At 54.7% G+C, this 196004-nt stretch carries 167 protein-coding genes and 1 pseudogene (1 of these 168 cut by a window edge); 100 read left to right on the forward strand and 68 right to left on the reverse strand.

Annotated features, from left to right (window positions below; all coding sequences use genetic code 11):
* The 4 genes in view from rfaL to rfaD are tightly spaced (at most 9 nt apart) and all read right to left on the reverse strand, a layout consistent with a single transcriptional unit that may run on beyond the window.
* Window positions 1-446: the 5' end (the start) of an O-antigen ligase RfaL gene (gene rfaL / locus ABOC97_RS07090; RefSeq protein ID WP_349595654.1), read on the reverse strand. The gene continues 775 nt to the left of window position 1, outside the view; the window shows 446 of its 1221 coding nt (coding positions 1-446); the start codon lies at window positions 444-446; its stop codon lies off the left edge, out of view.
* Window positions 447-455: 9 nt separating this feature from the next.
* A complete protein-coding gene (rfaC, locus tag ABOC97_RS07095) occupies window positions 456-1433 on the reverse strand; it encodes a lipopolysaccharide heptosyltransferase RfaC (protein WP_349595657.1) in 978 nt (325 codons plus the stop codon).
* 3 nt (window positions 1434-1436) lie between these two features.
* The gene (gene rfaF / locus ABOC97_RS07100; RefSeq protein WP_349595660.1) at window positions 1437-2483 is read right to left on the reverse strand and encodes an ADP-heptose--LPS heptosyltransferase RfaF; all 1047 of its coding nucleotides are present in this window, start codon (window positions 2481-2483) and stop codon (window positions 1437-1439) included.
* Between the two features lie 9 nt (window positions 2484-2492).
* Window positions 2493-3425 (reverse strand): ADP-glyceromanno-heptose 6-epimerase, encoded by a 933-nt coding sequence (rfaD, locus tag ABOC97_RS07105; protein ID WP_349595663.1) that lies wholly within the window; start codon window positions 3423-3425, stop codon window positions 2493-2495.
* A gap of 216 nt (window positions 3426-3641) precedes the next feature.
* Between rfaD and kbl the strand changes: the two genes are divergently transcribed.
* The 3 genes from kbl to ABOC97_RS07120 all read left to right on the forward strand — a co-directional run bounded on the left by kbl (window position 3642) and on the right by ABOC97_RS07120 (window position 7079).
* On the forward strand, window positions 3642-4838 hold the full coding sequence (gene kbl / locus ABOC97_RS07110; protein WP_349595666.1) for a glycine C-acetyltransferase: 1197 nt from the start codon (window positions 3642-3644) through the stop codon (window positions 4836-4838).
* Between the two features lie 9 nt (window positions 4839-4847).
* Window positions 4848-5873 (forward strand): L-threonine 3-dehydrogenase, encoded by a 1026-nt coding sequence (gene tdh, locus ABOC97_RS07115; RefSeq protein ID WP_349595669.1) that lies wholly within the window; start codon window positions 4848-4850, stop codon window positions 5871-5873.
* A gap of 168 nt (window positions 5874-6041) precedes the next feature.
* Window positions 6042-7079 (forward strand): glycosyltransferase, encoded by a 1038-nt coding sequence (locus ABOC97_RS07120; RefSeq protein ID WP_349595672.1) that lies wholly within the window; start codon window positions 6042-6044, stop codon window positions 7077-7079.
* Here ABOC97_RS07120 and ABOC97_RS07125 read toward each other — a convergent pair.
* Genes ABOC97_RS07125 through gpmM form a run of 3 tightly spaced genes read right to left on the reverse strand, consistent with a single transcriptional unit; the run spans window position 7076 to window position 10837 of the window.
* Window positions 7076-8005: a divergent polysaccharide deacetylase family protein gene (locus ABOC97_RS07125; RefSeq protein ID WP_349595675.1), complete on the reverse strand. Its 930-nt coding sequence runs from the start codon at window positions 8003-8005 to the stop codon at window positions 7076-7078. The two genes, ABOC97_RS07120 and ABOC97_RS07125, sit on opposite strands and share 4 nt — an antisense overlap.
* A gap of 3 nt (window positions 8006-8008) precedes the next feature.
* On the reverse strand, window positions 8009-9280 hold the full coding sequence (gene envC / locus ABOC97_RS07130) for a murein hydrolase activator EnvC (protein WP_349595678.1): 1272 nt from the start codon (window positions 9278-9280) through the stop codon (window positions 8009-8011).
* A gap of 9 nt (window positions 9281-9289) precedes the next feature.
* Window positions 9290-10837, reverse strand: a complete 1548-nt coding sequence (gene gpmM / locus ABOC97_RS07135) for a 2,3-bisphosphoglycerate-independent phosphoglycerate mutase (RefSeq protein ID WP_349595681.1) — start codon at window positions 10835-10837, stop codon at window positions 9290-9292.
* 249 nt (window positions 10838-11086) lie between these two features.
* On the opposite strand from gpmM, the gene ABOC97_RS07140 reads away from it, so the two are divergent.
* From ABOC97_RS07140 to cysE, 5 genes are all read left to right on the forward strand, one after another.
* Window positions 11087-11518, forward strand: a complete 432-nt coding sequence (locus ABOC97_RS07140) for a rhodanese-like domain-containing protein (protein ID WP_234501721.1) — start codon at window positions 11087-11089, stop codon at window positions 11516-11518.
* A gap of 38 nt (window positions 11519-11556) precedes the next feature.
* The gene (grxC, locus tag ABOC97_RS07145; protein WP_234501720.1) at window positions 11557-11808 is read left to right on the forward strand and encodes a glutaredoxin 3; all 252 of its coding nucleotides are present in this window, start codon (window positions 11557-11559) and stop codon (window positions 11806-11808) included.
* 83 nt (window positions 11809-11891) lie between these two features.
* On the forward strand, window positions 11892-12359 hold the full coding sequence (gene secB, locus ABOC97_RS07150; RefSeq protein WP_052282753.1) for a protein-export chaperone SecB: 468 nt from the start codon (window positions 11892-11894) through the stop codon (window positions 12357-12359).
* Window positions 12359-13378 (forward strand): NAD(P)H-dependent glycerol-3-phosphate dehydrogenase, encoded by a 1020-nt coding sequence (gpsA, locus tag ABOC97_RS07155; protein ID WP_349595685.1) that lies wholly within the window; start codon window positions 12359-12361, stop codon window positions 13376-13378. Before secB ends, gpsA begins: the two co-directional genes overlap by 1 nt.
* Before the next feature lie 78 nt (window positions 13379-13456).
* Window positions 13457-14278 carry a serine O-acetyltransferase gene (cysE, locus tag ABOC97_RS07160; protein WP_234501719.1) on the forward strand — a complete coding sequence of 274 codons (822 nt, stop codon included), beginning with the start codon at window positions 13457-13459 and terminating at the stop codon, window positions 14276-14278.
* Window positions 14279-14337: 59 nt separating this feature from the next.
* On the opposite strand, the gene trmL is transcribed toward cysE, so the two are convergent.
* The 5 genes from trmL to ABOC97_RS07185 all read right to left on the reverse strand — a co-directional run bounded on the left by trmL (window position 14338) and on the right by ABOC97_RS07185 (window position 19239).
* Entirely contained in the window at window positions 14338-14808 is a 471-nt protein-coding gene (trmL, locus tag ABOC97_RS07165; protein WP_349595690.1) for a tRNA (uridine(34)/cytosine(34)/5-carboxymethylaminomethyluridine(34)-2'-O)-methyltransferase TrmL, read from the reverse strand.
* Between the two features lie 173 nt (window positions 14809-14981).
* Window positions 14982-16166 (reverse strand): FMN-dependent L-lactate dehydrogenase LldD, encoded by a 1185-nt coding sequence (gene lldD / locus ABOC97_RS07170; RefSeq protein ID WP_349595692.1) that lies wholly within the window; start codon window positions 16164-16166, stop codon window positions 14982-14984.
* Entirely contained in the window at window positions 16163-16939 is a 777-nt protein-coding gene (gene lldR / locus ABOC97_RS07175) for a transcriptional regulator LldR (RefSeq protein ID WP_349595695.1), read from the reverse strand. The genes lldD and lldR overlap by 4 nt, the downstream gene beginning before the upstream one ends.
* Window positions 16936-18591: an L-lactate permease gene (gene lldP, locus ABOC97_RS07180; RefSeq protein ID WP_349595698.1), complete on the reverse strand. Its 1656-nt coding sequence runs from the start codon at window positions 18589-18591 to the stop codon at window positions 16936-16938. The genes lldR and lldP overlap by 4 nt, the downstream gene beginning before the upstream one ends.
* 285 nt (window positions 18592-18876) lie before the next feature.
* Window positions 18877-19239 carry a YibL family ribosome-associated protein gene (locus tag ABOC97_RS07185; protein ID WP_349595701.1) on the reverse strand — a complete coding sequence of 121 codons (363 nt, stop codon included), beginning with the start codon at window positions 19237-19239 and terminating at the stop codon, window positions 18877-18879.
* Window positions 19240-19514: 275 nt separating this feature from the next.
* Here ABOC97_RS07185 and ABOC97_RS07190 point away from each other — a divergent pair, with 275 nt between their 5' ends.
* From ABOC97_RS07190 to yiaY, 7 genes are all read left to right on the forward strand, one after another.
* Window positions 19515-19724 carry a hypothetical protein gene (locus ABOC97_RS07190; RefSeq protein WP_349595704.1) on the forward strand — a complete coding sequence of 70 codons (210 nt, stop codon included), beginning with the start codon at window positions 19515-19517 and terminating at the stop codon, window positions 19722-19724.
* A 198-nt stretch (window positions 19725-19922) separates the two neighbouring features.
* On the forward strand, window positions 19923-20291 hold the full coding sequence (locus ABOC97_RS07195) for a DUF3302 domain-containing protein (protein WP_349595707.1): 369 nt from the start codon (window positions 19923-19925) through the stop codon (window positions 20289-20291).
* Between the two features lie 2 nt (window positions 20292-20293).
* Complete coding sequence (locus tag ABOC97_RS07200) at window positions 20294-21430, forward strand: HlyD family secretion protein (protein WP_349595710.1); 1137 nt, start codon at window positions 20294-20296, stop codon at window positions 21428-21430.
* A 74-nt stretch (window positions 21431-21504) separates the two neighbouring features.
* On the forward strand, window positions 21505-22113 hold the full coding sequence (locus ABOC97_RS07205) for a glutathione S-transferase (RefSeq protein ID WP_349596055.1): 609 nt from the start codon (window positions 21505-21507) through the stop codon (window positions 22111-22113).
* Window positions 22114-22209: 96 nt separating this feature from the next.
* Window positions 22210-23601, forward strand: a complete 1392-nt coding sequence (gene selA / locus ABOC97_RS07210; protein ID WP_349595713.1) for an L-seryl-tRNA(Sec) selenium transferase — start codon at window positions 22210-22212, stop codon at window positions 23599-23601.
* Window positions 23598-25448, forward strand: coding sequence for a selenocysteine-specific translation elongation factor (gene selB, locus ABOC97_RS07215; protein ID WP_349595715.1), 1851 nt, complete (start codon window positions 23598-23600; stop codon window positions 25446-25448). Before selA ends, selB begins: the two co-directional genes overlap by 4 nt.
* A 183-nt stretch (window positions 25449-25631) precedes the next feature.
* The gene (gene yiaY / locus ABOC97_RS07220) at window positions 25632-26783 is read left to right on the forward strand and encodes an L-threonine dehydrogenase (RefSeq protein ID WP_349595718.1); all 1152 of its coding nucleotides are present in this window, start codon (window positions 25632-25634) and stop codon (window positions 26781-26783) included.
* 67 nt (window positions 26784-26850) lie between these two features.
* Here the strand turns inward: yiaY and ABOC97_RS07225 are convergent, their stop codons facing one another.
* A complete protein-coding gene (locus ABOC97_RS07225; RefSeq protein WP_349595721.1) occupies window positions 26851-27306 on the reverse strand; it encodes a VOC family protein in 456 nt (151 codons plus the stop codon).
* Between the two features lie 119 nt (window positions 27307-27425).
* Here ABOC97_RS07225 and exaC point away from each other — a divergent pair, with 119 nt between their 5' ends.
* Window positions 27426-28964, forward strand: coding sequence for an acetaldehyde dehydrogenase ExaC (exaC, locus tag ABOC97_RS07230; RefSeq protein ID WP_349595724.1), 1539 nt, complete (start codon window positions 27426-27428; stop codon window positions 28962-28964).
* 44 nt (window positions 28965-29008) lie between these two features.
* Here exaC and ABOC97_RS07235 read toward each other — a convergent pair whose 3' ends face one another.
* From ABOC97_RS07235 to ABOC97_RS07245, 3 genes are all read right to left on the reverse strand, one after another.
* Window positions 29009-29320: a hypothetical protein gene (locus ABOC97_RS07235; RefSeq protein WP_349595727.1), complete on the reverse strand. Its 312-nt coding sequence runs from the start codon at window positions 29318-29320 to the stop codon at window positions 29009-29011.
* A gap of 93 nt (window positions 29321-29413) precedes the next feature.
* Window positions 29414-31372, reverse strand: a complete 1959-nt coding sequence (locus tag ABOC97_RS07240) for a glycoside hydrolase family 127 protein (protein ID WP_349595729.1) — start codon at window positions 31370-31372, stop codon at window positions 29414-29416.
* 10 nt (window positions 31373-31382) lie between these two features.
* Complete coding sequence (locus ABOC97_RS07245) at window positions 31383-32783, reverse strand: MFS transporter (RefSeq protein WP_349595732.1); 1401 nt, start codon at window positions 32781-32783, stop codon at window positions 31383-31385.
* Between the two features lie 238 nt (window positions 32784-33021).
* On the opposite strand from ABOC97_RS07245, the gene ABOC97_RS07250 reads away from it, so the two are divergent.
* Both ABOC97_RS07250 and ABOC97_RS07255 read left to right on the forward strand, forming a co-directional pair.
* On the forward strand, window positions 33022-33840 hold the full coding sequence (locus tag ABOC97_RS07250) for an AraC family transcriptional regulator (RefSeq protein WP_349595735.1): 819 nt from the start codon (window positions 33022-33024) through the stop codon (window positions 33838-33840).
* A 121-nt stretch (window positions 33841-33961) separates the two neighbouring features.
* Window positions 33962-34423 carry a 4Fe-4S dicluster domain-containing protein gene (locus ABOC97_RS07255; RefSeq protein WP_349595738.1) on the forward strand — a complete coding sequence of 154 codons (462 nt, stop codon included), beginning with the start codon at window positions 33962-33964 and terminating at the stop codon, window positions 34421-34423.
* Here ABOC97_RS07255 and ABOC97_RS07260 read toward each other — a convergent pair.
* The 4 genes from ABOC97_RS07260 to ABOC97_RS07275 form a co-directional block, all read right to left on the reverse strand.
* Entirely contained in the window at window positions 34415-36130 is a 1716-nt protein-coding gene (locus ABOC97_RS07260; RefSeq protein WP_349595740.1) for a ShlB/FhaC/HecB family hemolysin secretion/activation protein, read from the reverse strand. The genes ABOC97_RS07255 and ABOC97_RS07260 overlap by 9 nt on opposite strands.
* A 104-nt stretch (window positions 36131-36234) precedes the next feature.
* Window positions 36235-37341: a collagen-like triple helix repeat-containing protein gene (locus tag ABOC97_RS07265; protein ID WP_349595742.1), complete on the reverse strand. Its 1107-nt coding sequence runs from the start codon at window positions 37339-37341 to the stop codon at window positions 36235-36237.
* Window positions 37342-37701: 360 nt separating this feature from the next.
* Complete coding sequence (gene avtA, locus ABOC97_RS07270) at window positions 37702-38955, reverse strand: valine--pyruvate transaminase (protein ID WP_349595744.1); 1254 nt, start codon at window positions 38953-38955, stop codon at window positions 37702-37704.
* Between the two features lie 173 nt (window positions 38956-39128).
* Window positions 39129-41165, reverse strand: a complete 2037-nt coding sequence (locus ABOC97_RS07275; protein WP_349595746.1) for an alpha-amylase — start codon at window positions 41163-41165, stop codon at window positions 39129-39131.
* A gap of 308 nt (window positions 41166-41473) precedes the next feature.
* On the opposite strand from ABOC97_RS07275, the gene ABOC97_RS07280 reads away from it, so the two are divergent.
* On the forward strand, window positions 41474-42295 hold the full coding sequence (locus ABOC97_RS07280) for a protein bax (protein WP_349595748.1): 822 nt from the start codon (window positions 41474-41476) through the stop codon (window positions 42293-42295).
* Between the two features lie 98 nt (window positions 42296-42393).
* Here ABOC97_RS07280 and xylR read toward each other — a convergent pair whose 3' ends face one another.
* The 4 genes from xylR to xylF form a co-directional block, all read right to left on the reverse strand.
* Window positions 42394-43578 (reverse strand): D-xylose utilization transcriptional activator XylR, encoded by a 1185-nt coding sequence (gene xylR / locus ABOC97_RS07285; protein ID WP_349595750.1) that lies wholly within the window; start codon window positions 43576-43578, stop codon window positions 42394-42396.
* A gap of 69 nt (window positions 43579-43647) precedes the next feature.
* Window positions 43648-44829: a xylose ABC transporter permease XylH gene (xylH, locus tag ABOC97_RS07290; RefSeq protein ID WP_349595753.1), complete on the reverse strand. Its 1182-nt coding sequence runs from the start codon at window positions 44827-44829 to the stop codon at window positions 43648-43650.
* Window positions 44807-46348, reverse strand: coding sequence for a xylose ABC transporter ATP-binding protein (locus ABOC97_RS07295; RefSeq protein ID WP_349595755.1), 1542 nt, complete (start codon window positions 46346-46348; stop codon window positions 44807-44809). The genes xylH and ABOC97_RS07295 overlap by 23 nt, the downstream gene beginning before the upstream one ends.
* Before the next feature lie 82 nt (window positions 46349-46430).
* Window positions 46431-47423 (reverse strand): D-xylose ABC transporter substrate-binding protein, encoded by a 993-nt coding sequence (xylF, locus tag ABOC97_RS07300; protein ID WP_349595758.1) that lies wholly within the window; start codon window positions 47421-47423, stop codon window positions 46431-46433.
* Window positions 47424-47779: 356 nt separating this feature from the next.
* On the opposite strand from xylF, the gene xylA reads away from it, so the two are divergent.
* From xylA to ABOC97_RS07315, 3 genes are all read left to right on the forward strand, one after another.
* Window positions 47780-49102: a xylose isomerase gene (gene xylA, locus ABOC97_RS07305; protein ID WP_349595761.1), complete on the forward strand. Its 1323-nt coding sequence runs from the start codon at window positions 47780-47782 to the stop codon at window positions 49100-49102.
* A gap of 78 nt (window positions 49103-49180) precedes the next feature.
* A complete protein-coding gene (gene xylB, locus ABOC97_RS07310; protein ID WP_349595764.1) occupies window positions 49181-50635 on the forward strand; it encodes a xylulokinase in 1455 nt (484 codons plus the stop codon).
* Between the two features lie 169 nt (window positions 50636-50804).
* Complete coding sequence (locus ABOC97_RS07315; RefSeq protein WP_349595766.1) at window positions 50805-51146, forward strand: YiaA/YiaB family inner membrane protein; 342 nt, start codon at window positions 50805-50807, stop codon at window positions 51144-51146.
* On the opposite strand, the gene ABOC97_RS07320 is transcribed toward ABOC97_RS07315, so the two are convergent.
* The gene (locus tag ABOC97_RS07320; RefSeq protein ID WP_349595769.1) at window positions 51139-52134 is read right to left on the reverse strand and encodes an acyltransferase; all 996 of its coding nucleotides are present in this window, start codon (window positions 52132-52134) and stop codon (window positions 51139-51141) included. The two genes, ABOC97_RS07315 and ABOC97_RS07320, sit on opposite strands and share 8 nt — an antisense overlap.
* Before the next feature lie 171 nt (window positions 52135-52305).
* On the opposite strand from ABOC97_RS07320, the gene ABOC97_RS07325 reads away from it, so the two are divergent.
* The 4 genes from ABOC97_RS07325 (at window position 52306) to ABOC97_RS07340 (ending at window position 57654) form a co-directional block, all read left to right on the forward strand.
* Entirely contained in the window at window positions 52306-52611 is a 306-nt protein-coding gene (locus tag ABOC97_RS07325) for a YsaB family lipoprotein (RefSeq protein WP_234501896.1), read from the forward strand.
* 138 nt (window positions 52612-52749) lie between these two features.
* Window positions 52750-53661, forward strand: a complete 912-nt coding sequence (gene glyQ, locus ABOC97_RS07330) for a glycine--tRNA ligase subunit alpha (RefSeq protein ID WP_061284525.1) — start codon at window positions 52750-52752, stop codon at window positions 53659-53661.
* A 9-nt stretch (window positions 53662-53670) separates the two neighbouring features.
* Complete coding sequence (gene glyS, locus ABOC97_RS07335; protein ID WP_349595773.1) at window positions 53671-55740, forward strand: glycine--tRNA ligase subunit beta; 2070 nt, start codon at window positions 53671-53673, stop codon at window positions 55738-55740.
* Between the two features lie 294 nt (window positions 55741-56034).
* Complete coding sequence (locus ABOC97_RS07340; protein WP_349595776.1) at window positions 56035-57654, forward strand: ABC-F family ATP-binding cassette domain-containing protein; 1620 nt, start codon at window positions 56035-56037, stop codon at window positions 57652-57654.
* 54 nt (window positions 57655-57708) lie between these two features.
* On the opposite strand, the gene cspE is transcribed toward ABOC97_RS07340, so the two are convergent.
* Window positions 57709-57921 carry a transcription antiterminator/RNA stability regulator CspE gene (gene cspE / locus ABOC97_RS07345; protein ID WP_061284519.1) on the reverse strand — a complete coding sequence of 71 codons (213 nt, stop codon included), beginning with the start codon at window positions 57919-57921 and terminating at the stop codon, window positions 57709-57711.
* Window positions 57922-58261: 340 nt separating this feature from the next.
* The gene (locus ABOC97_RS07350; protein ID WP_349595778.1) at window positions 58262-59635 is read right to left on the reverse strand and encodes an MFS transporter; all 1374 of its coding nucleotides are present in this window, start codon (window positions 59633-59635) and stop codon (window positions 58262-58264) included.
* Between the two features lie 419 nt (window positions 59636-60054).
* Between ABOC97_RS07350 and ABOC97_RS07355 the strand changes: the two genes are divergently transcribed.
* Window positions 60055-60765, forward strand: a complete 711-nt coding sequence (locus ABOC97_RS07355) for a DUF3053 domain-containing protein (protein ID WP_234501892.1) — start codon at window positions 60055-60057, stop codon at window positions 60763-60765.
* 38 nt (window positions 60766-60803) lie between these two features.
* On the opposite strand, the gene ghrB is transcribed toward ABOC97_RS07355, so the two are convergent.
* The 6 genes from ghrB to ABOC97_RS07385 form a co-directional block, all read right to left on the reverse strand.
* On the reverse strand, window positions 60804-61778 hold the full coding sequence (ghrB, locus tag ABOC97_RS07360) for a glyoxylate/hydroxypyruvate reductase GhrB (RefSeq protein WP_349595782.1): 975 nt from the start codon (window positions 61776-61778) through the stop codon (window positions 60804-60806).
* 22 nt (window positions 61779-61800) lie between these two features.
* Complete coding sequence (locus ABOC97_RS07365; protein WP_349595786.1) at window positions 61801-63081, reverse strand: MFS transporter; 1281 nt, start codon at window positions 63079-63081, stop codon at window positions 61801-61803.
* Between the two features lie 71 nt (window positions 63082-63152).
* Entirely contained in the window at window positions 63153-64091 is a 939-nt protein-coding gene (locus tag ABOC97_RS07370; protein ID WP_349595789.1) for a sugar kinase, read from the reverse strand.
* A 2-nt stretch (window positions 64092-64093) separates the two neighbouring features.
* A complete protein-coding gene (locus tag ABOC97_RS07375; protein WP_349595792.1) occupies window positions 64094-64843 on the reverse strand; it encodes a sugar phosphate isomerase/epimerase family protein in 750 nt (249 codons plus the stop codon).
* A gap of 100 nt (window positions 64844-64943) precedes the next feature.
* Window positions 64944-65960, reverse strand: coding sequence for a LacI family DNA-binding transcriptional regulator (locus tag ABOC97_RS07380; protein WP_349595796.1), 1017 nt, complete (start codon window positions 65958-65960; stop codon window positions 64944-64946).
* Between the two features lie 98 nt (window positions 65961-66058).
* Window positions 66059-66718 carry an OmpA family lipoprotein gene (locus ABOC97_RS07385; protein WP_349595799.1) on the reverse strand — a complete coding sequence of 220 codons (660 nt, stop codon included), beginning with the start codon at window positions 66716-66718 and terminating at the stop codon, window positions 66059-66061.
* Window positions 66719-66938: 220 nt separating this feature from the next.
* Between ABOC97_RS07385 and ABOC97_RS07390 the strand changes: the two genes are divergently transcribed.
* Window positions 66939-69218 (forward strand): molybdopterin guanine dinucleotide-containing S/N-oxide reductase, encoded by a 2280-nt coding sequence (locus ABOC97_RS07390; RefSeq protein WP_459253818.1) that lies wholly within the window; start codon window positions 66939-66941, stop codon window positions 69216-69218.
* On the opposite strand, the gene ABOC97_RS07395 is transcribed toward ABOC97_RS07390, so the two are convergent.
* Together ABOC97_RS07395 and tag are read right to left on the reverse strand one after the other, a co-directional pair.
* Window positions 69196-69627, reverse strand: a complete 432-nt coding sequence (locus ABOC97_RS07395; RefSeq protein WP_349595802.1) for an N-acetyltransferase — start codon at window positions 69625-69627, stop codon at window positions 69196-69198. The genes ABOC97_RS07390 and ABOC97_RS07395 overlap by 23 nt on opposite strands.
* Window positions 69605-70186 carry a DNA-3-methyladenine glycosylase I gene (gene tag, locus ABOC97_RS07400; RefSeq protein ID WP_349595804.1) on the reverse strand — a complete coding sequence of 194 codons (582 nt, stop codon included), beginning with the start codon at window positions 70184-70186 and terminating at the stop codon, window positions 69605-69607. The genes ABOC97_RS07395 and tag overlap by 23 nt, the downstream gene beginning before the upstream one ends.
* Window positions 70187-70339: 153 nt before the next feature.
* Here tag and ABOC97_RS07405 point away from each other — a divergent pair, with 153 nt between their 5' ends.
* The 8 genes from ABOC97_RS07405 (at window position 70340) to dppF (ending at window position 80824) form a co-directional block, all read left to right on the forward strand.
* On the forward strand, window positions 70340-71047 hold the full coding sequence (locus ABOC97_RS07405; protein ID WP_349595807.1) for an autotransporter domain-containing protein: 708 nt from the start codon (window positions 70340-70342) through the stop codon (window positions 71045-71047).
* A gap of 172 nt (window positions 71048-71219) precedes the next feature.
* The gene (locus ABOC97_RS07410; RefSeq protein WP_349595810.1) at window positions 71220-72422 is read left to right on the forward strand and encodes an L-lactate MFS transporter; all 1203 of its coding nucleotides are present in this window, start codon (window positions 71220-71222) and stop codon (window positions 72420-72422) included.
* A 216-nt stretch (window positions 72423-72638) separates the two neighbouring features.
* Entirely contained in the window at window positions 72639-74330 is a 1692-nt protein-coding gene (gene eptB / locus ABOC97_RS07415; RefSeq protein WP_349595813.1) for a kdo(2)-lipid A phosphoethanolamine 7''-transferase, read from the forward strand.
* 794 nt (window positions 74331-75124) lie between these two features.
* On the forward strand, window positions 75125-76732 hold the full coding sequence (dppA, locus tag ABOC97_RS07420; protein WP_349595815.1) for a dipeptide ABC transporter periplasmic-binding protein DppA: 1608 nt from the start codon (window positions 75125-75127) through the stop codon (window positions 76730-76732).
* Window positions 76733-76891: 159 nt separating this feature from the next.
* Window positions 76892-77911, forward strand: coding sequence for a dipeptide ABC transporter permease DppB (dppB, locus tag ABOC97_RS07425; RefSeq protein ID WP_234501880.1), 1020 nt, complete (start codon window positions 76892-76894; stop codon window positions 77909-77911).
* 9 nt (window positions 77912-77920) lie between these two features.
* Complete coding sequence (dppC, locus tag ABOC97_RS07430; RefSeq protein ID WP_349595818.1) at window positions 77921-78823, forward strand: dipeptide ABC transporter permease DppC; 903 nt, start codon at window positions 77921-77923, stop codon at window positions 78821-78823.
* A 10-nt stretch (window positions 78824-78833) separates the two neighbouring features.
* Entirely contained in the window at window positions 78834-79817 is a 984-nt protein-coding gene (gene dppD, locus ABOC97_RS07435; RefSeq protein WP_234501878.1) for a dipeptide ABC transporter ATP-binding protein, read from the forward strand.
* Window positions 79814-80824: a dipeptide ABC transporter ATP-binding subunit DppF gene (gene dppF, locus ABOC97_RS07440; RefSeq protein ID WP_234501877.1), complete on the forward strand. Its 1011-nt coding sequence runs from the start codon at window positions 79814-79816 to the stop codon at window positions 80822-80824. The genes dppD and dppF overlap by 4 nt, the downstream gene beginning before the upstream one ends.
* Before the next feature lie 70 nt (window positions 80825-80894).
* Here dppF and bcsG read toward each other — a convergent pair whose 3' ends face one another.
* Genes bcsG through bcsE form a run of 3 tightly spaced genes read right to left on the reverse strand, consistent with a single transcriptional unit; the run spans window position 80895 to window position 84311 of the window.
* Entirely contained in the window at window positions 80895-82565 is a 1671-nt protein-coding gene (gene bcsG / locus ABOC97_RS07445) for a cellulose biosynthesis protein BcsG (RefSeq protein WP_349595823.1), read from the reverse strand.
* Complete coding sequence (gene bcsF, locus ABOC97_RS07450) at window positions 82558-82755, reverse strand: cellulose biosynthesis protein BcsF (RefSeq protein WP_313158168.1); 198 nt, start codon at window positions 82753-82755, stop codon at window positions 82558-82560. Before bcsF ends, bcsG begins: the two co-directional genes overlap by 8 nt.
* A complete protein-coding gene (bcsE, locus tag ABOC97_RS07455; protein WP_349595827.1) occupies window positions 82752-84311 on the reverse strand; it encodes a cellulose biosynthesis protein BcsE in 1560 nt (519 codons plus the stop codon). Before bcsE ends, bcsF begins: the two co-directional genes overlap by 4 nt.
* Window positions 84312-84620: 309 nt before the next feature.
* Between bcsE and bcsR the strand changes: the two genes are divergently transcribed.
* The 9 genes from bcsR (at window position 84621) to ABOC97_RS07500 (ending at window position 100404) form a co-directional block, all read left to right on the forward strand.
* Complete coding sequence (gene bcsR, locus ABOC97_RS07460; RefSeq protein WP_234501873.1) at window positions 84621-84821, forward strand: cellulose biosynthesis protein BcsR; 201 nt, start codon at window positions 84621-84623, stop codon at window positions 84819-84821.
* A 10-nt stretch (window positions 84822-84831) separates the two neighbouring features.
* Window positions 84832-85581, forward strand: coding sequence for a cellulose biosynthesis protein BcsQ (gene bcsQ / locus ABOC97_RS07465; RefSeq protein ID WP_349595832.1), 750 nt, complete (start codon window positions 84832-84834; stop codon window positions 85579-85581).
* A complete protein-coding gene (bcsA, locus tag ABOC97_RS07470; protein ID WP_349595835.1) occupies window positions 85578-88199 on the forward strand; it encodes a UDP-forming cellulose synthase catalytic subunit in 2622 nt (873 codons plus the stop codon). Before bcsQ ends, bcsA begins: the two co-directional genes overlap by 4 nt.
* Window positions 88200-88212: 13 nt before the next feature.
* Window positions 88213-90528, forward strand: coding sequence for a cellulose biosynthesis cyclic di-GMP-binding regulatory protein BcsB (gene bcsB / locus ABOC97_RS07475; RefSeq protein ID WP_349595838.1), 2316 nt, complete (start codon window positions 88213-88215; stop codon window positions 90526-90528).
* Window positions 90529-90534: 6 nt separating this feature from the next.
* Window positions 90535-91632, forward strand: coding sequence for a cellulose synthase complex periplasmic endoglucanase BcsZ (gene bcsZ, locus ABOC97_RS07480; RefSeq protein WP_349595841.1), 1098 nt, complete (start codon window positions 90535-90537; stop codon window positions 91630-91632).
* Complete coding sequence (bcsC, locus tag ABOC97_RS07485; RefSeq protein WP_349595844.1) at window positions 91614-94910, forward strand: cellulose synthase complex outer membrane protein BcsC; 3297 nt, start codon at window positions 91614-91616, stop codon at window positions 94908-94910. Before bcsZ ends, bcsC begins: the two co-directional genes overlap by 19 nt.
* A gap of 271 nt (window positions 94911-95181) precedes the next feature.
* A complete protein-coding gene (hmsP, locus tag ABOC97_RS07490) occupies window positions 95182-97188 on the forward strand; it encodes a biofilm formation regulator HmsP (protein WP_349595847.1) in 2007 nt (668 codons plus the stop codon).
* A 154-nt stretch (window positions 97189-97342) separates the two neighbouring features.
* Complete coding sequence (locus ABOC97_RS07495) at window positions 97343-98629, forward strand: dicarboxylate/amino acid:cation symporter (RefSeq protein ID WP_234501868.1); 1287 nt, start codon at window positions 97343-97345, stop codon at window positions 98627-98629.
* 284 nt (window positions 98630-98913) lie between these two features.
* On the forward strand, window positions 98914-100404 hold the full coding sequence (locus tag ABOC97_RS07500) for a M16 family metallopeptidase (protein WP_349595850.1): 1491 nt from the start codon (window positions 98914-98916) through the stop codon (window positions 100402-100404).
* Between the two features lie 248 nt (window positions 100405-100652).
* On the opposite strand, the gene kdgK is transcribed toward ABOC97_RS07500, so the two are convergent.
* Window positions 100653-101582 carry a 2-dehydro-3-deoxygluconokinase gene (gene kdgK / locus ABOC97_RS07505; RefSeq protein ID WP_349595853.1) on the reverse strand — a complete coding sequence of 310 codons (930 nt, stop codon included), beginning with the start codon at window positions 101580-101582 and terminating at the stop codon, window positions 100653-100655.
* Between the two features lie 228 nt (window positions 101583-101810).
* Here kdgK and pdeH point away from each other — a divergent pair, with 228 nt between their 5' ends.
* Complete coding sequence (gene pdeH / locus ABOC97_RS07510) at window positions 101811-102584, forward strand: cyclic-guanylate-specific phosphodiesterase (protein ID WP_349595856.1); 774 nt, start codon at window positions 101811-101813, stop codon at window positions 102582-102584.
* 36 nt (window positions 102585-102620) lie between these two features.
* Here pdeH and ABOC97_RS07515 read toward each other — a convergent pair whose 3' ends face one another.
* The 3 genes from ABOC97_RS07515 to ABOC97_RS07525 form a co-directional block, all read right to left on the reverse strand.
* Complete coding sequence (locus ABOC97_RS07515) at window positions 102621-103937, reverse strand: MFS transporter (RefSeq protein ID WP_349595859.1); 1317 nt, start codon at window positions 103935-103937, stop codon at window positions 102621-102623.
* A 274-nt stretch (window positions 103938-104211) separates the two neighbouring features.
* Entirely contained in the window at window positions 104212-105210 is a 999-nt protein-coding gene (gene yhjD / locus ABOC97_RS07520; protein ID WP_349595862.1) for an inner membrane protein YhjD, read from the reverse strand.
* Between the two features lie 118 nt (window positions 105211-105328).
* Entirely contained in the window at window positions 105329-106228 is a 900-nt protein-coding gene (locus tag ABOC97_RS07525) for a LysR family transcriptional regulator (protein ID WP_349595865.1), read from the reverse strand.
* A gap of 118 nt (window positions 106229-106346) precedes the next feature.
* On the opposite strand from ABOC97_RS07525, the gene ABOC97_RS07530 reads away from it, so the two are divergent.
* Both ABOC97_RS07530 and ABOC97_RS07535 read left to right on the forward strand, forming a co-directional pair.
* Window positions 106347-107105, forward strand: coding sequence for an SDR family NAD(P)-dependent oxidoreductase (locus tag ABOC97_RS07530; protein ID WP_234501862.1), 759 nt, complete (start codon window positions 106347-106349; stop codon window positions 107103-107105).
* Window positions 107106-107456: 351 nt separating this feature from the next.
* Window positions 107457-108083: a helix-turn-helix transcriptional regulator gene (locus tag ABOC97_RS07535; RefSeq protein ID WP_349595868.1), complete on the forward strand. Its 627-nt coding sequence runs from the start codon at window positions 107457-107459 to the stop codon at window positions 108081-108083.
* Here the strand turns inward: ABOC97_RS07535 and ABOC97_RS07540 are convergent.
* Together ABOC97_RS07540 and ABOC97_RS07545 are read right to left on the reverse strand one after the other, a co-directional pair.
* Complete coding sequence (locus ABOC97_RS07540) at window positions 108060-108503, reverse strand: lysozyme (RefSeq protein WP_349595871.1); 444 nt, start codon at window positions 108501-108503, stop codon at window positions 108060-108062. The genes ABOC97_RS07535 and ABOC97_RS07540 overlap by 24 nt on opposite strands.
* Window positions 108504-108556: 53 nt before the next feature.
* A complete protein-coding gene (locus ABOC97_RS07545; protein WP_349595874.1) occupies window positions 108557-109102 on the reverse strand; it encodes a GNAT family N-acetyltransferase in 546 nt (181 codons plus the stop codon).
* Between the two features lie 136 nt (window positions 109103-109238).
* Here ABOC97_RS07545 and ABOC97_RS07550 point away from each other — a divergent pair, with 136 nt between their 5' ends.
* Window positions 109239-110831: an STY4199 family HEPN domain-containing protein gene (locus ABOC97_RS07550; protein ID WP_349595877.1), complete on the forward strand. Its 1593-nt coding sequence runs from the start codon at window positions 109239-109241 to the stop codon at window positions 110829-110831.
* A gap of 72 nt (window positions 110832-110903) precedes the next feature.
* On the opposite strand, the gene ABOC97_RS07555 is transcribed toward ABOC97_RS07550, so the two are convergent.
* The 4 genes from ABOC97_RS07555 to ABOC97_RS07570 all read right to left on the reverse strand — a co-directional run bounded on the left by ABOC97_RS07555 (window position 110904) and on the right by ABOC97_RS07570 (window position 114799).
* On the reverse strand, window positions 110904-111791 hold the full coding sequence (locus ABOC97_RS07555; RefSeq protein WP_349595880.1) for a bestrophin family protein: 888 nt from the start codon (window positions 111789-111791) through the stop codon (window positions 110904-110906).
* Window positions 111792-111793: 2 nt separating this feature from the next.
* Window positions 111794-112213, reverse strand: coding sequence for a hypothetical protein (locus tag ABOC97_RS07560; protein WP_349595883.1), 420 nt, complete (start codon window positions 112211-112213; stop codon window positions 111794-111796).
* A 426-nt stretch (window positions 112214-112639) separates the two neighbouring features.
* The gene (locus tag ABOC97_RS07565) at window positions 112640-113731 is read right to left on the reverse strand and encodes a YncE family protein (protein ID WP_349595886.1); all 1092 of its coding nucleotides are present in this window, start codon (window positions 113729-113731) and stop codon (window positions 112640-112642) included.
* Window positions 113732-113860: 129 nt separating this feature from the next.
* Window positions 113861-114799, reverse strand: coding sequence for a LysR family transcriptional regulator (locus ABOC97_RS07570; RefSeq protein ID WP_349595889.1), 939 nt, complete (start codon window positions 114797-114799; stop codon window positions 113861-113863).
* 116 nt (window positions 114800-114915) lie between these two features.
* Here ABOC97_RS07570 and ABOC97_RS07575 point away from each other — a divergent pair, with 116 nt between their 5' ends.
* Window positions 114916-115656, forward strand: a complete 741-nt coding sequence (locus ABOC97_RS07575) for a MipA/OmpV family protein (RefSeq protein ID WP_349595892.1) — start codon at window positions 114916-114918, stop codon at window positions 115654-115656.
* A 78-nt stretch (window positions 115657-115734) separates the two neighbouring features.
* Here the strand turns inward: ABOC97_RS07575 and gorA are convergent, their stop codons facing one another.
* Together gorA and ABOC97_RS07585 are read right to left on the reverse strand one after the other, a co-directional pair.
* The gene (gene gorA, locus ABOC97_RS07580; RefSeq protein WP_349595895.1) at window positions 115735-117087 is read right to left on the reverse strand and encodes a glutathione-disulfide reductase; all 1353 of its coding nucleotides are present in this window, start codon (window positions 117085-117087) and stop codon (window positions 115735-115737) included.
* A 105-nt stretch (window positions 117088-117192) separates the two neighbouring features.
* The gene (locus tag ABOC97_RS07585) at window positions 117193-118035 is read right to left on the reverse strand and encodes a 23S rRNA (adenine(2030)-N(6))-methyltransferase RlmJ (protein ID WP_061282626.1); all 843 of its coding nucleotides are present in this window, start codon (window positions 118033-118035) and stop codon (window positions 117193-117195) included.
* A gap of 193 nt (window positions 118036-118228) precedes the next feature.
* On the opposite strand from ABOC97_RS07585, the gene ABOC97_RS07590 reads away from it, so the two are divergent.
* Window positions 118229-119500 carry an acid phosphatase gene (locus ABOC97_RS07590; RefSeq protein ID WP_349595898.1) on the forward strand — a complete coding sequence of 424 codons (1272 nt, stop codon included), beginning with the start codon at window positions 118229-118231 and terminating at the stop codon, window positions 119498-119500.
* A 1-nt stretch (window position 119501) separates the two neighbouring features.
* Here ABOC97_RS07590 and ABOC97_RS07595 read toward each other — a convergent pair whose 3' ends face one another.
* The gene (locus ABOC97_RS07595; protein ID WP_349595901.1) at window positions 119502-120395 is read right to left on the reverse strand and encodes a LysR family transcriptional regulator; all 894 of its coding nucleotides are present in this window, start codon (window positions 120393-120395) and stop codon (window positions 119502-119504) included.
* A 116-nt stretch (window positions 120396-120511) separates the two neighbouring features.
* Here ABOC97_RS07595 and ABOC97_RS07600 point away from each other — a divergent pair, with 116 nt between their 5' ends.
* The 3 genes from ABOC97_RS07600 (at window position 120512) to rsmJ (ending at window position 124015) form a co-directional block, all read left to right on the forward strand.
* Window positions 120512-121126, forward strand: coding sequence for a LysE family translocator (locus ABOC97_RS07600; RefSeq protein WP_349595904.1), 615 nt, complete (start codon window positions 120512-120514; stop codon window positions 121124-121126).
* 85 nt (window positions 121127-121211) lie between these two features.
* Window positions 121212-123254 carry an oligopeptidase A gene (gene prlC / locus ABOC97_RS07605; protein ID WP_349595907.1) on the forward strand — a complete coding sequence of 681 codons (2043 nt, stop codon included), beginning with the start codon at window positions 121212-121214 and terminating at the stop codon, window positions 123252-123254.
* 8 nt (window positions 123255-123262) lie between these two features.
* Window positions 123263-124015 carry a 16S rRNA (guanine(1516)-N(2))-methyltransferase RsmJ gene (gene rsmJ, locus ABOC97_RS07610; protein ID WP_349595910.1) on the forward strand — a complete coding sequence of 251 codons (753 nt, stop codon included), beginning with the start codon at window positions 123263-123265 and terminating at the stop codon, window positions 124013-124015.
* A gap of 196 nt (window positions 124016-124211) precedes the next feature.
* On the opposite strand, the gene ABOC97_RS07615 is transcribed toward rsmJ, so the two are convergent.
* Window positions 124212-125411 carry an NAD(P)/FAD-dependent oxidoreductase gene (locus ABOC97_RS07615; RefSeq protein ID WP_349595913.1) on the reverse strand — a complete coding sequence of 400 codons (1200 nt, stop codon included), beginning with the start codon at window positions 125409-125411 and terminating at the stop codon, window positions 124212-124214.
* Window positions 125412-125643: 232 nt separating this feature from the next.
* On the opposite strand from ABOC97_RS07615, the gene ABOC97_RS07620 reads away from it, so the two are divergent.
* The gene (locus tag ABOC97_RS07620; RefSeq protein WP_234504441.1) at window positions 125644-126150 is read left to right on the forward strand and encodes an RrF2 family transcriptional regulator; all 507 of its coding nucleotides are present in this window, start codon (window positions 125644-125646) and stop codon (window positions 126148-126150) included.
* A 50-nt stretch (window positions 126151-126200) separates the two neighbouring features.
* Here ABOC97_RS07620 and uspA read toward each other — a convergent pair whose 3' ends face one another.
* Window positions 126201-126638: a universal stress protein UspA gene (gene uspA / locus ABOC97_RS07625; RefSeq protein ID WP_035894835.1), complete on the reverse strand. Its 438-nt coding sequence runs from the start codon at window positions 126636-126638 to the stop codon at window positions 126201-126203.
* A gap of 381 nt (window positions 126639-127019) precedes the next feature.
* On the opposite strand from uspA, the gene uspB reads away from it, so the two are divergent.
* Complete coding sequence (gene uspB / locus ABOC97_RS07630) at window positions 127020-127355, forward strand: universal stress protein UspB (protein ID WP_234504439.1); 336 nt, start codon at window positions 127020-127022, stop codon at window positions 127353-127355.
* A 51-nt stretch (window positions 127356-127406) separates the two neighbouring features.
* Here the strand turns inward: uspB and pitA are convergent, their stop codons facing one another.
* Window positions 127407-128894, reverse strand: a complete 1488-nt coding sequence (gene pitA, locus ABOC97_RS07635; RefSeq protein WP_349595918.1) for an inorganic phosphate transporter PitA — start codon at window positions 128892-128894, stop codon at window positions 127407-127409.
* A gap of 230 nt (window positions 128895-129124) precedes the next feature.
* Between pitA and ABOC97_RS07640 the strand changes: the two genes are divergently transcribed.
* On the forward strand, window positions 129125-130315 hold the full coding sequence (locus ABOC97_RS07640; RefSeq protein ID WP_349595921.1) for a BaiN/RdsA family NAD(P)/FAD-dependent oxidoreductase: 1191 nt from the start codon (window positions 129125-129127) through the stop codon (window positions 130313-130315).
* Window positions 130316-130320: 5 nt separating this feature from the next.
* Here the strand turns inward: ABOC97_RS07640 and ABOC97_RS07645 are convergent, their stop codons facing one another.
* Window positions 130321-131187 carry a LysR family transcriptional regulator gene (locus ABOC97_RS07645; protein WP_349595924.1) on the reverse strand — a complete coding sequence of 289 codons (867 nt, stop codon included), beginning with the start codon at window positions 131185-131187 and terminating at the stop codon, window positions 130321-130323.
* Window positions 131188-131283: 96 nt separating this feature from the next.
* Here ABOC97_RS07645 and ABOC97_RS07650 point away from each other — a divergent pair, with 96 nt between their 5' ends.
* The 9 genes from ABOC97_RS07650 (at window position 131284) to ABOC97_RS07690 (ending at window position 140814) form a co-directional block, all read left to right on the forward strand.
* A complete protein-coding gene (locus ABOC97_RS07650) occupies window positions 131284-131793 on the forward strand; it encodes a phenolic acid decarboxylase (protein WP_349596058.1) in 510 nt (169 codons plus the stop codon).
* A 384-nt stretch (window positions 131794-132177) separates the two neighbouring features.
* On the forward strand, window positions 132178-133317 hold the full coding sequence (gene arnB, locus ABOC97_RS07655; RefSeq protein WP_349595927.1) for a UDP-4-amino-4-deoxy-L-arabinose aminotransferase: 1140 nt from the start codon (window positions 132178-132180) through the stop codon (window positions 133315-133317).
* Window position 133318: 1 nt separating this feature from the next.
* Window positions 133319-134299, forward strand: a complete 981-nt coding sequence (arnC, locus tag ABOC97_RS07660; RefSeq protein ID WP_349595930.1) for an undecaprenyl-phosphate 4-deoxy-4-formamido-L-arabinose transferase — start codon at window positions 133319-133321, stop codon at window positions 134297-134299.
* Window positions 134299-136284: a bifunctional UDP-4-amino-4-deoxy-L-arabinose formyltransferase/UDP-glucuronic acid oxidase ArnA gene (arnA, locus tag ABOC97_RS07665; protein ID WP_349595933.1), complete on the forward strand. Its 1986-nt coding sequence runs from the start codon at window positions 134299-134301 to the stop codon at window positions 136282-136284. Before arnC ends, arnA begins: the two co-directional genes overlap by 1 nt.
* Window positions 136281-137183: a 4-deoxy-4-formamido-L-arabinose-phosphoundecaprenol deformylase gene (gene arnD, locus ABOC97_RS07670; RefSeq protein ID WP_349595936.1), complete on the forward strand. Its 903-nt coding sequence runs from the start codon at window positions 136281-136283 to the stop codon at window positions 137181-137183. Before arnA ends, arnD begins: the two co-directional genes overlap by 4 nt.
* Complete coding sequence (gene arnT / locus ABOC97_RS07675) at window positions 137180-138835, forward strand: lipid IV(A) 4-amino-4-deoxy-L-arabinosyltransferase (protein ID WP_349595939.1); 1656 nt, start codon at window positions 137180-137182, stop codon at window positions 138833-138835. Before arnD ends, arnT begins: the two co-directional genes overlap by 4 nt.
* Window positions 138832-139170: a 4-amino-4-deoxy-L-arabinose-phosphoundecaprenol flippase subunit ArnE gene (gene arnE, locus ABOC97_RS07680; RefSeq protein WP_349595942.1), complete on the forward strand. Its 339-nt coding sequence runs from the start codon at window positions 138832-138834 to the stop codon at window positions 139168-139170. The genes arnT and arnE overlap by 4 nt, the downstream gene beginning before the upstream one ends.
* Entirely contained in the window at window positions 139170-139559 is a 390-nt protein-coding gene (gene arnF, locus ABOC97_RS07685; protein ID WP_349595945.1) for a 4-amino-4-deoxy-L-arabinose-phosphoundecaprenol flippase subunit ArnF, read from the forward strand. Before arnE ends, arnF begins: the two co-directional genes overlap by 1 nt.
* A 64-nt stretch (window positions 139560-139623) precedes the next feature.
* Window positions 139624-140814, forward strand: a complete 1191-nt coding sequence (locus ABOC97_RS07690; protein ID WP_349595948.1) for an MFS transporter — start codon at window positions 139624-139626, stop codon at window positions 140812-140814.
* Window positions 140815-140847: 33 nt separating this feature from the next.
* Here ABOC97_RS07690 and ABOC97_RS07695 read toward each other — a convergent pair whose 3' ends face one another.
* Both ABOC97_RS07695 and ABOC97_RS07700 read right to left on the reverse strand, forming a co-directional pair.
* Window positions 140848-141405 carry a DcrB family lipoprotein gene (locus ABOC97_RS07695; RefSeq protein ID WP_349595951.1) on the reverse strand — a complete coding sequence of 186 codons (558 nt, stop codon included), beginning with the start codon at window positions 141403-141405 and terminating at the stop codon, window positions 140848-140850.
* Between the two features lie 73 nt (window positions 141406-141478).
* A complete protein-coding gene (locus tag ABOC97_RS07700) occupies window positions 141479-142144 on the reverse strand; it encodes a 7-cyano-7-deazaguanine/7-aminomethyl-7-deazaguanine transporter (RefSeq protein ID WP_349595954.1) in 666 nt (221 codons plus the stop codon).
* A 181-nt stretch (window positions 142145-142325) separates the two neighbouring features.
* Between ABOC97_RS07700 and tusA the strand changes: the two genes are divergently transcribed.
* Together tusA and ABOC97_RS07710 are read left to right on the forward strand one after the other, a co-directional pair.
* Window positions 142326-142571 (forward strand): sulfurtransferase TusA, encoded by a 246-nt coding sequence (gene tusA / locus ABOC97_RS07705; protein ID WP_061282604.1) that lies wholly within the window; start codon window positions 142326-142328, stop codon window positions 142569-142571.
* Between the two features lie 227 nt (window positions 142572-142798).
* Window positions 142799-144700: a bifunctional metallophosphatase/5'-nucleotidase gene (locus ABOC97_RS07710; RefSeq protein ID WP_349595958.1), complete on the forward strand. Its 1902-nt coding sequence runs from the start codon at window positions 142799-142801 to the stop codon at window positions 144698-144700.
* A gap of 109 nt (window positions 144701-144809) precedes the next feature.
* Here the strand turns inward: ABOC97_RS07710 and zntA are convergent, their stop codons facing one another.
* Both zntA and ABOC97_RS07720 read right to left on the reverse strand, forming a co-directional pair.
* A complete protein-coding gene (zntA, locus tag ABOC97_RS07715) occupies window positions 144810-147020 on the reverse strand; it encodes a Zn(II)/Cd(II)/Pb(II) translocating P-type ATPase ZntA (RefSeq protein WP_349595961.1) in 2211 nt (736 codons plus the stop codon).
* Window positions 147021-147098: 78 nt separating this feature from the next.
* The gene (locus ABOC97_RS07720; protein ID WP_349595963.1) at window positions 147099-147725 is read right to left on the reverse strand and encodes a lysoplasmalogenase; all 627 of its coding nucleotides are present in this window, start codon (window positions 147723-147725) and stop codon (window positions 147099-147101) included.
* A gap of 140 nt (window positions 147726-147865) precedes the next feature.
* On the opposite strand from ABOC97_RS07720, the gene ABOC97_RS07725 reads away from it, so the two are divergent.
* Window positions 147866-148222, forward strand: coding sequence for a DUF2500 domain-containing protein (locus ABOC97_RS07725; RefSeq protein ID WP_349595966.1), 357 nt, complete (start codon window positions 147866-147868; stop codon window positions 148220-148222).
* Between the two features lie 36 nt (window positions 148223-148258).
* Here ABOC97_RS07725 and ABOC97_RS07730 read toward each other — a convergent pair whose 3' ends face one another.
* Window positions 148259-148540 (reverse strand): DUF1145 family protein, encoded by a 282-nt coding sequence (locus ABOC97_RS07730; RefSeq protein ID WP_061282599.1) that lies wholly within the window; start codon window positions 148538-148540, stop codon window positions 148259-148261.
* Window positions 148530-149126 (reverse strand): 16S rRNA (guanine(966)-N(2))-methyltransferase, encoded by a 597-nt coding sequence (gene rsmD / locus ABOC97_RS07735; protein WP_349595970.1) that lies wholly within the window; start codon window positions 149124-149126, stop codon window positions 148530-148532. Before rsmD ends, ABOC97_RS07730 begins: the two co-directional genes overlap by 11 nt.
* A 179-nt stretch (window positions 149127-149305) precedes the next feature.
* Here rsmD and ftsY point away from each other — a divergent pair, with 179 nt between their 5' ends.
* The 6 genes from ftsY (at window position 149306) to livJ (ending at window position 156682) form a co-directional block, all read left to right on the forward strand.
* Window positions 149306-151036 carry a signal recognition particle-docking protein FtsY gene (gene ftsY, locus ABOC97_RS07740; RefSeq protein ID WP_349595972.1) on the forward strand — a complete coding sequence of 577 codons (1731 nt, stop codon included), beginning with the start codon at window positions 149306-149308 and terminating at the stop codon, window positions 151034-151036.
* Between the two features lie 2 nt (window positions 151037-151038).
* Complete coding sequence (gene ftsE, locus ABOC97_RS07745; protein WP_234504385.1) at window positions 151039-151707, forward strand: cell division ATP-binding protein FtsE; 669 nt, start codon at window positions 151039-151041, stop codon at window positions 151705-151707.
* On the forward strand, window positions 151700-152758 hold the full coding sequence (gene ftsX, locus ABOC97_RS07750; protein ID WP_349595976.1) for a permease-like cell division protein FtsX: 1059 nt from the start codon (window positions 151700-151702) through the stop codon (window positions 152756-152758). The genes ftsE and ftsX overlap by 8 nt, the downstream gene beginning before the upstream one ends.
* A gap of 256 nt (window positions 152759-153014) precedes the next feature.
* Window positions 153015-153869: an RNA polymerase sigma factor RpoH gene (gene rpoH, locus ABOC97_RS07755; RefSeq protein ID WP_234504383.1), complete on the forward strand. Its 855-nt coding sequence runs from the start codon at window positions 153015-153017 to the stop codon at window positions 153867-153869.
* Window positions 153870-154054: 185 nt separating this feature from the next.
* Window positions 154055-155320, forward strand: coding sequence for a 4-aminobutyrate--2-oxoglutarate transaminase (locus ABOC97_RS07760; protein ID WP_349595979.1), 1266 nt, complete (start codon window positions 154055-154057; stop codon window positions 155318-155320).
* Between the two features lie 258 nt (window positions 155321-155578).
* Window positions 155579-156682, forward strand: a complete 1104-nt coding sequence (gene livJ, locus ABOC97_RS07765; RefSeq protein ID WP_349595981.1) for a branched chain amino acid ABC transporter substrate-binding protein LivJ — start codon at window positions 155579-155581, stop codon at window positions 156680-156682.
* Between the two features lie 83 nt (window positions 156683-156765).
* Here livJ and panM read toward each other — a convergent pair whose 3' ends face one another.
* Entirely contained in the window at window positions 156766-157149 is a 384-nt protein-coding gene (gene panM / locus ABOC97_RS07770; RefSeq protein ID WP_349595984.1) for an aspartate 1-decarboxylase autocleavage activator PanM, read from the reverse strand.
* Between the two features lie 442 nt (window positions 157150-157591).
* On the opposite strand from panM, the gene livK reads away from it, so the two are divergent.
* The 10 genes from livK to ugpQ all read left to right on the forward strand — a co-directional run bounded on the left by livK (window position 157592) and on the right by ugpQ (window position 167821).
* Window positions 157592-158701: a high-affinity branched-chain amino acid ABC transporter substrate-binding protein LivK gene (gene livK / locus ABOC97_RS07775; RefSeq protein ID WP_349595987.1), complete on the forward strand. Its 1110-nt coding sequence runs from the start codon at window positions 157592-157594 to the stop codon at window positions 158699-158701.
* Between the two features lie 54 nt (window positions 158702-158755).
* Window positions 158756-159682, forward strand: a complete 927-nt coding sequence (gene livH, locus ABOC97_RS07780; RefSeq protein ID WP_349595988.1) for a high-affinity branched-chain amino acid ABC transporter permease LivH — start codon at window positions 158756-158758, stop codon at window positions 159680-159682.
* Window positions 159679-160959 carry a branched chain amino acid ABC transporter permease LivM gene (gene livM / locus ABOC97_RS07785; RefSeq protein ID WP_234504378.1) on the forward strand — a complete coding sequence of 427 codons (1281 nt, stop codon included), beginning with the start codon at window positions 159679-159681 and terminating at the stop codon, window positions 160957-160959. Before livH ends, livM begins: the two co-directional genes overlap by 4 nt.
* A complete protein-coding gene (livG, locus tag ABOC97_RS07790; protein ID WP_349595992.1) occupies window positions 160956-161723 on the forward strand; it encodes a high-affinity branched-chain amino acid ABC transporter ATP-binding protein LivG in 768 nt (255 codons plus the stop codon). The genes livM and livG overlap by 4 nt, the downstream gene beginning before the upstream one ends.
* 1 nt (window position 161724) lies before the next feature.
* Window positions 161725-162438: a high-affinity branched-chain amino acid ABC transporter ATP-binding protein LivF gene (gene livF, locus ABOC97_RS07795; RefSeq protein ID WP_234504373.1), complete on the forward strand. Its 714-nt coding sequence runs from the start codon at window positions 161725-161727 to the stop codon at window positions 162436-162438.
* A 307-nt stretch (window positions 162439-162745) separates the two neighbouring features.
* Entirely contained in the window at window positions 162746-164062 is a 1317-nt protein-coding gene (gene ugpB, locus ABOC97_RS07800) for a sn-glycerol-3-phosphate ABC transporter substrate-binding protein UgpB (RefSeq protein ID WP_349595996.1), read from the forward strand.
* A gap of 219 nt (window positions 164063-164281) precedes the next feature.
* Window positions 164282-165169 carry a sn-glycerol-3-phosphate ABC transporter permease UgpA gene (gene ugpA / locus ABOC97_RS07805; protein WP_234504367.1) on the forward strand — a complete coding sequence of 296 codons (888 nt, stop codon included), beginning with the start codon at window positions 164282-164284 and terminating at the stop codon, window positions 165167-165169.
* Window positions 165166-166011, forward strand: a complete 846-nt coding sequence (gene ugpE, locus ABOC97_RS07810) for a sn-glycerol-3-phosphate ABC transporter permease UgpE (protein WP_349595999.1) — start codon at window positions 165166-165168, stop codon at window positions 166009-166011. Before ugpA ends, ugpE begins: the two co-directional genes overlap by 4 nt.
* A gap of 2 nt (window positions 166012-166013) precedes the next feature.
* Complete coding sequence (locus ABOC97_RS07815) at window positions 166014-167084, forward strand: sn-glycerol-3-phosphate import ATP-binding protein UgpC (protein ID WP_061282586.1); 1071 nt, start codon at window positions 166014-166016, stop codon at window positions 167082-167084.
* Complete coding sequence (ugpQ, locus tag ABOC97_RS07820) at window positions 167081-167821, forward strand: glycerophosphodiester phosphodiesterase (protein WP_349596002.1); 741 nt, start codon at window positions 167081-167083, stop codon at window positions 167819-167821. Before ABOC97_RS07815 ends, ugpQ begins: the two co-directional genes overlap by 4 nt.
* Before the next feature lie 8 nt (window positions 167822-167829).
* Here the strand turns inward: ugpQ and ABOC97_RS07825 are convergent.
* Window positions 167830-168141, reverse strand: a pseudogene (locus ABOC97_RS07825) (DUF2756 family protein); the annotation flags it as partial.
* Between the two features lie 122 nt (window positions 168142-168263).
* On the opposite strand from ABOC97_RS07825, the gene ggt reads away from it, so the two are divergent.
* Window positions 168264-170003, forward strand: a complete 1740-nt coding sequence (gene ggt / locus ABOC97_RS07830; RefSeq protein WP_349596061.1) for a gamma-glutamyltransferase — start codon at window positions 168264-168266, stop codon at window positions 170001-170003.
* A 118-nt stretch (window positions 170004-170121) separates the two neighbouring features.
* On the opposite strand, the gene yhhY is transcribed toward ggt, so the two are convergent.
* Window positions 170122-170613, reverse strand: a complete 492-nt coding sequence (gene yhhY, locus ABOC97_RS07835; protein WP_349596005.1) for an N-acetyltransferase — start codon at window positions 170611-170613, stop codon at window positions 170122-170124.
* Between the two features lie 266 nt (window positions 170614-170879).
* On the opposite strand from yhhY, the gene ABOC97_RS07840 reads away from it, so the two are divergent.
* From ABOC97_RS07840 to gntU, 5 genes are all read left to right on the forward strand, one after another.
* On the forward strand, window positions 170880-171917 hold the full coding sequence (locus ABOC97_RS07840) for an oxidoreductase (RefSeq protein ID WP_349596008.1): 1038 nt from the start codon (window positions 170880-170882) through the stop codon (window positions 171915-171917).
* 121 nt (window positions 171918-172038) lie between these two features.
* On the forward strand, window positions 172039-172734 hold the full coding sequence (locus ABOC97_RS07845; protein ID WP_234504349.1) for a pirin family protein: 696 nt from the start codon (window positions 172039-172041) through the stop codon (window positions 172732-172734).
* A gap of 101 nt (window positions 172735-172835) precedes the next feature.
* Window positions 172836-173831: a gluconate operon transcriptional repressor GntR gene (gene gntR / locus ABOC97_RS07850; RefSeq protein WP_349596011.1), complete on the forward strand. Its 996-nt coding sequence runs from the start codon at window positions 172836-172838 to the stop codon at window positions 173829-173831.
* A gap of 147 nt (window positions 173832-173978) precedes the next feature.
* The gene (gene gntK, locus ABOC97_RS07855; RefSeq protein WP_052282858.1) at window positions 173979-174512 is read left to right on the forward strand and encodes a gluconokinase; all 534 of its coding nucleotides are present in this window, start codon (window positions 173979-173981) and stop codon (window positions 174510-174512) included.
* Window positions 174509-175849, forward strand: a complete 1341-nt coding sequence (gntU, locus tag ABOC97_RS07860) for a gluconate transporter (protein ID WP_052282857.1) — start codon at window positions 174509-174511, stop codon at window positions 175847-175849. Before gntK ends, gntU begins: the two co-directional genes overlap by 4 nt.
* Before the next feature lie 91 nt (window positions 175850-175940).
* On the opposite strand, the gene ABOC97_RS07865 is transcribed toward gntU, so the two are convergent.
* On the reverse strand, window positions 175941-176534 hold the full coding sequence (locus ABOC97_RS07865) for a YhgN family NAAT transporter (protein ID WP_349596016.1): 594 nt from the start codon (window positions 176532-176534) through the stop codon (window positions 175941-175943).
* Window positions 176535-176768: 234 nt separating this feature from the next.
* Between ABOC97_RS07865 and asd the strand changes: the two genes are divergently transcribed.
* The 6 genes from asd (at window position 176769) to glgP (ending at window position 187564) form a co-directional block, all read left to right on the forward strand.
* The gene (gene asd, locus ABOC97_RS07870) at window positions 176769-177875 is read left to right on the forward strand and encodes an aspartate-semialdehyde dehydrogenase (RefSeq protein ID WP_349596019.1); all 1107 of its coding nucleotides are present in this window, start codon (window positions 176769-176771) and stop codon (window positions 177873-177875) included.
* A 250-nt stretch (window positions 177876-178125) separates the two neighbouring features.
* Complete coding sequence (glgB, locus tag ABOC97_RS07875) at window positions 178126-180312, forward strand: 1,4-alpha-glucan branching enzyme (RefSeq protein ID WP_349596022.1); 2187 nt, start codon at window positions 178126-178128, stop codon at window positions 180310-180312.
* Between the two features lie 2 nt (window positions 180313-180314).
* Window positions 180315-182291, forward strand: a complete 1977-nt coding sequence (glgX, locus tag ABOC97_RS07880; protein ID WP_349596025.1) for a glycogen debranching protein GlgX — start codon at window positions 180315-180317, stop codon at window positions 182289-182291.
* A gap of 79 nt (window positions 182292-182370) precedes the next feature.
* Window positions 182371-183666 (forward strand): glucose-1-phosphate adenylyltransferase, encoded by a 1296-nt coding sequence (gene glgC / locus ABOC97_RS07885; protein ID WP_349596028.1) that lies wholly within the window; start codon window positions 182371-182373, stop codon window positions 183664-183666.
* Window positions 183666-185099, forward strand: a complete 1434-nt coding sequence (gene glgA, locus ABOC97_RS07890; protein WP_349596063.1) for a glycogen synthase GlgA — start codon at window positions 183666-183668, stop codon at window positions 185097-185099. Before glgC ends, glgA begins: the two co-directional genes overlap by 1 nt.
* Before the next feature lie 17 nt (window positions 185100-185116).
* A complete protein-coding gene (gene glgP, locus ABOC97_RS07895; protein WP_349596031.1) occupies window positions 185117-187564 on the forward strand; it encodes a glycogen phosphorylase in 2448 nt (815 codons plus the stop codon).
* 49 nt (window positions 187565-187613) lie between these two features.
* Here glgP and glpD read toward each other — a convergent pair whose 3' ends face one another.
* Window positions 187614-189122 (reverse strand): glycerol-3-phosphate dehydrogenase, encoded by a 1509-nt coding sequence (gene glpD / locus ABOC97_RS07900; RefSeq protein ID WP_349596034.1) that lies wholly within the window; start codon window positions 189120-189122, stop codon window positions 187614-187616.
* Between the two features lie 201 nt (window positions 189123-189323).
* Between glpD and glpE the strand changes: the two genes are divergently transcribed.
* The 3 genes from glpE to ABOC97_RS07915 all read left to right on the forward strand — a co-directional run bounded on the left by glpE (window position 189324) and on the right by ABOC97_RS07915 (window position 191387).
* Window positions 189324-189653, forward strand: a complete 330-nt coding sequence (gene glpE, locus ABOC97_RS07905; protein ID WP_349596037.1) for a thiosulfate sulfurtransferase GlpE — start codon at window positions 189324-189326, stop codon at window positions 189651-189653.
* Between the two features lie 127 nt (window positions 189654-189780).
* Window positions 189781-190611, forward strand: a complete 831-nt coding sequence (gene glpG / locus ABOC97_RS07910; protein WP_349596040.1) for a rhomboid family intramembrane serine protease GlpG — start codon at window positions 189781-189783, stop codon at window positions 190609-190611.
* Window positions 190612-190628: 17 nt separating this feature from the next.
* A complete protein-coding gene (locus tag ABOC97_RS07915) occupies window positions 190629-191387 on the forward strand; it encodes a DeoR/GlpR family transcriptional regulator (RefSeq protein ID WP_234504321.1) in 759 nt (252 codons plus the stop codon).
* Between the two features lie 59 nt (window positions 191388-191446).
* Here the strand turns inward: ABOC97_RS07915 and ABOC97_RS07920 are convergent, their stop codons facing one another.
* Together ABOC97_RS07920 and malT are read right to left on the reverse strand one after the other, a co-directional pair.
* The gene (locus ABOC97_RS07920) at window positions 191447-192814 is read right to left on the reverse strand and encodes a glycoside-pentoside-hexuronide (GPH):cation symporter (RefSeq protein ID WP_349596044.1); all 1368 of its coding nucleotides are present in this window, start codon (window positions 192812-192814) and stop codon (window positions 191447-191449) included.
* 225 nt (window positions 192815-193039) lie between these two features.
* Entirely contained in the window at window positions 193040-195745 is a 2706-nt protein-coding gene (gene malT / locus ABOC97_RS07925) for an HTH-type transcriptional regulator MalT (RefSeq protein ID WP_349596046.1), read from the reverse strand.
* Window positions 195746-196004: the final 259 nt, after the last annotated feature.

The raw sequence follows: 196004 nt of genomic DNA on the forward strand, positions 1-196004 counted from the left end.
CGGAAATACTGCCAGCCATCGACAAGCGCCAGGGGCAGGATGCCGATAATCAGAGAGTAAATTAGTGTTTTTGAAATGTTATCTTTACTTTCTGCATGTAACAATATTGGGATGATCAACGTCATCAGCAGTAGTTTTTCAAGAATAGTATTTGCGAATTTGCTGAGGCTGTAAGCATGATCAAAAGAGATTGCGACAGCATAAGCACTCACAAGAACAAAGCATAGCAGCGAGTACGTTAAGTTATTCTTGAAGAAACCCAGCAAGGCGGATTTTTTCTTCACTACATAATAAAGTGCAGTTATCACCATTAAAGCAGAAACAATATGTTTATAACGAGTGATGTGCTCAAAGAAGTACATCATTATAAACAGTGAAACCAATCCGCGGTTCCAAATAGATTGCCAGCAACACTCCCGTTGCTTCAATGAATTGGATAAAGTCATCAACGTACCTTAATAAAAATTACCAGATAAAATCTTCTGCAACTCGCGAAGTACTGCGGGCGCATTGAGTGTTGCTAAATCTTTTGATTCTGAACAGCACGCGACCTGATTCTTCCCATACCCGCCAATCAATCCCGGGTCGGTTGGTCCATACAGCGTGATATTCGGGCGATCCAACGCCGCAGTTAAATGACTTAACCCGGTATCCACCGAAACAACAAATTTCGCTTCTGCCAACACGTGCGCGATTTTCTCGAGGCTCAGTCGCGGCAGCACGTCAACATAATCAAACCCTTGCGCTAAACGTTGTGCTCTGGCTTCTTCATGAGGAGCACCCCACGGCAGCTTGATGCGCAGACCACTTTCCTGCAATAGGCCAATCAATTCGCGCCAGTGGCTTTCCGGCCAATGTTTATCATCACGGGTGGTGGCATGCAGGAAAACACAGTAAGGCGTGCCATCGGGTGTGCTCTCGCTGAGGAAATGCTGTGCGATTGCGTAATCACCCTGTGATTCAGGTTTGACGTAACCCAGGCTTTTAGCAAACAGCTCACGGGTACGTTCAACGGCGTGCTGCTGCTTAGCAATATGGTGGCGACGGTTGTAGAACAGACTGGCCAGCGGTTCGCGGGCGGTCTGCCAATCCATGCCATGCTTGATGCCATGCGCTAATCGGGTGACTAGCGCAGCGCTTTTGACCAGCCCCTGGGCATCGATGATGGCGTCGTATTTCACCGACTGTACTGCATCGCGAAAGTCTTTACGTTCGGCTTTAATCGGTGCAGAAAACCACGCCTTGCGCCAGCGACGAATCGCCACCGGGATGACGCGGTCTACGGCTTCATGCCAGGAGGGAATTTGCGCGAAGCCTTCTTCCACCACCCAATCAAAACGAATGCCGGGAATGGCGCGCATCGCGTCGGTTAACGCCGGCAGCGTATGCAGGACATCGCCCATAGAAGAGGTTTTAACAATCAGAACCCGCATGCGTCAGACTTCCTCGCTCGACATAAGAGCATTAAGCTCTTCCAGCACGCGGGCTGGGGTGATGTCGATAAGGCTCTGGTGATAGCCCTGAGCGGAATCGCCTTTACGTACTTTATGATAGCCGGTGATAAGGCGTATGACGCGCGCCTTATTCGACAGCGGCGGGGTAAAGTCCGGGCTACTTGGGCCATACAGCGCCACCAGAGGGCGGTTCAGCGCGGCGGCGACGTGCATCAGGCCGGAGTCGTTAGTGACCACGGCTTTACAGGCGGCCAGCAGAATCACCGCCTGCTCCAGCTGAGTTTCCCCGGCCAGATTGCGGCACCAGGCTTTCTGTTCTTCGCTCAGTGCGGCGATGATCTCATTGCCCGCATCGTTATCTTTCGCGGAGCCGAAAAGAACAATCTGGTTGCCTTCATCAATCAGCTGTTTCGCCAGCGCGGCGTAGTGATAATGCGGCCAGCGTTTGGCCGGACCAAATTCAGCGCCTGGGCAGAAGCCAATCATTGGGCGATCGTTCGACAGTGAGAACGCATTGCAGGTGAGGGATTTCTCGCCTTCATTGACCTGTAGCTGTGGCCACAGCAGCGGCTGCGGCAGATCTTTGGCGCAGCGCATCACGCCTTTATCGTAGGCCAGCGCCACGTAGCGCTCGACCATCAACGGCCAGGCGTCTTTGTCCAGCACTCGAGCGTCGTTCAACAGACCGTAGCGCATTTCACCGCGCCAGCCGGTACGCAGTGGAATGCCGGCGAAGAATGGCACCAGCGCTGATTTAAAGGAATTAGGCAGGACGTAGGCTCGGTCATAACGCCGCTCGCGCAGGCTATGGCCGAGTTTGCGCCGTTCGCCAATTTCCAGCGCGCCGTGCCCAAGAGGCATGGCGATCGCTTCGTTGACTTCCGGCATACGTGATAACAACGGACGGCACCACGCGGGTGCCATCACATCGATTATCGCCTGGGGAAAGCGCGCCTTGAGCGTGCGATAGAGACTTTGCGACATCATCATGTCGCCCACCCATGACGGGCCGACCACCAGTATTTTCATGCTGACTTCTTACGCGTCGCGGTTCAACCAGGCCATATATTCCGTAACGCCTTCGGCGACGGTCTTAAATGGCTTATCGTAGCCTGCGGCACGCAGGTTAGTCAGATCGGCCTGAGTAAACGCCTGGTAGCGGCCTTTCAGTTTATCTGGGAACGGAATGTACTCAATGCTGCCTTTTTTGTGGTACGCCAGAGTTGCATCAGCCACAGCCTGGAAGGATTCAGCGCGGCCGGTACCGAGGTTGAAGATACCGGATACGCCGTTTTCCCAGAACCACAGGTTTACCGCTGCTACATCGCCAACGTAAACGAAGTCACGCTTGAAGCTATCGCTACCTTCGAACAGTTTTGGACTTTCGCCATTATTCAACTGGGTATTGAGGTGGAAAGCCACGCTCGCCATGCTGCCTTTATGGCCTTCACGTGGGCCATAAACGTTGAAGTAACGGAAGCCAACGATTGGGGAGTCCACTTCCGGCATGATGCGGCGAACGTATTCGTCGAACAGGAATTTAGAGTAGCCATAGACGTTCAGCGGTTTTTCAAACTCGCGGGACTCGATAAAGTCGCTGGTACGGCCGCCGTAGGTCGCTGCAGAAGAGGCATACAGGAACGGAATTTCACGCTCCAGGCAGTAATGCAGCAGCTCTTTGGAGTATTGATAGTTGTTATCCATCACGTACTTACCATCCCACTCGGTGGTGGAGGAGCAAGCGCCTTCGTGGAACACGGCTTCGATGTCGCCGAACTCTTCACCGGCCATAATCTGGATTAGAAAATCTTCTTTATCCATATAATCGGTGATGTCCAGATCGACCAGGTTAACGAACTTGGTACCGTCTTTCAGGTTATCCACCACCAGAATGTCGGTGATGCCTTTGTCATTGAGCGCTTTCACGATGTTGCTGCCGATGAAGCCAGCGCCGCCGGTAACGATGATCATAACTGTAACCTTTGAAATGTGAGGACCCTGGACTATCCAGGGCGCTAATACCTCTTATCATATCATCACATTGCTAAGCCTTCAGCCTTTCACCATAAGGAGAGCTTAAGCCACGTGATTTATGCTGCAAATAATTCATTCAGACATGCATCATCTCGTATCAGCGTATAGCTTTGGGTAATATGTGCCAAATTTTACCGAATCTGGAGAGTTGCAATGCGTGGTGATTTCTACAAACAGTTAACGAACGACCTGGAGACCGCGCGTGCCGAGGGTCTGTTCAAAGAAGAACGTATCATTACTTCCGCCCAGCAAGCGGATATCACGGTCGGTGACGGCAGCCGCGTCATCAACTTCTGCGCCAACAACTACCTTGGCCTGGCCAACCATCCTGAACTGATTAACGCGGCGAAAGCGGGTATGGACAGCCACGGGTTTGGTATGGCTTCCGTCCGCTTCATCTGCGGAACGCAGGACAGCCACAAAGCGCTGGAGCAGAAGCTGGCCGGTTTCCTCGGCATGGAAGATGCCATCCTGTACTCCTCTTGCTTCGATGCCAACGGCGGTCTGTTTGAAACGCTGCTCGGCGCTGAAGATGCCATTATCTCCGACGCTCTGAACCACGCCTCAATTATCGACGGCGTGCGTCTGTGTAAAGCGAAGCGTTTCCGCTACGCCAACAACGACATGCAGGAACTGGAAGCTCGCCTGAAAGAAGCGCGTGAAGCCGGTGCGCGGCATGTGCTGATCGCCACCGACGGCGTCTTCTCCATGGATGGCGTCATTGCCAACCTGAAAGGCGTGTGTGACCTGGCGGACAAATACGATGCGCTGGTGATGGTCGATGACTCTCATGCCGTCGGTTTTGTCGGTGAAAACGGTCGCGGTTCACATGAATATTGTGAAGTGATGGGCCGCGTTGACATCATTACCGGCACTCTGGGCAAAGCGCTGGGCGGCGCGTCTGGCGGCTATACCGCCGCACGTAAAGAGGTGGTTGAGTGGCTGCGTCAGCGCTCCCGTCCGTACCTGTTCTCCAACTCACTGGCTCCGGCGATTGTTGCCGCCTCCATTAAAGTGCTGGAGATGGTGGAAGAGGGCAGCGAGCTGCGCGATAAGCTGTGGGCCAATGCGCGTCTGTTCCGCGAAAAAATGAGCGCGGCGGGCTTCACCCTCGCGGGTGCCGACCACGCAATCATCCCGGTGATGCTTGGTGACGCGGTTATCGCACAGAACTTTGCGCGTGAATTGCAAAAAGAAGGGATCTACGTGACCGGGTTCTTCTTCCCGGTAGTACCAAAAGGTCAGGCGCGTATTCGCACCCAGATGTCGGCGGCGCATACGACGGAACAAATTGAACGTGCGGTGGCAGCCTTTACCCGCATCGGCAAACAACTGGGCGTCATTGCCTAAGGGTGTGAGATGAAAGCGTTATCTAAACTGAAAGCAGAAGAAGGCATCTGGATGACCGACGTTCCGGAACCGGAACTCGGTCATAACGACCTGCTGATTAAGATCCGCAAAACCGCAATTTGCGGCACCGACGTGCATATCTACAACTGGGATGAATGGTCGCAGAAAACCATTCCGGTCCCGATGGTAGTGGGTCACGAATACGTGGGCGAAGTCGTCGGTATTGGCCAGGAAGTACGTGGCTTTAAGCTGGGCGATCGCGTCTCTGGCGAAGGCCACATCACCTGCGGGCACTGTCGTAACTGCCGTGGCGGCCGTACGCATCTGTGCCGTAATACCATTGGTGTTGGCGTAAACCGCGAGGGTTGTTTTGCTGAGTATCTGGTGATCCCAGCCTTCAACGCCTTCAAAATTCCGGACAATATCTCCGACGAACTGGCTTCAATCTTCGACCCGTTTGGCAACGCCGTGCATACCGCGCTCTCTTTCGACCTCGTCGGTGAAGATGTGCTGGTGTCAGGGGCTGGCCCAATTGGCGTGATGGCGGCGGCAGTAGCCAAACACGTTGGCGCACGTAACGTGGTGATCACCGACGTCAATGAATACCGCCTGGAGCTGGCGCGCAAAATGGGCGTGACCCGTGCGGTCAACGTGTCGAAAGAAAATCTTAACGACGTGATGGCTGAACTGGGCATGACCGAAGGCTTCGACGTGGGTCTGGAAATGTCCGGTGCGCCGCCGGCGTTCCGCACTATGCTCGACACCATGAACCACGGCGGACGCATTGCGATGCTGGGTATTCCACCGTCGGATATGTCGATCGACTGGACTAAAGTTATCTTTAAGGGGCTGTTTATTAAAGGTATATATGGTCGTGAAATGTTCGAAACCTGGTACAAGATGGCGGCACTGATTCAGTCTGGTTTGGATCTTTCGCCAATCATCACCCACCGTTTCAGCATTGACGATTTCCAGAAAGGCTTCGACGCCATGCGTTCCGGCCAGTCCGGCAAAGTGGTACTGAGCTGGGATTAATCGCCCAAACCTACTGGTAAGTGTATGTTGTCCCCGGATGTTTAATAGCGTTAAATATCCGGGGATTTTTTTGCCCTATCGCGTAAAAGACAGCAATAACTTTCGCTGACCTTTACCCTCCAATATGTTAAATATTGCCGTTAATTATACTGTTTGGCAGGATTTTATATGACCTATACTCCCGGTCTCCTGAGCGTCATTATGCCGCTTTACAATACGGGCGAACCGTTTATTGCCTGTATGGATTCGCTGATTGCGCAAACCTGGAAGAATATCGAGATAATCATCGTTAACGATGGCTCGACGGATAATTCGGCGGAGCTCGCCCAGGCGTATGTGGATCGCTATCCGCATGTCCATCTGCTGCACCAGCGTAATGCGGGCGTTTCCGCGGCGCGAAATACCGGGATGGAGATCGCGAAGGGGGAGTACATTGCTTACGTTGATGGCGATGATCTTGCCTATCCGGAAATGTACGAAACGCTGATGAACATGGCGCTGACGGACAATCTGGACGTCGCGCAGTGCAACGCCGATTGGTGCATTGCTGAAACGGGAAAAACCTGGGCCTCAATTCCCCCTGAACGCATTCGCTCGACCGAGGTGATGACCGGACCAGACTGGCTGCGCAAGGGGCTGGCTAGCCGTCGCTGGCGCCACGTGGTGTGGATGGGCGTTTATCGTCATCAAACCATCGTCGACGCAGGGATGAGCTTTATTCCTGGCCTGCATCACCAGGATATCATCTGGTCAACCGAGTTTATGTTTAACGCCAAACGCGCGCGTTATACCGAAGTGCCGCTGTACAAATACTTCCTGCACGGCGCATCGGTTAGCCGCCTGCCGCGTACCGGGCTTAAAAACCTCGCCTATCAGCGTCACTACATCAAAATTACCCGTCTTCTCGACAAGATGAATCGCGACTACGCCGGGCGTATTCCGATTTATCCTGAGTTTAAACAGCAGGTGATTTACGAAGCGATGCGCGTGTGCCACTGCATTCGCAAAGAACCGGATCGGAAGATCCGCGAGCGCATGGTCGCTGAGGCTGAAGTTTCCGGCATGTTTAAGCGGATGGTGAGCAACATTTGCAGCGTGAAGCTGGCGTATCAGGTGATGCTGTGGGCCATTCGCTTTAGCAAGATGCGTGATAAATCACTCACCCCGCGTCGTCTGGCCCACCTCACGTTGGGGCTGAAAGACTAACTCTGCCACCCCTGCCACTGCAGTTGCATATATTGCACCAGCGTGCTGTGGGTGATGCTCTCGCTTAATACGTTGAAGAAGCGGCTGGCGTAGACCGGCTCCAGCGGTTTCTTCGGCTTGCAGAGCTTAACGCCGCGGAATGGATTACGCGGTGCGGTTGGCTGGACTTGTGTTGGTTGACTGCTGTTAGGCCTTGAAGTATCAACCTGCGGTTCGTTGAGCAGACTGCTCGGACGCACCAGCGTGATATCTGACGGCAGGTTATAGACCATCTGCTGCAGTACCCGCACGGTCGTTGGATGTGGATGACCAATCGCAATTGCTGAGCCGTTGCGCCGGGCCAGATCGATTGCCCGGTTGAACTGAACGCGGATATCCGCTTCGTTCTGCGTATCGTCCAGGAATACCCGACGCTTAATGACCTTCACGCTGGTACCATTTGCCGCGCGCATGGCCTGGCTATTGCCAATCGTCATGCTGTCGAGGAAATAGAGATTGTAGCGGCCCAGCGCCTGCATCACCTTCTGCATGCCAAACAGGCTGGAGGTCATTGCGCTGCCCATGTGGTTATTCAGACCCACGGCATACGGCACTTTATCCACCGCTTCGCGAATAATGCGCTCGATTTCATCGCTGCTCATGTCCGGGCGCAGCGTGTCTTTTTCCAGCGGTTGCTTGCTGAGTGGCGCCATCGGCAGGTGAATAAGCACTTCGTGCCCGCTGTTGTGGGCCTTTGTGGCCATTTCACGAGCGTGCGGAGCATTGGGTAAAACGGCGACGGAAATAGCGGACGGCATTGCCAACACCTGATTTTCCTGGTGTGGGCGATAGCCAAAATCATCGATAACGATAGCGAGTTTACCGGCATAGCCTGGTGCAGCTAATGCCAGCGTACTAAGAAGAACGAACTGGCGAAATTGAAGCAAAACTTATCTTCCCAACCACGGCAGTGGATTGACCGCCTGACCCTGGCGGCGAATTTCGAAATAGAGTGAAGGCCGGCCCTGGCCGCCACTGTTGCCCACCAGAGCAATCGGCTGTCCGGCACGCACCTGCGTACCGACGCTGACCAGTGCGCTCTGGTTGTAACCATACAGGCTCATATCGCCTTTACCGTGCTCAACCACTACCACCAGGCCGTAGCCCTGTAGCCAGTCGGCAAGGATGACGCGACCGTCGGCGATGGCTTTCACTTCGGTACCTTCCGAAGCGCTAATCACCATCCCTTTCCAACGTAGCTCACCTTGTAGCTGTTCGCCATAACGATGCAGCGTGGTACCGCGAACCGGCCAGTATGCCTGACCACGCGGTGCGCCAAGACCGCCGGTACGCGACATCAACGAACGTTCGCTTTCGGACGGTTTGTAGGTGGTGCCTTTACGGGTGGCTTCTTGCTGGCGGCCACGTACTGCTTCAGCCTCTTTGGCTTCACGTTCGGCGCGGGCTTTCGCCGCGGCTTCCGCACGCGCAATGCTGTTACGCAAGCGGGATTCGTTGGCACGCAGTTCGCCTAGCTGCTGCTGGCCCTGCTGAATAGAGGATTCGAGTCCGGAAAGGGTCTTTTGACGTTCATTACGCGCCTGCTCCAGCTTGGTTTGCTGGGCGCGTTGTTCATACAGCAGCGTTTGCTGTTGGCTCTGCTTCTCTTCAAGCTCGGTTTTTTGCGCGGCAACCTGTTCGCGCGTCTCTTTAAGCTCGGCGATGGTCTCCTGACGCGCCTGGTTCAGATAGCCGAAATAGGCTTGTAAACGCTGCCCGCGCTGACTCTCTTCACCGCTGAGGATCAGCTGAATACCGGTATGTTCGCCCTGGCGAAACGCGGCGTCCAACTGGGCTGCCAGATTACGCTCCTGTGTCTGCCGCTGCTTTTCCAGCTTGGCGATAGAAGCGTTCATTTCCGCAATCTGTGCATTGAGCTGCGCCAGCGAGTTTTGCGTTTCACGCAGTTGGCGCGCGGCGACGGAGATAGCCTGTTCTTGAGCTTTTAGCTGGGCGAGGAGGGTAGAACGCTGCTGCTGCTGCTGGCGTACCGCGCGCTCTTTGGCGGCGATATCGGCCTGGATGGATTGCAGCTGTGAGCGGTCGTCCGCATGGGCGGGCGCGGCGCACAGCAATACGCCAGCGCTGAGCGCGCTGGCGTAGAACGAGGACCGAAGCGTTGCTCCGGCCCATTTAATAGAATAAATCGCCTTTCCCCTCATGGGGAGGGATTATTCCACGATGAACAGCGGCTTACCAGTCATCTGTTGCGGGATTTCCATCCCCATCAGCGTCAGCATGGTCGGCGCGAGATCGGAAAGCTTGCCGCCTTCTACCGCTTTCAGGTTTTTGTCGCCAACGTAGATCAGCGGAACCGGCAGGCTGGTGTGCGCCGTATGCGCCTGACCGGTGGCCGGGTCACGCATCTGCTCAGCGTTGCCGTGGTCAGCAGTTACCAGCATCTGGCCGCCGACTTTTTCGATTGCCTGGGTCACTTCACTCAGGCAGTGATCCAGCGCTTCAACCGCTTTAACTGCCGCTTCCATCACGCCGGTATGACCAACCATATCGCCGTTCGGGTAGTTACAGATAATGGTGTCGTACTTGCCGCTTTCGATGGCTGCAACCAGCTTCTCGGTCAGCTCGGCGGAGCTCATTTCCGGCTGTAGGTCATAGGTCGCCACTTTCGGAGAGTTGATCAGGATGCGATCTTCACCTTTGAAGGGTTCTTCTACGCCACCGTTGAAGAAGAAGGTGACGTGCGCGTATTTCTCGGTTTCAGAGATGCGCAGCTGGGTTTTGTCATGCTTCGCCATCCACTCACCGAAGGTGTTTTCCAGCGAGGCTGGTGGGTAAGCGCAAGGTGCTTTGATATCAGCGGCATATTCGGTCAGCATGATGAAATCGCCCAGCTTCACTTCTTTGCGACGGGCAAAACCATCGAAGTCGGCGTTCACGAAGGCACGGGTGATTTCACGCGCACGGTCGGCACGGAAGTTCATGAAGATCAGCGCGTCGCCGTCTTCCATGGCTGCATCGGCCTGGCCAGCTGCGCGGATTACGGTCGCTTTCACGAATTCGTCGTTCTCGTCGCGCGCATAAGCGGCTTCAAGTGCTGCAACGGCGGTATCTGTCTGGAATTCGCCTTTTGCTTCAACCAGCAGGTTGTAGGCTTGTTCAACGCGATCCCAACGGTTGTCGCGGTCCATCGCGTAGTAACGACCAATGATGGACGTCACGCGACCTTTGCCCAGTGCGGCAAATTTCTCTTCGAATTTCTGCAGGGAACCTTTAGCGCTGCGCGGCGGAGTGTCGCGACCATCGAGGAAGGCGTGCAGGTAGATTTTTTCTGCACCACGTTCGGCGGCCAGCTCAACCATCGCCATGATGTGATCTTCGTGGCTGTGAACGCCACCGGCAGACAGCAGGCCCATGATGTGCACGGCTTTGCCTGCGGCAACGGCTTTATCGACTGCACCGGACAGTACCGGGTTAGCGAAGAAGGTACGCTCTTTGATTTCAACATCAAGGCGGGTCAGATCCTGGTAGACGATACGACCCGCGCCCAGGTTAACGTGACCGACTTCGGAGTTACCCATCTGACCATCCGGCAGACCCACTTCCAGGCCAGAGGCGTGGATCAGGGTATGCGGACGTTTTGCCCACAGCGCGTCCATTACGGGAGTTTTTGCGCTGAAAATAGCGTTATCCTGCTGCTCTTCGCGGTAGCCGTAGCCATCCAGGATCACCAGTACCATAGGTTTTTTAGAAACCGACATTGCGACAACCTCATGCTCTAAAGACAGAAAATTTGCGTAATTTTACTACAGCTGAATCGATAAAATAACAACGAGAGATCAAAGAAAGCGGGGAGATGGTGGGCGAAAAGCGCACATTTGCCCGCTTTTTTTCTGTAGCGCTCCGCAGAAAACGCATTACATCACCTGCGCTGGCTGTATTTGCGCCACGCCGCAGGTATACTCCTTCCCTGGTTTTTAAACATTACACGTCGGGAGCTGTTACCCCCCATGCAAGAGATTATGCAATTTGTTGGTCGTCACCCTGTCCTGAGCATCGCGTGGATCGCGCTGCTGGCGGCCGTGCTGTTCACTACCTTTAAAGGGCTGATGTCCAAAGTTAAAGTCATCAATCGAGGCGAAGCGACGCGTTTGATTAACAAAGAAGACGCGGTAGTCGTTGACCTGCGCCAGCGTGATGATTTCCGTAAAGGGCATATCGCCGGTTCCCTGAACCTGCTGCCAACTGAAATCAAAGCCAACAACGTCGGTGAGCTGGAAAAGCATAAAGATAAACCGGTTATTGTGACCGATGGTTCCGGTATGCAGGCAACAGAGTCCGCCACCTTGCTGTTGAAAGCGGGCTTTGAGAAAGTCTTCGTACTGAAAGAAGGTATCGCAGGCTGGAGCGGTGAAAACCTGCCTTTGGTTCGCGGTAAGTAAGACCTGCTCACTTATTGGGTAACGTCAGGAGAGCTGTAATGGCGAAGATTGAAATCTATACCAAAGCGACATGCCCTTATTGCCACCGTGCAAAAGCGCTGCTGTCTGAGAAAGGCGTTTCTTTTGAAGAGCTGCCAATCGACGGTAATGCAGAAAAGCGCGAAGAGATGATTCAGCGCAGTGGCCGTACCACGGTTCCGCAGATTTTTATTGATGCACAGCACATTGGCGGCTGTGACGACTTGTATGCGCTTGATGCTCGTGGTGGACTCGATCCGCTGCTGAGCTAATGCTTTAGAAGCGCTCGCGCCTGCCCTTTGCGGGCGTGAGGCATACCGCCTATTTTAAGGACAACACGAAAGGGTTTTTACACATGTCAGAACAAAACAACGCAGAAATGGCTTTCCAGATCCAACGCATCTACACCAAAGACGTTTCTTTCGAAGCGCCAAATGCACCTCAGGTTTTCCAGAAAGATTGGCAACCAGAGGTTAAACTTGATCTTGATACCGCATCCAACCAGCTGGCTGAAGGCGTGTATGAAGTGGTGCTGCGTGTCACCGTAACGGCGACTCTGGGCGAAGAAACTGCGTTCCTGTGCGAAACTCAGCAGGCGGGTATCTTCTCCATTGAAGGTATCGAAGGGACTCAGATGGCCCATTGCCTGGGTGCATACTGCCCGAACATCCTGTTCCCGTATGCGCGTGAATGCATCACCAGCCTGGTTTCCCGTGGGACCTTCCCACAGCTGAACCTTGCGCCGGTAAACTTTGATGCGCTGTTTATGAACTATCTGCAGCAGCAGGCTGGCGAAGGTGCAGAACAACATCAGGATGCCTGATGAACGCACTTAATGCTTCAATGACTGTGATCGGTGCCGGCTCTTACGGCACCGCTCTTGCCATCACCGTGGCAAGAAATGGCCACCAGGTTGTACTCTGGGGCCACGATCCTAAACATGTCGCGACGCTCCAGCACGATCGCTGCAACGCGGCATTCCTTCCTGACGTTCCGTTCCCTGACACGCTGCATCTGGAAAGTGACCTCGCGACCGCATTGGCCGCCAGCCGCGATATTCTGGTTGTGGTGCCAAGCCACGTATTTGGTGATGTACTTCGCCAGATGAAGCCGCTGCTGCGCCCTGATGCGCGCGTGGTGTGGGCGACAAAAGGGCTGGAGGCTGAAACCGGCCGACTGCTGCAGGAAGTCGCGCGCGAAGCGCTGGGCGATGATATCCCGCTGGCGGTGATTTCAGGCCCAACGTTTGCCAAAGAGCTGGCGGCGGGTTTACCGACGGCTATCTCTCTGGCGGCGACCGATCCGGTCTTTGCTGATGACCTGCAACAACTGCTGCACTGCGGCAAGAGCTTCCGCGTATACAGCAATCCGGACTTCATCGGCGTCCAACTGGGCGGTGCGGTGAAAAACGTGATTGCGATTGGCGCCGGTATCTCTGATGGCATCGGCTTTGGCGCGAATGCCCGTACGGCCTTGATCACCCGCGGTTTGACCGAAATGTCGCGTCTTGGCGTGGCGCTGGGCGCCGATCCGGTGACCTTTATGGGCATGGCGGGGTTGGGTGACTTAGTGCTGACCTGTACCGACAATCAGTCGCGTAACCGTCGTTTCGGCATGGCGCTGGGGCAGGGTGCACAGGTGCAGGAAGCGCAGGGCAAAATTGGCCAGGTGGTCGAAGGTTATCGTAATACCAAAGAAGTTCGCGAGTTGGCGCACCGCGTAGGTGTCGAAATGCCAATAACCGAGGAAATTTATCAGGTATTATATTGCGGAAAAAGTGCGCGCGAGGCAGCATTGACCTTATTAGGTCGTGCACGCAAGGATGAGCATAGCGGCAACTAAAACGCAGGAAACCTTTGTCATCGCAACGATCCGGCTAGCGTAGACTGGCCGATCGTTCCAATACGTCTGGAGTATGCAATGTCGTGTGAAGAACTGGAAATTGTCTGGAACAATATTAAAGCCGAAGCCCGAGCCTTGGCTGACTGCGAGCCGATGCTCGCCAGCTTCTATCACGCAACGCTACTCAAGCATGAAAATCTGGGCAGTGCGTTAAGCTATATGCTCGCTAACAAGCTGGCATCCTCCATTATGCCCGCCATCGCCATTCGTGAAGTCGTCGAAGAAGCCTACGCCGCTGACCCTGAAATGATTGCCGCTGCAGCCTGTGATATTCAGGCCGTCCGCACCCGTGACCCGGCGGTCGATAAGTATTCCACCCCGCTGCTGTACCTCAAAGGTTTCCACGCGCTGCAGGCTTATCGTATTGGCCATTGGCTGTGGGGACAGGGGCGTCGCGCGCTGGCGATTTTCCTGCAAAACCAGGTGTCGGTCTCTTTCCAGGTGGATATCCACCCGGCGGCGAAAATCGGCCGCGGCATCATGCTCGACCACGCGACCGGCATCGTGGTGGGTGAAACCGCGGTGATTGAAGACGACGTGTCGATTCTGCAGTCCGTGACCCTCGGCGGTACTGGCAAAACCAGCGGCGACCGTCACCCGAAAATTCGTGAAGGCGTGATGATTGGCGCCGGGGCGAAAATCCTCGGCAATATTGAAGTCGGACGCGGTGCGAAAATCGGCGCTGGTTCCGTGGTTCTGCAGCCCGTCCCTCCGCATACCACGGCGGCAGGCGTACCGGCGCGCATCGTCGGCAAACCGGAGTCGGATAAACCGGCGATGGATATGGACCAGCACTTCAACGGTATTAACCACGGATTTGAATACGGCGACGGTATCTAAGTCGTTCATGTGTCGGCCGGGTAAGACGCTTTCTGCGCTATCCGGCCGACGATTTCTCATTATCGCAAAATCGCGCCCGGATATCCCAGCTGGCGCCATGCCTCATACACAACTACCGATACCGCGTTCGACAGGTTCATACTGCGGCTGTCCGGCATCATAGGAATTCGAATTTTTTGCTCCGGCGGCAGCGCGTCCAGAATGGTGGCGGGCAGACCGCGGGTTTCCGGGCCAAACATCAAAAAGTCACCGTCCTGATAGCTCACCGCGCTGTGTGCGGGCGTGCCTTTAGTCGTCAGGGCAAATAAACGCTGTGGTTTTGCGCTTTCCACAAATGCGGCGTAATCAGCGTGGCGCTGTACGGCGGTGAATTCATGGTAATCCAGGCCCGCGCGGCGTAAGCGTTTATCGTCCCAGGCAAAGCCCATGGGTTCGATAATATGCAGATTAAAGCCGGTATTAGCGCACAGACGGATGATGTTCCCGGTATTCGGCGGGATTTCAGGTTCGAATAAAACGATGTTAAGCATACTGCCCCCTTGGATTGCGCGGGCAGGATAGCAGAATTTGGGCAAACCCTCACCCCGGCCCTCTCCCTAAAAGGGGAAGGGCGCAGAGCAGGTCTGTGAACATTCAAACGATGCAAAACGATCCCCTCGCCCCGCGGGGGAGAGGGTTAGGGTGAGGGAAAACGCGAGTAAACTTACGCTGCGCTACCCTGCTTAATGGCCTGGAACACCTGCGCCACCTCGGCGCTCTGCACCAGTGAATCGCGGCTAATCTCTTTAATCGACTTCGCTCCGGTCAGCGTCATGGCGACCTTCATCTCTTTTTCAACCAGGTTCAGCAGGTTAGCCACCCCTGCCTGGCCATGTGTCGCCAGCGCATACAGATAAGCGCGGCCCAGCAGAACGCTGTCGGCGCCGAGCGCAATCATACGCACCACATCCAGCCCGTTGCGAATACCGCTGTCGGCGAGAATTGTGATATCCCCTTTCACCGCGTCAGCAATCGCAGGCAGGGCGCGGGCCGAAGAGAGCACGCCGTCAAGCTGGCGGCCGCCGTGGTTGGAAACGACGATGCCGTCTGCGCCGAAGCGCACAGCATCGCGGGCGTCTTGTGGATCGAGGATCCCTTTGATCACCATTGGACCGTCCCAGAATTCGCGGATCCATTCGAGGTCTTTCCAGGAGATAGACGGATCGAAGTTATTCGCCAGCCAGCCGATGTAATCTTCCAGTCCGGTCGGTTTGCCAAGATAAGCGGAGATATTACCTAAATCGTGCGGACGACCGTTCAGACCGACATCCCATGCCCACTGCGGGTGAGTCGCGGCCTGCCAATAGCGACGCATCGCCGCGTTTGGACCGCTCATTCCGGAATGCGCGTCGCGATAGCGCGCGCCCGGCGTTGGCATATCAACGGTGAACACCAGCGTTGAGCAACCGGCCGCTTTGGCGCGTTCCAGCGCGTTACGCATAAAACCACGATCGCGTAGGACGTACAGCTGGAACCACATTGGACGCTTGATGGTTGGTGCCACTTCTTCAATCGGACACACCGATACGGTAGAGAGCGTAAATGGAATGCCTTTGGCATCCGCTGCCGCCGCTGCCTGTACTTCGCCACGACGGGCGTACATGCCGCACAGGCCGACAGGGGCCAGCGCCACCGGCATGGAGAGCTGCTCTTTAAACAGCGTGGTTTCCAGGCTCAGGTCGGACATATTTTTCAGTACCCGCTGGCGCAGCGCTACGTCCGACAGATCTTCCACGTTGCGACGCAGAGTGTGTTCTGCATACGCACCACCGTCGATGTAGTGGAACAAGAACGGCGGCAGGATGCGCTGGGCGGCGGCGCGGTAGTCACTCGCGGCGGAAATAATCATGCTTTTTTCTCCCTGGAAATATCGGTGTGGTCGTCGGGCAAGCGGGTGATCCGCGCCTGGCGGGCCAGGTCTTCATCAAAACGTTTAATCGTGGTGTGGACAAACCCAAGGTGCGCCATCATCGCCTGGCGCGCTCCTTCAGCGTCACCGACGGTAATTGCATTCAGCACCGCCAGATGTTGTTCGGTGAGTTTGGCAAACACCGGCGGCACCAGATACATGCGCTCGCGGCTCTGAATCACCGAAGATTGCAGCAGGTCGAAAAAGCCGCGCATGGTTTGCAGCAGCACCACGTTGTGGGACGCCTCGGCAATCGCCAGATGAAAGCGCACGTCGGCCTGTGAGGCGAGGTCCGGATCATCGCTCTGGGTGGCTTCAAAACAGAGACGGATTTTTTCTTTGTCGGCGTCGGTTGCGCGCATTGCGGCGTACCACGCGGTGCTGGCTTCGATAGCATGACGGGCTTCAAGAATGTCGAAGCTGTAGTCAGGATCGTCAGCCAGTAAGGTTTTTAGCGGTTGCACAATATTCTGTTCGGACCAGCCTTCATGCTGCCAGCGTACGAAGGTGCCACCGCCACGACGGCTCAGCAGCAATCCCTCACTCACCAGCTTCGCCAGCGCTTCGCGCAGTGAGTTGCGCGAGACGCCGAGCTGGCTTGCCAGTTTTCTTTCCGCGGGCAAACGCATGCCCGCTTCCAGCTGTTGTTCTTCAATCAGCGCCCGCACGCGGCAGGCGACATCGTCTGACAGACGTTTGGGCAGTGTTATCACGGGATCATCCACGTTAATACGTAAGCCTGTAGCGTGGTGATCACGCCCACCATGCAGGTGAAAATCAGGCTGTGCTTCACGGTGAAGCGGAACAGGTCGGACTCTTTACCCACCAGACCCACCGCCGCACAGGCGATAGCGATGGACTGCGGCGAAATCATTTTGCCGGTCACGCCGCCGGTGGTGTTGGCCGCAACCAGCAGCACGTCCGAGACGCCAATTTGCTGTGCGGCGGTGGCCTGCAGCGCGGCGAACAAGGCGTTGGAAGAGGTGTCTGAACCGGTCAGGAACACGCCAAGCCAGCCAAGGAACGGCGAGAAGAAGGTGAACGCGTGGCCGGTATGCGCCAGCGCCAGGGCTAGCGTAGAGGACAGCCCTGAGTAGTTAGAGATAAAGGCAAATGCCAGAACCATCCCGATGGAGTAAATCGGCAGCGCCAGCTCTTTGAGCGTGGAACCGAAGGTGGTGATGGCGTCTTTGGGCTTCATGCGCAGCCATACGATGGACAGCAGGGCGGCAAACAGGATTGCGGTGCCGGTGGCGGAAAGCCAATCGAACTTATAGACCGCGGCATAAGCGGTGGCCTGATTGACCACCGGCGGCATACGAGCGACCAGCTTGTCGAGGTACGGAACCGGAATATTCACAACCAGCTCATACAACGCGCCACCCGGGGCGAACAGCGCTTTAAACGGCGGCACGCTCCACAGGGTCACGGTGGCGGTCAGGAACAGGAACGGTGACCAGGCGCGAACAATCTGCCCGGCGTTGTAGCGGGTGCGCGAGAGGTCCATATCGACCTGCGATGCGCCCATATCGCCAAAGCGGAAAATACGTACCGGCTGCCAGCGTTTAAGGAACAGCGTCAGACAGACCAGTGAAACCAGCGATGAGATAATGTCCGGCAGTTCAGGGCCGAGGAAGTTGGAGCTGAGATACTGCGCGATAGCAAATGAACCGCCGGCCACCATCACCGCAGGCCAGGTCTCTTTGATGCCGCGCCAGCCGTCCATAATCGCCATGATCCAGAACAGCACGATAATGGTCAGGAACGGCAGTTGACGGCCTACCATCTGGCCGATTTCAAAGCTATCCAGCCCGGTCACCTGGCCGGCAACCAGAATTGGAATACCCATCGCGCCAAAGGCTACCGGAGCGGTATTGACGATCAGACACAGCCCCGCCGCATACAGCGGGTTAAAGCCGAGGCCTACCAGCAGTGCCGCGGTAATCGCCACCGGCGCGCCGAACCCGGCCGCCCCTTCGAGGAAGGCACCGAAGGAGAAACCGACGATCAGCATCTGCAGGCGTTGGTCAGGGGTAATGGAGAGAATCGACGAGCGAATAATGTCGAACTGCCCGGTCTTCACCGAAATTTTGTAGACGAAGACGGCGGCGATAATAATCCAGGCGATGGGCCACAGGCCGTAGAAGAAACCGTACACCACCGAGGCTAGCGCGCGGTCGACCGGCATTTTGTAGAACAGCAGGGCGACGGCGAGGGCAATGCCTACCGTCCAGCTGGCGGCGACGTAGCCTTTCAGCTTGAGTTTAATCAATGCGAAGAAGAAGAACAAAATCGGGAGCGATGCGATCAGGCTGGACAGCCAGATATTCCCAGCCGGATCGTAGTTTTGTTGCCAGAGGCTCATGCAGGTCTCCAGGGGGCCTTACTCGCCGATTCGCGGTGAGTCTAAGCTCATCTCTGCGTCACAGTTTATGTAAAATTGGCCCTGCCAATTGGGTTGTGTAGGGGTAATGACAACAAATGGTTAACTAAATGTTATTTATTGGCAATGTCAATGTGATGCATGATGATGGAATTGTGAACCAATAGATATTTGGTTGTTAAATTGGTTGGGCCAATTTTGCGAGCAAGGGGGGAGGGTAAAACAAACCTTCTCCCGGGGTGGGAGAAGGTCAGAGGTGCGGGAGAATCAGAATTCGCTTTTGGCGAACCCAGTCATGACCTGCAGACCCATTTCACGACCCAGAGCGGTCATGGGGTGAACAACGACTAAACCACGAACGCTCTTTTTCAGCGCGCCCATGTTCGCTTGTTCTTTTTTGGTGATGGCGCGGCTGAACGGCAATTTCGCCAGCTTTTGCGCTTCTTTGCTCAGCTTTTGTGTATGTACTGCACGCAGTCGAGCGATTTCGGTTTCGAGCTTTTCTTTTTCGCTTTCCAGCTCGGCGTATTTCTCCGCGCTGTCGACCAGAGACAGCGCTGCCTGCTGGTGGCGGATGGCGTCAAGCAGGTCGCTCAGGCGTTTGATTTCGTTCTTTTCAATTTCTTTCATGTTGCTGATATCTGATAATAAAATAGACGTAATAAGCCCTAGTATGCGCGTTGTCGCTCATTTCTGGTAGTTAATTATACAAAATGAGGTGGTTTCTTTGCGGTATAGTAAGTAATCTAAGTATATAACGTATTGAATAACATTGCGATTTCATAAAATAGTTAACTTGATCGCTTTTTTGAAAATTACTGATGTAAATTCGCACATTTTCCTCAACCCCTTCCGGCGGGATTATCCATTCTTATAGAAAGGTCTTATGAACGGGAGGGCACGTAATGAGCAAAATGGGTGAGAACGTACCGCAAATCATCGATAAAGCGGTAGATTTCATGGCCTCCAGCCAGGCGTTTATGGAGTATCTAAAAAAACGGTCACATTCTGATCGGGTCCCTTCAGAGATTCCCGAGGACAAGGCGGAGATGTTTCTGTCCCGGCTGGAATACTACCGTAACCTGTATCGTCCAGTGGAAAGTCAGCACAAGTAATGCGCTGAAAAGCATCACCTGCTGGTAATGCCTCCCCGGCGTTGCCAGCAATTATTTCGGCCAGTCTCCAGAAGTAAAAATTCCCCTTCGGTATGATGGCGAAAATCACCAACGCACATTATCTTCACTAATATCAGCCTGGATTGCGTGCGGCTGCCTCCGGTCTATAACTCTTATTAGCGTAATTCTGAGGCAAGTATGTTTCTAAACTATTTTGCGTTGGGTGTGCTGATCTTCGTCTTTCTGGTTCTGTTTTACGGAATCATCATGATTCACGATATTCCTTATACGATTGCGAAAAAGCGTAATCATCCTCATGCGGATGCTATTCATACCGCAGGTTGGGTGAGTCTATTTACGCTGCACGTAATTTGGCCGTTTTTATGGATTTGGGCCACGCTCTATCAGCCTGAACGCGGTTGGGGAATGCAGTCGCATGTTCAGCCTCCAGAGCCAGTGCCCACGGGTGAAGACGCGCTAACTCAGCTCTCTCGGCGGGTCGCAGAGCTGGAGCAAAAGATTGCGGAAATTCGTCCCTCAACTGATACGAACACGCCGGAGCAATAATCATGGATCTGCTGATTGTTTTGACCTATGTCGCGCTGGCGTGGGCGGTATTTAAAATATTCCGTATTCCGGTAAACCAATGGACGCTGGCCACGGCGGCGTTAGGCGGTATATTTTTGGTTAGCGGGCTTATTTTATTAATGAACTATAACCACCCTTATACCTTTACTGCGCAAAAAGCGGTTATTTCGATTCCGATTACGCCGCAGGTCACCGGTGTGGTTAGCGAGGTTACGGATAAAAATAACCAGCTGATCAAAAAGGGTGAGGTGTTATTTAAAATTGATCCCACGCGCTATCAGGCCCGGGTCGATCGCCTACAGGCGGACTTGATTACGGCGACGCACAATGTGCAGACGCTGAAAGGCCAATTATCTGAGGCGCAGGCCAATACTACCCGCGTGTCGGCGGAGCGAGACCGCCTGTACAAAGATTACCAGCGATACTTAAAAGGCAGCCAGGCGCGGGTCAATCCGTTCTCAGAAAGCGATATTGATAACGCGCGGCAAAACTATCTGGCGCAGGATGCGATGGTCAAAGGCTCTGTGGCTGAACAGGCGCAGATACAAAGCCAGTTAGACAGCATGGTTAACGGCGAGCAGTCGCAGATTGTCAGTCTGCGAGCACAGCTTACGGAGGCGAAGTATAACCTCGACCAAACCGTTATCCGTGCGCCGAGTGATGGCTACGTTACCCAGGTTCTTATCCGTCCGGGCACTTACGCCGCCGCGCTGCCACTGCGTCCGGTGATGGTCTTCATTCCCGATCAGAAACGGCAGATTGTCGCCCAGTTCCGCCAGAATTCGCTGTTGCGTCTTGAGGCTGGTGATGATGCGGAAGTGGTGTTTAACGCCCTACCGGGGCAGGTTTTCCATGGCAAGTTGTCGAGCATTCTGCCGGTCGTGCCTGGAGGTTCCTATCAGGCGCAGGGAGCATTGCAGTCGTTAACCGTGGTGCCGGGGACCGACGGCGTTCTGGCGCTGATTGATTTGGATCCAAATGCCGATGTCGATGCGCTCCCGGACGGTATCTACGCTCAGGTGGCGGTTTACTCTGACCATTTCGCCCACGTTTCGGTGATGCGTAAGGTGCTGCTGCGCATGACCAGCTGGATGCATTATCTCTATCTGGATCACTAGGCCGGTAAAAACCAGGGGGCGAATGCGGCGGCCTGAGCCATACTGATCTCTTTGTTGGCGCGAAGGAGAGAATGATGAAACTGGTCGGCAGCTACACCAGCCCGTTTGTGCGTAAGATCTCAATCCTCTTACTGGAGAAGGGGATAGCATTTGAGTTTGTCAATGAACAGCCCTACAACGCGGAAAACGGCGTCGCGCAGTTTAACCCGCTGGGAAAAGTCCCCGCGCTAGTGACCGACGATGGCGAGAGCTGGTTTGATTCCCCCATCATTGCGCAGTACATCGAGCAGCTTGGCGTCGCGCCTGAAATGGTGCCGCACGATCCTCTGGCGGCGCTGAAAGTCCGTCAGCTTGAAGCGTTGGCCGACGGTATTATGGACGCCGGGCTGACCTCCGTGCGCGAGCTGGCGCGTCCAGCCGCGCAGCAATCAGAAGCCGAAGTGCTGCGTCAGCGGCAAAAAATTAGCCGCAGCCTTGATGCGCTGGAAAGCTACCTCGGCGACGGCACACTAAAAACCGACACCCTTAACCTCGCGACGATAGCCATTGCCTGCGCCATTGGCTATCTCAACTTCCGCCGTATCGCCCCGGGCTGGTGTGTCGATCGCCCAAACCTGGTGAAGCTGGTGGAAACGCTCTTCCTGCGCGAAAGTTTTGCGCGCACCGAACCGCCAAAGGCTTGATTGAACGCTATAACGCTAAGCCGCTGTACATTGTACAATCCTTTCTATGACTCCCTCTCGGCCGGGAGGGGTAACATTTAACCGTCAGGCCTATCCATGACTACCGAAAACCGTTCGCTCTACAGCCAGCTTCCCGCAACCGACCGCTTACTTCGCGATCCTGCATTCGCCCATCTACTTGATGTCCACGGCCATTCGCAGGTAGTGGAACGGCTTCGTCAGATGCAGGATGAAGCTCGCCTGAGCATCCGCGAACAGCAAACGCTGCCCGCATGGTGCGGGGACTGGGCGCAGGAAACAGCGAGCCGTTTACAGCAAGATGCCCAGAGCGCACTGCGCCCGGTGATTAACCTGACGGGAACCGTGTTGCACACCAATCTGGGGCGTGCACAGCAGTCGCAGTCGGCAATTGAAGCCGTCACGCAGGCGATGCGCGACCCGGTGACGCTGGAATATGATTTGGACGGCGCGGGGCGCGGTCATCGCGATCGCGCGCTGGCGGATTTGCTGTGCCGTTTAACCGGAGCGGAAGATGCTTGCATCGTCAATAACAATGCCGCCGCGGTGTTGCTGATGCTGGCAGCGACGGCAGCGGGCAAAGAGGTTGTGGTTTCCCGTGGCGAGCTGGTGGAGATTGGCGGCGCGTTTCGCATTCCCGACGTCATGCGTCAGGCTGGCTGCGTGCTACATGAAGTGGGCACGACCAACCGCACTCACGCAAAAGATTATCGCCAGGCGGTGAACGACAACACCGGGCTGCTGATGAAGGTACACACCAGCAACTACAGCATTGAAGGCTTTACCAAATCGGTGGATGAAGCTGAGCTGGCGGCAATGGGCCGCGAGCTGGATGTGCCTGTCGTTGCCGATCTGGGCAGTGGTTCGCTGGTCGATCTCAGCCGCTACGGCCTGCCGAAAGAACCGATGCCACAGGAGATGATTGCTGCGGGCGTGAGCCTGGTGAGCTTCTCCGGTGACAAACTGCTAGGTGGCCCGCAGGCGGGCATTATCGTCGGGAAAAAAGCGTTAATTGCCCAGCTACAGCAGCACCCGCTCAAGCGTGCGCTGCGGGTGGATAAAATGACTCTGGCCGCACTGGACGCTACGTTGCGCTTGTATCTTAATCCTGAAAAACTGGCGGCAGAACTGCCAACACTGCGGCTGTTGAGCCGCAGTGCGCAAGACATTCAGCAGCAGGCCGAACGCTTACGCGAACCGCTGGCTGCACGCTATGGCGATGAATTTTCCGTGCAGGTGATGCCGTGCGCGTCGCAAATTGGCAGTGGTTCACTGCCGTCAGAAAGCCTGCCTAGTGCGGCAATCGCGCTGACGCCGCTCGACGGTCGAGGGAGTCAGCTGGAAGCGCTGTCGACCCGCTGGCGCAGCCTGCCTATCCCGGTTATCGGGCGAATTTATGATGGTCGTCTGTGGCTCGATTTACGCTGCCTTGAAGATGAACCTCGTTTTCTGGAGATGTTGTTGAAATGATTATTGCCACCGCCGGGCACGTTGACCACGGCAAAACCACCCTGCTGCAGGCGATTACCGGTATTAACGCCGATCGCCTGCCGGAAGAGAAATCCCGCGGCATGACCATCGATTTAGGGTACGCCTACTGGCCGCAGGTGGACGGACGCGTACTGGGTTTTATCGATGTGCCAGGCCATGAAAAGTTTCTCTCAAATATGCTGGCGGGCGTGGGGGGGATCGATCATGCCCTGCTGGTGGTGGCGTGTGATGACGGCGTGATGGCGCAAACGCGTGAACATCTGGCGATCCTGCAGCTGACCGGTAATCCAACGCTCACCGTGGCGCTCACCAAAACCGACCGCGTGGATGCTGAACGCATCAATGAGGTTCGCCGTGAAATTACTGACGTCCTGCGTGAGTATGGCTTCGAAGACGCGACCTTGTTTGAAACGGCGGCGACGGAAAATATCGGTATTGACGCGCTGCGCGACCATCTGCGTCAGCTTTCTGCCCGTGAACACTTGACGCACCAGCGTTTCCGTCTGGCGATTGACCGCGCGTTTACCGTCAAAGGTGCGGGTTTAGTGGTGACCGGGACGGCGCTGTCGGGTGATGTACGCGTCGGCGATACGCTATGGTTGACCGGTAAGAACACGCCAATGCGCGTGCGTGGTCTGCATGCGCAGAACCAGCCGGTAGAACAGGCGCACGGCGGACAGCGTATTGCGCTCAATATTGTCGGCGCGGCGGAAAAAGACGACCTGAGCCGAGGTGATTGGTTGCTTTCGGAAGAACCGCCTGCGCCGTCCGAACGGATTATTGTCGAGCTGCAAAGCCATACTCCGCTTAGCCAATGGCAGCCGCTGCATATCCACCATGCGGCGAGTCATATCACCGGACGCGTTTCGCTGCTGGAAAATAATCTGGCGGAGCTGGTCCTCGATGCGCCGCTGTGGCTGGCCGATAACGACCGGCTTGTGCTGCGCGATATCTCGGCCAAAGTAACGCTGGCGGGCGCTCGGGTGGTGACGCTGAATTCACCGCGGCGCGGTAAACGCAAGGCGGAATATCTGGCGTGGATTGCCGCGCTGGCGCTGGCAAAGGATGATGCACAGGCGCTGGCGGTACATCTTTCCCGTGATGCGGTGAAACTCGGCGAGTTTAGCTGGGCGCGCCAGTTGAGTCCTTTGGGGCTGCAACAGTTGATTGCGCAGCCAGGCTTTATTCTTGCCGGCGATAGCCTTCTGGATGCGCCGCTGGCGGCACGCTGGCAGCGCAAGCTATTAGACGCGCTGGCGGTTTACCACGAGCAGCATAAAGATGAACCAGGCCCTGGACGCGAGCGCTTACGCCGCATCGCTCTGCCGATGGAAGAAGAGGCGCTGGTACTGACGCTGATTGAGCGGATGCGCGAAAGCGGTACGATTGCCAGCCATCACGGCTGGCTGCATCTGCCGGATCACAAAGCGGGTTTGACCGATGAGCAACAGGCTATCTGGCTGAAAGCCGAGCCGCTGTTTGGCGATGAACCGTGGTGGGTACGAGACCTGGCGACCCAAACCGGTACGGATGAGAACACCATGCGCGTTGTACTACGTCTGGCGGCGCAGCAGGGGATGATTACTGCAATAGTGAAAGATCGCTATTATCGTAATGACCGTATTGTCGCGTTTGCCAGTATGATTCGTGAACTCGATCTGGAAAAAGGCTCGACCTGCGCGGCTGATTTCCGCGATAAACTGAATGTGGGCCGTAAATTAGCTATTCAGATCCTGGAATATTTCAACCGTATTGGTTTCACGCGTCGCCGTGGAAATGATCATTTATTGCGCGATGCATTACTGTTTCCGGATAATAAAAATTAACAATTAATGTAAAAAATATATCATTCTGAATACAAAAACATATTAATTAATAATCAGCACGTTAGGAATCTTAACCTAGCGTGCTTTTTATTTTTTCGAACGGTGAAAATGCAATGATGATCATATTTTCACATTCTCTATTCCTCTACTCTCGTGGCCTGCTTACTAAATAAAGGAACTATCATGGCTGCATCCACTTTCTTCATTCCATCAGTGAATGTTATCGGTAATGGCGCATTAAATGATGCAATGAATACAATGAAAGAATATGGCTATCGCCATGCCTTAATTGTGACCGACGCAGTTCTGAATAAGCTGGGCGTTGTGGGTGATATTCAAAAACGCCTTCAGGGATATGATATTCAGAGCGTCGTTTTTGATGGAACACACCCGAACCCAACCACGGTCAACGTCGAGGAGGGTCTGAAGCTGCTTCGTGCCCATAATTGTGACTGTGTGATTTCACTGGGCGGTGGTTCTCCACACGACTGTGCAAAAGGTATCGCGCTGGTTGCCGCGAACGGTGGTCATATCCGCGATTATGAAGGCGTTGACCGCTCTGCCAAGCCACAGTTGCCGATGGTTGCCATCAACACCACGGCGGGTACGGCGTCTGAAATGACTCGTTTTTGCATCATCACCGACGTGACGCGTCATATCAAAATGGCGATTGTGGATAAGCACGTGACGCCTGTTCTGTCCGTCAACGACTCTTCCCTGATGGAAGGAATGCCGAAAGGGCTGACCGCAGCGACCGGTATGGATGCGCTGACCCACGCCATTGAAGCTTATGTGTCTATTGCCGCGACCCCGATTACCGATGCCTGCGCGCTGAAAGCGATCACCATGATTGTCGAAAATCTGCCAACGGCGGTGGAAAACGGCAGCAACAGCGAAGCACGCGAAGCGATGGCCTACGCGCAGTTCCTGGCAGGGATGGCGTTCAACAACGCATCGCTGGGTTATGTCCATGCGATGGCGCACCAACTGGGTGGCTTCTACGATCTGCCGCATGGCGTGTGTAATGCCGTGCTGCTGCCGCACGTACAGGTGTTCAACAGCAAAGTGGCGGCCGCGCGTCTGCGTGATTGTGGCCATGCGATGGGCATTGATGTGAGTGCAATGAGCAATGATCAGGGCGCACAGGCCTGTATCGACGCCATTCGCAAACTGGCGCGTAAGGTGAACATTCCGGCGGGTCTGCGCGATCTGAATGTAAAAGAAGAGGACATTCCTGTTCTGGCCACTAACGCGCTGAAAGATGCCTGCGGCTTTACCAACCCGATTCAGGCCACGCACGACGAAATTATGGCGATTTTCCGCGCGGCGATGTAATTAACCGCGAAGAGTGAAACGGCCTACGAATCGTATGATTTGTAGGCCGTATTAGATGATGTTTCCGTCACGCCCTGTTCTCAAATCCTTCACGTAGCCACGGGGTAATCGTCACCCCAGTCAGTAAACCTTCAGGACTCAGCAAGCGCGTCACCGATTGCCCCCACGGTTCCATACGGTTAGCGATTAATAATGTGTAGCCCTGAGTGAGCAGCGCCTGGGTGGCGGCTTCAATATCACGGACTTCAAACTCAATCCACGCTTGAGGGATAGGCAGGTCAGCGGGCCATTGTTCCTGACCAAAACACGAAGTTGCTGCCTGTGACAGCGGCCAGAGTGCAAAATGTTTCACGCCCTTCAGTTGGTCAACGTCTGTCAGCAGGTACTCCTCGTTCCCCTCCATTGCTTTGAGCGGTAGACCTAACGCGGTCTGATAAAATGCGGCGCTGGTATTCGTGCTGCGCGTGATAGGGCCAAAACCGGCCACAAATAACACCTCAACGCCGGGGATCTGTTGTTCCATTATATCTCCTTAAAAGGCGCTGCGGATAACGTGACCGCAGTCGTAAAGCTGTAACCTGCTGGCGAATATTTCGCCAGGCCAGTCTACCTTTGTAGTATTCCCACAGCAAGGAGATGGTCATGACCAATAACCCCCCTTCATCACGTATCCAGCCCGGCGAATATGGTTTTCCTTTTAAATTGAAAGCACGCTACGACAACTTTATCGGCGGCGATTGGGTCGCTCCGGTTGATGGTGAATACTACAAAAACCTCACGCCAGTCACCGGCCAGCTATTGTGTGAAGTCGCCTCGTCAGGGACGCGCGATATCGACCTGGCGCTGGATGCCGCGCATCGCGCGAAGGATAAATGGGCGCAGACGTCCGTACAGGATCGCGCTGCGGTTCTGTTGAAAATTGCCGATCGCATGGAGCAAAACCTGGAGCTATTGGCCACGGCTGAAACCTGGGATAACGGTAAACCGATTCGCGAAACCAACGGCGCTGACGTGCCGCTGGCCATCGACCATTTCCGCTACTTTGCTTCCTGTATCCGCGCGCAGGAAGGCGGTATCAGTGAGGTTGATAAAGACACCGTGGCTTATCACTTCCACGAACCGCTGGGCGTGGTGGCGCAGATTATCCCGTGGAACTTCCCGCTGCTGATGGCGAGCTGGAAAATGGCACCTGCGCTGGCCGCGGGTAACTGCATTGTGCTCAAACCCGCGCGGTTAACGCCGCTGTCCGTACTGCTGCTGATGGAGATTATTGGTGACCTGCTGCCGCCGGGCGTGATTAACGTGGTGAACGGTGCGGGTGGCGAAATTGGTGAATATCTGGCGACCTCCAAACGGATCGCCAAAGTCGCCTTTACCGGCTCAACGGAAGTCGGCCAGCAAATCATGCAGTACGCCACGCAAAACATCATTCCGGTAACCCTGGAGTTGGGCGGTAAATCGCCAAACATTTTCTTCGCCGACGTCATGGACGAGGAAGATACTTTCTTTGATAAAGCGCTGGAGGGCTTTGCCCTGTTTGCATTTAACCAGGGTGAAGTTTGTACCTGCCCAAGCCGTGCGCTGGTGCATGAGTCGATCTACGAGCGTTTTATGGAACGTGCAATTCGCCGGGTAGAGCGTATTCGCAGCGGGAACCCGTTGGATGCGGTAACGCAAATGGGCGCGCAGGTCTCACAGGGGCAGATGGAAACCATCCTCAATTACATTGATATCGGCAAAAAAGAAGGTGCCGATGTGTTAACCGGCGGGCGGCGTAAGCTTCTGGACGGCGAGTTGAAGGATGGCTATTACCTTGAGCCGACTATCCTGTTTGGTCAAAACAACATGCGCGTCTTCCAGGAAGAAATCTTTGGCCCTGTGCTGGCGGTAACGACCTTCAAAACCGTGGAGGAAGCGCTGGCGCTGGCTAACGATACGCAATATGGCCTGGGGGCGGGTGTCTGGAGTCGTAACGGTAATCTGGCGTATAAAATGGGGCGTGGTATTCAGGCCGGGCGCGTGTGGACCAATTGCTATCACGCGTATCCTGCTCACGCGGCGTTTGGCGGCTATAAGCAGTCTGGTATTGGGCGCGAAACCCACAAAATGATGCTGGAGCATTATCAACAGACAAAATGTCTGCTGGTGAGCTATTCGGATAAACCGTTGGGGTTGTTCTGAGTTAATAATGGGCCCGGTAGCGTTGTGCTTGCCGGGCCTGCTGCTTAATCAAATGTTTTGACCTGCAGCGGTCGGAAACGGCTGTAAATCCACAGGCCGAGGCAGATGATGGAGCCCAGGAATGCCGTAAAGAATACCGTGACCATCAGGCCGCTAAACAGCGCCACCGGCAGGGCAAGAATGCCGTGGATGGATTCGTCGTTCCACTTCACCATGTCGTAACCGAAAATCCCCATCACACCGCAAAATAAGCTAAAAATCAGCATTGGCACCGCAAGGCCGATAAGCATCAGGCGGTAGATGATGGAGGCTTTGACGCGTTTGATACTGACGACAGGAGGGACATCCTTGCTCATACTGATTCCTCATGGTGATGGTTAACTCTCTGTCTGCATCATGGCTGAATCTTTCAGACCCGGCAAGAGGATCCTGCCGGGCTGAAGGGGGCTTTATTTCCCTTCATTAACCCATATACGCATCTCACCTTCACCCCGATTCGCCCAGCTAAACCAAGGGATAAAAGTCAGGGTATGTCCCTGTGACGTTGTGGGAGCGGTATCGTAATGCCACAGCGATTGCTGTTCCGGGTTTTGCGCCGTGCGCTTAACCCCTTGCGCCTGTAGCAGCACTTTGTGGGCAAAAATCCCTTTGCCTTCCAGCACGGTAAACGGTGCGGTTTCCGGTAGCCACAGGTTATGCAGCTCTTCTCCGTTGTCGGCCTGCTCCAGACAGTAAACCAACGGCCCGCGCTGAATCGCCACTTTCCCGGCGACGTGGCGAACCAGTGGATTCCCGTAGACCCGCCGTACCGGCATCGGTAGCGTCAGGGTTAAGGTATCGCCTTTGCGCCAGGTGTGATTGATGTGCAGATAACCTTTCTTCACCGTCCCCGCCACATCGCGGCCATTTAGCGCGACATGCGGATTCGTACACCAGTCCGGCAGACGCAGCGCCAGCGTGTGGGTAATCGGATCCGGGGAATCAATCACGATCTTGACCTGATCCTGCCACGGATAGTTGCCGCTGAGACGTAGTCGCAGCGTCTGTTCGCCTACCGGCACTTCTGTACTATTGCCGATATAGAGGTTAACAAACAGTGCGTCATCACGCTGGGTGTAGATATAGTGGCCGATAGAGGTCAGCACGCGCGCGATGTTCGGCGGGCAGCAGGCGCAGCCGAACCAGCGCTGACGAACCGGCTTCACGTGATCGTAGATGTGGTTAAACTTCAGGGTGTTGGGATGGACTTCCAACGGGTTCACGTAGAAGAAGTGCTTACCATCCAGCGCCATGCCGCCGAGCACGGTGTTATACAGTGCGCGTTCCATCACGTCGGCATACTGGCTATCACCTTCCATTTCCAGCATTCGGCGAGCAAACATCATCAGGCCAATCGATGCGCAGCTTTCGGCATAGACCGTGTCGTTCGGCAGGTCGTAGTCGCTGCTAAAAGCTTCACCGCTACTCTGGGAACCAATACCGCCGGTAATGTAGAGCTGACGCTGGGCCATGTTATTCCATAGCCGTAGGCAGTCCTGGCGTTTGCTTTCATCGTTGCTCAAGCGGGCGAGGTGCGCGACGCCGGTCATCAGGTAGACGAAACGCACCGCATGGCCGATAGCCGTTTGCTGTTCGGCAATAGGCTGGTGTGCCTGGCTGTAGGGCTTATCTTTCACCATCCACGCGGTGCCGTAGGTGTTCCAGTAGGAAGTTTTACCGCGCTTTTCATACTCATGGTCGTAGAAGTGCGGCTGCTTACCGCGTTCTTCAACGAAGTAGTTCACCAGAGCCAGGTAGCGAGGTTCCTGCGTGACTTCATATAGGCGCATCAACGCTAGCTCTATTTCCGGATGACCCGGATAGCCGTGGATCTGGTTATCCCCGGTGCCGAAGACCTGATAGATGTGGTCGGATAGACGGCAGACGACCTCCAGCAGACGCCGTTTGCCGGTCGCCTGGAAGAAAGCGACACCTGCTTCAATCATATGGCCTGCGCAGTAGAGTTCGTGACATTCGGCCAGGTTTGTCCAGCGTTCCTGTGGGGCTTTGACCGTAAAGTAAGTATTGAGATAGCCATCGTCGCATTGGGCGGCAGCCACCAGTTCAATCACCTCGTCGGCGGTTTTTTCTAACTCGGCATCCGGTTTCTGACATAGGGACCAGGCAACGGCTTCCAGCCATTTCGCCACATCGCTGTCCTGAAATACCATCCCGTAAAACTCACCGTCTTGCAGGCCGGCGGCGATGCGAAAGTTTTCAATCGCGTGGCTCGGTTCTGTGTCGTCGATACGGTCGTTCAGTGCATCCCACTGATAGGGGATCACCACATCGCGAACCAGCTGCTGATACTGGGCGAAAAACGGGTCGTTCACTTTTAATGTATGCAGACTGACTTCCATAACGGACATAACAAACTCCTCAAGACTGAACGTGACGGGCGCGAAGATCGGTTGCAATACGCGCCATCATAGGATTATTGAGTCGGCAGGCGCGAATGGAGAACGCCAGCAGCAGGTGGAAGAGGGCGGGTAGCAGGGTTTCCATGGTGGTGATCCCTGTCAGAGATTCGGCGGTCTGATTTCCCGCACCCGGCTGATAAGCCACATAGATAAAGACCAGGCTGATAATACCGGCACTTGATGCCCAGGCGAGCTTGATGAAGAGCAGGTTAAAGGCGAAGTTCATACCGGATGAGCGAACGCCGGTTTTCCATTCACCGTAGTCATCGGCGAAAGCCATCAGTGAGAAGTGCAGCGGCAGGGTGAAGCCGAGAATGATGCCGTTGCCGAGGATGATGACCAGCCAGAGCGTTTGATAAGCAGGCCCGGTAGGTAAGAACCACATGCCAACGGCGAGTGCGGCCAGTATCAGGTTGGTGTAGTAGTAAAGTTTGACGGTATCAAAGCGGCGAGAGAGCAGGTTTATAATCACCGAGCCAAAAATGGAGGCAAAGGTCACCATCGTGAAGAATAGCGATGTGTAGCCGGTAGAGCCGCCCAGTACGTAGGTGATGAAGTACATGTAGCCGCCGCCGCGATTATTAAAGACGTTGATCAGCAGGAATGACATCACCAGCATGAGCAGCAGCTGATCATTTTTACGCAGCCCGGCAATGTGTTCACGAAGGGTAAATTTCCCCATCATATCCAGCGATACGCGCTCGCGAACCCAGAAGAAGCAGCACAGGAACATGACGGCAGCAATCGTACAGAGTACGCCGACGCCGTATTGATAACCTTGCGCGGTGTTACCCTGGCCGAGCGCTCTCACCAGCCAGGGCAGACCGACGGAGACCAGAAAACCGGCCACGCCGCACAGCACGAAGCGCCACGCCTGGCAGGAGATCACTTCGCTGTGGCGCGTGGTCATAGTGTTGATGAGCGCACAGTAGGGAACATTGATAGCGGTATAGCTCACCGACAGCAGTAAATACGTGCCGAAAGCCCAAGCGATTTTGACCCCCATGCTGGCGTCCGGAACGGTAAAAGTCAGCACGCCAATAATGGCAATGGGTACCGCAATCCACAGCTGCCAAGGGCGGAAGCGTCCCCAGCGGCTCTGGGTACGGTCGGCAAGTACGCCCATGATGGGATCGGAAATGGCATCAAAAACGCGTAGCACCAGAAAAAGGGTACCGACCAGTGCCGGCGTGAGACCGAAGACATCGGTATAGAAAAAAGTCAGGAAATTCATGATGAGGCAGGTAATAACGGTACCACCTGCATCGCCGAGACCGTAGCCGATTTTTTCCCGAATCGATAGTTTATCGTCCAGTGAACCCGGCACAATCTCGCTGGTGGTTATGGGTGTAGCGGTCATGGGGTACTCCTCGCAATGTGGAGATGGCTCTTTTCAGTAGGGTTATTTTTTAATGTTATGACCTGTTTAATTTTGCCTGGAAAAGGATGACCAACAAGGTCATAAAGAAGTATAAAAAGAGGGTAATTCCGACTTGATAAGGAAAGTGTGAAGGTGATCGTTCGCTGGTGTATTTATCGTTAATAATCAAATAGAAACTTTATTTTTATCTCATGAATAAGCGGGATTTTTAATATCTATGCTCAATCTATCCATAGCGCTTCCGATTAAGGTTCAAAACGGGGGTTTATTTATCTCCCGAGGCGTTGGTCGTCATCCTGCGCGTCGGTTGCGCTCATGGGAGATTATTTTTGTCGAAAAGGGGACATTAACGATTCAGGAAGATGATCGTATTTTTCACGTCTGTGCCGGTGATAGCTTGCTACTGTGGCCGGGACGTCGACATGTTGGTGTTGAAGATTTTCCCGCAGACCTGAAGTTCTATTGGCTACATTTTGAAGTGAATACGCCGGTGCAGCCACACTCACTCGTTACCCAACTTGCTATTCCTCAGCAGACTACGCTGCATGACCCGCAGTATTTAATGACCCTGTTTCGACAGTTCCTCAACGAGCAGGAAAAGATTCAACGCAATGCCTCGCTCGAGTTTATTTTGCTGCTGATTTTGCAGCATATTTCTTTATCGGCGCAAACAGAGGAACCGAAGGATGAAGGCGGCGCGGCATTGGCATGGCGTGCCCAACAGCTGATTCGTACTCGTTACCATTTACCGCTCTCGACCTCGATGCTGGCGAAAGAGCTGCATTGTAATGCCGACTATCTGGGGAGAGTGTACCGGCGGGTATTCCATCTGACTCTGACAGAGGCAATTCACCGCCAGCGGGTACGGGCAGCAGAGAAACTCCTGAGTAATCATGCGCGTTCGCTCAAGGAAGTGGCTGAGCAGTGTGGGTTTGCTGATGTGGGGTATTTCCGCCAGATCTTTCGCAAGCATACCGGGCTGACGCCCGCCGCGTGGAAGCGGCGGTATTGTAAGGAACATATCAATTCGGCCTGAGGCAAATGCCTGAATTGCCTGTGGCAATGAACAAAAAATGCGCCGGACCCACGTCGGATCAAAGCAGGGCTATGGCGAGCTCTGGCACTCTTAGCGTTTATCCCCCACAGCGGAGTGGAGAATGAACCCGTTTATTGTCGCTGATTCCCTAAAGTGTATTGGCTGTCGTACCTGTGAAGTGGCCTGCGTGGTGGCTCATCAGGCGCAGCAAGCGTGCGCCAGCGTATCGCGGGATGCTTTTCTTCCCCGTATTCGGGTGGTGAAGGGGGATACCTTTTCGACGGCGGTAACCTGCCATCACTGTGAAGATGCCCCGTGTGGCAACGTCTGTCCGACCGGCGCTATTAGTCGGGAAAAGGGCTATGTTCGTGTCGATCAGGCGCGTTGTATCGGATGTAAAAGCTGTATGCTGGCATGCCCGTTTGGGGCGATGACCGTGGCCGTGCAGCAGTCGCGACCACAGGCTATCAAGTGTGATTTATGCCGCCATCGCGAAGAAGGCCCCGCCTGCGTGGCAGCTTGCCCAACGCAGGCGCTGGCCTGTGTCGATGTTGGGCAGGCTGCTACGCCGAAACTAATGTAGGTTGTTGAAGTTCCAGCTTAGCGTCAGGCTATAGCGCCAGTCGCGCTTATGGCTATCGGTCGGTAAATCGCCGACCGGGCGCGCCGCTTCTACCGTCAGGCTGTAGTGTTTGTTATCGCCAAACATCACGCCGGTGGCCACGGATGCCAGCCGTTGATGAGGCAGTCCCTGGGTGTTGAACCAGGTCTGCGCGGTATCGGCCAGAACGTAAGGCTGAACGGTGGCAATCCAGGTACTCTCCTTACGCTGGTGCAGATAACGCACTTCGACCTGCCCGCCGTAACCGTAATCGCCGCTGGCCTCGCCGTCCTGATAGCCGCGACCAAAACGTTGGGCACCGAAGCTCACGCGTTCAGGTTCAGGAAGATCGTTATCCGACCAATCCCCTTCCATTGATGTCGACAGGCGCCAGGTATCGGTTACCATCCAGGCCGCGTCGATATTACTTTTCCACAACGTAAACGACAGATCGTTGCCCTGGATGGGGGCCGAGTCGGCTAACGATCCCGCGTTAATACCCTGACGTAACGTCAATTTACCGTTAATGCTGGCCCGCTCAAATGCCTGGAAACCATTCATACCGAATTCAAGTGCCGGGTAACGGACATGCGTTTTTTGCGTTGCATCCCCCAGCGTTTCATCATTCAAAATTGCGCGGATGTTGTTATCGTTGCGTCTGTCGGTGTAATCCATCCCACCGTTAATGTTGAACTGCTGTTTGCCGGTGAGGACAACCGGATAGCTGAAGGTTGCGCCGCCATTGTATTGGGTGGTTTTTTGGCGGGAATCGAGATAACCGTCGGTGAAGGTCAGTAACCGCGAATAGTCGCGCGGATTATCGCGATAAAAACTGCCTTTTAGCTGCATCATCAGCCCTTCATCGCTCAGGAACTGTTGGTAGTTCATCCCCAGGTATGATTTACGCGTTGAGCTATCCAGCGGGATAAGGGTCGCAATGCCCAACTGATCGCCATAGCTGGTGAGGTTACTCAGCGAGCCGTTGACGAACGCCATATTCTGGTTACGGCGCGTGTCGAGCGTTGATGAGATGTCCCAGATGTGCGGCTGGATGCTTTTGGCCTGCATAGCAGCGGCGCCATAAATATTCTGCGGTAGCTGCGCGTTGGCATCGACGGTGACGCCAGGAGTGCGTGTCATCAGCTGGGTATAGCGGTCAAAGGTGGCTTGGGTCAGCGGCTTCTCTGCCATGATTTTGGCGGCTAATCGCTTTAAGCGTTCCGCAATATTGGGGTTGTTACTCTGAATATCGCTGTGGGCGACGTAACCTTCGACCAACACTATCTTGATAGTACCGTCCTGATAATTGTTATCCGGCAGCCAGGCATAAGAGAGCGGGTAGCCATCGGCTCGATAACGCAATGTAATATCGTTAACGATCCCAATGATTGTTTTTAAAGGAACCTGTTTATGCGCATAAGGAGCAAAAGGTTGTAATAACTCTTTTAACGGATAAACCGTGCCGCCAATAAATTGAATATGATCGACTTTAATCAGCGTTTCAGGGGTTAATTTATTTTTGGGAACGCTGACGGTTAAACTAGGGGCGGCGGCAGGTGGCGTTTGTGGGGTGCTGTTATGTTCCGCTTTAGCGGGGTTATTCGGGTCAATTAACGCGGGTAATGTGTCGGCTCTGGCCATATTAAGCAGAACGACCCCCGATAGCGCATAAACCAGGGTAGTTTTCATGACGCATTCCTTGTGTATTTTATTGTGCAAGGATGATTATTGTTATGCTGCTGAAAAACGTGCCCCCATTGCGGGGGCACGGAAAGCATTAATAAATATATAGCTTATTTTCTACCGCTTAACCCGCCGAGCAAACCAGATAATCCACCAGCAGGACTGGTTGTTGTGGTGCTGCTGCCAGTTGCGCTACCGCTGGCACTCGCGCTGGCCGATGTGCTGACGTTCAGACTGCCGGTCAGGGAGGTTACGGTGGTATTAAGCGTTGAGCCTAGAGAGTTGCTCGCCAGCAGGCCACCGCTGCCCGTTTGTGTGCCGGTAGGTTTCACCAGGCCGCCTGCATCGGTGACGATATTACCGACGCTGGAGACCACCTGCCCTACGCCGCCCAAGGTTGGAGATGATGTTCCGACCTGGTTGCCCACGCCGCTAACGGAGGTGCCGACTTGTGTCAGCAGGCCATTAACCGGGGTACCAAGACCGGTGGCAGAGCCGACGCCTTGCGTCACGCCCTGTACGCCGCCCAGCGTATTATTGACCACTGAGGTGACGCCCGTTGTTGCGGCTGTCGCACCAGGGCTTTGCAGCGTGCTGGTCAATCCGCTGCCGGTGCTGCTGACAATCTGGCCCGCGCTGTTGACGACATTACCTACAACGCCCGTCACCCCAGCGACCGGTGTTCCCGATGTGCTGGTTGAGAGGTTACTCCCCACGCCGGACACGGTATTGCCTAATACGGTGACGGTGCTGGTCGTTCCCTGAAGCGTTGTCCCGACGCCGTTGGCATTGGATGAATTACCCACGCCGTTCGTGACGCCGGTTCCCAGCGTGTCGACGGCGTTACCCACCCCGCTTACGGTGGTTGAAATGGTGGAAGTCACCGGGTTGTTGCCGGTGCTCGTTGCCAGCTGGCTACCCAGACCGCCCAGCGTGTCACCTACGCCAGAGACCGCTTCACCCGCATCGCCGAGGATGTTATTTCCTGCGTTGCTGGCGGTTGACCCGCCGCCGGTGCCACCACCGCCAGTACCGCCGCCACCTGTACCGCCACCACCACCACCTGTACCGCCACCGCCGGAACCCCCGCCCTGGGTCGTGCCATTTTTAGCCGTTGAATGAGAACCCCCGCCGCTACCGCTACAGGCAGAGAGTGAGAATGCAATCAGTACTGCCACTGCAATAATGCTTAAGTGGCTAACGTTATTAGAAGTCATGATTCTTCTCCACCAGTTAAAACGCCGAGTGCGTATTAGTCAGTGTAAGTAGAAAAATAAGCCTTGCACGGGGTGTTTTTGTTCATACGAAAGTTTGAAAAATCCGATTTAACTTAGGAATAAAACAAGTCTGCTATGTAAAATAATATGCTGTTATGAAACATGCTGTTACTCCATTTTTAACATAGTAAGCTGGAATAAATAATAGGGGTAATTGTTTAGCTGCAATTAAATGGAGTAATAAATTGGGAGTAATCCGAGTGGGGGAGGGCGTTGAAATTTATCGTCGCTATTTACTAAATAACAACCCGGATCACAGAAAATATCAACCTCTATAATTAGAGGCTGATATATCCTATATTACAGGCTTTCGTTCCAGGCTATTTCAATTTCTTCGGCAAGGATCTTAACTCCTGCTTCTATTTTTTCTGGCTCCGGAACATAGTTCATACGCATACATTGATGAGTATGCTCCCAGGGTTTATCCAGGCCCGGGAAGAATAAGTCGCCAGGGACCATCAGAACGCCGCGTTTTTTCAACCGCTGATACAGTTCTTCAGTGGTAATGGGCAAATCTTTAAACCACAGCCACAGGAAAATAGCCCCTTCCGGTTTATGGATGAGGCAGCGCTCTTCGGGCAGATAGCGGCGAATAGTCGCGATCGTTTCCTGTACCCGCTGGTAGTAAAACGGTTTGATCACCGTTTCAGATAAGTGCAGCAGCTCCTTGCGCTTGATCATTTCGCACATGATGGCAGGCCCAACCCCGCCGGGGGCAAGGCTGATAATGCCGTTCATGTTGCTGATGGCGGTAATAATCTCTTCGCTGGCGATAATAATCCCGCAGCGACTGCCCGGCAGGCCAAGTTTGGATAGACTCATGCACAGTACGGTGTTTGGATTCCACAGCGGCGTGGCTTCGCTGAAGATGATTCCCGGGAAGGGAACGCCATAGGCGTTGTCGATAACCAGCGGTACGCCGTGCTGGGTAGCTAACGCATCCAGCTGTTTCACTTCGTCATCGGTGATGACGTTACCCGTTGGGTTGGTTGGGCGCGAGACGCAAATCATCCCGGTGTCTTCACCAATCGGCAAATTATCGAAATCGACGTGGTACTTAAACTGCCCTTCAGGAAGCAACTCAATATGAGGACGGGTGGAAACGAAGAGGTCGTCTTCGAGTCCCGAATCCGCGTAGCCGATATACTCTGGTGTCAGAGGGAAAAGCACCTTGCGGGTGGTGCCATCCGCGCGACGCCCAGCAAACAGATTAAACAAGTAGAAAAATGCGCTTTGGCTGCCATTTGTCAGTGCAATATTCTGTGGGCCAATCTCCCAACCTAATTCATTACGCAGCATATCGGCGAGGGCAACCAGCAGATCGTTCTTCCCCTGCGGGCCATCATAATTACAAAGTGCTTCAGAGAGTTTGCCGCTTTCCAGCATCTCAGCCAGGAGATTCGTGAAGTATGAATTCATCTCTGGGATCTGCGCCGGATTACCGCCGCCGAGCATGATAGCGCCAGGGGTGCGTAAACCGTCGTTGAGGTCTTCCATCAGGCGGGCGATGCCTGTATGGCGGGTAAACTTGTCGCCGAAAAGTGAGAATGTCATAGCTGATTTTCTATTGCTTGTTCTGTGAAGTGGGTAACGATAACGCCACTCACGATGTGGTGCAAATGGCCCCTCGGAGGCTTGCGTAGCGTATAACGCGTCATATTAACTGCTTAGTGGTTTTTTATTCTGATAACCCTGCACCTGAGGCGCAGGGTCATGTGAAGTCTAAATCAGAGATTACCGGCCCAAACCACCATCACTTTATCCTGCCCATTTTCACGGACAAAACCGTAACCCTGGGGTAATGAGAGCGTCGTTTGTTTACCCATGCCAACGGCAGAATGACGAGCGCGGAATTGCCCCAGTTTCTGCCAGTGTTCTACCGTCTCGGCAGACTTGCCTGCGATATCCTGCCAGTTCATCTGTGAACGCGTGCCCTGTAGTGGGTCAGAGCCGGTTGGGCCAAATGGACGGTTGGACTCATCGCCGTAGAAAATTTGCACCGTGCCGGGAGTCAGCAGCAACAGTTCGGCGGCGTGACTGCCGTTCTCCCGGAACAGACGGGTATCGTGGGATGATAGATAGCTCAGGACATTAAAGTGCTGTAGTTTGTCGGCCATTTGCTGCCAGGTGAGATCGATATTCGCCAGACAACTTGCGGCTTTCGTCGCCTGATCCTGGTAATCAAAGTTAATCATGGCGTCAAAGCCATGGCGGTAATATTCGCTCTCCATTACACCATGACCCCAGGCCTCGCCTGTCATCCAGAATGGCGCGTCATCCAGCGCCTTTTGCGGGTTGGCTTTTTTCCATGCGGCGAGCGCTTCAATAGACTGCGTTTTCAACTGCTGCCATCCCGCCATTTCAACATGTTTGGCGGTATCAACACGAAAACCATCAATGCCGTAATCGCGCACCCATTGGCTGAGCCAGTGGGTGAGGTAGTCGCGCGGCGTGTAGCCGTCGATAGCTTTGGCGCGGGTATCCGGTTTGTGACGATAGAAATTGGGTAGTCCGGCCGGCGTGGTGGACTCGGTTTTCAGATCGGGTAAGAACGCCAGCGACATGGTCAGATCGTCAAAGCCGGGATTGTCATAATCGCCAATGTCGGTACGGATCCAGGCTTTGCCCCACCACTTTTCCCATCCGGCTTTATCGCTGAAATTGATGTAGTCGTTAAAGCTGTGCCAGCTCTGCCCTGGGCCCGGTTTCCAGTTGGTCCAGTGCTGGCCCAGCGTTTTGCTTATCTCATCGCCTTGTAGGTACAGCGCGCCAAACTGATATTGCTGCATATCAGCAAGCGTGGCGTAACCGGTGTGATTCATGACGACATCAAACAGAATGCGAATGCCACGCTGGTGGGCGCCATCGACCAGCGCGCGCAGGTCGTCCTCGGTGCCCATATTGGCATCAAGCCGTGTCCAGTCCTGGGTGTAGTAACCATGATAGGCATAATGAGGGAAATCACCTTTGGTGCCGCCGCCGACCCAACCGTGGATCTGCTCCAGCGGCGAGCTTATCCACAGCGCGTTAACGCCTAGCTCTTGCAGATAATCGAGCTTACTGATGAGCCCCTTAAGATCGCCACCGTGGAAGGTGCCAATTTCCTGCATACCATCTTTATGGCGACCATAGCTATTGTCGTTGCGGGTATCACCGTTGACGAAGCGGTCGGTCAGTACGAAATAAACCGTGGCGTTATGCCAGCTAAACGGTGCGCTCTGAGTTACGTCTGCACTTTCAAGCAACAACAGGCCATTGCTGCCGTCGGCAGGCTGGAGCGTGATTTTTCCTTGTTGCACCACCGCCGTTTGTCCGCTGTAGAAATCGCGGACGGTACTACCCTCCGCAAATGTTTTGCCGACATCCAGCGTCAGCGGTTTTCCATCCCAGCGAGGGCACTGGCGGACGTTGACCTGTTCTACGTTGCTCTCGGCGGCGCTTTTAACCGCAATCGTCAGCGTTGGTGTACCGGATCGGGTGTCCACTTCCAGCGTATACACGCCATCGCGGAACAGTCGCCACTGGGGAGCATCCCCCCGACAGGGCTCCAGAGACAGCATCTGATTGAGCCGAATAGCGGAAGTGGGCTGCCAGCACTTGCGGTCAAAATTCAGTCTGAGAGGGCGAGTACCCTTCGTGAGTGTTTTTTGGCTGCTGAATTTTCCCGTCCCGTCGGCGGAAAAGGCAGGGAAGTCATCTATCGTCCAGCTTGCAGCGCTAGCGAGGGCGGGGAACAGTAACGGTATGATAGCGGCGAGTTTCATTCCAATATCCTGTGCCAGAAGGTTTTTTCTTTAGTGTGCCAGCCGTTAGCTGCACTGGGCTCATCCTTGAATCAGGAGGAGGGAAAGGGCTGAGTGATGAAGGTCAAAAAATGAACTAAAATGAGAGCTGCCCGGCATTTTACCTGTGTAAATTGTCATATGCTGAATCGCGTCCGTGGGGTCGTTTCGGAATCGGACTATTTCTTGTACGTGCGTTTACGGGCTATTTTTGCTATAATTTGAGATTCAGCTCTCAATTTTATGAAATAAGAAGGCGTTGGAATGATTGCATCCGACCAGGAGACCTAATGATATCGACACCCATTCGACGATATGGGGCCGCGATACTAATGTTACTCATCTGCACATTTTCAGGTGGGGTGTTCGCAAAAACACACACGGTAACAAAGCATCAGAAAGCCTCGGTAACAAAGACAAGTTTTAGTAAGGCCAGCAGTAAGCAAGAGTATTCTCGCAATAGTGTAAAGAGCAGTTCACTTCCTGATTTGCGAAAATACCCTTCCGGGACACCAAGGAAAAGAGCGTTTCTCCGGACGGTAATGCCTTATATCACGAGTCAAAATGCTGCCATCACGGCGGATCGTAACTGGTTGGTTTCCAAACAGTACGAAGGCCGTTGGTCGCCGTCTGAGCGTGCGCGTCTGAAAGACATTGCCGCTCGCTACAAAATTAGCTGGAACGGCAACACCCGTAAGGTGCCGTGGAACTCTTTGCTTGAGCGCGTGGATATTATCCCGGGTAGCATGGTTGCCACCATGGCTGCAGCAGAAAGCGGCTGGGGTACTTCTAAGCTGGCGCGGACCAACAACAACCTGTTCGGCATGAAATGCGGTAAAGGTTGTAAAAACGGCTCGGGTTCAGTTAACGGCTACACCAAGTTTGAGTCAGTTAAAGAGTCCGTACAGGCGTACGCAAGTAACCTGAACACTCATCCAGCCTATGCCTCATTCCGTAAATCACGCGCGCAGTTGCGTAAGACGGATCAGGAAGTCACCGCTACCGCGATGATTCATAAGCTGAAAGGGTATTCGACCAAAGGTTCTAGCTACAACGACTATCTGTTCGCGATGTACCAGGACAACCAGCGTCTGATTGCCGCACATATGTAATCGGACTTGAAGAATAAAAAAGCCTTCCATCACTGGAAGGCTTTTTTTTACCTGTAAACCGGCTGAACGTTGTGCTCAGGTGGGGCGGCGCTCGCGGATTAAGCCTGAATCAGCGCCTCGCTATGCTGCTCCCGATACTCTTTCGGCGTGGTGTCATACTCTTTCTTAAAGACAGAATAGAAGTACTGCAGCGACGGGTAGCCGCACATCTGCGAGATTTCGTTGATCGACAGCGAAGTTGAGACCAGCAGGCTGCGCGCTTTTTCCAGCTTCTCGCTGTGGATCACCGCATGAATGGTCTCGCCGACTTCTTCTTTAAAACGCTTTTCGAGGTTAGAGCGAGAAATGCCCACAGAATCCAGCACCTGTTCGACCTTGATGCCCTTACAGGCGTTATTGCGGATGTAGTGCATGGCCTGAATGACGGCCGGATCGTTCAACGAACGATAGTCCGTAGAGCGGCGCTCCATCACCCGCATGGGCGGCACCAACACGCGTTGTAGCGGCAGGACTTCACTATCGAGCAGCCTCTGCATCAGCTTAGCGGCCTGATAGCCCATCTGGCGTGCGCCTTGCGCCACCGACGAGAGCGCCACGCGGGAGAGATAGCGGGTCAATTCTTCATTGTCGATACCGATAACGCAGAGTTTTTCTGGCACCGGGATATGCAGATGCTCACAGGCTTGCAAAATATGGCGTGCGCGGGAATCGGTGACTGCGATGATCCCGGTTTGCGGCGGCAGCGTTTGCAGCCAATCGGCCAGCCGATTCTGGGCATGCTGCCAGTTCTCTGGCGCGGTTTCCTGGCCCTGATAAATCACGCCGCGGTATTTCTCTTTGGCGACGATCTGGCTAAACGCGTACTCGCGCTCCTCGGCCCAGCGTTTACCACTGGCGGTGGGCAGGCCGTAGAATGCGAAACGATGGACCCCTTTTTCCTTCAAATGCAAAAATGCGCTTTCAACCAGCGCATAGTTATCGGTCGCGATGTAGTGAACCGGCGGATACTGCTCCTGGCGGTGGTAAGAGCCGCCAACGCCGACGATAGGCACATTGACATCGGTCAGCAGCGCCTCGATGGTGGGGTCGTCGTAGTCGGCGATAACGCCATCTCCGAGCCACTCTTTGATGTTTTCAATACGCGCGCGAAAATCTTCTTCAATGAAGATATCCCACTCTGACTGCGACGCCTGTAAATATTCACCCACACCTTCGACCACCTGACGGTCGAAGGCTTTGTTAGCGTTGAATAACAGCGTCACGCGGTGACGTTTTCCAAACATGGTTCAGGGTTCCTCGTGAATCATGAGGGGGCTGCCGCAGACGCTATCGGCAACACCACGGCCAGGCAATTACGCGCGCCGTTTGGTGGCGGAGTCCATCCAGACGGCAAGCAATAAAATCGCACCTTTAACGATATATTGCCAGAAAGTCGGGACGTCCATCATACTCATTCCGTTGTCGAGAGACGCCATAATAAATGCTCCCATAACGGCCCCAGCCACGCTGCCGACGCCGCCCGCGAGGCTGGTGCCACCGATAATGCATGCGGCGATCGCATCCAGTTCGGCAATATTCCCCGCCGAGGGCGAACCGGCGCCCAGGCGTGAGCTGAGAATCAGCCCGGCAATCGCCACCATCAGGCCGTTAATGGCGAATACGGCCAGCTTGTTACGCTCGACGTTAATGCCCGACAGGCGGGCGGCTTCAATATTCCCGCCGATGGCATAAATGCGCCGACCGAAGGCGGTACGCATGGCCATAAACATTCCTGCCAGCATCAGCAGCGTCAGCAGCAGCACGGGTGTAGGAACCCCTCGGTAATCGTTGAGCAGCCAGATAGCGCCCAGAACAATGACCGCCGTCAACGACTGACGACCCACCATTCCGGTGGAGGCGGGAGTCGCAAGACCCAGCGACTGGCGGCGCATCCGGCCTCGCCACTGCCAGGCGACAAATGCCATCAGCCCGATGGCACCGAAGGTGAAGCCAACCCCGTCTGGCAGATAGCTCTGGCCAATTTGCGACATAGCGGCGCTGGTAGGCGAGACGGTCGTGCCGTTGGTGATACCAATCAATATGCCGCGGAAGGCGAGCATTCCGGCGAGCGTGACGATAAACGAAGGCACCTTGCGATAGGCCACCCACCACCCGTTCCACGCGCCAAGCACCAGACCCATAGCCAGCGTCACGATGATGGTTAACGGCAGCGGCCAGCCGAGCCAGACGTCAAAAATTGCCGCTGCCCCACCCAGCAATCCCATCATTGAGCCGACGGACAGATCGATTTCGGCGGAGATAATGACAAACACCATACCCACCGCCAGGATGCCGGTAATAGCGGTCTGGCGCAGCAGGTTAGAAACATTACGTGCGCTGAGATACGCGCCGTCGGTGGTCCAGGTGAAGAACAGCATGATCACTACGATCGCGGCGATCATGACGAAGACCTGCAGATTCAGTGATTTTAGCCGCAGCGCCGCAGACGGCGCAGGGGCTGCCAGTTTGAGTTCAGACGGATTGTTTTTCGACATGGCGTTCGCTCCTTAAGGCGGCTTCCATCACTTGTTCCTGGGTCAGGTTATGGTTCACCAGGTCGGCTTTGAGTTTTCCTTCATGCATAACCAGCACCCGGTCGCTGAGACCCAGCACTTCCGGTAATTCAGAGGAGATCACGATGACGGCAATGCCTTGCTGCACCAGTTGGTTGATCAGTTTGTAGATTTCATACTTCGCGCCAATATCGATACCTCGTGTCGGTTCATCGAGAATCAGGATGCGTGGATTTAGCAACAGGCAGCGCGCCAGAATGGCTTTCTGCTGGTTGCCGCCGCTCAAGCGTCCGATGGCGAGATCGGGTGAAGAGGTTTTAACTTTCAGGCGCTGGATAGATTGCAAAATGCACTGCTGTTCTTTCGCGTCGTCGAGACTGCTTAACGCACCGCTAAAATCATTTAGCGCGGCGAGGGTGATATTTTTGCCAACCGCCATCACCGGTACAATGCCATCTTTTTTGCGGTCTTCCGGCACCATGGCGATACCGTGGGCAATTGCCTGCTGACAATTGCGGATATCGACCTGTTTACCATCAATGAACACTTTCCCTTCCCAGCGGCCGCGCCAGACGCCGAACAGGCACTGTACCGCCTCGGTGCGCCCGGCGCCGACCAGCCCAGCGATGCCGAGGATTTCCCCGCGTTTCAGGCTAAACGAAATATCGTTAACGCGTTTAATGTGGCGGTTAACCGGATGCCAGGCGGTGAGATGTTCTACGCGCAGGATCTCATCTCCCGCCGCGTGGGGCTCGTTCGGATACAGAGCCGTCAGCTCACGTCCGACCATCATGGTGATGATGTCATCTTCGGTCATGCTGCTGGCATCGCGGGTGCCAATATGTTGACCATCGCGGATAACGCAGATGGTGTCGGAAATCGCCTTCACTTCGTTAAGCTTATGGGAGATATAGACGCAGGCGATGCCGTGGTTTTGCAGGTCACGGATGATATCCAGCAGCACCGCGGTCTCTTGCTCGGTTAATGAGGCGGTGGGTTCATCGAGGATCAGCAGCCGCACCTGTTTATTCAGCGCTTTGGCGATTTCAACCAGCTGCTGTTGGCCAAGCCCTAAATCACCTACTCGGGTATCCGGCGAAATCGCCAGATTGACCTGAGCGAGGAGTTTCTCGCAGCGTAACGTCATGGTGTCGTAATCGAGCACGCCGTGGCGGCTGACTTCCGCCCCAAGGAAAATATTTTCCAGCACGGTCAAGTGCTTAACCAACGCCAGCTCCTGGTGAATAATCGCGATACCCTTGCGTTCGGTATCACGAATATGTGTCGGCTGGAGTGTCTCCCCGGCAAAAATAATCTCACCGTCGTAGCTGCCATGTGGGTAAATGCCACATAACACCTTCATTAAGGTCGATTTGCCGGAGCCGTTCTCACCGCACAGGGAAACCACTTCGCCTGGGTTTAATCGTAGGCTGACATTGTCGATAGCCTTAATGACCCCAAAGGTTTTGGTGATGTTCTTCATTTCGAGTAAATACGGCATAAGTGCTTGTGCTCCACGTTAACCTGGCCTGCGGAAATTACCGCCGGCCAGGCCGCCCCAGCGCCAGGCTGGGGCATGCCATTTAGAGTTCGCTTTTCTTATGGAAACCATCTTTTACGACGGTCTCGTCAATATTGGTTTTATTGACTTCAATTGGGGTAAGCAGGCGGGATGGGACGTCTTTCAGGCCATTATTCAGCGTGGCATCTGACTTCGGCTGTTGACCATTGCCCAGCTCGACGGCGATCTCTGCGGCGCTGTTTGCCAGCAGCGTTATCGGCTTATACACGGTCATGGTCTGTGTACCGTTCATGATACGTTTGATACCCGCAAGGTCTGCATCCTGACCGGAGATAGCCACTTTTCCCGCCAGTCCCTGCGCGCTTAGCGCCTGGATAGCCCCACCGGCGGTGGCGTCGTTTGAGGCAACAACGGCATCAACTTTGTTATTGTTGGCGGTCAGCGCATTTTCCATAATCTTCAGCGCATTTTCCGGTAGCCAGCCGTCAACCCATTGATCGCCGACGACTTTAATTTTGCCATCGTCAATATACGGTTTTAATACTTTCATCTGGCCGGCACGGAAAAGTTTGGCATTATTATCAACCGGGGAGCCGCCCATCAGGAAATAATTACCCTGAGGAACCTGGTTGACCAGACTTTGCGCCTGCATTTCACCCACTTTTTCGTTATCGAAAGAAATGTAGAAATCGATATCGGCATTATTAATCATACGGTCATAGGCGAGGACTTTAATTCCTTCTTGTTTTGCTTCTTTAATTACGTTGCTAAGTACCTGGCCATTATAAGGAATAATAACAAGGACATCGACGCCGCGATTGATCATATTTTCAATCTGCGACATCTGAGTCTCTTCGTTGCCGTTTGCGGACTGAACAAACACTTTTGCGCCCAGCTGTTCGGCCTTATTCACAAAGATATCGCGGTCTTTCTGCCAGCGCTCAAGGCGCAGATCATCAATAGCCATGCCGATTTTAACTTCTTTGGCGCTGCTTGCCATGCTGGTCAGGAGGAGCGATGCGCAGAGTGTGAGGCAAAGGTTCTTTATCTTCATAATCGTAATGCCTTCTGTAGGGATAGGAGATGAGATTGGCGATAAAAGAAACAGGGATGACTTAACACGCAGCAAATTTTTAACATGTATATAGCGGCTGGCAATTACAGATTTTTATCTTCCCATTACGATATTTCGTTTAATTTCTAATTTTTGACCGCGATCTGATTTTAAAATCATCAAATGCAAGATTTACGAAAAAGAGAAGATGGAGAACCTTTTATTTTGCGAGCCAGCGCACATTTGTGGATTATCTTAATAGCAGTGTGAAATAACGTAATTGAGCAACGGCAATTCAGTATTCAGTATGACAACACGAAGTATTCCTCGCCGCGTGTCAGATTATGGAGTTCATTATGCAAGCTTATTTCGACCAACTGGATCGTGTTCGTTTCGAAGGCCCAAAAACCGAGAATCCGCTGGCCTTCCGCCACTACAACCCGGACGAGCTGGTGCTGGGTAAACGTATGGAAGACCATCTGCGCTTTGCCGCCTGCTACTGGCACACCTTCTGCTGGAACGGCGCAGATATGTTCGGTGTTGGCTCATTTGATCGTCCATGGCAGCAGCCGGGCGAAGCCATCGAGCGTGCGAAACGTAAAGCTGACGTGGCGTTTGAATTCTTCCACAAACTGAATGTTCCTTACTATTGTTTCCATGATGTCGACGTTTCTCCGGAAGGCGCAAACCTGAAAGAGTACCTGAATAATTTTGCTCAGATGGTCGATGTGCTGGCAGAAAAACAACAGCAGAGCGGCGTGAAGCTGCTGTGGGGGACTGCAAACTGCTTCACTAACCCACGTTACGGTGCCGGTGCGGCAACTAACCCGGACCCGGAAGTGTTCAGCATGGCGGCAACTCAGGTGTTCACCGCCATGAATGCGACCCACAAACTGGGCGGCGAAAACTATGTGCTGTGGGGCGGTCGTGAAGGTTACGAGACCCTGCTCAATACCGACCTGCGTCAGGAGCGCGAGCAGATTGGCCGCTTCATGCAGATGGTGGTCGAGCACAAACACAAAATCGGTTTCCAGGGCACCCTGCTGATTGAACCCAAACCGCAGGAGCCAACCAAGCACCAGTATGACTACGATGCGTCAACGGTATATGGCTTCCTGAAACAGTTCGGCCTGGAAAAAGAGATTAAGCTGAATATCGAGGCCAACCACGCGACGCTGGCGGGTCACTCTTTCCATCATGAAATTGCCACTGCGATTGCGCTGGGTCTGTTTGGCTCCGTGGATGCCAACCGTGGCGACCCGCAGCTGGGCTGGGATACCGACCAGTTCCCGAACAGCGTAGAAGAAAACGCGCTGGTGATGTATGAAATCCTTAAAGCGGGCGGTTTCACCACCGGCGGGATGAACTTTGATGCCAAAGTTCGTCGCCAGAGCACCGACAAATACGACCTGTTCTATGGTCATATCGGCGCAATGGATACCATGGCGCTGTCGCTGAAAGTGGCTGCCCGCATGGTTGAAGGCGGAGAACTGGATAAACGCGTCGCTAAACGCTATGCCGGCTGGAACGGCGAATTGGGCCAGCAGATCCTTAAAGGCCAGATGTCACTGCAGGAACTGGCGAAATACGCCGAGCAGCATCAGCTGGCGCCGCAGCATCAGAGCGGTCATCAGGAACTGCTAGAAGGGCTGGTTAACCACTACCTGTTCGATAAGTAAGGTTTGAGTCCTGCAGGATAAATAATGCCCGGGAGCGTAAGCTTGCCGGGCATCGTACTAATTAAAGGAGCAGTCGCGATGTATATCGGCATAGATCTCGGAACGTCTGGCGTAAAGGCGATCCTGCTTGATGAGCAGGGCACCGTGCTGGCTTCGCAAACAGAAAAATTGACGGTTTCTCGTCCGCACCCTCTTTGGTCAGAACAGGATCCTGAGCAGTGGTGGCAGGCAACCGATCGCGCCATGAAAGGGTTAGCCGCGCAGCATAGCCTACAGGGTGTGAAAGCGCTGGGGATTGCCGGGCAAATGCACGGGGCGACTCTGCTGGATAAACAGCAAAATGTGCTGCGTCCGGCGATTTTGTGGAACGATGGCCGCTGTGCGGAAGAGTGCGAGCTGCTGGAAGCGCAGGTGAAGACTTCACGGCAAATCACCGGCAATTTGATGATGCCCGGTTTTACCGCGCCGAAACTGCTGTGGGTGCAGCGCCATGAAGCGGAGATTTTTCGCCAGGTTGATAAGGTCCTTTTGCCTAAAGATTATCTGCGGCTGCGGATGACCGGCGAGTTTGCCAGCGATATGTCCGACGCGGCGGGCACAATGTGGATGGACGTGGCGAAGCGTGACTGGAGCGATGAAATGCTCGCGGCCTGTGGTCTGACTCGCGACAATATGCCCGCGCTGTTTGAAGGCTGTGACATTACCGGGCATCTGCTGGCATCGGTTGCCAGCGCCTGGAAAATTCCAGCGGTGCCGGTTGTTGCCGGCGGCGGGGATAATGCCGCCGGTGCGGTTGGCGTCGGAATGGCGGATGCCGGGCAGGCAATGCTGTCGTTGGGCACATCGGGCGTCTATTTCGCTGTTAGCGAAGGCTTCCTGAGTAAACCGGAAAGCGCGGTGCACAGCTTCTGCCACGCGTTACCTGGTCGCTGGCACTTAATGTCAGTCATGCTCAGTGCCGCATCTTGCCTGGATTGGGCGGCGAAGCTTACGGGGCTAGGGACGGTTCCTGCGCTGATTGACGCCGCGCAAACGGCGGATGTGAGCGCAGGTCCTGTCTGGTTCCTGCCGTATCTTTCCGGTGAGCGCACGCCGCACAACAACCCCGAGGCTAAAGGCGTGTTCTTCGGTCTCACGCATCAGCATGGCCCAGCCGAACTGGCGCGTGCGGTTCTGGAAGGCGTTGGCTTCGCGCTAGCCGACGGGATGGACGTTGTTCATGCCTGCGGCGTTGAGCCGAAGAGCATCACCCTCATTGGCGGCGGCGCACGTAGCGCCTATTGGCGTCAAATGTTGGCGGATATTTGTGGCAAGCAGCTTGATTACCGCACCGGTGGCGATGTCGGCCCGGCGCTTGGCGCTGCCCGCCTGGCGCAGTTGGCCATCTGTAAAGACAGGTCATACGCGGAGTTATTACCGCAGTTGGCTCTGGAGCAGGCGCATCATCCTGATGCCGAGCGCGTGGCGTACTATGCGCCATTGCGTAAAACGTTCCGTCAAATCTATCAGCAGCTTCTGCCTTTAATGTCCTGATGCCCCTTCGACCCGCGCCTTCCGGGGCGGGTCGTTTGCCGCTCTTCGCTAACGTCTCATTGATATTCCATATTGATGAATTCTGAAACTGGTGCTCTTTCTGGCTGTTGTGATGTGAAAAATAAATCTCTGGCCATAATGGTGACGTGAGGGATGAGGGAGATGCACCATGAGGGATATCGTTAAGTCACCACGCATCGCGCTTATTTTCGGCGTTTTACTGTACCTTTTCTGCCTTTGGCGGGCGTGCCCGCAGCTGGAAGATAAAGGCTATTTTCTGGCGGTGCTGGTGCTGGGAAGTTTTGCTATCGTTGCGCACCGCCAGGCCGTCACTCAGCAGTTTGAAAGGCTTTGTGGGCTGATGCTGCTCCTGGCGGCTGGGCTGCTATTGGTCGGCGTCTTGAATATGCCGCTGGCGCTTGCCTACAAAGGACTATCCGTGCTGGCATGGTTTGCCTGCATGTACGGTTCGTCCGGTTTGAGGGCATCATCGCTACAGCAAACTAGCTAACCAGCCGTCGCTTATCTACGCGCTGTAGGGCCAGAGAAAGGAGCAGGCTACCGGCGAGTGTGGCGGCGAAAACCCACAGGATATCCAGCGCTGGCCAGTTTTTGAGGTCAATATTCCAGCTACGCAGCGCATAGATAATAAAGGCGTGGAAACCGTAAATACCCAGCGAATGCCGTGAAATCAACCCCAGCCCGGGGATAACGCGCTGGTTTAGCGTGTTCTTGATAACAATAAACAGCGCCGCCGCGCTGATAAACACCATTGGCCCGCAGTAAACATACCAGGTGTCGGCAAAATTACCGCGCCACTGCAGTTCATAAAGCGTTCCCCGCGAAATCACCCATACCGCCGCGACAAACAGCAGGCCGCAGACCCACGTTAGCGATTTGCGGCTGGTTTCCATCATGCCCAGCGCGCGGCCCAGTAATCCGTACAGCACGTAGTAGAAGGTATCGCCGTTGATGTACAGGTTGACTGGCAGCCATTTTGCCCCATCGCTGCTGAGTGAAACCGTATTAGGGTTCGCCACAATGCCAATCACCACCATTAGCGCCAGCAGCATCTTCCCGCTAATGGCTTTGACCTCAATCAGCGGAGAAACCAGGTAAATCACCATGATGGCGAAGAAAAACCACAGATGGTAGAACACCGGTTTTTGCAGCAGGTTTTTCAATGACATTTCCACATTGATGTGGGTGAAGGCGGCGATAAAGAGGAGTGCTATAGCGCTGTAGAATAAAAGACACAGGGCGATACGCAGAAAATGGCGCGGCTGAGCGCTACGCGGGCCGAAAAACAGAAAGCCCGAAATCATAAAAAACAGTGGAACGCTGACGCGAGATGCAGAATTAAGGACGTTGGCGAAATCCCAACTGAGTGGCGTGATTTGATGTGGATTGGTCACAAACCAGGTGGTGGTGTGGATCATCACCACCATCAGACAGGCGATTCCGCGTAGGTTATCAATCCAATTAATCTTTGCTTGCATCAGATGCCTTTTTCCTGGCTATTAATAGAGATTCAGACTCGCCTTAGCTGGCGCTATTTCAATGGATAATTCTGAGTTTTCCGCCCCGTACTTGTGGAGTCGCTGCGAGATTCGCACAATGCGGTGGCATAAAGGGCTACAGCCTAAAATAACCGCCCGGAAATAGAAATAATGATGATGAAGTCTCTCCCGCTTTTGCTGGTTGGTATCCTGCTGGTAGGGTGCTCGACGGCGGAACCGCCGGTGGTGCAGAAAACGCAAAGCGCCAGAGTGAATCCTGCGCTCTCGCTGGAAATGGAGCAGCTATGCAAAAATAACGCGGCCCAGCGTTATAATACGGCGTCGAAGAAAATCGACGTGACCGGTTTTGAGCGTTATCAGGGCAGCTATGAGCTCCGCGGCTATACTGCGCAGAATGAAAGTTTTGTCTGCTCTTTTGATGCGGACGGCAGTTTTTTACATCTCTCGATGCGCTAGATCAGGAGAGAATCCAGTAAAATTCGCTCGGTTTTCCCCAATTTTCCCTAAACAACCCCGTTTCGTACTGTATATCTCGCAGCCAGCGGGTATACTGGATCCTTCCTATAAATCCACACGTATCCAGCACGAAATCATATGCAAAAGTTTGATACCAGGACCTTCCAGGGCCTGATCCTGACCTTACAGGATTACTGGGCTCGTCAGGGCTGCACCATTGTTCAACCACTGGACATGGAAGTTGGCGCGGGCACTTCTCACCCAATGACATGCCTGCGTGCATTGGGCCCAGAGCCAATGGCAACTGCCTACGTGCAGCCATCCCGCCGTCCAACCGATGGCCGCTATGGCGAAAACCCGAACCGTTTACAGCACTACTATCAGTTCCAGGTAGTGATTAAACCGTCTCCGGACAACATCCAGGAGCTGTACCTCGGGTCTCTGAAAGAGCTGGGTATGGATCCAACCATTCACGATATTCGTTTCGTGGAAGATAACTGGGAAAACCCAACGCTGGGTGCCTGGGGTCTGGGTTGGGAAGTGTGGCTGAACGGTATGGAAGTGACGCAGTTCACCTACTTCCAGCAGGTTGGCGGCATGGAATGTAAACCGGTGACCGGTGAAATCACCTACGGTCTGGAACGTCTGGCGATGTATATCCAGGGCGTGGACAGCGTTTACGATCTGGTCTGGAGCGACGGCCCGCTGGGTAAAACTACCTACGGCGACGTGTTCCATCAGAACGAAGTGGAGCAATCCACCTACAACTTCGAATACGCCGATGTGGACTTCCTGTTTACCTGCTTCGAGCAGTACGAGAAAGAAGCTCAGCAGCTGCTGGCGCTGGAAAACCCGCTGCCTCTGCCTGCCTACGAGCGTATTCTGAAAGCCGCCCATAGCTTTAACCTGCTGGATGCGCGTAAAGCCATCTCCGTCACCGAGCGTCAGCGCTATATCCTGCGTATTCGCACCCTGACTAAAGCAGTGGCAGAAGCTTACTATGCTTCCCGTGAAGCCCTTGGCTTCCCGATGTGCAACAAGAATAAATAAGAGGCGGCCATGTCTGAGAAAACTTTCCTGGTGGAAATCGGCACAGAAGAGCTGCCACCAAAAGCACTGCGCAGCCTGGCTGAATCCTTTGCTGCGAACGTGACCGCAGAGCTGGATAACGCTGGCCTCGCGCACGGTAAAGTTGAATGGTTTGCTGCACCGCGTCGTCTGGCGCTGAAAGTGGCAAATCTGGCGGCTGCACAGGCCGATCGCGAAGTCGAAAAACGCGGCCCGGCGATTGCCCAGGCGTTCGACGCGGAAGGTAAACCAAGCAAAGCGGCCGAAGGTTGGGCACGTGGCTGCGGTATTACCGTCGATCAGGCTGAACGTCTGACCACCGATAAAGGTGAATGGCTGCTGTATCGCGCACACGTGAAGGGCGAAAGCACCGAAGCGCTGCTGCCGAACATGATTGCGACCTCGCTGGCTAAGCTGCCAATTCCAAAACTGATGCGCTGGGGCGCGTCCGACGTGCAGTTTGTGCGTCCGATTCACACCGTGACCCTGCTGCTCGGCGATAAAGTCGTTCCTGCAACCATTCTCGGCATTCAGTCCGATCGCGTGATTCGCGGCCATCGCTTTATGGGCGAGCCGGAATTCACCATCGACAATGCCGATCAGTATCCACAAATTCTGGCTGAGCGCGGCAAAGTCATTGCTGACTATGAACAACGTAAAGCCAAAATCAAAGCCGATGCTGAAGAAGCGGCGCGCAAAATTGGCGGTAACGCCGATCTGAGCGAAAGCCTGCTGGAAGAAGTGGCCTCCCTGGTGGAATGGCCGGTTGTTCTGACGGCGAAATTCGAAGAGAAATTCCTCGCGGTTCCAGCCGAAGCGCTGGTTTACACCATGAAGGGCGACCAGAAGTATTTCCCGGTTTACGACAACGCGGGCAAACTGCTGCCAAACTTCATCTTCGTTGCCAACATTGAATCGAAAGATCCAATCCAGATTATCTCTGGTAACGAAAAAGTGGTTCGTCCACGTCTGGCGGATGCCGAGTTCTTCTTCAATACTGACCGCAAAAAACGCCTGGAAGATCATCTGCCGCGTCTGCAAACCGTTCTGTTCCAGCAACAGCTCGGTACGCTGCGTGACAAGACCGATCGCATTCAGGCTCTGGCGGGCTGGATTGCCGCACAGATTGGCGCTGACGTTAATCACGCCACCCGCGCGGGCCTGCTGTCCAAGTGTGACCTGATGACCAACATGGTCTTCGAGTTCACCGACACCCAGGGCGTGATGGGGATGCACTACGCGCGTCACGATGGCGAAGCGGAAGATGTGGCTGTTGCCCTGAACGAGCAGTATCAGCCGCGCTTTGCTGGCGATGACCTGCCGTCCAACCCGGTTGCTTGTGCTGTAGCGATTGCCGATAAGATGGACACCCTGGCGGGTATCTTCGGTATCGGCCAGCATCCGAAAGGCGATAAAGACCCGTTTGCGCTGCGTCGTGCGGCGCTCGGCGTGCTGCGTATCATCGTTGAGAAAAACCTGAATCTCGATCTGCAAACGCTGACCGAAGAAGCGGTTCGTCTGTACGGTGACAAGCTGACTAACGCCAAAGTGGTGGATGAAGTTATCGACTTCATGCTCGGTCGTTTCCGCGCCTGGTATCAGGATGAAGGTTACACCGTCGATACCATTCAAGCGGTACTGGCGCGTCGTCCAACGCGTCCAGCAGACTTTGATGCACGTATGAAGGCAGTTTCACACTTCCGTACCCTGGAAGAGTCTTCTGCGCTGGCTGCGGCCAACAAACGCGTATCGAATATCCTCGCGAAATCTGACGAAACGCTGAATGACATCGTTCATGCGTCGGTACTGAAAGAAGCGGCGGAGATTAAGCTGGCCAGCAACCTGGTTGTTCTGCGCGATAAGCTGCAGCCGTACTTTGCTGAAGGCCGTTACCAGGAAGCGCTGGTTGAACTGGCATCCCTGCGTGAGCCGGTGGATGAGTTCTTCGAGAACGTGATGGTTAACGCCGAAGACAAAGATGTGCGTATCAACCGCCTGACGCTGCTGTCCAAACTGCGCGATCTGTTCCTGCAGGTAGCGGATATTTCCCTGCTGCAGTAATCGCTTTTGGATAGTCAAAAACCTGCCCTCGGGCAGGTTTTTTTATGTCTGTAATTCATGACGCCAAAGGGGACGGTGAAAGGGTGATGGATGGTAGTGGGTACAGGATGAACCCGTAAGGTGCACAAAAAAGAACCTTGAATTGCGTAACGCAATGCGTTTATCCTGTGCGGCGACGAATCCCTCGTCTCACTGAGGCACACTGAAAATGGACAAACACACCTGCTGAATTCGAATCCTTGCTGAGCAGCATGCTGCAAGCAGGGGAGTTATTGATTTCACTCAGGAGTGCTTATGGCCCATTGTGCGCAATCCCCTTCTTATATTTTGCATCAGGTTTCCTGTCAGTTCGCGACGGGTGATACCCTTTTTGGCCCGCTGAATCTTTCGCTGGAGAAGTCGCTCTGCGGACTTGTTGGGCGTAATGGCGTAGGTAAAACGCGGCTTCTACGTCTGCTGGCCGGCGTGGAGAGGCCATCGACGGGTCATATCGAATATTTCTCTTCTCACGCCTATGTGGCACAGCAGCACGACATTTTTCCCGAAGCTACACTCGCTGAACTTCTGGGCTATACGCCCATTTTTGCGGCTCTGCGACGCCTTGAATGTGGCCATGCATTGGCAGAAGACATCGATACCCTGGACGGATTCTGGGATCTACCGGTACGTCTCGATGCGGCGTTTCAGGATGCGGGGTTGGGAGCCTTTTCGCCACGGCGGCTTGCCTCTTCTCTTAGCGGCGGTGAGCGGATTAAAGCCTTACTCTGCGCGGCGTTTATCTCGGGGTCTGACTACCTTCTGCTGGACGAACCGACCAACCACCTGGACAGACGCGGCCGTGAATGGCTCTACCGGCAGCTTGAAAGCTGGCGTGGTGGCGCGCTTATCGCCAGCCACGATCGTGAGTTGCTGTCACGCATGCCGCGTATTCTCGAACTCACCCCGACCGCGTTGCGTAGCTACGGCGGAAATTTTACCGACTACCAGCAGCAGCGCGATGCCGAGCAGAATGCCGCACGTGCGGCGCTTGAGCATGCGGCCACCGAACGCCGACGCACTCGTGCACGAATACATAAAGAGCATGATGACTGTCAACGGCGCTCGGCAAAGACGCTTCGGACCGTGGATAGCCTGAATATCGCTTCGTTTGAACGGGTGAAATACAAAGGCGCGGCGCGCGAACGCCCCGGAACGTTATTGCGCCAACATCGGGAGCAAAATAGTGCCCTGGATAGCGCGGTGAAGCAGGCCCGTGAGCGGGTTGAAGATAATAATCCGGTGATGTTTACGCTGCCGGGTAGCCATGTTGCGGCCGGAAAGCAGATCCTCGTCCTGGAGGCGCTGCAATTGGCGCACCAGAGGTTATCCCCCCTCGACTGGCGGATGGCGGGGCCGATGCGGGTAGCGCTTCGCGGGCCAAACGGCTGCGGGAAAACAACGCTACTGAAAACGCTGGTAGGACTGGAGGCACCAATATCCGGGCACTGTCAGCTATCGGTCACAGCTGCTTGGTTGGATCAGCACCTGACACAGTTGGATTTGTCTCTGTCGGTGATAGCGCATCTGCACGCCGGGGAAACGCCATTGGATGAAGGGATGATTCGCACTCGACTAGCGCAACTGCAGCTTGGCGCAGACAAGGTAAATTTGCCACTGGCTATGCTTAGCGGAGGTGAACGATTAAAAGCGGCGCTGGCATGCGTACTCTGGCGGCGGGAGTCGACGCAACTGCTGTTACTGGATGAACCCACTAACCATCTGGATTTAGCATCGGTGCAGGCGATTGAGTCAGCGCTGGCTAATTTTCCCGGCGCAATGCTGGTGGTATCTCATGATGAGATTTTTTTGCAGGGGCTTAAGTTGACGCACTGTCTGGAGTGGTGCGAGTCAGGCTGGCATTTTAGCGAACTGTAGATAAAAAAAATCCCCGCCATAAGGCAGGGATTTACAATTCTTAGCGGCGTTAACTTACAGGGAAGTTACGTTGCCAGCTGCTGGGCCTTTAGCGCCGTTCTCGATGGTGAAGGAAACTTTCTGACCTTCGTCCAGAGATTTGTAGCCATCGTTCATGATAGCGGAGAAGTGTACGAATACATCTTTAGAACCGTCATCAGGAGTGATGAAGCCGAAACCTTTATCAGCGTTGAACCATTTTACGATACCAGTCATTTTACCGGACATAGAAATTACCTTTAAATATTAAGTGAGCCTTACGGCATTATGGCATGCTTTACAGAATTTAAAAGCGTAAAGAAAATGTCGCTACGAGGGGTACCAATGGATAACCTTGAAGGGAACTGCTTTACTCACTGCTTTGTGGTCTGTACGTCAAACCGTGCATGCATTAACGCATACTTCTTATCTGGAAAGCAAACGTTATCCGCATAAACTTTCTGATGCCGCTTCGTTTTAGTGGTGGTGTTTTTAGTTTAATTAATTGATTTATAATAGATTAATTTGTTTTCTGCGAAATGTAAAAAAATGTCATTTCGCCCCGGCAGTGCTACTGCCGGGGCGAATTTTATACTTTTTGCACAGATTCCGGCAGAGAGGCCGGGGCCTTGTCTGCGTGATTCAACTGACGTTTGCTGGCCGCGTATTTCACCATCAGTGCGATAGCAGACAGCACCGCAGGGATCGCCAGCAGGGCGAAAATGGTCTTAAAGGACAGCTCGGCCTGCATCAGGAATGCGCCGCTGAACGCTCCCAGGATCCCGCCAAAACGTCCCAACCCCAGCATCCAGGCGACGCCAGTTGCACGGCCTTGCGTTGGATAAAAGCCTGCAGCTAGCGCCGGCATTGACGACTGCGCGCCGTTCATAATGGTACCGGCGATAAAGACCATAACTCCCATCAGCACCAGGTTGTCCGTGGCGAAACCGATCAGACAGACGAAGACGCCGGTGAGCAAATAGCCAACTGCAACCACTTTATTGGGATTGATTTTATCCATCAGCGCGCCAAGGACCAGAACGCCAATGCCGCCGCCCAGCGGGAAAAGCGCGGTGATGACCGACGCCTGACTTAACGATGCGCCGGTTTCACGGATCAGCAACGGCAGCCAACTGGTCAGCAGATAGAAAATCAGCAGCCCCATAAAGTAGGTCAGGCACAGCATGATGGTTCCCACCAGATAACGCGGCGAGAAGATGACGCCAAGCGCGGACTTATCTTTGATCTGTCCCGTCTCCTGCAATACGAATTGCGTGTTGTCAGGCAGCGGTGCAATACGGCGCAGCACGCTCGCGATCTCGCGCTGGGATTTGTTCTTTGCCGCCAGATAACGGGCAGACTCTGACAACAAGAAAATCAGCGCGACGGCCAGCACCAGGGGCATCACGCCGCCGAGAACCAGCACGCTCTGCCAGCCGTAATGAGGGATCATCCAGGCAGAGATAAATCCGCCCATGGAAGAACCAATGGGGAAACCGACGAACATCAAATTGACCAGCAACGCGCGGCGACGTTCCGGCGCGTACTCGCTCATCAGCGTGGCAGCGTTTGGCATCGCTGCGCCCAGCCCGAGACCGGTTAAGAAGCGCAGGATGGTCAACTGCGTTAACGATGTGGCGAAGGCGGTGATCAGGCTGAAACCGCCAAATACCAGAATCGACAATACCAGCACCTTCTTACGTCCGATTCGGTCGGCCATTGGTCCGGCGGTCAGCGCACCGAATGCCAGACCCACCAGAGCGGCGCTCATGACGGGGCCGAGATCGGATTTCTGTACACCCCACTCTTGAACGAGGTCAGAGGCGATAAAACCGATAATGGCGGTATCGAATCCATCCATGGCGACGGTGACGAAGCACAGCACCAGAATCATCCACTGGTACTTAGAGAAGGGATGGCGGTTGATAAAAGCCTGAATATCCGTGGTTGTTTGTGTAGTCATGCGGCAATTCCTGCTAAGCGATGTGAGAGAGCCGGATTGATATCTCTTATCTCTCTCGCGGGTATCGAGATGTTTGGGCGATTATCGAACGTAATGTCGTTAATCGTTCACTAAATAAAATCACTTACCCGCGCGTCCCACAATGCATTGCCAAACGGAAGTGTGCGATTATCGTTCTCCTGCCAGTAATGACTGCCGTGATTTAATTAAAATATAATATATATCAGTAAATTAAATGTTTTCTGGTGAATGGAGCGCATTGCAATAAATGTGATGAATGCAACACCTTATTAACATTTCAGCGGAACCCGTTGGGAAGGTGTGAAAAAGGTATCTTGCGACGCGGCTCTGGACTATCCTTGTCACCGTTAGGCACGCGTGTGCCGGTTTGCGCTTTTTTTGGCTGAAGGAGTAAGAAAATGGCGACAGGAAAGTCCTGCTCTCGCTGGTTTGCGCCTATTGCGGCGTTATTGATGGTTGTTAGCCTGAGTGGGTGTTTTGATAAGGAAGGCGATCAACGTAAAGCATTCGTCGATTTCCTGCAGAATACGGTGATGCGTGGTGGTGAACGTCTGCCGACGCTGACAGCTGACCAGAAAAAACAGTTCGGGCCGTTTGTTTCCGACTATGCCGTCATTTATGGCTATTCACAGCAGGTGAGCCAGGCGATGGACGCGGGTTTACGCCCGGTCGTTGATAGCGTTAACGCGATTCGCGTACCGCAGGATTATATGACTCAGCGCGAGCCGCTGCGTCAGGCCAATGGTTCGCTGAACGTACTGAGCCAGCAGCTGCAGAATGCGAAAATGCAGGCTGATGCCGCACATTCCGCGCTGAAACAGGCCGACGATCTGAAGCCGGTGTTTGACCAGGTGTATAGCAAAGTGGTTACTGCGCCGTCCGACGCGCTGCAGCCGCTGATTCCTGCTGCACAGATCTTTACCCAGCAGCTGGTGCAGGTTGGCGATTTTGTCGCTCAGCAAGGCACTCAGGTGAGCTTTGTGGCTAACGGTATTCAGTTCCCGACGTCACAACAGGCAAGCCAGTACAATACGCTGATTGGGCCGCTGGCATCGCAGCATCAGGCATTTAGTCAGGCCTGGACTGCGGCAGTGAACGCGACCAAATAAGTATTCATGCAGCCCGGCGTCCGCCGGGCTGTTTCGTTTTACCCCGCGACCTGCGGGTTCACGCAGTTCTTCTCTACTTTCCCCTGCAAGGCATCAATCAGGTTATCCACAGCACAGGCCGCCATGTTGTAGCGCGTCTCGTGAGTGGCGGAACCGATATGCGGCAGCGCCACCACGTTCGGCAACTTCAGCAGCGGTGAGTCGACCGGCAGCGGTTCCTTCTCGAACACATCCAAACCCGCGGCATGAATTTCGCCATTTTGCAGCGCAGCGATCAGCGCATTTTCGTCGACTACCGGGCCACGACCGGCGTTAATGAAAATGGCGGAGGACTTCATGCGGGCAAACTGCTCGGCACCAAACAGGTGATGCGTCTCTTCGGTTAGCGGCAGGATCAGGCAGACAAAATCGGCTTCTTCCAGCAGGGTATTTAAATCGCAGTAGCGGGCATTAAAGCGCTCTTCCGCCTGCGGATGCTGGCGACGGGCATTGTACAGAATCGGCATGTTGAAGCCGAAATGGGCGCGCTGCGCCAGCGCCATCCCAATACGGCCCATCCCGACGATGCCCAGCGTTTTGTGGTGCACATCGATGCCAAACCAGTCCGGACCAATACCCTTCGTCCATTCGCCCGCTTTCACCCGCTCGGCCACTTCCACTACGCGGCGGGCGGAGCTTAACACCAGCGTCATTAGCGTGTCGGCGACGGTCTCGGTCAGGACGGTTGGCGTGTGCATCAGCAATACGCGGCGCGCATTCAGCGCGTCCACGTCAAAGTTATCGTAACCTACGGAGATAGTTGAGGTCGCACGCAGCTTAGGCATCTTCTCCAGCAGGGCGGTATTGACGGCTTCGCTGGAGCCCAGCAGGCCTTCAGCCTCGGCAAAAGCCTGTTGATGTTGCGCGACGGTTTCCGGACGCAGGTTAGCCACCTGGGTCACGGTAAAATGCTCTTCCAGGCGATGCAGTAAATCGTCAGGTAACGCTTTATAGAGAATAATGGACGGCTTCATGCGAATCTCCGTAAGTTAAAATTTAAGCGTGGCGTGCGCCAACCGGCAGCTGTTGATGATTAGCAGGCTTAACAGTCAGAGTTAGCCATACTGAGGTAAAAAGCGCTACCCCCATAAAAATGTACGATGCGGACGGGCTGCCGGTGGTGCCGTTGAGGTAGCCAACGAACCAGGAACCCAGGAACGAGCCCAGCGCGCCCATACTGTTAATCAACGCCATCGCGCCCCCGGCAACGTTGCGCGGTAGCATTTCAGGAATGATGGCGAAGAACGGACCATACGGGGCGTACATGGCGGCACCGGCGATGACCAGCAGGGTATAAGAGAGCCAGAAGTTATTGGCACCCACGGCCCAGGAACCGATGAAGGCAAAAGCGGCAATCAGCAGCAGTGGCCAGACGAACAGCTTGCGATTTTGCAGCTTATCGGAGGCCCACGACACCACAATCATCGCCACCGTCGCGGCGAGATAAGGAACGGAAGAGAGCCAGCCGACTTCTACCATGCCTAAGTTTGCGCCGCCGCTACGAATAATTGATGGCAGCCACAGAACGAACCCGTAAACCCCAATACTCCAGGTAAAATACTGCATGCACAGCAGAATCACGTTGCGTGAGCGGAAAGCCTCACCGTAGTTACGCACCGCCTTGATACCTTGCTGTTCACGCTCCAGCTGCGCCTGCAATGCCGCTTTTTCTGACTCGGTGAGCCAGCCCGCCTGAGATGGTTTGTCTTTTACCAGCACCCACCAACAGAATGCCCAGATGACCGCCGGGAAACCTTCGAGGATGAACATTTCACGCCAGCCGAGCGCCTGAATCAGGTAACCGGAAACCACCGACATCCACAGCACCGTCACCGGGTTGCCGAGGATCAGGAAGGTATTCGCCCGCGAACGCTCTGATTTGGTAAACCAGTTACTGATGTAGATGAGCATCGCCGGCATTACCGCCGCCTCGACCACGCCGAGAATAAAGCGGATGGCCGCCAGCGCTGGAATGTTGCTGACGATCCCAGTGAGTGAGGCGCAGCCACCCCATAAAATCAGGCAGACGAAAATCAGCTTACGCACGCTGCGGCGCTCGGCGTAAATCGCCCCGGGAATTTGGAAGAAGAAATAGCCGAGGAAGAAGAGGGCGCCCAGCAGGGAGGAGATCCCTTTGGTGATGCCTAAATCTTCGTTAATACCGGCGGCGGAGGCGAAACTGAAGTTCGCGCGGTCAAGATACGCCAGGCTATACGTGATAAACACGATGGGCATGATGTACCACCAACGTTTTGCTGCGTTTGTTGAGCTGTTCATAGACCTGCCTCTATTATCGCTTTGCCGCCGCTGCATGTAGGGTACAGGGTGGCGGTTATCGTAACGTGACGTTATTCACCTAACGCTTCACGTGTGGGTAATCCTTCGCTGTCGCCCTGAACCTGAATCGCCAGTGCGCCAATTTTGTTCCCGCGGGTCACGGCCTGATGCAGCGTGCGACCTTCCAGCAGGGCGCTGATAACCCCTACCGCAAAACCATCGCCAGCCCCCACCGTATCCACCACGTTGTCCACTTTTACCGGTGCAACGCAGCCCTGTTCGCCATTGGCGGTTTTATACCAGGCTCCGTCGGCCCCGGTTTTCAGCACCACCGCTTTGACGCCGCGCTGCAGATAGAAATCGGCAATACCTTGCGGGGTTTGCTGGCCGGTTAAAATCATCCCCTCTTTCAACCCCGGCAGAACCCAGTCGGCCTGGAACGCAAGGTGGTTAAGTTTCTCTACCATCTCGGCTTCGCTTTTCCACAGCACCGGTCGCAGGTTCGGGTCGAACGAGAGGGTTTTGCCCTGCGCCTTCATCGTGTGTGCGGTGTGCGCCAGCAGTTCATAAGAACTGGCGGAAAGCGCTGCGGCCACGCCGCTTAAATGGAGATGGCGGGCGCTGGCGAAGTAGGCCTCGTGGTAATCGCCAACGCTAAGGTGGCTGGCTGCCGACCCTTTACGGAAATATTCCACAATGGGATCGGTTCCATTTTCGACTTTAGATTTGAGCTGAAAGCCGGTTGCATAGTGGTCATCAATCGTGACGCCACGGCTATCAATTCCTTCTTTTTGCAGTGAGTTCAGAACAAAGCGGCCAAAACTATCGTTACCGACGCGGCTGACCCAGCCAACCTTCAGTCCCAGTCGCGCCAGGCCGGTGGCGACGTTGAGCTCCGCTCCCGCCACGCGTTTGATGAATTGCTCAACCTCTTCTAAATCACCGGTCTGGGTGGCAACAAACATCGCCATTGCTTCACCAATCGTGATGACATCCAGGGAATTCTTCATGCCTACTCCTTACGTAATAATTCGACGTAGCGACGGGTAACGTCTGTCAGGTCATCCCCTTCCAGCGGGAATTCAATGCCACGCGGGACGTCGATGGGCAGTTTGTTCAGTAGCTGTAACCAGCGAGGATCCGCGTCGTCCGGTGGGATCGCGCGATAGCTGTCATGATGGGCAACGGCGGCTTTGACGTGGATGTAGCCAACCGACGGGGCAAGCTGTTCTGCTGCGGCTTCCGGCGTATCGCCGACCCACAGCCAGTTGCCCATATCAAAGGTGAGCTGCACGGGAAGTTTTTGCGTGTGGCAGGCGGCGTTGAAGCGTCGCATAGGAGGCAGCCGTCCGCAGGAGGTTTGATCGTTCTCGACCACCAGTTTCATTCCGCTGCTGTCCAGCCAGTCGCGCAGGGTATTGAACTCATCCGCGTCGCTAAAATGGCCCAGCGAAACCTTTAACCACAGCGCATTCAGCGTGTTGGCTTCGTGAAGTAACTCAGGCAGCTTAGGATTGAGGACGCCATTTTGCATGAACAGGGGTTCTGGCGCGGAGTAGCAGGCTAGCAGGCCCGACGCCGAAATGGCTGATGCTAGCTGGGGGAGTGCCTGAAGTTCAGCGGATGTGAACATTTCACGACGAATTTCCACGCCGTCAGCGCCAGCTCCGGCGATAATGGGCAACATCGCGATTTGCCCGCCTGCGGTGCGTACCGGGTCATGGCCATAAGCGGCAGTGACCACCATAATTCTTCTTTGCATAGGGACTCCAAATCTAACGCTCTTTCTAATACGCTAAATGGAATCGGTTCCAAAGAAAATCACACCGTGTTGAATTTATGATCACCATCACGAAGGAATGTTAACGCGCCGTTGATCCGCGAACGATCAGCTCACCGGAAAAGACCTGTTCATGGATAGTCTCAGTTGCCCCTTCGATGCGGCGGACAACCTGCTCCACGGCGGCGTAGCCAATCTGCCAGGTGGGCTGTTTCAGGGTAGTTATCCCAACGCCTGCCAGCTCCGCCCATTCCAGTTCGTCAAAGCCAAGCAGGCCAATATCGCTGCCCCAGTTGAGACCAATGCGCTTGAGCGAGCGGGCAACTTGCAAAGTCAGCGCGCCGTTAGCGGAGATCACCGCCTTGCGCATACCGCGATGCTGCTGGTGGAACTGGCGCAGGGTGTTATCGAGCTGGGTGTTTTCCGCCAGCGGCACTTCGGCGTTGTCTGCCACCACGCCAGGATAGCGGGCGAGGGTGGCGCGAAAGGCGCTCAGACGCTCGCGACGGGTATTGACGGTGCCCAGCGGTTCACTGATAAACAGCAGTGCTTCAAAGCCCTGTTCGATGAGATGTTCGGTGGCAGTTGTCGCAGCCTGGGTGTTATCCAGCCCCACCACGTCACAGGCAAAATCGGGAATTTTTCGGTCGATAAGCACCATCGGTAGCGCCGATTGTTGCAGGCGTTGCAGGCCTTCTTCACGCATCCCCACGGCATTCACCACGATGCCTTCCACCTGATAGCTGCGTAGCAGATCGAGATAGTGCAGTTCCTGGTTCACTTCGTTGTTGGTGTTACACACCAGCGGGGTGAAACCTTTTTCACGACAGGCGGCTTCGATACCGCTTAATACATTGACGGAATAGGGGTTGGTGATATCGGCGATGATAAGGCCAATCAGACGGGTACGGCCGCGTTTTAGATTGCGGGCCATCAGGCTTGGGCGATAGTCGAGTTCAGCAATGGCGGTTTCAATGCGGGCGAGCAGCGCATCGGAGAGCAGATGTTTTTCGCCATTGAGATAGCGGGAAATACTGGTTTTGCCGGTTTTCGCGGCTTTTGCCACATCGCTGATGGTGGGGCGCGCTGATTTTGCCATGGAAGTTCTCTCGCCTGAAAGTGTGAACACCTTAACGCGAAAATCTGGCTAAGCAAGTGTTTTGCCGGGAGGTATTGCGCCACCCGGCAATAAAAAGATTACATCGGGCTGAGCGTTATCTCGACGCGGCGGTTCTGCGCTTTGCCTTCTTCGGTGCTGTTGCTGGCAATCGGATTTGCTGGACCCATACCGGAAGTACGTACGCGCGCAGCGGCGACACCCTGGGTAATGAGCGAGCTGCCAACGGAATCAGCACGCTGCTGCGACAGCTTCATATTCAGCTGCTGGCTGCCGGTGCTATCGGTATAGCCAATGACGTTAACTGCGGTTTTCTCGTACTCTTTCAGGACCATCGCGACGCCAACCAGCGTATTGGCTCCCGCCGGTTTCAGCGTGGAGGATGAACTGTCGAAGGTGACGTTGTTTGGCATATTGAGCACGATGTTGTCGCCGTTACGGGTGACGCTGACTCCGGTGCCCTGCATTTTCTGCCGCAGCTTCGCTTCCTGCGCGTCCATGTAATAACCCACGCCGCCGCCAACGGCAGCACCCGCTGCGGCGCCAATCAGCGCGCCTTTGCCTCGGTCATGTTTTGAGGATGACAGTGCGCCAATGCCGGCACCAACCAGAGAACCAAGTCCTGCACCGATCCCTGCTTTACCTGCTTCTCGCTCACCGGTATACGGGTTAGTGGTACAGCCGGAAACCGCTATAGCGCCGCTCACCAGAGCCGCAATCATGAAAATGCGTTTTTTCATCTTATGTCCTTAATCCTTTTTATTCTTTGCCACGGCAGGTGTGGCGGTTGATTATGACGTGCAAAAACGGGGAAAATTCCCGGAAGATTTTATCTTTTTGTAAATAATTTCGAGCGATGATGAAAAGATCGCCGTAACACCTGCATCAGCTATCCAGGAGCACACCTTGGCAAATTCAGCGACAACGAAAACTATTCTGACCGCCGCCCATTGGGGACCCATGTGGGTCGAAACCGATGGCGAGCAGGTTCTCTCCTCGCGGGGGGCGCTTGAAACCTCGTTCACTAACTCGCTGCAAAGCGTGGTGCGCGAACAGGTTCACAGCAAAACGCGCGTGCGTTACCCGATGGTGCGTAAAGGTTTTCTGGCGTCACCGGACAGCCCGCAGGGTGTTCGCGGGCAGGATGAATTTGTTCGGGTAAGCTGGGATGATGCACTGGCGCTTATTGACCGCCAGCACCGACGTATTCGCGATAGTTATGGCCCGTCGTCGATTTTCGCGGGTTCCTACGGCTGGCGCTCTAACGGCGTGTTACACAAAGCGGCGACGTTGCTTCAGCGCTATATGAGTCTCGCCGGTGGCTATACCGGCCATCTTGGGGATTACTCGACCGGCGCGGCGCAGGCAATCATGCCCCACGTGGTGGGCGGCAATGAGGTTTATCAGCAGCAAACCAGCTGGCCAATGGTACTGGAACATTCGGACGTGGTGGTGCTGTGGAGCGCTAATCCGCTGAATACGCTGAAAATTTCATGGAACGCTTCCGATGAACAGGGGCTGCCCTATTTTGAGCAGCTGCGCCAAAGCGGCAAGCGGCTGATCTGCATCGATCCGATGTTGTCGGAAACCGTCGCCTTTTTCGGTAAATCGATGGAATGGATTGCCCCGCATATGGGTACCGACGTGGCCATGATGCTGGGTATCGCCCATACGCTGTTGGTCAACGAATGGCACGATGCGGACTTTTTATCGCGCTATACCACCGGTTTCCCGACGTTTGCCGATTATCTGCAGGGCAAAAACGATGGTGAAGCCAAAACTGCCGAGTGGGCGGCAGCTATCTGCGGCATCAGTGCAGACAAAATCCGCGAACTGGCAGACATATTCCGTCAACATACCACCATGCTGATGTCCGGCTGGGGCATGCAGCGCCAGCAGTTTGGCGAGCAAAAACATTGGATGCTGGTGACGCTGGCCGCCATGCTGGGGCAAATTGGTACCCCAGGCGGTGGTTTTGGCCTCTCTTACCATTTTGCTAACGGCGGCAACCCGACGCGCCGCGCTGCGGTACTGGCCTCAATGCAGGGCACGGTGCAGGGCGGCGTTGATGCGGTAGATAAAATCCCGGTGGCGCGTATTGTTGAAGCGCTGGAAAACCCCGGTGCTCCGTATCAGCACAACGGTCTCGATCGCCACTTCCCGGATATTCGCTTTGTCTGGTGGGCCGGCGGCGCTAACTTTACCCATCATCAGGACACCAACCGCTTGATTCGCGCCTGGCAAAAGCCGGAGCTGGTGGTTATCTCCGAATGCAACTGGACGGCGGCGGCGCGGCATGCGGATATTGTCCTGCCCGCTACCACTTCATTTGAACGTAATGACCTCACCATGACCGGCGATTACAGCAACCAGCATCTGGTGCCGATGAAACGGGTGGTGATGCCGCAGGATGAAGCGCGTGATGATTGGCAGGTGTTTGCTGACCTGAGCGAGCTTTGGCAGCCTGGCGGGCGAGAGCGTTATACCGAAGGCAAAAGCGAGCTGCAGTGGCTGGAAACGTTCTACAACATCGCCGCTGAGCGCGGTGCCAGCCAGCAGGTGACGCTGCCGCCGTTTGCACAGTTCTGGCAGGCCAACGAACTGATTGAGATGCCCGAAAGCGAACAGAACGCGGCGTTCGTGCGCTTTGGCGCGTTTCGTGCCGACCCGCAGGCCAACCCGCTAAAAACGCCGAGCGGCAAAATTGAGATTTACTCTGAGCGCATCGCCAGCTTCCAGTATCCGGACTGCCCGCCGCATCCGATGTGGCTAGAGCCGGATGAGTGGCACGGCAATGCGCAGCCGGGGCAGCTTCAGCTGTTGTCAGCGCACCCGGCGCACCGTTTGCACAGCCAGCTAAACCATACAACATTGCGCGAGCAGTACGCGGTGGCCGGGCGCGAGCCGCTGACGCTGCATCCTCAGGATGCCCGGGCGCGGCAAATCAACGATGGGGATGTCGTACGGTTATGGAATCACCGTGGGCAGGTGCTGGCCGGAGCGGTGGTCAGTGAAGACATTAAACCTGGCGTCATGTGCCTGCATGAAGGCGCATGGCCAGATTTAGATCCTCAGGCGGGGGGAATTTGCAAAAATGGGGCGGTAAACGTGCTCACCAAAGACATCCCCAGCTCGCGGCTGGGGAACGGCTGCGCGGGTAACACGGCGCTGGCCTGGGTCGAAAAATATGACGGCCCTGAGCTTACGCTAACGGCGTTTAATCCGCCTGCCAACGCATAATCCAGGTAGGATGCCGGGTCTCGTCCTGCCACGCGCTGTCTTCAATACGAAAACCCTGCGCGTGGTAGAAATTTACCGCCCGGCAGTTCTTCTGGTACACCTCAAGGCTGAGGTCGCTAAAGTGCTGTTTAACGACATTCAGCAGCGCAGTACCGATGCCGTGGTGGAGAAACTCCGGTGCGACAAACAGCGCGCCAACAAAGCGCCCCTGAATGACGCTCACAAATCCCCGCAGCTGCTGCTCTTCTTCCCACACCCAGGTGTCAGCGGCAGGGAGATAGGTGTCGCGCACAATCGGCAGACTTTCCTGCCAGTACTGTTCGGCGATAAACGGGTGTGCGTAAGTCGTGCTTTCCAGCCACAGCTCGAGTAAAGAATCGAACCGGTTAGTGTTCCATTTTCTGATCATGCTGAACTCCAGGATGGCAGAAGCAGCCCGTTACGTGGTCGCTGACCAGACCGCAGGCCTGCATGAAGGAATAACAAATTGTGGTGCCGACGAACTTGAAGCCACGTTTTTTCAGAGCTTTAGATAATGCATCTGACGCGGGCGTTGAGGTCGCGATTTCGGAGAGCGTCGCGGCCTGGGTGATGATGGGGGTGTTATCGACAAATGACCAGACAAACGCAGTGAACGGCTCGCCGTTGGCCTCCATAGCCAGAAACGCGCGTGCGTTGCCGATGATGGCCTGAATTTTTCCGCGGTGGCGAATGATCCCGGCGTCCAGCACTAAACGTTCCACGTCTTCTTCGGTCATGGCCGCCACTTTAACCGGGTCGAAATGATGGAAGGCCTGACGGTAGTTTTCGCGCTTCTTCAGCACGGTTATCCATGACAGCCCGGCCTGTTGGCCCTCCAGACAGATCATTTCAAACAGTTTTTGCTTATCTCTTTGGGCAACGCCCCACTCGGTATCGTGATACTCGATGTAAAGCGGATCCTGACTGACCCAACCGCAACGCTGCATGTGATTCTCCCTTTTTGCCAATGGCTCACGCACGATAATAAAACCCTGCACTTCTCTTGACGCCGATAATAAAGAGGTAATAGTTAATACAGGGAACTGTCCCTTAAAACATAACAATAACTGCCGAATCTGGCTCTTCTCTGGAGTCACTTAATGAATAATAAGAAATGCAATGGCCCCTGGCGATATGTTACGCCGGCATCGGTTTTCGTGTGGATGTTATTTTCCCCACATGCGAATGCCTGGCAACAGGAATATATCGTGTCTGACTCACAAAGTAATACTGCCGAGCGCTATACATGGGATAGCGATCACCAACCGCGCTACGATGACATTCTGGCGGAGCGTATTAAAGCCGTACAGGCTGGCGCCGGAGTGAACCTCAATTCACCGGACAATATGCCGCTGGATGCGACCAAAACCATGAGCGTTGGCTGGAATTTTCCGCTGACCAGCAGCGTGACAACCGGGCCGGTGGCGCAATGGCGGTATGACGGTTCGCCGGGTTTTATGTGGAATGAATCGGGCGATACGATTACCACGACGTCGCTAACCGACCCATTGTGGCATGCCAGCGTTAGCACGCTTGGCTGGCGGCTAGATTCACACACCTGGCTTGGCATACGGCCGTGGGCGCAGGTGAGCTATAACCAGCAGTTTGGTGATAATCAGTGGAAGGCCCAGTCTGGGTTTAATCGTACGCCTACCGCGCTGCAGGATGGTAGCTGGGTAGATGTTACCGTTGGCGCAGATATGTTACTGAATTCACATCTTGCGGCCTATGCGGCACTGTCGCAGGCGGACAATATGCCCACCGGCGTCAACTATTTCTATACCATGGGCGTCAGCGCGCGCTTCTGAAAGCATTAGTTTCTCTAACCAACATCAGCGGCAGGTCATTTTTTTCAATGTCATTCATTCCGCCGCTGATGCATTTCATTCCGTCCTGAATGCACTTCATGCCTTTTTCAACCTGCAAAAATGCTAACTTCGTTATCGTTGGCAGCAGTTAATTTACGAAGGCATCTTCATCATGAACGCTGCAACTAAAAATAATACCCGCTGGCTGACATTGTTCGGCACCATCATCACCCAATTCGCTTTAGGCTCTGTGTATACCTGGAGCTTGTTCAACAGTGCGCTGTCCAGCAAGCTGGATGCATCGGTTAGCCAGGTGGCGTTCTCCTTCGGTTTGTTAAGCCTGGGCCTGGCTATTTCATCCTCAGTCGCCGGTAAGCTGCAGGAGCGTTTTGGCGTTAAGCACGTCACTATGGCTTCCGGTATTCTGCTGGGTCTCGGTTTCTTCCTGACCGCCCACGCGAACAGCCTGCCAATGCTGTGGCTGAGCGCCGGGGTGATTGTTGGTCTTGCCGATGGTGCGGGCTATCTGTTAACGCTTTCCAACTGCGTTAAATGGTTCCCGGAACGTAAAGGGCTGATTTCCGCCTTTGCTATCGGTTCTTACGGTTTAGGCAGCCTCGGTTTCAAATTTATCGACAGCCATCTGCTGGCAACCGTCGGCCTGGAAAAAACCTTCATGATCTGGGGTGCAATTGTACTGGTGATGATTGTCTTCGGCGCAATGCTGATGAAAGACGCGCCAAACCAGGCCGTTGCCAGCCATAACGGCGTGAGGGAGAACGACTTCACGCTGGCTGAATCCATGCGTAAACCACAGTACTGGATGCTGGCAGTGATGTTCCTGACCGCCTGCATGAGCGGCCTGTATGTTATCGGTGTAGCAAAAGATATCGCGCAGGGCATGGTGCATCTGGACCTGGCGACTGCCGCCAACGCCGTGACTATTATCTCGATTGCGAACCTGAGCGGCCGTCTGGTCCTGGGTATCCTTTCCGATAAAATCTCTCGTATCCGCGTTATCACCATCGGCCAGATTATCTCCCTGGTGGGCATGGCTGCGCTGTTGTTCGCCCCGCTTAACGAAGTGACCTTCTTTGCCGCGATTGCCTGTGTGGCCTTCAACTTCGGTGGCACCATTACCGTCTTCCCATCGCTGGTGAGCGAGTTCTTTGGCCTGAATAATCTGGCGAAAAACTACGGGGTGATTTACTTAGGTTTCGGGATTGGCAGCATCTGCGGTTCGCTGATTGCTTCGCTGTTCGGCGGCTTCTACGTCACCTTCTGCGTTATCTTTGCTCTGCTGATTATTTCCCTGGCGTTGTCGACGACTATCCGTCAGCCAAAAACGGAAATTCTGCGCGAAGCTCACGCCTAAAAATAATTACCTCACTTACTAAGTTAATTCTGGTCAGATATTTTTTGTAAATATCTGATCAGATCACATTTCATACGAATACTTTTTCCCTTTCTTGTTGTCTACTTACCGCGCTTGTATATGAGACCTTAATGGCTCATGACATTTATTCGCGGATCAACTGACTGCTGTCGTTTGCCACCCGCCTTTGGTTTTCCCTTTTCCCAGGGTTTTTGCATGAAATATATAAAAGCGATGTCCCAGCAGACGCTGTGTATGCTGCTGGCGGTTTACATCGGCTGGTTGATGAACTATTCCGTGTTTGTCCGTCGGTTTGAAGGGTATCTGCAGGATTTTAGCGTCGATAAAGGGATTTTCATTGCAATTGAAGTTGTTGGCCCCGTGCTCGCGACTTTTTTCTTGCTGCGTTTGCTGTCGCTGGGCGGGCGTGCCCTGTGGAAGGTACTGGCAACGCTAGTGGTACTGATTTCCGCCGGTGCCAGCTACTACATGACCAATCTGAATGTGGTTATTGGCTACGGCATTATTGCCTCGGTGATGACCACCGACGTGGATCTCTCCAAAGAGGTGGTGGGCTGGCATTTTATCTCATGGCTGGTGATAACCAGTATTGTGCCGCTGATGTTCATTTGGCTTAACGGCGCGCGTGATACGCTGCTACAGCAGCTGCGTACGCCAGGCCAACGGATACGCAGCGTGGCGATTATTCTCGTTTGTGCGCTGCTGGTGTGGGGGCCGATTCGCCTGATGGAACTGCATCTTAAAGAGAGTGAGCGCCTATCGCAGGTTGATTTGCCAAGCTACGGCGGCGTGCTGGCAAACTCCTATTTACCGAGCAACTGGGTTTCTGCGCTGAGCCTGTACGGTTGGACGCAGATCGATGAATCTTTTGATACCAAAGAGCTTATCGATCCGGCTAAAAAATTCACCTACGTCGCGCCTGAGGGCATCGATGACACCTACGTGGTGTTTATTATCGGTGAAACGACCCGCTGGGATCATATGGGGCTGTTTGGCTACGGGCGTGATACGACGCCTGAGCTGGCCAAAGAGAAAAACCTGGTCGCGTTCCGCGGCTACTCTTGCGATACCGCTACCAAGCTGTCGCTGCGCTGTATGTTCGTGCGGCAGGGTGGGGCCAGCGATAATCCGCAGCGTACGGTCAAAGAGCAAAACGTGTTTGCCGTGCTGCACCAGTTGGGCTTCACAGGCGATCTGATGGCGATGCAAAGTGAGCTGTGGTTCTACAGCAACACCATGGCGAATAACATCGCCTATCGCGAGCAGATTGGCGCCGAGCCGCGTAACCGGGGCAAAAGCGTGGATGACATGCTGCTCGCCGATGAGCTCAAGAACGTGCTGGCGCGCAGCGGTGTGGACGGTAAACATCTGATTATTCTTCACACCAAAGGTTCGCACTTTAACTACACCCAGCGTTATCCGCGCAGTTTTGCGAAGTGGCAGCCGGAGTGTGTGAACGTGGACGATAAATGCACCAAGGCGGAGCTGATTAACTCTTACGATAATTCGATAACCTACGTTGACCACTTCCTGGTGAATGTGTTTGACCAGATGCGCGATAAAAAGGCGATTGTCTTCTTTGCCGCCGACCACGGGGAGTCGATCAACGAGCATGAGCGCCTGCACGGTACGCCGCGCAAGATGGCACCGCCTGAGCAGTTCCGCGTGCCAATGATGGTTTGGATGTCGGATAAGTATCTGGAAAACCCGGACCACGCTCGCTCATTCGCCTACCTGCAACAGCAGGCGGCGATGAAGCAGCCAAAGCGTCACGTTGAGCTTTACGACACCATTATGGGATGTTTGGGTTACACCTCGCCAAACGGTGGCATTAATGAGTACAACAACTGGTGCCATGTCCCTGAGAAGGCAGTAACAGCGCAGTAATGGCTTTTTCTTGACGGGACAATCACGGGCCAGACAAAAAACCGCTCTTTGAGTAACACCGTCAGTTTAAGATTGAGATACCCGGGGCGACCACCGGGTTTGGCGTCCCTCCGGGAACCAAATCCCGGCGTTTCCCCTAATCGCTTTACTTAAGTGAACGGTGTTAGCTCTTTGAGCGGTTTTTTTATGTCTAGCCTCCGGGATATCAACTTCCCCGGGGGCGAAAACTAAGATGCAGCCCCACGGCCCAATGCCACAAACTCTTCCCCTGTTTGTTCACAATTTCGTGACATATTCCATTGCTTTTTTTTATGCATAGACGAATCTTTTTTCACGCTGCTTATGGCTCGGCCCAGCATTTTCCCCTGTGCGTTTTAACGTTCATGGCATTAATCGCTCAGATATTCATCATATCGAAATAAATTTTTCACATATAGGCTAATTGTTAATCACTAGATGTTGCAAAGTATTAAGTGAATAACTCTGCTTTAGTGCCCATAGCATAAATTTCTCTGCTGAAAATAGCCCTTCGGGGTTTTTTTAATCTTTGCCCATCCATTCTCACCTTCAATACAAATCCCGGATAACTGTATTGACGTTTTCACATTCTGTTGACAGATTGTAGGGCATGAGGGGCATTTCATGGAGAATCCGCGCTGCAACTCAGTTGTTCCAGTGAAAGGAATCCCGCCTCTACAACACATCGACCAAGCCGGGTAAAACACAAATAAAGGCCAGGCGGTGTAACCCAATGCAAAGGGTAAAAACAACACAAATCACTTTGGAGCAGAATAATGAGTATTTCCTTGAAGAAGTCAGGGATGCTGAAGCTGGGTCTGAGCCTGGTCGCTATGACCGTTGCTGCCAGCGTACAGGCGAAAACCCTGGTTTATTGTTCAGAAGGCTCGCCGGAAGGCTTTAACCCACAGCTCTTCACGTCTGGCACCACCTATGATGCCAGCTCCGTACCAATCTATAACCGTCTGGTTGAATTCAAAACCGGTACCACGGAAATCGTTCCGGGTCTGGCTGAGAAGTGGGACATCAGCGCAGACGGCAAAACCTATACCTTCCACCTTCGCCCTGGCGTGAAGTGGCAGGACAACAAAGACTTTAAACCGACGCGTGATATGAACGCCGACGATATCGTCTTCTCCTTCGACCGTCAGAAAAATGCCCAAAACCCGTACCACAAAGTCTCTGGCGGCAGCTATGAATACTTTGAAGGCATGGGTCTGCAAGACCTGATTAGCGAAGTGAAAAAAGTCGACGATAATACCGTTCAATTCGTTCTGACCCGTCCAGAAGCGCCATTCCTGGCTGACCTGGCGATGGACTTCGCCTCTATTCTGTCAAAAGAATATGCTGACAACATGCTGAAAGCCGGTTCACCGGAGAAAGTTGACCTGAACCCAATCGGTACCGGTCCATTCCAGCTGCAGCAGTACCAGAAAGACTCCCGTATTCTGTACAAAGCGTTCCCGGGCTACTGGGGCACCAAGCCGCAGATCGACCGTCTGGTCTTCTCCATCACGCCTGACGCTTCCGTGCGTTATGCCAAGCTGCAGAAGAACGAATGCCAGGTGATGCCGTATCCGAACCCGGCAGATATCGCGCGCATGAAAGAAGACAAGAACATCAATCTGATGGAACAGGCTGGTCTGAACGTGGGCTACCTCTCCTTCAACACCGAGAAAAAACCGTTTGATGACGTGAAAGTCCGTCAGGCGCTGACCTACGCGGTGAACAAAGAAGCGATCATCAAAGCCGTTTATCAGGGTGCTGGCGTTGCGGCTAAGAACCTGATCCCGCCAACCATGTGGGGCTATAACGACGACGTCAAAGACTACAGCTACGATCCGGAAAAAGCCAAGGCACTGCTGAAAGAAGCGGGCCAGGATAAAGGCTTCACCGTTGAGCTGTGGGCGATGCCGGTACAGCGTCCATACAACCCGAACGCTCGCCGCATGGCTGAGATGATTCAGGCTGACTGGGCGAAAATCGGCGTACAGGCCAAAATCGTGACCTACGAGTGGGGCGAATACCTCAAGCGTGCGAAAGCCGGTGAACACCAGGCTGTCATGATGGGCTGGACCGGCGACAATGGGGATCCGGACAACTTCTTCGCGACGCTGTTCAGCTGCGCAGCCGCCAAAGATGGTTCTAACTACTCTCGCTGGTGCTACAAGCCGTTTGAAGACCTGATTCAGCCGGCACGTGCGACTGACAACCACGAAAAACGCGTTGAACTGTACAAACAGGCTCAGGTAGTGATGCACGATCAAGCGCCAGCGCTGATTGTTGCCCACTCCACCGTATACGAGCCGGTGCGTAAAGAAGTCAAAGGCTATGTGGTTGATCCATTAGGTAAGCACCACTTCGAAAACGTATCCATCGAATAATAAAGACGACGCCTTAACCGGCAGCGCACGCTTCCTACCCCCCTTGGGGTGGGAAGCCGCGCCGTATCTGCGTCTGTCTCGTTTGGGACTGGCGGCAGATTTGTGAGCAATACAGACGTCCTGTGACCAGGCGGGCCGTCATTATAGAGAATCAGGGCTATGTTGCAGTTTATCCTCAAACGGTTGGGTCTGGTGATCCCAACGTTTATCGGTATCACCCTCCTGACGTTTGCCTTCGTGCATATGATCCCCGGCGATCCGGTGATGATTATGGCCGGCGAACGCGGTATTTCCCCTGAGCGCCACGCCCAGCTGCTGGCTGAACTCGGCCTCGATAAGCCGATGTGGCAACAGTACCTCCACTATATCTGGGGCGTACTGCACGGTGACTTAGGGATTTCATTAAAAAGCCGACTTCCGGTGTGGGACGAGTTCGTGCCGCGTTTTAAAGCGACGCTGGAACTCGGTATCTGCGCCATGATTTTTGCTATCGCCGTCGGGATCCCGGTTGGCGTACTGGCTGCGGTTAAACGCGGTTCCATCTTCGATCATACCGCGGTTGGCCTGGCGCTGACCGGCTACTCCATGCCGATTTTCTGGTGGGGCATGATGCTGATTATGCTGGTATCGGTGCAGTGGAACCTGACGCCGGTCTCCGGGCGTGTCAGCGATATGGTGTTCCTTGATGACAGCAACCCGCTGACCGGTTTCATGTTGATTGATACCGCTATCTGGGGCGAAGAGGGCAACTTTATCGATGCGCTGGCGCATATGATTTTGCCAGCGATGGTGCTCGGCACGATCCCTCTGGCGGTTATCGTGCGTATGACCCGTTCGTCGATGCTGGAAGTACTGGGTGAAGATTACATCCGTACCGCCCGCGCCAAGGGGTTGACCCGGATGCGCGTCATCGTGGTTCACGCGCTGCGTAACGCGATGCTGCCGGTGGTCACCGTTATCGGCCTTCAGGTCGGTACGCTGCTGGCCGGGGCCATTTTGACGGAAACCATCTTCTCCTGGCCAGGCCTGGGACGCTGGTTGATTGATGCTCTGCAGCGCCGCGACTATCCGGTGGTTCAGGGCGGGGTGCTGCTGGTGGCGACGATGATTATTCTCGTCAACCTGCTGGTAGACCTGCTGTACGGCGTGGTAAACCCGCGCATCCGTCATAAGAAGTAAGGGGCCGTCATGACACAAGTTACTGAGAACAAAGCGGTGTCCGCACCGGTGCCGATGACCCCTTTCCAGGAATTCTGGCACTACTTTAAACGCAATAAAGGCGCCGTCATTGGCCTTGTCTACGTGGTCATCGTGCTGTTTATTGCTATCTTCGCCAACTGGATTGCGCCGTATAACCCGGCAGATCAGTTCCGCGATACCCTTCTGGCACCGCCTGCATGGCAGGAAGGTGGCTCATGGGCGCATCTGTTTGGTACCGATGACGTCGGCCGCGATGTGCTGTCGCGCCTGATGTACGGCGCGCGACTGTCGCTGCTGGTGGGTTGTCTGGTGGTGGTACTTTCGCTGGTCATGGGGGTTGTGCTGGGGCTGGTTGCCGGTTACTTCGGCGGCATCGTCGACAACATCATCATGCGCGTCGTCGATATCATGCTGGCACTGCCAAGCCTGCTGCTGGCGCTGGTACTGGTGGCGATCTTCGGTCCTTCTATTGGTAACGCCGCGCTGGCGCTGACCTTTGTTGCCTTACCGCACTACGTCCGCTTAACGCGCGCGGCGGTGCTGGTGGAGGTCAACCGCGACTACGTGACCGCCTCTCGCGTGGCGGGTGCCGGTGCGATGCGCCAGATGTTCGTCAATATTTTCCCAAACTGCCTGGCGCCGCTGATTGTTCAGGCGTCGCTCGGTTTTTCTAACGCCATTCTCGATATGGCTGCCCTTGGCTTCCTGGGGATGGGCGCACAGCCGCCTACGCCGGAATGGGGCACCATGCTCTCTGACGTTCTGCAGTTCGCGCAAAGCGCCTGGTGGGTTGTGACCTTCCCGGGCCTAGCGATTTTGCTGACGGTGCTGGCATTTAACCTGATGGGTGACGGTCTGCGTGACGCGCTCGATCCCAAACTGAAGCAGTAAGAGGTTCGAGATGGCGTTATTAAATGTAGATAAATTATCGGTGCACTTCGGTGACGAGGGCACACCGTTTAAAGCCGTAGACCGCGTGAGCTACAGCGTAAATCAGGGTGAAGTGGTCGGTATCGTCGGGGAATCCGGCTCCGGGAAATCCGTCAGCTCGCTGGCGATCATGGGGCTGATTGACTATCCCGGCCGCGTAATGGCCGAGAGCCTGCAGTTTAACGGTCAGGATCTGAAACGCATTTCAGAGAAAGAACGTCGTAATCTGGTGGGCGCCGAAGTGGCGATGATCTTCCAGGACCCGATGACCAGCCTCAACCCGTGCTACACCGTCGGTTTCCAGATTATGGAAGCCATCAAGGTGCATCAGGGTGGTAACAAGAAAACCCGCCGTCAGCGGGCGATTGACCTGTTGAATCAGGTCGGTATTCCGGACCCGGCATCACGTCTTGACGTTTATCCGCACCAGCTTTCCGGTGGTATGAGCCAGCGTGTGATGATAGCCATGGCCATCGCCTGTCGTCCGAAGCTGCTGATCGCCGATGAACCGACGACGGCGCTGGACGTGACCATTCAGGCGCAGATCATTGAGCTGCTGCTGGAACTGCAGCAAAAAGAGAACATGGCGCTGATTCTGATAACCCACGATCTGGCGCTGGTGGCAGAGGCTGCACACAAAATTATCGTGATGTACGCAGGTCAGGTTGTGGAAACCGGGGCGGCGAACGATATTTTCCGCGCCCCTCGTCATCCCTATACCCAGGCCTTGCTGCGCGCGCTGCCGGAGTTTGCTCAGGATAAAGCGCGTCTAGCGTCGTTGCCGGGCGTGGTGCCGGGTAAATACGATCGCCCGAACGGCTGTCTGCTGAACCCACGCTGCCCGTATGCAACCGATAAATGCCGCAGCGTTGAACCTGAACTGAATCTGCTTAATGGCGGTCGCCAGTCGAAATGCCACTACCCACTCGATGATGCCGGGAGGCCCACATTATGAGTACGCACGAGGCCACCTCGCAGCAGCCGCTGCTGCAAGCCATTGACCTGAAAAAACACTACCCGGTGAAGAAGGGCTTTTTTGCCCCTGAGCGCCTGGTGAAAGCGCTGGACGGCGTATCGTTTACCCTTGAGCGCGGTAAAACGCTGGCGGTCGTGGGTGAATCGGGCTGTGGGAAATCCACTCTTGGCCGCCTGTTGACGATGATTGAAATCCCGACCGGCGGTGAGCTCTATTACCAGGGCCAGGATCTGCTCAAGCACGACCCGCACGCCCAGAAACTGCGGCGGCAGAAAATCCAGATTGTGTTCCAGAACCCGTACGGTTCCCTGAACCCGCGTAAGAAAGTGGGGCAGATTCTGGAAGAACCATTGCAGATAAACACTTCGCTTAGCAAAGAGCAGCGCCGTGAAAAGGCGCTGGCGATGATGGCGAAAGTGGGGCTGAAAACCGAGCACTATGATCGCTACCCGCATATGTTTTCCGGCGGTCAGCGTCAGCGTATCGCGATTGCCCGTGGCTTGATGCTCGATCCCGACGTGGTGATTGCCGACGAACCGGTCTCCGCGCTCGACGTTTCCGTGCGTGCACAGGTATTAAACCTGATGATGGATTTGCAGCAGGAGCTGGGGTTGTCCTATGTCTTTATCTCCCACGACCTATCGGTAGTGGAACATATCGCGGACGAAGTGATGGTGATGTATCTGGGACGCTGCGTGGAGAAAGGGACGAAGGACCAGATCTTCAACAACCCTCAACATCCGTACACGCAGGCGCTGCTCTCCGCCACGCCGCGCTTGAACCCGGACGAACGTCGCGAGCGTATTAAACTGACCGGCGAACTGCCAAGCCCGCTGAACCCGCCTCCGGGTTGTGCGTTCAATGCCCGCTGTCGCCGTCGCTTCGGGCCGTGCACTCAGCTTCAGCCGCAGTTGAAAGACTATGGTGGACAGCTGGTGGCGTGCTTCGCGGTCGATCAGGATGAGAATCCAGAGAAAGCGGTATAGCAGAAAAGCGTTTTGCTAAGAAGGGAAATGCGTTGGGCCGCCGGGGTAAAACCCGGCGGCCTTTTCATTGTTACTGCGGGTATGGCACCCAGGCGCCGCCGTTCAGGCGAACGTATGGTTTGCCCTGGTACTGAACGACAACGGCGTTGGCGTTTTCGGAGACTGCGGCTGTCTGCGGCAGATTACCGGTGTAGGCTGACCAGTCGACGTTGTCTTCAGTGAAGATTTTACCGTCAACGGCGCGTGCTACCAGTTCAGAAATTGCCAGATAGCTGCTTGGCTGGTTGATATCAATCGCCGTGCCCTGATGCGGAGCCTTCATGCCAAAGAATTTGACGGCTGCTGGAACGTGGGTAATAGATGGGCTTGGGATATCACGCAGACCAGAGACCTGCATTTTATCGCCCTGCAGCGCCGCACCATGCTCAGGCACTACAACGACCATCACTTTACGACCTGATTTTTCCAGCTCGGTAAAGAAGGCATCCAGTTCATCAAACAGTTTCTGCGCGCGAACTTTGTAATCCGCCGGTTTGCTTTGTCCCGGCTCGTGGTTGCCATCGTGCAGCGGCAGAATGTTATAGAAGGTCGCCGTCCGCCCGCCCGCAGCGGTCTCTTCGTTTTTTAACCAGCGGTTCAGTACGGCCAGATCGTCGTATACCGGTGAGTTATCAAAGGAACGCAGGTTAACCGGCAGATTGCTTTGATCCATCAGCGGGCTTTGCATGCCGCCGTATTCACGCACTTCTTTGAGGAAGTCGCCAAATACGCCGTCGTGGTCCAGCGCCAGATGTTGGGTAAAGCCCAGTTTGGATAAATTATCAAACAGGTAGCACTGGTTGCCTGCCGGTTGATACAAGTCTGTGTGCGATGGCTGACCGCAGCTGGCGCGCAGCAAACGGATAGCCGCCGGGCCGCTGTAAGAGGTCGCGGAGTTGAAATCGCTAAAGCGAATGTCAAAGTGGGACCACAGCGGGTGCTGCAGTAAACCTGCGGCTTCGATATCGGACGTCGCCAGAGAACAGATATTAATGACCAGCAGGTCAAATGGCTGCGCGTCTGCAGGAAGCTGCGTCGGGAACGTGGTGACGCGCTTGCTTTCAGATGCGTAGAAGCTGGTGAGCCAGGCGTTCAGGTTATCGGACGTTGGCGCGGCGGTTTGTGGCGGAATATCGCTGCTGGAGGAGGCCGCTGTTGTCGTGGTGGGTGCCGTCGTCTGGACGGTGGTTGCGCTGCCGTTTTGCCCGGTTGGCCACAGCGTAAAGGAAGGGCCGAGCAGCGCAGTCAGGTTGACCCAGATCATCGCGATGACCACAAAGACGGTCAGACGAAGCCATTGATTTAAGAATAACCAGGCAACGAGCAGCACAAAGAATGCACCGATCATCTGCCAGTTGATGAAGCGAGTCACCAGATCCCACAGATAGTCGGCGCTAAAACCGGCGACCTGTGACCCCTGGCTCAAGATGCTTTCCGGGCCAGGCAGCCAGGTATCATGCCAGAAAAGGGCAAACCCAACGGGAATGGCGATCCACTGCCGCCAGCGATGAAGTCGGCTGTTAGGCAGCGGGAAGAGTAAGAACGCCATGAACACCAGGTTCATCATGGCGTGGAAATTCAGGTATCCAGCCCACAGCAAGCCAAACTTGACCAGGAAATAAAAGTTCCAGCCGGATAGCCCCCGCCAATAATGCCAAAGCGGGGAAGGGGTAGTGGCGGCGTTTTGCGTCGATTTAGTCATTTTTTGATTTTGCCCTGACGGCCAGATCCCGGCGTAATACGCCTACTGGTTTAACATAACGGGGTTTAAGAAAGATCAGACGGAATGTGTTCACTATGCGTCGCTGATGATGGCGCGCCAGATAGCCCAGCGGGAAAAAGATCAGCGCACAAAGCACAACAAGTTGAATAATATCGCTTATCGACATCATGACGGTTTCTCTCCGGTCTCTGTAGACAGGCGCATAGGCTCAGGATAACGACGCCAGGCATTGCCTTCATAGGTCGCGTTAATCACGTTTTTCGGTTTTGGCGCAATATCCAGCGGCTTGGTCCACAGCTCAGGCTTCACATCGCGCATGTTAACCAGCTCCGCAGCGATTTGTTTATCTTCAAACCAAATCATACGGTTAGAGAAAATATCGCCGGTTGGCAGCGGGAAGATATGGTTCAGCGCTTTGTCCAGGTCGTTAACCCGGCAGAATGGCAGGAACAGTACCAGGCGGCGGTCAGCAATCGTCACAATATCGCCCATACGGTGCGGGCGACACAGGGTCAGCGCCTGTTCAACACGCAGACCTGGTGCCGGGCGCAGTGCCACCATGACGCCCTTACCGTCAGCCGGTAACAGCGTATTGTTCACGATTTTTTGCACCCCATCGCAGAATACGTCCCACGTCTGATAACCCTTCAGCTTCAGCGGTTCCGTATTGGCCAGCAGGGTGGTTAAATCTTCCGGTACGTGGCGGGTGTACTGCTGTGTTTGTACGCTTTCGATTAACGTCAGGCTGCGAGATAACGGTGCCGAGGCCGGAATCACCACGTTTGCACCACAGCTTAATAACAGCCGTTCGTCGGTGGCGCGCAAACAGGCGGTTGCTTCGCGAACGATAAGTTTTAGCGCGCTGCCGCGTTGGCGACGCAGCGTATGAATGTTGCGGGCAAGAGCCTCTATCTGGCTATTTTGCGAAAGTGAGAATATGACCGTGGCGGCCTGCGCGGTACGAGCGGCATTAAAGACGGCGTCATTGGTATCAAATAACACCCAGTGTTCTGAAAGTGCCGGAGCCCCTTCAAGAATATTGATATTACTCAGTACCGTTTTTTCATCGCTGCGTGGCTGAACGTTCGCAACTTCGTCCTGAGCTAAATGCCAGCCATCGTCTTTTTGATTAATTAGCAGCTGTTGACGTGCGCTCACGCCTTTTTCGTTAGCCCAGAAAACAATATCCAGAAGTTGACTATCACCCTGGTAACGTAAACTTGCCAGACCTGAAAGCGAACGATACTCACCTAATAATAACGAGGTCTGAGTATCGGCGTTGATTCCAGGATTTAGTATTAACAAAGTGCATTGATGGTATTTTGCCCATTGCTGAGTTTTGTTCAACCAATGCTGGAGTTTAGCGGAAGGAATGTTTCCCCACGTATTGTGGGAGCATAAAAGGATCACCAAATAATCTTTGGGATCTAATGTACAGAGCAAATCGCGGCGCATGCAGTATAGACCATCTGGGTTATTCTGCATGGTGAATAGCGAAATTTTTTTCGGGCCACGATTATCATTTATTTCAATGATGTCATTGGGGTTTTCCCCCATGCTTACCACGGCTACCTTCGCATCGTTTTGCTGTGCGGATAGCGTCTGGTTAAGCAGGCTGACGGCATCTTCATGGCGGTCGGTATTAATCCACCACACGCCGCCAGTCGGCATATGGCTCACTTCATCCCACAATGACTGGATGCCAAGAGTAAATATGGGGTTCATCGCATCCCTCTTATCGACGATAATTCTGCGTATAAGTTTACTAGTGTAAACGGCAGAATAAACCTAATATTGAAATTAAATAGCATCAGATTTAGCATGTATACTCTAAATAGCACGAGTTATCGTCAGGTGATAAGTCTGTAACTTTTCTGAAACCTGCATAACTATTTTGCATAACTATGTGGTTGAGATGAGTGAACGCGACGCATCTGCAATCGAAAGTATGATGAGTATAAACGAATTTCCTGGAAAGGTTGCCCTTCGATTGACGCGGCGTATTCGGACTTTGATTTCTGAGGGCACATAAAAATGTCAGATAATGAACCCAAAACCTCTGTGGATTCTCAACTAGGTTATACTTTTCAGAACGATTTTCTCGCATTGAGCCGGGCTTTCTCCTTGCCCGATATAGATTACACTGATATTTCCCAGCGTGAAAAATTAGCCGCCGCGTTTAAGCGTTGGCCGCTGCTGGCAGAGTTTGCAGAACAAAAAGTCGAACAAAAATAAGGAAGCCATAATGGCTATTCTGGGATTACAGGGCATCCGTGGCGGCGTTGGCGCGACGTCTATCACGGCAGCTCTTGCGTGGTCATTGCAGTTGCTTGGGGAATCGGTGTTAGTTATCGACGCCTGTCCTGACAATATGCTGCGCCTGTCGTTCAACGATGATATTGACCGTCATAGCGGCTGGGCCCGCGCAGTTATCGACGGACAAGACTGGCGCGATACCGCTTTACGTTACACGGCACAGATTGATGTACTGCCATTCGGTAAATTGCAGGCCAGCGAACAGCAAAATATTGGCGCGCTGGGCAATACGCTCGCGGCGATTGTCGATATTGCACAAACGCTACAGCGCCAGGGGCGCTATCAGTGGATACTGATCGATCTCCCGCACGGTTTCTATCCGTGGACGCCTTCTCTGGTGGATATCTGCCACCACACGTTAACGATTGTTCAACTCGATGCCAACTGCCATATCCGCTTACACCAACAGCTGCAGCCCGCTGATTCAAACCTGCTGATTAACGGCCTGCGGATGAGTAGCCCGTTACAGGAAGACCTTTTCCAGGTATGGCTACAGACTCAACGTCGGATGCTGCCGGTCGTGGTGCACGCGGATGAAGCGATGGCGGAAAGCCTCGCCAATAAACAACCGCTAGGCGAATATCGTCACGACTCTCTGGCTGCCGAAGAGATGATCACCCTCGCCAACTGGTGTCTGATGCACTATGCCAGCCAGCAGACGGTGGAGAGCGAAGCATGATTCGCCTTGCCCACTGGATTTTTGTCCCGTCGGTATACGCGCGTTTACAGACGCGCTACCTGGGTTATCGCCGTGCTGGGTCCTCCTGGCTTAGCGCGACGCTGGCGTGTTTCTGGGTGGCCATGGCCTGGATAGTGATGCCCCTGGAAAATCCGCGTTTTCAGGCGATGCGCGAACGTCATGAACAACTGTTCCCCCATATTGATTGCCATCGTCCTCGCCCGCTGGACCCGCTGCGCTATGTGCTGCAGGCCATCTGGCTGATTGTCAGCAAGCCGCCAGAGGAACGTAAACCGACCGAGTGGCGTCCTCGCGCGAGCATTGAGAATCTGCGTGAGCGTTATACCCAGTGGCTGCACAAGTTGCCGGAACGGGTCACTCTGCAAACCGGCCATCTTGACGATAAGAAAGAACTGGCACACCTTAGCCCGAAATTACGACGCTTAATTCTGGGCGTGGTCGTCACATTGTCGCTGATTCTGGCGCTGGTGTGCGTGACTCAGCCGTTTACACCGCTGGCGCAGTTTACCTTCCTGATGTTGCTGTGGGGCGTTGCGCTGTTGGTGCGACGAATTCCAGGGCGCTTCTCCGCGCTGATGCTGATTGTCCTGTCGTTAACCGTATCCTGCCGCTATATCTGGTGGCGCTATACCTCAACGTTAAACTGGAACGACCCGACAAGCCTGGTCTGCGGGCTGATTCTGCTGTTTGCTGAAACCTATGCCTGGATTGTGCTGGTGCTCGGCTACTTCCCGGTGGTGTGGCCGCTGAACCGTCAGCCCGTTCCGCTGCCGAAAGATCTCAGTAAATGGCCGTCGGTGGACATCTTTATCCCGACCTATAACGAAGACCTTAACGTCGTTAAAAATACCGTTTACGCTTCGCTCGGTATCGACTGGCCGAAAGATAAAATATCGGTCTGGATCCTTGATGATGGTAATCGCGAGGAGTTCCGTCAGTTCGCCAGGGATGTTGGCGTAGAGTATATTGCCCGAGCCACCCATGAACACGCGAAAGCCGGGAACATCAACAACGCCTTGAAATATGCGAAAGGCGAGTTTGTGTCTATTTTCGACTGTGACCACGTGCCGACGCGCTCATTCCTGCAAATGACCATGGGCTGGTTCCTGAAAGATAAGAAGCTGGCGATGATGCAGACGCCGCACCACTTCTTCTCGCCCGATCCGTTTGAACGTAACCTGGGCCGTTTCCGTAAAACGCCGAACGAAGGGACGCTGTTTTACGGGCTGCTGCAGGATGGTAACGACATGTGGGATGCCACCTTCTTCTGCGGCTCCTGTGCGGTTATCCGACGTGAACCACTGGATGCAATCGGTGGTATCGCCGTCGAAACCGTAACCGAAGATGCGCATACCTCGCTGCGACTTCACCGTCTGGGTTACACCTCTGCCTATATGCGTCTACCGCAGGCGGCGGGACTGGCAACCGAAAGTTTGTCGGCGCACATTGGCCAGCGAATACGCTGGGCGCGAGGCATGGTGCAAATCTTCCGCCTTGATAACCCATTGTTTGGCAAGGGATTGAAGCTGCCTCAACGGTTGTGCTACCTCAACGCGATGTTCCACTTCTTGTCCGGTGTGCCGCGCTTGATCTTCCTGACGGCTCCGCTGGCCTTCCTGCTGCTGCACGCCTATATCATCTACGCTCCGGCGCTGATGATTGCGCTGTTTGTCTTGCCGCACATGATTCACGCCAGCCTGACCAACTCCAAGATTCAGGGCAAATATCGCCACTCTTTCTGGAGCGAAATCTACGAAACCGTGCTGGCCTGGTACATCGCGCCGCCAACCATGGTCGCGCTGTTTGCGCCGCACAAAGGGACCTTCAACGTCACGGCGAAGGGCGGTTTGGTGAAAGAGGAGTATGTCGACTGGGTGATTTCCCGGCCGTATATCTTCCTCGTGTTGCTAAACCTGGTGGGCGTGGCGTTTGGTATCTGGCGTTACATGTATGGCCCGGCAGACGAACATTTCACCATCTGGGTGAGCCTGGTATGGGTGTTCTACAACCTGGTTATTCTCGGTGGCGCAGTGGCGGTATCGGTAGAAAGTAAGCAGGTGCGCCGCTCGCACCGTGTGGAAATTAAGATGCCTGGGGCGATTTCCCGCGAAGACGGCCATCTCTTCTCCTGTACGGTACACGACTTCTCCGACGGCGGTGTGGGGATCCACATTAACGGCGACGCCCAGGTGCTGGAAGAGCAGAAGGTCAACTTACTGCTCAAACGTGGTCAACAAGAATATGTCTTCCCAACCCAGGTTGTGCGCGTCCAGGGGAGTGAAGTGGGGCTTAAATTACTGCCGATGAGTACCCGTCAACATATTGATTTTGTGCAGTGTACGTTTGCGCGTGCGGATACGTGGGCGCTCTGGCAGGACAGCTTCCCGGAAGATAAACCGCTGGAAAGTCTGATGGATATCCTGAAGCTAGGATTCCGTGGTTATCGTCACCTGGCCGAGTTTGCGCCGCCGGTGGCAAAAGAAATTTTCCGGTCGCTCACCTCGCTAGTGGCATGGGTGGCTTCATTTGTACCGCGTCGTCCAGAGCGAGAGGCTGTTATCGAGCATCCGCTATCGGCTATGGCTCAACAACAATAATGATGATTACACGATGAAAAGAAACCTTTCCTGGATTTGTGCAGTGGCAGTGGGCGTAGGTAGTTTACTACCGCTCACGACGCATTCAGAACCAACAACAGCGGTATCAGTTACTCCGTCTGTTCAGGATAACGCAGCGGCTTCGGTGGAAGCGGCTACGCCTGCGAACACACCGGTAGTGGTGGAAGATGCGCCGACGCGCGACGTAAAGCTTTCTTTTGCTCAGATTGCGCCACCTCCGGGCAGCATGGTACTGCGCGGGTCTAACCCGAACGGTGGGGTTGAATTTGGTATGCGTAGCGATGAAGTGGTGTCGAAAGCATTGCTGAATCTAACCTATACGCCGTCACCGTCGCTGCAGCCGGTGACTTCACAGCTCAAGGTGTACCTCAACGAAGAGTTGATGGGTGTCCTGCCGGTCACCAAAGAGCAGTTGGGTAAAAAGGTGACGGCGCAGGTGCCCGTTGATCCGCTTTACATCACCGACTTTAACCGGGTGCGCCTCGAGTTTGTGGGCCATTACCGTGACGTCTGTGAAAACCCGTCGAACAACACCATTTGGCTGGATGTGGGCCGTAACAGCTCGCTGGATTTAACCTACCAGTCGCTGAAGGTGCGTAATGACCTGTCTCATTTCCCGGTACCATTCTTTGACGCTCGCGATAACCGCGCGCTGAAACTGCCGATGGTATTTACCGGTTCCCCGGACCTGCAGCAGCAGCAGGCGGCAGCGATTATCGCTTCGTGGTTTGGTGCGAAATCCGGCTGGCGCGGTCAGACCTTCCCGGTGCTGTATAACGCACTGCCGGATCGAAACGCGATAGTCTTTGCGACCAACGATCATCGTCCGGACTTCCTGCGCGAACATCCGCCGGTTACCGCGCCGACGATCGAAATGATCGATCACCCGAACAACCCGTACATGAAGCTGCTGGTGGTGTTTGGGCGTGATGATAAAGATTTGCTGAAAGCGGCGCAGGGTATTGCGGCGGGGAACATTCTGTTCCGTGGCAACAGCGTGACGGTCAATGAAGTCAAACCGCTGCTGGCTCGCGTGCCGTACGATGCACCAAACTGGGTACGTACCGATCGCCCAGTGACCTTCGGCGAGCTGAAAACCTATGAGCAACAGCTGCAGTCTACCGGGCTGGAACCGGCGTCTATCAACCTGTCGCTGAACCTGCCGCCGGACTTGTATTTGCTGCGCAGCACCGGTATCGATATGGACTTGAAATATCGCTACACCATGCCGGCTATCAAAGACAGCTCACGCATGGATATCAGCCTGAACAACCAGTTCTTACAGTCGTTTAGCCTGAATAGCAGCCAGGACATCAACAAACTGATGATGCGCCTGCCGGTGTTACAAGGTCTGCTGGACGGTAAAAACGATGTCAGCATTCCGGCGCTGCGTCTGGGTGCGATGAACCAACTGCGCTTTGACTTCCAGTACTCGAACCCGATGCCGGGCGGCACAATCGACAGCTGTGTGACTTTCCAGCCGGTGCAGAACCACGTAGTGCTGGGCGATGATTCGACCATCGATTTCTCGCATTACTATCACTTCCTGCCGATGCCGGACCTGCGTACGTTTGCCAACGCGGGCTTCCCGTTCACGCGGATGGCGGATCTCTCCGACACGACTATCGTGATGCCGAAAAAACCGTCTGAAGAACAGTTCAGCACGCTGCTGAACACCGTCGCGGTGATTGGCGGTCAGAGCGGTCTGGCGGGTACGAACATGACGATTACCGATGATGGTAGCCAGATTGCCAACAAAGATGCCGACCTGCTGCTGATTGGCTCAATTCCACAATCGCTGAAAGACGATAAGAAAGTGGATCTGCTGGTGGATGCGACCCAAAGCTGGGTGAAAACGCCGGTACGCCACAACGATCTGCCGAGCATCTACGTGGACGAGGATGACCGCACTGCCAGCATACAAACCGAGGTTTCATCCTCCGGTCCGATGGCGGCTATCGTGGGCTTTGAATCGCCGTACCACAAACAACGTAGCGTGGTTGCGCTGCTGGCCGATAGCGACAAAGGCTACAGCCTGCTCAATGATGCGCTGAATGACAGCGGTAAACGCGCGGCCATGTTTGGTTCGGTGTCGGTTATCCGCGAATCCGGCGTGAACAGCCTGCGTGTGGGTGATGTGTACTATGTGGGCCACCTGCCATGGTTTGAACGCGTGTGGTTCGCTCTGTCTAACCACCCGGTTCTGCTGGCCATCTTTGCCGCTATCAGCATCGTGCTGCTGGCATGGGTATTGTGGCGACTGCTACGTATCATCAGCCGCCGTCGTTTGAATCCGGAAGACGAGTAAGCCGCGATGAGGATGTTACGCTGGATCGTGTTGTTAAGCGCCCTGTGCGGACAAGCCCAGGCAGCCTGTAACTGGCCTGCCTGGGAACAGTTCAAAAAAGAGTACGTCAGCACAGAAGGGCGCGTGATTGATACCAGCGACGCCCGCAAAATCACCACCTCAGAGGGGCAAAGCTACGCGCTGTTCTTTGCCCTGGCGGCGAACGATCGTGAGATGTTCGCGACCTTGCTGAATTGGACGCAGAACAACCTCGCCGAAGGCTCCCTGCGCGAGCACCTCCCCGCCTGGCTGTGGGGGAAAAAGGGTGACAACGAATGGACGGTGCTGGATACCAATTCAGCATCCGACTCTGATGTCTGGATCGCCTGGACGCTGCTGGAAGCCGGTCGGCTGTGGAAAAACGACGATTACACCGCCACCGGGAAAGCGCTGTTGGCGAAAATTGCCGAAGGCGAAGTGGTGAAAGTACCGGGATTAGGACTCATGCTGCTGCCCGGACGAGTAGGCTTTGCTGAGGAGAAACACTGGCGCTTTAACCCAAGCTATTTCCCTCCACAGGTGGCCCAGTATTTCAGTCGTTTCGGTGCGCCGTGGACGACCCTGCGTGACACTAACCTGAAGCTGCTGCTGGAGACTGCGCCGAAAGGCTTTTCCCCGGATTGGGTGGGCTATGATAAAACCCACGGTTGGCAGGTAAAGGCCGCGGATGTCATCGGTAGCTATGATGCGATTCGTGTCTATCTGTGGATTGGCATGATGCATGACGCAGACCCGCAAAAAGCACCTCTGCTTAAACGCTTTAACGCGATGGCGGCGCAGACCGTCAAGCAGGGGCTTCCCCCGGAAAAAGTGGCGATTGCCACCGGCAAAGTAACCGGTAATGGCCCGGTTGGTTTTTCAGCTTCTTTACTCCCATTCTTACAAAACCGTGACGCCCAGGCCGCTCAGCGGCAGCGCGTTGCTGATAATTTTCCCGGCGCGGATGCGTATTACAATTATGTTCTGACCCTCTTTGGGCAGGGCTGGGATCAACACCGTTTTCGCTTCAACGCCCGCGGCGAATTACTACCTGACTGGGGCCAGGAATGCGCAAGTTCACACTAAGTTTAATCACACTCTCTCTGGGCCTGACGCTGGTTCAGCCAGGCTATGCGGATACCTCGGTCGAAGAGCATTTGCTCAGCCAGGTGCGTTTGGGAGAGGCCAGCAAACGGGATGATTTGGTGCAGCAATCGCTGTACAGGCTGGAGTTGATTGATCCCAACAACCCGCAGGTGCTGGCAGCGCGTCTGCGTTACCTGCTGCGTCAAAACGATACGGCCGGAGCGCAAAAGCAGTTAGAGAAACTGGCTCAGGTGGCTCCAGGCTCGACGGAATACAAAACGTCGCGGGTTGAAATGGGCCTGAACGGTAGCGCTGGGCGTCAGGCGCTCCAGCAGGCGCGCCTCCAGGCGACCACCGGACACGTTCCGGAAGCGGTGGCGAACTACGAGAAAGCCTTTGATGGCCCGCCGCCGGATGGCGATCTGGCCGTAGAATATTGGTCGACGGTGGCGCGTATATCAGGGCGTGAAGCAGAGGCTATGGGCCATCTTCAGGCGCTGAACAAACAGAATCCAGGCAACGTCAGCCTACAAGCGGCGCTGGCGAATATGCTGTTGTCTAACGATCAACGTGCTGCAGCATATGGTGTCCTCGAACAGATGGCGAAATCGTCCAGCGGGCGCGGAACGGCGGGTGATATCTGGCTTAACGATATCAAAAAACAGCCCGTCAGCCCTGGCAGCGAGAAAGCATTACAGCAATTCCTGCAGGTCATCGACAGCGGCGACGATGCCAATGACGCGCGTACGCTATTGGCCGAGCAGCAAAAACAGCTCGCCGATCCGGTATTCCGCCAGAAGGCGGCCGCGGCCGAAGCTGAGGCCAATAAACCGCAAACCTGGCAGATATACTGGCCGTTGCTGCGTAAAGCCGATGCGGCGCTCAAGGCCGGAAATGTTGCGCAGGCTGAAAATCTCTACCAGCAAGCACACAAACTCGACGCTACCGACAGCTACGCAGTACAGGGGCTGGGTGATGTCGCACTGGCGCGTAAAGATAGCGCCAGCGCCGAGCGTTACTACCAGCAGGCACTGCGTCTTGATCGTACCAACAGCGGTGCGGTGCGCGGCCTGGCCAATATCTACCGTGAACAATCGCCTGAGAAAGCCACCGACTTTATCAACACCCTCTCTGCCAGCCAACGGCGCAGCATTGATGATATTGAGCGTAGCCTGACGAATGACCGGTTATCGCAGCAGGCTGAAACGCTGGAAAAACAAGGGCGTTGGGCTGAGGCGGCTGAAGTACAGCGTCGTCGCTTAGCCATGTCGCCGGATGATGTATGGACGACCTACCGACTGGCTAGCGACCTGGTGAGCGCCGGGAAGAAAAGCGAAGCCGATAATCTGATGCTCAATCTGGCGCGCAAAAAACCGACTGATACCGATCAGGTGTACGCCTATTCGCTGTATATGTCCGGTAATGGACAGGATCAGGCGGCGCTAACGCATCTGGCCGCGCTGCCGACGTCACAGTGGACGGATAACATCCGCGAACTGGATACGCGCCTGCGCAACGACCAGATTATTGCTCAGGCTAACCGCCTGCGTGATGGCGGCCAGGAAGCTCAGGCAATTGCGCTGTTAAAACAGCAGCCGGAATCGGCGCGGATTCACTCGACGCTGGCCGACTGGGCGCAGCAGCGTGGCGATACCGCGACCGCGTTAGCCGAATACAACGCCGTGCTGAAAAAAGATCCGCATGACGAAGATGCTCATCTGGGCCTGGCCGAAGTGTACGCTGCAGACGGCAATAAACTGGCTGCTCGCCAGCAGCTTGCTGAACTGTCCGCCGAGGGCGAACGCTCGCTGAATACCCAGCGGCGTATTGCGCTGGTGAACGCGCAGCTTGGCGATACCGAGACGGCGCAGAAGATAATGACTGCGCTGATACCGCAGGCTAAATCCCAGCCGCCATCGATGGAAAGTGCGATGGTACTGCGCGATGCGGCGAGCTATCAGGCGCAGAGTGGGGATCCGAAACAGGCGCTGGAAACCTACAAAGATGCGATGGTGGCGGCGCAGGTGACGCCAACGCGTCCTCAGGATAACGACAGCTTCACTCGCCTGACTCGCAACGACGAAAAAGACGACTGGCTCAAGCGCGGTGTGCGTAGCGATGCCGCCGATCTCTATCGTCAGCAAGATCTTAACGTCACGTTGCAGCATGAATTTTGGGGCTCCAGCGGTACGGGCGGTTACTCGGATCTGAAAGCACACACCACCATGTTCCAGGTGGATGCGCCGCTCTCTGATGGCCGCATGTTCTTCCGCTCAGATTTGATCAATATGGACGCCGGCAGCTTCTCTGCCGACAAAAATAATGCCTATAAAGAGCAGTGGGGCACCTGTGATTTAGCCACCTGCTACGGCTCGAAAAACCAATCCGGTAATGGCGCCAGCGTCGCTATCGGCTGGAAGAACGACACCTGGGACGCCGATATCGGTACTACCCCGATGGGCTTCAACGTGGTTGATGTGGTGGGTGGGCTGAGCTACAGCAGCGATGTTGGCCCTCTGGGTTATACCGTGAATGCGCACCGTCGTCCGATCTCCAGCTCGCTGTTAGCGTTTGGCGGGCAAAAAGATAACAGCAGCGGCGCGCATCCTGGCACCACCTGGGGCGGCGTGCGTGCTGACGGCGGCGGTCTGAGCCTGAGTTATGACAAAGGCGAAGCCAACGGCGTATGGGCGTCCCTTAGCGGCGATCAGCTTACCGGCAAAAACGTGGCTGATAACTGGCGCGTACGCTGGATGACCGGCTACTACTACAAGGTCATCAACGAGAATAACCGCCGGGTAACGGTGGGGCTAAACAATATGATTTGGCACTACCAGAAAGACCTGAGCGGTTATACGTTGGGTCAGGGTGGCTACTACAGCCCTCAGGAGTATGTGTCATTTGCGGTGCCGGTTAACTGGCGTCAGCGCACTGAGAACTGGTCGTGGGAGCTGGGCGGCTCCGTGTCGTGGTCGCATTCGCGCACCCGCACCGAACAGAGCTATCCGCTGATGAGCCTCATCCCATCACAATGGAAGGCGGATGCCAGCGATGACACTAATAGCGGCAGCAGCAGTCAGGGCTTCGGCTATACGGCGCGGGCTATTGTGGAGCGCCGCGTGACGTCCAACTGGTTTGTCGGCGCCGGTGTCGATATTCAGCAGGCCAAAGACTACACCCCAAGCCATGCGCTGTTGTACGTGCGCTACTCTGCCGCAGGCTGGCAGGGCGATCTCGATATACCGCCGCAGCCGCTGATCCCGTACGCGGATTGGTAATTCCATCTATCCTGATTTAAACCCTCATCGTTCGCGTGGCGGGAAGGCAACAAGGAAACGCTCTCAGGCGCTTACTTAAGGTAAGTGACTGAGGGCGTAAACCTGGCCCACGCGCTGCTAAAGCGAACTATGACGGGTTATAGGTATTCGTCTTATATGACCTGGCACCATGCCGGGCTATAATCGTTGCGCCGGAGTCTATTTTGACTTTGCCGCCAGCCTCGTTATTCTCATTGCCTGTGCAACACGTTCGTATCAGTGGAGAGCTCTTTTGCGCGTCAGCCGTTCACTTACAATAAAACAAATGGCTATGGTTGCTGTTGTTACCATGTTGTTTTTATTTGTTTTTTGCTTCATTTTACTGTTCCACTTCGTACAGCAGGATCGCTATAACACCGCTACGCAACTCGAAAGTATTGCGCGCTCTGTGCGCCAGCCGCTGTCGGCTGCCATTCTGAAAGCCGACATTCCAGAGGCCGAGTCCATTCTCGGACGTATTCAACCTGCGGGCATTGTCAGCCGCGCGGACGTGGTGCTGCCAAACCAGTTTCAGGCGCTGCGCATGAGCTTTATCCCGGAACGGCCGGTTCCGGTGAACATCACCCGTATTTTTGAGCTGCCGGTACAAATTTCGCTGCCGCTCTATTCGCTGGAACGCCCGGCAAACCCGCAGCCACTGGCCTATCTGGTGCTGCAGGCTGATTCTTATCGCATGTATAAGTTCGTGATGAGCGCGTTAGCAACGATAGTGACCGCTTACTTCCTTTTAGTGCTGATCCTCACCGTGGCGTTGACCTGGTGCATCAACCGGTTGATTGTCAGGCCGCTGCGCAAGATTGCCTATGAAATCCACGATCTGCCAGGGGCTGACCGCATAGGGCATCAGCTGACGCTGCCGCGCCTGCATCATGATGATGAAATTGGTACGCTGGTGCGCAGCTATAACCGCAATCAACAGGCGTTATTGCGTCAGTACGACGAACTTAGCAGCCAATCGACCCGTTTCCCGATTTCTGACCTCCCTAACAAAGCATTTATGCTTGGGCTGCTGGAGCAGAGCCTGGAGCGTCAAACGCCGGTGTCTTTACTGACTATTGCCTGTGAAACTCTGCAGGATACGGCCGGTGTACTGAAAGAAGAGCAGCGCGAGATGTTGCTGCTGACGCTGGCGGAGAAAGTGAAGCAGGTGATTTCGCCGCGCATGGTGCTGGCGCAGATTAGCGGCTATGACTTTGCCATTCTGGCCTACGGTATCAAAGAGCCGTGGCATGCCATTACTTTAGGTCAGCAAGTGCTCACTATTATTAATGAGCGGCTGCCGCTGCAAGGTATTCAGCTACGCCCAAGCGCCAGCATTGGGATTGCTATGTACAGCGATGGGCTGACGGCGGAGCAGTTCTACCGGCGCTCGCTCTCTGCGGCCTTTACCGCACGACGGAAAGGCAAAAATCAGATTGAGTTCTTCGATCCTGAGCAGATGGTGAAGGCACAAAAACGCCTGACCGAGGAGAGTGACATTCTGATGGCGCTGGATACCCAGCAGTTTTCTATCTGGCTCCAGCCGCAGGTTGAGACGAAGACCGGTAAAGTTTGCAGCGCCGAAGTGCTGCTACGACAGCGTCAGCCGGACGGCAACTGGGTATTACCCAACGATCTTATCGACAACATTGAATCCTGTGGCCTGATGGTGACCGTGGGTCATTGGGTGCTGGAGGAGTCCTGTCGCCAGCTAGCGGTATGGCAGTCGCGTGGCATTATGCTGCCGCTGTCGGTGAACATTTCCGCGCTACAGCTCCTGCATCACGATATGGTTTCAGACATGTTGGCGCTGCTTAACCGCTACCGTATTGCGCCGGGGACGCTGGTGCTGGAAGTGACGGAAAGCCGCCGCATTGATGATCCAAAAGCCGCGGTGGCCATTCTGCGCCCGTTACGCAACGCCGGGGTGCGCATTGCGCTGGATGATTTTGGTATGGGCTATGCCGGACTGCGTCAGCTGCAACATATGAAATCGGTGCCGGTCGACATCCTGAAAATCGACAAAATCTTTATCGACACCCTGCCGGAAGATGCCAGTATGGTGGCGGCGATCATTCAGCTTGGGCGAAGTTTGAACCTGAAGATGGTTGCTGAAGGTGTTGAAAATAAACAACAATATGATTGGCTGAAGGCGGAAGAGGTCGATGTTCTACAAGGCTTCCTGTTTGCGCGCGCGGTCCCAGCAGAGGTTTTTGAGCAGGATTATTTAGGCGAGGAGAAATCACTGCTACCGGGATAAAATGGATAGCGATTGTGCGTGTCAGCTCAAGGTTTTAACAATTAAGTATCAAATTCACGTACAAATATTTCGATTATGTTTCTTGGATGTTATTTTGTGCCCACAGGTGAAAATAATCCCTACTTTTCCTGTGGCTATAGCTTAAGGACATCCTATGAAAACCTCTTTCTTTAAAAGCCTCTATTTCCAGGTGCTGTCGGCGATAGTGATCGGTGTGCTCATCGGTCACTATTACCCGGAACTGGGCGCGCAGATGAAACCGCTTGGCGATGCCTTCGTCAAACTAATTAAAATGATTATCGCCCCGGTTATCTTTTGTACCGTTGTCACCGGGATTGCTGGCATGGAAAGTATGAAAGCGGTAGGCCGCACCGGTGCCGTCGCATTACTGTACTTTGAAGTGGTCAGTACCATTGCTCTGTTGATTGGTCTGGTGGTGGTTAACGTACTTCAGCCGGGTGCCGGCATGAACGTTGACCCGGCGACGCTGGATGCGAAAGCGGTCGCTATCTACGCTGAACAGGCAAAAGATCAGGGGATTGTCGCCTTCCTGATGGATGTCATCCCGTCGAGCGTGATCGGCGCGTTTGCCAGCGGTAACATTCTGCAGGTGCTGCTGTTTGCGGTGATGTTCGGCTTTGCGCTGCATCGTCTGGGCAACAAAGGCCAGCTGATTTTCAACGTCATCGAAAGCTTCTCGCAGGTGATTTTCGGCATCATCAATATGATCATGCGCCTGGCGCCGATTGGTGCATTCGGGGCGATGGCCTTCACCATTGGCAAATACGGCGTGGGCTCGCTGGTACAGCTGGGGCAGCTGATTATCTGCTTCTACATCACCTGTATTCTGTTTGTGGTGGTGGTGCTGGGATCTATCGCTCGTATGACCGGTTTCAGCATTTTCAAATTCATTCGCTATATCAAAGAAGAGCTGCTTATCGTGCTGGGGACATCGTCCTCCGAGTCTGCGCTGCCGCGTATGCTCGATAAGATGGAGAAGCTGGGCTGCCGTAAATCTGTGGTGGGTCTGGTTATCCCGACCGGCTACTCGTTTAACCTCGATGGTACGTCTATCTATCTGACGATGGCGGCGGTGTTCATCGCTCAGGCGACCAACAGCCACATGGATATCTTCCATCAGATAACCCTGCTGGTAGTGTTGCTGCTTTCCTCTAAAGGGGCGGCTGGCGTTACCGGCAGCGGATTTATCGTGCTGGCGGCAACCATCTCGGCGGTTGGCCATTTACCGGTCGCTGGGCTGGCGCTGATTCTGGGTATCGACCGCTTTATGTCGGAAGCTCGCGCACTGACCAACCTGATTGGTAACGGTGTAGCGACCATCGTAGTGGCGAAGCGTGTGAAACAATTAGATGCAAAACAGTTAGATGACGTGCTCAATAACCGTCCGAACGTAACAAAATCGCACGAATTATCCTCTTAATCCCATCACTTAAGCCCGTACTCCCTTGCTGGAGTGCGGGCTCCTGCGCATAATTAGGCGGCGTTATTCGTTGGCCGTGATAGCCTATGGCTATCGCACGTTTTATTTTACTTAGCCATGTGACGTTTTTACGATTGCGTGGTCTTACTGACGTATTTACTTCAAGATTTTAGGCAATCGCTTGAGTCGGTTGTCTTTTATACCCGGAATAGCGCGCAGGCGACTTACGTATCTGCGGACTTAACTATGAAGGGAATCACCAGGAATGTTCATCAGGGGTTCACATGCAGGGCACAACAATTCGACTTTTAGCCGGTGGTTTGCTGATGATGGCAGCGGCCAGCTCTGTGCAGGCAGAAACGCTCCAGCCGGACCCGGCCTGGCAACAAGGCACGCTGCCGAACGGCTTCCAGTGGCAGGTGCTTGCCACGCCGCAGCGCCCGAGTGACCGTGTAGAAATCCGGCTCTCGATTGATATTGGCTCGCTGAACGAAAGCGCTCAGCAGACCGGCTACAGCCACCTTATTCCGCGCATCGCGTTGACGCAAAGCGGCAGCATGCCAGCTGCGCAGGTGCGTTCGATGTGGCAGCAGAGCATCGACCCAAAACGACCGCTGCCGCCAGCGATCGTCTCTTACGATTTCACTCGCTTTAATCTGAGCATGCCGAATAATCGCAGCGACCTGCAAAAAGAGGCGCTGACCTGGCTTGCTAACTCGTTGGGTAAACCGGACATTACGCCGGACACCATCAGCTACGCGCTGAGCGTGCAGGATATGGTGGCGACGTGGCCACAGGATACCAAAGAGGGCTGGTGGCGCTATCGCCTGAAAGGCTCAACCATGCTGGGACACGATCCCGCCGAGCCGCTGAAGCTGCCGGTTGATGCGAAACAGCTGGCCGAGTTTTATCACAAATGGTACACCCCGGACGCGATGACGCTCATCGTGGTGGGGAATGTAGATAGCCGCGCGACGATCGAACAGATCGGCAAGATCTTTGGCGAACTGAAAGGCAAGCGCGAAACGCCCGCCGCGGTACCAACGCTGTCTCCGTTGCGCCCGGAAGCGGTGAGCATCATGACCAACGCGGTACAGCAGGATCGCTTATCCATCATGTGGGACGGCGCATGGCAGCCTATCCGCGAGTCGGCAACTTTGCTGCGTTACTGGCGTGCCGATCTGGCCCGTGAGGCGCTGTTCTGGCATGTTCAGCAGAAGCTGAGCCGTACCAACATGAAAGATGTCGGCCTGGGCTTTGACTGTCGCGTGCTCTACCTGCGCGCACAGTGCGGGATTAATCTGGACTCACCGGGCGACAAGCTCGAAGGCAATCTGGGACTGGTGGCGCGTGAGCTGGCCGCCGTGCGTGATAAAGGCCTGCCGGCAGACGAGTTTAATGCGCTGGTTGCGCAGAAAAAGCTTGAGCTGCAAAAGCTGTTTGCGACCTACGCCCGCATGGACACCGATGTGCTGATGAATCAGCGGATTCGCTCGCTGCAAAATCAGGTGGTGGACATCGCGCCTGAGCAGTATCAGAAGCTACGCCAGAGTTTCCTTGAAACGCTGTCGCTGGATATGCTCAACCAGGATCTGCGTCAACAGCTGTCGCAGGATATGGCGCTGATTTTGCAACAGCCGACCGGCGAGCCTGAGTTCAATATGAAGGATTTGCAGGATACCTGGAACAAAATCATGCTGACCTCGAAGCCGGAAGCGGCTGCGGTGGTGGATGATAGCCACCAGGATGTCACCGATATCCCGCCTGCGCAGTAAGCGCAGCAGCTGACCCCTCACCCTAACCCTCTCCCCACAGGGGAGAGGGGACCGATCGAGCCGGCGGGGAGTTTGGCTTTCTTCTCCTCACCCTAACCCTCTCCCTACAGGGAGAGGGGACAGATCGAGCGGAGGGTTTTGCCTTTCCCCCTCGCCCCTTTGGGGAGAGGGCCGGGGTGAGGGGAAACCCTCGCTCCAGACGAAAAAAAACCTCTCCCAGCTGGAAGAGGTTTTTTTAAATCCAGTTATTACGCTGGCATCGCGTCGCGCGGAATAATCGCCCCGCGATGCTGAATCACGGTGCTCGCCGTCTGATGACCGTGTTTTGCTGCTGCCTGCGCATCGCCACCGGTAAGACGGACGGAAAGATAGCCAGCGCTGAAGGAATCGCCCGCCGCGGTAGTATCCACCACTTTCTCTTTTGGCAGCTTAACCGCAGGTACATCGACCAGCGCTTCGCCGACAACGGAAACCAGGCAAGAGTCTGCGCCGCGCTTCACTACCACTTCGTTAACACCCGCTGCGTGCGTACGCGCGATAACCTCTTCAACTGGCTTCTCGCCCCACAGCGCATCTTCGTCGTCCAGGGTCAGGAAAGCGATGTCGGTGCATTCCAGCATCTGCTGGTACACCTGCTGAGTCTCTTCTTTGCTTGCCCACAGGCGCGGACGGTAGTTGTTATCGAAGATAACTTTCCCGCCGTTGGCGCGGCATTGGCTCAGCAGCGCCAGCAGTTTTTCACGGCTCGCCGGGCTTAAGATAGCCAGGCTGATGCCACTCAGATAGAGGTAGTCAAAGCTCGCCAGCTGTTCGCAGATAGCGGCAGACTGCTCGCTCTCCAGCCAGAATTTAGCCGCCGCTTCGTTGCGCCAGTAGTAGAACGTACGCTCGCCGGTATCATCGGTTTCGATGTAGTACAGGCCCGGCATACGGTCGCTCATGCGCTGAATCAGGTCAGTGTTGACGTTTTCCGCCTGCCAGGCATCCATCATCTGCTGGCTGAAGGTATCGGTGCCTAACGCCGTGACGTAATTGACGCTGAGCTCAGCCGGGGAGACCTGACGCGCGATGTAGACGGACGTGTTTAAGGTATCGCCGCCAAAACCGCGGTTAACTTGTGCGCCCTTCTCGGACAGTTCAATCATGCATTCGCCAATCACGGCAATTTTTTTAGACATAGTCATCAACCTGAATCGGTAAATTTTTCGTAGTGTGCGCTGTGGCTAATCGGTGGTCAACTATATTAAAACATCGTTCCATTATTTTTTTTGAGCTAGCGCGTGTTACGGCATATTTGTCATCTTTGCAGAAAAATAAAATGGCTCGGTCTGGACATAAAGTTATCAAATACCCCGCCGATAACCTTATGACCAGACCCTCTGACCCTCTATTCACAGGAAGCTTAAATGACGTTAAAGCAGGTGAGCCAGCGGGCGAGAGTTCCAGATACGGAGCTGGATAGCCTACAGCAGCTGCGTTATTGGCAAGAGTGTGAGCGCGTCTATACATATCAGCCTATCTACACCACCCAGGGTCGCCTGATGGCGATAGAGGTGTTAACGGTAGTGACCCATCCCTCTGACCCCCAAAAGCGTATCGCCCCGGATCGTTACTTCGCCGCAGTCTCTATTGGTCAGCGAATTCATGTCATCAAAGAACAGGTGGCAATGCTGGCAAAAAAGAAACATTTCTTTGTGCAGAATAAGGTGCTGGCCTCGGTCAACGTGGATGCGCCGACGCTGCTGGAAATGCGGCAGGACCGGATCCTGAAAACGATGATTGAAACGCTGCCGTGGCTGCGTTTTGAGCTGGTTGAGCATATGGCGCTGCCACAGGATTCGACGGTGGCTTCGTTGTGTGAATTCGGCCCGCTGTGGCTGGATGATTTTGGTACCGGTATGGCCAACTTCTCGGCGCTCAATGAAGTGCGTTATGACTACATCAAAGTGGCCCGCGATCTGTTCATCATGCTGCGTAAAACCCCGGAAGGCCGCAAGCTGTTTATCCTGCTGTTGCAGTTGATGAATCGCTATTGTGAAGGGGTAATTGTTGAAGGCGTAGAAACGCTGGAAGAGTGGCGTGAGGTACAGCAGTCACCGGCTCATGCGGCGCAGGGGTATTTTCTTTCCCGACCGGTACCGATGTCGACCTTAGATAATTTGATGATTCACCTGGCGTAGCGCTGGCCTACGCTATCGTAGGCCAGCAATAACAATTTACAGCGACTCGTGACGCGTTTCGTGCGTCAGCAGCAACGCAACCAAAGTCAGCGCCGCCATGGCCGCCAGGTAAACGCCCACGTAGAACAAACCGTAGTTGCTCTGCAGCCAGGCCGCGATATAAGGCGCGACGGATGCACCCAGAATCGATGCCACGTTGTAAGAGAACGATGCCCCGGTATAGCGGACTTCCGTTGGGAATAGCTCCGGCAGCAGCGCCCCCATTGGACCAAACGTCAGCCCCATCAGGCTTAAACCTACCAACAGATACAGCATAATCAGCGACGTGTCCCCTGAACCCAGCAGCGGCTGGAAGAAGAACAGCGCGAAAACGATAATCAGACTGGTGATAACGATCATGCTCGGGCGACGGCCGAAACGGTCGGCCAGCAGGCCTGCGATAGGCACCATCACGCCGAACCCGATAACCGCCAGCATCAGCATCCACAGCACTTCGTTACGCGGCAAGCCCAGACCATTCGGGGCGGCGGCGGTGCTGTAGGTCATCGAGTAGACGGTCATGATATAGAACAGTGTATAGGTCGCCAGCATGATAAAGGTGCCAAGCACCGTCACGCGGACATGTTTGCTGAGCAGCGTGCCCATTGGCACTTTAACCTGTTTCTTCGCGGCGGCAATTTTGGCAAATACCGGCGTCTCATGCAGAGAGACGCGTACGTACAGGCCAATCAGCACCAGGACGGCAGAGAAGATAAATGGAATACGCCAGCCCCAGCTCATGAACTGCTGGTCGGTTAGCAGCCATGAGAGCAGCAGGAATGTGCCGTTAGCGAAGAAGAAGCCAATCGGCGCGCCCAGCTGCGGGAAAGAACCGTACAGCGCGCGTTTGCGCGGTGGGGCGTTCTCGGTGGCCAGCAGCGCCGCACCACCCCATTCACCACCTAAGCCCAGGCCCTGACCAAAACGCGCCAGCGCCAGCAGCATCGGTGCCACGATACCAATCGAGTCGTAGGTTGGCAGCAGACCAATCAGTACGGTTGAGATCCCCATGGTCAGCAGCGAAGCTACCAGGGTGACCTTACGCCCAACGCGGTCACCAAAGTGGCCGAAGAGCGCAGAACCGATAGGGCGTGCGACGAAGGCAATAGCAAATGTTGCCAGCGATTGCAGCGTTGCCGCCGTTGGATCGCCCTGTGGGAAGAAAATATGCGGGAACACGATGACCGCGGCGGTGGCGTAAATATAGAAGTCGAAGAACTCAATGGCGGTGCCGATGAGTGAGGCCACGACGACTTTATTACGTGAGTTAACCGGAGCGGAAGCCTGTTCGTTATCGAGTGTTGTGCTTGTCATAGTCTTTTCTAATATTTATAGCGAACGAAAGGCCATATTAGACATAGCAAAAGAGACATTTCAATGTGTAACGGGAATGTAAAAACAGGCAAAAAGGGTGAAAAAGTGGATAATTTTTATACCAGTAGATTATTAAACATGAAATGCTTCACATTTTTTGTCAATTAGATGATAAAGCTGGTTTCTGGTTAAATAAAAGTTACGGGCTGGATTTATATGCTGAAACGATGAGTTGGGCCGAAATTTTTCATTATCTCCCGGCCCAGCACCACGCTTAACGGTGGGTTTTACCCGGCATTCTAGGGTCGTCTTTGTACTCGGCGGTAGCAATCCACGCCGCGCAGAACAGGGTCAGGCGGGCAAAGAAGTAGAAGAATGCCATCAGCCCAAGGACCGAGCCAAATGCCGCACCGGACGGGGATTTCACCAGCGTCGGCAGCGTCCAGGTCATGATGATTTTAATCACCTCAAAGCCGATTGCTGCGATAAACGTACCGCGAATCAGCGCCTTCTTGCGTGGGCGGTGGCGCGGCAGACGCCAGAAAATCCAGAAGAACAGCAAGTAGTTAGCAAAGATAGAGATCGCCAGGCCAATCAGCCGCCAGGCGGGTTTGAGCCATTCGATGCTATCGAGGTACAGCGCGGAGATGATCAGCTGCTGCGCGGAGCCGGCCACCGAGGTAATCGACAGAGTGATGATAAGCGCAATGAGCAGGCCAATCAGCGACACGAAATCACGCAGGTATTTCACCCACAGTGCTTCCTGATCCTGCGGCGTGCGCTCCCAGACGTCACGCGACTGCGCGCGAATGGCCTCGCGCAGGTTACCCATCCAGTTAATCCCGGAGTAGAGCGCAATCCCCAGACCAACCAGACCGACGGTAGTACGCTGCTGTACGGCGGTGTTGATAGTACTTTTGAGCGTGGCGGCAAGCGTTGGGTCGCTGACGTTGACGAGGATCTTATTAAAGATGTCCTGCAATAGCGTCGGGTGTGAGGCAAGCACAAACCCGGCGGCAGCGAACGACACCATCATGATGGGGATCATCGATAGGAACGAAAAATAGGTGATTGCAGCGCCAAACTGGTTCCCCATCCGGTCATTGAAGCGCTCGGCGGCGCGGATCAGGTGGGCGATAACCGGGAGGCGTTGGATCTTCTGCGCCGTGCTGGTGACGGTGTCCAGCGCTTTGCTGGCTTTTTGCTGCGTTCTGGAGATAGAGCTGAGTTCTGATTCCTGCAGCGGACGTTTCTCGTCATTTTCCGACGTCATCAGGGATATTTTCCTTTTTATAGCTTTTACTTAAGTATAGATCGTTCCCCGGAGTCGGCGCTGGCGCGTCTCATCCGGGCTACATTTCAGCAAGCCAGGCCTGGCTGCGATGCTGAATTCAATCAACGTAATCCTGCAACACCTCGGTTAACCACTCCATGAACAGGTGAACCCGGCGCGAGAGATTGCGGCGATGGGGATAAATTAAGGACACCGGCATCGGCTCTGCCCGATACTGTGGCAGGATCTCCACCAGTTTGCCGCTGTGCAGCGCTTCCCGGACGCCGACGCGTGGAGCCTGAATAATACCAAGCCCCGCCAGACAGGCGGCGTGATAGGTTTCGGTGCTGTTCACCGTCAAAATCCCCCCGGCCTTCACCCACTGGGTGCCATTCTCTCTGGCTACTTCAAAGCCTGGCGGGCGTACGCCGATAGTGGTGGCGTAGTGTACCAGCGCATGGGTGCTAAGGTCGTCCAGCGACTCAGGGTAGCCGAAGCGCGATAGATAGGCAGGGCTGGCGCAGTTGATAATGGACAGTTTACCGAGAGGCCTGGCAATAAGGCCCGAATCTTTCAGCGTACCGACGCGCACTACGCAGTCAAACCCCTCGCGAATGACATCCACCAGACGGTCGCTGCTGCTGAGTTCCAGTTCGATCCCCGGGTAGTGCTGCAAAAATCCCGGCAACCGTGGGATCACCACGTGGCGGGCGACGGCGACCGGCATATCCACCCGCAGTCGTCCGCTGACGCTGCTGGGGTCACTCTGGAACATGCTGTCCAGTTCATCCAGATTGCTCAATAGGTCTTTGGCTCGTTCGTAATACACCATTCCATCTTGCGTCAACAAAACCCGGCGCGTCGTACGGTGCAGCAGGCGACAGCCGAGGTGGTTCTCCAGCGCCTGGATTTGCCGCGATACGCTACCTTTAGGAAGGCCCAGCGTGTCAGCCGCACGGGTAAAACTCTCCAGCTCGGCGACGCGGATGAACAGTTGCATTGCGTGAATTTTATCCATCGAAACGACCTATTGTTGTTGTAGATGAGACAGTGAAGCGCAACTGGCGGTATTTATTGTTCTTTTATCACCTAATAAGCTTGTTCTCAACGTACACACCATCTGAAATGAGGTTTCTATGACCCAACGTATTGCATTAGTGACCGGCGGCAGCCGTGGTTTAGGCAAAAATGCAGTGTTGAAGCTGGCTGCTGCTGGAACGGATATTATTTTTACCTACAACAGCCAGCGCGATGCGGCATTGCAGGTTGTCGCTGAAATTGAGCAGGCAGGGGCGAAAGCCGTGGCATTGCAGTTGAACGTTAGCGATGTGGCGAGCTTTGGTGAGTTCGCCCAGCAGGTGAAAACCCAGCTCCATCAGGTGTGGGGTCGCGAGTCATTTGACTATTTAGTGAACAATGCCGGGGTTGGCCTCTACGCATCCTTTGCCGAAACCTCGGAAGCCCTGTTTGATGAGCTGATGAACATCCATTTTAAGGGGCCGTTCTTCCTCACCCAGCAACTGTTGCCGCTGATGGCTGACGGTGGCCGCATCCTCAATGTCTCGACCGGATTAGCGCGTTTTGCTCTGCCGGGTTATGCCGCCTATGCGTCGATGAAAGGGGCGATGGAAGTACTGACGCGCTATCAGGCCAAAGAGCTTGGTGCGCGCGGGATTTCGGTCAACAGTATTGCCCCTGGGGCAATTGAAACCGACTTTGGTGGCGGGCGTCTGCGTGATAACGAAGAGCTGAACCGCTACGTGGCTTCGCAAACCGCGCTGGGCCGCACTGGCTTACCGGATGATATCGGTGATGCCATTACCGCATTGCTGAGTGATAATTTGCGCTGGATGACCGCACAGCGTATTGAAGTGTCGGGCGGGATGTTCCTGTAACCCGCTTCATCTCGCCCAGCAAGGACTCAATGAACACATTGTGCCGGAATAAGTCCGATTTCGGGTTTATTCCGTTTATTCATTTCCCATGATGGCTGTAATGCCTTATATTCAGTTAATTAATATTATTAAATGCCCTTCTTTTTTAATCCTTTCCTCAATTTAATTGTAATGAGCCATGTGAATGCGTAATTGTAGCCGCAGGGTTGTAAGTATTCATAATTATGATGTTTGGATTATCCAGTATCTACGTAGAATGCCCCAGGCCAAACGGCGAGTTCTTATTTTAAACCGCGAGGGCTACTCTTCCGGTCATTAGAGAACAGTTTATTTTTCAATGGGGAATCCGTTATGCAGGTAGTCATGTTTGACAGGCAGTCAATATTTATTCATGGAATGAAAATCAGCTTACAGGAACATATTCCGGGAATTGATATTTCTGCAGTTGGTCAGGCCGATGACCTGTGGCGGCAGCTTTTGCGCCATCCGGATGCACTACTGATCCTTGATGGTGAAATGGATCATGGCTTTTGCCAGTGGCTATTACAGGAAAAGTTTCAACAGTTTCCGGACTCGAAGAGCATCGTGGTAGTCAACGAGTACAATCGCGCGTGGCTGCACGATATGATGGCGTTTAACGTACAGGCGGTTATCTCTCGTGATGCCAGTATTGAAGTCTTTGTACAGACTATCAAAAGCGTGTTGCGTGGCTTGATGTGTCTACCGGGTGACTGGCGGATGGAGTACGAACAGGAAAAACGCGGTCTGGATAATCTGAGTCAGCGTCAGCGAGAAATATTGGTGCTGCTGGCTAACGGTGAATCGAATAAAGAGATTAGCCGGGCGTTAAATATTAGCGCTGGTACCGTCAAGGCACACCTGGAATCTTTATATCGCCGTCTGGATGTAAAGAACCGCACTCAGGCTGCCATGGCGCTCAATAATCGGGACACGTCAGCGTATATCTGTCTGGAATAAGGCCGACTCAGCCTGGCGCTGTATGGCCAGGCTGCTTTGCCGCTCACCTTCACCTTGCCATAAAGCCAGCGCGCGCTGAAACTTCCGCTGATTAATACAATCCACAATAGGCGATTTCTGCACTGCTTCCGGTCCCAGGCTAAAAGCCAGCGATAATACGGCGTCAAATTGACTCTGTGTTAACGGCGAACGTACGCACTGATGTAAAACGCGCAGGTAATAGTCAACATCCAGCATGAATAATGTATCCGCCAGCCAATGCGTTATCGGTGCATCAAAAGTCTCGTAGTCGCGGATCAAATGACCATAACCAATCAGCCACAGTCCGTCTTCATCGCAGTACTTTTCCAGTGAAAGCCCCTGATAACGTTTAATAAAATCCAGTCCCTGCGGGCTGGGCATAGTGGGAGCAAGCGGCATCTTTTATCCTCAATAAACGGGAGGAAGAGTGTAAAAGAAAGCCCTGCGCGTGCCTATTGGCCGGATGTCGGTGACTTATCATACTCATGGCTAAGTAATCCAAAAAGCCAGTCGTTATACCACTTCCCGGCAAGCGGGTAGCTTTCACGTAGCTCGCCTTCCAGCCTGAAACCGACCTTTTCAAGCGTTTTTCGGGATGCCGTATTGCCTACCGTGACCGTCGCGGTCAGACGGCGGATGCCGCCTTCGTTAAAGGCATAATCACAGACAGCGCGCAGAGATTCAGTGCCATAGCCCTTACCCTGGGATTCGGGGGCAAATAAGAATCCCACCTCGGCGCAATCAGCTTCCCGGTGAATATATCCGGTGACGCCTACCGCGACATTTTGCGCATCGCGTACGACCAGGCAAAGCCAGTGCGATGCGCCGGGTGACCATGGACGCAGGCGTGAGTCAAACGTCTCGCGTATTTCGTCTTCACTTCGGTTATCCGCAACGTAGCGCATCACCTGCGGGTGTTGCTGCAGCATAAGAAAAAAAGGCCAGTCGGCTGGTGTAATGAGCGTACAGCTTAAACGTTCCGTGGTGAGCGCGATCATAAATTCACCTTCTGAAGGAGGAGTCAGGACTGTTAATTTGCCTGATTTGCTCTATGGTGTAACGACAAAAATAACAAAATAACAACATGTTAATCCTAAGGCTAAATTGCCTTGTTGTTGATTAAGGAAATTGAAGATGCCGACCCCATCGCATCAGATTGGCCTGCAATTTGAACATTGCCTGAACGTCATCCGTCAGGCGTCAATTGAGATCCTCACCTTACTTAAAATGCGCGTCACGGAAGGCAAAGATCCACGCTGGTTTCTCGAACAGCTCGATCAGGCTCGTCTGAATTTGGGCGGATGGGGAGTGGTCGCGCAGCGCCTGAAGATTAACGACAGTCAATTAAGTGAATTCATGCTCCAGCTGCGCCATCTGCAGCAGGGAATTGCCTCTTACGAACATGGGGTGTTGGCGACGGAGAATCAGCTGATAGCCGCAGAGCGCTTCGTGGTGACGCTGGAGCAGATAAAACGACAGCAGCCTCTGCTGAAGTTTACTACCGGCTATGCTAGTGATGCCGATCAGCTTCAGGAACAAGCGGAGCGGCAGATTCGGACCATCCAGCTCATGCTATGTGGGCTGGTTGAGCAGGTATGGCCGGATACGCCGCATCTTCACCATCATCTCAAATCACAATTTGGCGCGCAGGAAGTGACCCGTTGGCACTCACGTAGCCCGTCTGGTGAGATCCTTGACGGTATGTCTTTCAGTGAACTGGCGCTGCTGGTGGTAGATAAGAAGACCTTTTCTCGCCATTACTCGTCACTGTTTAACCACGGAACATCGCTGACGTTTCTGGTTGAGCAACGTGTGACGCTACATGCCTTCCTTGATGATATTCGCCGGATGCGCAATAAGCTGTTGGCTCATCACCCTCTGACTGAAATTGAATGCCTGCTGCTAGACCATTACACGCAGCAAATTACCGCACCGGTTCAGCGAGCGTATGAGCAGGGGCGTACGCGGGTTAACCCCGCGAGTCTGATGGCGGCCGACGGCAGTGAAGTTCAGCATTACTGGCACCGGGCCGCCGAGTATGCGCAGGCGTGGGGAGCGGATGCGCTGCCCATTGCCGACAGCATTGAGCGCGTGCATCATGAAACGCGTGAGCACTCGGATGCGCATGAGCGGCTGATTACCGCTATTTTGTGGGGCGCGGTGGGCGTTCTGGTGCTGGGAATAGCGCTCGGCGGGATTAGCATTCTGACCTCTCCAGCCGAAACCTTGCAGCCGGTCGAACAGCATTATGCGACGCATATCATTGATGAGGCGGTGGGACCGATTCCCTCTGCGCGCGAAATTCTCGCCAGGCGTGGAATTCTCTGGGATAGCAGCGCGCTGCGTTCTGCTATCGATCGCAATGATATCGAGGTGGCCGAGCTTTTTTTACGTGGTGGGATGAACTGGCAGCTGGCGTGGACCGACCTGGCGATGTCATCCCAGCATGAGTCGGTGCTGAATCTGCTGCTGCGCTACCGTAGCCAGATGGATGAGGCCAAGCCCTGCCGACGTTTTATTAATACGCTGACCCATGAACTGTCGCGCGGCACGCGGCTTGACGCGGTGCGTAAATCCTATCTACAGACTTTTTGCACGATGCCAGCGGTTGTCGCTCGCCAGCGTCTGGCGGTGGAAAGTGCGCAAAAGCGCAGCAAAGCTACCGGGGATGCGCAAAGCAAGAAGTGGCTATCTATCCAAAAGTCGGTCTATGACGTCATTCGATAAGCGGGATGCGCTACGTAAAATTTGCTGAGTACACCCCCGTACCTCAACGCGTTTCACGTAGCGCAATAGGTATTAAAGCAGGCGATACTGCGCGTCTGGCTTCATTTTCATCGGCACAATGCTCTCTTTTAGCATCTCCCGCAGATCAATCTCGATGGCATTGCAGATGGCGCTTAACGGCAGATCGTTATCTTCCGTACCGAAGGGGTCTTCCAGCTCGGTGGCGATAGCATCCAACGCCAGCAAGGCATAGGTGGTGAAGATCGAAAACAGCAGCGTCAGAAACCCAAAATCGTGGATCAGCAGCAGTGGATAGACCGCGCAAAAAATACCGACGGTGCGGTGCAACAATAGCGAATAGGCGTAGGGGATTGGCGTATTGCTGATGCGTTCGCAGCCACCCTGAATCGCGCTTATCTGGTTCAGATAAGTATTGAAGTTACGATAAACAAATTCATTTGGACGATGCTGATACAGCCACTGACCGATGTTTTGCAGCAGAGCGTTACAGGGCGTTGTCAGGTGCTGATAATCCAGCGCCCTGCAAACTGGCACCGGCCCGTGGCGCAGTTTAGATTTGAGCGTCTCGCAGTAGGTCACCATTAAATCCAGCACCACCTTTTTCTCCTGCGGGCTGGTCTGGGTCGTATTTATGATTTCACGCATTAGCGAACGATTGACGATTAATAGGTCGCCCCACAGCTTGCGGGCTTCCCAATAGCGTAACCACGCCGTATTGTTGCGAAAACCCAGAAATACCGAGATCGAAATAGAGATACCGATGAAATAAAATGAACTCTCTTTGGCAATAATACCGTGGAGATGTAATAGCGGCAGCGTAAATAGATACACGATGTTAAGCATGATAAAGAAACATAGCTGCGGTGATATTTTTCTCATGATCGACCCGCGCCATGAGAACAGCTTTCTAAACCAGGTTTGCTCCGGCCTGACAATCATGTTTAGGCCTTATCCTGTGACAGCGCCAGAATCGTGTCGTAAACCACCTGGAGGCGTTGCAGATAGTGGGCAAAAACTCCGGCTTTATCGTGAACGGGAATCGTGTAGTCGAGATTGCCCTGCGCATCAATACTGGAAGACTGAAGTTCCAGGCCGCCAAATTCTTCTGACTCAACCTGAAAATCGATGCGCACTTCGCCAAAGGTCCGTGAACGGATGATATTGATATTCACCGTACCAAACAGGTTGACGCTCAAGCGGCCTTTTTCACTCGGCTGGATCTGATGGTTGTACAGACGCTCGGTAGCGGTAATCTGCGTTATCAACTCCATCGAGTACGTGTTCCAGTATTTATCCATTTTGTTTTTATGATTGAAGATCAGGATAGATTTTTCTTCCAGGGAAATAGCACTGTTCATCATCGGTTACTTATTGCAAAGGGGGGTTGAAAATATCTGATGCAAGGGTATTGGCGTGATATGGCGCGTTTGGCATTGCATCTACCGGAGGCGTAAATCTCCACGGCTACAAAATACCATGGTTTATATAGAGGCGGCGCAATTACTGCCTGTAAATAATAAGGTAGAGGCTGCCTGCCCATTGTTGGTTATTTTGATAATCAATCATGGGTAATTTTATTAATATATTTTATGAGCTTAGCAAGCTAATAAAAACAGGGCGTGAGAGTGTGAATATTCGTAGGATATTGCGGAGGTATTATTTTCGTCATCAAAGAATCATCCCTGGAAAATGGCTACGCTATCGCACCTGCGTCCATTTCCAGAGCCCGGTGCCGGAACTTTACCACAGGGGTATTTTTCCGACATCAGGCAATGACCTAATGCGAATTAATCCAGCTGAATACGCGCGATGCTATCCAGCCCTTTGGTCGAATAATCCTTGTTAAATTCGGTCTTAAGCGTGACGAACAGCGTTTTACCATCATCAGACAGCAGCAGGCTGTTAGGATGGCTGGTGAAGTCCCAGCTCTGCTTCACGGCATAGCTGGTGGCATCCAGACGCAGCACTTTCTTCGACTCGCGCTGGCTAATGAAAATCTCATTACGACTGGCGTCGAACTTAATGGCTAATGCGTCGCCATCGATGCGTTTAATGACCTTGCCGGTGTGCTGATCGAATACCAGCGTGGTTTTTGCTTTTGAATCGTCGGTGACAAACAGACGACCGGTTTTAGGATCTTCCGCCATGTTCAGCAGCAGGTATTCTTTGCCATCACCCGGCGTCCAACGCTGCTCAATCTTGTAGCTCTGCGGATTGATAACCAGCACTTCGCCAGCGCCGTTGGTAGCGTAGATGCGTTTGGTGAGCGGTGAGTAGATGATTCCCGTTACCCATTTTCCTGCGTTATCAATGCGTCCCTTCAGGGTCATCGTTTTAGCGTCAACGATGGAGATATAGCCGGGGTCCGCCACGCGGCCGATAAATAACAGACCATTGTGGAACAGCACTTCGCGTGCGCCGGCTGGATCACCGTCCTTACTTTTTTTGTTATCCAACACTAAACGTTGCAGCACTTTGCCGCTTTTCGCGTCGACCTTCGATACCGCGCCGTCCAGCGAGTTGGTGGTGTAGAACGTTTTGCCATCCTCATCGACGGCCATCCCGAAGTTTTTCAGGTCGGTATGGGTAGTGCCTTTGGTCGCGAGACTGGCCGGATCGAGGCGATAAATTACGCCGCCGTTCACCTCTTTGAAGCTCTGTGCGCTGGCAACGTACAGCGCATTTTCTGCTGACAGATAGGCCATTTCATACAGGCCATCGCCAAGCTCACGCTGGGCGACGGAGGATGCCGTCTTCAGCGCAGCGGCGCTTTCGGCAGGCTGTGCATTTTCGGCAGCGGCAGGCAGGGCGGTCAGGGTAAAGGCGGTAATGAACGCGGCGGAAAGTACCGTGTTACGCGGGCGGAATAACGATGCCATTCTAAACTCCATCATTGAATAAGCCATTCCCGAGTCAGGCAAAGCCGCAACGGGAGCTTTTAATAATGATGAGAATAATAATCATTTGTAAAAAATGAGCAAGCCCTATGGATCGCGAATACGATTCCGTTAGCGGGGCGGTGCTACCTGGCGGCGAATTTCCTCCAGAACTTCATCAAGGATGAACTGAACGCGCCACGGCTGGTATTCACGTTTGCGGTAGATAGCCACCAGATCGAGCCACCACTCGTACTGTTCGGCAAAACAGGGGGCGAGTATGCCGGCTTGAATGTCGGCCTGTACGCTGTTTTTAGGTGCAAAGACGATACCAAGGCCATTACGTGCCAGCTCAAGTGCCGATTGGGTGTTGTCGCAGATATAGTTACCGGTGACGCGGAAATCGCGAATCTCGTCGCTGCCCGCAAGGCTAAAGCGCCAGATGTTGGCGTCATCGATCATCATCGAATCCTGCAGAATACACGAGTGACGTTCCAGATCCTCCGGCGAGTCAATGGGGTGCTGCGCCAGATATTGCGTACTGGCGTAAGCGCTGACGGCATATTTGGTAATGAAACTGGCTACCAGCGATTCATTTTTAGGTTGGACGCAGGAAATCAGGATGTCGCAATCATCGGGAAAATCTGAGCCTTCGTAAAAGGATTTACGCTCAAGATTAAATGTTTTCAGATAGAGCGTGATATTACCAATGTCGTTAATAGTGTTGACGACATTGCGCGCTAAATAAGCATTAATCATCGTCGGAGAATAGATTGTAACCCGACCATTTTTTTCGTGCTTATAGTCATCAATGAAATTATTTAGCTGGTGTTCTTTTTCCAGTAAATCGTTCACGTAGGGAAGCAATGACTCGCCAAAACGCGTCAGTGAGAGTTTTCGCGAGCTGCGCTCAAAAATTTTCAAGCCAATTTTTGATTCAACATCAGCGAGATACTTACTCACATTGGCTTGCGCCATGCCGAGGATGGTCGCGGCATGGCTGATGTTTTCACTGGCCGCAATTACCGATATTATTTTTATTTCTTGCGGCTTAATCTGGAGTTTTTTCATTTTCTGACTCTATATATAAAACGATATAGTGCTATATAAATATTGAGATTGCGGTAATGTAAATACGGACATTATCATATTTGGCATTAGGATAATATTAGGTTGGAACAACAGGAATGTCAATTAAGCGTAATGCCACGCTGCTTCTGGCGCTGTCTTTTATCGGTAATGCCGCAGCAACGGAGTTATCTCTCGGTGCTGCAGTAATATATAATGAATCGGCTTATCGGGGATATAATAAAAATACACACGTGGTTCCTATCGGGAATTATGAAAGCGACTCATTTTATATTCGCCAGACCACGTTAGGTTATGCCTTATTTAAAGATAAACGCGATGAATTGAGCCTGACGGCTTCGTGGATGCCGCTGACGTTTGACCCGTCGGAAAACGATGACCGCGATATGAAGATGCTGGATAAGCGCGAGAGCACGGCGATGGCTGGCGCCGCGTGGTATCACCATGAGCAGTGGGGCAGTCTGAAGCTGTCAGCGGCGGCGGATATTCTGGATAACAGCAATGGCTGGGTAGGGGAGTTGACCTATTTCCGCGTGATGCCCGTTGGTAAATTGTCGATTACGCCTGCGCTGGGGGTCTATTACTACGACGCAAGTTTTAACCGTTACTACTACGGCGTCTCGGGCGCAGAGTCACAGCGTAGCGGTTTGTCTCATTGGTCGCCGGGAAGCAGCTGGATGCCGTACGCAGGATTAACGCTGAAATATCCGCTCACCCGAAACCTGGTGCTGCTGGCGAATGCGTCCTACAGCGTGTTGCCGGACGAGGTCAAAAACAGTCCGATGGTTGATAGAGACGATAGCTTTACTCTGTTAACCGGTTTGAGCTGGCGCTTCTGATAACCCTTACCGGCAGATAGCAGATATAAAAAAGCCAGACTCAGGTCTGGCTTTTTCGTCTCACCGCGTTGCGCTGAATTAACGCATCGTGACGAATTCTTCTGACGCCGTTGGGTGAATGGCGACGGTATTGTCGAAGTCTTTTTTGGTCGCGCCCATTTTCAGCGCCACGGCGAAGCCTTGCAGCATTTCATCCATCCCGAAGCCGATACCGTGAATGCCGACAATCTTCTCTTCCGGACCGACGCAAACCAGCTTCATACGACACGGCTGACGGTGCGAGGTCACGGCGGTATACATGGCGGTGAAGGAGGATTTATACACCTTCACGGCGTCGTCACCGTACTGCTCACGCGCCTGTGGCTCGGTTAAACCAACGGTGCCAATTGGCGGGTGGCTGAAGACCACGGTCGGAATATTGCTGTAGTCCAGGTGCTCATCCGGCTTGTTGTTAAACAGGCGTTCTGACAGACGACGGCCCGCCGCGACGGCGACCGGCGTCAGCTCGACGGCACCGGTGTTATCGCCAACCGCATAAATTCCGGGCACGTTGGTGTTCTGGAATTTATCCACCACGATGTAGCCTTTATCGTTGGTTTTCACGCCCGTTACCGACAAATTGAAATCATCGGTAGCCGGTTCACGACCAATTGCCCAGATCAGGCAATCGACGGTCTGGCTGCGGCCATCTTCCAGCTCCAGGGTCAGGCTGCCATCGGCATTCTTCACCACGGCTTTTGGAATGGCGTTGGTGTGCAGCTGCGGGCCTTCAGCGTTCATCACTTCGACCAGCGTTTCAACGATCAGCGGATCAAAGCTGCGCAGCGGCGCGTGTTTACGCACGAACAGGTGGGTCTCCGAGCCCAGGCCATTAATCACGCCTGCCAGCTCAACGGCAATGTAGCCTGCGCCAACCACCGCAACGCGTTTTGGCAACGCGGGCAGCTCGAAGAAACCGTTGGAGTCGATACCGAACTCGACGCCTGGAATGTTCGGGTGGCTAGGACGACCGCCGGTGGCGATCAGAATATGATCGGCGGTGATCGTTTCGCCGTTCACTTCGATGGTTTTCGCATCGACAAAACGCGCAAAGCCTTTAATCACGTCGACCTTGTTCTTACCCAGTACGTTGTCGTAGGAGGTATGAATACGGTCGATGTAGGCGGTACGGCTGGCGATAAGACGGTCCCAGTCGAAGTTATTGATGGTGGCGTCGAAACCGTAATCCGGGCCATACAGATGGATTGCTTCGCGAATTTGCGCGGCATGCCACATCACTTTCTTCGGTACGCAACCGACGTTGACGCAGGTACCGCCAAGGTCTTTGGCTTCAATCAATGCGCACTTCTGGCCATACATGGCCGCACGGTTAATCGAGGCGATACCGCCGCTGCCGCCGCCGATGGCGATGTAGTCGTAATGTTTGGTCATGGCCGCTCCTCAAACGTTCAATGTCGGACGGGTGAGCGTCATGCCCACCGTCAAAATACTCGCGATTGTATACCTGAAATTAATAGGTTCCACCGATGTCTGCGATTACTCCGGCACAATCCAGTTGACCAGCGTATGGCCGATACCGGTCGGTACCAGTTTGCTGTGCAGCCACGGCAGAACGTTGTTCATCTGCGCTTCGAGCTTCCACGGCGGGTTGATAACAATCATCCCGGAAGCGGTCATGCCGCGCTGATCGCTGTCGGGACGAACCGCCAGTTCGATCTGCAGGATTTTACGAATGCCGGTGGCTTCGAGATCTTTAATCATGCGCTTGATCTGCGCGCGCAGCACCACGGGATACCACAGTGCGTAGGTGCCGGTAGCAAAACGTTTGTAGCCTTCGTGAATACCGGCAACTACCGCCTGATAGTCGCTTTTAATTTCGTACGGCGGATCGATAAGGATCAGGCCGCGACGAGAAGCCGGTGGCAGTTTGGATTTAAGCTGCTGGTAGCCATCGGCTTTTTCCACACGCGCACGATTGTCTTTCTGGAACTCAGAGCGCAGCAGCGGGAAATCGCTTGGGTGCAGTTCGGTCATCTGCAGGCTGTCCTGCTCGCGCAGCAGCTGGCGGGCAATCAGCGGTGAGCCTGGGTAGTAGCGCAGCTGGCCGCTACGGTTGAAGTGCTCCAGCACGGAGATATACGGCTTCAGTTCTTCGGGCAGATCGTCTTGCTGCCAGATACGCGAGATGCCTTCGAGGTATTCACCGGTGCGCTCGGCGTGCTCGCCGCTCAGCTGATAGCGGCCTGCACCGGCGTGGGTGTCCAGATAAAGAAATGGTTTTTCTTTCTCTTTGAGTGATTCAATGATCAGACTCTGAACGGTATGTTTTAGGACGTCGGCGTGGTTGCCAGCGTGAAAGCTGTGGCGATAACTGAGCATGGATGCAGAGATTCCGGGAATTAAACAAGATAACCCACAGTTTACCGCAGATCCGTACAGATTACCGCTGTACCGCGACGACGTTTCCATTGTGGCATTTATGTTGCAAAACATGACGGTGTCATAAAAACGTCAAGCAGCAGGATTAGCGTCAACGGCAGGCAAGGTAATTGTTTGAATAAAAGGAAAAATAATGAAACTGCAAATCACGCTATTGGCATCGGCGCTGGTGCTGGCGCTGCCGGTACTGGCAAAAGACGTTTCGGTGTCTCAGGCGGGGGCAATCGCCAACACCGTCACGCCGACGGCGGAGCGTCCGGCATTTGATGCGCTGGAAGGCCAGTCGCTCACCGCGCTGCGTGCGGCGCTAAAAGGTTCTGCTGCCACCCTCACGCGCGACCAACTGGAGAAGGTGAAACAGAGTAAAACTCAGGCCGACAAAGCCTGGCTCAAAGCCAGCGGCTATGATTTCCAGGCTAAAGCCAATCAACAGGCGGGAATCGAACTGCTCTCGGCTTTCAGCACGCTGCCGGAAACGGTGGTGAAGCAGAATCTGGCGACGGTCACCGACATTAACCGCGATGCCAGCCAGAGCGCGCGCCATCAGGCGCTGGCCGATGCCGAAGGCATTAACTATCTCTATTTCCTTAGCGACGCGATGGGGCCGCGTCTGGGGAAAGCGTTTATCACCGCCTACGACAAAGGGGAATTGAGCAAAGCGGCGGCACTGATTAAAGCTTCAGAGGTAAGCACGGGGGCGGCGAAAAAACACTTCAACAACCCGCGGCCATTCCTTATCCAGGGCAATACCATTCACCTGGTGCCGGATGACGTGGTAGTTAAGGATAACCATCCTTACTCCGCCGACGCTGGCTCATTCCCCAGCGGTCACACCAATACCGGCTATACCGATGCGCTGCTGATGGCGCAGATGATCCCCGAGCGATTCGATGCGCTGGTCACCCGCGGTGCACGCTACGGTTATTCGCGCATTGTGCTTGGCGTGCACTATCCGCTGGATGTGATGGGCTCTCGCATGGTGGCAGAGCGCAATGTGGCCCACTACCTGAACGATGCAAAATACCGCGCGCTGTTTAATGAAGCGCGCGATCAGCTGCGCACGGCGCTGGAAAAAGAGTGCGGTACAACGCTTGCCGAATGTGCGAAAACGGCGGGCAAAGATGACCCGTATCGCGACCCGGCGATGCGGGATTTCTATCGCTTCACCATGACCTACGATTTGCCGCAGCAAAAAGGTGAAAAGCAGGTTCTGAATGTACCGGATGGGGCGGAAGTGCTGCTCGAAGCCGCACTACCAAACCTGTCAGCCGCCCAGCGCCGCGCGTTGATGGTGAAAACCGCGCTCCCGGCGGGCTATCCGCTCTCCGGGGCGACTGCCGATCAGCAGTTCTGGCAGCGCGTGAACCTGCCAGCGGCTTATCAGATGGCGAAAAAAGCGCACTAATCTAGCGTAGATAGCTCAGCGAGGGCGGTACCGGCTGCGGTATCGCCTGTTTTAACCCCTGATACAACGCATGGATGGTCGGTGCGTGGGGTGTCCCCTTCGGCCACACCAGCCAGTAGCCGTCGCCCGTCGCCACCGCCTCGCGAAATGGCAGCGCCAGCAGGCCGCTGGCAATGGCTTCAAGACTTAACAGCAAATCCCCAACCGACACGCCGTGGCCGCCGATGGCCGCCAGATAGCCATGTTCAAGGGTATCGAACACTTTTCCGTGTGCGGTATTGAGGGCGTCGTGCTGCTGCGTTCGCTTGAGCCAGCGCCGCCAGTCTCGACGGTCGGGGGAGGGGTGAATCAACTCACAGCCTGCAATGTCGTGACGCGCTTTAGCGACGAGCGTTGGCGCGCAGATTGGTACCAGCCACTCATCAAACAGCAGGCGGCTTTCGGTGTCCGGGCCAAAATGCCCGTTGCCGAGCAAAATCGCGCAATCGTAAGGTTCACGCTTAAAGTCCACGCTATCGGTATCCATCCAGACGCTCGCCAGCTCGACCGGCGGCGTCGGGTGGTTCTTTAACGCCGCCAATAGCCAGCGCAGCGTGAGCGTGGAAGGGGCTTTTAGGCGCAGCTCCCGACGCCGCCGGGCAAATGCATCACAGGCGAGCTCCAGGCTGTGAAACCCCTCACCGAGCTGGGCGGCCAGCACTTGTCCAGTCGCGGAAATTTCCACGCGCGGCCCGTGGCGACGAAAAAGCTCGCAGTCAAACCACTGCTCCAGCGTGCGGATATGACGGCTGACGGCACCGGGTGTGACGTTGAGCAATTCAGCGGCTTTACTGAACGAGCCTAAGCGGGCAGCGGCTTCAAAAGCGCGCAGGGCATATAGCGGCGGTAGAGGCATGATGATTATCTATTGTGAGTTTTACTCACATTGAAGCGCAGTTTTTTACGTTTTTCAACGGGCGCTCCCCCGCCAATAATGACGGATATTATTTGTCAAATTGAAGGATTATCCGGATGAATTTTCCCCTGCTGACGGCCTATGTGTTGGCGGTTTTAGTGTTGCTTGCCACCCCAGGCCCGGTGGTGGCGTTGATTACCGCAACCGCCGCGCGCGATGGCCGACGTCGTGCGTTTGCCACGCTAGTGGGCACCAATTCGGCATCGCTGGCGCTGATGCTGCTGGCGATGTTGATGCTGCTGGGAGTGGTTGCGATCGCCCCGGTTTACCTTTCCCTACTGGGCATTGCTGGGTCGTTATACATAGGCTGGAGCGCCGTGAGCAGTTTAATGACTCAGGCTCGACCTCGCGGGACAGCGAACCATCGCGGCGGCGTCATCAAAGGCTTTCTGACCGGGATTGCCAACCCGAAAGATATTCTGTTTTTCGTCGCGCTCTTCCCCCAGTTTATCGCCGTCACCGATGATTTTACCCTCAGCATGGTGACGCTATCGCTGGTGTGGACGGTTTTTGATGTGCTGGTGCTATCGCTGTACATTCTGGCGGTGACGCAGTGGCTGCCCGGGCGGCATCACCGTCTACTTGAACGGCTTTCATCGCTGATTTTGCTGGCTATCGCGGCGGTCGGTCTCTTCTACAACGTGGGTGAAATGAGTAGCCACTATCATTGAAATTCCCCCAACTATCCCCCATTCTAGATCTATCGCTAAAGCGCCGTTGAGCGCTTCATTTCTTTCTTAGACCAGGACTGCGCATATGACCAATCCATTACTGACCCCCTTCGAGCTGCCGCCGTTTTCCCAGATTCAGCCAGAGCACGTTGTTCCTGCCGTCACCAAGGCGCTGAACGACTGCCGTGAAAATGTGGAACGTGTCGTCGCACAAGGGGCGCCGTATAGCTGGGAAAACCTCTGCCAGCCGCTGGCGGAAGTGGACGATGTGCTGGGGCGTATCTTCTCGCCGATTAGCCACCTGAACTCGGTTAAAAACAGCCCGGAGCTGCGTGAAGCCTATGAGCAGACGCTGCCGCTGCTGTCTGAGTACAGCACCTGGGTTGGGCAGCATGAAGGGCTGTACAAAGCCTACCGCGACCTGCGCGATGGCGATAACTATGCGACGCTGAGCGTGGCGCAGAAGAAAGCGGTGGATAATGCACTGCGTGATTTTGAACTGTCCGGTATTGGTCTGCCGAAAGAGAAACAGCAGCGCTACGGTGAAATCGCCACTCGTCTGTCTGAACTTGGCAACCTCTACAGCAACAACGTGCTCGACGCGACCATGGGCTGGACCAAGCTGGTGACCGATGAGTCCGAACTGGCTGGCATGCCGGAGAGCGCGCTGGCCGCGGCTAAAGCTCAGGCTGAAGCCAAAGAGCAGGAAGGTTATCTGCTGACGCTGGATATCCCAAGCTACCTGCCGGTGATGACCTACTGCGACAATCAGGCGCTGCGTGAAGAGCTGTACCGCGCCTACTCGACTCGTGCTTCCGATCAGGGGCCGAACGCCGGTAAATGGGACAACAGCCCGGTGATGGCAGAGATCCTCGCGCTGCGCCACGAGCTGGCACAGCTGCTGGGCTTTGAAAGCTATGCCTTTAAATCTCTGGCCACCAAAATGGCCGAGAATCCGCAGCAGGTGCTCGACTTCCTGACCGACTTGGCGAAACGCGCTCGTCCGCAGGGTGAAAAAGAGCTGGCCCAGCTGCGCGCCTTCGCTAAAGCTGAATTTGGCGTCGATGACCTGCAGCCGTGGGATATCGCCTACTACAGCGAAAAACAGAAACAGCATCTGTACAGCATCAGCGATGAGCAGCTGCGCCCATACTTCCCGGAAAACAAAGCCGTTAACGGCCTGTTTGAAGTGGTAAAACGCATTTACGGTATCACCGCCAAAGAGCGTACCGACGTGGACGTCTGGAGCCCGGAAGTGCGCTTCTTCGAGCTGTACGATGAGCACAACGAACTGCGCGGCAGCTTCTATCTTGACCTGTACGCTCGCGAACACAAACGCGGCGGGGCGTGGATGGATGACTGCGTGGGGCAGATGCGCAAGCTGGATGGCACGCTGCAAAAACCGGTCGCCTACCTGACCTGTAACTTCAACCGTCCGGTCAGCGGCAAACCGGCGCTGTTTACCCACGATGAAGTGATCACCTTGTTCCACGAATTTGGTCACGGTCTGCACCATATGCTGACCCGCATTGAAACCGCAGGCGTGTCCGGCATTAGCGGGGTACCGTGGGATGCCGTTGAGCTGCCAAGCCAGTTTATGGAAAACTGGTGCTGGGAGCCGGAAGCGCTGGCGTTTATCTCCGGCCACTATGAAACCGGTGAACCGCTGCCGAAAGAGCTGCTGGATAAAATGCTGGCGGCGAAAAACTACCAGGCGGCGCTGTTCATTCTGCGTCAGCTGGAGTTTGGCCTGTTCGACTTCCGTCTGCACGCTGAATTCAGCCCGCAGCAGGGGGCGAAAATTCTCGAGACGCTGGCCGAGATTAAAAAGCAGGTTGCCGTGGTACCAGGCCCAAGCTGGGGCCGCTTCCCGCACGCCTTCAGCCACATCTTTGCCGGTGGCTACGCGGCGGGTTACTACAGCTATCTGTGGGCCGACGTGCTGGCGGCAGACGCCTTCTCCCGCTTTGAAGAGGAAGGCATCTTCAACCGTGAAACCGGTCAGTCGTTCCTCGATAACATTCTGACCCGCGGCGGTTCTGAAGAGCCAATGGCGCTGTTCAAACGCTTCCGTGGCCGTGAACCTCAGCTCGACGCGATGCTGGCGCATTACGGGATTAAAGGCTGATTATTCGCGTGAAGATCTGCTTAATAGATGAAACGGGCGCCGGAGACGGCGCCTTATCTGTTCTTGCCGCCCGCTGGGGGCTGGAACAGGACGATGACAATCTGATGGCGCTGGTGATGACGCCAGAACATCTGGAACTACGCAAACGCGATGAGCCAAAACTTGGCGGCATCTTTGTCGATTTTGTCGGCGGCGCGATGGCGCACCGGCGTAAGTTTGGTGGTGGTCGCGGTGAAGCGGTGGCGAAAGCCGTTGGCGTCAAAGGCGACTATTTGCCGGATGTGGTGGATGCCACGGCGGGGTTAGGACGTGATGCGTTCGTGCTGGCGTCAGTTGGCTGCCGCGTGCGGATGCTGGAACGTAACCCGGTTGTGGCGGCGCTGCTCGATGATGGTCTGGCGCGCGGCTACGCTGACCCGGAAATCGGCGGCTGGTTGCAGGAGCGCCTACAGCTCATTCACGCCTCCAGTCTGACGGCGTTAACCGATATCACGCCGCGCCCGCAGGTGGTGTATCTCGACCCGATGTTCCCGCATAAGCAGAAAAGCGCGCTGGTGAAGAAAGAGATGCGCGTGTTTCAGTCGCTGGTGGGGCCGGATTTGGATGCCGATGGGTTATTGGAGCCAGCGCGATTGCTTGCGACCAAACGGGTAGTGGTGAAGCGCCCGGACTATGCGCCACCGCTGGCGGAGGTAGCCACGCCGAATGCGGTGGTGACCAAAGGGCATCGCTTTGATATTTATGCCGGGACGGCGGAGTGAATTTCCCCTCACCCTAACCCTCTCCCCACAGGGGAGAGGGGATCGTTCAGAACGGGTTGTGGGCTGGGTTCGTTATGCTCCCTCTCCCCACAGGGGAGAGGGGATCGTTCAGAACGGGTTGTGGGCTGCATTCGTTATGCTCCCTCTCCCTGTGGGAGAGGGCTGGGGTGAGGGCAACAGCAAGCGCCATTACCCCTTAAACAAACGGTGCGTACGGATCCGCCATGTCAAACGCCGCCTTTCTTTCCGCTTTCGGCGGATAAATCAGCTCGCTAACAATCGACACTTTCAGCTTTTTCGCTTCTTCGCGCGTCAGTTTAACCTGCTGATCCCAGCCTTCAGAGTACACCGCACCCCATGCGCCCAGATCCAGACAGGTGACATACATCTCCTGACGATATGGCAGAGGCTCGACGTCAAGCAGGCTCGCCGCCGCATTGTTACCGGCAAATTTACCCAGCAAAATCGCATGCTGACAGGTCATCAGCGCATGGTTGCCTTTGTCATCGGTGGCCGCGTAGGCCACGTCGCCGGTGGCAAAGATATCGTCATGGCCCAGCACCTGAAGATTGCTGTCCACGTGCAGACGCCCCTGGCGGTCGCGCGGCGCGTCAATCTGCGAAGTCAGGCCGCTCGCCTGAACGCCAACCGTCCAGATAACCGTCTGTGACGTGATAACCTGACCGTCTTTTAGCGTCACGCCGGAAGCGTCAACGCTTTCGACTTCCGCATTCACCAGCCACTCGACGCCCAGCTCGGCAGAGGCTTCGATAATCACGTCGCGCAGCTCTTTGCTCCAGCGACCACCCGGCTGGGTGCCGCGTTCAACTACGACAACTCTGGTCTTAGCATCGGCACCCAGGATTTCATGTAGACGGCCCGGAAGCTCCAGCGCCATTTCAATCCCGGTGAAGCCGCCGCCGCAGACGACGACGGTGTTGCGTGCTTCGCTTTCCGGTTGCTGGGCCAGATCCTGCAGGTGTTGCTCCAGTACGCTGGCGCTTTCCAACTGGTCGAGATCGAAGGCGTGCTCTGCGGCTCCCGCAACCATACCGCGGTTGACGTGGCTGCCGCTGGCCAGAACCAGGCGGTCGTAGCGATGCAGGCGGACTTCACCGTTGTCATCTTTCCAGCTCACCTCTTTGGAGGCGGGAAGAATTTGCTCGACGGTGCCGCGCAGGAAGTTAACGCCGGTGACATCGAACAGCGGCTGCAGCGGGGCAACCAGCGTCTGGACGGCGCTTTCATAGAAACGTGGACGCACGCGCAGCTCGGGCTGTGGCGCAATCACCGTAATATCAATAGATTGCTTATTTAGCTCCGTCAGACGCGCGGCGCTCAGAGCTGCCCACATACCGGCAAAGCCAGCGCCGACGATCAGAATTTGTTTACGCATTGGGTTTTTCTCACTGGTGACTACGAATTATTTACTCGGATTTTATTTGTCGTAGTTAAGAATTGCAATGCGGATCCACATTTAATAACAAATTAGCCGAGTTTTATGTGGTTATATTATTGATATTTAACTAATAATATTTTTATTTTTTCGGGCGTAATGTTGACCATCTGGAATCTTTAAGCCGAAAAAGATACAATTAACTCAGATTGATTTTAGCTGAGATAAGAGTATGGCATTCTACAGTTCTGGGGTTGAGTACGGCATTCATAGCTTGATGTGTATGGTGGACAGCAAAGGTGATGCCCGCGATATGAGCGTGCGTGAAATCGCCGAGCTGCAAAGCGTGCCCTACGACTATCTGGCTAAAATATTTACTCGTTTGTCAAAGGCCGGGCTGGTGCGCAGCATTGAGGGCAAGGGCGGCGGCTTCCAACTGGCGAAACCTGCCGAGCATATTACGGTACTTGATGTGGCCAATGCGATTGACGGCGATAAGCGTATTTTTGAGTGTCGTGAAATTCGTCAGCGCTTAGCCGTTTTTGATGAGCAGCCGCCGGAGTGGGCCTGTGAAGGCATTTGCGGCGTGCGTTCAGTGATGGATATGGCGCAGCAGCGTATGGAAGAGGCGTTGGGTCAGCATACGATTCTCGATCTGGCGCGCAAAATGTACCGTAAAGCACCGGACACCTTCGTGGTGGAAGTACAGGAATGGATTGCCGGACGCAAGCAAGGGTGAGAAATAAAAACGCCCGCAAAAGCGGGCGTTAGCATCATGTACGAAGCGTATTATTCTTCTTCGTCGTCGCGCAGCGGAACAATCAGCATATCGACGTGGACGGTGTTGATCAGCTGACGTGCTGACGACATCAGTTTGCTCCAGAAATCCTGGTGATGACCGCAAACAACCAGATCCATATCGTATTTCTTAATGGCATCAACCAGTACCTGACCCAGGTCGCCGCTGCCGCTCAGGGTTTCGGTGATTGGATAGCCAGCGCCAGTGGACAGCTCGCTCAATGCGTGGTGAGTTTCTTCCGAGATACGTTTTTGCATATCGCCCAGATTAACGTCGATAAGACCGGTGTACAGGTCTGAATAGTTCACATCAACGTGAATCAGAGAGACTTTGGCATTGTAAGGGCGAGCCATAGATACCGCTTTCTCGACCAGCACTTTGCTTTCTGGTGAAAGGTCGACGGCAATGAGAATGTGTTTGTAAGCCATGGTGTTACTCCTTCCATAAAGTTGTCGATGACTGTTGGACCAGACAGCCCATACGCTGTCCCTTGCCCGCGTCCTGCGTGCAACATGCGCGGGGTAGCCATTAAAGACCTAATTGTAGTAGATATTTCTACCTTATCTTGGCCTTCAGGCGCCGTCAATGCATCCGGTTCACCAATTAGTTAAACAAATTTTTCTATTCTACGTATTGATAACGATTAACCTTGTGGTAAAAAATTTAACGGATCTCCTACACTATTAAATGAGCCGATCGAATATTTAAACGTGATCGGTATCTCACTCTTATACTGAGCCGATGGTTGGATATGGGGAAGCGGTATGTTCCTGGAGATGTCTTCGGGGACTGGTCGCCGGGGAGGCGTTATGATCAGCACGATTGCGCTGTTTTGGGCCCTGTGTATCGTTTGTGTTGTAAATATGGCACGTTACTTTTCATCATTGCGTGCGTTATTGGTTGTACTACGTGGTTGCGATCCCTTGCTCTATCAGTACGTTGATGGCGGTGGTTTCTTTACCTCCCACGGCCAGCCTGGCAAGCAGGTGCGCCTGGTCTGGTACATTTACGGACAGCGCTACCGCGATCATCACGACGACGAGTTTATCCGTCGCTGCGAACGGGTGCGTCGGCAGTTCATTTTGACCAGTTCCCTGTGTGGGCTGGTGGTGATTAGCTTGATTGGCCTGATGATTTGGCACTAAGCAAAAAAAAACGGGCCAGTTTCCTGACCCGTTTCTCTTTGTTTCTGACGCTTAGATAAGCTTCAGAGACAGCCAGTACAGCACACCAGACAGCAGAATTGATGCCGGTAAGGTGAATACCCAGGCCATCAGGATGTTGGTCACGGTTTTTCTTTGCAGACCACCGCCGTCAACCACCATGGTACCCGCCACGGAGGACGACAGTACGTGGGTTGTTGATACCGGCATCCCGGTATAGCTTGCCAGACCGATGGAGACAGCAGAGGTCATCTGCGCCGCCATACCCTGTGCGTAGGTCATCCCTTTCTTACCGATCTTCTCACCGATAGTGGTTGCCACGCGACGCCAGCCGATCATCGTACCGATGCCTAATGCCAGCGCGACGGCCATGATAATCCACACCGGAGCGTACTCAATGGTGCTCAGCATGTCGGTTTTCAGCTTTTTCAGCAGACGCTGGTCGTCGGCATTCACTTCCGGCATCTTCGCCACTTTATCGGTGGTATCAGAGATGCAAAGCATAATGCGGCGCAGCTGGCCACGCTGTTCAACGGAGAGCTTATCGTAGCTTTCGATGTTGGTCAGCATCGCTTTGGTGCGGTCAAGCGCGTTGATGGTATTCGCTGGATGACAGTGGAATTCCACCGCAGCCATGGCTTCCGGCGTCAATTTCTCAGCGTTGTCGGCCACTTTCTGCAGCAGCTCAGGGCGCTGTTGGAAGAAGGTTTCAACGTTGTTGACTGCATCACGGGTACGGGTAATTTCGTAACCGGAAGCATTCATATTGACCACGAAACCAGCCGGGGCAACGCCAATCAGCACCAACATCACCAGACCAATGCCTTTCTGACCGTCGTTGGCACCGTGGGAGAATGCCACGCCAATCGCAGACAGGATCAGAGCAATACGCGTCCAGAATGGCGGCTTTTTCTTACCGTCTTTCTTTTCACGTTCAGCAGGAGTCAGGTGGATACGGGCGCGTTTTTTGGTACCGCTCCAGTAACGGCGCAGCAGGAAAATCAGACCGCCAGCGACGACCAGACCCACAATTGGCGAGATGATCAACGACGCGAAAATGTTAATCACTTTCGGGATGTTGAGGGCATCAACCACTGACGTGCCGGTCATCAGCGCATTGGTTAAACCAATACCGATGATAGCGCCAATCAGCGTGTGGGAACTGGACGCAGGCAGACCGAAGTACCAGGTGCCGAGGTTCCAGATGATAGCAGCCAGCAGCATGGAAAAGACCATGGCGAGGCCGTGCGCGGAGCCCATATTGAGCAGAAGATCCGTCGGCAACATATGCACAATCGCATAGGCTACACTCAGACCGCCCAACAGAACGCCGAGGAAGTTAAAGATTGCTGCCATTGCAACCGCAAGCTGCGAGCGCATGGCACGAGTATAAATCACGGTGGCAACCGCGTTAGCCGTATCATGGAAGCCGTTAATGGCTTCATAGAAAAGAACAAACACAAGTGCCAAAACTAACAACAGCCCGGTATGTAAATCCAGGCCAGCGAACAAATGTAACATAGGACGTTACGCCATTTTGAGGTCATGAACGCGCGGCATTATCAGGGACTTTGGCAGCGCGGGCAAAGTGAAATCTCTATTTTTTTTGATAATTATCTGCGCCTTGTCAGTGAATGCAAATAATTATTTCTATTGTATCAATCAGATAAGTCGGGTTTGTGGATATTTCACTGGTATGACATCCATGAAAAATTTACACTTCCCGACAATACCTATGTTGAGGATAGTGCGTGGAAAGGTTTGATGCCATTGTAGTGGGTGCCGGAGCGGCAGGAATGTTTTGTGCAGCCATGGCCGGGCAGGCGGGGCGTCGCGTTTTGCTGCTGGATAACGGTAAAAAACCTGGGCGTAAAATCCTTATGTCCGGCGGTGGTCGTTGCAATTTCACTAACCTTTATGTCGAACCCGCGGCCTATCTCAGCCAAAACCCGCATTTTTGCAAATCTGCGCTTGCGCGTTACACCCAGTGGGACTTTATCGACATGGTCGGTAAGCACGACATTGCCTGGCATGAAAAGACGCTGGGGCAATTGTTCTGCGATGACTCTGCCGAGCAGATTGTCGCAATGCTGGTCGCCGAGTGTGAAAAAGGCAACGTGACCACCCGCCTGCGCAGCGAAATTCTTAGCGTCACTCAGGATGAAACGGGCTATACCCTGCAGCTTAACGGCGACGCGGTGGCGGCAGATAAACTGGTTATCGCCAGCGGCGGCCTGTCGATGCCGGGTCTGGGTGCTTCGCCATTCGGTTATAAAATTGCAGAGCAGTTTGGTCTGAAGGTGCTGCCAACCCGCGCAGGGCTGGTACCATTTACGCTGCACAAACCGATGCTGGAACAATTCCAGGTGCTGTCGGGCGTCTCTGTACCGTCGACGATTACCGCTCAGGACGGCACGCTATTCCGTGAAAGTCTGCTTTTCACTCACCGCGGGCTTTCTGGTCCGGCAGTCCTGCAAATCTCCAGCTATTGGCAGGCGGGCGAGTTTGTCAGCATTAACCTGCTGCCAGATGTTGATCTCGCAGACTTCCTCGATACGCAGCGGACTGAACACCCTAACCAGAGTCTGAAGAATACCCTGGCGATGCAGCTGCCAAAACGTTTGGTGGAATGCCTGCAACAGCTTGGTCAGATCCCCGACGTGACGCTAAAACAGCTCAACGTTCGTGAGCAGCAAACGCTGGTAGAGACGCTGACAAACTGGCGCGTGCAGCCCAACGGCACCGAAGGCTACCGCACGGCGGAAGTGACCCTCGGTGGTGTCGATACCAACGAGCTTTCCTCGCGCACCATGGAAGCGAAGAAAGCACCGGGCCTGTATTTTATTGGCGAAGTGATGGACGTGACCGGCTGGCTGGGCGGCTACAACTTCCAGTGGGCGTGGTCGAGCGCCTGGGCCTGCGCGCAGGCGCTGGCTGAATAACCGCCTTATCTCTCCTGCTGGCTAAACAGCGCCAGCAGCATTTCGACCTGTTCGTCGAGCGGGGCCAAATCCTGTTTGACGATCAGATGCAGCGGCGTGGCGCGCCTGACGCCGTGGCTCAGCGGCAAAAGTTTTAACGTCCCTTGGGCTAGCTCCTGCGCAATTCTCTCCTCTGGCAGCCAGCCGTAACCTACCTGATACATCACCGCATCGATTGCGGCATCAATGGTGGAGAAGGTCCATGCATCACGACCCGCCTGACGGTCATGGTCGCTCTCAGCAATGCGGATCAGCGGCCAGGCGCGCAGAAGCTCATCGTTGAGCGGCCCTGGATGACTAAATAAAGGGTGGGCGCGATGGGCCACGGCGACAAAATCGATATTCATTAGCCATTCGCCGCGTCCGGTGATGTCCTGACGACGCGTCAACACCATCACATCCGCCTCGCTCTGCGCGACGTCATTATCGTTGGCGTTCTCCAGCACTTCCGTCAGGCGTATCTGGGTTTGCGGGTAGCGCTGCTGAAACTGACGCAGTATGGCGAACAGCCGCTGGCGAGGGAAGATGCTGTCGACCACCAGATCCAGCCGGGTACGCATCCCCTCGCGCAGCGTGGCGGCGCGGCTTTCAACCCGAGTAAAGGCTTTCAGCAGCGGTTTTACCTGACCCAGCAGCAGTTCGCCCGCTGGTGTTAATACCGCCCGCCGACCTTCTGCGACCAACAGCGCCACTCCCAGTCGCTCCTGTAACAGCGCCAGGTTGTAGCTCACCGACGACTGGCTACGGTTGGTATGCTCTGCGGCTTTAGCAAAGCTACCTAGCTCGACCACGTTCTCCAGTAAAGCCCATTGTTCCAGCGTCGTCCTATGCATAATTGATTTAATAATTAGATGAATTTTATTAAAACATAGCGTTATTCATTCGCTTTTTAAAGCAATAAGATCTCTGCATCGACACAAGGAGATTTCATTATGAGCAACTTTGATAAACATGATTTGAGCGGTTTCGTTGGCAAACATCTGGTCTATACCTACGATAATGGCTGGAACTACGAAATTTACGTTAAAAACGGCAGTACTCTGGATTACCGTATTCACAGCGGTATTGTGGCGAATCGGTGGGTGAAAGATCAGCAGGCGTACATCGTGCGAGTTGGCGAAAGCATCTACAAAATTTCCTGGACTGAGCCGACCGGTACCGACGTTAGCCTGATTGTGAATCTGGGCGATAAACTGTTCCACGGCACGATCTTCTTCCCGCGCTGGGTGATGAATAATCCAGAAAAAACGGTGTGCTTCCAGAATGACCACATCCCGCTGATGAACGCCTATCGTGATGCGGGGCCCGCTTATCCAACGGAAGTGATTGATGAATTTGCCACAATCACCTTTGTTCGCGACTGTGGTGCCAATAACGATAGCGTAATTAACTGCGCGGCGAGTGAATTACCAAAAGATTTTCCTGCTAATTTACGTTAATTGTTAAGTTCAGCTATATGCATTATTTATTACACTAATATGCAACGAAGGTTAATTTAGTCACTAAATAAAATTCTCGTTTAGATAGCGTTGAATAATGTGATTTCGCGCTCAGTTAGCATGTAAGCTGGGCGCTTTATTTTCATCATTAAACTTCCGTAATCAATTGATAAACAATTAATTTCGTTTATTTCTCATTTATTGTCTCAACCCGCCCACATTTCTTAATCTTATCCTAAGATAACACTGTTACTTTTACCGCAATCGAATGTTGCCGGTTTAAATATCATGTCTATTCATTCCTGATTTTAACAAAACAACTGTCGTTGGGTTTTATTCACTGTTCAGGCGTGCTCATTTTAGGTAATAGGGTAAGGAACATTCATGAGTGATTTTCTGCCGTTTTCCCGCCCCTCCATGGGCGAGGCGGAGTTCGCGGCGCTCAAAGAGGTGCTGCAATCCGGTTGGATCACCACCGGGCCAAAAAACCAGGCGCTGGAAGAGGCGTTCTGCGCCTTAACGGGGAACCGTTTTTCTATCGCCGTCAGCTCCGCTACCGGTGGGATGCACGTAACGCTGATGGCGATGGGCATTGGCCCCGGCGATGAAGTGATTACCCCATCCCAAACCTGGGTTTCCACCCTCAATATGATCGTCCTGCTGGGGGCGACGCCGGTGATGATCGACGTCGATCCTGACAACCTGATGATCACCCCGGAAGCCGTTGAAGCGGCGATCACCCCGCGCACGAAGGCGATTATCCCGGTGCATTATGCCGGCGCACCTGCTGATATCGATGGCATTCGTGCCGTTGCCGACCGCCGCGGTATTCCGTTGATTGAAGATGCCGCGCACGCCGCTGGCACCTACTACAAAAATCGTCACGTTGGCTGGCAGGGGACGGCGATTTTCTCGTTCCACGCTATCAAGAATATGACCTGTGCTGAAGGTGGGTTGATTGTCACCGACGATGAACAACTGGCGAACCGTATTCGTAGCCTGAAGTTCCACGGCCTGGGCGTGGATGCCTATGACCGCCAGACTCTTGGCCGCGCCCCGCAGGCGGAAGTTATCAGCCCGGGCTTTAAGTACAACCTGGCGGATATCAACGCCGCGCTGGCATTGGTGCAACTGGGGAAACTCGGTCAGGCCAATCAGCGCCGTAGCGAGATAGCAACGCGCTATACCAAAGAGTTGGCCGACACGCCTTTCCAGCCGCTGGCCGTTCCGGCCTGGTCGCATCTGCACGCCTGGCATCTTTTCATTATCCGCGTTGATGAGCAGCGCTGCGGTATTAGCCGCGATGCGTTGATGGAACAACTGAAGGCCAAAGGCATCGGCACCGGGCTGCATTTCCGCGCAGCACACACGCAAAAATATTACCGCGAGCGTTTTCCTGACCTGTCGCTGCCGAATACCGAATGGAACAGCGCGCGTATCTGCTCGATCCCTCTTTTCCCGGATATGACCGATGACGACGCCACTCGCGTGATTACGGCGCTCCATCAGCTCGTAGGACGTTGATATGTTTGAATACCCGAAAGTTAAAAAAGTTTCCGTGGTGATCCCGGTGTACAACGAGCAGGAGAGCCTGCCGGAGCTGATTCGCCGCACCGACGAAGCCTGTGCCCTGTTGGATTGCGAATATGAAATCCTGCTAGTGGATGATGGCAGCGTTGACGACTCGGCGCAGATGCTGGTTGCCGCCGCCGAAGCCCCTGACAGCCACGTGGTGGCGGTGCTGCTCAACCGTAACTATGGTCAGCACTCGGCGATTATGGCCGGGTTCAGCCACGTGACGGGCGATCTGATTATTACCCTTGATGCTGACCTGCAAAACCCGCCGGAAGAGATCCCGCGTCTGGTAGAGAAAGCCAACGAAGGTTATGACGTGGTCGGTACCGTACGGCAAAACCGCCAGGACAGTGTGTTCCGTAAAACCGCGTCGAAGATGATTAACCGCCTGATCCAGCGTACTACCGGTAAAGCGATGGGTGATTACGGCTGCATGCTGCGCGCCTATCGTCGCCACATTATCGACGCGATGCTCAACTGCCACGAACGCAGCACTTTTATTCCTATTCTGGCAAATACCTTTGCCCGTCGCGCCGTGGAGATCCCGGTGCACCACGCCGAGCGTGAGTTCGGCGACTCGAAATACAGCTTTATGCGCCTGATTAACCTGATGTACGACCTGGTGACCTGTTTGACCACCACGCCGCTGCGTCTGTTGAGCGTGGTCGGCAGCATTATCGCCGCCCTCGGTTTTGCCTTCTCCATCCTGCTGGTGGTACTGCGTCTGGTACTCGGCGCGGAATGGGCGGGCGACGGCGTGTTCATGCTCTTTGCCATTCTGTTCATGTTTATCGGTGCCCAGTTCATTGGTATGGGGCTACTTGGGGAATATATCGGCCGTATCTACAACGATGTGCGCGCCCGTCCCCGCTACTTTATTCAACGTGTTGTACGCCAGGAAAGCCTGGTGTCTGAAGAGGAAAATCGTTAATGAAAGCTGTTGTATTTGCCTATCACGACATGGGTTGCACCGGTATTCAGGCACTGCTGGACGCCGGATACGACATCGAGGCGATCTTCACTCACCCGGATAACGCCGGTGAAAATAATTTCTTCGGTTCCGTTGCCCGTCTGGCGGCTGAACAAGGAATTACTGTCTATGCCCCTGAAGATGTTAACCACCCGCTGTGGGTTGACCGCATTCGTGCGATGTCTCCAGAAGTCATTTTCTCTTTCTACTACCGAAATCTGCTGAGCGACGAGATCCTCAAGCTGGCCCCGAAAGGCGCATTCAACCTGCACGGTTCGCTGCTGCCGAAATACCGTGGCCGTGCGCCGCTGAACTGGGTACTGGTCAACGGTGAGAATGAAACCGGCGTGACTCTGCATCGCATGACTTCGCGCGCCGACGCGGGCGATATCGTTGCCCAGCAGTCCGTGGCGATTGCTGACTCTGATGTGGCGCTGTCGCTGCATCGTAAACTCTGTTCTGCCTCCCAGATGCTGCTGGGCGATGCGCTGCCGAAAATCCGCAGCGGTCAGGCACAGGAGCGCGCGCAGGATGATTCTCAGGCCACCTATGTGGGCCGCCGTACTCCGGAAGATGGTCGTCTGGAGTGGGAAAAACCGGCGCAGACGCTGCACAACCTGGTTCGCGCGGTGAGCGACCCGTGGCCGGGCGCGTTTGGTTTCGTGGGCACCAGTAAGTTTATCGTCTGGAAATCTCGCGTACGCACCGACTTGCCTGCGGCGAAACCGGGCACCGTACTTTCCGTTGCGCCGCTGGTTGTCGCCTGTGGTGAAGGCGCGCTGGAAATCGTCACCGGTCAGAGCGCCAACGGCGTGTACATGCAGGGTGCACAGCTGGCACCGGCGCTGGGCCTGGTCGCCGGTGCGCTGCTCTCCAGCCGTCCGTTTACCGCGGTTAAACGCCGTACCCGCGTGCTGATTCTGGGGGTCAACGGCTTTATCGGTAATCACCTGACCGAGCGCCTGTTGCAGGATGATAACTACGAAATCTACGGTCTGGATATTGGCTCCGACGCCATCAGCCGCTTCCTCGACTGCCCGCGCTTCCACTTTGTGGAAGGCGATATCAGCATTCACTCCGAGTGGATTGAATATCACATTAAGAAATGCGACGTGGTGCTGCCGCTGGTGGCGATTGCCACGCCAATTGAATACACCCGCAACCCGCTGCGCGTGTTCGAGCTGGACTTCGAAGAGAACCTGAAGATTATTCGCGACTGCGTGAAGTACAACAAACGCATCATCTTCCCGTCGACTTCTGAAGTGTACGGCATGTGTACCGACGCCAACTTCGATGAAGATACCTCGAACCTGGTGGTGGGGCCTATCAACAAGCAGCGCTGGATCTACTCGGTTTCCAAACAGCTGTTGGATCGCGTGATCTGGGCCTATGGCGATAAAACCGGCCTCAAGTTTACGCTGTTCCGTCCGTTTAACTGGATGGGGCCACGTCTTGATAACCTGAACGCCGCGCGTATCGGTAGCTCACGCGCCATCACCCAGTTGATTCTTAACCTGGTCGAAGGCTCGCCGATTAAGCTGATTGAAGGCGGTAAGCAGAAGCGTTGCTTCACCGACATCAGCGACGGTATCGAAGCGTTGTTCCGCGTTATCGAAAACAAAGATGGCCGCTGCGATGGGCAGATCATCAACATTGGTAATCCGGAAAACGAAGCGAGCATCAAAGAGCTGGCGGAAATGCTGCTGGATTGCTTCGAGCGCCACCCTCTGCGTGACCGCTTCCCACCGTTTGCCGGTTTCCGTGAAGTGGAAAGCAGCGACTATTATGGTAAGGGTTATCAGGACGTTGAACACCGTAAGCCGAGCATCCGCAACGCGAAACGCTGTCTCGACTGGCAGCCAACCGTTGAGATGCAGCAGACGGTAGAAGAGACGCTGGACTTCTTCCTGCGTACGGTGGAACTGACGGACGAAAAACCATCATGAAAAAAGTAGGTTTGCGCGTTGATGTGGATACCTTTCGCGGTACGCGTGAAGGGGTTCCCCGGCTGATGTCGGTGCTAAAAAAGCACCGCGTCCAGGCCAGTTTTTTCTTCAGCGTCGGGCCGGATAATATGGGGCGCCATTTATGGCGCCTGGTAAAACCGAAGTTCTTGTGGAAGATGCTGCGCTCGCGCGCGGCATCGCTGTATGGCTGGGATATTCTGCTGGCGGGTACCGCCTGGCCTGGCCGTCGTATTGGCACGGCTAACGCTGAGATTATCCGCAACGTGGCGCAGGTACATGAAGTCGGACTGCATGCCTGGGATCACCACCGCTGGCAGCAATGGAGCGGCGTGTGGAAAGAGCAGCCGCTGGTGGAGGAAATTGGTCGCGGTCTGCGTGAACTGGAGTCTATTCTCGGGCGTCCGGTTTCCTGTTCGGCGGTAGCCGGCTGGCGCGCCGATCAGCGGGTGGTGAAGGCCAAAGAGTCGTTTGATTTTCACTACAACAGCGACTGTCGCGGCACGCAGCCGTTTCGCCCGCAGTTGAGCAACGGTGAACTTGCCACGGTGCAAATCCCCGTGACGCTGCCGACCTGGGATGAAGCGGTGGGCACCGTTGTCAGCGCCGAAGGTTTTAACCGCTGGCTGTTGGAGAAAATTCGTCTCGATAGCGGCACGCCGGTTTATACCATTCATGCGGAGGTTGAAGGCGGCGTTTGTGCCGAGCAATTCGACCATTTGTTGACTCTGGCCGCCCAGCAGGAAATTCATTTTTGCCCATTGAGCCAGCTTCTGCCGGATGACTTTAGTCAACTGCCGGTTGGGAAAGTGGTGCGTGGAGAGATTGCCGGTCGTGAAGGCTGGCTTGGTTGCCAACAACTTTTGAGCCCCGATGTATGAAATCCCTTCGCTACGGAATTTCGTTAGTTGCATTGTTCGTGCTGTATTACCTGGTTCCACTCAACTTCCGGCTGCTGTGGCAGCCGGATGAAACCCGCTATGCGGAGATAAGCCGTGAAATGTTGGCAACCGGCGATTGGGTTGTCCCTCATTTCCTGGGGTTACGCTATTTTGAAAAGCCGATTGCCGGTTACTGGATTAACAGCATCGGCCAGTGGCTGTTTGGCCACAACAACTTTGCTGTCCGCTTTGGCGTGGTGTTCTCCATTACCGTTTCCGCGCTGCTGGTGGTCTGGCTGGCGTGGAAAATCTGGCGTGACCGCAAGGTAGCGCTGCTCTCCGGCGTGATTTTTTTAACCGCGTTCCTGGTTTACGGGATAGGCACCTACGCGGTTCTCGACCCGATGATCACCCTGTGGATGACCATGGCGATGGCCAGCTTTTGGCTGGCAGCGTCGGCTGAAACAACCGGTCAGCGATTCTGGGGCTACGTGCTGCTCGGCGTTGCCTGCGGGATGGGGGTGATGACCAAAGGTTTCCTCGCGCTGGCGGTGCCGGTGATTGGCGTGCTGCCGTGGGTGATTGCCCAAAAACGCTGGCGGGAAGTGCTGATTTGGGGCTGGCTGTCAGTGCTGGTTTGCGTACTGACGGTATTGCCGTGGGGGCTGGCGATTGCTGAACGTGAAGGTGATTTCTGGCGCTATTTCTTCTGGGTGGAGCATATTCAGCGTTTCGCCCAGAGCGATGCCCAACACAAAGCGCCGTTCTGGTACTACATCCCGTTCCTGATCGCCGGAAGCTTACCGTGGCTGGCGTTACTGCCGGGAGCGCTCAAACGCGGCTGGCGCGAGCGTGAAGGACAGGGCGGGGCGTGGTATCTGTTGGGCTGGGTTGTCATGCCGTTCCTGTTCTTTAGTATCGCCAAAGGCAAGCTGCCAACCTACATTCTGCCGTGCTTTGCGCCGCTGGCAATGCTGATGGCGCGCTATGCGGTGGAGGCGGCAAAAACCAGCACCAAAGCGCTGCGGGTTAACGGTATTATCAACATCGTCTTCGGCGTTGTGGGCCTGATAGCCGTGGCGGTTGTTTCGCCGTGGGGGCCGATGAAGCACCCGGTGTGGATGCAAATCGAGTTGTATAAATGCGTGCTGGCGGCGGTGGCGTTCTTTATCTGGGCACTGATGGGTTGGTTGTCGATAAAACCCGGAACCCAGCGCTGGACGCTGGCTGCGCTCTGCCCGCTGGGACTCGCGCTGCTGGTAGGCTTTGCGATTCCCGACCGCGTAACCGACAGCAAGCAGCCGCAGTTCCTGGTCGACATCGTGAGCGAGTCGCTGGCACCGAGCCGCTACGTGCTGAGCAACAGCGTCGGGGTGGCCGCAGGGCTGGCGTGGGAGCTTAAGCGCAGCGATGTGATGCTGTATGGTCAGCAGGGGGAACTGAAATATGGCCTTTCATATCCTGACGCCAAAGACCGCTATCTCTCAAGCGATGATTTCCCGCAGTGGCTGGCGGCACACCGTCAGGAAGGCCCAATCTCATTGGTGCTGCTACTGTCGCGCAACGTACAACTGGCGGATCTACCGCTGCCAAAACCGGATGAGGTGTATGTGATGGGCCGAACTGTCTTTATTCAGTATCGTCCGCAATGATTGTCTGGGCCTGCTTGCTGCTCGCCAGCCTATTGAGCTGCGCCGGGCAGCTGTGCCAAAAACAAGCGACTCGTCCCGCCCCACAAGGGCGACGCGGACGCCACTTGCTTACCTGGCTTGGGCTAGCGCTGGCGCTGCTCGGGCTGGGAATGCTGTTGTGGCTGCTGGTATTGCAGCAGATCCCGGTCAGCGTGGCCTATCCAATGCTCAGCCTGAACTTTGTTTGGGTGACGCTGGCCGCGCGAATCATTTGGCATGAACCGGTAAGCCGTCGTCACTGGGCGGGTGTGGCGCTGATTATTATGGGCATCATGCTATTGGGGAGCAGCGTCTGATGGGTCTGTTATGGGCATTAATGAGCGTTGCGCTGGTGAGCGCTGCGCAGTTGACGCTGCGTACGGCCATGACCACGCTGCCGTCAGCGGAGCAACCGTGGGTTCTGGGGCTGCATCTGCTGCACTTCGGTGACGGAACGCTGGCGCTGCTGTTGGGGCTGCTGGGCTATGTAGCGTCGATGGCCTGCTGGTTCTTCGCGTTGAAGCGCCTGCCGCTGGCGAAGGCGTATGCGTTACTGAGTTTGAGCTATATGGTGGTGTGGCTGGCGGCGATTTGGCTACCCGGCTGGCATGAGCCGTTCTCCTGGCGCGGGCTGCTGGGCGTGGTGCTGATTGTGGGCGGGGTGATTACCATTTTCTGGCCCAATAAATCAGCGCGCACTTCCTGACGCGACTCGCCCCGGCGACAAAATATGCAATAATGCCGTTTTGTCGCGCTTTAAGGGATTATCTATGCCAGCGGCCGACGCAGAGGTGCAGCTTAGCGGTCTGCGCCTCAATTTGCGTATTGTCTCCGTCGTTATCTTTAACTTCGCCAGCTACCTCACGATTGGCCTGCCGCTAGCGGTGCTGCCAGGCTATGTCCATGATGTCATGGGCTTTAGCGCCTTTTGGGCGGGGCTGGTGATTAGCCTACAGTATTTCGCCACGCTGCTCAGTCGCCCTCACGCTGGACGCTACGCCGACCAGCTCGGGCCGAAAAAAATCGTCGTCTTTGGCTTATGCGGCTGCTTCCTCAGCGGGGTTGGTTATCTGCTGGCGTCACTGGGTAGCGGCTGGCCGCTGGTGAGCCTTGTGCTGCTGTGCATTGGCCGCGTGATCCTCGGTATTGGCCAAAGTTTTGCGGGAACCGGCTCCACCCTGTGGGGCGTTGGCGTGGTCGGTGCTCCCCATATTGGCAGGGTTATTTCCTGGAACGGTATCGTCACCTACGGTGCGATGGCGATGGGCGCGCCGCTGGGCGTACTTTGCTATCGCTATATCGGTCTGCAAGGGCTGGCGCTGGCGATCATGGCGGTGGCCGCGGTGGCTATTCTGGCGGCTCTCCCACGTGCGGAGGTGAAAGCCGCCAAAGGCAAACCGATGTCGTTTCGCGCCGTATTGGGCCGCGTCTGGCCCTATGGTATGGCGCAGGCCCTGGCATCGGCCGGGTTTGGCGTGATCGCCACCTTTATCACGTTGTTCTACGACGCTAAAGGGTGGGATGGCGCTGCTTTCGCGCTCACGCTGTTTAGCTGTGCCTTCGTCGGTACGCGGCTGCTGTTCCCCAACGGTATCAATCGTCTGGGTGGTTTGAACGTGGCGATGATCTGTTTTGCCGTTGAGGTTCTGGGCCTGCTGCTGGTGGGTGTCGCGGCGACGCCGCTGATGGCAAAAGTGGGCACCTTCCTGGCGGGCGCGGGCTTTTCGCTGGTCTTTCCGGCGTTGGGCGTCGTTGCCGTCAAAGCGGTGCCGCAGCAAAATCAGGGCGCGGCGCTGGCAACTTATACCGTGTTTATGGATCTGTCGTTGGGGATAACCGGGCCGCTGGCTGGGCTGATGATGGCGTGGATGGGCGTGTCGACTATCTATATTGCGGCGGCAGGGCTGGTCACGTTGGCTCTGCTGCTGGGATGGCAGCTAAAAAAACGGCCTCAGGCGTAATCACGCGAGAGGCCGTTGGGTCATCAGGCAAACTTAGTTGATGACCAGGGTATTAATGATTTTTTCCGCATCGGCCTGCGCCTGCTGCTGGTTATCCGCTGGCAGCGTAACCTGCAGGGTCAGCAGTTTATTGTCAACTTTACCCAGCACCACGGAAGAGTAAGCGGTCTGCCCTTTGGCAGAAATGATGCTATCGAGCTGTTGCAGGGTATGGCCCTTCACGTCGATAGATTTGTTGGTGACAACCTGCAGCTGTGGATCACGACTGCGCTGTTGTTCTTCCAGACGATTGGTCAGCACGGCCAGATCTTCATTGGTGCCGTCGCCGACGATAACGATGATCGCTTTCTGGCCGGTGGCATCAGAATAAACGTGCATGTTGTTGCTTTGGGTGCCGAGCTTACCGCTCTGGTCGGTCATCCCGGCCGGTAGCGTGAAGCTGAGTTTACCGTCTAACAGGCTGATAGCCTGACCGGCGGCGTCACTTGCGGCAGCCGAACCCTGTGCAGGGGTGCTGGTATCGCTGTTGTCACAGGCAGCAAGACCCACAACCAGCAGGCCAATACCAACATATTTCACCAATTTGCGCATTGACTTCTTCCTTTCGATAAACAGCCACTAACGGCTCATTCCGCTATCTTATCACAACCAATGTCATGAACTCTTAGCCGGGCTGTGCTGCGGATAAATCGGATTTATCTGCCAGCCTTTTCATCAGCATATTCAACAATACGCCATACATCGGCAGGAAGAAAACAATGCTGATCAGCACTTTAAAGGTGTAGTCCACGAGGGCGATTTCCACCCAATGGGCCGCCATAAAGGGATCGGTGCTGCGCCAGAAGGCGATGAAGAAGAACGCCAGCGTATCGCTGATATTACCGAACATCGTGGAAGCCGTAGGCGCCAGCCACCAGTGTTTGCTTTGACGCAGACGGTTAAAGACGTGGACGTCGAGAATCTGCCCTAAGGCGTAGGCCATAAAGCTTGCGGCGGCGATACGGGCGACAAACAGGTTGAAGTGCGCCAGCGCAGCGAAGCCCTGCCATTCTCCCATGTAAAACAGAGAGGATATGACGTAGGAAATCATCAGCGCCGGGATCATCACCGCGAAGACGATGCGACGAGCCAGCGGTGCGCCAAAGATCCGCACGGTGAGGTCGGTTGCCAGGAAAATAAACGGAAAGCTAAACGCACCCCAGGTGGTGTGGAATCCGAAAACGGACACCGGCAGCTGCACCAGATAGTTACTGGAGGTGATCACCAACAGGTGAAATAACGATAGCCAAACCAGCGCATGACGGCGCTGCGTGGAGGTAAAGGGAGTCATATTGTACCTTTTTAGTGGTTGGGGTGAGGGAACCCAATAATCTGCAAACCAATTGCAGGGGCGGAATGATACTGCTTTCCCATTGCATTGCAATGGTTGTTTTTCACGCAATCGTTAACCTTGTTGCGTTGCGAGAGGGTCGGCGTAAACTAATGCCGTTTTTTTAAATGATGAGATGATAATGACCGATTTGTTCTCCAGCCCCGACCACACTTTAGACGCGCAGGGACTCCGTTGCCCGGAGCCGGTAATGATGGTGCGCAAAACCGTGCGTACGATGCCGGTGGGCGAAACGCTGCTGATTATTGCCGACGACCCCGCGACTACGCGCGATATCCCCGGTTTTTGCCGTTTTATGGAACATGAGTTGATTGCCGAGCAGACCGAATCGCTGCCGTATCAATACCTGTTGCGTAAAAGTCACTAATGCCGGATGACGGCTGCGCCTCAATTAATGAGCATGCTTATCATAACGTATTGATTTTATTTGTTTGGTAGGCGCAGCCACTCTCTGCTTCCCCCTGAAGGAGGGTTCGTAGGGCTAATCTTGAGCTGCCTCTCAGTTTCAATGTCTATCCTGTAAAGCCGCTAGCCAATTTATTGATGTGAATCGCATAATTTCCCCTCGTTTCCCTTCCGGCACATCAAATAAAAATGAAAAAATCGACTCTTGCGCTTTTACTTTGCTTAGGTACCTCTGCAGCGATGGCTGACCCCGTCAATATCACGATCCTCGGCACTTCCGATCTCCATGGCACTTTTGTGCCGTGGGACTATTCGACGGATACCGAAAATCTGGCAGGCAGCCTGAGCCAGATTGCCACCCAGGTGCGAAAAGTCCGCAGTGAACAACCTAACGTCATTCTGGTGGATGCGGGTGATACCATTCAGGGCAACTTTGTCGAAACCTTTAAGAACGACAAAACCAGCCCGATGATCCTCGGATTTAACGCGCTGGACTATGACGTCTGGGTGATGGGCAACCACGAATTCGACTTCGGTCTGAAATCGCTGTCGACCTCGCTAAACCAGTTTAAGGGCACTGCGCTGGCCGGCAATATTCTGTGGGACAGCGGAAAACCCTATCTCCCGGCGTCTAAAATCATTGAACGTCAGGGCGTGAAGATCGGCATTATCGGGATGGATACGCCGATGACCGCTGAGTTTGCCAAAGGCACCGACCGCGTGAAAGGTCTGAACTTTACCGATCCGGTGGATGCGGTGAAAAAGACCATTGAGCAACTTCAGGGGCAGGTGGACGCCATTGTGCTGGTAGCGCATATGGGTATCGATAATGAGAACCAGCGCCCGGGTACCGGCGTAGGGGATATCGCGCGCGCTAACCCAGAGCTGGCGGCTATCGTTGCCGGACATATGCATGTGAAGGTCGATAAAGAGGTTATTAACGGCGTAATCGTCACCGAGCCGGACAAATATGGCCGCGCGCTGTCGCGTATCGACCTGCAGTTTGAGCAGCACAATGGTAAGTATGTGTTGATCAATAAAGACAGCTACACCTACGCGATTAAGGGCATGGCTTCTGATAAGAAGCTGGAAGAGGTATATCAGCCGTATCACAAGATTCTGCGCGCCAATGCCAATCGCCCGATTGCTCAGTTGAGCGGCCAGGATCTGGTGCCACCGGATGCGGTGAAGGGCATTCCGCAGGTGCATATTCAGGATACCGGTATCAGCAAGCTGTATCAGGAAGCCAGTCGTCATTACGCGCCAAAGGCGCAGGTGATTGCGCTGCAGATTGATAACGACCGTCCGAAATTAAACGTCGGCACCATTACGGCGAAAGATATCGCCTTTAACTATCAGTATGCGGGCGGTGAAATCACCGTTTATCAGCTGACGGGGAAAGAGCTGAAGAAATACATGGAGTGGTCTGCTGGCTACTTCAATCAGCTGCATGACGGTGACGTGACCTACAGCTTTAACCCGCAGCGCCGGGCCTCCAAATATTCCACCAACGATTTCTTCGACGGTGTGACTTACAAAATCGATCTGCGCCAGCCTGCGGGGCAGCGTATTCGCGATCTGAAAATGGTCGATGGGACGCCAGTGACGGACAGTACGCCAATTCGCCTCGGAATGAACAGCTACCGGATGGGCCACCTGACGCAAAAAGGCGGCGCGCTGGAAGGCATGCAGTTCCCGGTGCTCTCTGACAGCAAAGCGGAATACGGTGAAGAGGCCGGTACGATTCGCAATCTGACTATTCGTTATCTGACTGAAGTGAAAAAGGGTCAGTATCAAGGTGTGGCGGAGCAGCGCTGGCAGCTGGTTGGCCTGCAAGGTTATGACCGTGAACGTAAAATCGTCGAAACGCTGCTGAATGAGGGCAAAATTAGCGTTCCGACCAGCGAAGATGGGCGCTACAGCAACGTGGCGTCATTCAATGTGAAAGCGCTGTTGTTTAGCGACCCACAGGCGAAAAAGCAGAAACAGGCGGCGTTGCAGGCGGAGCTGGCGGCAGCAAGTTCTCCGGCGGCGAAGAAATTCGTCAGTGACCAGTTGGTGGTGCTTGAGGCGATAAATCAGCCTGGATGATATTGATATCGCGCCAGTATTTTTGTCGGGTGGCGCTGCGCTTACCCGACCTACAAATCATGTACGATTGTAGGTCTGATTAGCGCAGCGCCATCGGATGTGGCCAACGTTAAGCGCTAAATTTCCCACGCAGCAGGCGCAGCGCGTTGAGCGTCACCAGCACCGTTGCGCCGGTGTCGGCCAGCACGGCCAGCCACAGCCCGGTCATCCCCAGCAAGGTCGTGATGAGGAAAATCCCTTTCAACCCCAGCGCGATGGTGATGTTCTGCCGCACGTTGGCATGGGTGGCGCGTGCCAGACGAATCATCTGTACCAGCCCGGTTAAACGGTTGTGGGTCAGCGCCGCATCGGCGGTTTCCAGCGCCACATCGGTACCGCTGCCCATCGCAATCCCCATCGCCGCCGCTTTCATTGCCGGGGCGTCGTTAATACCGTCACCGACCATCGCCAGCGGCCCCTGGGCGTTGAGAGCGGTGACTTCTGTCACCTTATCGGCTGGCAGCAGGTTGGCGCGGTAGGCCATACCAAGTTCATCGGCAATCGCTGCCGCTGCCCGCGGGTTATCGCCGGTCAGGATAATCCCCTGAATCCCTAGCTCGCGCAGGCCATCGACCGCCTGACGGGCTTCCTGGCGCACGGTATCGCGCAGTGCCAGAATTCCCAGTAGCGTGTTGTCGCGAGTCACCAGCACCACCGTGTTACCCTGGTTTTCTAATTGTTCAATCTGCGCCTGCTGCGTAGCGGCGGGGAACTTGCCCGCTGCGCAGATAACGATACGCTGACCGTCAACTTCCGCCTCAATCCCCGAACCGACCAGCGCGCGCTGTGCCTGAGCCTGTGGAATGGTCAGATTGCGCTGCTGTGCTTCACGCACCACCGCTTGCGCCAGCGGGTGAGTTGAGCCCTGTTCTACCGCCGCCGCCATTGCCAGCAGCGTCTCTTCATTGATTTCAGCCGTTGGGATTACCGCTGTCACCTGCGGTTTGCCCAGCGTCAGGGTGCCGGTTTTATCAAAGGCCATCTGGGTGATGCGGCCTAACTGTTCCAGCGCCGCGCCGCCTTTAATCAGCGCACCATGACGCGCGGCGGTCGCCAGACCCGAGGTAATCGCCGCCGGTGTTGAAATCACCAGTGCACACGGGCAGCCAATCAGCAGCAGAGTCAGCCCTTTATAAATCCACTCTTCCCATGAGGCGGAAAACAGCAGTGGCGGTACCAGCGCGACCAGCAGTGCAATCGCCATAATCACCGGCGTGTAAATGCGGCTGAAACGGTCGATAAAGCGTTCGATTGGCGCGCGGCGTTCTTCCGCTTCTTCAATCAGGCGCAGGATGCGGTCGATGGCGCTGTCGCCGGGTTTAGATATCACGCTGAGCTGCACCAGACGGTCGGCGCTGGTGGCACCTGCTGGAACGCTTTCGCCGGCGTTGCGTTCAACCGGAATCGACTCGCCGGTTAAGGCGCTTTCGTCAAAGCTGGCGAACGGAGTCATCAGCTTGCCGTCGGCAGGCAGACGCCCCCCGGCGGCGACTTCAATCACATCGCCGGGCTGTAAATCCTTTTGGGCCACGGTTTCCCGCTGGCCGTCACGCACCCGCACGGCGGTATCGGGCTTCAGCGCCATCAGCGCGCTCACGCCCTGACGCGCGCGGTTGGCGGCCCAGCCTTCGAGTCGCTCGCCGATTAAAAACAGCAGCAGTACCATCGCCGCTTCCGCCGTCGCGCCGATAAATAGCGCACCGATGGCCGCCACGCTCATCAGCGTTTCGATGGCAAACCAGCTGCCGCTCTTAATCAGGCGCAGCGACTGGCGAGCAATAGGGAACAGCCCGACTAGGGTGGTGGCGATAAAGGCCAGATTGCCGAGCGGATGGTTGAACTGTTCCAGCCCCCAACTGATGGCCATCAACACGATAAGCGCTATCAGCGGCAGGTTTTCCTTCAGGCGGGAGACTTCAGCTTCCGGTGCGGAGGCATCCTCGCCGCGCAGCGTATAGCCCGCGGCGCTGACCGCTTTTTCAATCTGTGCGCGGACGTCTTCATCGGCATCGACCAGCAGTTTTTCCGTGGCGAACAGCACTTTGGCCTGTTTCACCCCGGGGACCTGGCGCGCGGCGGTTTCCACTTTGCGGGCGCAGGCGGCGCAGTCCATCCCGTTAACCACCCAGCTGTAGCGTGCTTCCAGTGCGCTTTCTACCGGTGTTTCCACGGTGGAGCATTGGCTATCGCAGCAGCAATCGTCCTGCGCCTGCGGGGCAGGAGCCAGCTTGAATGAGGAGAACTGCGGGGCTTTTTTGTCATGCGTCTCTGGAGTCGACATCGTATCCTCCGGTTAATGATCGTTGTTTCATTAAGCGCAGCATACACTCTGGAGTCGACTCCAGAGTCAAGCGAGAAATTACAAATAAAGTGCGCGAACGATAAAGAAGTGTCCGGCAAAGTAGCAGGCGGCGTAAATGGCAGTATCCGCGCGGAAGCGACAACGGTACTGACTCACCAGCCAGACAATATTGCCGAGCAGTAATAGCGCGGCACCGAAGAATCCGGACATCGCGGTATCGGTTGGGCGCAGGAACCACAGTTCGCCCGCCACCCAGACCATCACCAGCGTCATGCCAACAAATGCCAGCACCGGCAGACGCATCTCTTCCAACCTTGTCCAGATTGTGACTAGCAGCAGCGCGCCAATCACCAGTAATATTACCGGCAGCGGCCAGAAGAAGGTGAAGGTCAGCTGACCGGCAAACCAGATGGTATAGAGCAGGTGTGAAAGTAAAAAGGCCCCCACCGCGTAGAGCATGCGCTGTCGCGGCAGCAGCGTTAGCGCATCACCGACCAGCGCGGCGCACAGACCCGCCAGCACCAGATAGCTGATGGCGTTAAACATCGGCGCCTGCCAGGCGAGAAACAGCAGTAAAATTAGGGTGATAGGTTTGAATGCCCAGCGCTGCCAGGTTGGGCCACGGTAGGCGGCGTCAACGTAGAGCCACCCGGAAAAGAATACTGCGATAAACGACCAAAGCATATTAAGTCCCTGTATCTGTTATCTTAATAGGTACGGTGTTGCCAGTCCTGAATGTCCAGTGTAGTAGTGGTGGCGGCCAGATGACAATGACTGACTTCGCCGTTTACTCTGATTTGCGTAAATTCTTATGAGAACCTGAAATGAGCAAAATGCCTTTGTTTTTCGTCGTTGTGGTGGCGATTATCGTTATTGCCGCTTCGTTTCGCTACGTTCAGCAGCGCCGGGAAAAAATGGATAACGACGCCGCGCCGCTAATGCAAAAACGAGTGGTGGTGAGCAATAAACGTGAAAAGGTGCTGAATGACCGCCGTTCGCGTCAGCAGACGGTCGCTCCCGCGGGCAGCGAGATGCGCTATGACGTAAGCTTTAAGCCTGAGCAGGGTGGGCTGGAGGTGAGTTTCCGCGTGGAAGCCGCGCAGTATCACCAGTTGACCGTGGGTGACAAAGGAACGTTAAGTTACAAAGGCTCGCGCTTTGTCGATTTTAAGGCTGAGTAGTTAACGGTGGCCTGGTACATCACCAGGCCGAAGATCTTATTTCTTCTTTTTCAGGCTGGCAGCCGTTTTCTTTTGCCACACCAGCAGTTCAAACACGCCGAAGAGGAAGATGCGAACTTTCTCGCCGAACGTCATCTGTGGCCCATCTTTTGGCATAGTAGATTGCAACAACGCCATCTGCATACCGTGCATCAACACCATAAAAATCAGTGCGACGTTGACGAAAATATTCAGCGGACGCGGGAACGGCTGGATGACATTCAGTACCAAAAATGCCCACACGCACAGCATCAACAAGCGACCCAGATTAATCAGCATCCTTTTCTCCCTGCACTTCACGATGATAGAGGCGATAAGCGACCTGACCGGCGATTTTTTCCCGATGCAGACTCCAGCTGGCAGGCACAGGCGGCAGGCCGTTTTCTACTTCGCTTTCGACGTAAATAAGCGCGCCATCTGCCAGCCAGCCGTTCACTTCCAGCAGATTTAGCGTCTCTTCCAGCAGCCCTTTACGGAACGGTGGATCGACAAACACTACATCATGCGGCGTGCCGCTCTGGTTAAGGTAGGTCAGGGTGTTGGTGTTCACCACTTTGCCGTGTTCGGCTTTTAGCGTGGCGAGATTTTTTTGCAGCTGCTGAGCCACATGACGCTCCATCTCCAGCAGCGTGGTGCTGGCGGCGTAGCGGGAGAGTGCTTCCAGCCCCAGCGCGCCGCTTCCGGCGAAACAGTCCAGGCAGCGGGCGTCTACCATCGACGGTGCCAGCCAGTTAAAAAGGGTTTCACGCACGCGGTCGGTGGTGGGTCTGAGACCTGGGCTGTCGGGGACAGGAAGTTTACGGCCGCGCCACTGTCCGCCAATAATGCGGATCTGGCCACTGCCGCCGGAGGTTGGTTTTTTCATTTGCTCGCTCTGATCGCTCTTTCAGCCTGCTATTCTAGCGATCTGCTCTGCCGGGTGAAAGCGGTGAAGCCAGGGAAGTTAAGTGGTAGACTAAGCGACTAATTTCATCATTATTTCAGCCTTCGCGTCGATTGTGGCGAAGTGGTGCCATCAATTATCTGCGGGGAGTGTGGTTGCAAATGGCAAAAGAGAAAAAACGCGGTTTTTTTTCCTGGCTGGGCTTTGGTCAAAAAGAACAGGATCAGGTTGTTGAATCAGAAGACAAAATTGAAGAACAGCCGGCGGTAGAATCGTCGGTCGTCGAGCCTGAAACGGTTGTTGAAACGCCCGCTGTTGAAGATGTAGTGGCCGAAGAGACTGCCGTAGCGCATCCGGTTGAAGAAAGTGAAGTTTTCGCCGCTGATGTGGTTGACGTCACTGAACAGGTTGCGGAAAGCGAAAAATCGCACGAAGTTGCTGACGAAGTTGTACCTGCCGTTGAAGAGACTCTGGTCGCCGAAGAGGCCGCACCGGTGCGGGTGGAAGAGCTGCCGGTGGTTGAGGACAACGCGCCAACCGTCATGGCCGAAACGCCGAGCGTCGAAGAGCCGGTACGGGTAGAAGATTTACCGGTGGCGGAAGAAAACGCACCTGCCGCGGTAGAAGAGGCACCGGTTGTCGAAGAGATTGCCCCGGTATTGGTTGAAGAGCTGCCGGTCGTTGAAGACAACGCGCCAGCGGCCCCGGAAGAAACGCCGGTTGTCGAAGAAACGGCGGCGGTACGCGTTGAAGATCTGCCGGTCGCTGACGTGATTGCGCCTGAAGTTGAAGCCGTTGCTGAAACCGTCGCAACCGAAGAAGCCGACGCTGAAGAGACTGAGCTGACCGACGAAGAGCTGGAAGCGCTGGCGCTGGCCGCCGAGCCGCAGGATGAGACGGCGGTTGAAGATGTTGAAGAAGAGGCGGTGAGTGAAGCACCCGCCGCGCAGCTGGAACAGGAAAAACCGACCAAAGAAGGTTTCTTCGCGCGCCTGAAACGCAGCCTGTTAAAAACCAAAGAAAACCTCGGTTCCGGATTTATCAGTCTGTTCCGCGGCAAGAAAATCGACGATGATCTGTTTGAAGAGCTGGAAGAGCAGCTGCTGATTGCCGACGTCGGCGTGGAAACAACCCGTAAAATCATCGCCAGCCTGACCGAAACGGCCAGCCGTAAGCAGCTTAAAGATGCGGAAGCGCTGTACGGCCTGCTGAAAGATGAAATGGGTGAAATTCTCGCAAAAGTGGATGAACCGCTTAATATTGAAGGCAAAACGCCATTCGTTATCCTGATGGTCGGCGTCAACGGCGTGGGTAAAACCACCACCATCGGCAAGCTGGCGCGTCAGTTCGAGCAGCAGGGTAAAACGGTGATGCTGGCGGCAGGCGATACCTTCCGCGCGGCGGCGGTTGAGCAGCTGCAGGTGTGGGGCGAGCGCAACAATATTCCGGTCATTGCACAGCACACCGGCGCAGATTCCGCTTCGGTGATTTTCGATGCGATTCAGGCGGCAAAAGCACGTAACGTTGATGTGCTGATTGCCGATACCGCAGGGCGCTTGCAGAACAAGTCGCACCTGATGGAAGAACTGAAGAAAATCGTCCGTGTGATGAAGAAGCTTGATGTTGAAGCACCGCATGAAGTGATGCTGACGATTGACGCCAGCACCGGGCAAAATGCCATTAGCCAGGCCAAACTGTTCCATGAAGCGGTGGGCCTGACCGGCATCACGCTGACTAAACTCGACGGAACTGCCAAAGGCGGGGTGATATTCTCCGTGGCAGATCAGTTCGGCATTCCGATTCGTTATATCGGCGTCGGAGAACGTATTGAGGACTTACGTCCGTTTAAAGCGGGCGATTTTATTGAGGCACTTTTTGCCCGAGAGGATTAATCATGATTCGCTTTGAACACGTCAGCAAAGCCTATCTCGGCGGGAGACAAGCGCTGCAGGGGGTGACTTTTCACCTGCAGCCAGGCGAGATGGCATTCCTGACCGGCCATTCCGGCGCAGGTAAAAGTACTTTGCTGAAGCTTATCTGTGGGATTGAGCGGCCAAGCGCCGGGAAGATTTTGTTCGGCGGCCACGATATCAGCCGCCTGCAAAACCGTGAGGTGCCGTTCCTGCGCCGCCAGATCGGCATGATTTTCCAGGATCACCATCTGCTGATGGACCGCACCGTGTTTGATAACGTGGCTATCCCGCTGATTATCGCGGGGGCGAGCTATGATGATATTCGCCGCCGCGTCTCTGCGGCACTGGATAAAGTTGGCCTGCTCGATAAAGCGAAAAATCTCCCGATTCAGCTATCCGGCGGTGAACAGCAGCGCGTGGGGATAGCCCGTGCGGTGGTCAACAAACCGGCAGTTCTGCTGGCGGATGAACCAACCGGTAACCTCGATGACGCGCTGTCGGAAGGCATTCTGCGCCTGTTCGAAGAGTTCAACCGCGTGGGGGTGACGGTGCTGATGGCGACGCACGACATCAATCTGATTTCTCGTCGTTCATACCGCATGCTGACGCTGAGCGACGGCCACTTGCATGGAGGCTTGACGGGTGAATAAGCGTGAAGCAATGAATCAAATTCGCCAGTTCGGCGGTCGTCTCGATCGTTTTCGCAAGTCGGTAACGGCATCTGGTGATACGGGGCGTAACGCGCCAAAGCGCGGGAAACCGGCACCGAAACCGAACTCGCGTAAAACCAACGTGTTCAATGAACAGGTGCGTTACGCCTGGCAGGGCGCGGTGCAGGACCTGAAAAGTAAGCCTATCGCCACTTTCCTGACGGTGATGGTTATCGCTATCTCCCTGACGCTGCCGAGCGTCTGCTACATGGTTTACAAGAACGTCAACACGGCGGCTTCGCAGTACTATCCTTCACCGCAAATAACGGTCTATCTGGAAAAAACGCTGGATGACGATGCGGCGGCGAAAGTGGTTGGGCAACTCCAGGCCGAGCAGGGCGTCGACAAGGTTAACTATCTCTCCCGTGATGAAGCGCTGGGCGAGTTCCGCAACTGGTCGGGCTTTGGCGGCGCGCTGGATATGTTGGAAGAGAACCCGCTGCCAGCTGTGGCGGTGGTTGTCCCGAAAATCGATTTCCAGACCACCGATGCCTTAAACACCCTGCGTGACCGCGTGGCGCAGATTCAGGGCGTCAACGAAGTGCGTATGGATGACAGCTGGTTCTCCCGTCTGGCGTCCATTACCGGACTCGTTGGCCGCGTATCGGCGATGATTGGCGTGCTGATGGTGGCGGCGGTATTCCTCGTCATTGGTAATAGCGTGCGTCTGAGCATCTTCGCCCGTCGCGATACCATTAACGTGCAGAAGCTGATTGGGGCAACGGATGGCTTTATTCTGCGCCCGTTCCTCTACGGCGGTGCGCTGCTGGGCTTCTCCGGTGCATTCCTGTCACTGATTCTGTCGGAAATTCTGGTGATGCGGCTGTCATCGGCGGTGACGGAAGTGGCGCGGGTGTTTGGCACTCAGTTTGAGCTAAGCGGGCTGTCGTTTGACGAATGCTTGCTGCTGCTCCTGCTGTGCTCGATGATTGGCTGGGTGGCAGCCTGGCTTGCCACGGTCCAACATTTACGCCACTTTACCCCCGATTAAAAAAGTTCTGTTATACTCTCCCCCTGCGACGACTTACGTCCGCAGGGGATGCGTTTTAAACCCCATCTTTCTGCCCTCGCGGCTATCGCGTGTCACATTTTGTGCGTAATTTATTCACACTGTTGCATTGAACTTGTGGATAAACTCACTGTCTGATAAAAGAGCGGATGATATTCTCGTTGCTCATAGAGCCTGGCATGTTTGTTGCGTCTAGCGGCAAGCCTACGTCAGTATGAAGTGAATTGAGAGGATTTGAATGACCAAAGAAATGCAAAATTTAGCGTTAGCCCCTGTCGGTAACCTGGAATCTTATATCCGGGCTGCGAACACATGGCCGATGTTGACGGCTGATGAAGAAAAGGCGCTTGCTGAACGGCTGCATTACCAGGGCGATCTGGAAGCAGCTAAAACGCTGATCCTGTCTCACCTGCGCTTTGTTGTTCATATTGCTCGTAATTACTCGGGCTATGGCCTGCCGCAGGCGGATCTGATTCAGGAAGGCAACATTGGCCTGATGAAAGCGGTGCGTCGTTTTAACCCGGAAGTGGGCGTTCGTTTGGTCTCCTTTGCCGTGCATTGGATCAAAGCGGAAATCCACGAGTACGTGCTGCGTAACTGGCGTATCGTCAAAGTGGCCACCACCAAAGCACAGCGTAAGCTGTTCTTTAACCTGCGTAAAAACAAGCAGCGTTTGGGCTGGTTTAACCAGGATGAAGTGGAAATGGTTGCCCGTGAGCTGGGCGTATCCAGCAAAGACGTGCGCGAGATGGAATCTCGTATGTCAGCGCAGGACATGGCGTTTGATATGTCCTCTGACGATGATTCTGAAAGCCATTCCGTTGCACCGGTGCTCTATCTGCAGGATAAATCGTCCAACTTTGCCGATGGCATAGAAGATGATAACTGGGAAGAGCAGGCAGCCAACAAGCTGACCGACGCGATGCAGGGTCTGGATGAACGTAGTCAGGACATCATTCGCGCCCGCTGGCTGGACGAAGACAACAAGTCCACGCTGCAAGAACTGGCCGACCGTTACGGCGTTTCCGCCGAGCGTGTTCGTCAGCTTGAAAAGAATGCGATGAAAAAACTGCGAGCGGCTATTGAAGCCTGATAACGCCAGTTAGCTCGTTGCCCCGATAACCCCTGGATGCCCATCCGGGGGTTTTGTTTTTTATCCCGCCGTCATCACGCTTTCCTCTGTTTATTTCCATTTTGCCGCTGGCGTTAATGCAAACGATGGCAAAGACTGAATATGCGCTACGTTTTTTTCCGTCTTTTATCGGCAGGGGGTTTACCGTGAGTAACGAGTCACTGAATCATCGGCGTTTACAGGCGACGCCACGCGGCGTTGGCGTGATGTGCGGTTTCTACGCAGAGCGCGCGGAGAACGCCACGCTGTGGGATATTGAGGGCAACGAGTATATTGATTTTGCCGCCGGAATTGCGGTGCTGAACACCGGCCATCGCCACCCGCAGGTGATTGCCGCCGTGGAGAATCAGCTCAAGGCGTTCACCCATACCGCCTATCAAATCGTACCCTATGAAAGCTATGTATCATTAGCAGAACGTATTAATGCCGCGGCGCCAATTGCCGGGAATGCCAAGACCGCATTCTTCAGCACCGGGGCCGAGGCGGTGGAAAACGCGGTGAAGATTGCCCGTGCCTATACCAAACGCCCTGGACTTATCACCTTCGGCGGCGGCTTCCATGGCCGTACCTTTATGACCATGGCGCTGACTGGCAAAGTCGCTCCGTATAAAATTGGCTTTGGCCCGTTCCCGGGATCGGTCTATCACGCTATTTATCCGAACGCCGCCCACGGTGTCACCACCGAAATGGCGCTGAAAAGCCTGACCCATATCTTTAAAGCCGATATCGCGCCCGATCAGGTGGCGGCGATTATCCTCGAGCCGGTACAGGGCGAAGGCGGTTTTAACGTCGCGCCAGCCGACTTTATGCAGGGCCTGCGTGCGCTGTGCGATACCCACGGTATTTTGCTGATTGCCGACGAAGTGCAGACCGGGTTTGCCCGTACCGGCAAGCTGTTCGCCATGGATTATCACAGCGTGAAGCCTGACCTCATCACCATGGCCAAAAGCCTGGCCGGCGGTTTCCCGCTTTCTGGCGTTGTCGGACGTGCGGAAGTGATGGACGCTCCGGCGCCGGGCGGTTTGGGCGGTACCTATGCGGGCAACCCGCTGGCGGTGGCCGCCGCGCATGCGGTGCTGGACGTCATTGAAGAAGAAGCGTTGTGCACACGGGCCAATCATCTTGGTCAGCATCTGATTGAAGTGCTGAATAAAGCGCGTGAGTCCTGCCCGGCGATTGCCGACGTGCGTGGCTTAGGGTCAATGGTGGCGGTCGAATTTATCGATCCGCAAACCGGCGAACCGTCGCCGGAGTTCACCAAATTAGTTCAGGAGCGCGCGCTGGCGGAAGGCGTTCTGCTGCTGAGCTGCGGGGTTTACGGCAACGTTATCCGTTTCCTCTATCCGCTCACCATCCCAGAGAAACAGTTCCAGCAGGCGCTGGAGGTGATTCGCCGGGCGCTGACTGAATAGTTCTCTGCTGAACCCTGCCAGCCATTAAGCCACTCCGATGAGTGGCTTTTTTTTGTCATTTTTACGTTACAAATCCGTCAAAATTATCGTTTCAATTCCATAAAAATGGGGTATGTTTTAGCAGAGTATGCTGCAAAAGCACAGGCAGTATCCCTTAATATTAATATCTTATACTTAGCGTGAGCCGCATATAAGAATAATGTGCTAAATAACAACATCACAACAAATGCAATAACCATAACAATGGGGAACCTCAGGATGAATATGAAGGGTAAAGCGTTACTGACAGGATGTATTGCACTGGCATTCAGCAATATGGCATTAGCAGAAAATATTAAAGTTGCTGTCGTGGGTGCGATGTCTGGTCCGGTTGCGCAGTATGGCGATCAGGAGTTCAGCGGCGCAGAGCAAGCGGTATCGGATATCAACGCTAAGGGCGGTATCAAAGGCAACAAACTGGAAATCGTTAAGTATGACGATGCTTGTGACCCGAAACAGGCGGTCGCGGTCGCTAACAAAGTGGTGAACGACGGCATCAAGTACGTTATCGGCCACCTGTGTTCTTCTTCCACGCAGCCAGCGTCTGATATCTATGAAGACGAAGGCATTCTGATGATTACCCCGGCGGCGACGGCACCGGAGCTGACCGCGCGCGGCTATAAGCTGATTCTGCGTACCACCGGTCTGGACTCCGATCAAGGCCCGACCGCGGCGAAATACATCATCGACAAAGTGAAGCCTCAGCGCATCGCTATCGTGCATGACAAGCAGCAGTACGGCGAAGGCCTGGCGCGTTCCGTACAGGACGGCCTGAAGAAGGGCGGGGCTAACGTGGTCTTCTTTGACGGTATCACCGCCGGTGAGAAAGACTTCTCTACGCTGGTGGCGCGTCTGAAGAAAGAAAATATCGACTTCGTCTACTTCGGCGGCTATCACCCGGAAATGGGGCAGATCCTGCGCCAGGCGCGTGCGGCAGGTCTGAAAACTCAGTTCATGGGTCCAGAAGGGGTAGCGAACGTATCGCTGTCTAACATCGCGGGTGATTCTGCGGAAGGTCTGCTGGTAACCAAACCGAAGAACTACGATCAGGTTCCTGCTAACAAACCAATCGTTGAAGCGATCAAGGCGAAGAAACAGGATCCAAGCGGCGCATTCGTGTGGACCACCTACGCAGCGCTGCAGTCTCTGCAGGCTGGTCTGAACCACTCTGACGATCCGGCTGAAATTGCTAAGTACCTGAAAGCCAGCACCGTCGATACCGTGATGGGCCCGCTGTCATGGGATGAGAAAGGCGACCTGAAAGGTTTCGAATTCGGCATCTTTAACTGGCACGCCAACGGCACTGCGACCGACGCGAAATAAGATTCACCGCGCAGTGTGAGTACGTCAGACGCCCGGGTTACATGCGAGTAGCTCGGGCGTCATTCGCTAAGCCGGGGTCTGCGTTACCCTCTAACCCAGCCGTCATTCTGCATCGTAAAGCCCAATGCTTTGGCGAACGCCGCCATTTCCTGGCTCTCGTCTACATGAGATTTGCTGAGCACCCAGCGGCTAACCTGCGGGTTGTCGTGCAGGACTTCTTCAATCAGGTACTGGCCCACGCCGCGACGACGGGTGATTTCGCGCACGCATAAATCGTCGAGCGTCCCCTGATTGCCGTCCAGCGTGACTCTCACCGCCGCAAGCAGACGCTCGTTAAAACGGGCGGCGTACAAACGGTGGGGGTCATCGAGAGGAAGGTCGGCGGCGGTAACGCCAGGCCAGATCTTACCGAGACAGATACGATCCTGGTCGCTAAACGTGTCTAAACGAATGATGGTCAGTTTCATGGACGGTTTGCTCAAATCGAAAAAATTACGGTCAGTTTACTCAATTTATCCTGCTGGCGGCTTTCTCTTTTTACGGCGTCTAACAGGGGATTAGTTTTGTGATATCCGCACAGGCAGTTTGAAACATTATAGATAGAAAAATAACCAGAATTTTAACCTGAAAACCAGCGTTTTATTCGGCCGTATGTGTCGTTATTTTATGCTGAAATCTGACTTATTTTTGTTTATCTATGGCAAAAATCAGAATATTATCTTTTCTTAATAGACTGAAAAATAGAGAATTTAGTCTGTATTTGGTTAAAAAACTGCGCTAACCCATTAAAGATAATGGTAAAAGTAGCGTTGTATAATAAAAGTACAGAATGCTTTTTAACCACATAATTACAAAATATATACACGCCACGACGTGTAAACACGACATCACGAATGGGGATCCCGAAGTATGAAAAGGAATACAAAAACAGTAATCGCAGGGATGGTCGCACTGGCTATGTCACACACGACACTGGCGGCTGATATTAAAGTTGCGGTGGTAGGGGCCATGTCCGGCCCGGTCGCGCAGTGGGGCGACATGGAGTTCAACGGCGCACGTCAGGCCATTAAAGACATCAACGCCAAAGGCGGCATTAAGGGCGACAAACTGGTCGGCGTGGAATACGACGACGCCTGCGATCCAAAACAAGCGGTGGCGGTTGCCAACAAGATCGTCAATGACGGTATTAAATACGTGATTGGCCACCTCTGCTCCTCTTCCACGCAGCCTGCTTCTGACATCTATGAAGATGAAGGCATTCTGATGATCTCTCCGGGGGCGACCAACCCAGAGCTGACCCAGCGTGGCTATCAATACATCATGCGTACTGCGGGCCTCGACTCCTCCCAGGGGCCAACGGCGGCTAAATACATCCTGGAAAAAGTAAAACCGCAGCGTATCGCCATCATTCATGACAAACAGCAATACGGTGAAGGTCTGGCGCGCTCCGTTCAGCAGAGTCTGAAAGCGGCGAAGGCCAACGTGGTCTTCTTTGACGGCATCACCGCCGGTGAAAAAGACTTCTCCGCGCTGCTCGCCCGTCTGCAAAAAGAGAACATCGACTTCGTTTACTACGGTGGCTACTACCCGGAAATGGGCCAAATGCTGCGTCAGGCGCGCTCGGTGGGCCTGAAAACCCAGTTCATGGGGCCGGAAGGCGTGGGTAACGCCTCGCTGTCGAACATCGCTGGCGATGCCGGTGAAGGGATGCTGGTGACCATGCCAAAACGCTATGACCAGGATCCGGCAAACAGCGCTATCGTCGATGCTCTGAAAGCGCAGAAGAAAGATCCGAGCGGTCCATATGTGTGGATCACTTATGCCGCCGTGCAGTCTTTGGCAACCGCCATGGAACGTACCGGCAGCGACGATCCGCTAGCGCTGATTAAAGATTTAAAAGCTAACGGGGCAAAAACCGTGATTGGGCCGCTTTCCTGGGATGAAAAAGGCGATTTGAAAGGATTCGAGTTTGGCGTCTTCCAGTGGCATGCCGACGGCTCGTCCACGATCGCGAAGTAACCTTCATTCCCCCCTGGCGGGCGTAGATCCGCAGGGGTAGCAAAAGGCTAATTTATGTCAGAGCAGGTTCTCTACTTTGTGCAGCAGATGTTTAACGGCGTTACGCTGGGAAGCACCTATGCACTGATCGCCATCGGTTACACCATGGTGTACGGAATTATCGGCATGATTAACTTCGCCCACGGCGAGGTCTACATGATCGGTAGTTATGTCTCCTTTATGATCATCGCCGCGCTGATGATGATGGGCATCGACACCAGCTGGCTGCTGGTGGCGGCTGGCTTCATCGGGGCAATCGTCATTGCCAGCGCCTACGGCTGGAGCATCGAACGGGTGGCCTACCGCCCGGTGCGTAACTCCAAGCGTCTGATTGCGCTGATCTCCGCTATCGGGATGTCTATTTTCCTGCAGAACTACGTCAGCCTGACCGAAGGCTCGCGCGATGTGGCGCTGCCAAGTCTGTTTAACGGCCAGTGGATTGTCGGTAGCAGCGAAAACTTCTCCGCATCTATCACCACCATGCAGTTGGTTATCTGGATTGTGACCTTTGTGGCCATGCTGGCACTGACGCTGTTTATCCGTTACTCGCGGATGGGCCGCGCCTGTCGTGCCTGTGCTGAAGACCTGAAAATGGCCAGCCTGCTCGGCATTAATACCGACCGCGTGATTGCCCTGACGTTTGTTATCGGCGCAGCGATGGCGGCGGTAGCGGGCGTACTGCTGGGTCAGTTCTACGGCGTAATCAACCCATACATCGGCTTTATGGCCGGGATGAAAGCCTTTACCGCAGCGGTGCTTGGCGGTATCGGCAGTATTCCTGGTGCGATGATTGGTGGGCTGATTCTCGGTATCGCGGAAGCGCTGTCGTCGGCGTATTTGAGTACTGAATACAAAGACGTGGTGTCGTTCGCGCTGCTGATCGTGGTGCTGCTGGTGATGCCGACTGGCATCCTGGGCCGCCCGGAGGTAGAGAAAGTATGAAACCGATGCAATTTGCGATGGCGCTGCTGTCGGCGGCGATGTTCTTTGTTCTGGCGGGCGTCTTTATGGGCGTGCAGCTGCAGCTTGACGGCACCAAACTGGTGGTCGGCAGCGCGGCGGACATTCGCTGGCAGTGGATCTTTATCGGTACCGCCGTGGTGTTCTTCTTCCAGATGCTGCGTCCGCTGTTCCAGAAAGGGCTGAAAAGCGTCTCCGGGCCGAAGTTTATTCTGCCGGCGATTGATGGCTCGACCGTCAAACAAAAACTGTTCCTGATTGCGCTGCTGGTAATTGCCGTGGCGTGGCCGTTTATGGTGTCGCGCGGCACGGTGGATATCGCCACCCTGACCATGATTTACATCATCCTCGGCCTGGGGCTGAACGTGGTGGTAGGGCTGTCGGGCCTGCTGGTGCTGGGCTACGGTGGCTTCTACGCCATTGGCGCTTATACCTTCGCGCTGTTGAACCACTATTATGGTCTCGGCTTTTGGACCTGCCTGCCGCTGGCTGGCCTGGTGTCGGCGGCAGCGGGCTTCCTGCTGGGCTTCCCGGTACTGCGCCTGCGCGGTGACTATCTGGCGATTGTAACCTTAGGCTTTGGTGAGATTGTCCGTATTCTGCTGCTGAACAACACCGAAGTGACCGGCGGCCCGAACGGTATCAGCCAGATCCCTAAACCGACCTTCTTCGGCCTCGAGTTTAGCCGTAGCGCCCGTGAAGGCGGCTGGGATACTTTCAGCAACTTCTTTGGCGTCAAATATGACCCTTCCGACCGCGTCATTTTCCTCTACCTGGTGGCGCTGCTGCTGGTGGTATTGAGCCTGTTCGTGATTAACCGCCTGCTGCGTATGCCGCTGGGCCGCGCATGGGAAGCGCTGCGTGAAGATGAAATCGCCTGCCGCTCGCTGGGGTTAAGCCCTACGCGCATCAAGCTGACCGCCTTCACCATCAGCGCCGCGTTCGCGGGCTTCGCTGGGACGCTGTTTGCTGCCCGTCAGGGCTTCGTCAGCCCGGAATCGTTCACCTTTGCCGAGTCGGCCTTTGTACTGGCGATTGTGGTACTGGGTGGCATGGGCTCACAGTTTGCGGTGATCCTCGCGGCGATTCTGCTGGTGGTGTCGCGTGAACTGATGCGTGACTTCAACGAATACAGCATGTTGATGCTCGGTGGCCTGATGGTGCTGATGATGATCTGGCGTCCACAGGGACTTCTGCCGATGACCCGTCCACAGTTGAAAATGAAAAACGGGACAGCGAAAGAAGGAGAGCAGGCATGAGTCAGCCATTATTATCGGTTAACGGTCTGATGATGCGTTTTGGCGGCCTGCTGGCGGTCAATAACGTCAATCTCGAGCTGCGTCCGCAGGAAATTGTCTCGCTCATCGGCCCAAACGGGGCCGGTAAAACCACGGTCTTTAACTGCCTGACCGGCTTCTACAAGCCTACCGGCGGGACCATTATGTTGCGCGATCAGCACCTGGAAGGGCTGCCGGGTCAGCAGATTGCCCGCATGGGCGTGGTGCGAACCTTCCAGCACGTGCGTCTGTTCCGCGAGATGACGGTGATTGAAAACCTGTTGGTGGCACAGCATCAGCAGCTGAAAAGCGGTGTCTTCTCAGGGCTGTTAAAAACCCCTGCTTTCCGCCGTGCGCAGAGCGAAGCGCTGGATCGCGCCGCCACCTGGCTTGAGCGTATTGGGCTTCTGGAGCACGCCAACCGTCAGGCCAGCAATCTGGCCTACGGCGACCAGCGTCGCCTGGAGATCGCCCGCTGCATGGTGACGCAGCCGGAAATCCTGATGCTCGATGAACCCGCAGCGGGCCTCAACCCGAAAGAGACCAAAGAGCTCGACGAGCTGATTGCCGAGCTGCGTAATCATCACAACACCACCATCTTGCTGATTGAACACGATATGAAGCTGGTGATGGGCATTTCTGACCGCATCTACGTGGTGAATCAGGGCACGCCGCTGGCCAACGGGACACCGGAAGAGATCCGCAACAACCCGGACGTGATCCGCGCTTATCTGGGTGAGGCATAAAATGGATAAAGTGATGTTATCGTTTGATAGAGTCAGTGCCCACTACGGGAAGATTCAGGCTCTGCACGAGGTCAGTCTGCATATTAACCAAGGCGAAATCGTGACGCTTATCGGGGCTAACGGCGCGGGCAAAACCACGCTGCTTGGCACGCTGTGCGGCGACCCACGAGCCACCAGTGGGCGGATTGTCTTTGATGATAAAGACATTACCGACTGGCAGACGGCGAAAATTATGCGCGAAGCGGTAGCGATTGTTCCGGAAGGGCGTCGTGTGTTCTCGCGCATGACCGTGGAAGAGAACCTGGCGATGGGCGGCTTCTTTGTTGAACGCGACCAGTTCCAGGAACGCATCAAGTGGGTCTATGATCTGTTCCCACGCCTGCACGAACGCCGTATTCAGCGTGCGGGAACCATGTCCGGCGGTGAACAGCAAATGTTAGCCATTGGTCGAGCGTTGATGAGCCAGCCGCGTCTGCTGCTGTTGGATGAGCCATCTCTGGGGCTGGCGCCGATTATCATCCAGCAGATCTTCGACACCATCGAGCAGCTGCGCGAACAGGGCATGACCATCTTCCTCGTCGAGCAGAACGCCAACCAGGCGCTGAAGCTGGCCGACCGCGGCTACGTGCTCGAAAACGGTCACGTGGTACTGGAAGATACCGGCCATGCGCTGCTAGCCAACGAGGCGGTGCGCAGCGCCTATCTCGGCGGTTAATTTTCTGCGGTAATAGCGGATGGCGGCGTAAATGCTTTACCCGACCTACATCTCCTGTAGGTCGGATAAGGCGCTTGAGCGTCGCCATCCGACGTTCTTTACTCCGATAGCAGCATCGTACCTATACGTGTCTCAGCTCCCACTTTGCCTTCTTCGAAGCGTCACCGCCTTGCCATCCCTTTGTCGCCTTACTATCTTTTTTTTGTAATAAAAAAGTTATTTTTCTGTCATTCGAGCATGTCATGTTACCCCCGCGAACATAAAACGCGTGATATCGCGCATCCCGGCACAAAAAGAGAGATAACCGATGATATCGTTACGACATACAGCTTTAGGATTGGCAATGAGTCTGGCATTTGCGAGCCAGGCAATGGCAGTCACCACCATTCCATTCTGGCATTCAATGGAAGGTGAACTGGGGAAAGAGGTCGACTCTCTGGCGCAGCGCTTCAACGCCGCCAACCCGGATTATAAAATTCAGCCGATCTACAAAGGTAACTACGAGCAGAGCCTGAGTGCGGGTATCGCTGCCTTCCGTACCGGTAATGCCCCGGCGCTTTTACAGGTGTATGAAGTCGGTACCGCCACCATGATGGCCTCGAAGGCGATTAAGCCGGTCTATCAGGTGTTCAGCGATGCCGGTATCAAGTTCGATGAATCTCAGTTTGTGCCAACGGTTTCCGGTTACTACACCGACTCCAAAACCGGCCATTTGCTCTCCCAGCCGTTTAACAGCTCCACCCCGGTGCTGTACTACAACAAAGACGCCTTCAAAAAAGCGGGCCTCGATCCAGAGCAGCCGCCAAAAACCTGGCAGGATCTGGCTGACTACACAGCGAAGCTGAAAGCGGCAGGGATGAAGTGCGGCTACGCCAGCGGCTGGCAGGGTTGGATCCAGATTGAAAACTTTAGCGCCTGGCATGGCCTGCCGGTAGCGACCAAAAACAACGGCTTCAACGGTACCGATGCGGTGCTGGAGTTCAATAAGCCAGAGCAGGTAAAACACATCGCTCTGCTGGAAGCGTTGAACAAGAAGGGCGACTTCAGCTACTTCGGGCGTAAAGACGAATCCACCGAGAAGTTCTACAACGGCGACTGCGCTATTACCACCGCCTCGTCCGGCTCGCTGGCTGACATTCGCCAGTACGCCAAATTCAACTACGGTGTGGGCATGATGCCTTACGACGCTGACGTGAAAGGCGCGCCGCAGAACGCCATCATCGGCGGGGCAAGCCTGTGGGTGATGCAGGGTAAAGACAAAGAAACCTACACCGGCGTGGCTAAATTCCTCGAGTTCCTGGCGAAACCGGAAAACGCTGCCGAATGGCACCAGAAAACCGGCTATCTGCCGATTACGACCGCCGCATATGACCTGACCCGTCAGCAGGGCTTCTACGATAAAAACCCTGGGGCGGATATCGCTACCCGTCAGATGCTGAACAAACCACCGTTGCCGTTCACCAAAGGGCTGCGTTTGGGCAACATGCCGCAGATTCGCACCATCGTAGATGAAGAGCTGGAAAGCGTATGGACCGGGAAGAAAACGCCTCAGCAGGCGCTGGATTCTGCGGTTGAACGCGGTAATCAGCTGCTGCGTCGCTTTGAGCAGTCAACCAAGTCTTAATTTTTAGCCTGACCCCTCACCCTAACCCTCTCCCCATAGGGGAGAGGGGACCGTTCGGAGCCATCTGGTAAGACGCGCTTGGTCCAACCTTTCGCCTGTACTCATAGAGGTGAAGGGACTGTTCGGAGCCATCTGGTCACTATCGCTCGGTTCGGCCTTTCTCCCTCGCCCCTTTGGGTAGAGGGTCGGGGTGAGGGGAAAACAACTCAGAGTTTAACTATGTCATCATCCCGTCCGGTGTTTAAATCCCGCTGGCTGCCTTACGCATTGGTCGCCCCGCAGTTGATTATCACCGTTATCTTCTTTATCTGGCCCGCGGGTGAAGCGCTGTGGTACTCGCTGCAGAGCGTCGACCCGTTCGGTCTCTCCAGCCAGTTTGTTGGCCTGGATAACTTCGTGACGCTGTTCCACGACGGCTACTACCTCGACTCCTTCTGGACGACGATAAAGTTCAGCGCGATGGTCACGGTGAGCGGCCTGCTGGTATCGCTGTTCTTTGCGGCGCTGGTCGATTACGTGGTGCGCGGCAGCCGTCTGTATCAAACGCTGATGCTGCTGCCTTACGCCGTTGCACCGGCCGTCGCGGCCGTACTGTGGATATTCCTCTTTAACCCCGGGCGCGGGCTTATCACCCATTTCCTCGGTGAGTTCGGCTATGACTGGAACCACGCGCAGAACAGCGGCCAGGCAATGTTCCTGGTGGTGTTTGCGTCGGTCTGGAAGCAGATCAGCTACAACTTCCTGTTCTTCTTTGCCGCCCTGCAGTCGATACCTCGCTCGCTGGTTGAGGCCGCCGCGATTGATGGTGCAGGCCCGATTCGCCGCTTCTTCAAGCTGGCGCTGCCGCTGATTGCGCCGGTGAGCTTCTTCCTGTTGGTGGTCAATCTGGTGTACGCCTTCTTCGACACTTTCCCGGTGATTGATGCCGCCACCGCCGGTGGGCCGGTGCAGGCGACTACCACGCTTATCTACAAGATTTACCGCGAAGGATTCGCCGGGCTCGACCTCTCGGCCTCTGCCGCCCAATCGGTGGTGCTGATGTTCCTCGTCATCATCCTGACCGTGGTGCAGTTCCGCTACGTGGAAAGAAAGGTGCGCTACCAATGATTGAGAACCGTCGCGGGCTGACGATATTCAGCCACACCATGCTGATCCTCGGGATTATCGTGATTCTGTTTCCACTGTACGTCGCGTTTACGGCGGCGACGCTGGATAACAAAGCGGTGTTTGAAACGCCGATGACGCTTGTCCCCAGCACGCATCTGCTGGAGAACATGAAGGCGATTTGGGTGAATGGCGTCGGCGCCAACAGCGCGCCGTTCTGGCTGATGATGCTCAACAGTTTCATCATGGCCTTTGCCATCACGGTCGGCAAAATTGCGGTTTCCATGCTTTCGGCTTTTGCGATTGTCTGGTTCCGCTTCCCGCTGCGTAACCTGTTCTTCTGGATGATATTTATCACCCTGATGCTGCCGGTTGAGGTGCGTATTTTTCCAACGGTGGAAGTGATAGCCAACCTGAAAATGCTCGATAGCTACGCGGGGCTGACGCTGCCGTTGATGGCTTCCGCCACGGCAACCTTTCTGTTCCGCCAGTTCTTTATGACGCTGCCGGACGAGCTTATCGAAGCGGCGCGTATTGATGGTGCTTCGCCGATGCGCTTCTTCCGCGACATTGTGCTGCCGTTGTCAAAAACCAATCTGGCCGCGCTGTTTGTTATCACCTTTATCTACGGCTGGAACCAGTATCTGTGGCCGCTGCTGATTATCACCGACGTGAACCTCGGCACCGCCGTGGCGGGCATCAAAGGGATGATCGCCACCGGTGAAGGCACCACGCAATGGAATCAGGTTATGGCAGCGATGCTGCTGACGCTTATCCCTCCGGTTGTCATCGTTTTAGCCATGCAGCGCGCTTTCGTGCGTGGCCTGGCCGATAGTGAGAAATAAAAATGGCAGGTTTAAAACTACAGGCAGTAACCAAAAGCTGGGATGGCAAAACCCAGGTGATTCAACCACTGACGCTGGACGTGGCGGACGGGGAATTTATTGTGATGGTCGGCCCCTCGGGCTGCGGCAAATCGACGCTGCTGCGTATGGTGGCCGGGCTTGAGCGAGTCACCAGCGGTGATATCTGGATTGACCGCAAGCGTGTGACCGAAATGGAGCCGAAGGATCGCGGCATCGCGATGGTGTTTCAGAACTACGCGCTCTATCCGCACATGAGCGTAGAAGAGAATATGGCCTGGGGCCTGAAGATTCGCGGGATGGGTAAAGCGCATATTGCGGAAAAGGTGCAGGAGGCGGCGCGCATTCTGGAGCTGGATGGCTTGCTTAAACGGCGCCCGCGCGAACTCTCCGGCGGCCAGCGCCAGCGCGTAGCGATGGGGCGCGCTATCGTGCGTGACCCGGCGGTATTCCTGTTCGATGAACCGCTGTCTAACCTCGATGCCAAGCTGCGTGTGCAGATGCGCCTCGAACTTCAGCATCTTCATCGTCGCCTCAAAACCACTTCGCTGTACGTTACCCATGACCAGGTCGAGGCGATGACGCTGGCCCAGCGGGTGATGGTGATGAACAAAGGTATCGCCGAGCAGATTGGTACGCCAGTAGAAGTGTACGAAAAACCGGCCAGCCGTTTTGTGGCGAGCTTTATTGGCAGCCCGGCGATGAACCTGCTGGATGGGCAAATGGATGAGACCGGAACCCGATTTGTGCTGGCCAACGGCATGCAGCTACCGCTGCCGGGTATGCGCCGTGAATTTGCCGGACGCCGTATGACGCTGGGTATCCGCCCGGAGCATATTGCGCTAAGCTCGCAGGCGGAAAACGGCGTGCCGATGGTGGTCGATACGCTGGAAATTTTAGGGGCAGATAACCTGGCGCACGGGCGCTTTGGCGAACAGAAAATGGTGGTTCGATTGCCGCACCAGTTACGCCCGAATGCAGGCACCACGCTGTGGCTGCATCTGCCGGACGAACATCTGCACCTCTTTGAAGGTGAAACAGGATTACGCGTATGAGCAACTGGCCTTATCCCCACATCGTCGCCCACCGTGGCGGCGGTAAGCTGGCACCGGAAAACACCCTCGCGGCGATTGATGTTGGCGCGCACTACGGTCATACCATGATCGAGTTTGACGCGAAGTTATCGAAAGACGGAGAGATCTTCCTGCTGCACGATGACAACCTTGAACGCACCAGCAACGGCTGGGGCGTGGCGGGTGAGCTGAGCTGGCAGGATTTGCTGCGGGTGGATGCGGGTAGCTGGTTTAGCAGCAGCTTTAAAGGCGAACCACTACCGCTGCTTTCTCAGGTGGCGGAGCGCTGTCGCCAGCACGGCATGATGGCGAATATCGAAATCAAACCAACCACCGGCACCGGGCCGCTGACCGGCAAGGTTGTGGCGCTGGCCGCGCGCGAACTGTGGGCTGACATGACGCCACCGCTGCTGTCGTCATTTGAAATCGACGCACTGGAAGCGGCGCAGCAGGCTGTACCTGAGCTGCCGCGCGGTCTGTTGCTCGATGAGTGGCGTGACGACTGGCGCGAGCTGACGACGCGTTTAGAATGCGTCTCCATCCACCTCAACCACCGCTTACTGGATGAAGCGCGGGTCGATGCGTTGCAGGAGGCCGGTCTGAAGATTCTGGTCTATACGGTGAATAATCCCCAGCGCGCGGCGGAGCTTCTGCGCTGGGGCGTGAACAGCATCTGTACCGATGCGATTGACGTGATTGGCCCGAACTTCCAGCCTTAATACTGTTTCAGCATGTCGCCGTTTCTTTTAGGAACGGCCTGCTGGCTCGGCGCATTCAGCATTCCTGGTTGCGTTTGCTGAATACGCTGCTGATTGGTATTGAGCTGATTTTGCAGATGCTGATCCTGTTGCTGCGTCTGCAGCTTAAGCTGTTGATTCAGCATTCCCTTATTTTGCTGCTGCTGGTTCAGCATTCGCGACTGCATCCGTTGCTGGCTGGGGATCTCGTACCCCGGCTGGTTCGGGTTATTGTCGATATTTAATGGCGCGGCAAGCGCCGTGAACGGCAAAAGTGCCGCCAGAATCAGTAGTCGTTTCATCGTCTTTCCTCCTTTGAGGGATCCTCTAAGTTTACTCCTTTCCCATCAGAACGAGGATTATTTCAGCATTATGAACCAGGCTTAATCCGGGACGTCCCCGTACACTCTGGAGAATTATGCTAATGATAAAGCCGTCATTTTTATGTCGGGTAGCGCTTGCTGCTCTGCTGGCAGGGAGCTGTTACAGCGCCGTCGCCGCACCACCGCCGCCGGTTTCCTATGGTGTTGAAGAAGATGTTTTCCATCCTGTCCGTGCGCAGCAGGGGATGGTGGCCTCGGTCGATGCGATGGCGACGCAGGTTGGGGTTGATATCCTCAAACAGGGGGGGAACGCCGTGGATGCTGCGGTTGCCGTAGGCTATGCGCTGGCGGTCACTCATCCGCAGGCGGGCAATCTTGGCGGCGGCGGTTTTATGATGCTGCGCACCAAAGACGGCAAAACCACGGCGATAGATTTCCGTGAAATGGCCCCGGAGCAGGCATCGCGCGATATGTTCCTCGACTCGCAAGGCAATCCAGACAGTAAAAAATCCCTCACTTCGCATCTGGCTTCCGGTACGCCGGGCACCGTGGCGGGTTTTTCGCTGGCGCTGGAGAAGTATGGCACGATGCCGCTGAATAAAGTGGTTCAGCCCGCCATCAAACTGGCGCAGGACGGTTTTACCGTTAATAGCGCACTGGCCGACGACCTCAAAACTTACGGTAGCGAAGTGTTGCCGAACCATGCCAACAGTAAAGCCATCTTCTGGAAAGACGGCGAGCCGCTGAAGCAGGGCGACAAACTGGTGCAGACCAATCTGGCGAAAAGCCTGACGCTTATCGCTGAAAACGGCCCGGATGCTTTCTATAAAGGCGCTATCGCCGACCAGATTGCCGAAGAGATGCATAACAATGGCGGCCTGATGAGCAAGGTCGATCTGGCAAATTACAAGGCGGTGGAGCGCACGCCGATTAGCGGCGAATATCGTGGCTACGAAGTCTTCTCTATGCCGCCGCCGTCTTCCGGTGGGATCCATATCGTCCAAATTCTCAATATCCTCGAAAACTTCGACCTGCATAAATACGGCTTCGGCAGCGCCGATGCGATGCAGCTGATGGCGGAAGCGGAAAAACACGCTTATGCCGACCGCTCGGAGTACCTCGGTGACCCGGATTTTGTGAAGGTGCCATGGCAGGCGCTGACCAACAAAGCCTACGCAAAATCGATTGCCGGGGAGATTGACCTCAACAAAGCTAAACCGTCGAGCGAGATTAAACCGGGCAAGCTGGCGCCGTACGAGAGCAATCAAACCACTCATTTCTCAGTGGTGGATAAAGACGGGAACGCAGTGGCGGTGACCTATACGCTGAACACCACTTTCGGCACCGGCATTGTGGCGGGGAACACCGGCATTCTGATGAACAACGAGATGGATGACTTCTCCGCTAAACCGGGCGTACCGAACGTTTACGGATTGGTGGGCGGAGACGCGAACGCCGTGGGGCCGAAAAAACGCCCGCTGTCGTCGATGTCGCCGACTATCGTGGTGAAAGACGGCAAAACCTGGCTGGTGACCGGTAGTCCTGGCGGCAGCCGAATTATCACCACGGTACTGCAAATGGTGGTGAATACCGTTGATTTCGGGATGAATGTGGCGGAAGCAACCAATGCGCCGCGTTTCCACCATCAATGGCTGCCGGATGAGCTGCGGGTGGAGAAGGGCTTTAGCCCGGATACGCTGAAGCTGCTGGAAGGAAAAGGGCAGAAAGTGGCGGTGAAAGAGGCGATGGGCAGCACCCAGAGCATTATGGTGGGGCCGGACGGCACGCTGTACGGCGCGTCCGACCCACGTTCGCCGGATGATTTGACTGCGGGGTACTAGTTTACCCTCAGCCCTTTCCCCTTAGCTTCAGGTGAGTCTCTGAAAATCCGAAGATGGATGCAGGATTAGAGCACTAAACGGTACCCTCTCCCTTTTAGGGAGAGGGTTAGGGTGAGGGTTACCCCTTCAGCCGAGCCATAAAGTAGGCATCCACATACTCGCCGTTGCGCAGGGCATACTTGCGCCCGGTGCCTTCAATCTCAAAGCCATGTTTCTGATACACCGCCACTGCCGGAGCGTTATCCACAAACACCGTCAATTCAATGCGGTCGACGCGCAGCCAGTTGTCGCACATGTCTATCATGGTGCGAACCAGCGCGCTGGCGACGCCGCGATTCTGCCAGCGCGAATCCACGCTGATGCCAAAATCGGCGACGTGGCTACGGCGCGGACGCTGAGCAACATCAATCGTCAGATGCCCGACGACCTGCTCATCAATGCAGGCGACTAGCTGTTTAACGCCGGGCCGGTCGACTAGCCGTTCGTGCCACATATGGCTGGAAGGATGAGGGACCTGTAGCGTGTTGTGATACACCTCCGGCTGGGCGTGGATTTGACGGATTGCGTCGTAATCGTTGGCTTCGGCATGGCGAATCACTATGTCACTCATTCTTCATTTCCTTTTGGGGTTAAAAGTCCCTTTTAACATCATTGATTTTTAAATGTGCGTCAATTAGCTTTTTTTGCAAAAAACGGTAGACAAGTGCGAATGAGAATGATTATTATTGTCCTGCATTCAGGGCGTCCTTGCGGAGCTTCTGAAAGCACGACATTGCTCACATTGCTTCCAGTATTACTTTAGCCAGCTTAATGCTGGCTTTTTTTTGTCTGTAGTTACGTTATGGTATTCAGCAACTATTTCAAAAGGACTGAATCATGACCCTACACTGCGCCTTCATTGGCTTTGGCAAAAGCGCCACTCGCTACCATCTCCCGTACGTTTTACACCGCAAAGCCGACTGGCACGTTGCCCATATTTTTCGCCGTAGCCCGAAGCCGGACGAACAGCAGCCGCAGTACGCGCATATCCACTTCACCAGCGAGCTAAACGACATCCTGCACGATCCTCAGGTCAAGCTGGTGGTGGTTTGTACCCATGCGGACAGCCATTTTGAATATGCGAAGAAAGCGCTGGAAGCGGGCAAGAACGTGCTGGTGGAAAAACCGTTCACCCCAACGCTTGCTGAAGCGAGGGAACTGTTTGCGCTGGCGAAAAGCAAAGGCTTGACCGTATCACCGTACCAGAATCGCCGCTTTGATGCCTGTTTCCTGACGGCGAAAAAAGCCATCGAGAGCGGTAAGCTTGGCGACATCGTGGAAGTGGAAAGCCACTTCGACTACTTCCGCCCGGAAGCGCCAACTCAGCCGGGACGCCCGCAGGACGGCGCGTTTTATGGTCTCGGCGTTCATACCATGGACCAGATCATTTCGTTGTTTGGCCGTCCGGATCATGCAGCATATGACATCCGTAGCCTGCGCAACCCGGCCAACCCTGATGATACTTTCGAAGCGCAGCTGTTTTACGGCAACCTGAAGGCGATTGTGAAAACCAGCCATCTGGTGAAAATCGACTATCCGAAATTCATCGTTCACGGCACCAAAGGATCGTTTGTGAAATACGGCATCGACCAGCAGGAGACCAGCCTGAAGGCGGGGATTATGCCGGGTGATGCTGGATTCGCGGCGGACGATACTTTAGCGCGGCTGGAGTATGTCAATGACGCGGGTGAAACGGTGAAAGAAGAGTGGCGAGCCGAACAGGGCGATTATGGCCGCGTGTATGACGCGCTGTATCAGACACTGGTAAACGGAACGCCGAATTTCGTCAAGGAAATTGAGGCTCTAACCAATATGGAGCTGCTGGAAAGGGCCTTCGAACAGCCATCTCCTGCCACGATAACCCTCGCCAAATAAGCAATAATGACTCCTCTGTTGTTGTTCATATTTTTTGAACAGAGGAGTCAATTTTCACCCACTATCATCCCAGGCTGTTTACGTCCAAACTTGTTTCATCGAAAACATGAGGGGGTAAAAAATGATTTTCTTACGCAAAGCAAACGAACGTGGTCACGCAAATCATGGTTGGCTGGACTCCTGGCATACCTTCTCTTTTGCTGATTATTACGATCCGAATTTTATGGGCTTCTCCGCGCTGCGCGTCATTAACGATGACGTGATTGATGCCGGTCAGGGGTTCGGTACCCATCCGCATAAAGACATGGAAATCCTGACCTACGTTCTGGAAGGCGCCGTTGAGCACCAGGACAGCATGGGTAATAAAGAACAGGTTCCGGCGGGTGAGTTCCAGATTATGAGTGCGGGTACCGGGATTCGTCACTCCGAGTACAACCCAAGCGCCACCGACAAGCTGCACCTGTACCAGATCTGGATCATTCCAGAAAAAACCGGCATCACGCCGCGCTACGAACAGCGCCGCTTCGACGCTGAACAGGGCAAACAGCTGGTGCTGTCGCCGGATGCGCGTGAAGGTTCGCTGAAAGTGTATCAGGACATGGAGCTGTACCGCTGGGCGCTGACGAAAGACGAACAGTCGATTCATCAGATTGCCGCTGACCGCCGCGTGTGGATCCAGGTGGTAAAAGGTAACGTGAGCATCAACGGAACTAAAGCCACCACCAGCGATGGCCTGGCCATTTGGGATGAGCAGGCGATTTCAATCCATGCGGATAGCGACAGCGAAATTTTACTCTTCGATCTGCCGCCAGTTTGATCCGGCTTAAATAAATCACGCAACCTCCCCAATCTAGCGGGGAGGTTGCGCCATCTCCGTGGTAAACTTCAGCAATATTTCACCTTGCTTGCCTCTGGACGATGAAAAAGAAAAGACCCGTACTTCAGGATGTTGCCGATCGCGTTGGCGTGACCAAAATGACGGTTAGCCGTTTTCTCCGTAATCCGGAACAGGTTTCCGTAGCGTTGCGCGGTAAAATTGCGGCGGCTCTTGATGATTTGGGTTACATCCCCAATCGTGCTCCCGATATTCTTTCCAACTCCACCAGTCGCGCCATCGGCGTACTTTTACCGTCATTAACTAACCAGGTCTTCGCCGAAGTGCTGCGCGGCGTGGAAAGCGTCACTGACGCCTACGGCTACCAGACAATGCTGGCGCACTATGGCTATAAGCCGGAGATGGAACAGGAGCGTCTGGAGTCAATGCTCTCGTGGAATATCGACGGCCTGATCCTCACCGAACGCACCCACACTCCTCGCACCCTGAAGATGATTGAAGTCGCCGGGATCCCCGTGGTGGAGCTGATGGACAGCCAATCGCCGTGCCTCGACATCGCCGTCGGCTTCGACAACTTTGAAGCGGCGCGCCAGATGACGGCGGCCATAATTGCCCGCGGCCACCGACACATTGCTTATTTAGGCGCGCGTCTTGATGAGCGTACTATCATCAAGCAGAAAGGCTATGAGCAGGCGATGCTGGATGCGGGATTAACGCCGTATAGCGTCATGGTTGAGCAATCATCGTCGTACACCTCGGGGATTGAGCTGATGCGCCAGGCGCGCCGGGAATTCTCGCAGCTTGACGGCATCTTCTGTACCAACGATGACCTTGCGGTTGGTGCCGCATTTGAATGTCAGCGTCTGGGCCTCAAAATTCCTGATGATATCGCCATTGCCGGTTTCCACGGCCACGACATCGGCCAGGTGATGGAACCCCGTCTCGCCAGCGTCCTGACGCCGCGTGAGCGTATGGGCCGCATTGGCGCAGAGCGACTGCTGGCGCGCATCCGTGGTGAAGCAGTTACGCCAAAAATGTTAGATTTAGGTTTCACTTTGTCACCGGGCGGTTCTATTTAGCTCTGACAAATTTGAACTAGATCACACATATTCACTTAGAATTCACTTCCGGCACGAATGGTTATTGCTTATCCACTTGCCCGGCAGGACAATGTTACCGATAACAGTTACCCGTAACAATTCCTTAGTGCCCAACAGGAGGACGCCTTGAGCACGACTAACCACGATCACCACGTCTATGTACTGATGGGCGTATCCGGCAGCGGTAAATCTGCGGTTGCCAGCGAAGTCGCGCATCGCCTGAACGCTGCATTTCTGGACGGCGACTTCCTGCATCCACGCTGCAATATCGTCAAAATGTCCTCCGGCGAGCCGCTGAACGACGACGATCGCAAACCATGGTTGCAGGCACTGAACGACGCTGCATTCGCGATGCAACGTACCAACAAAGTATCGCTGATTGTCTGCTCTGCGCTGAAAAAAGCGTACCGCGACATTCTGCGCGAAGGTAACCCAAATCTGTCTTTCATCTACATGAAAGGCGATTTTGAAGTGATTGAAAGCCGCCTGAAGGCGCGTAAAGGCCACTTCTTCAAAACGCAGATGCTGGTGACCCAATTCGAAACCCTGCAAGAGCCGGGCGCTGAAGAACGCGATGTACTGGTGGTTGATATCGATCAGCCGCTGGAAGGCGTTATCGACAGCACAATTGAATTGATTAACAAAGGCCGTATCGCGTGACAACTCTAACGCTCGTTTTAACAGCAGTCGGTTCTGTTTTGCTGCTGCTGTTTTTAGTCATGAAGGCGCGTATGCACGCCTTCCTGGCTTTGATGGTGGTTTCTATTGGTGCAGGTCTGTTCTCCGGTATGCCGCTGACCAAAATCGCGGCCACCATGGAGAAAGGCATGGGCGGCACGCTGGGCTTTCTGGCGATTGTGGTCGCGCTTGGCGCAATGTTCGGCAAAATTCTGCATGAAACCGGCGCGGTCGATCAGATTGCCGTCAAGATGCTGAAGTCATTCGGCCATAACCGTGCGCACTTTGCTATTGGCCTGGCTGGCCTGATTTGCGCGCTGCCGCTGTTCTTCGAAGTGGCCATCGTGCTGCTGATTAGCGTGGCGTTCTCGATGGCGCGTCACACCGGTACCAACCTGGTGAAACTGGTGATTCCACTGTTTGCCGGTGTAGCCGCTGCCGCTGCGTTCCTGGTCCCTGGCCCTGCGCCAATGCTGCTGGCCTCCCAGATGCACGCCGACTTTGGTTGGATGATCCTGATTGGCCTGTGTGCAGCTATTCCAGGAATGCTGATTGCCGGTCCGCTGTGGGGCAACTTTATCAGCCGCTACGTGGAACTGAACATTCCTGAAGACGTCACCGAGCCGCATTTGGGCGAAGGCAAAATGCCTTCCTTCGGCTTCAGCCTTGCGCTGATCCTACTGCCGCTGGTGCTGGTCGGTCTGAAAACCGTCGCCGCTCGCTTTGTGCCGGAAGGTTCTGAAGTTTATCAGTGGTTTGAATTTATCGGTCACCCGTTCACGGCGATTCTGGTTGCCTGTCTGGTCGCGATTTATGGTCTGGCATTCCGTCAGGGCATGGCGAAAGATAAGGTGATGGAGATTTGCGGTCATGCGTTGCAGCCTGCGGGTATTATCCTGCTGGTTATCGGTGCTGGCGGCGTGTTCAAACAGGTGCTAGTTGATTCCGGCGTTGGCCCGGCGTTGGGCGAAGCGTTAACCGGGATGGGCCTGCCTATCGCGCTGACCTGCTTCATCCTGGCCGCTGCGGTACGTATTATTCAGGGTTCGGCGACGGTTGCTTGTCTGACCGCTGTGGGTCTGGTGATGCCGGTGATCGAACAGCTTCACTACAACGGTGCACAGCTGGCTGCACTGTCTATCTGTATCGGCGGCGGTTCTATCGTGGTGAGCCACGTGAACGATGCCGGCTTCTGGCTGTTCGGTAAGTTTACCGGCGCTACCGAAGCGCAGACGCTGAAAACCTGGACCATGATGGAAACCATCCTTGGTACCGTCGGTGCGATTGTTGGTATGGTGGCGTTTACGCTGCTGAGCTAATACTTGTACCCAACCCGGCGCTGTGCCGACGGGTTCGCTAAACCTTCGCCCGGGCTCACATCAGTGTCGCCCGGGCGAATTGTTTCTACGACTATCCTTTCATCCACGCCCGAATACCGTCCAGGAACATCTGGGTGGCCATCATCACCAGAATCAACCCCATCAGACGCTCTAAGGCGTTGACGCCTTTCTCGCCCAGCAGGCGCAGGAATAGCGACGATTGCAGCAGAATCACCACCGTACCGCCCCAGGCAATCAGCAGCGCAATCACCAGGTGCGATAGATTATTGGGATACTGGTGCGAAAGTAGCATCAGCGTCGCCAACAGCGACGGCCCGGCCACCAGGGGAATCGCCAGCGGCACAATAAATGGCTCTTCGCCCGCGGGTAAACCATTGCTGCCGCCCTCGGCGCTTGGAAAAATCATCTTGATGGCAATCAGGAACAAAATAATCCCACCGGAGATAGAAACGGTCTCTGCGCTCAGGTTCAGGAAGGCGAGAATTTTTTCACCAGCGAACAGGAAAATGAGCATTATCAGCAGTGCGATTAAAAGCTCACGTATCATGATCGCCTTGCGGCGCTTGGGTTCCGTGTGTTTTAGCACCGACATATAAATGGGTAAGTTTCCCAGTGGATCCATAATCAGGATCAATAAAACTGCGGCGGAAAAGATTTCACTCATCACTCATATTCCCTGATAATCGTTAAGGACTTTCTGCTTTACGCATCACCCAAGTCATGGATTCTGACGAGGGTAAATGTGGCCCCCAGGGGCGGGGGAATAAGTTGCATTTCTGATTGCTCTGCAATCATTGATTAATTTCACTTGCGACTTTAGCTGCTTTTTGTAATGTGATGGGATGGCCAGTGGGACTGGCAAGCATAAACAGCACACATATCTGCAGGAAAATACGCTATGAAAAATGTTGGTTTTATCGGCTGGCGCGGGATGGTCGGCTCTGTACTCATGCAACGCATGGTGGAAGAGCGCGATTTTGACGCCATTCGCCCGGTTTTCTTCTCTACCTCTCAGTTAGGCCAAGCTGCGCCAACCTTCGGCGGCAGCACTGGAGGTACGCTTCAGGATGCTTTCGATCTTGAAGCGCTGAAGGCGCTCGACATTATTGTCACCTGTCAGGGCGGAGATTATACCAACGAAATCTATCCTAAGCTTCGTGAAAGCGGCTGGCAGGGCTACTGGATTGACGCGGCCTCTTCGCTGCGTATGAAAGATGACGCCATTATCATTCTCGACCCGGTGAACCAGCAGGTGATCACCGACGGTTTGAACAACGGCGTGAAAACCTTTGTCGGCGGCAACTGTACCGTCAGCCTGATGCTGATGTCTCTGGGCGGCCTGTTCGCCAATGATCTGGTTGAGTGGGCTTCTGTTGCTACCTATCAGGCCGCTTCCGGCGGCGGTGCGCGCCATATGCGTGAACTGCTGACCCAGATGGGCCAACTGCATCACCACGTCGCCAGCGAGCTGGCAGACCCGGCTTCCGCCATCCTTGAGATCGAACGTAAAGTGACTACCCTGACCCGTAGCGGTGACCTGGCGGTAGATAACTTTGGCGTTCCGCTGGCGGGCAGCCTGATTCCGTGGATCGACAAGCAGCTCGACAACGGCCAGAGCCGCGAAGAGTGGAAAGGCCAGGCTGAGACCAATAAAATTCTCGCAACCTCTTCCGTCATCCCGGTTGATGGCCTGTGCGTGCGCGTCGGCGCGCTGCGCTGTCACAGCCAGGCATTCACCTTGAAATTGAAAAAAGATATTTCCATAAGCTCTGTAGAGGAATTGCTGGCGGCACATAATCCGTGGGCGAAAGTGGTTCCGAACGATCGTGAAATCACCATGCGTGAATTAACCCCTGCGGCAGTCACCGGTACGCTTACCACGCCTGTTGGACGTCTGCGTAAGCTGAATATGGGGCCGGAATATCTGTCAGCGTTTACCGTTGGCGACCAGCTTCTGTGGGGCGCCGCTGAGCCGCTGCGCCGCATGTTGCGCCAGCTGGCGTAAATATTTGTTCATTGATAGGGGGTGGCGATTCACCCCTTTTTTTTGCGTAATACAAGGAGTAAACGCAGATATGTTTAATTTTCTATCAGGAGTCAGGTAAAGCGTTGGCTATGCTTTAATCAGGGTCTATCGCCTTGACTGAAGGTTGAATGGAGCCGAGAAAGCACTCTTCTTTGTGCTGCACCGTTCGGGTCACAAATGTCGCCATTTACATTGGATTGGGGCGATACAAAAACAAAGGATGACAAACATGTCCGATCGTATTGATAGAGACGTGATTAACGCGCTAATTGCAGGCCATTTTGCGGATCCTTTCTCCGTATTAGGGATGCACCGAACGGAATCGGGACTGGAAGTCCGGGCATTGCTGCCCGACGCGACCGACGTTTGGGTGATTGAGCCTAAAACCGGGCATAAAGTTGGCAAACTGGAGTGCGTAGACGCACGAGGTTTCTTTTGTGGCATTCTGCCGCGACGTAAAAATTTCTTCCGTTATCAATTAGCTGTTGTCTGGCATGGCCAGCAGAATCTGATTGACGATCCCTACAGTTTTGGCCCATTGCTCCAGGAAATGGACGCATGGCTGTTGTCTGAAGGGACCCATTTACGCCCATATGAAACGCTGGGCGCGCATGCGGATACTATGGACGGCGTAACCGGGACGCGCTTTGCCGTCTGGGCACCAAACGCGCGTCGGGTCTCCGTGGTGGGTCAGTTCAACTACTGGGATGGTCGCCGCCATCCGATGCGCCTGCGTCGGGAGTCAGGGATCTGGGAGCTGTTTATTCCCGGTGCGCACAATGGTCAGCTGTATAAATTCGAGATGATCGACGCCAACGGTGCGCTGCGGGTGAAGGCTGACCCGTACGCCTTTGAAGCTCAAATGCGTCCGGATACCGCCTCGCTGATTTGCGGCCTGCCGCCTAAGGTTGAACAGAGCGAAGAACGCAAAAAAGCCAACCAGTTTGATGCGCCGATCTCTATCTACGAAGTGCATTTGGGTTCCTGGCGTCGTCATACGGACAACAACTTCTGGCTGAGCTATCGCGAGCTGGCCGATGAACTGGTGCCGTATGCTAAATGGATGGGCTTTACCCATCTGGAACTGCTGCCGATTAATGAGCATCCGTTCGATGGCAGCTGGGGCTATCAGCCAACGGGCCTGTTCGCGCCGACCCGCCGCTTCGGTACCCGCGAAGATTTCCGCTATTTCATCAATGCTGCACACGCCGCTGGTTTGAACATCATTCTCGACTGGGTGCCCGGTCACTTCCCGTCGGATGATTTCGCGCTGGCTGAATTTGACGGCACCAACCTGTACGAGCACAGCGATCCGCGCGAAGGCTACCATCAGGACTGGAATACCCTGATTTATAACTATGGCCGCCGCGAAGTGAGCAACTTCCTGGTCAGTAATGCCCTGTATTGGGTGGAACGCTTTGGCATTGACGCGCTGCGCGTGGATGCGGTGGCATCGATGATTTACCGCGACTACTCTCGTAAAGAGGGAGAGTGGATTCCGAACGAATTCGGCGGGCGTGAAAACCTCGAAGCTATTGAATTCCTGCGCAATACCAACCGTGTGCTGGGTGAACAGGTACCCGGCGCGGTGACGATGGCGGAAGAGTCGACGGACTTTGCCGGCGTGTCGCGCCCTGCGGATATGGGCGGCCTGGGCTTTTGGTTTAAGTGGAACCTGGGCTGGATGCACGACACCCTGGACTACATGAAGCTCGACCCGGTTCACCGTCAGTACCATCACGACAAAATGACCTTCGGCATGCTGTACAACCACACGGAGAACTTCGTGTTGCCGCTGTCGCATGACGAAGTGGTTCACGGTAAGAAATCGATTCTGGACCGTATGCCGGGCGATGCGTGGCAGAAATTTGCCAACCTGCGAGCCTACTACGGCTGGATGTTTGCCTTCCCTGGGAAAAAACTGCTGTTTATGGGCGATGAGTTTGCCCAGGGACGCGAGTGGAACTTTGACGGCAGCCTCGACTGGCATCTGCTGGAGGGCGGCGATAACTGGCATAACGGGGTTCAGCGTCTGGTACGCGACCTCAATCATACCTATCGCCACCATAAAGCCATGCACCAACTGGACTTCGACCCGTACGGTTTCGAATGGCTGGTGGTTGATGATAGCGCCCGCTCGGTGTTTGCTTTTGTCCGCCGCGACAAAGAGGGCAATGAAATCATCGTGGTCAGCAACTTTACGCCGGTCCCACGCCATGATTATCGCTTTGGGATTAATCAGCCGGGCCGCTGGCGCGAAGTGCTAAATACTGACTCCGGGCACTACCACGGCAGCAACACCGGCAACGGTGGCGAAGTGCGTAGCGACATGATTGAAAGCCACGGTCGCGCACAGTCGCTGAGCCTGACGCTGCCGCCGCTGTCGACTCTCTGGCTGGTACGAGAAGGGGATTAAGCATGGTCCAACTCGCCGCCGGAAAACCCGCTCCGCTGGGCGCCAGCTTTGATGGCGAGGGCGTGAACTTCACGCTCTTCTCAGCCCACGCACAGCGGGTTGAACTCTGCGTGTTTGATGCGCAGGGCAATGAGTCGCGCTATGACTTACTCGCACGCAGCGGCGACGTCTGGCATGGCTATTTGCCGCAGGCCCGTCCCGGCTTGCGCTACGGCTATCGAGTGCACGGTCCGTGGGATCCGCAGCAGGGCTACCGCTTTAACCCGGCAAAGCTGCTGCTCGATCCCTGCTGTTTTCGCGCCGAAGGGGATCCGATTGATGACCCGCGCTTTCATGACGGCTATGACACTCCGGACTGCCGCGATACCGCGGAGATTGCGCCGAAATCAGTAGTCGTTGATCTGTCCTACGACTGGCAGGACGACGTGGCACCACGCACCGCGTGGGGCAAAACCGTTATCTACGAAGCGCACGTGAAAGGGTTGACCTATCGCCATCCGGGATTGCCGGAAGAAATTCGCGGCACCTATAAGGCGCTGAGTCACCCGCTGATGATTGCGTATTTCAAGCGGTTGGGGATCAGCGCGCTGGAGCTGCTGCCGGTGGCGCATTTTGCCAACGAGCCGCGTCTGCAGCAGATGGGGTTGAAAAATTACTGGGGCTATAACCCGCTGGCGATTTTTGCGCTGGCGCCGCGTTACGCCAGCCAGCCTGAACAAGCGCTGGACGAGTTCCGTGATGCGGTGAAGGCGCTGCATCAAGCTGGGATCGAGGTGATCCTCGACGTGGTGTTAAACCACAGCGCCGAGTTGGATCTGCACTGTCAGACCTTCTCGCTGCGGGGGATCGATAACCGTAGCTATTATTGGTTAAGAGAGGATGGCGACTATCACAACTGGACCGGCTGCGGTAACACGCTGAATTTAAGCCACCCAGGCGTTGTGGAATATGCCCGCCAGTGCCTGCGGTTTTGGGTCGACGTGTGCCACGTTGATGGTTTTCGCTTTGATTTAGCGTCGGTGATCGGCCGGACGCCGGGTTATCGCCAGGATGCGCCGCTGTTTAACGCGATTCACGCGGACCCGGTGCTCTCGCAGGTGAAGCTGATTGCCGAGCCGTGGGATATCGGCGATGGCGGCTATCAGGTGGGCAATTTCCCGCCGCCGTTTAGCGAGTGGAACGACCATTTTCGCGATGCGATGCGCCGCTTCTGGCTTGAGGGGACGCTTTCGCTAGGAGAGTTTGCCCAGCGTTTTGCCGGCTCAAGCGACGTTTTTCAGCACCAGGAACGCCGCCCCAGCGCGGCTATCAATCTGGTGACGGCGCACGACGGTTTCACCCTGCGTGATTGTGTCAGCTTTAATGACAAGCACAATGACGCAAATGGTGAAGAAAACCGCGACGGCACGAGCAATAACCATAGCAATAATCATGGTATAGAAGGATTAGACGCGGATCCTGAGGTGATGGCGCGTCGGAGGGCAAGCGTTCAGGCGCTGCTGACTACGCTGCTGCTATCGCAGGGGACGCCAATGTTGCTGGCCGGTGACGAACACGGTCACAGCCAGCAAGGGAATAACAATGCCTACTGCCAGGACAATGCGTTGACCTGGCTTGATTGGGAAAATGCGGATGATGAGCTGACTGAGTTTACCGCCGCCTTAGTTCACCTGCGACAGCAGATCCCGGCTTTAACCGACGATTGCTGGTGGCAGGAGGGCGATGGCAACGTGCAGTGGCTCAATCGGGATGCGCAGCCGCTTAGCGCTGATGAGTGGCAGCACGGCGTGCGTCAGATGCAGATTCTGCTTTCCAGTCATTGGCTTATTACTCTCAATGCAACACAAGATGTGGCAAATCTAACGTTACCCGTGGGGGAATGGCGCGCCGTTTCTCCCTTCACCGGGGATGCTAACCCGGTGGTCATGGATGTCTGGCATGGGCCCGCGCACGGAGTGTGCGTATTTCAAAGGTCATAGTCTCTGAATTACCCGGAACCCAGCGGTCATGCTGGGAAACCCTATAACCCGGAAGGACGAGCAACAAAAGGAGTTAATCATGGTTAGGCTAGAAAAAAACGATCCCTTAATGCTGGCTCGCCAGTTACCTATTAAATCCGTCGCCCTGATTCTGGCAGGCGGACGCGGTTCGCGGCTTAAGGATCTCACCAATAAACGGGCAAAACCGGCGGTCCATTTCGGCGGGAAATTCCGCATTATCGACTTTGCGCTATCAAACTGTCTGAATTCTGGGATCCGACGGATCGGCGTTATCACTCAATATCAATCGCATACCCTGGTACAGCACATTCAGCGCGGATGGTCTCTGTTCAGCGAAGAGATGAACGAGTTCGTCGATCTGCTGCCAGCGCAGCAGCGAATGCACGGTGAAAACTGGTATCGCGGTACCGCCGATGCGGTGACCCAGAACCTCGACATTATTCGCCGTTATAAAGCGGAATATGTGGTCATCCTGGCCGGTGACCACATCTACAAGCAAGATTACTCGCGCATGCTTATCGACCACGTCGAAAAAGGCGCGCGTTGCACCGTCGCGTGCATTCCTGTGCCCATTGAAGAGGCACCGGCGTTTGGCGTGATGGCGGTCGACGAGAACGAAAAGATTATCGACTTCGTGGAAAAACCGGCAAATCCACCAGCGATGCCGGGCGATCCAACCAAATCCCTCGCCAGCATGGGTATCTATGTCTTTGATGCAGATTACCTTTATGAACTGCTGGAGCAGGATGATAGCGATGAAAACTCCAGCCACGATTTCGGCAAAGATTTAATTCCTAAAATTACCAAAGCTGGCGCGGCTTATGCACATCCCTTCCCGCTGTCCTGCGTACAGTCCGATCCGCATGCGGAACCGTACTGGCGCGACGTAGGGACGCTGGAAGCCTATTGGAAAGCGAACCTCGATCTGGCGTCCGTGACCCCTGAGCTGGATATGTACGACCAGCACTGGCCTATCCGTACGCACATGGAGTCTCTGCCTCCGGCGAAGTTTGTCCAGGACCGCTCCGGCAGCCACGGGATGACGCTGAACTCGCTGGTTTCCGGCGGTTGTATTATTTCAGGTTCGGTGGTGGTGCAGTCGGTGCTGTTCCCTCACGTACGTGTGAATTCATTCTGTAACATTGATTCGGCAGTCTTATTGCCAGACGTCTGGGTTGGACGTTCCTCGCGCCTGCGCCGCTGCGTTATCGACAGGGCCTGCGTGATCCCGGAAGGCATGGTTATCGGTGAAGACGTGGAAGAAGATACGCGTCGATTCTACCGTTCAGAAGAAGGGATCGTGCTGGTCACGCGCGAGATGCTGCGGCAGTTGGGGTATAAACAGGAGCGATGATGCAGGTTCTACATGTTTGTTCAGAGATGTTCCCGTTGTTAAAAACGGGCGGCCTTGCGGATGTTATCGGTGCGCTACCGGCAGCACAAATTGCTGATGGCACTGACGCACGCGTACTGCTACCGGCGTTCCCCGATATCCGTCGCGGGATCCCGGATGCCAAAGTGGTCGCCCGCCGCGAGACTTTCGCCGGGCGCATTACGCTGCTGTTCGGCCACTACAACGGGGTCGGCATTTATCTGATTGATGCGCCACATCTCTACGATCGCCCAGGGAGTCCGTATCACGACACCAACCTGAACGCCTATCCGGATAACGTTAAGCGCTTCGCGCTGCTAGGTTGGGTGGGCAGTGAAATGGCCTGTGGATTAGATCCATTCTGGCGTCCGGACGTGGTACACGCGCATGACTGGCACGCGGGGCTGGCTCCCGCTTACCTGGCGGCCCGTGGCCATCCGGCGAAATCGGTATTTACCGTCCACAACCTGGCGTATCAGGGGCTGTTTTACAGTCACCACATGGGTGAAATACAGCTGCCGGCAGACTTTTTCAACATCCATGGGCTGGAGTTCCACGGACAAATTTCATTCCTGAAAGCCGGGCTTTACTACGCCGACCACATTACGGCGGTGAGCCCGACCTATGCCCGGGAAATTACCGAACCGCAGTTTGCCTATGGGATGGAAGGGCTGCTACGCCAGCGCCATCGTGAAGGGCGCCTGTCGGGGATCTTAAACGGTGTGGATGACAACGTCTGGAGCCCGGAAAAGGATCTGCTGCTGCCCGCCAGCTACAGCCGCGATACGCTGGAGAAGAAGGCGGAGAACAAACGCCAGCTGCAGGTGGCGATGGGGCTGAAGGTGAGCGATACCGCGCCGCTGTTTGCGGTGGTCAGCCGTCTGACCAGCCAGAAAGGTTTAGATCTGGTGCTGGAGGCGCTGCCGGGCCTGCTTGAGCAGGGCGGTCAGCTGGCGCTGTTAGGGGCCGGCGATCCGGTTCTACAGCAAGGTTTCCTCGCCGCTGCCGCCGAACATCCGGGGCAGGTGGGCGTACAAATTGGCTATCACGAAGCGTTCTCGCACCGCATTATTGGCGGCGCCGACGTTATCCTGGTGCCGAGCCGCTTTGAGCCTTGTGGCTTAACGCAGCTGTATGGCTTGAAATACGGCACGCTGCCGCTGGTTCGCCGTACCGGTGGTCTGGCAGATACCGTTGCGGACAGCTCGCTGGAAAACCTCGCCGATGGCATTGCCAGCGGTTTTGTTTTCGAGGACAGCAACGCCTGGTCGCTGCTACGAGCCATTCGTCGTGCTTTCGTATTATGGTCTCGTCCTTCGCTCTGGCGGTATGTCCAGCGTCAGGCGATGAATATGGATTTCAGCTGGCAGGTTGCTGCGCACTCTTATCGTGAGCTTTATCAACGCCTGATCTAACTACGGGGATCTTAGTTATGAATGCACCTTTTTCCTATGCATCACCGACCCTCAGCGTTGAGGCACTGAAGCATTCTATTGCCTATAAGCTGATGTTTATCATTGGGAAAGATCCGGCTATCGCCAACAAGCATGAATGGCTGAACGCCACGCTGTTTGCCGTGCGCGACCGCCTGGTCGAGCGCTGGTTGCGATCCAACCGCGCCCAGCTTTCCCAGGAAACACGGCAGGTCTACTACCTGTCGATGGAGTTTTTGATTGGCCGCACGCTTTCCAATGCGCTGTTATCTTTAGGGCTGTATGAAGATGTTAAAGATGCGCTGGAAGGCATGGGGTTAGACCTTGAAGAGCTGATTGACGAAGAGAATGACCCAGGGCTCGGTAACGGCGGCTTAGGGCGCTTAGCGGCCTGCTTCCTCGATTCGCTAGCGACGCTGGCGCTGCCGGGCCGTGGCTACGGTATTCGCTATGACTACGGTATGTTCAAACAGAACATCGTCGATGGCCGTCAAAAAGAGTCGCCGGATTACTGGCTGGAGTACGGCAACCCATGGGAATTCCCGCGTCACAATACGCGCTACAAAGTGCGCTTCGGTGGCCGCGTGCAGATGGAAGGCAAAACCAGCCGCTGGCTGGAGACGGAAGAGATTCTCGCGGTTGCTTACGATCAAATTATCCCGGGCTATGACACCGACGCTACTAACACGCTGCGTCTGTGGAACGCGCAGGCCAGTAGCGAAATCAACCTCGGTAAATTTAACCAGGGCGACTACTTCGCGGCGGTAGAAGATAAAAACCACTCGGAAAACGTGTCGCGCGTCCTTTACCCGGACGACTCGACCTATTCCGGGCGTGAACTGCGCCTGCGCCAGGAGTACTTCCTGGTGTCGGCGACGGTACAGGATATTTTAAGCCGCCACTACATGTTGCATAAAACCTATGCCAACCTGGCGGATAAAATTGCTATTCACCTGAATGACACCCACCCGGTGCTGTCGATTCCAGAGCTGATGCGTCTGCTGATTGACGAGCATAAGTTTAGCTGGGACGAGGCCTTCTCAGTGGCTTGTCAGGTCTTCTCCTACACCAACCACACGTTGATGAGCGAAGCGCTGGAAACCTGGCCGGTCGATATGTTGGGTAAAATCCTGCCGCGCCACCTGCAGATTATCTTCGAGATTAACGACTACTTCCTGAAGACGTTGCAAGAGCAGTATCCGAATGATACTGGCCTGCTGAGCCGTACTTCTATCATCGACGAATCGAATGGCCGTCGCGTGCGCATGGCGTGGCTGGCGGTAGTGGTGAGTAAAAGGGTGAACGGCGTTTCCGAGCTGCACTCCAATTTGATGGTGCAGTCGCTGTTTGCCGACTTTGCCGCTATCTTCCCGATGCGCTTTACCAACGTCACTAACGGCGTGACGCCGCGTCGCTGGCTGGCGCTGGCGAACCCGGCGCTCTCCAACGTGCTGGATGAGAATATCGGCCAGACCTGGCGCTCCGATCTCAGTCAGCTCAGCGAGCTGGAGCAGCATATTGATTATCCGAAGGTGAACCAGGCAGTACATCATGCCAAGCTGGAAAATAAAAAGCGCCTCGCGGATTTTATTGCCCAGAACCTGAACGTGGTGGTGAACCCAACGGCGCTGTTCGACGTGCAGATAAAGCGTATCCACGAGTACAAACGTCAGCTGATGAATGTGCTGCACGTGATTGCGCGCTATAACCGCATTAAGGCCGATCCGAGCGAGAGTTGGGTTCCAAGGGTCAATATCTTCGCCGGTAAAGCCGCTTCGGCCTACTACATGGCGAAGCATATTATTCATCTGATCAACGATGTGGCGAACGTTATAAACAACGATCCGCAGATTGGTGACAAGCTGAAAGTGGTCTTTATCCCGAATTACAGCGTGAGTCTGGCGCAGATGATCATCCCGGCGGCGGATCTTTCTGAACAGATCTCGCTGGCGGGCACCGAGGCGTCCGGGACCAGTAACATGAAATTTGCGCTCAACGGGGCGTTAACGATTGGGACGCTGGACGGCGCTAACGTCGAGATGCGGGAGCACGTCGGGGCGGAAAACTTCTTTATCTTCGGTAATACCGCCGAGGAGGTTGAAGCGCTGCGTCGTAAGGGCTACAGCCCACGTGACTACTACGAGCAGGATGCCGAGCTGCGCCAGGTGCTGACGCAAATCGCCACCGGTGTGTTTAGTCCGGGCGAACCGGGACGCTACCGTGATCTGGTGGATTCGCTGATTAACTTCGGCGACCACTATCAGGTGCTGGCTGACTTCCGTAGCTATGTGGATTGCCAGGATAAGGTTGACGAACTGTACCGCGAGCCGGAGCAGTGGACCACCAAAGCGATGCACAACATCGCCAATATGGGCTATTTCTCTTCTGACCGTACGATTCAAGAGTATGCCGAGAATATCTGGCATATTGAGCCGGTGAAACTGTAAAACAGCAACGGGGCCATCTGGCCCCGTTTTTTATTGTCTTGTCGAATCGTTAAGACGCCAGTGACAATTCAGGCTTTCCCAGCGTTTTCACCAGCCATTCACTGATACGCGATTGCTGTTCGGCGTTCAGCCACATCCCCTGCTTGGTACGACGCCAGATGGCATCGTCCAGACGACGCACCCACTCGTGTTGCACCAGGTAGCGCAGCTCTGCTTCATAAAACTCATGGCCGAAATCTTCGCCCAGACCGCTGACATCACGCGCATCGCCAATAATTAGCTCGCTGTTGCTGCCGTAGGTGCGAGCGTAGTGACGAGCCAGCGACTCGGTGATGAACGGATAGCGGCGACGCAGCTTCGCGGCGTAGTCATCGCGATCGCTGCCTATCTCACCGCCGGGCAGGACTGCGCCTTTGGTCCACGCTGGGCCAATTCCGTGATAGTAAGGCGCCAGTTTCTCCAGGGCATGTTCTGCCAGCTTGCGGTAGGTGGTGAGCTTGCCGCCGAATACCGACAGCAGCGGCGCTTTGCCGTGGTCATCATGAATATCCAGCGTATAGTCGCGGGTGATGGCCTGCGGTGAATCGGACTCGTCATCGCACAGCGGACGCACGCCGGAGTAGGTCCAGACGATATCTTCGCGGGCGAGCTGTTTTTTAAAGTGGCCGTTGTAGACCTTCAGCAGGTAGTTAATCTCGCTTTCGTCGATCTCGACGTTTTTCGGATCGCCCTGGTACTCCACGTCGGTGGTGCCGATGATGGAGAACTCGTCCATCCACGGGATCACAAACACGATGCGTTTGTCTTCGTTTTGCAGGATGTAGGCCTGTTTCTGCGTGTGGACGCGCGGAACCACGATGTGGCTGCCTTTAATCAGGCGAATACCGTACGGTGACGGCAGCTGCATGCCGTCATCAAAGAATTGTTTCACCCACGGACCGGTAGCATTGACCAGACCGCGAGCTTGCCAGCGGAAACGCTCTCCGCTGTCGATATCTTCCGCTTCAACCACCCACAGGCCGTTTTCGCGTTTAGCGGAGATAGCTCGGGTGCGAGTGCGAACTTCACCGCCTTTCTGTACCACCATTTGCGCGTTGGCTAACACCAGACGAGCATCATCTACCCAGCAGTCGGAATATTCGAAACCGCGCACGATTTCTGGCTTCAGAACGGATTCTGCGCCAAAACGCACGCCGGTAGAGGCGGGCAGGCTGGTACGTTTCCCCAGATGATCGTACATAAACAGACCGGTACGGATCATCCACGCCGGACGCAGATGCGGACGGTGGGGGAGTCGAAAACGCATGGGAATGGCGATGTGCGGGGCCATTTTTAGCAGCACTTCGCGCTCGGCTAGCGCTTCGCTGACCAGGCGGAATTCATAGTGCTCAAGGTAGCGCAGACCGCCGTGAATAAGCTTTGAGCTGGCGCTGGATGTGGCACACGCCAGATCTCTGGCTTCCAGCATCAGGACGGATAAACCACGCCCCGCCGCGTCTGCCGCAATGCCTGCGCCGTTGATGCCGCCACCAATCACAATCAGATCTTTGGTTTCCATTATTGCTACCTCAAGGACTTTCGTTATAGCTCATTAATGTTCGATATCGCTCATAATAGCAAGTAAACGCGCCTTTGGTAACATAGAAAAAACATTTTAGAGTGATGTGCATAACATATTGGCGTTTACGTGGCATGACGACGTACACTTGGCGGTAAAATGTCGTCAGCAAGACACCTGCCATAATGATAAGAGAGCACCATGGATCAGTTTGAATGTATCAACGTAGAACAGGCGCACCAGAAGCTGCAGCAGAAAGCGGCCGTGCTGGTGGATATTCGTGACCCGCAAAGCTATGCCGTTGGCCATACGCCGGGCGCGTTTCATCTGACGAACGACACGCTGGGTGCGTTTATGCGCGATAACGATTTTGAAACGCCGGTTATGGTGATGTGCTATCACGGCAACAGCAGTAAAGGCGCGGCGCAGTACCTGCTTCAGCAGGGTTATGACCAGGTTTACAGCGTTGATGGCGGCTTTGATGCCTGGCATCGCCACTTCCCGGCAGAAGTCGAACACACGGTATTTTAACCACCGTAACGATTTTTACCCCCAATACCGCCTGCTAATGGGCGGTGATAGTGTCGCGTTGCAACCTATCCGTCAGGGTTTGGGTATATACTGTCCTCTTTTGTGTGGAATAGAAGCGACCTGCTGTATGTTGATGATCACCTCTTTTACCAACCCTCGTGTGGCCCAGGCCTTTGTAGACTATATGGCGACACAGGGCGTTATTCTGACTATCCAGCAGCATGAACGTAGCGATGTCTGGCTTTCTGATGCCTCGCAGGAGGCGCGCGTTCGCGCAGAGCTGGAACAATTCCTCGATAACCCGGCCGACCCGCGCTATCTGGCGGCGAGCTGGCAGTCTGGGCAAACCAATAGTGGTCTGCACTATCGTCGTTTCCCATTCCTGGCAACCCTGAAAGCCGGAGCGGGCCCGGTGACGATGAGCGTCATGGCGGCCTGCATCCTGGTCTTTATTCTGATGAGCGTGGTGGGCGATCAGCCGGTGATGCTGATGCTGGCCTGGCCGTACGATGATTCGCTGAAATTTGAGGCCTGGCGCTACTTTACTCATGCTTTAATGCATTTCTCCTTCATTCATATCCTCTTCAACCTGCTATGGTGGTGGTACCTCGGCGGTGCGGTAGAAAAGCGTATCGGTAGCGGTAAGCTGGTGGTGATTACCTTAATCAGTGCGCTGCTGAGCGGCTTTATGCAGCATCAGTTCAGTGGCCCGTGGTTTGGTGGTCTATCCGGCGTGGTTTATGCCTTGATGGGCTATGCCTGGCTGCACGGTGAGCGCGACCCGCAAAGCGGTATTTTCCTGCCGCGCGGGTTGATGATGTTCTCGCTGATTTGGCTGGTGGCCGGATGGTTTAATGTATTTGGCATGTCGATTGCGAACGGCGCACACATCACCGGGCTGGTGATTGGGCTGGCAATGGCCTTCGTCGATACGCAGAATGTGCGAAAACGAGCATAATTTTCCAGGGATTCATCATGAAACAAACACAACGTCATGACGCGATAATCGAGCTGGTAAAACTACAGGGTTACGTCAGCACGGAAGAGCTGGTAGAGCACTTCTCCGTCAGTCCGCAGACGATTCGTCGCGATCTGAACGATCTTGCTGACCAGAAAAAAATCCTGCGTCATCACGGTGGTGCCGCGTTGCCGTCGAGCTCGGTGAATACGCCGTGGCACGATCGTAAGGCGACGCAAACCGCCGAAAAAGAGCGGATTGCCCACAAGGTTGCCAGCCAGATCCCAAATGGTTCTGCGCTGTTTATTGATATCGGCACCACGCCGGAAGCGGTGGCGCATGCGCTGTTGAATCACAGCGATTTGCGTATCGTGACCAACAATCTCAATGTCGCCAACACGCTGATGGTGAAAGACGATTTCCGCATTATCCTGGCGGGCGGCGAGCTACGCAGCCGGGATGGCGGCATTATCGGTGAGGCCACGCTGGACTTCATTTCTCAGTTCCGCCTGGACTACGGCATCCTCGGGATCAGCGGCATTGATAGCGATGGTTCCCTGCTGGAGTTTGACTATCACGAGGTGCGCACCAAGCGCGCGATTATCGACAATTCTCGTCACGTGATTCTGGTTGTCGACCATTCGAAGTTTGGCCGTAACGCGATGGTGAATATGGGCAGTATCAGCATGGTAGACGCGGTGTATACCGACGTTCTGCCGCCGCCGGGCGTGATGCAGGTGATTGCTGAGAATGAGGTGCAGCTGGAGCTGTGTTAAAAAAGGGCGCTTTTAGAAGCGCCCTTTTTGTTGCGCCTCCCGAGGAGGCGATGATGGCTTTAGGACATCTGCTGCTGGAATTTCCCTTCGCTGAGGTCGGAGACGATAGCGTTCATGCGGTCTTCGGTCAGGCGATAGTAGCGAATAGAAACTGCAGTAATCAGGTAGAAGATAGCCGGCAGGACCGTAAACAGGATTAACACTCCACGGATAGCTTCTGTTGATTGCTGTTCAACGCCCGCCTGGTAGCCGTAGAAAGCTAGCCCCCAGCCGGTCAGGGCGCCACCGATAGCTACGCCCAGTTTGATAATGAAAATGTTGGCCGCCACGTTCATCCCCGTAATGCGGCGCTGGGTTTTCCATTCCCCGTAGTTATTGGCATCGGTGATCATCGACCACTGCAACGGCGCGTTAATCCCTTGCAGAATATTGAGGATAATGTGGACGATAAACGCCGGGATCCAATAATCTGAAGGCAGTACGAGGAAGGCTAAGCCAAATAAAGCGCTGAGGACATTCACCCAAACTGAGGCACGGATTTTACACATCCATGAACCGACCTGTTTTGCCATCAAGCTACCGACGACGGCGGCAACGGTGGTTGCCAGCATAAACAGAGATATAATGTTGCTACCCTGGTGCAAAATATATTGCACAAAATAAACCAGCAGGCTGCCGCGTACTACGACGCCACAGAGCATGGCCAGGTTATATATTGACAGGACCCGCCACTGATCGTTTTTCATCAAAATACGCACGTCGCGTAAAATGTTTAAATTCTCTTCTTTAACCGGCGTAATACGTTCGCGAGTGGTCATAAAGCAGACCAGGAACATAATGCAGCCAATTACCCCAAAAATGCCCATCGCCCATTGCATACCGGTGGCTCTGTCACCCGGTGCGATGAGATCGGCCAGCGGCAGGATAAGCGCGGTACCCATGGCTCCGCCAATTGGCGCAACGGCAAAACGCCAGGACTGCAGCGACAGGTTTTCTTTGGGATCGGCGGTAATGGCCGCGCCCAGCGAGCAGTAAGGAATATTAATCGCGGTATACATCAAAGTCATAAAGATATATGCGACGACGGCATAAACAATTTTACCGGTTTGTTCGAAGTTCGGCGTGGAATATACCAGTACGCAGCTTACGGCAAACGGTACACAAATGATTAATAGCCACGGACGGAAACGCCCCCAGCGACTTTTGGTCTGATCGGCAATGGCCCCCATAATCGGGTCAGTAATGGCGTCTAAAACTCTGACGACTAAAAATAGAGTCCCCATTACTGCTGGGGGTAAGCCATAAATATTCGTATAGAAATAAGCAAGAATAGCAACTGAAGAATCAAATACGATATGGCTTGCGGCATCGCCCAAACCAAAGCCAAACTTCTCTTTATTACTGATTTTTCCGGTTAATGCCGACATAGGGTCACCTGTTTATTATTACGTGCCAACATACGACATCATTTATAAAAGGTGACGTTGAACCTGAGTATTCTAATTTTTCACTTTGCGGTTATGTTAATTCTCTATTGTGACACAGCTATCTCTTTGTCATTCATGGGGAGGCGGGTGGCGTTGAGAATATTTGAGGGGACGATGTTTACCCGGCTGACATCGTAAAGATGCCAGCCGGATTAGGCGTAACGGCTAGACGCCGTAGCCCATCATCTTCAGCAGTTTCTGTGCATGTTGTACCGCATCCTGACGATGCGCCACGCCCAGCTTCTGATACAGGTTACGAATATGCGTTTTGATGGTGGTTGCGGCGACATCGAGTTCACCGGCAATCTGCTCATTGCTGTAGCCGGAATAGATAAGCCCCAAAACCTGCCACTCACGCTGGGTGAGCGGGCTGGTGCGGATAAGCTCCGGTACTTCCGGGTGGTTAAGCAGGCGCTCCACGAAGCTCTCATCGAAGTGGGCGAACTTATGCCGATGATGCTGGTTAATCTCGCGCAGAATACGCTGGGCACGGTGCTGGTCAAGCTCCGGCAGCGTATTCAGTTGGATCAACTGACGCAGCTGCTGCGCCATGGCTTCACCTTCAATCACGAAGTGGCTGATAAACCCGGTGCGGTTTGCTAATTGCAGCGCTTCCAGCAGCATACGCTGGGCTTGGTTCTTATTACCGGACTGCCAGTGCAGCTGATTAAGTAACAGCAGGTTGCGGTTGAGATCGCTCATCAGACGCAGCGAACGGGCGTTTTCGTTGAGTTCTTCCAGCACCATTTCGGCAGAATCAAATTCACCGAGTAAAATCTGTACCCGGGCGATGTTGCGCCATTGGCCCTGCAAGAAGTGGTTATTGGCGAATTCAGGTTTCGGCGTATGGCGAAGCCAGTTGGCGGCGGACTTTTTGTCGCCGACCATCTGCCAGTAAATCACCCGGACTTTGTCTGCGTTGGAGACCCAGTCGCTGTGATACGCACCGTTGCCCAGTAAATTCTCAAGACGGTTCAGGTGATTGCGAGCGTTGTCCAGATCGCCACGCGCCAGCGAGCACTGAACCTGCAACGACAGGCACTGGAGCTGTTGCTGCGGCTGGAAACTGCTGAGCACCTCAATACCGGTGCGAGCAGCGGCTTCCGCTTCGTCGAGACGCGCCCAAGCCCACAGTAGCTGTGAACGAATACGCAGCAGGAACTCATGCATCGGCAGCTGTTCAAGATGTTGTTCGCGAATCAGCTGGAAGCCTTTCTCCTGACATTCCCACGCGGCTTGCAGGAAGCCCTGGGCGAACAAAATTTCGCTTTGTTGGATAAGGCTCCACAGCGCGTAGTGCCAGATATCGTGACGACGCGCCATTTGTTCGGTTTGCTGCATCACCGCGATGGATTGGCTCAGCAGCCCTTTGCAGTGCAGCACCTCGCCATGTACCGAGGTGGCGACGATGCGGCTATAGAAATTAGCCAGCGGCAGCTCTTCCAACGCGACGGTGGAAAGGCGCTCCGCTTCATCCTGGTCGCCGTCGTTAATGGCGACCTGGGCGCGCAGGGCGTTGAAATCACCATGCAGCGACGCGTCCATTTCTGAGGTCATTTCCTGCTCGGCGCGGGCCAGCAGGGTATTCACTTCGCTGTAGCGGTGCTGGCTTTGCATCAGCCAGGCCTGTAGCAGCACCAGGCGCGGGTTCTCCAGCAGACTTTGCCACGGCAGCGCAGAAAGCGACTCTTCGAGCAGCGTCAGTTCGCTGTGGTGGAACAGTCCCCACGCGTGGTTTAGCAGAATGTCGCGCAGCATTTTCGGGTCACCCGCGGCCAGCGCGTGGTGAATGGCTTCGCTTGGGAAACCTTGTGCCATCCAGCTTTCTGCGGCGGCACGGTGAATTTCCGGCAATTCGGCCGCCAGTTCCCACTGGCAGCGCTGACGCAGGAAGCTACAAAACAGCGGATGGTAGTTGAACCATTCGCCGGAGTTATCCATGCGTTGCAGAAAAAGCCCCTGGCGCTCGATCTCTTCGAGACGCATCTGGCCGTTTTCTTCACCGGTGACGCGGGCGATAAGCGAGTCGTTCATCGAGCGCAGCAGCGAGCTTTTCAGCAGGAAGTTACGCGTCTCCCGATCGACGTTATCGAGGACTTCATCGACCAGATAATCGGATAGATGGCTGGCATTAATTCCCGCCAGACGGCGCGCAGAGTGCTGGGTGGCGTTGTTACGCTGACGAGCGGAGAGCGCAATCAGCTGTAGCGCGGTGGCCCAGCCGGCGACGTCGTCACACAGACGGCTGCTTTCCGCCACTTCAATCGGCGACGCTAAGCGGCAGTCAAAAAATTGTTTGGTTTCTGCATGCGTGAAAGAGAGCTGTTGGCTACCCACTTCCAGCAGTTGATCGCGCACGCGCAGGTTGGCAATGCCAAGCTGCGGTAGGTTACGCGACAGTACAACCAGCGTGAGATTCTCCGGCTGGTGGCGCAGGAAAAAACGCATCGCATCGTGGATCACCGGATTGGTGATCAGATGGTAGTCATCAATGACCAAATAGAGCGGACGCTGCCATTCGCTGAGTTCAATGAAAAGCTGAGAGAAAAGGGAGCTCAGGCTGGCGTACTGGCGCTTTTGCACCATGTTTTCGCTGGCCTCGCAATGGCCGCCCGTCGCCTGCTGAATTGCAGCGATCAGGTAGCTGGCAAAACGCTCCTGCTGGTTGTCACCTTCATCAAGTGAATACCAACCGAGATCGCTCATCCCTGCCGCCCATTGTGACACGAGCGTGGTCTTTCCATAGCCAGCCGGACTGGTTATCAGCGCCAGACGATAATTGTTCGCGCCTGAAAGTTTCGCCAATAGCCGCTCACGAACCACCGTGTGTTCGAGACGGACTGGTCGACTTAGTTTTGACGGAATCAACATAGCTAATCACTTCACTGTGAGGATTGGAAAACGAGATTTTTTTTGCGCTTCGTAATTAATCCATACAAAGGTCGGTCAAATAGCTATGTATTGCAAGTTATGTCCCGTTTTCATGCTTGCGAATTTGCTATATGTCACAATTTTTTATATTTAATGCCATCTTCGGGTAATGCTGCCAACTTACTGATTTAGTGTATGATGGTGATTTTAAGGTGCTTGCGTGGCTTCCATTTCCATCAGATGTCCTTCCTGCTCCACT

Origin of the sequence: Kluyvera huaxiensis, from assembly GCF_040149365.1 — a bacterium.
Lineage (GTDB): Bacteria > Pseudomonadota > Gammaproteobacteria > Enterobacterales > Enterobacteriaceae > Kluyvera > Kluyvera intermedia_A.

Excerpts from the sequence above, each read along its gene's own strand:
- rfaC (WP_349595657.1), bottom strand. The coding sequence starts at position 1,433 with ATGCGGGTTCTGATTGTTAAAACCTCTTCTATGGGCGATGTCCTGCAT.
- rfaF (WP_349595660.1), bottom strand. The coding sequence starts at position 2,483 with ATGAAAATACTGGTGGTCGGCCCGTCATGGGTGGGCGACATGATGATG.
- rfaD (WP_349595663.1), bottom strand. The coding sequence starts at position 3,425 with ATGATCATCGTTACCGGCGGCGCTGGCTTCATCGGCAGCAACATCGTG.
- kbl (WP_349595666.1), top strand. The coding sequence starts at position 3,642 with ATGCGTGGTGATTTCTACAAACAGTTAACGAACGACCTGGAGACCGCG.
- tdh (WP_349595669.1), top strand. The coding sequence starts at position 4,848 with ATGAAAGCGTTATCTAAACTGAAAGCAGAAGAAGGCATCTGGATGACC.
- ABOC97_RS07120 (WP_349595672.1), top strand. The coding sequence starts at position 6,042 with ATGACCTATACTCCCGGTCTCCTGAGCGTCATTATGCCGCTTTACAAT.
- envC (WP_349595678.1), bottom strand. The coding sequence starts at position 9,280 with ATGAGGGGAAAGGCGATTTATTCTATTAAATGGGCCGGAGCAACGCTT.
- gpmM (WP_349595681.1), bottom strand. The coding sequence starts at position 10,837 with ATGTCGGTTTCTAAAAAACCTATGGTACTGGTGATCCTGGATGGCTAC.
- ABOC97_RS07140 (WP_234501721.1), top strand. The coding sequence starts at position 11,087 with ATGCAAGAGATTATGCAATTTGTTGGTCGTCACCCTGTCCTGAGCATC.
- grxC (WP_234501720.1), top strand. The coding sequence starts at position 11,557 with ATGGCGAAGATTGAAATCTATACCAAAGCGACATGCCCTTATTGCCAC.
- secB (WP_052282753.1), top strand. The coding sequence starts at position 11,892 with ATGTCAGAACAAAACAACGCAGAAATGGCTTTCCAGATCCAACGCATC.
- gpsA (WP_349595685.1), top strand. The coding sequence starts at position 12,359 with ATGAACGCACTTAATGCTTCAATGACTGTGATCGGTGCCGGCTCTTAC.
- cysE (WP_234501719.1), top strand. The coding sequence starts at position 13,457 with ATGTCGTGTGAAGAACTGGAAATTGTCTGGAACAATATTAAAGCCGAA.
- trmL (WP_349595690.1), bottom strand. The coding sequence starts at position 14,808 with ATGCTTAACATCGTTTTATTCGAACCTGAAATCCCGCCGAATACCGGG.
- lldD (WP_349595692.1), bottom strand. The coding sequence starts at position 16,166 with ATGATTATTTCCGCCGCGAGTGACTACCGCGCCGCCGCCCAGCGCATC.
- lldP (WP_349595698.1), bottom strand. The coding sequence starts at position 18,591 with ATGAGCCTCTGGCAACAAAACTACGATCCGGCTGGGAATATCTGGCTG.
- ABOC97_RS07185 (WP_349595701.1), bottom strand. The coding sequence starts at position 19,239 with ATGAAAGAAATTGAAAAGAACGAAATCAAACGCCTGAGCGACCTGCTT.
- ABOC97_RS07190 (WP_349595704.1), top strand. The coding sequence starts at position 19,515 with ATGAGCAAAATGGGTGAGAACGTACCGCAAATCATCGATAAAGCGGTA.
- ABOC97_RS07195 (WP_349595707.1), top strand. The coding sequence starts at position 19,923 with ATGTTTCTAAACTATTTTGCGTTGGGTGTGCTGATCTTCGTCTTTCTG.
- ABOC97_RS07200 (WP_349595710.1), top strand. The coding sequence starts at position 20,294 with ATGGATCTGCTGATTGTTTTGACCTATGTCGCGCTGGCGTGGGCGGTA.
- ABOC97_RS07205 (WP_349596055.1), top strand. The coding sequence starts at position 21,505 with ATGAAACTGGTCGGCAGCTACACCAGCCCGTTTGTGCGTAAGATCTCA.
- selA (WP_349595713.1), top strand. The coding sequence starts at position 22,210 with ATGACTACCGAAAACCGTTCGCTCTACAGCCAGCTTCCCGCAACCGAC.
- selB (WP_349595715.1), top strand. The coding sequence starts at position 23,598 with ATGATTATTGCCACCGCCGGGCACGTTGACCACGGCAAAACCACCCTG.
- yiaY (WP_349595718.1), top strand. The coding sequence starts at position 25,632 with ATGGCTGCATCCACTTTCTTCATTCCATCAGTGAATGTTATCGGTAAT.
- ABOC97_RS07225 (WP_349595721.1), bottom strand. The coding sequence starts at position 27,306 with ATGGAACAACAGATCCCCGGCGTTGAGGTGTTATTTGTGGCCGGTTTT.
- exaC (WP_349595724.1), top strand. The coding sequence starts at position 27,426 with ATGACCAATAACCCCCCTTCATCACGTATCCAGCCCGGCGAATATGGT.
- ABOC97_RS07235 (WP_349595727.1), bottom strand. The coding sequence starts at position 29,320 with ATGAGCAAGGATGTCCCTCCTGTCGTCAGTATCAAACGCGTCAAAGCC.
- ABOC97_RS07240 (WP_349595729.1), bottom strand. The coding sequence starts at position 31,372 with ATGTCCGTTATGGAAGTCAGTCTGCATACATTAAAAGTGAACGACCCG.
- ABOC97_RS07245 (WP_349595732.1), bottom strand. The coding sequence starts at position 32,783 with ATGACCGCTACACCCATAACCACCAGCGAGATTGTGCCGGGTTCACTG.
- ABOC97_RS07250 (WP_349595735.1), top strand. The coding sequence starts at position 33,022 with ATGCTCAATCTATCCATAGCGCTTCCGATTAAGGTTCAAAACGGGGGT.
- ABOC97_RS07255 (WP_349595738.1), top strand. The coding sequence starts at position 33,962 with ATGAACCCGTTTATTGTCGCTGATTCCCTAAAGTGTATTGGCTGTCGT.
- ABOC97_RS07260 (WP_349595740.1), bottom strand. The coding sequence starts at position 36,130 with ATGAAAACTACCCTGGTTTATGCGCTATCGGGGGTCGTTCTGCTTAAT.
- ABOC97_RS07265 (WP_349595742.1), bottom strand. The coding sequence starts at position 37,341 with ATGACTTCTAATAACGTTAGCCACTTAAGCATTATTGCAGTGGCAGTA.
- avtA (WP_349595744.1), bottom strand. The coding sequence starts at position 38,955 with ATGACATTCTCACTTTTCGGCGACAAGTTTACCCGCCATACAGGCATC.
- ABOC97_RS07275 (WP_349595746.1), bottom strand. The coding sequence starts at position 41,165 with ATGAAACTCGCCGCTATCATACCGTTACTGTTCCCCGCCCTCGCTAGC.
- ABOC97_RS07280 (WP_349595748.1), top strand. The coding sequence starts at position 41,474 with ATGATATCGACACCCATTCGACGATATGGGGCCGCGATACTAATGTTA.
- xylR (WP_349595750.1), bottom strand. The coding sequence starts at position 43,578 with ATGTTTGGAAAACGTCACCGCGTGACGCTGTTATTCAACGCTAACAAA.
- xylH (WP_349595753.1), bottom strand. The coding sequence starts at position 44,829 with ATGTCGAAAAACAATCCGTCTGAACTCAAACTGGCAGCCCCTGCGCCG.
- ABOC97_RS07295 (WP_349595755.1), bottom strand. The coding sequence starts at position 46,348 with ATGCCGTATTTACTCGAAATGAAGAACATCACCAAAACCTTTGGGGTC.
- xylF (WP_349595758.1), bottom strand. The coding sequence starts at position 47,423 with ATGAAGATAAAGAACCTTTGCCTCACACTCTGCGCATCGCTCCTCCTG.
- xylA (WP_349595761.1), top strand. The coding sequence starts at position 47,780 with ATGCAAGCTTATTTCGACCAACTGGATCGTGTTCGTTTCGAAGGCCCA.
- xylB (WP_349595764.1), top strand. The coding sequence starts at position 49,181 with ATGTATATCGGCATAGATCTCGGAACGTCTGGCGTAAAGGCGATCCTG.
- ABOC97_RS07315 (WP_349595766.1), top strand. The coding sequence starts at position 50,805 with ATGAGGGATATCGTTAAGTCACCACGCATCGCGCTTATTTTCGGCGTT.
- ABOC97_RS07320 (WP_349595769.1), bottom strand. The coding sequence starts at position 52,134 with ATGCAAGCAAAGATTAATTGGATTGATAACCTACGCGGAATCGCCTGT.
- ABOC97_RS07325 (WP_234501896.1), top strand. The coding sequence starts at position 52,306 with ATGATGATGAAGTCTCTCCCGCTTTTGCTGGTTGGTATCCTGCTGGTA.
- glyQ (WP_061284525.1), top strand. The coding sequence starts at position 52,750 with ATGCAAAAGTTTGATACCAGGACCTTCCAGGGCCTGATCCTGACCTTA.
- glyS (WP_349595773.1), top strand. The coding sequence starts at position 53,671 with ATGTCTGAGAAAACTTTCCTGGTGGAAATCGGCACAGAAGAGCTGCCA.
- ABOC97_RS07340 (WP_349595776.1), top strand. The coding sequence starts at position 56,035 with ATGGCCCATTGTGCGCAATCCCCTTCTTATATTTTGCATCAGGTTTCC.
- cspE (WP_061284519.1), bottom strand. The coding sequence starts at position 57,921 with ATGTCCGGTAAAATGACTGGTATCGTAAAATGGTTCAACGCTGATAAA.
- ABOC97_RS07350 (WP_349595778.1), bottom strand. The coding sequence starts at position 59,635 with ATGACTACACAAACAACCACGGATATTCAGGCTTTTATCAACCGCCAT.
- ABOC97_RS07355 (WP_234501892.1), top strand. The coding sequence starts at position 60,055 with ATGGCGACAGGAAAGTCCTGCTCTCGCTGGTTTGCGCCTATTGCGGCG.
- ghrB (WP_349595782.1), bottom strand. The coding sequence starts at position 61,778 with ATGAAGCCGTCCATTATTCTCTATAAAGCGTTACCTGACGATTTACTG.
- ABOC97_RS07365 (WP_349595786.1), bottom strand. The coding sequence starts at position 63,081 with ATGAACAGCTCAACAAACGCAGCAAAACGTTGGTGGTACATCATGCCC.
- ABOC97_RS07370 (WP_349595789.1), bottom strand. The coding sequence starts at position 64,091 with ATGAAGAATTCCCTGGATGTCATCACGATTGGTGAAGCAATGGCGATG.
- ABOC97_RS07375 (WP_349595792.1), bottom strand. The coding sequence starts at position 64,843 with ATGCAAAGAAGAATTATGGTGGTCACTGCCGCTTATGGCCATGACCCG.
- ABOC97_RS07380 (WP_349595796.1), bottom strand. The coding sequence starts at position 65,960 with ATGGCAAAATCAGCGCGCCCCACCATCAGCGATGTGGCAAAAGCCGCG.
- ABOC97_RS07385 (WP_349595799.1), bottom strand. The coding sequence starts at position 66,718 with ATGAAAAAACGCATTTTCATGATTGCGGCTCTGGTGAGCGGCGCTATA.
- ABOC97_RS07390 (WP_459253818.1), top strand. The coding sequence starts at position 66,939 with ATGTGGGTCGAAACCGATGGCGAGCAGGTTCTCTCCTCGCGGGGGGCG.
- ABOC97_RS07395 (WP_349595802.1), bottom strand. The coding sequence starts at position 69,627 with ATGATCAGAAAATGGAACACTAACCGGTTCGATTCTTTACTCGAGCTG.
- tag (WP_349595804.1), bottom strand. The coding sequence starts at position 70,186 with ATGCAGCGTTGCGGTTGGGTCAGTCAGGATCCGCTTTACATCGAGTAT.
- ABOC97_RS07405 (WP_349595807.1), top strand. The coding sequence starts at position 70,340 with ATGAATAATAAGAAATGCAATGGCCCCTGGCGATATGTTACGCCGGCA.
- ABOC97_RS07410 (WP_349595810.1), top strand. The coding sequence starts at position 71,220 with ATGAACGCTGCAACTAAAAATAATACCCGCTGGCTGACATTGTTCGGC.
- eptB (WP_349595813.1), top strand. The coding sequence starts at position 72,639 with ATGAAATATATAAAAGCGATGTCCCAGCAGACGCTGTGTATGCTGCTG.
- dppA (WP_349595815.1), top strand. The coding sequence starts at position 75,125 with ATGAGTATTTCCTTGAAGAAGTCAGGGATGCTGAAGCTGGGTCTGAGC.
- dppB (WP_234501880.1), top strand. The coding sequence starts at position 76,892 with ATGTTGCAGTTTATCCTCAAACGGTTGGGTCTGGTGATCCCAACGTTT.
- dppC (WP_349595818.1), top strand. The coding sequence starts at position 77,921 with ATGACACAAGTTACTGAGAACAAAGCGGTGTCCGCACCGGTGCCGATG.
- dppD (WP_234501878.1), top strand. The coding sequence starts at position 78,834 with ATGGCGTTATTAAATGTAGATAAATTATCGGTGCACTTCGGTGACGAG.
- dppF (WP_234501877.1), top strand. The coding sequence starts at position 79,814 with ATGAGTACGCACGAGGCCACCTCGCAGCAGCCGCTGCTGCAAGCCATT.
- bcsG (WP_349595823.1), bottom strand. The coding sequence starts at position 82,565 with ATGACTAAATCGACGCAAAACGCCGCCACTACCCCTTCCCCGCTTTGG.
- bcsF (WP_313158168.1), bottom strand. The coding sequence starts at position 82,755 with ATGATGTCGATAAGCGATATTATTCAACTTGTTGTGCTTTGTGCGCTG.
- bcsE (WP_349595827.1), bottom strand. The coding sequence starts at position 84,311 with ATGAACCCCATATTTACTCTTGGCATCCAGTCATTGTGGGATGAAGTG.
- bcsR (WP_234501873.1), top strand. The coding sequence starts at position 84,621 with ATGTCAGATAATGAACCCAAAACCTCTGTGGATTCTCAACTAGGTTAT.
- bcsQ (WP_349595832.1), top strand. The coding sequence starts at position 84,832 with ATGGCTATTCTGGGATTACAGGGCATCCGTGGCGGCGTTGGCGCGACG.
- bcsA (WP_349595835.1), top strand. The coding sequence starts at position 85,578 with ATGATTCGCCTTGCCCACTGGATTTTTGTCCCGTCGGTATACGCGCGT.
- bcsB (WP_349595838.1), top strand. The coding sequence starts at position 88,213 with ATGAAAAGAAACCTTTCCTGGATTTGTGCAGTGGCAGTGGGCGTAGGT.
- bcsZ (WP_349595841.1), top strand. The coding sequence starts at position 90,535 with ATGAGGATGTTACGCTGGATCGTGTTGTTAAGCGCCCTGTGCGGACAA.
- bcsC (WP_349595844.1), top strand. The coding sequence starts at position 91,614 with ATGCGCAAGTTCACACTAAGTTTAATCACACTCTCTCTGGGCCTGACG.
- ABOC97_RS07495 (WP_234501868.1), top strand. The coding sequence starts at position 97,343 with ATGAAAACCTCTTTCTTTAAAAGCCTCTATTTCCAGGTGCTGTCGGCG.
- ABOC97_RS07500 (WP_349595850.1), top strand. The coding sequence starts at position 98,914 with ATGCAGGGCACAACAATTCGACTTTTAGCCGGTGGTTTGCTGATGATG.
- kdgK (WP_349595853.1), bottom strand. The coding sequence starts at position 101,582 with ATGTCTAAAAAAATTGCCGTGATTGGCGAATGCATGATTGAACTGTCC.
- pdeH (WP_349595856.1), top strand. The coding sequence starts at position 101,811 with ATGACGTTAAAGCAGGTGAGCCAGCGGGCGAGAGTTCCAGATACGGAG.
- ABOC97_RS07515 (WP_349595859.1), bottom strand. The coding sequence starts at position 103,937 with ATGACAAGCACAACACTCGATAACGAACAGGCTTCCGCTCCGGTTAAC.
- yhjD (WP_349595862.1), bottom strand. The coding sequence starts at position 105,210 with ATGACGTCGGAAAATGACGAGAAACGTCCGCTGCAGGAATCAGAACTC.
- ABOC97_RS07525 (WP_349595865.1), bottom strand. The coding sequence starts at position 106,228 with ATGGATAAAATTCACGCAATGCAACTGTTCATCCGCGTCGCCGAGCTG.
- ABOC97_RS07530 (WP_234501862.1), top strand. The coding sequence starts at position 106,347 with ATGACCCAACGTATTGCATTAGTGACCGGCGGCAGCCGTGGTTTAGGC.
- ABOC97_RS07535 (WP_349595868.1), top strand. The coding sequence starts at position 107,457 with ATGCAGGTAGTCATGTTTGACAGGCAGTCAATATTTATTCATGGAATG.
- ABOC97_RS07540 (WP_349595871.1), bottom strand. The coding sequence starts at position 108,503 with ATGCCGCTTGCTCCCACTATGCCCAGCCCGCAGGGACTGGATTTTATT.
- ABOC97_RS07545 (WP_349595874.1), bottom strand. The coding sequence starts at position 109,102 with ATGATCGCGCTCACCACGGAACGTTTAAGCTGTACGCTCATTACACCA.
- ABOC97_RS07550 (WP_349595877.1), top strand. The coding sequence starts at position 109,239 with ATGCCGACCCCATCGCATCAGATTGGCCTGCAATTTGAACATTGCCTG.
- ABOC97_RS07555 (WP_349595880.1), bottom strand. The coding sequence starts at position 111,791 with ATGATTGTCAGGCCGGAGCAAACCTGGTTTAGAAAGCTGTTCTCATGG.
- ABOC97_RS07560 (WP_349595883.1), bottom strand. The coding sequence starts at position 112,213 with ATGATGAACAGTGCTATTTCCCTGGAAGAAAAATCTATCCTGATCTTC.
- ABOC97_RS07565 (WP_349595886.1), bottom strand. The coding sequence starts at position 113,731 with ATGGCATCGTTATTCCGCCCGCGTAACACGGTACTTTCCGCCGCGTTC.
- ABOC97_RS07570 (WP_349595889.1), bottom strand. The coding sequence starts at position 114,799 with ATGAAAAAACTCCAGATTAAGCCGCAAGAAATAAAAATAATATCGGTA.
- ABOC97_RS07575 (WP_349595892.1), top strand. The coding sequence starts at position 114,916 with ATGTCAATTAAGCGTAATGCCACGCTGCTTCTGGCGCTGTCTTTTATC.
- gorA (WP_349595895.1), bottom strand. The coding sequence starts at position 117,087 with ATGACCAAACATTACGACTACATCGCCATCGGCGGCGGCAGCGGCGGT.
- ABOC97_RS07585 (WP_061282626.1), bottom strand. The coding sequence starts at position 118,035 with ATGCTCAGTTATCGCCACAGCTTTCACGCTGGCAACCACGCCGACGTC.
- ABOC97_RS07590 (WP_349595898.1), top strand. The coding sequence starts at position 118,229 with ATGAAACTGCAAATCACGCTATTGGCATCGGCGCTGGTGCTGGCGCTG.
- ABOC97_RS07595 (WP_349595901.1), bottom strand. The coding sequence starts at position 120,395 with ATGCCTCTACCGCCGCTATATGCCCTGCGCGCTTTTGAAGCCGCTGCC.
- ABOC97_RS07600 (WP_349595904.1), top strand. The coding sequence starts at position 120,512 with ATGAATTTTCCCCTGCTGACGGCCTATGTGTTGGCGGTTTTAGTGTTG.
- prlC (WP_349595907.1), top strand. The coding sequence starts at position 121,212 with ATGACCAATCCATTACTGACCCCCTTCGAGCTGCCGCCGTTTTCCCAG.
- ABOC97_RS07615 (WP_349595913.1), bottom strand. The coding sequence starts at position 125,411 with ATGCGTAAACAAATTCTGATCGTCGGCGCTGGCTTTGCCGGTATGTGG.
- ABOC97_RS07620 (WP_234504441.1), top strand. The coding sequence starts at position 125,644 with ATGGCATTCTACAGTTCTGGGGTTGAGTACGGCATTCATAGCTTGATG.
- uspA (WP_035894835.1), bottom strand. The coding sequence starts at position 126,638 with ATGGCTTACAAACACATTCTCATTGCCGTCGACCTTTCACCAGAAAGC.
- uspB (WP_234504439.1), top strand. The coding sequence starts at position 127,020 with ATGATCAGCACGATTGCGCTGTTTTGGGCCCTGTGTATCGTTTGTGTT.
- pitA (WP_349595918.1), bottom strand. The coding sequence starts at position 128,894 with ATGTTACATTTGTTCGCTGGCCTGGATTTACATACCGGGCTGTTGTTA.
- ABOC97_RS07645 (WP_349595924.1), bottom strand. The coding sequence starts at position 131,187 with ATGCATAGGACGACGCTGGAACAATGGGCTTTACTGGAGAACGTGGTC.
- arnB (WP_349595927.1), top strand. The coding sequence starts at position 132,178 with ATGAGTGATTTTCTGCCGTTTTCCCGCCCCTCCATGGGCGAGGCGGAG.
- arnC (WP_349595930.1), top strand. The coding sequence starts at position 133,319 with ATGTTTGAATACCCGAAAGTTAAAAAAGTTTCCGTGGTGATCCCGGTG.
- arnA (WP_349595933.1), top strand. The coding sequence starts at position 134,299 with ATGAAAGCTGTTGTATTTGCCTATCACGACATGGGTTGCACCGGTATT.
- arnD (WP_349595936.1), top strand. The coding sequence starts at position 136,281 with ATGAAAAAAGTAGGTTTGCGCGTTGATGTGGATACCTTTCGCGGTACG.
- arnT (WP_349595939.1), top strand. The coding sequence starts at position 137,180 with ATGAAATCCCTTCGCTACGGAATTTCGTTAGTTGCATTGTTCGTGCTG.
- arnE (WP_349595942.1), top strand. The coding sequence starts at position 138,832 with ATGATTGTCTGGGCCTGCTTGCTGCTCGCCAGCCTATTGAGCTGCGCC.
- arnF (WP_349595945.1), top strand. The coding sequence starts at position 139,170 with ATGGGTCTGTTATGGGCATTAATGAGCGTTGCGCTGGTGAGCGCTGCG.
- ABOC97_RS07690 (WP_349595948.1), top strand. The coding sequence starts at position 139,624 with ATGCCAGCGGCCGACGCAGAGGTGCAGCTTAGCGGTCTGCGCCTCAAT.
- ABOC97_RS07695 (WP_349595951.1), bottom strand. The coding sequence starts at position 141,405 with ATGCGCAAATTGGTGAAATATGTTGGTATTGGCCTGCTGGTTGTGGGT.
- ABOC97_RS07700 (WP_349595954.1), bottom strand. The coding sequence starts at position 142,144 with ATGACTCCCTTTACCTCCACGCAGCGCCGTCATGCGCTGGTTTGGCTA.
- tusA (WP_061282604.1), top strand. The coding sequence starts at position 142,326 with ATGACCGATTTGTTCTCCAGCCCCGACCACACTTTAGACGCGCAGGGA.
- ABOC97_RS07710 (WP_349595958.1), top strand. The coding sequence starts at position 142,799 with ATGAAAAAATCGACTCTTGCGCTTTTACTTTGCTTAGGTACCTCTGCA.
- zntA (WP_349595961.1), bottom strand. The coding sequence starts at position 147,020 with ATGTCGACTCCAGAGACGCATGACAAAAAAGCCCCGCAGTTCTCCTCA.
- ABOC97_RS07720 (WP_349595963.1), bottom strand. The coding sequence starts at position 147,725 with ATGCTTTGGTCGTTTATCGCAGTATTCTTTTCCGGGTGGCTCTACGTT.
- ABOC97_RS07725 (WP_349595966.1), top strand. The coding sequence starts at position 147,866 with ATGAGCAAAATGCCTTTGTTTTTCGTCGTTGTGGTGGCGATTATCGTT.
- ABOC97_RS07730 (WP_061282599.1), bottom strand. The coding sequence starts at position 148,540 with ATGCTGATTAATCTGGGTCGCTTGTTGATGCTGTGCGTGTGGGCATTT.
- rsmD (WP_349595970.1), bottom strand. The coding sequence starts at position 149,126 with ATGAAAAAACCAACCTCCGGCGGCAGTGGCCAGATCCGCATTATTGGC.
- ftsY (WP_349595972.1), top strand. The coding sequence starts at position 149,306 with ATGGCAAAAGAGAAAAAACGCGGTTTTTTTTCCTGGCTGGGCTTTGGT.
- ftsE (WP_234504385.1), top strand. The coding sequence starts at position 151,039 with ATGATTCGCTTTGAACACGTCAGCAAAGCCTATCTCGGCGGGAGACAA.
- rpoH (WP_234504383.1), top strand. The coding sequence starts at position 153,015 with ATGACCAAAGAAATGCAAAATTTAGCGTTAGCCCCTGTCGGTAACCTG.
- livJ (WP_349595981.1), top strand. The coding sequence starts at position 155,579 with ATGAATATGAAGGGTAAAGCGTTACTGACAGGATGTATTGCACTGGCA.
- panM (WP_349595984.1), bottom strand. The coding sequence starts at position 157,149 with ATGAAACTGACCATCATTCGTTTAGACACGTTTAGCGACCAGGATCGT.
- livK (WP_349595987.1), top strand. The coding sequence starts at position 157,592 with ATGAAAAGGAATACAAAAACAGTAATCGCAGGGATGGTCGCACTGGCT.
- livH (WP_349595988.1), top strand. The coding sequence starts at position 158,756 with ATGTCAGAGCAGGTTCTCTACTTTGTGCAGCAGATGTTTAACGGCGTT.
- livM (WP_234504378.1), top strand. The coding sequence starts at position 159,679 with ATGAAACCGATGCAATTTGCGATGGCGCTGCTGTCGGCGGCGATGTTC.
- livG (WP_349595992.1), top strand. The coding sequence starts at position 160,956 with ATGAGTCAGCCATTATTATCGGTTAACGGTCTGATGATGCGTTTTGGC.
- livF (WP_234504373.1), top strand. The coding sequence starts at position 161,725 with ATGGATAAAGTGATGTTATCGTTTGATAGAGTCAGTGCCCACTACGGG.
- ugpB (WP_349595996.1), top strand. The coding sequence starts at position 162,746 with ATGATATCGTTACGACATACAGCTTTAGGATTGGCAATGAGTCTGGCA.
- ugpA (WP_234504367.1), top strand. The coding sequence starts at position 164,282 with ATGTCATCATCCCGTCCGGTGTTTAAATCCCGCTGGCTGCCTTACGCA.
- ugpE (WP_349595999.1), top strand. The coding sequence starts at position 165,166 with ATGATTGAGAACCGTCGCGGGCTGACGATATTCAGCCACACCATGCTG.
- ABOC97_RS07815 (WP_061282586.1), top strand. The coding sequence starts at position 166,014 with ATGGCAGGTTTAAAACTACAGGCAGTAACCAAAAGCTGGGATGGCAAA.
- ugpQ (WP_349596002.1), top strand. The coding sequence starts at position 167,081 with ATGAGCAACTGGCCTTATCCCCACATCGTCGCCCACCGTGGCGGCGGT.
- ggt (WP_349596061.1), top strand. The coding sequence starts at position 168,264 with ATGATAAAGCCGTCATTTTTATGTCGGGTAGCGCTTGCTGCTCTGCTG.
- yhhY (WP_349596005.1), bottom strand. The coding sequence starts at position 170,613 with ATGAGTGACATAGTGATTCGCCATGCCGAAGCCAACGATTACGACGCA.
- ABOC97_RS07840 (WP_349596008.1), top strand. The coding sequence starts at position 170,880 with ATGACCCTACACTGCGCCTTCATTGGCTTTGGCAAAAGCGCCACTCGC.
- ABOC97_RS07845 (WP_234504349.1), top strand. The coding sequence starts at position 172,039 with ATGATTTTCTTACGCAAAGCAAACGAACGTGGTCACGCAAATCATGGT.
- gntR (WP_349596011.1), top strand. The coding sequence starts at position 172,836 with ATGAAAAAGAAAAGACCCGTACTTCAGGATGTTGCCGATCGCGTTGGC.
- ABOC97_RS07865 (WP_349596016.1), bottom strand. The coding sequence starts at position 176,534 with ATGAGTGAAATCTTTTCCGCCGCAGTTTTATTGATCCTGATTATGGAT.
- asd (WP_349596019.1), top strand. The coding sequence starts at position 176,769 with ATGAAAAATGTTGGTTTTATCGGCTGGCGCGGGATGGTCGGCTCTGTA.
- glgB (WP_349596022.1), top strand. The coding sequence starts at position 178,126 with ATGTCCGATCGTATTGATAGAGACGTGATTAACGCGCTAATTGCAGGC.
- glgX (WP_349596025.1), top strand. The coding sequence starts at position 180,315 with ATGGTCCAACTCGCCGCCGGAAAACCCGCTCCGCTGGGCGCCAGCTTT.
- glgC (WP_349596028.1), top strand. The coding sequence starts at position 182,371 with ATGGTTAGGCTAGAAAAAAACGATCCCTTAATGCTGGCTCGCCAGTTA.
- glgA (WP_349596063.1), top strand. The coding sequence starts at position 183,666 with ATGCAGGTTCTACATGTTTGTTCAGAGATGTTCCCGTTGTTAAAAACG.
- glgP (WP_349596031.1), top strand. The coding sequence starts at position 185,117 with ATGAATGCACCTTTTTCCTATGCATCACCGACCCTCAGCGTTGAGGCA.
- glpD (WP_349596034.1), bottom strand. The coding sequence starts at position 189,122 with ATGGAAACCAAAGATCTGATTGTGATTGGTGGCGGCATCAACGGCGCA.
- glpE (WP_349596037.1), top strand. The coding sequence starts at position 189,324 with ATGGATCAGTTTGAATGTATCAACGTAGAACAGGCGCACCAGAAGCTG.
- glpG (WP_349596040.1), top strand. The coding sequence starts at position 189,781 with ATGTTGATGATCACCTCTTTTACCAACCCTCGTGTGGCCCAGGCCTTT.
- ABOC97_RS07915 (WP_234504321.1), top strand. The coding sequence starts at position 190,629 with ATGAAACAAACACAACGTCATGACGCGATAATCGAGCTGGTAAAACTA.
- ABOC97_RS07920 (WP_349596044.1), bottom strand. The coding sequence starts at position 192,814 with ATGTCGGCATTAACCGGAAAAATCAGTAATAAAGAGAAGTTTGGCTTT.
- malT (WP_349596046.1), bottom strand. The coding sequence starts at position 195,745 with ATGTTGATTCCGTCAAAACTAAGTCGACCAGTCCGTCTCGAACACACG.